The organism is Flavobacterium sp. GW823-FHT06G12, assembly GCF_058794775.1.
Genome location: NZ_JBXAHE010000002.1, coordinates 115,343 through 328,968, shown reverse-complemented (window position 1 = coordinate 328,968; position 213,626 = coordinate 115,343). Strand labels below are relative to the sequence as shown.

193 protein-coding genes, 2 tRNA genes and 2 pseudogenes (1 of these 197 cut by a window edge) are annotated in these 213,626 nt (G+C 33.1%); 115 read left to right on the top strand and 82 right to left on the bottom strand.

Going from position 1 to position 213,626, the window contains the following annotated elements; translation table 11 throughout:
* The coding region (locus AC1Q5Z_RS08360) for a DUF8693 domain-containing protein (RefSeq protein WP_492444316.1) at positions 1 to 2,891 on the top strand (2,891 nt) is incomplete at its 5' end.
* 48 nt (positions 2,892 to 2,939) lie between these two features.
* Here AC1Q5Z_RS08360 and AC1Q5Z_RS08355 read toward each other — a convergent pair.
* The 3 genes from AC1Q5Z_RS08355 to AC1Q5Z_RS08345 all read right to left on the bottom strand — a co-directional run bounded on the left by AC1Q5Z_RS08355 (position 2,940) and on the right by AC1Q5Z_RS08345 (position 5,429).
* Positions 2,940 to 3,806 (bottom strand): cupin-like domain-containing protein, encoded by an 867-nt coding sequence (locus tag AC1Q5Z_RS08355; protein WP_198855247.1) that lies wholly within the window; start codon positions 3,804 to 3,806, stop codon positions 2,940 to 2,942.
* A 139-nt stretch (positions 3,807 to 3,945) separates the two neighbouring features.
* Positions 3,946 to 4,383 carry a hypothetical protein gene (locus AC1Q5Z_RS08350; protein WP_198855248.1) on the bottom strand — a complete coding sequence of 146 codons (438 nt, stop codon included), beginning with the start codon at positions 4,381 to 4,383 and terminating at the stop codon, positions 3,946 to 3,948.
* 98 nt (positions 4,384 to 4,481) lie between these two features.
* On the bottom strand, positions 4,482 to 5,429 hold the full coding sequence (locus AC1Q5Z_RS08345) for a bifunctional riboflavin kinase/FAD synthetase (protein ID WP_198855249.1): 948 nt from the start codon (positions 5,427 to 5,429) through the stop codon (positions 4,482 to 4,484).
* Positions 5,430 to 5,621: 192 nt separating this feature from the next.
* Here AC1Q5Z_RS08345 and AC1Q5Z_RS08340 point away from each other — a divergent pair, with 192 nt between their 5' ends.
* Entirely contained in the window at positions 5,622 to 8,297 is a 2,676-nt protein-coding gene (locus AC1Q5Z_RS08340; RefSeq protein ID WP_492444313.1) for a zinc-dependent metalloprotease, read from the top strand.
* A gap of 11 nt (positions 8,298 to 8,308) precedes the next feature.
* Here the strand turns inward: AC1Q5Z_RS08340 and AC1Q5Z_RS08335 are convergent, their stop codons facing one another.
* Positions 8,309 to 8,884 carry a ComF family protein gene (locus tag AC1Q5Z_RS08335; RefSeq protein WP_198855251.1) on the bottom strand — a complete coding sequence of 192 codons (576 nt, stop codon included), beginning with the start codon at positions 8,882 to 8,884 and terminating at the stop codon, positions 8,309 to 8,311.
* Between the two features lie 203 nt (positions 8,885 to 9,087).
* On the opposite strand from AC1Q5Z_RS08335, the gene AC1Q5Z_RS08330 reads away from it, so the two are divergent.
* The 5 genes from AC1Q5Z_RS08330 (at position 9,088) to AC1Q5Z_RS08310 (ending at position 14,980) form a co-directional block, all read left to right on the top strand.
* On the top strand, positions 9,088 to 10,629 hold the full coding sequence (locus tag AC1Q5Z_RS08330) for a glycine--tRNA ligase (protein WP_492444311.1): 1,542 nt from the start codon (positions 9,088 to 9,090) through the stop codon (positions 10,627 to 10,629).
* 269 nt (positions 10,630 to 10,898) lie between these two features.
* Positions 10,899 to 11,708 (top strand): LytR/AlgR family response regulator transcription factor, encoded by an 810-nt coding sequence (locus AC1Q5Z_RS08325; RefSeq protein ID WP_492444309.1) that lies wholly within the window; start codon positions 10,899 to 10,901, stop codon positions 11,706 to 11,708.
* Between the two features lie 175 nt (positions 11,709 to 11,883).
* Positions 11,884 to 12,135 carry a hypothetical protein gene (locus tag AC1Q5Z_RS08320; RefSeq protein ID WP_198855253.1) on the top strand — a complete coding sequence of 84 codons (252 nt, stop codon included), beginning with the start codon at positions 11,884 to 11,886 and terminating at the stop codon, positions 12,133 to 12,135.
* A 354-nt stretch (positions 12,136 to 12,489) separates the two neighbouring features.
* Complete coding sequence (locus tag AC1Q5Z_RS08315) at positions 12,490 to 14,289, top strand: ATP-binding protein (RefSeq protein ID WP_492444307.1); 1,800 nt, start codon at positions 12,490 to 12,492, stop codon at positions 14,287 to 14,289.
* Positions 14,279 to 14,980: a response regulator gene (locus AC1Q5Z_RS08310; protein WP_286966044.1), complete on the top strand. Its 702-nt coding sequence runs from the start codon at positions 14,279 to 14,281 to the stop codon at positions 14,978 to 14,980. The genes AC1Q5Z_RS08315 and AC1Q5Z_RS08310 overlap by 11 nt, the downstream gene beginning before the upstream one ends.
* Before the next feature lie 96 nt (positions 14,981 to 15,076).
* Here AC1Q5Z_RS08310 and thiL read toward each other — a convergent pair whose 3' ends face one another.
* Positions 15,077 to 16,123 (bottom strand): thiamine-phosphate kinase, encoded by a 1,047-nt coding sequence (thiL, locus tag AC1Q5Z_RS08305; RefSeq protein WP_198855256.1) that lies wholly within the window; start codon positions 16,121 to 16,123, stop codon positions 15,077 to 15,079.
* Positions 16,124 to 16,478: 355 nt separating this feature from the next.
* On the opposite strand from thiL, the gene AC1Q5Z_RS08300 reads away from it, so the two are divergent.
* Positions 16,479 to 16,958, top strand: a complete 480-nt coding sequence (locus tag AC1Q5Z_RS08300) for a DinB family protein (RefSeq protein ID WP_198855257.1) — start codon at positions 16,479 to 16,481, stop codon at positions 16,956 to 16,958.
* Between the two features lie 47 nt (positions 16,959 to 17,005).
* The gene (locus AC1Q5Z_RS08295; RefSeq protein WP_198855258.1) at positions 17,006 to 17,506 is read left to right on the top strand and encodes a DinB family protein; all 501 of its coding nucleotides are present in this window, start codon (positions 17,006 to 17,008) and stop codon (positions 17,504 to 17,506) included.
* Positions 17,507 to 17,550: 44 nt separating this feature from the next.
* Here AC1Q5Z_RS08295 and AC1Q5Z_RS08290 read toward each other — a convergent pair whose 3' ends face one another.
* A complete protein-coding gene (locus tag AC1Q5Z_RS08290) occupies positions 17,551 to 18,510 on the bottom strand; it encodes a helix-turn-helix transcriptional regulator (protein WP_198855259.1) in 960 nt (319 codons plus the stop codon).
* A 202-nt stretch (positions 18,511 to 18,712) separates the two neighbouring features.
* Here AC1Q5Z_RS08290 and AC1Q5Z_RS08285 point away from each other — a divergent pair, with 202 nt between their 5' ends.
* The 3 genes from AC1Q5Z_RS08285 to AC1Q5Z_RS08275 are packed head-to-tail and all read left to right on the top strand — an operon-like array spanning position 18,713 to position 21,040.
* On the top strand, positions 18,713 to 19,456 hold the full coding sequence (locus AC1Q5Z_RS08285) for a prolipoprotein diacylglyceryl transferase (RefSeq protein WP_492444303.1): 744 nt from the start codon (positions 18,713 to 18,715) through the stop codon (positions 19,454 to 19,456).
* A complete protein-coding gene (locus AC1Q5Z_RS08280) occupies positions 19,446 to 20,837 on the top strand; it encodes a radical SAM protein (protein WP_492444301.1) in 1,392 nt (463 codons plus the stop codon). Before AC1Q5Z_RS08285 ends, AC1Q5Z_RS08280 begins: the two co-directional genes overlap by 11 nt.
* A 5-nt stretch (positions 20,838 to 20,842) precedes the next feature.
* Positions 20,843 to 21,040, top strand: coding sequence for a hypothetical protein (locus tag AC1Q5Z_RS08275; RefSeq protein WP_492444299.1), 198 nt, complete (start codon positions 20,843 to 20,845; stop codon positions 21,038 to 21,040).
* Positions 21,041 to 21,096: 56 nt separating this feature from the next.
* Here the strand turns inward: AC1Q5Z_RS08275 and AC1Q5Z_RS08270 are convergent, their stop codons facing one another.
* A complete protein-coding gene (locus AC1Q5Z_RS08270; protein ID WP_343584943.1) occupies positions 21,097 to 21,714 on the bottom strand; it encodes an outer membrane beta-barrel protein in 618 nt (205 codons plus the stop codon).
* 243 nt (positions 21,715 to 21,957) lie between these two features.
* Complete coding sequence (gene lepA / locus AC1Q5Z_RS08265) at positions 21,958 to 23,754, bottom strand: translation elongation factor 4 (protein WP_198855263.1); 1,797 nt, start codon at positions 23,752 to 23,754, stop codon at positions 21,958 to 21,960.
* Positions 23,755 to 24,228: 474 nt separating this feature from the next.
* On the opposite strand from lepA, the gene AC1Q5Z_RS08260 reads away from it, so the two are divergent.
* Positions 24,229 to 24,462 carry a hypothetical protein gene (locus tag AC1Q5Z_RS08260; protein ID WP_198855264.1) on the top strand — a complete coding sequence of 78 codons (234 nt, stop codon included), beginning with the start codon at positions 24,229 to 24,231 and terminating at the stop codon, positions 24,460 to 24,462.
* Between the two features lie 42 nt (positions 24,463 to 24,504).
* Here the strand turns inward: AC1Q5Z_RS08260 and AC1Q5Z_RS08255 are convergent, their stop codons facing one another.
* Positions 24,505 to 25,206, bottom strand: coding sequence for an NUDIX hydrolase (locus tag AC1Q5Z_RS08255; RefSeq protein WP_198855265.1), 702 nt, complete (start codon positions 25,204 to 25,206; stop codon positions 24,505 to 24,507).
* A gap of 35 nt (positions 25,207 to 25,241) precedes the next feature.
* The gene (locus tag AC1Q5Z_RS08250) at positions 25,242 to 25,958 is read right to left on the bottom strand and encodes an NUDIX hydrolase (protein ID WP_198855266.1); all 717 of its coding nucleotides are present in this window, start codon (positions 25,956 to 25,958) and stop codon (positions 25,242 to 25,244) included.
* Between the two features lie 613 nt (positions 25,959 to 26,571).
* On the opposite strand from AC1Q5Z_RS08250, the gene AC1Q5Z_RS08245 reads away from it, so the two are divergent.
* The 12 genes from AC1Q5Z_RS08245 to AC1Q5Z_RS08190 all read left to right on the top strand — a co-directional run bounded on the left by AC1Q5Z_RS08245 (position 26,572) and on the right by AC1Q5Z_RS08190 (position 52,495).
* Positions 26,572 to 29,700 (top strand): SusC/RagA family TonB-linked outer membrane protein, encoded by a 3,129-nt coding sequence (locus AC1Q5Z_RS08245; protein WP_492444295.1) that lies wholly within the window; start codon positions 26,572 to 26,574, stop codon positions 29,698 to 29,700.
* 11 nt (positions 29,701 to 29,711) lie between these two features.
* On the top strand, positions 29,712 to 31,286 hold the full coding sequence (locus AC1Q5Z_RS08240; RefSeq protein WP_198855268.1) for a RagB/SusD family nutrient uptake outer membrane protein: 1,575 nt from the start codon (positions 29,712 to 29,714) through the stop codon (positions 31,284 to 31,286).
* Between the two features lie 22 nt (positions 31,287 to 31,308).
* Positions 31,309 to 32,676: a hypothetical protein gene (locus AC1Q5Z_RS08235; protein ID WP_492444293.1), complete on the top strand. Its 1,368-nt coding sequence runs from the start codon at positions 31,309 to 31,311 to the stop codon at positions 32,674 to 32,676.
* Between the two features lie 78 nt (positions 32,677 to 32,754).
* Positions 32,755 to 35,238, top strand: coding sequence for a glycoside hydrolase family 2 TIM barrel-domain containing protein (locus AC1Q5Z_RS08230; protein ID WP_492444291.1), 2,484 nt, complete (start codon positions 32,755 to 32,757; stop codon positions 35,236 to 35,238).
* A gap of 124 nt (positions 35,239 to 35,362) precedes the next feature.
* A complete protein-coding gene (locus AC1Q5Z_RS08225) occupies positions 35,363 to 37,762 on the top strand; it encodes a glycoside hydrolase family 31 protein (protein WP_343584954.1) in 2,400 nt (799 codons plus the stop codon).
* A gap of 254 nt (positions 37,763 to 38,016) precedes the next feature.
* Positions 38,017 to 40,023, top strand: a complete 2,007-nt coding sequence (locus AC1Q5Z_RS08220; RefSeq protein ID WP_492444289.1) for a glycoside hydrolase family 97 protein — start codon at positions 38,017 to 38,019, stop codon at positions 40,021 to 40,023.
* A gap of 83 nt (positions 40,024 to 40,106) precedes the next feature.
* Positions 40,107 to 42,263 carry a glycoside hydrolase family 3 C-terminal domain-containing protein gene (locus AC1Q5Z_RS08215; protein WP_492444287.1) on the top strand — a complete coding sequence of 719 codons (2,157 nt, stop codon included), beginning with the start codon at positions 40,107 to 40,109 and terminating at the stop codon, positions 42,261 to 42,263.
* Positions 42,264 to 42,286: 23 nt separating this feature from the next.
* Positions 42,287 to 43,873 (top strand): GH39 family glycosyl hydrolase, encoded by a 1,587-nt coding sequence (locus tag AC1Q5Z_RS08210; protein WP_492444285.1) that lies wholly within the window; start codon positions 42,287 to 42,289, stop codon positions 43,871 to 43,873.
* Between the two features lie 100 nt (positions 43,874 to 43,973).
* A complete protein-coding gene (locus AC1Q5Z_RS08205; RefSeq protein WP_492444283.1) occupies positions 43,974 to 46,211 on the top strand; it encodes a glycoside hydrolase family 3 C-terminal domain-containing protein in 2,238 nt (745 codons plus the stop codon).
* Positions 46,212 to 46,307: 96 nt separating this feature from the next.
* Positions 46,308 to 47,813 (top strand): cellulase family glycosylhydrolase, encoded by a 1,506-nt coding sequence (locus AC1Q5Z_RS08200; RefSeq protein ID WP_492444281.1) that lies wholly within the window; start codon positions 46,308 to 46,310, stop codon positions 47,811 to 47,813.
* Between the two features lie 114 nt (positions 47,814 to 47,927).
* Complete coding sequence (locus tag AC1Q5Z_RS08195) at positions 47,928 to 49,874, top strand: sialate O-acetylesterase (RefSeq protein ID WP_343584968.1); 1,947 nt, start codon at positions 47,928 to 47,930, stop codon at positions 49,872 to 49,874.
* A 164-nt stretch (positions 49,875 to 50,038) separates the two neighbouring features.
* On the top strand, positions 50,039 to 52,495 hold the full coding sequence (locus AC1Q5Z_RS08190) for a glycoside hydrolase family 95 protein (protein WP_492444279.1): 2,457 nt from the start codon (positions 50,039 to 50,041) through the stop codon (positions 52,493 to 52,495).
* A gap of 106 nt (positions 52,496 to 52,601) precedes the next feature.
* Here AC1Q5Z_RS08190 and AC1Q5Z_RS08185 read toward each other — a convergent pair whose 3' ends face one another.
* On the bottom strand, positions 52,602 to 53,150 hold the full coding sequence (locus AC1Q5Z_RS08185; RefSeq protein ID WP_343584972.1) for a CvpA family protein: 549 nt from the start codon (positions 53,148 to 53,150) through the stop codon (positions 52,602 to 52,604).
* A 244-nt stretch (positions 53,151 to 53,394) separates the two neighbouring features.
* On the opposite strand from AC1Q5Z_RS08185, the gene AC1Q5Z_RS08180 reads away from it, so the two are divergent.
* The 6 genes from AC1Q5Z_RS08180 to AC1Q5Z_RS08155 all read left to right on the top strand — a co-directional run bounded on the left by AC1Q5Z_RS08180 (position 53,395) and on the right by AC1Q5Z_RS08155 (position 57,909).
* The gene (locus tag AC1Q5Z_RS08180; RefSeq protein ID WP_111377556.1) at positions 53,395 to 53,751 is read left to right on the top strand and encodes a hypothetical protein; all 357 of its coding nucleotides are present in this window, start codon (positions 53,395 to 53,397) and stop codon (positions 53,749 to 53,751) included.
* Between the two features lie 139 nt (positions 53,752 to 53,890).
* Entirely contained in the window at positions 53,891 to 54,340 is a 450-nt protein-coding gene (locus AC1Q5Z_RS08175) for a hypothetical protein (protein WP_343584974.1), read from the top strand.
* A gap of 84 nt (positions 54,341 to 54,424) precedes the next feature.
* The gene (locus AC1Q5Z_RS08170; protein ID WP_198855280.1) at positions 54,425 to 55,444 is read left to right on the top strand and encodes a phenylalanine--tRNA ligase subunit alpha; all 1,020 of its coding nucleotides are present in this window, start codon (positions 54,425 to 54,427) and stop codon (positions 55,442 to 55,444) included.
* 91 nt (positions 55,445 to 55,535) lie between these two features.
* A complete protein-coding gene (locus AC1Q5Z_RS08165; RefSeq protein WP_111287353.1) occupies positions 55,536 to 55,943 on the top strand; it encodes a hypothetical protein in 408 nt (135 codons plus the stop codon).
* Between the two features lie 136 nt (positions 55,944 to 56,079).
* Entirely contained in the window at positions 56,080 to 56,856 is a 777-nt protein-coding gene (locus tag AC1Q5Z_RS08160; protein WP_343584978.1) for an isocitrate lyase/PEP mutase family protein, read from the top strand.
* Positions 56,857 to 56,862: 6 nt separating this feature from the next.
* Positions 56,863 to 57,909: a bifunctional transcriptional activator/DNA repair enzyme AdaA gene (locus tag AC1Q5Z_RS08155; RefSeq protein WP_343584980.1), complete on the top strand. Its 1,047-nt coding sequence runs from the start codon at positions 56,863 to 56,865 to the stop codon at positions 57,907 to 57,909.
* Between the two features lie 161 nt (positions 57,910 to 58,070).
* Here AC1Q5Z_RS08155 and AC1Q5Z_RS08150 read toward each other — a convergent pair whose 3' ends face one another.
* The 3 genes from AC1Q5Z_RS08150 to AC1Q5Z_RS08140 all read right to left on the bottom strand — a co-directional run bounded on the left by AC1Q5Z_RS08150 (position 58,071) and on the right by AC1Q5Z_RS08140 (position 61,517).
* On the bottom strand, positions 58,071 to 59,066 hold the full coding sequence (locus AC1Q5Z_RS08150) for an NAD(P)H-dependent glycerol-3-phosphate dehydrogenase (protein WP_198855283.1): 996 nt from the start codon (positions 59,064 to 59,066) through the stop codon (positions 58,071 to 58,073).
* A 352-nt stretch (positions 59,067 to 59,418) separates the two neighbouring features.
* Positions 59,419 to 60,576: an iron-containing alcohol dehydrogenase gene (locus tag AC1Q5Z_RS08145; RefSeq protein WP_198855284.1), complete on the bottom strand. Its 1,158-nt coding sequence runs from the start codon at positions 60,574 to 60,576 to the stop codon at positions 59,419 to 59,421.
* Positions 60,577 to 60,755: 179 nt separating this feature from the next.
* Positions 60,756 to 61,517 (bottom strand): type 1 glutamine amidotransferase domain-containing protein, encoded by a 762-nt coding sequence (locus AC1Q5Z_RS08140; RefSeq protein WP_492444274.1) that lies wholly within the window; start codon positions 61,515 to 61,517, stop codon positions 60,756 to 60,758.
* A gap of 86 nt (positions 61,518 to 61,603) precedes the next feature.
* Here AC1Q5Z_RS08140 and AC1Q5Z_RS08135 point away from each other — a divergent pair, with 86 nt between their 5' ends.
* The 13 genes from AC1Q5Z_RS08135 (at position 61,604) to AC1Q5Z_RS08075 (ending at position 71,905) form a co-directional block, all read left to right on the top strand.
* Positions 61,604 to 62,509 carry a LysR family transcriptional regulator gene (locus AC1Q5Z_RS08135; protein WP_286964985.1) on the top strand — a complete coding sequence of 302 codons (906 nt, stop codon included), beginning with the start codon at positions 61,604 to 61,606 and terminating at the stop codon, positions 62,507 to 62,509.
* Positions 62,510 to 62,607: 98 nt separating this feature from the next.
* The gene (locus AC1Q5Z_RS08130; RefSeq protein WP_488754995.1) at positions 62,608 to 62,976 is read left to right on the top strand and encodes a PKD domain-containing protein; all 369 of its coding nucleotides are present in this window, start codon (positions 62,608 to 62,610) and stop codon (positions 62,974 to 62,976) included.
* Between the two features lie 110 nt (positions 62,977 to 63,086).
* Positions 63,087 to 63,779: an NUDIX hydrolase gene (locus AC1Q5Z_RS08125; protein ID WP_492444272.1), complete on the top strand. Its 693-nt coding sequence runs from the start codon at positions 63,087 to 63,089 to the stop codon at positions 63,777 to 63,779.
* Between the two features lie 74 nt (positions 63,780 to 63,853).
* Complete coding sequence (prs, locus tag AC1Q5Z_RS08120; RefSeq protein ID WP_492444270.1) at positions 63,854 to 64,687, top strand: ribose-phosphate diphosphokinase; 834 nt, start codon at positions 63,854 to 63,856, stop codon at positions 64,685 to 64,687.
* Positions 64,688 to 64,825: 138 nt separating this feature from the next.
* A complete protein-coding gene (locus tag AC1Q5Z_RS08115) occupies positions 64,826 to 65,161 on the top strand; it encodes a hypothetical protein (RefSeq protein WP_095928446.1) in 336 nt (111 codons plus the stop codon).
* Between the two features lie 2 nt (positions 65,162 to 65,163).
* Entirely contained in the window at positions 65,164 to 66,033 is an 870-nt protein-coding gene (locus tag AC1Q5Z_RS08110) for a hypothetical protein (RefSeq protein WP_492444268.1), read from the top strand.
* A gap of 2 nt (positions 66,034 to 66,035) precedes the next feature.
* Positions 66,036 to 67,115: an adenylosuccinate synthetase gene (locus tag AC1Q5Z_RS08105; RefSeq protein ID WP_492444267.1), complete on the top strand. Its 1,080-nt coding sequence runs from the start codon at positions 66,036 to 66,038 to the stop codon at positions 67,113 to 67,115.
* A 13-nt stretch (positions 67,116 to 67,128) separates the two neighbouring features.
* Positions 67,129 to 67,656 carry a riboflavin biosynthesis intermediates N-glycosidase gene (gene ybiA, locus AC1Q5Z_RS08100; protein ID WP_492444265.1) on the top strand — a complete coding sequence of 176 codons (528 nt, stop codon included), beginning with the start codon at positions 67,129 to 67,131 and terminating at the stop codon, positions 67,654 to 67,656.
* A 5-nt stretch (positions 67,657 to 67,661) separates the two neighbouring features.
* On the top strand, positions 67,662 to 68,168 hold the full coding sequence (locus tag AC1Q5Z_RS08095) for an O-acetyl-ADP-ribose deacetylase (protein WP_278020185.1): 507 nt from the start codon (positions 67,662 to 67,664) through the stop codon (positions 68,166 to 68,168).
* A gap of 42 nt (positions 68,169 to 68,210) precedes the next feature.
* Complete coding sequence (locus AC1Q5Z_RS08090; protein ID WP_343585005.1) at positions 68,211 to 68,753, top strand: RNA 2'-phosphotransferase; 543 nt, start codon at positions 68,211 to 68,213, stop codon at positions 68,751 to 68,753.
* A gap of 2 nt (positions 68,754 to 68,755) precedes the next feature.
* Positions 68,756 to 69,487, top strand: coding sequence for a metallophosphoesterase family protein (locus AC1Q5Z_RS08085; protein ID WP_343585007.1), 732 nt, complete (start codon positions 68,756 to 68,758; stop codon positions 69,485 to 69,487).
* A 1-nt stretch (position 69,488) separates the two neighbouring features.
* A complete protein-coding gene (locus tag AC1Q5Z_RS08080) occupies positions 69,489 to 70,424 on the top strand; it encodes an ADP-ribosylglycohydrolase family protein (RefSeq protein WP_492444262.1) in 936 nt (311 codons plus the stop codon).
* Between the two features lie 11 nt (positions 70,425 to 70,435).
* Complete coding sequence (locus AC1Q5Z_RS08075) at positions 70,436 to 71,905, top strand: nicotinate phosphoribosyltransferase (RefSeq protein WP_488755000.1); 1,470 nt, start codon at positions 70,436 to 70,438, stop codon at positions 71,903 to 71,905.
* A gap of 187 nt (positions 71,906 to 72,092) precedes the next feature.
* On the opposite strand, the gene nadD is transcribed toward AC1Q5Z_RS08075, so the two are convergent.
* The 4 genes from nadD to AC1Q5Z_RS08055 form a co-directional block, all read right to left on the bottom strand.
* Positions 72,093 to 72,674 (bottom strand): nicotinate (nicotinamide) nucleotide adenylyltransferase, encoded by a 582-nt coding sequence (nadD, locus tag AC1Q5Z_RS08070; protein ID WP_343585015.1) that lies wholly within the window; start codon positions 72,672 to 72,674, stop codon positions 72,093 to 72,095.
* 110 nt (positions 72,675 to 72,784) lie between these two features.
* The gene (gene gmk, locus AC1Q5Z_RS08065; protein WP_492444260.1) at positions 72,785 to 73,357 is read right to left on the bottom strand and encodes a guanylate kinase; all 573 of its coding nucleotides are present in this window, start codon (positions 73,355 to 73,357) and stop codon (positions 72,785 to 72,787) included.
* A 72-nt stretch (positions 73,358 to 73,429) separates the two neighbouring features.
* Positions 73,430 to 74,290 (bottom strand): YicC/YloC family endoribonuclease, encoded by an 861-nt coding sequence (locus AC1Q5Z_RS08060; RefSeq protein WP_286965696.1) that lies wholly within the window; start codon positions 74,288 to 74,290, stop codon positions 73,430 to 73,432.
* Positions 74,291 to 74,385: 95 nt separating this feature from the next.
* Entirely contained in the window at positions 74,386 to 74,733 is a 348-nt protein-coding gene (locus tag AC1Q5Z_RS08055; protein ID WP_286965697.1) for an arsenate reductase family protein, read from the bottom strand.
* 79 nt (positions 74,734 to 74,812) lie between these two features.
* Between AC1Q5Z_RS08055 and AC1Q5Z_RS08050 the strand changes: the two genes are divergently transcribed.
* The gene (locus tag AC1Q5Z_RS08050; RefSeq protein ID WP_343585019.1) at positions 74,813 to 75,268 is read left to right on the top strand and encodes a DinB family protein; all 456 of its coding nucleotides are present in this window, start codon (positions 74,813 to 74,815) and stop codon (positions 75,266 to 75,268) included.
* 34 nt (positions 75,269 to 75,302) lie between these two features.
* On the opposite strand, the gene AC1Q5Z_RS08045 is transcribed toward AC1Q5Z_RS08050, so the two are convergent.
* The 6 genes from AC1Q5Z_RS08045 to AC1Q5Z_RS08020 all read right to left on the bottom strand — a co-directional run bounded on the left by AC1Q5Z_RS08045 (position 75,303) and on the right by AC1Q5Z_RS08020 (position 82,333).
* Entirely contained in the window at positions 75,303 to 75,791 is a 489-nt protein-coding gene (locus tag AC1Q5Z_RS08045; protein ID WP_198855302.1) for a septal ring lytic transglycosylase RlpA family protein, read from the bottom strand.
* A 91-nt stretch (positions 75,792 to 75,882) separates the two neighbouring features.
* The gene (locus AC1Q5Z_RS08040) at positions 75,883 to 76,305 is read right to left on the bottom strand and encodes a hypothetical protein (protein ID WP_198855303.1); all 423 of its coding nucleotides are present in this window, start codon (positions 76,303 to 76,305) and stop codon (positions 75,883 to 75,885) included.
* Between the two features lie 106 nt (positions 76,306 to 76,411).
* On the bottom strand, positions 76,412 to 79,195 hold the full coding sequence (locus AC1Q5Z_RS08035) for a TonB-dependent receptor (RefSeq protein WP_343585022.1): 2,784 nt from the start codon (positions 79,193 to 79,195) through the stop codon (positions 76,412 to 76,414).
* 321 nt (positions 79,196 to 79,516) lie between these two features.
* Positions 79,517 to 81,160 carry a glucose-6-phosphate isomerase gene (pgi, locus tag AC1Q5Z_RS08030; RefSeq protein ID WP_492444257.1) on the bottom strand — a complete coding sequence of 548 codons (1,644 nt, stop codon included), beginning with the start codon at positions 81,158 to 81,160 and terminating at the stop codon, positions 79,517 to 79,519.
* A gap of 116 nt (positions 81,161 to 81,276) precedes the next feature.
* Positions 81,277 to 81,762, bottom strand: a complete 486-nt coding sequence (locus tag AC1Q5Z_RS08025) for a lipocalin-like domain-containing protein (RefSeq protein ID WP_492444255.1) — start codon at positions 81,760 to 81,762, stop codon at positions 81,277 to 81,279.
* Between the two features lie 10 nt (positions 81,763 to 81,772).
* Complete coding sequence (locus AC1Q5Z_RS08020; protein ID WP_492444254.1) at positions 81,773 to 82,333, bottom strand: short chain dehydrogenase; 561 nt, start codon at positions 82,331 to 82,333, stop codon at positions 81,773 to 81,775.
* A gap of 95 nt (positions 82,334 to 82,428) precedes the next feature.
* Between AC1Q5Z_RS08020 and AC1Q5Z_RS08015 the strand changes: the two genes are divergently transcribed.
* Positions 82,429 to 83,271: an AraC family transcriptional regulator gene (locus AC1Q5Z_RS08015; RefSeq protein ID WP_492444252.1), complete on the top strand. Its 843-nt coding sequence runs from the start codon at positions 82,429 to 82,431 to the stop codon at positions 83,269 to 83,271.
* A gap of 16 nt (positions 83,272 to 83,287) precedes the next feature.
* Here AC1Q5Z_RS08015 and AC1Q5Z_RS08010 read toward each other — a convergent pair whose 3' ends face one another.
* The 9 genes and pseudogenes from AC1Q5Z_RS08010 to uvrC form a co-directional block, all read right to left on the bottom strand.
* A complete protein-coding gene (locus tag AC1Q5Z_RS08010; protein ID WP_492444251.1) occupies positions 83,288 to 83,908 on the bottom strand; it encodes a hypothetical protein in 621 nt (206 codons plus the stop codon).
* 35 nt (positions 83,909 to 83,943) lie between these two features.
* Positions 83,944 to 85,164, bottom strand: coding sequence for a peptidoglycan DD-metalloendopeptidase family protein (locus AC1Q5Z_RS08005; protein ID WP_289058493.1), 1,221 nt, complete (start codon positions 85,162 to 85,164; stop codon positions 83,944 to 83,946).
* A gap of 25 nt (positions 85,165 to 85,189) precedes the next feature.
* On the bottom strand, positions 85,190 to 86,131 hold the full coding sequence (locus AC1Q5Z_RS08000; protein ID WP_198855311.1) for a tryptophan 2,3-dioxygenase family protein: 942 nt from the start codon (positions 86,129 to 86,131) through the stop codon (positions 85,190 to 85,192).
* Positions 86,131 to 86,901 (bottom strand): DUF3108 domain-containing protein, encoded by a 771-nt coding sequence (locus AC1Q5Z_RS07995; protein ID WP_198855312.1) that lies wholly within the window; start codon positions 86,899 to 86,901, stop codon positions 86,131 to 86,133. Before AC1Q5Z_RS07995 ends, AC1Q5Z_RS08000 begins: the two co-directional genes overlap by 1 nt.
* A 296-nt stretch (positions 86,902 to 87,197) precedes the next feature.
* Entirely contained in the window at positions 87,198 to 88,358 is a 1,161-nt protein-coding gene (gene hppD / locus AC1Q5Z_RS07990; RefSeq protein ID WP_198855313.1) for a 4-hydroxyphenylpyruvate dioxygenase, read from the bottom strand.
* A gap of 79 nt (positions 88,359 to 88,437) precedes the next feature.
* Positions 88,438 to 88,796, bottom strand: a pseudogene (locus tag AC1Q5Z_RS07985) (four helix bundle protein).
* A 141-nt stretch (positions 88,797 to 88,937) separates the two neighbouring features.
* Positions 88,938 to 90,095: a homogentisate 1,2-dioxygenase gene (locus AC1Q5Z_RS07980; protein ID WP_492444248.1), complete on the bottom strand. Its 1,158-nt coding sequence runs from the start codon at positions 90,093 to 90,095 to the stop codon at positions 88,938 to 88,940.
* A 318-nt stretch (positions 90,096 to 90,413) separates the two neighbouring features.
* Positions 90,414 to 92,708, bottom strand: coding sequence for a patatin-like phospholipase family protein (locus AC1Q5Z_RS07975; RefSeq protein WP_343585049.1), 2,295 nt, complete (start codon positions 92,706 to 92,708; stop codon positions 90,414 to 90,416).
* A 7-nt stretch (positions 92,709 to 92,715) separates the two neighbouring features.
* Complete coding sequence (gene uvrC / locus AC1Q5Z_RS07970; protein ID WP_343585051.1) at positions 92,716 to 94,509, bottom strand: excinuclease ABC subunit UvrC; 1,794 nt, start codon at positions 94,507 to 94,509, stop codon at positions 92,716 to 92,718.
* Positions 94,510 to 94,644: 135 nt separating this feature from the next.
* On the opposite strand from uvrC, the gene AC1Q5Z_RS07965 reads away from it, so the two are divergent.
* The 3 genes from AC1Q5Z_RS07965 to AC1Q5Z_RS07955 all read left to right on the top strand — a co-directional run bounded on the left by AC1Q5Z_RS07965 (position 94,645) and on the right by AC1Q5Z_RS07955 (position 98,057).
* A complete protein-coding gene (locus tag AC1Q5Z_RS07965; protein ID WP_343585053.1) occupies positions 94,645 to 95,622 on the top strand; it encodes a succinylglutamate desuccinylase/aspartoacylase family protein in 978 nt (325 codons plus the stop codon).
* The gene (locus AC1Q5Z_RS07960) at positions 95,609 to 96,178 is read left to right on the top strand and encodes a 5-formyltetrahydrofolate cyclo-ligase (RefSeq protein WP_343585055.1); all 570 of its coding nucleotides are present in this window, start codon (positions 95,609 to 95,611) and stop codon (positions 96,176 to 96,178) included. Before AC1Q5Z_RS07965 ends, AC1Q5Z_RS07960 begins: the two co-directional genes overlap by 14 nt.
* A gap of 331 nt (positions 96,179 to 96,509) precedes the next feature.
* Complete coding sequence (locus AC1Q5Z_RS07955; protein ID WP_278020197.1) at positions 96,510 to 98,057, top strand: vWA domain-containing protein; 1,548 nt, start codon at positions 96,510 to 96,512, stop codon at positions 98,055 to 98,057.
* A 79-nt stretch (positions 98,058 to 98,136) separates the two neighbouring features.
* Here the strand turns inward: AC1Q5Z_RS07955 and AC1Q5Z_RS07950 are convergent, their stop codons facing one another.
* From AC1Q5Z_RS07950 to AC1Q5Z_RS07915, 8 genes are all read right to left on the bottom strand, one after another.
* A complete protein-coding gene (locus AC1Q5Z_RS07950) occupies positions 98,137 to 98,883 on the bottom strand; it encodes a tetratricopeptide repeat protein (RefSeq protein WP_278020198.1) in 747 nt (248 codons plus the stop codon).
* Between the two features lie 10 nt (positions 98,884 to 98,893).
* Positions 98,894 to 100,639 carry a BatD family protein gene (locus AC1Q5Z_RS07945; RefSeq protein ID WP_492444247.1) on the bottom strand — a complete coding sequence of 582 codons (1,746 nt, stop codon included), beginning with the start codon at positions 100,637 to 100,639 and terminating at the stop codon, positions 98,894 to 98,896.
* Between the two features lie 99 nt (positions 100,640 to 100,738).
* Positions 100,739 to 101,503 (bottom strand): tetratricopeptide repeat protein, encoded by a 765-nt coding sequence (locus AC1Q5Z_RS07940; protein ID WP_492444245.1) that lies wholly within the window; start codon positions 101,501 to 101,503, stop codon positions 100,739 to 100,741.
* Positions 101,504 to 101,655: 152 nt separating this feature from the next.
* Positions 101,656 to 102,690 (bottom strand): vWA domain-containing protein, encoded by a 1,035-nt coding sequence (locus AC1Q5Z_RS07935; protein WP_343585060.1) that lies wholly within the window; start codon positions 102,688 to 102,690, stop codon positions 101,656 to 101,658.
* A gap of 127 nt (positions 102,691 to 102,817) precedes the next feature.
* Positions 102,818 to 103,819, bottom strand: a complete 1,002-nt coding sequence (locus tag AC1Q5Z_RS07930) for a vWA domain-containing protein (protein WP_198855324.1) — start codon at positions 103,817 to 103,819, stop codon at positions 102,818 to 102,820.
* The gene (locus AC1Q5Z_RS07925; protein ID WP_286965732.1) at positions 103,819 to 105,453 is read right to left on the bottom strand and encodes a hypothetical protein; all 1,635 of its coding nucleotides are present in this window, start codon (positions 105,451 to 105,453) and stop codon (positions 103,819 to 103,821) included. The genes AC1Q5Z_RS07930 and AC1Q5Z_RS07925 overlap by 1 nt, the downstream gene beginning before the upstream one ends.
* Positions 105,454 to 105,516: 63 nt before the next feature.
* Complete coding sequence (locus AC1Q5Z_RS07920; protein ID WP_198855326.1) at positions 105,517 to 106,380, bottom strand: DUF58 domain-containing protein; 864 nt, start codon at positions 106,378 to 106,380, stop codon at positions 105,517 to 105,519.
* 79 nt (positions 106,381 to 106,459) lie between these two features.
* Positions 106,460 to 107,464, bottom strand: a complete 1,005-nt coding sequence (locus tag AC1Q5Z_RS07915; RefSeq protein ID WP_095928410.1) for an AAA family ATPase — start codon at positions 107,462 to 107,464, stop codon at positions 106,460 to 106,462.
* Between the two features lie 212 nt (positions 107,465 to 107,676).
* On the opposite strand from AC1Q5Z_RS07915, the gene AC1Q5Z_RS07910 reads away from it, so the two are divergent.
* From AC1Q5Z_RS07910 to AC1Q5Z_RS07895, 4 genes are all read left to right on the top strand, one after another.
* A complete protein-coding gene (locus tag AC1Q5Z_RS07910) occupies positions 107,677 to 108,552 on the top strand; it encodes an aldo/keto reductase (RefSeq protein WP_492444244.1) in 876 nt (291 codons plus the stop codon).
* Positions 108,553 to 108,570: 18 nt separating this feature from the next.
* On the top strand, positions 108,571 to 109,077 hold the full coding sequence (locus tag AC1Q5Z_RS07905; RefSeq protein ID WP_492444243.1) for a GNAT family N-acetyltransferase: 507 nt from the start codon (positions 108,571 to 108,573) through the stop codon (positions 109,075 to 109,077).
* Positions 109,078 to 109,166: 89 nt separating this feature from the next.
* Positions 109,167 to 109,922: an SDR family NAD(P)-dependent oxidoreductase gene (locus AC1Q5Z_RS07900; protein ID WP_343585069.1), complete on the top strand. Its 756-nt coding sequence runs from the start codon at positions 109,167 to 109,169 to the stop codon at positions 109,920 to 109,922.
* Positions 109,923 to 110,030: 108 nt separating this feature from the next.
* Positions 110,031 to 111,176: an ATP-binding protein gene (locus AC1Q5Z_RS07895; protein ID WP_198855330.1), complete on the top strand. Its 1,146-nt coding sequence runs from the start codon at positions 110,031 to 110,033 to the stop codon at positions 111,174 to 111,176.
* Positions 111,177 to 111,263: 87 nt separating this feature from the next.
* Here AC1Q5Z_RS07895 and AC1Q5Z_RS07890 read toward each other — a convergent pair whose 3' ends face one another.
* Entirely contained in the window at positions 111,264 to 112,007 is a 744-nt protein-coding gene (locus AC1Q5Z_RS07890; RefSeq protein ID WP_343585072.1) for a DUF3298 and DUF4163 domain-containing protein, read from the bottom strand.
* Positions 112,008 to 112,111: 104 nt separating this feature from the next.
* On the opposite strand from AC1Q5Z_RS07890, the gene AC1Q5Z_RS07885 reads away from it, so the two are divergent.
* A complete protein-coding gene (locus AC1Q5Z_RS07885) occupies positions 112,112 to 113,254 on the top strand; it encodes a cystathionine gamma-synthase (RefSeq protein ID WP_198855332.1) in 1,143 nt (380 codons plus the stop codon).
* An 85-nt stretch (positions 113,255 to 113,339) separates the two neighbouring features.
* Here the strand turns inward: AC1Q5Z_RS07885 and AC1Q5Z_RS07880 are convergent, their stop codons facing one another.
* Positions 113,340 to 114,131, bottom strand: a complete 792-nt coding sequence (locus tag AC1Q5Z_RS07880; RefSeq protein ID WP_343585075.1) for a THC0290_0291 family protein — start codon at positions 114,129 to 114,131, stop codon at positions 113,340 to 113,342.
* Positions 114,132 to 114,456: 325 nt separating this feature from the next.
* Between AC1Q5Z_RS07880 and gdhA the strand changes: the two genes are divergently transcribed.
* From gdhA to AC1Q5Z_RS07855, 5 genes are all read left to right on the top strand, one after another.
* Complete coding sequence (gdhA, locus tag AC1Q5Z_RS07875) at positions 114,457 to 115,800, top strand: NADP-specific glutamate dehydrogenase (protein WP_198855334.1); 1,344 nt, start codon at positions 114,457 to 114,459, stop codon at positions 115,798 to 115,800.
* Positions 115,801 to 115,925: 125 nt separating this feature from the next.
* Positions 115,926 to 118,208 carry a type IX secretion system anionic LPS delivery protein PorZ gene (gene porZ / locus AC1Q5Z_RS07870; RefSeq protein WP_492445126.1) on the top strand — a complete coding sequence of 761 codons (2,283 nt, stop codon included), beginning with the start codon at positions 115,926 to 115,928 and terminating at the stop codon, positions 118,206 to 118,208.
* A gap of 62 nt (positions 118,209 to 118,270) precedes the next feature.
* Positions 118,271 to 118,984 carry a DNA repair protein RecO gene (recO, locus tag AC1Q5Z_RS07865; protein WP_198855335.1) on the top strand — a complete coding sequence of 238 codons (714 nt, stop codon included), beginning with the start codon at positions 118,271 to 118,273 and terminating at the stop codon, positions 118,982 to 118,984.
* A 130-nt stretch (positions 118,985 to 119,114) separates the two neighbouring features.
* Positions 119,115 to 122,516 (top strand): isoleucine--tRNA ligase, encoded by a 3,402-nt coding sequence (gene ileS, locus AC1Q5Z_RS07860; protein WP_492444241.1) that lies wholly within the window; start codon positions 119,115 to 119,117, stop codon positions 122,514 to 122,516.
* 6 nt (positions 122,517 to 122,522) lie between these two features.
* Entirely contained in the window at positions 122,523 to 122,903 is a 381-nt protein-coding gene (locus tag AC1Q5Z_RS07855; RefSeq protein ID WP_008465297.1) for a TraR/DksA family transcriptional regulator, read from the top strand.
* A gap of 252 nt (positions 122,904 to 123,155) precedes the next feature.
* On the opposite strand, the gene AC1Q5Z_RS07850 is transcribed toward AC1Q5Z_RS07855, so the two are convergent.
* Together AC1Q5Z_RS07850 and AC1Q5Z_RS07845 are read right to left on the bottom strand one after the other, a co-directional pair.
* Positions 123,156 to 123,536 (bottom strand): hypothetical protein, encoded by a 381-nt coding sequence (locus AC1Q5Z_RS07850; protein WP_111425195.1) that lies wholly within the window; start codon positions 123,534 to 123,536, stop codon positions 123,156 to 123,158.
* A gap of 35 nt (positions 123,537 to 123,571) precedes the next feature.
* A complete protein-coding gene (locus AC1Q5Z_RS07845) occupies positions 123,572 to 123,928 on the bottom strand; it encodes a roadblock/LC7 domain-containing protein (RefSeq protein WP_198855337.1) in 357 nt (118 codons plus the stop codon).
* A gap of 182 nt (positions 123,929 to 124,110) precedes the next feature.
* Between AC1Q5Z_RS07845 and AC1Q5Z_RS07840 the strand changes: the two genes are divergently transcribed.
* The 6 genes from AC1Q5Z_RS07840 (at position 124,111) to AC1Q5Z_RS07815 (ending at position 133,964) form a co-directional block, all read left to right on the top strand.
* A complete protein-coding gene (locus tag AC1Q5Z_RS07840) occupies positions 124,111 to 124,326 on the top strand; it encodes a hypothetical protein (protein ID WP_095928396.1) in 216 nt (71 codons plus the stop codon).
* Positions 124,327 to 124,445: 119 nt separating this feature from the next.
* Complete coding sequence (locus tag AC1Q5Z_RS07835) at positions 124,446 to 125,042, top strand: lipoprotein signal peptidase (protein WP_198855338.1); 597 nt, start codon at positions 124,446 to 124,448, stop codon at positions 125,040 to 125,042.
* An 84-nt stretch (positions 125,043 to 125,126) separates the two neighbouring features.
* On the top strand, positions 125,127 to 128,285 hold the full coding sequence (locus AC1Q5Z_RS07830; protein ID WP_343585084.1) for a UvrD-helicase domain-containing protein: 3,159 nt from the start codon (positions 125,127 to 125,129) through the stop codon (positions 128,283 to 128,285).
* An 82-nt stretch (positions 128,286 to 128,367) separates the two neighbouring features.
* Entirely contained in the window at positions 128,368 to 129,561 is a 1,194-nt protein-coding gene (kbl, locus tag AC1Q5Z_RS07825) for a glycine C-acetyltransferase (protein ID WP_343585087.1), read from the top strand.
* A 113-nt stretch (positions 129,562 to 129,674) separates the two neighbouring features.
* A complete protein-coding gene (locus AC1Q5Z_RS07820) occupies positions 129,675 to 131,138 on the top strand; it encodes an OmpA family protein (protein ID WP_286965181.1) in 1,464 nt (487 codons plus the stop codon).
* Between the two features lie 63 nt (positions 131,139 to 131,201).
* A complete protein-coding gene (locus tag AC1Q5Z_RS07815) occupies positions 131,202 to 133,964 on the top strand; it encodes a PD-(D/E)XK nuclease family protein (RefSeq protein WP_492444239.1) in 2,763 nt (920 codons plus the stop codon).
* Positions 133,965 to 134,442: 478 nt separating this feature from the next.
* On the opposite strand, the gene AC1Q5Z_RS07810 is transcribed toward AC1Q5Z_RS07815, so the two are convergent.
* Positions 134,443 to 134,586: a hypothetical protein gene (locus tag AC1Q5Z_RS07810; protein ID WP_198855343.1), complete on the bottom strand. Its 144-nt coding sequence runs from the start codon at positions 134,584 to 134,586 to the stop codon at positions 134,443 to 134,445.
* Positions 134,587 to 134,877: 291 nt separating this feature from the next.
* Here AC1Q5Z_RS07810 and AC1Q5Z_RS07805 point away from each other — a divergent pair, with 291 nt between their 5' ends.
* Together AC1Q5Z_RS07805 and AC1Q5Z_RS07800 are read left to right on the top strand one after the other, a co-directional pair.
* Entirely contained in the window at positions 134,878 to 135,198 is a 321-nt protein-coding gene (locus AC1Q5Z_RS07805) for a roadblock/LC7 domain-containing protein (RefSeq protein ID WP_198855344.1), read from the top strand.
* 26 nt (positions 135,199 to 135,224) lie between these two features.
* Positions 135,225 to 135,599 (top strand): hypothetical protein, encoded by a 375-nt coding sequence (locus tag AC1Q5Z_RS07800; RefSeq protein ID WP_198855345.1) that lies wholly within the window; start codon positions 135,225 to 135,227, stop codon positions 135,597 to 135,599.
* Positions 135,600 to 135,684: 85 nt separating this feature from the next.
* Here the strand turns inward: AC1Q5Z_RS07800 and AC1Q5Z_RS07795 are convergent, their stop codons facing one another.
* Together AC1Q5Z_RS07795 and AC1Q5Z_RS07790 are read right to left on the bottom strand one after the other, a co-directional pair.
* Positions 135,685 to 136,461, bottom strand: coding sequence for an alpha/beta fold hydrolase (locus AC1Q5Z_RS07795; protein WP_343585095.1), 777 nt, complete (start codon positions 136,459 to 136,461; stop codon positions 135,685 to 135,687).
* A gap of 167 nt (positions 136,462 to 136,628) precedes the next feature.
* Complete coding sequence (locus tag AC1Q5Z_RS07790) at positions 136,629 to 137,432, bottom strand: TIGR00266 family protein (protein WP_343585097.1); 804 nt, start codon at positions 137,430 to 137,432, stop codon at positions 136,629 to 136,631.
* 179 nt (positions 137,433 to 137,611) lie between these two features.
* Between AC1Q5Z_RS07790 and AC1Q5Z_RS07785 the strand changes: the two genes are divergently transcribed.
* The gene (locus AC1Q5Z_RS07785) at positions 137,612 to 137,968 is read left to right on the top strand and encodes a hypothetical protein (protein ID WP_274254603.1); all 357 of its coding nucleotides are present in this window, start codon (positions 137,612 to 137,614) and stop codon (positions 137,966 to 137,968) included.
* An 89-nt stretch (positions 137,969 to 138,057) separates the two neighbouring features.
* Entirely contained in the window at positions 138,058 to 138,576 is a 519-nt protein-coding gene (locus tag AC1Q5Z_RS07780) for a ferritin (RefSeq protein WP_198855348.1), read from the top strand.
* Between the two features lie 303 nt (positions 138,577 to 138,879).
* On the opposite strand, the gene AC1Q5Z_RS07775 is transcribed toward AC1Q5Z_RS07780, so the two are convergent.
* On the bottom strand, positions 138,880 to 140,172 hold the full coding sequence (locus AC1Q5Z_RS07775) for an aminopeptidase P family protein (RefSeq protein WP_198855349.1): 1,293 nt from the start codon (positions 140,170 to 140,172) through the stop codon (positions 138,880 to 138,882).
* Positions 140,173 to 140,315: 143 nt separating this feature from the next.
* Positions 140,316 to 140,441: a hypothetical protein gene (locus tag AC1Q5Z_RS07770; RefSeq protein WP_492444235.1), complete on the bottom strand. Its 126-nt coding sequence runs from the start codon at positions 140,439 to 140,441 to the stop codon at positions 140,316 to 140,318.
* Between AC1Q5Z_RS07770 and AC1Q5Z_RS07765 the strand changes: the two genes are divergently transcribed.
* Entirely contained in the window at positions 140,440 to 141,615 is a 1,176-nt protein-coding gene (locus AC1Q5Z_RS07765) for an SGBP N-terminal domain-containing protein (RefSeq protein ID WP_343585102.1), read from the top strand. The two genes, AC1Q5Z_RS07770 and AC1Q5Z_RS07765, sit on opposite strands and share 2 nt — an antisense overlap.
* Before the next feature lie 375 nt (positions 141,616 to 141,990).
* Here AC1Q5Z_RS07765 and AC1Q5Z_RS07760 read toward each other — a convergent pair whose 3' ends face one another.
* The gene (locus AC1Q5Z_RS07760; RefSeq protein ID WP_343585104.1) at positions 141,991 to 142,398 is read right to left on the bottom strand and encodes a helix-turn-helix domain-containing protein; all 408 of its coding nucleotides are present in this window, start codon (positions 142,396 to 142,398) and stop codon (positions 141,991 to 141,993) included.
* Positions 142,399 to 142,430: 32 nt separating this feature from the next.
* Between AC1Q5Z_RS07760 and AC1Q5Z_RS07755 the strand changes: the two genes are divergently transcribed.
* The 6 genes from AC1Q5Z_RS07755 (at position 142,431) to AC1Q5Z_RS07730 (ending at position 146,803) form a co-directional block, all read left to right on the top strand.
* Positions 142,431 to 143,921 (top strand): polymer-forming cytoskeletal protein, encoded by a 1,491-nt coding sequence (locus tag AC1Q5Z_RS07755; protein WP_343585106.1) that lies wholly within the window; start codon positions 142,431 to 142,433, stop codon positions 143,919 to 143,921.
* A gap of 11 nt (positions 143,922 to 143,932) precedes the next feature.
* Entirely contained in the window at positions 143,933 to 144,310 is a 378-nt protein-coding gene (locus AC1Q5Z_RS07750; protein WP_343585108.1) for a nuclear transport factor 2 family protein, read from the top strand.
* A 4-nt stretch (positions 144,311 to 144,314) separates the two neighbouring features.
* Positions 144,315 to 144,752 carry a GNAT family N-acetyltransferase gene (locus tag AC1Q5Z_RS07745; RefSeq protein ID WP_492444233.1) on the top strand — a complete coding sequence of 146 codons (438 nt, stop codon included), beginning with the start codon at positions 144,315 to 144,317 and terminating at the stop codon, positions 144,750 to 144,752.
* A 190-nt stretch (positions 144,753 to 144,942) separates the two neighbouring features.
* On the top strand, positions 144,943 to 145,392 hold the full coding sequence (locus AC1Q5Z_RS07740) for a GNAT family N-acetyltransferase (RefSeq protein ID WP_343585112.1): 450 nt from the start codon (positions 144,943 to 144,945) through the stop codon (positions 145,390 to 145,392).
* Positions 145,393 to 145,408: 16 nt separating this feature from the next.
* Entirely contained in the window at positions 145,409 to 146,149 is a 741-nt protein-coding gene (locus AC1Q5Z_RS07735) for a LytTR family transcriptional regulator DNA-binding domain-containing protein (RefSeq protein ID WP_492444232.1), read from the top strand.
* 123 nt (positions 146,150 to 146,272) lie between these two features.
* Complete coding sequence (locus tag AC1Q5Z_RS07730; RefSeq protein ID WP_343585117.1) at positions 146,273 to 146,803, top strand: hypothetical protein; 531 nt, start codon at positions 146,273 to 146,275, stop codon at positions 146,801 to 146,803.
* A 238-nt stretch (positions 146,804 to 147,041) separates the two neighbouring features.
* Here AC1Q5Z_RS07730 and AC1Q5Z_RS07725 read toward each other — a convergent pair whose 3' ends face one another.
* Positions 147,042 to 148,403, bottom strand: coding sequence for a hydroxymethylglutaryl-CoA synthase family protein (locus AC1Q5Z_RS07725; RefSeq protein WP_492444231.1), 1,362 nt, complete (start codon positions 148,401 to 148,403; stop codon positions 147,042 to 147,044).
* A 355-nt stretch (positions 148,404 to 148,758) separates the two neighbouring features.
* Between AC1Q5Z_RS07725 and AC1Q5Z_RS07720 the strand changes: the two genes are divergently transcribed.
* The 5 genes from AC1Q5Z_RS07720 to AC1Q5Z_RS07700 all read left to right on the top strand — a co-directional run bounded on the left by AC1Q5Z_RS07720 (position 148,759) and on the right by AC1Q5Z_RS07700 (position 154,068).
* A complete protein-coding gene (locus tag AC1Q5Z_RS07720) occupies positions 148,759 to 149,424 on the top strand; it encodes a succinate dehydrogenase cytochrome b subunit (RefSeq protein WP_198855361.1) in 666 nt (221 codons plus the stop codon).
* Between the two features lie 11 nt (positions 149,425 to 149,435).
* On the top strand, positions 149,436 to 151,436 hold the full coding sequence (locus tag AC1Q5Z_RS07715) for a fumarate reductase/succinate dehydrogenase flavoprotein subunit (protein ID WP_198855362.1): 2,001 nt from the start codon (positions 149,436 to 149,438) through the stop codon (positions 151,434 to 151,436).
* A gap of 95 nt (positions 151,437 to 151,531) precedes the next feature.
* On the top strand, positions 151,532 to 152,278 hold the full coding sequence (locus AC1Q5Z_RS07710; protein WP_144217078.1) for a succinate dehydrogenase/fumarate reductase iron-sulfur subunit: 747 nt from the start codon (positions 151,532 to 151,534) through the stop codon (positions 152,276 to 152,278).
* Between the two features lie 209 nt (positions 152,279 to 152,487).
* Positions 152,488 to 153,264 carry a DeoR/GlpR family DNA-binding transcription regulator gene (locus AC1Q5Z_RS07705; protein ID WP_286965224.1) on the top strand — a complete coding sequence of 259 codons (777 nt, stop codon included), beginning with the start codon at positions 152,488 to 152,490 and terminating at the stop codon, positions 153,262 to 153,264.
* A 36-nt stretch (positions 153,265 to 153,300) separates the two neighbouring features.
* Complete coding sequence (locus AC1Q5Z_RS07700) at positions 153,301 to 154,068, top strand: amidohydrolase (protein WP_343585127.1); 768 nt, start codon at positions 153,301 to 153,303, stop codon at positions 154,066 to 154,068.
* On the opposite strand, the gene AC1Q5Z_RS07695 is transcribed toward AC1Q5Z_RS07700, so the two are convergent.
* Positions 154,065 to 155,753, bottom strand: coding sequence for an Ig-like domain-containing domain (locus AC1Q5Z_RS07695; RefSeq protein WP_278020237.1), 1,689 nt, complete (start codon positions 155,751 to 155,753; stop codon positions 154,065 to 154,067). The genes AC1Q5Z_RS07700 and AC1Q5Z_RS07695 overlap by 4 nt on opposite strands.
* A 174-nt stretch (positions 155,754 to 155,927) precedes the next feature.
* Between AC1Q5Z_RS07695 and AC1Q5Z_RS07690 the strand changes: the two genes are divergently transcribed.
* The 6 genes from AC1Q5Z_RS07690 to AC1Q5Z_RS07665 all read left to right on the top strand — a co-directional run bounded on the left by AC1Q5Z_RS07690 (position 155,928) and on the right by AC1Q5Z_RS07665 (position 161,984).
* A complete protein-coding gene (locus AC1Q5Z_RS07690) occupies positions 155,928 to 156,932 on the top strand; it encodes a hypothetical protein (protein WP_492444229.1) in 1,005 nt (334 codons plus the stop codon).
* Positions 156,892 to 159,252: a hypothetical protein gene (locus tag AC1Q5Z_RS07685; RefSeq protein ID WP_492444227.1), complete on the top strand. Its 2,361-nt coding sequence runs from the start codon at positions 156,892 to 156,894 to the stop codon at positions 159,250 to 159,252. Before AC1Q5Z_RS07690 ends, AC1Q5Z_RS07685 begins: the two co-directional genes overlap by 41 nt.
* A 10-nt stretch (positions 159,253 to 159,262) precedes the next feature.
* Positions 159,263 to 159,667: a methylmalonyl-CoA epimerase gene (mce, locus tag AC1Q5Z_RS07680; RefSeq protein WP_492444225.1), complete on the top strand. Its 405-nt coding sequence runs from the start codon at positions 159,263 to 159,265 to the stop codon at positions 159,665 to 159,667.
* Between the two features lie 146 nt (positions 159,668 to 159,813).
* Positions 159,814 to 159,887: transfer RNA gene (locus AC1Q5Z_RS07675), tRNA-Ile, on the top strand.
* 278 nt (positions 159,888 to 160,165) lie between these two features.
* Entirely contained in the window at positions 160,166 to 160,450 is a 285-nt protein-coding gene (locus tag AC1Q5Z_RS07670) for a hypothetical protein (RefSeq protein ID WP_492444224.1), read from the top strand.
* 562 nt (positions 160,451 to 161,012) lie between these two features.
* On the top strand, positions 161,013 to 161,984 hold the full coding sequence (locus AC1Q5Z_RS07665; protein ID WP_492444223.1) for a hypothetical protein: 972 nt from the start codon (positions 161,013 to 161,015) through the stop codon (positions 161,982 to 161,984).
* Between the two features lie 273 nt (positions 161,985 to 162,257).
* Here AC1Q5Z_RS07665 and AC1Q5Z_RS07660 read toward each other — a convergent pair whose 3' ends face one another.
* From AC1Q5Z_RS07660 to AC1Q5Z_RS07645, 4 genes are all read right to left on the bottom strand, one after another.
* Positions 162,258 to 162,746: a DUF1281 family ferredoxin-like fold protein gene (locus AC1Q5Z_RS07660; protein ID WP_492444222.1), complete on the bottom strand. Its 489-nt coding sequence runs from the start codon at positions 162,744 to 162,746 to the stop codon at positions 162,258 to 162,260.
* A gap of 581 nt (positions 162,747 to 163,327) precedes the next feature.
* Positions 163,328 to 164,038, bottom strand: coding sequence for a hypothetical protein (locus AC1Q5Z_RS07655; protein WP_492444221.1), 711 nt, complete (start codon positions 164,036 to 164,038; stop codon positions 163,328 to 163,330).
* An 85-nt stretch (positions 164,039 to 164,123) separates the two neighbouring features.
* Positions 164,124 to 164,435 carry a hypothetical protein gene (locus AC1Q5Z_RS07650; protein WP_492444219.1) on the bottom strand — a complete coding sequence of 104 codons (312 nt, stop codon included), beginning with the start codon at positions 164,433 to 164,435 and terminating at the stop codon, positions 164,124 to 164,126.
* A gap of 176 nt (positions 164,436 to 164,611) precedes the next feature.
* Complete coding sequence (locus AC1Q5Z_RS07645; RefSeq protein WP_492444218.1) at positions 164,612 to 165,163, bottom strand: hypothetical protein; 552 nt, start codon at positions 165,161 to 165,163, stop codon at positions 164,612 to 164,614.
* Between the two features lie 156 nt (positions 165,164 to 165,319).
* Here AC1Q5Z_RS07645 and AC1Q5Z_RS07640 point away from each other — a divergent pair, with 156 nt between their 5' ends.
* The 3 genes from AC1Q5Z_RS07640 (at position 165,320) to AC1Q5Z_RS07630 (ending at position 166,917) form a co-directional block, all read left to right on the top strand.
* Entirely contained in the window at positions 165,320 to 165,565 is a 246-nt protein-coding gene (locus tag AC1Q5Z_RS07640) for a helix-turn-helix domain-containing protein (RefSeq protein ID WP_492444216.1), read from the top strand.
* Between the two features lie 275 nt (positions 165,566 to 165,840).
* Entirely contained in the window at positions 165,841 to 166,017 is a 177-nt protein-coding gene (locus AC1Q5Z_RS07635; protein WP_492444214.1) for a hypothetical protein, read from the top strand.
* A 306-nt stretch (positions 166,018 to 166,323) separates the two neighbouring features.
* The gene (locus tag AC1Q5Z_RS07630; RefSeq protein ID WP_492444213.1) at positions 166,324 to 166,917 is read left to right on the top strand and encodes a recombinase family protein; all 594 of its coding nucleotides are present in this window, start codon (positions 166,324 to 166,326) and stop codon (positions 166,915 to 166,917) included.
* A gap of 150 nt (positions 166,918 to 167,067) precedes the next feature.
* Here the strand turns inward: AC1Q5Z_RS07630 and AC1Q5Z_RS07625 are convergent, their stop codons facing one another.
* From AC1Q5Z_RS07625 to AC1Q5Z_RS07615, 3 genes are all read right to left on the bottom strand, one after another.
* Positions 167,068 to 167,688: a hypothetical protein gene (locus AC1Q5Z_RS07625; protein WP_492444211.1), complete on the bottom strand. Its 621-nt coding sequence runs from the start codon at positions 167,686 to 167,688 to the stop codon at positions 167,068 to 167,070.
* 3 nt (positions 167,689 to 167,691) lie between these two features.
* Entirely contained in the window at positions 167,692 to 170,769 is a 3,078-nt protein-coding gene (locus AC1Q5Z_RS07620) for an N-6 DNA methylase (RefSeq protein ID WP_492444210.1), read from the bottom strand.
* A gap of 402 nt (positions 170,770 to 171,171) precedes the next feature.
* Positions 171,172 to 172,668 (bottom strand): tyrosine-type recombinase/integrase, encoded by a 1,497-nt coding sequence (locus AC1Q5Z_RS07615; RefSeq protein WP_492444208.1) that lies wholly within the window; start codon positions 172,666 to 172,668, stop codon positions 171,172 to 171,174.
* Between the two features lie 299 nt (positions 172,669 to 172,967).
* On the opposite strand from AC1Q5Z_RS07615, the gene AC1Q5Z_RS07610 reads away from it, so the two are divergent.
* Complete coding sequence (locus tag AC1Q5Z_RS07610) at positions 172,968 to 173,387, top strand: very short patch repair endonuclease (protein WP_198855380.1); 420 nt, start codon at positions 172,968 to 172,970, stop codon at positions 173,385 to 173,387.
* Here AC1Q5Z_RS07610 and dcm read toward each other — a convergent pair.
* Positions 173,384 to 174,370, bottom strand: a complete 987-nt coding sequence (gene dcm, locus AC1Q5Z_RS07605; protein ID WP_492444206.1) for a DNA (cytosine-5-)-methyltransferase — start codon at positions 174,368 to 174,370, stop codon at positions 173,384 to 173,386. The genes AC1Q5Z_RS07610 and dcm overlap by 4 nt on opposite strands.
* Positions 174,371 to 174,812: 442 nt before the next feature.
* Between dcm and AC1Q5Z_RS07600 the strand changes: the two genes are divergently transcribed.
* Positions 174,813 to 175,091 carry a hypothetical protein gene (locus tag AC1Q5Z_RS07600; protein WP_492444204.1) on the top strand — a complete coding sequence of 93 codons (279 nt, stop codon included), beginning with the start codon at positions 174,813 to 174,815 and terminating at the stop codon, positions 175,089 to 175,091.
* 33 nt (positions 175,092 to 175,124) lie between these two features.
* On the opposite strand, the gene AC1Q5Z_RS07595 is transcribed toward AC1Q5Z_RS07600, so the two are convergent.
* On the bottom strand, positions 175,125 to 175,715 hold the full coding sequence (locus tag AC1Q5Z_RS07595) for a riboflavin synthase (RefSeq protein WP_278020243.1): 591 nt from the start codon (positions 175,713 to 175,715) through the stop codon (positions 175,125 to 175,127).
* 57 nt (positions 175,716 to 175,772) lie between these two features.
* Here AC1Q5Z_RS07595 and pdxA point away from each other — a divergent pair, with 57 nt between their 5' ends.
* The 12 genes from pdxA to AC1Q5Z_RS07535 all read left to right on the top strand — a co-directional run bounded on the left by pdxA (position 175,773) and on the right by AC1Q5Z_RS07535 (position 184,257).
* Positions 175,773 to 176,822 (top strand): 4-hydroxythreonine-4-phosphate dehydrogenase PdxA, encoded by a 1,050-nt coding sequence (gene pdxA / locus AC1Q5Z_RS07590; RefSeq protein WP_286965239.1) that lies wholly within the window; start codon positions 175,773 to 175,775, stop codon positions 176,820 to 176,822.
* A 105-nt stretch (positions 176,823 to 176,927) separates the two neighbouring features.
* Positions 176,928 to 177,470, top strand: coding sequence for a YceD family protein (locus AC1Q5Z_RS07585; protein WP_492444201.1), 543 nt, complete (start codon positions 176,928 to 176,930; stop codon positions 177,468 to 177,470).
* Positions 177,471 to 177,479: 9 nt separating this feature from the next.
* Positions 177,480 to 177,674 carry a 50S ribosomal protein L32 gene (gene rpmF / locus AC1Q5Z_RS07580; RefSeq protein WP_008465217.1) on the top strand — a complete coding sequence of 65 codons (195 nt, stop codon included), beginning with the start codon at positions 177,480 to 177,482 and terminating at the stop codon, positions 177,672 to 177,674.
* Between the two features lie 175 nt (positions 177,675 to 177,849).
* Positions 177,850 to 178,848, top strand: a complete 999-nt coding sequence (locus AC1Q5Z_RS07575; RefSeq protein WP_492444199.1) for a beta-ketoacyl-ACP synthase III — start codon at positions 177,850 to 177,852, stop codon at positions 178,846 to 178,848.
* A 23-nt stretch (positions 178,849 to 178,871) separates the two neighbouring features.
* A complete protein-coding gene (gene accB / locus AC1Q5Z_RS07570) occupies positions 178,872 to 179,357 on the top strand; it encodes an acetyl-CoA carboxylase biotin carboxyl carrier protein (protein ID WP_095928350.1) in 486 nt (161 codons plus the stop codon).
* An 85-nt stretch (positions 179,358 to 179,442) separates the two neighbouring features.
* On the top strand, positions 179,443 to 180,789 hold the full coding sequence (accC, locus tag AC1Q5Z_RS07565; protein WP_198855386.1) for an acetyl-CoA carboxylase biotin carboxylase subunit: 1,347 nt from the start codon (positions 179,443 to 179,445) through the stop codon (positions 180,787 to 180,789).
* A 365-nt stretch (positions 180,790 to 181,154) separates the two neighbouring features.
* Positions 181,155 to 181,451, top strand: a complete 297-nt coding sequence (locus tag AC1Q5Z_RS07560; RefSeq protein ID WP_492444196.1) for a hypothetical protein — start codon at positions 181,155 to 181,157, stop codon at positions 181,449 to 181,451.
* A 74-nt stretch (positions 181,452 to 181,525) separates the two neighbouring features.
* Positions 181,526 to 181,822 (top strand): hypothetical protein, encoded by a 297-nt coding sequence (locus AC1Q5Z_RS07555; RefSeq protein ID WP_198855387.1) that lies wholly within the window; start codon positions 181,526 to 181,528, stop codon positions 181,820 to 181,822.
* A 28-nt stretch (positions 181,823 to 181,850) separates the two neighbouring features.
* Positions 181,851 to 182,141 carry a hypothetical protein gene (locus tag AC1Q5Z_RS07550; protein WP_198855388.1) on the top strand — a complete coding sequence of 97 codons (291 nt, stop codon included), beginning with the start codon at positions 181,851 to 181,853 and terminating at the stop codon, positions 182,139 to 182,141.
* Positions 182,142 to 182,159: 18 nt separating this feature from the next.
* Positions 182,160 to 182,453, top strand: a complete 294-nt coding sequence (locus AC1Q5Z_RS07545; protein ID WP_198855389.1) for a PepSY-like domain-containing protein — start codon at positions 182,160 to 182,162, stop codon at positions 182,451 to 182,453.
* A 14-nt stretch (positions 182,454 to 182,467) separates the two neighbouring features.
* Positions 182,468 to 182,764, top strand: a complete 297-nt coding sequence (locus AC1Q5Z_RS07540) for a PepSY-like domain-containing protein (protein WP_492444194.1) — start codon at positions 182,468 to 182,470, stop codon at positions 182,762 to 182,764.
* A gap of 137 nt (positions 182,765 to 182,901) precedes the next feature.
* Positions 182,902 to 184,257 carry a sigma-54-dependent transcriptional regulator gene (locus tag AC1Q5Z_RS07535; RefSeq protein ID WP_492444193.1) on the top strand — a complete coding sequence of 452 codons (1,356 nt, stop codon included), beginning with the start codon at positions 182,902 to 182,904 and terminating at the stop codon, positions 184,255 to 184,257.
* 38 nt (positions 184,258 to 184,295) lie between these two features.
* On the opposite strand, the gene AC1Q5Z_RS07530 is transcribed toward AC1Q5Z_RS07535, so the two are convergent.
* Positions 184,296 to 186,734 (bottom strand): ATP-binding protein, encoded by a 2,439-nt coding sequence (locus AC1Q5Z_RS07530; RefSeq protein ID WP_343589747.1) that lies wholly within the window; start codon positions 186,732 to 186,734, stop codon positions 184,296 to 184,298.
* A 174-nt stretch (positions 186,735 to 186,908) separates the two neighbouring features.
* The gene (locus AC1Q5Z_RS07525) at positions 186,909 to 188,810 is read right to left on the bottom strand and encodes a S9 family peptidase (protein ID WP_492444191.1); all 1,902 of its coding nucleotides are present in this window, start codon (positions 188,808 to 188,810) and stop codon (positions 186,909 to 186,911) included.
* A gap of 226 nt (positions 188,811 to 189,036) precedes the next feature.
* On the opposite strand from AC1Q5Z_RS07525, the gene AC1Q5Z_RS07520 reads away from it, so the two are divergent.
* Genes AC1Q5Z_RS07520 through AC1Q5Z_RS07510 form a run of 3 tightly spaced genes read left to right on the top strand, consistent with a single transcriptional unit; the run spans position 189,037 to position 191,880 of the window.
* Positions 189,037 to 190,152: an NAD(P)/FAD-dependent oxidoreductase gene (locus AC1Q5Z_RS07520; protein WP_343589743.1), complete on the top strand. Its 1,116-nt coding sequence runs from the start codon at positions 189,037 to 189,039 to the stop codon at positions 190,150 to 190,152.
* Positions 190,149 to 190,937 carry a monofunctional biosynthetic peptidoglycan transglycosylase gene (gene mtgA, locus AC1Q5Z_RS07515; protein ID WP_198855395.1) on the top strand — a complete coding sequence of 263 codons (789 nt, stop codon included), beginning with the start codon at positions 190,149 to 190,151 and terminating at the stop codon, positions 190,935 to 190,937. The genes AC1Q5Z_RS07520 and mtgA overlap by 4 nt, the downstream gene beginning before the upstream one ends.
* Positions 190,915 to 191,880, top strand: a complete 966-nt coding sequence (locus AC1Q5Z_RS07510; protein ID WP_492444189.1) for a lipid A deacylase LpxR family protein — start codon at positions 190,915 to 190,917, stop codon at positions 191,878 to 191,880. Before mtgA ends, AC1Q5Z_RS07510 begins: the two co-directional genes overlap by 23 nt.
* Before the next feature lie 170 nt (positions 191,881 to 192,050).
* Here the strand turns inward: AC1Q5Z_RS07510 and tnpA are convergent, their stop codons facing one another.
* The 5 genes and pseudogenes from tnpA to AC1Q5Z_RS07485 form a co-directional block, all read right to left on the bottom strand.
* A complete protein-coding gene (tnpA, locus tag AC1Q5Z_RS07505) occupies positions 192,051 to 192,503 on the bottom strand; it encodes an IS200/IS605 family transposase (RefSeq protein ID WP_343589738.1) in 453 nt (150 codons plus the stop codon).
* Between the two features lie 209 nt (positions 192,504 to 192,712).
* Positions 192,713 to 192,826, bottom strand: a pseudogene (locus AC1Q5Z_RS07500) (transcriptional regulator); the annotation flags it as partial.
* A gap of 62 nt (positions 192,827 to 192,888) precedes the next feature.
* Positions 192,889 to 193,320, bottom strand: coding sequence for a YybH family protein (locus AC1Q5Z_RS07495; RefSeq protein WP_343589736.1), 432 nt, complete (start codon positions 193,318 to 193,320; stop codon positions 192,889 to 192,891).
* Between the two features lie 25 nt (positions 193,321 to 193,345).
* Positions 193,346 to 193,936: a hypothetical protein gene (locus AC1Q5Z_RS07490; RefSeq protein ID WP_343589734.1), complete on the bottom strand. Its 591-nt coding sequence runs from the start codon at positions 193,934 to 193,936 to the stop codon at positions 193,346 to 193,348.
* Positions 193,933 to 194,376, bottom strand: a complete 444-nt coding sequence (locus AC1Q5Z_RS07485; RefSeq protein ID WP_492444188.1) for a hypothetical protein — start codon at positions 194,374 to 194,376, stop codon at positions 193,933 to 193,935. The genes AC1Q5Z_RS07490 and AC1Q5Z_RS07485 overlap by 4 nt, the downstream gene beginning before the upstream one ends.
* 198 nt (positions 194,377 to 194,574) lie before the next feature.
* Here AC1Q5Z_RS07485 and AC1Q5Z_RS07480 point away from each other — a divergent pair, with 198 nt between their 5' ends.
* Both AC1Q5Z_RS07480 and AC1Q5Z_RS07475 read left to right on the top strand, forming a co-directional pair.
* The gene (locus AC1Q5Z_RS07480; RefSeq protein WP_286965291.1) at positions 194,575 to 194,751 is read left to right on the top strand and encodes a hypothetical protein; all 177 of its coding nucleotides are present in this window, start codon (positions 194,575 to 194,577) and stop codon (positions 194,749 to 194,751) included.
* Positions 194,752 to 194,848: 97 nt separating this feature from the next.
* On the top strand, positions 194,849 to 195,790 hold the full coding sequence (locus AC1Q5Z_RS07475) for a hypothetical protein (RefSeq protein ID WP_343589730.1): 942 nt from the start codon (positions 194,849 to 194,851) through the stop codon (positions 195,788 to 195,790).
* A gap of 78 nt (positions 195,791 to 195,868) precedes the next feature.
* Here AC1Q5Z_RS07475 and AC1Q5Z_RS07470 read toward each other — a convergent pair.
* A tRNA-Ala gene (locus AC1Q5Z_RS07470) sits at positions 195,869 to 195,942 on the bottom strand.
* Positions 195,943 to 196,046: 104 nt separating this feature from the next.
* Between AC1Q5Z_RS07470 and AC1Q5Z_RS07465 the strand changes: the two genes are divergently transcribed.
* The 4 genes from AC1Q5Z_RS07465 to AC1Q5Z_RS07450 all read left to right on the top strand — a co-directional run bounded on the left by AC1Q5Z_RS07465 (position 196,047) and on the right by AC1Q5Z_RS07450 (position 198,395).
* Complete coding sequence (locus AC1Q5Z_RS07465) at positions 196,047 to 196,811, top strand: enoyl-CoA hydratase/isomerase family protein (protein WP_492444185.1); 765 nt, start codon at positions 196,047 to 196,049, stop codon at positions 196,809 to 196,811.
* A gap of 90 nt (positions 196,812 to 196,901) precedes the next feature.
* Positions 196,902 to 197,078: a hypothetical protein gene (locus AC1Q5Z_RS07460; protein WP_008465178.1), complete on the top strand. Its 177-nt coding sequence runs from the start codon at positions 196,902 to 196,904 to the stop codon at positions 197,076 to 197,078.
* Between the two features lie 33 nt (positions 197,079 to 197,111).
* Positions 197,112 to 197,564 (top strand): 6-pyruvoyl trahydropterin synthase family protein, encoded by a 453-nt coding sequence (locus tag AC1Q5Z_RS07455; protein ID WP_111365769.1) that lies wholly within the window; start codon positions 197,112 to 197,114, stop codon positions 197,562 to 197,564.
* 87 nt (positions 197,565 to 197,651) lie between these two features.
* A complete protein-coding gene (locus AC1Q5Z_RS07450) occupies positions 197,652 to 198,395 on the top strand; it encodes a UDP-2,3-diacylglucosamine diphosphatase (RefSeq protein ID WP_095928326.1) in 744 nt (247 codons plus the stop codon).
* An 87-nt stretch (positions 198,396 to 198,482) separates the two neighbouring features.
* Here AC1Q5Z_RS07450 and AC1Q5Z_RS07445 read toward each other — a convergent pair whose 3' ends face one another.
* The 9 genes from AC1Q5Z_RS07445 to AC1Q5Z_RS07405 form a co-directional block, all read right to left on the bottom strand.
* Positions 198,483 to 199,694: a cytochrome c3 family protein gene (locus tag AC1Q5Z_RS07445; RefSeq protein WP_343589236.1), complete on the bottom strand. Its 1,212-nt coding sequence runs from the start codon at positions 199,692 to 199,694 to the stop codon at positions 198,483 to 198,485.
* Between the two features lie 83 nt (positions 199,695 to 199,777).
* A complete protein-coding gene (locus tag AC1Q5Z_RS07440) occupies positions 199,778 to 200,134 on the bottom strand; it encodes a hypothetical protein (RefSeq protein WP_111425144.1) in 357 nt (118 codons plus the stop codon).
* A 96-nt stretch (positions 200,135 to 200,230) separates the two neighbouring features.
* Complete coding sequence (locus tag AC1Q5Z_RS07435) at positions 200,231 to 200,587, bottom strand: hypothetical protein (protein ID WP_198855410.1); 357 nt, start codon at positions 200,585 to 200,587, stop codon at positions 200,231 to 200,233.
* Positions 200,588 to 200,747: 160 nt separating this feature from the next.
* The gene (locus AC1Q5Z_RS07430; RefSeq protein ID WP_492444182.1) at positions 200,748 to 201,662 is read right to left on the bottom strand and encodes an alpha/beta fold hydrolase; all 915 of its coding nucleotides are present in this window, start codon (positions 201,660 to 201,662) and stop codon (positions 200,748 to 200,750) included.
* On the bottom strand, positions 201,663 to 202,946 hold the full coding sequence (locus AC1Q5Z_RS07425) for an MFS transporter (RefSeq protein WP_198855412.1): 1,284 nt from the start codon (positions 202,944 to 202,946) through the stop codon (positions 201,663 to 201,665). It abuts the gene before it with no gap.
* Positions 202,933 to 204,636: a single-stranded-DNA-specific exonuclease RecJ gene (gene recJ / locus AC1Q5Z_RS07420; protein WP_492444180.1), complete on the bottom strand. Its 1,704-nt coding sequence runs from the start codon at positions 204,634 to 204,636 to the stop codon at positions 202,933 to 202,935. Before recJ ends, AC1Q5Z_RS07425 begins: the two co-directional genes overlap by 14 nt.
* 250 nt (positions 204,637 to 204,886) lie before the next feature.
* Positions 204,887 to 205,231 carry a HopJ type III effector protein gene (locus AC1Q5Z_RS07415; protein ID WP_008465164.1) on the bottom strand — a complete coding sequence of 115 codons (345 nt, stop codon included), beginning with the start codon at positions 205,229 to 205,231 and terminating at the stop codon, positions 204,887 to 204,889.
* Between the two features lie 164 nt (positions 205,232 to 205,395).
* A complete protein-coding gene (gene rsmI / locus AC1Q5Z_RS07410) occupies positions 205,396 to 206,112 on the bottom strand; it encodes a 16S rRNA (cytidine(1402)-2'-O)-methyltransferase (RefSeq protein WP_091494668.1) in 717 nt (238 codons plus the stop codon).
* 44 nt (positions 206,113 to 206,156) lie between these two features.
* Positions 206,157 to 207,215: a DUF8457 domain-containing protein gene (locus AC1Q5Z_RS07405; RefSeq protein WP_343589249.1), complete on the bottom strand. Its 1,059-nt coding sequence runs from the start codon at positions 207,213 to 207,215 to the stop codon at positions 206,157 to 206,159.
* Between the two features lie 236 nt (positions 207,216 to 207,451).
* On the opposite strand from AC1Q5Z_RS07405, the gene AC1Q5Z_RS07400 reads away from it, so the two are divergent.
* Positions 207,452 to 208,042: a thymidine kinase gene (locus tag AC1Q5Z_RS07400; protein ID WP_095928508.1), complete on the top strand. Its 591-nt coding sequence runs from the start codon at positions 207,452 to 207,454 to the stop codon at positions 208,040 to 208,042.
* A gap of 44 nt (positions 208,043 to 208,086) precedes the next feature.
* Positions 208,087 to 208,506, top strand: coding sequence for a DUF8479 domain-containing protein (locus tag AC1Q5Z_RS07395; protein ID WP_198855416.1), 420 nt, complete (start codon positions 208,087 to 208,089; stop codon positions 208,504 to 208,506).
* Between the two features lie 66 nt (positions 208,507 to 208,572).
* On the opposite strand, the gene rpoN is transcribed toward AC1Q5Z_RS07395, so the two are convergent.
* The 3 genes from rpoN to AC1Q5Z_RS07380 form a co-directional block, all read right to left on the bottom strand.
* Positions 208,573 to 210,033: an RNA polymerase factor sigma-54 gene (gene rpoN, locus AC1Q5Z_RS07390; RefSeq protein WP_278020264.1), complete on the bottom strand. Its 1,461-nt coding sequence runs from the start codon at positions 210,031 to 210,033 to the stop codon at positions 208,573 to 208,575.
* A 137-nt stretch (positions 210,034 to 210,170) separates the two neighbouring features.
* Positions 210,171 to 211,616, bottom strand: a complete 1,446-nt coding sequence (asnS, locus tag AC1Q5Z_RS07385; protein WP_012022674.1) for an asparagine--tRNA ligase — start codon at positions 211,614 to 211,616, stop codon at positions 210,171 to 210,173.
* Between the two features lie 446 nt (positions 211,617 to 212,062).
* Positions 212,063 to 213,626, bottom strand: the 3' portion of a protein-coding gene (locus tag AC1Q5Z_RS07380) for an efflux RND transporter permease subunit (protein ID WP_198855418.1). The gene runs 803 nt beyond the window's last position; 1,564 of the gene's 2,367 nt are visible here — the last part of the coding sequence; its start codon lies off the right edge, out of view; its stop codon occupies positions 212,063 to 212,065.

Genomic DNA, 213,626 nt, shown 5'->3' with positions numbered 1-213,626 from the left:
CTTTAACGGTTAAAAATGCAAACGGCTGCGTTTCCTCAGGAAACAGTTTTACGGTTACGGTTAATCCTCTTCCGACAATAACGCTCGGATCGGCAGGATCGGTGTGCTTTAGCGCTGGCGTGCAGAGCGCCAGTCTGAGCTACAGCGCTGTGACAAACGCGCCGACCAGCTACAGCATTGTCTGGAACGCCAGCCCGACAAATAATTTTCTTTCCGTTACCGATGCATCTCTAACGGCCGGTTCAATTAATATTGCCGTTCCTGCGGGAACAGCCGCTGGAACTTATACTGGAACTTTAACGGTTAAAAATGCAAATGGCTGCGTTTCCTCAGGAAACAGTTTTACGGTTACGGTTAATTCTCAGCCAACAATTACTACATCAGGAAATTTAACATCAATTTGTCAAAGTGCATCGGCGCAAGTGACTTCGTTATTATATTCTGCAACAACTGGTTCACCAACGAGTTACTCTATAGACTGGGCGACATTAAATGATCAAGGAAATACATCTTTCTCTTTTAACTCAGGAGGAGGAAATATCAACAATATTAATGTTCCTTTAAATACTCCTGCAGGAACTTATAGCGGGATTATGACAGTTTTTACCTCAAATGGATGCTCAATAACACAAGCAGTTTCTTTAACAGTTTATGATGCCCCAACGATAAGTACAGGGGGAGTCTTTTCTCCTGTTTGCCAAAGTTCATCCTCTCAAACTACTACATTGAGTTATAATTCTACTACAGGATCACCAATTAGTTACGAGATCGATTGGATTGCCTTAACAGATCAAGGAGCAACACCATTTCCTTTTAGTTCAGGATCGGGGGATATTATAAATGTGAATGTTCCAGCAAACACAGTAGCAGGTACTTACAATGGTGTAATGACTATTACAACATCTAATGGATGTCCGGCAACTCAAGCAGTTTCTTTAACAGTGAATTCGGTTTCAGTTGCACCAACAGCTTCAGCAACACAGCAACCTACCTGTGTAAACAATACGGGTATTATAACGGTTACTTCGCCTGCATCTGGAACAGGATATACTTATAGCATTGACGGAATCGATTTTAGTAATACTACAGGAATATTTACTGGTTTGTCTTCAGGAATTTACTATGTAAAGGTGAAAAATAGTACATCAAATTGTGAATCTGAAGCTACCTCCGTTACAATAAATGCTTTTGTTACTAAAGTCTGGAATGGAAATACTGATGCCAGTTGGGGAAATCCTGCAAATTGGACACCGACAGGAGTTCCTGTTGCTTCTGATTGTGTAGATATTCCAGATGTAGGTATTGATCCTATTATTTCTGGAACCAATGCAAGTTTTTTCGCTAGTAGATTAACAGTTGAAAACAATGGATCTCTAATTGTAGAAGAAACAAATTCAATAACTGTGACCAATGAAGTGACTGTTCTTGGTAACGGAATTTTAATTTTTGAAGATAAATCAAGCTTAGTTCAAGTTGCCGATGTAGCTAATGTTGGCGTTATAACTTATAGAAGAAAAACACCCGTAAGACGATTTGATCTTACTTATTGGTCTTCTCCAGTAACAAGAAATCCAGGCATTACGATGAATGAGTTTTCACCAGAAACATATTTCGACAAATATTTATATTGGACTTCTGATTTTAAATGGGGTACTAATTTGTACGGTACAATGGTAATGAATGCTGGAGAAGGCTACAGTATCAGAGGGCCACAATCTTTCAGTACCGTGACAGCAAGTGTTTTTACAGGCGAATTTATTGGAGTACCAAATAATGGAACAATCCAAGGGCCTCCAGCTAGAGCTGAAAAGTATTGCTTTTTTGGGAATCCGTATCCTTCAGCAATTTATGCAGATCAATTTATTCATGATAATGCCGCTAATTTTTACGGTACGTTATATTTTTGGACTCACAATACATCTCCTAGAATTGCTGTGCCAGGAGGCAATACGGCTACTTATTCAAACGATGATTACGCAATTTATAATTTATCTGGAGATACTACAGTTGGCAATTTAAGTGGTACCGGTGCGACATCACCAGGAAATCAAGAACCATTACATGGTTATATTGCTGCAGGACAGGGATTTTTTGCAAAAGCGAGAACAGGACAAAGTGCTGTTTTTACAAATTCGATGCGAGTACCTAATTCTAATAGCCAGTTTTACAAATCTGCGAAAACCGAGGTTGTTGAAAAACATCGTGTATGGCTGAATTTTACAAATACGCAAGGAGCTTTTAAACAATTGCTAATTGGATACATAACAGGAGCAACAAATTCGTTTGATTTTAATTATGATGCAGTCACACTGAATGCAAATCCGTATGTTGATTTTTATAGTATCAATGAAGGAAAAAAACTTGCTATTCAAGGTCGTGCGTTACCTTTTGCTATTACAGATACAATTCCGTTAGGATATAAGTCAACCATTGAAGAAGGTGATTTTACAATTGCAATAGATCGTGCCGATGGAGATTTGGCAAATCAGGATATTTATCTTCAAGATAAAGTGACAAACACTATTTACAATCTTAGGTCTGGCGGTTATACGTTTACATCAGCGCCAGGAACTTTTCTAGATCGATTCGTATTGCGTTATACAAATTCAAGTGGAGGAAAACCATTAGGAAATGAAGATTTCGAAAATCAAGATCAGCAGATTTTTGTTTCGGTGAAAGATAAAAACATCAAACTCGAGTCTTTCTCAGAGCAAGAGAATCTTCAAGAAGTTGCTGTTTATGATACGGGCGGGACATTGTTATATCGTAAAAAACAAATCGGAAATAAAGAATGGGTGATAACAAACTTTCAGTCTGGTCCGCAAGTTCTATTGGTTAAAATAACTTTAGATAGTGGTAAAGTAGTGACGAAGAAAATAGTATTTAAATAAAAAAAAGCGGTTGAGAATTTTATATCTCAACCGCTTTTTTTTATTTGATTAAGCAGTACGCCGTAAATTTTGGTGCGTATTGGTAATTGCTTTTTCATTTTTATAATCAATCCATTTTTGACCTTGAATTTTTCGCATCATAATATCAAAATGGCGCATAATAAAAACATTATAGGCAGCTTTAGACAAATTGAGAATGTTTTTTGGAAATGACCTCAAACTCATAGAAAAACCTGGCGTTAGGTATTTCATATAATGCCAATATCCTTCGGGCATATAAAGCATTTCGCCATGTTTTAGATTAGTGATATAACCTTCGACGTTTTTGAGCGCTGGAAATTTTTCGTAATCAGGATTATCAAAATCTATATCTTCTCTCGAAATTAAGGCATGAGGCACTTTATACATGAATTTTGACTGGTTTGGTGGGAAAATCATGCATTGTTTTTCTCCATGAAAATGAAAATGAAGAATATTCGAATAGTCAATGTCATAATGCATAAAAACTCTTGAATTTTCTCCTCCAAAAAATAGCATTGGCATCTGCTTGACAAGTTTTAAGCCAATATCGGGCCATAAAAAGTCATTTTTTAACGAAGGCACTTCTTTCATTAAATTATAAAGAAAAATACGGTAATTGGTAGGCTTTTCTTCTAATAAGTCGATATAATCACTCATTTTCATTGTGGTATGCGCCTCATTGAATCCGTCTTCGTGATTTACAGGTCGATCATCGTATAAAGGAACGACTGAATCTCCTGCGATTTCTTTCATATAAGATAATTTCCATTTGTTGTAAGCTGGCCAATCTTCGGTCAATTGTTCGATAACAACAGGAATTTGTTTTTTGACATATTGGGAAACAAAATCGTCTCTCGAGATTTTTTTCACCCTTTCGATTTGTTTTAACTTCATTTTACTAAATAAAAAAAATTGCTTATAGCACTGATCTATAAGCAATTTAAAAATATTTTTTGAGATAAATGAACTCTTTTAGCTAATTTTTTGATTTAATCGAATTAGAAATGATTAAATCTGCGGATTTAAAAAAAAATTAATCTGCGGCATATTTGTTGCCCCAAATTAGCATCATCATTAAAGTAACAATTACAGAAGAAGCAATTCCCTCAAATAATAGACAAATACAATAAGTTGGTACTGATGGATTTCCTCCAAACATAAAAGTTTCAGATAAAGTTTTTACGTAAGCATCTCCGCCTCGAGCGTAACTATAAACTAATAATCCAAATACACTCATACATACACCAACTACAGAAGTGGTCATTGCAGAAATAGCATTTGATAGAAAATTGGTTTCTCCTTCATGAAGGTTCATTTGCATTGTCCTGTTAACACCATAGAAGATAAAGAAAACGTTGAGTGTTCTCAAATAAAACAAATTTGCTAGACCTAGCACATTCATTAATAAAAAATAAATGCCAATTCCGAGGAAAATCAAAAACCCGTTGGTAATTTCTTTAGGTAGTTTCATAGTGGTTATTTTTTAGAAGTTAATAGTAAATATTTGAAAAACAGAGGTATATCAAATTTACTAAAAAAATAACTACGATGATTTAAAAACAGTAAAAACTATACGGTCAGATTCTTTAGAGAAGTGTTTATAAAAGCCAAAGAATCGATTTTGTCCTGATTAAGTTGCGCTTTTAATGCATCTAATGAACTAAATTTTTGTTCTTCGCGAATATAATGCAATAAAGAGACTTCAATATTTTGATCGTAAATGTCTTTGTCAAAATTAAATAAATGAACTTCGATGGTTTGTTTATCTCCATTAACAGTCGGATTAAAGCCGATGTTCATCATTCCGTAAACAGTTTCTTTGTTCACTACAGCTTTTACTACATAAACACCAATTTTTGGAATCAGTTTATAATCTTCTTCAATATGAATGTTTGCTGTAGGAAATCCAATTGTTCGTCCCAATTGTTTTCCTTTTACGATAGTTCCGTTCAAGAAATAGCTGTAACCTAAATATTCGTTGGCTAAAGCCATATTTCCTTCATTTAAAGCTTTTCTGATTTTGGTTGAACTAACAGAGACATCTTGGATTTCTTCGGCAGAAATTTGCTCTACTTCAAATCCATATTCAATTCCAAAAGCAATTAAATCATCAATATTTGCAGTTCTATTGCGACCAAAACGGTGATCATGTCCGATAATAATTTTTTGAATCTGAAATTTATCTACCAAAATTGTACGAACAAATTCTTCAGCAGTTAATCTAGAAAAACTTTCATTAAAAGGATGCACAATTAAGTTTTCAATACCTGTCGCTTCCAAAAGTTTTACTTTTTCGTCGATGGTATTTAATAATCTTATTTCAGATTTTTCTTGAAGAACCATTCGCGGATGCGGAAAAAAGGTAAGAACCAGACTTTCATATTTTCCATTTTCAGTATTCTGCGTAATTCGTTCCAGAATTTTTTTATGACCAATATGCACACCATCAAAGGTACCAAGAGTTAAGATTGTTTTCTTGGTTGACTGAAAATCGTTTATAGAATGAAAGAGCTTCAAAACAAATTATTTAAGATGCTGCAAATTTATACTATTCTCTTTAAAATTTAATACTATGCGAAATCGAATTTTAAGGGATAATCTATCTTTTTATAAAAATAAGCCAACTCGTCGATTAAAAATTAATAATTGTCGTATAGATAATATGATTTCAAATTAATTGAAGTAATTTTGATATTATATTTTGAAGGTATGAGAAAACAACTACTTTATATATTTCTTATTTTTTGTTTTGCCAGTGCAAATGCACAAGATGTTTTATGGCAAAAAGTAACTTCTTCATCGGTTTTACGAAAAGCTGATGGCTTAAGTTCTAATAAATTATATTATAGATTAAATGCTAATCTTCTTAGTTCCAAGCTAGCTTCTGCATCAAGTAAAACGGCAAAAACAACAGCTTCAGAAATTACGATTCCGAATGCTGATGGAAATTTGGAGCGTTTTTCTGTATGGGAATCATCTAATTTTGCACCAGAATTACAAGCGAAATATCCTGAAATTAGAGCATACGAAGGTCGCGGAATAGACGATAAAAATGCTAAGATACATTTTAGCGTTGCTCCAATCGGAATGCAGACAATGGTTTTTAGACCGGCAAAACCAACAGAATATATTGAGCAAAATCCAGAGAATAAATCGGAATATGTTTTGTTTAGAGCACAAGATAATGCTGAGTCAAAGATGATTTTAGATTGCAAAACAACCAATCTGGTTTCTGAAAATAAATCTGCTACTGCAAAAACGGCTTCAAATGCAAAACAGTTTAAAACGCTAAGATTGGCATTATCCTGTACAGGAGAATATGCTGCTTATTTTGGCGGAACAGTTGCGGGAGCTTTAGCAGGAATGAATGCTACATTAACTCGAGTAAATGGTATTTTTGGAAGGGATCTTTCTGTAAAGGTAATTTTAATTGCTAATAATAATGCTGTTATTTATACAGATGCTTCCACAGATCCTTATTCTATAGCATCAGTAGGTGCAACTGGAGATAATCCTATTTGGATGAAGGAAGTGCAAACTACATTAACCAATGTTATCGGCGAAGCCAATTATGATATTGGCCATTTGTTTGGAGCTTCTGGCGGAGGAGGAAATGCGGGTTGCATTGGTTGTGTATGTGTAAGTCCAACAACGAACCAGCCAATAGGAAAAGGTAGTGCTTTTACATCTCCAGCAGACGCAAAACCAGAAGGAGATAATTTTGATATTGATTTTGTTGCTCATGAAATGGGACATCAACTTGGAGGCTCACATACTTTTTCTTTTCAAAATGAAGGTAACGGAACATGCTATGAACCAGGAAGCGGTTCAACTATTATGGGATACGCAGGAGTGACAAAAGGATATAATATTCAAGATCATTCAGATGCTTATTTTTCGTATGCCAGCATTAACCAGATACAGAATAATTTGGCGGGAAAAACTTGCCCCGTAACAATACCAATTGATAATAATAATCCACCAGTAATAAAAGCAGGTTTAGATTATACGATTCCAATTAGCACACCATTTATTTTAAAAGGAACAGGTTCTGATCCTGAAGGAAATACAATAACCTATTCATGGGAACAATACGATAGTGCAATGACAACTTTTGCTGGAAATAGTTTTACATATGCTACAAAACCAGATGGGCCAATGTTTAGATCTTTTTCGCCAACAACTTCTCCAGTTCGTTATATGCCTGCTTTAAGTTCTGTTTTAAATAATCAATTAACGACAAGTTGGGAATCTGTTTCTTCTATCGGAAAAACAATGAACTTTACACTTACAGGAAGAGACAATGCTGCAGAAGGACTTGCACAAACCAATACAGATGCAATGGTTGTTACTGTAAATGCAGCTGCGGGACCATTTGCTGTTACTTCTCAAAAAGAGGATAATTTAGGATGGGCAAAAGGATCAGCGCAAACCATTACTTGGAGTGTAAATAATACCAATACACTTCCAGGATCTTCAAATGTAAATATAAAATTATCTCTTGATGGCGGATTGACATTTCCAATCGTTTTAGCAAGTAATACTCCAAATGATGGTTCAGAAACAATATTGATTCCGTCAGAAATTGATGTTTCTACAAATTGTAGACTTCTAATTGAGCCGGTTGACAATATTTATTATGCAGTAAACAGTAAGCCATTTGCTTTAGGATATACAGTTTCGACATCTTGTACCAATTATAATTTTGAAGGTGGTTATTCATTAGGAACAAGCACAACCTTTATAAACAAAACAGTAACAGTACCGGCTTCTACAGGAACTATTTCAGATGTAAATGTTTCTGTTAATGTTAAGCACGAAAGATTTGAAGATCTTGAAATTGAAATTGAGAGTCCAAGCGGTACTATTGTTTCGTTATTTAATAAAAGCTGTGGTACAACAAATTCAACTCTCGCACTTCAATTTGATGATAGCGGTGCTGCTTTAAATTGTGGCTCAACGATCAGTCAAATTGTAATTCCTGCTAGTGCCTTAAGTGCTTTTAATGGAGAAAATCCGCAAGGAAATTGGACTTTTAAAGTTCGTGATGCAGTTGTCGGAATGTTTGGTACTATAAATTCTGCTTCTGTAAATATCTGTACTAAAACATATACATTAGGAAACAGTGATTTTGAGAATGTTGATTTTATTGCCTATCCAAATCCAAATAAAGGAAGTTTCACCGTACAATTTAATAGAGATTCTGTAAGTGAGATTAAAGTTTACGTTAATGACATTGTAGGTAAATATGTTTACGATAGAACTTTTCAAGGTTCAGGATATTTCATTCAAGATATTCAATTGCCAAATGTGCCATCTGGACTATATTTCTTAACGGTTACAGATGGACAACGAAAAATAGTAAAAAAGATATTGGTAAATTAATTTTTAAAAATTTAATGTGCCATAGCCATACAAATCATACTTATTTTTGCGCCGGGAATTTTTAATAAAGCTCTGGCGCATGCTTCGATAGTTGCCCCTGTAGTAAAAACGTCATCTACAATCAAAAAGTGTTTATGATGATGGGTTTCATCAAACTTGACATCAAAAATGTTTCCGATATTTTCAGATCTTCCTAAAAGATTTTTCTTGGATTGGGTTTTGGTGTACAATTTTCGAATTAAGATGTTTTCTTCAAAAGGAATGTCTAAACCTAATGCGATTTCTTTTCCAAAAGTAGTAACCTGATTATAGCCTCTTTCCTTAAATTTTCTTTTATGGAGCGGAACAGGAATTATAGCATCAAAAGGAACTTCGAATCGAATTTCTTTTAAATCTTCCGAATACCAGCTTCCCAACACACTTCCAATTTCCTGATGCCCTTTGTATTTTAAATTATGAATTAACTCTTGAACAATTCCTTTTTTATTGAAATACAAAAATGCTGCTGCAAATTGAATATCAATCTTGCCATAGAATTTTTTAACAGCCTCGTTTTTTGGGTCTAAATGATAGTAAGTTAAAGGCATTTCATGTCGGCAAATAGTACAGAAAACTGTTTCATTCTGAAGCAAAAGCGAACGACAGCCACTACAGACCTTGGGGAAAAATAAATTTATTAGATAATTAATCACAAAAAGAGAGATTTTATTTACAAAAGTAACAAAAACAGTACTTCAATCTTCATAATTTTTCTTTTTTATATAGGTAGTTTTTATATTTTTGCATCACTATGGCAAAACAAGAAGATATATTTAAGAATGTGGTTTCGCACGCAAAAGAGTACGGATTTATTTTTCCGTCAAGCGAAGTTTACGACGGATTAAGTGCTGTATATGATTATGCACAAAATGGTGTCGAATTAAAAAAGAATATCCGTGAATATTGGTGGAAATCAATGGTTCAAATGAATGAAAATATTGTCGGCCTTGATGCTGCAATATTGATGCATCCAACAACTTGGAAAGCTTCTGGACACGTTGATGCTTTCAATGATCCATTAATTGATAATAAAGATTCTAAAAAGAGATATAGAGCTGACGTTTTGGTTGAAGATCATGCTGAAAAAATTCACCAAAAAGCACAAAAAGAAATTGACAAAGCAAAAGCTCGTTTTGGCGATGCATTCAACGAACAAGAATTTGTAACTACAAATGCTCGTGTAATTGAATATTTAGCTAAAGAAAAAGAAATTAGAGAGCGTTTAGGGCGTTCTTTAGGAAATGGAGATTTGGCTAATGTTAAAGCTTTAATTGAAGAATTAGAAATTTCTGATCCTGAAACTGGTTCTAAAAACTGGACAGAGGTAAAACAATTTAACTTAATGTTCGGAACAAAATTAGGTGCATCTGCTGAGAATGCGATGGATTTATATTTACGTCCAGAAACGGCTCAAGGTATTTTTGTTAACTTCTTAAACGTTCAGAAATCGGGTCGTATGAAAGTTCCTTTCGGAATTGCTCAAACGGGTAAAGCATTCAGAAACGAGATTGTTGCAAGACAGTTTATTTTCCGTATGCGGGAATTCGAACAAATGGAAATGCAATTTTTTGTACGTCCAGGAGAAGAAATGAAATCATACGAATACTGGAAAGAGACTCGTTTGAAATGGCATTTATCTTTAGGATTAGGAAAAGAAAATTACCGTTTTCACGATCACGAGAAATTGGCTCACTACGCAAACGCAGCAGCAGATATCGAATTTAATTTCCCATTCGGATTTAAAGAATTGGAAGGAATTCATTCTCGTACCGATTTTGATTTGAAAGCACACGAAGAATATTCTGGAAGAAAATTACAATATTTTGATCCTGAACTTAACGAAAACTATGTTCCTTATGTAGTAGAAACTTCTGTAGGTTTAGATCGTATGTTCTTGGCTGTTTTTGCAACTTCTTTAAAAGAAGAAACATTAGAAGATGGTTCTACAAGAACGGTTTTAAAATTGCCGGCAGTTTTAGCACCAACAAAAGCAGCGGTATTGCCATTGGTTAAAAAAGATGGTTTGCCAGAAGTTTCAAGAAAAATCATCGAAGATTTGAAATGGGATTTCAATGTTGCTTATGATGAAAAAGATGCTGTAGGACGTCGTTACAGAAGACAAGATGCTTTAGGAACGCCTTTCTGTATTACAGTAGATCATCAGACGCTTGAAGACGAAACAGTAACAATTCGTCATAGAGATACAATGAAACAAGATCGTGTAAAAATTACTGAATTAAGAGGTATTATCGAAAACGAAGTTTCGATGAAAAACTGGTTAATGAAAATGTAATCTTTACAAGTTATTTTATAGATCCCAAATTCCGTCAAGGAGTTTGGGATTTTTGTTTTTTTAAATAGGTATTTTATCGGCTTTTTTTGCATTTCATCTTTATGTATCAACATTTTTGTTTAATGTGTTAACAATGAGGTGTTTGAAATTTTTAAAAGTGTAATTTTAGATTTGTAATACCATCAAGAATAATTTTTTTCTTCAATGCATCGATTTAAAACTATTTTTTGATTATGATTGTGCAGTGAGAAAACCAACCAAACCTGAAATTGAAAAAGTATTCCTATATTATAATTGATGATGACGCTGAGAGTATTTTGAAAACCCAAACAACCGCTTCTGGTTTTTCAGAATTATCTTTTATGGCATCGGCATCAAATTTTCAGGATGGTTTAGACTTGGTTTTAGAACACAAACCAGCGTTAATTTTTCTCGAAATCGAACCTAGAAATCTGGCAAGTCATTTGTCTCTGGCTTTTATTAGCGAACTTCATCGTTTTTTGCAGCACATTCCTAAAATTATCGTTACAACGAAGCAAAAAGACAAAGCATTTGATGCTATTCAATACGGCGTTTTCGATTATCTTCTTAAGCCAATTGCATCAAGTGATCTTTTAAAAACAATTTTAAAACTCAATAGAGCCAATTTAGAGCTCCAAATAGCTCCGTTTAGAGAAGAACCAGTTTCTGTTATTGTTGAAGCTGGAACAATTCCGCAAAACATTCAAAAGCCATTAACGATCTGTATAAAATCGTACGGAGATTACCGATATCTAAATGCTGAAGATATTTGCTATTTTCAGGCTGATAATAATTCGACAGATATTTATTTGAATACTGGGGAAATGATTACGGCGTTTAAAACGTTAAAGCATTTTGAAAGCGTTTTGACGTATCCTTTTATCCGTATTCATAACAGTTATGTAATTAATCGAAATTACATTTCTAGGATTCATAGCGGAAACTCAATCTGTTACATAAAAAACTCTACCAAAAAGATTCCTTTTTCTAAAACCTACAGAGCAAATGTAGAGCAGATTATTGCCGATTTTGCAGCAGGAAATTATCTAGAAGTCTAAAAATTAGACGATTACATTAATTTGCTATCCATTGACTATCAATTGGGTACGATCTACCATAAACTCAATTTTTCATATAAATTTTTTTCGACCTCGGTGTTAGTTTTACACTCTGATTCGTCGCAAATAGCGAATCATCTCCAAAAATTAAAACAAACATTAAAAACCTCAGGTCATGAAAAAAACAGCTTTAACATTCGGATTATTCTCATTAGTAGTAGTAGCAACTTCTTTCGCAAATCCAACAACTCCTATTGTTCCAACTGAAAAACTAAGTGTTGTTCTTCCGGTTGATGGTAAAGGATCTACAGGAGGTAATAGAAAACACGATGATTTAATGAGCAATCAAGAATCAGTAGCAAAAAACAACCAAGCAAGTTTTGATGCAATTAATCAATCTTTAGGTGCAAACAAAAAACTAGATTAAGTTTCGTAATAAAAACGAACATTAAAAATATTTAAGCTGTCAAATTTTTGACAGCTTTTTTTTTTAGTATTTTTGGGAAAATTCGCAATTATATTGAAAAAAAGCTTCCAAATATTATTGTCTTCATTTTTGGTGTTGTTTTTAATTAGGTGTACCAAGAAAAATGATTTAACCAAGAACACAAATTCTACAGAGGATAGCCTTTCTGTTTATTTATCATTAGCTAATGACATAAGCTTAAGCTATGAATCTAAACAGAAGTATACTCAAAAAGCATTATCTGTAGTAGAAAAAAAGAAAAACGATTCTCTTACTAGAGCAAATTTGTTCAAGATTGCTAATAGATACTTTAATATGAATGATTTAGAATCATTTAAAGTAATATCTGAGCTTGTCTTGAATAGAGCAATAATTGCTAAAGATTCTGCTTATATGGCAAAAGCCTATACTTATCTTGGAGATTATTACAGTAATAGAATGATTTCTGATAGCGCTTTCAGAAGCTATTTCAAAGCTCAAAAGATTTATTTGCAAATTAATGATCAGTATAATTTGGCAAAAACACTAATAAGCAAAGCAAGCCTTCAGTATAATGAAGCAGATTTCTTTGAGAGTGAAATATCGGTTTTTAAAGCTTTAGAAATTTTAAAAACTAAAAAAGATGTCAATGAACAGCTTTATGAATGTTATAACCTTCTCGGTATACTTTCTAACGAAAGAGAAGAATATAACAAAGCAATAGATTACCAAAATAAAGCACTGAAAACTTTAGACGATAAATCTATTCCGTCAGATTTTCAATTAAAAGCTACTTCATTAAACAATATTGGTTTTGTTTACCTGCGTATGAAGAATTATACGCAAGCAATATCTTGTTTTGAGAAAGGATTAGAAGAAAAAAATCTATTTGAAGAAAAAACCATTCTGTATGCGATGTTGTTAGATAATTTAGCCTATTCTAAATTAAAATCTAACAGAGTGGATGGTCTGCCTGCTCAATTTTATAGATCTTTAAAAATTAGAGATAGTTTAGGATTAAAAATGGAAATGATATCCAATCAGATTCATCTGTCGGAATATTATGCTTTAAAAAAGGATACTGCAAAAGCTGTTGAATTTTCTAAACAAGCTTTACTTCTTTCGCGTTCATCTGATAAGCTAAATAATACTTTACAAGCATTGAAGCAAATTGCTGCCGTAGATCCTAAAAATGCAGCAAAATATTCAAAAGAGTACATTCAGTTAAATGATAAAATGCTTAAAGCAGAGCGCAATATGGGAGAAAAATTCTCTCGTATTGAATATGAGACCAACGAAATTAAAGACCAAAATTCTAGCCTTCAAGAAAAGAATAAAACTTTGGTTTATGTATTTAGTATTTGTACATTGCTCGGGTTGTTTTTTTATGTTTATAAAACACAACAGGCCAAAAATCGCGAACTTCTTTTTAAGCAACAACAGCAGATTGCAAACGAAGACATTTATAATTTGATGATTTCGCAGCAAAATGAAATTGAGCTTACACGAATAAAGGAAAAGAAAAGAGTAGCGCAGGAATTGCATGATGGTATTTTAGGGCGCATGTTTGGTATTAGAATAAGCTTGGACAGCTTGGATAAACTTGACGAAATCGAGGCTGTTCCTAAAAGAAAAAAATATCTTACCGAACTAAAAAATGTGGAACAAGATATTCGAGAAATTTCGCATGATTTAAATAGAGAGAAATCGGAATTAATTAATAATTTTGTTTCGATTTTGAATAAACTATTTGAAGATCAGATAAATACATATAGTTCAAAATTGATTACTTTTTTTGATCCCGAGATAAAATGGGATTTGATGAGTAATATTGAAAAAATCAATTTGTATCGAATTGTTCAAGAAGGACTCCAAAATTGTAATAAATATGCTGAAGCCGATATTATTAGAGTGGAATTTAAAAATGAAAACAATAATTTGGTTCTAAGGATAGAAGATGACGGAATTGGATTTAATACCAATAGAACCAAAAATGGAATAGGTTTGCATAATATAGAATATCGAGTAAAAGAATGTAAGGGCACAGTTACGATAAAATCTGCCAAGGGAGAAGGAACAATTCTCTCTATAGAAATCCCAATAGACCCAAATAATAACCTGCATAATGACATTTGACTTACCAACTTCAGTTCCACAATTAGTTAAAAAGAATATTTTGATAGTAGACGACCATCCGTTTATTATTGAAGGATATAAAAATGCTATAACTCGTTATAATACAAAACAGTACGATTTTTTTATTTCACAAGCACATGATTGTAGATCTGGTTATGATATAATAGAAAATGAGAACACGCCCGAGTTTGATATTGCTTTTTTAGATATCAGTATGCCTCCTTACGAAGAAAAAGAGATCTTTTCTGGCGAAGATCTTGCAAAGCTGCTTCTGAAAAAAATGCCTTCGTGCAAGATCATTCTTTTGACAATGTATACAGAATTGCTAAAGATCAAAACTATTATTAGAACAATTCAGCCAAACGGATTGATTATTAAAAATGACCTTACTTTTGACGAATTGCTTTTGGCTTTTGATAAAGTGATGAAAAATGAAAAATACTATAGCCAATCTGTTGTAAAAATGCTCAATCAGTCGACACATAATGCTATCGAAATAGATCAATACGATAAACAAATATTAGTTCATTTAGCAAAAGGAACTCCAATTCAGGAAATGCTGCAGCATGTTCCCATTTCTTTAAAAGCCATTGAAAAGCGAAAAAAGCATTTGAAAGAGTTATTGAAAATTAAAAATGATTCTGATTCTGATTTGGTGAAAGAAGCAAGAAGCAAAGGACTTTTAGGATAAAATTCAAATCGTAAGAAACAATAAAAAAAATTCCAAATTCTGATAGCTAGAGTAGCTTTTGGAATTTGGAATTTTTTATTTAGAGTTTTGTTTGCTTTATTCTGTCAAAGCATCCCATCCGCGCGCTTTTAAAGCAATTTTTGTGTTGGCGCGGGTTACAAGATGAATTCCTTCATTTTCTTCTGCCATATGGCCAATAACAGAGAAATTCGGATTTCCTTTTATTTTATCAAAATCATTAATGTCAATTGTAAATAAAAGTTCGTAATCTTCACCGCCATTTATGGCAACCGTCGTGCTGTCGATATTAAATTCTTCGCAAGTAGAAATAAACTGCGGATCTAACGGAAGTTTATCTTCATATAAATTACAACCCACTTTAGATTGTTTGCAGATATGAATAATCTCAGAAGATAATCCGTCTGAAATATCGATCATTGCTGTTGGTTTTATATCTAAAGCATGAAGTAAAGTGCGAACATCTTTTCTAGCTTCAGGTTTCAATTGGCGTTCTACCAAATAAGTATAAGGATCTAAATCGGGCTGATTGTTTGGGTTAACCTGGAAAACTTGTTTCTCACGTTCTAAAACCTGCAATCCCATATAAGCGGCACCAAGATCGCCAGTTACAACCAATAAATCAGTTTGTTTGGCTCCGTTTCTGTAAACCAATTCATTTTCGTCAGCTTCTCCAATTGCAGTAATACTGATAATTAATCCTTTTTGAGATGAGGTTGTGTCACCGCCAATAACATCAACTTTGTATTCTTTTGCTGCGTGCGTAATTCCTGCAAATAATTCTTCTAAAGCTTCAAGAGGAAAACGATTTGAAACAGCTACCGAAACCGTAATTTGTGTCGGTTTCGCATTCATTGCACAAATATCAGAAACATTTACTACGACCGCTTTATAACCTAAATGTTTTAAAGGCATGTAAGCCAAATCAAAATGAACGCCTTCAATTAATAAATCGGTTGAAACTACTACTTTCTTATCTTTAAAATCAAGAACGGCAGCATCATCGCCAATACTTTTTAAAGTCGATTCCTGAGTAACATCAAAGTTTTTGGTTAAATGGTCAATTAAACCAAATTCGCCCAATTGAGCTATACTAGTTCTCTGCTGATTTTTATCTTCAATCATTTCTGTTAAGTTCCAAAGTTATTAAGGTGCAAAGGTACAAAGGATTTTTTTAAAGATGCTAAGATTCTGAGATACTAAGGTTCTAAGTTTTTTTTCTAGGAGATTTATATTGTTGTCTAAAAAAATAATTGCCTCCTGCTTTAGCTGGAGGTCAGCTTAATGCAAATATAAAAAGGCTTTAGCCGAACATTAACGTTTTGACTAAAGCCTTTTTTCATAATCTTTTTTCACCTAGCGGAAGCTGCGTTTTTACGGCAGGAAAAAATATTTTAAAATTATTTTTTTACTGCTGACAAACTGTTGTCACCAGCCCATTTTACTTTTGAAGTATTAAAAATATTTAAACTTTAAAACCATGAAAACATTAGAAGCACAAGTTATTACTTCAGAAGATTTATTAAAACACTGGCAAGGACACAGAGCACTTACACGTCGTTTAATTGAGATTTTTCCAGAAAAAGATTTCTTCGAATTTTCGATTGGCGGAATGAGACCTTTTGCAAAATTAGTAGATGAGCTTTTGGCTATTGCAGTTCCAGGTTTAAAAGGAATTGTAACGAAAGAAACTGCACCATTCTCAGAAGGAACTGAAAAACTAATTTTCAAAGCACAATATCTTGAAAAATGGGATCAAGCAACAGAAGAAATCAATAAATATTGGGAACAATTATCAGTTGAAGATTTTAGCGAGACCTTTAACCTTTTTGGACAATACGAATTTCCTGTAATTCAGAATATCTTATATTTTATTGATAATGAAGTGCATCATCGTGGACAAGCTTATGTTTATTTAAGAGCTTTAAATATCGAACCACCATTTTTCTGGGAAAGATAATTGATGTTTTTTTAGTAACTTAATATCAGAAATCTAAAACTAAAGCTATGAGTTTAAAGAAGATAATGTCAAATTATGCAGATTATAATTTATGGGTAAATCAACAATTTGTAAATTGGCTTTCGCCGAAATCGGCTGAATTGCTTTATGCAGAAGTGCCGTCGAGTTTTTCTACTATTATGAAAACGCTTGATCATATCTGGTCTACTGAGGAATATTGGTTTTCTGTCATTTCCGAATCTTCATTAACAGAAAAGAAAGCAGAAAGCGATTTGTCAAAAGAGGAAATATTTGCCGGATTATTAAATTCGTCTACAAAATTGAAACATCTTATTAACTCATTGTCTGAAGAAGATTTAATGAAAGAAGTTAAAATCGTAAATCCGTGGTTTGAATGTGAACTGCCCATTTCCGAATATTTAATCCAGGTTATCAATCATGGAACGTACCATCGAGGTCAGATTGTAACAATAGGACGTAATGTTGGAATTACAGATGCCTCAAACACCGATTATAATTTTTATAATGTTGTAAAGGCAAATCAATAAATAAAAAACTCCCAAAGATGAAATGAATTTCTTTGGGAGTTTTTTTATAGAAGCCTTTGTCGATTGATTTCTAATAATTCTAAAACTCTTGTTTTTAAAGATTCTGGTTCCAGAATTTTGGCATAATCTCCAAACATTAAAAACCATCTCGGAAAACCATCTTGCAGACTGTGAGACATAAAGGTCATTTCGATTTCGTCTCCAATTTCTTTTTGAGAAATAAAGCCGTGATATTTCCTTTCGGTTGCTAAGTATCGCGCGATTTTTTTCTGAACCAGGATTCGAACTTTTGTGGTTGGAATCTTATCAGATTTGGTTAAATAAGTTTCCAGAGAATCGTGTTCTATTGTATAATCAAGATCTGTTTTTTTTATTTCCTGAATTCTATCGGTTCTAAACTGGCGGTAATCTTTTCTAAGATGGCAATAACCCAGAAAATACCAATTGTTATTATCATGAAAAACGCCAACAGGTTCTAAATTTCGTTGCGTGGTTTCTTCTTTTTCAAAGGTTTTATAAGTTAAAAGAATTTGTTTTTTCTCCGCAATTCCCTCAAAAAGCACAGCCAAAGTATTGGGCGAATTATCATTAAACATTGGTTCTGCTTCCTGCATTACAATTCTTGATTCGATGTTTGAAAGATAATCTTTATCGTTGCTTCTTAAAACCGATTTCAGTTTGTACATCGCCGACGCATAATGTGTTCCCAATGTAGGATCAGTAAACTTTTGCATTAACTTTTCGGCTGCAATAAAACTGCTCACTTCTTCGCGCGTGAACATAACTGGCGGAAGTCTATATCCGTCCATTAAAGCATAACCAACTCCAGCTTCACTATAAATAGGAACTCCAGATGCTTCCAAAGTTCTAATGTCTCTATAAATGGTTCTTAAACTGCACTCAAAACGATCGGCCAATTCTTGTGCTTTTACAATCTTTTTAGACTGCAATTGAATAAGAATGGCAACAATTCGGTCAAATCGTTTCGGGGTTTCGTCGAGCATTTTTTTTAAGATTCTAAGGTTCTGAGTTGCTGAGATTCTAAGTCTTTTTGCTGATGCAAAGATTCAAAGATACAAATGTAAAAACTAAAGAGAATAAAAAAAGCTGTTCCAAATTGAAACAGCTTTTACTTTATAAGTCAAATGAATTTAAACATTTTTTCGCATCTTTACAGAATTATAGTATTAAATTTTAAAGTGTCGAATGAAGCTTCCTTTTGAGCCAGTTATTTTTGGTTATGAAATTAATATCCATTTAGTTCTAGAATATTTGGCATTTTTTTTAGGATACCGATATTATGTTTTTTTGAGAAAAAGAACGAATGATACTATTGTTTCCACAAACAGGTTATCGATTATTTTGGGTGCGGCAATTGGAGCTTTTTTGGGGTCTAGAATTATGGGTTTTTTAGAAAATCCTATTTTTCATTCTGATGTCAAATCTATTTTAGAACTCTTTAATGCCAAAACAATTATGGGAGGATTGTTTGGAGGATTATTAGGTGTCGAACTTGCTAAGAAGATTATTGGAGAAAAAGAATCATCAGGAGATTTATTTACCTTTCCGATTATTCTAGGAATTTTTATAGGCAGAGTTGGCTGTTTTTTATCTGGAACCAATGAGTTTACGTACGGAAAAGAAACGACTTTTTTTACGGGGATGAATCTTGGCGACAATATTATGAGGCATCCAATTGCTTTATACGAATTAATTTTTCTGATTGTTCTGTTTTTTCTTTTGAAGAAATTGAAAACTAAAAATTTAAAAAACGGATTACTATTTCAGTATTTTATGATTGCTTATTTTGCGTTTCGCTTTTTCGTAGAATTTCTGAAACCCAATTATTTCCTAATTATCGGAATAAGTTCCATTCAGATCTTATGTTTAATTTGTCTGCTCTATTATAACAAAACAATTTTAAATTTATTTGTAAAAAATGCCAGTTAGAAAATATACTTATTATGATTTTACATTAAGCCTTTGTCCAGAATGCTTAAAAAGAATTGATGCTAAAATTGTTTTTGAAGACGAAAACGTCTATATGCTTAAAAGATGCCCAGAGCATGGAAACTCAAAGGTTTTAATTGCCGACGATATTCAATATTACAAGAATATCCGAAATTATAATAAACCATCTGAAATGCCGTATACTTTTAATACAAAAACGCATTATGGTTGTCCGTACGATTGTGGCTTATGTCCAGATCATGAACAGCATTCTTGTCTTACAGTTGTCGAGGTTACAGATCGTTGTAATCTAACTTGCCCGACTTGTTATGCAGGTTCATCACCTAATTATGGTAGACACAGAACTCTCGAAGAAGTAAAAGTTATGCTTGATACGGTTGTTAAAAATGAAAAAGAGCCAGACGTGGTGCAGATTAGTGGAGGAGAACCAACCATACATCCTGAGTTTTTTGAAATTTTAGATTATGCAAAATCAATTCCGATAAAGCATTTAATGTTAAACACAAACGGAATTAAAATTGCAAAAGACAAAGAATTTGTTCAGAGACTAAAAAGCTATGCTCCAGATTTTGAGATCTATCTTCAGTTTGATTCTTTTGAAGACAGTGTATTGCAAGAATTGCGTGGAGCTGATTTAAGCGAAATACGAAAACAAGCTTTAGAAAATCTAAACGAAGTTAATCTGTCTACAACTTTGGTGGTTACGCTTCAGAAAGGATTAAACGATCATGAAATAGGTAAAATTATTGAGTTTGCTCTAAAGCAAAAATGCGTTAGAGGTGTTACATTCCAGCCAACTCAAATTGCGGGCCGATTGGAGAATTTCAATTTAGAAACTGATCGAATGACATTAACAGAAGTGAGAAGAAAAATTCTGGAGCAAACCAATGTTTTTAATTCAGATGATTTACTTCCGGTTCCTTGTAATCCTGATGCTTTAGTTATGGGTTATGCTTTGAAACTGGGAGAAGAAGTTTTTCCACTAACACGATATATTAATCCGAATGATTTATTAGACAATAGTAAAAACACGATTATTTACGAACAAGATGAAGTGCTTCGCGGCAAAATGATAGATCTGTTTAGCACAGGAAATTCTGTAGAAGTAGCGCAAGAAAACTTGAAATCGATTTTATGTTGCCTTCCTAATATTGATGCACCAGAATTAGGTTACGACAATCTTTTTAGAATTATTATCATGCAGTTTATCGATGCATATAATTTTGATGTAAGAGCAATAAAAAAATCATGTGTGCATATTGTCAATAAGGACAATAAAATAATTCCTTTTGAAACCATGAATTTGTTTTACAGAGATGATAAAGTAAAAAAACTAGAAGAATTAAGAACTAATGCATAAAGTATATGACAGCACTAGAAGTAGGTAATTTAGGAGGTTTGGTCGCATTTTTTATAGCGATTATGGTGGGACCGCCAATTTTAATGACAATCATTGGCTTAGCAATTAAGAAAAATCATCCCAATGGAGCAAAGATTTGCTTTATTATTGGAGCGCTATATTTAATTATTGGATTAGGAATATGCGGAACACTTATGTCTTAAGAAAACCCCTCAATAAAACTGAATTATTGAGGGGTTTGAGTTATATTATAAACGAATTAAAATCTAAATAATAATCCGAATTTTGGTTGATCGAAGATGTTTTCAAATAAGTTGATGTTTAATTGAAAAGTATCTGAAGATGGGCCGTTTTCTGGAGAAACACTGTTGTATGATAATAAATTAGCAAGAGTAAAAGTAACTGCAATGTTTTTAGTTAAGAAGTAATTTAACCCGACATTGATATTGGCTGTTAAACTATTGCTATTATCTGTACCAGTAATTGGACTTTCGTATTTATTTCTGCCGTATCCTAAACCTACTTCTCCGTAAGCTTTGAATCGTTTTTTATCGAGTTCCAATACATAATATCTTGCGAAACCACCGATTCCAAAAATATTAGTTTTTTCATCGGTTGCTTCAACTTTATTGCTGGAATAGCTCAATTGTCCTCCAACGGCAAATTTATCATTAAGAAAATATCCAAATTTGGGATTAAAAGCATAATAGTCTTTATCACCACCAGTAGTGATCTGGATAGAACCTTCTATAAACATATCTCCATGTTGAAAAGTAATTCCTTTTGCAGAATTCATTTCTGAATCAACTTGATCTTGCTGAGCATTTGCAAAGTAAAATGTAAATAACGCTAGAATAACAGAAAATTTGGTTTTCATAATCTTTTATTTTTTAAAGTTGTAAGATTAAAAATACAATTTTATCTTAAAATTAACTTTAAATTTATCTGAAAGCGTTAAAAAACAAGCGATTAAGTTAATAATTTCATAAATTATAAGTTTTGACTTACAAATTTTAAAAGATAAGAAATGGATTATATTCAAATAAAAAACCCGATAACGAAAGTTGTCGGGTTTAATCTATATTCTTGTTTCTTTCTTCTATTCTCTAAAAAGAAAAGCTTAGTCATTCAATTTCAAAACAGCCATAAACGCCTCTTGAGGAATTTCAACGTTTCCTACCTGACGCATACGTTTTTTACCTTTTTTCTGTTTTTCAAGAAGTTTACGCTTACGCGAAATATCTCCACCGTAACATTTTGCGGTAACGTCTTTACGAAGTGCTTTAATCGTTTCACGAGCGATAATTTTAGCTCCAATTGCCGCTTGAATCGGAATGTCGAATTGCTGTCTTGGGATTAACTCACGTAATTTCTCAGTCATTTTTTTACCAATGTTGTAAGCGTTGTCTTCGTGAATTAATGCTGAAAGAGCATCAACTGTCTGAGCATTCAAAAGAACGTCCAATTTAACTAATTTCGAAGTTCTCATTCCGATAGGAGAATAATCAAAAGAAGCATAACCTTTTGAAACTGTTTTTAAACGATCATAAAAATCGAATACAATTTCGGCCAAAGGCATATCAAAATTTAACTCAACTCTTTCAGTTGTTAAGTAGGTTTGGTTGGTAATTAAACCACGTTTTTCGATACATAAACTCATTACGTTTCCAACAAAGTCAGATTTTGTAATGATAGTTGCTTTAATAAATGGCTCTTCAACTCTATCCAATTTTGAAGGCTCTGGTAAATCTGAAGGATTGTTTACAACGATTGCCGTTTCTGGATGTTTCTTCGTGTAAGCCAAATACGAAACGTTAGGAACTGTTGTAATTACAGTCATGTCGAACTCACGCTCTAAACGTTCTTGAATAATTTCCATGTGAAGCATTCCTAAGAATCCGCAACGGAAACCAAATCCTAATGCTGCAGAACTTTCAGGAGTAAATACTAACGAAGCATCATTCAATTGTAATTTTTCCATTGAAGAACGTAAATCTTCATAATCTTCTGTATCAACAGGATAAATACCTGCGAATACCATTGGTTTTACATCCTCAAAACCAGCAACCATATTAGTTGTTGGAACTTTTGCATCTGTAATTGTATCACCCACTTTTACCTCACGAGCTTCTTTAATTCCAGAAATCAAGTAACCAACATCTCCTGCCGAAACTACATTTTTAGGAACCTGATTTAATTTTAAAGTTCCAATTTCGTCAGCAAAATATTCGTTATCTGTAGCCATGAATTTAATTTTCTGGCCTTTTTTGATTTCACCGTTTACAACTCTAAAGATTACCTCGATTCCACGGAATGGATTGTAAACCGAGTCAAAAATCAAAGCTTGCAATGGTTCTTCTGGATTACCTTTTGGAGCAGGAATTTTTTCGATAATGGCAGCAAGAATGTTCTCAACACCAAAACCAGTTTTTCCTGACGCGTGAATAATATCTTCTAATTTACAACCAAGTAAATCGATAATATCATCACTAACTTCTTCCGGATTAGCACTTGGCAAATCGACTTTGTTTAAAACTGGAATAATTTCCAAGTCGTTTTCAAGAGCTAAATATAAGTTTGAAATTGTTTGTGCCTGGATACTTTGCGCAGCATCTACAATCAAAAGCGCACCTTCGCAGGCAGCAATCGATCTTGAAACTTCGTACGAAAAGTCAACGTGTCCAGGAGTATCAATTAAGTTTAAGATATATTCTTCGCCTTTGTATTTGTATTCCATCTGAATGGCATGACTCTTAATGGTAATTCCACGCTCGCGCTCCAAGTCCATGTTGTCAAGCAATTGCGCTTTTTCTTCACGAGCTGTAACGGTTTGTGTAGCACTTAGTAATCGGTCTGCTAATGTACTTTTACCATGGTCAATGTGTGCAATAATGCAAAAATTACGTATCTTCTTCATTTGTATATATCAGTTCTCTAATCGAGTTTTAGTGTTTTTTTTGGGAATAAAACACGATAAAACAATTGCTTTATAACGTGTTGTTAAGGCGCAAAGATAGCGCAAAGTTTTGGATTCTGGAATTTAGTTGCTCGATTTTGAATACAGAAGTCAAAAACCTGTTTTTCAGCTTTTAAACTTTTTGCTTTCCTATTGTTTTTTGAGGTTAAAACTTGAAGAATATTTTATTTGATTAAGATTGGCGGAATTAAAATTTAGTAAATAATGGTGAAATAAACATTTTGGTGATGAAAATGTATTTTTTGTACGAATAATTGTCACTTTGGATTAATTTGATTAAACTTGTAGTCATTTTAACCATAAGATTGATCTCCTTTTGGTTTCATATATTTTTTTTGAAATGTCAGTGTACAGGACAATTCAAAGTCAAGAATACTAATGAAATGTTTATTTACTAATTAAACCCCAAGAATTATGGAAAAAGAAATCACAAAGCTTACTCAAAAGTATGAAAAGCTTACCAGAGAACAAATGAAAAGTATTACAGGAGGAACATTGGGAACAGTATGCGGACCAAGAAATGGTGTGCCAACATCAATCTGTCCAAGTGGCCAAGGAGTTGCCGCTAATTCTGGAACAGAAGATCCTTCTAAGTTTCCTGGCATTGTCGGAGGTTATTGTAATGTAATAATCGTCTGCATTCCGTAAAAAAATAAGAAACAGCCTAAAGATTTTCTTTAGGCTGTTCTGTTAATACTCAAAATTGAATCCTTTTTGAGTTAGTTTTTTATACATTTCGTCATCAAATTTGTAGAGTTTTGCGGCTCTATGCGAAACGTCTTTTTGTTTTTCATCCAATTCTGTTAGCAGTTTCATATGAAGAATTTTTCTTCTAAAATTGGACTTATCCAATTCAATTCCGAGAATTTCCTCGTACAAATGCATTAATTGTAATAAAGTAAATTTTTCTGGCAGAAGATTAAATCCGATTGGAGCTTGACGCACCCGATTACGCAATTGCATTAAACTGACATTCAGGATTTCGTTATGATCAAAAATCAAATCCGGAATCTCATTTATTTTATACCATTTTGCTTCAATAACTCGTAAACTGGCTTTAATATTATAATCTTCACGATTAACCAATGTATAATAGCCAATAGTGACAACACGTCTTTCTAAAACACGCTTCGGATTTGTAAAGGCTTTTAGCTGTTCTAGATAAATATCTTCAAGTCCGGTAAGTTCCTGTAAAATACGTTGTGCGGCATCATCGGCACTTTCATCAGCTTGAAGCCATCCGCCAAGTAACCCCCATTTACCGATACTTTCGCCTTGAGCGTGCTGAACCAAGAGAACTTCTAGACTCTCTTTATTAAAACCGAAGAAAACGCAGTCAATTGTGATTCCGTCTACGGCTGGTTTATGTTGATTAGTGGTTATTTCAGTCAATTTATTATTATCGTATTATTAATTTGTATTGAAAATTAGAATTCAAAATTGAATCCTTTTTCAGTTAGTTTTTTATAAATTTCTGGATCAAACTTATACAATTGTGCAGCTCTGTGCGATACATCTTGTTGTTTTTCGTCTAATGCAACCAGAAGTTTCATATGAAGAATTTTTCTTCTAAAGTTTGGTTTGTCCATTTCAATTCCTAAAATTTCTCCATACAAATGCATTAATTGTAATAGAGTAAATTTTTCAGGCAATAAGTTAAAACCAATAGGTGTTTGGCGAACTCTACTTCTAAGATGTTTTATGCTATAATCTAAAATTTCATTGTGATCGTAAATCAAATCTGGAATCTCATTGATTTTATACCATTTTGCGTCCGAAGCTGTAAAACCTGCTTTGATGTTATAATCTTCTCTTTTTACTAGCGCATAATATCCAATTGTGATAACGCGTCGTAGCGGAAAACGATCTGGATCTCCAAATGCTTTCAACTGTTCCAGATAAATATTATCAAGACCCGTAAGCTCATTCAGCAAACGATGAGCGGCGTTGTCGGTACTTTCTTTTTTATAAATCCACCCACCCGGAAGTCCCCATTTTCCTTTACTGATTCCTTCAGCATGCTGCACCAAAAGCACTTCAAGGCTGCCTTTATCAAATCCAAAAATAACACAGTCAATCGTGATGGCATTCATCGCACTGTTTTCATTTTTTAGAGCAGTTTTGTCTTCTACATTTTCAACCATATGTGAGATAAATTTTGACAAATTAAATAAATAAAATCATTACTAACCTTTTTGAAAGACTTATATTTTTTTTAACGAAATAAAATTTTGATAATCAGGTGTTTAAAAATGTACTAAAAAAGTTCTCTTTTTAAATCATTTCTTAAGCAGCTGATTGTCAATTTCATAAAACGTTAGCTTTTCTATATTTTTTATTTTAATTCTTGTTTGGATTTTACAACATTAATAAAAATGAATTAGGATTAATCAGAATTGAAAAAAAATAACCTTAATATTTTGTTAATATAGAAAATTTGTTTTACACTTGTAGTCAAATTTACCATAAGATAAATTCAAACTGACCATAAGCAAAAAAAGAACAAACTTACACTTAACTTAAACTTACCACAAATGTTTTTTATAAAAATTGATTTAAATAGCTTTTTGATGCGATTACCATCATCAAATTTTGCCCAAAGAATCGATTTTGAAGTTGTTTATAGTCTGCAAGTATTAAATGTTAGAAATGAGATTCAGGCCCTCATTTTTGGCACGACCTGCTTGGGAAGTTTTTCCGGATTTCTCCTAAGGTAAAAAAACACTAACTATAACTTAAACTTAATCAATTCTTATTATGAAAAGCAAAAATTGTATTAAAACAACAAAGCTTCCATATTTTATGGCGGTGCTGCTTAGCGTATTTATGATGCAGTTTGGATTTGCTCAAGAATCCAAAACTGTAAGTGGGACAATTACCTCTTCCGAAGACGGATTTGGAATTCCCGGAGCAACTGTACAAGTACAGGGAACAAAATCGAGTACTATTAGCGATTTTGATGGAAAATATAAAATTGAGGCTAAAACAGGAGAAGTTTTAGCAATCTCTTTTGTGGGTTTCAAAACACAGAATATTACTGTTGGAGCTCAAAAAACGGTTAATGTAGTTTTGAATCCAGAAACGGCAGAACTTAAAGAAATTGTAGTAATCGGATATGGTTCTCAGAAAAAAGCAATGGTAACCAATGCTGTTTCGCAGGTAAGTGGCGAGAGTCTTGTAAAAACCAATACTACAAATGCTCTTCAGGCACTTCAAGGACAAGCTGCGGGACTTCAAATTACTTCTACATCAGGACAGCCAGGCGAAAGCTTAAATGTTGTAATTAGAGGTGTTGGTTCTACTGCAGGAAGTAATCCTTTGTATGTAGTTGATGGCGTTTTGACTGGAGATATTTCATATTTAAATAATGCAGATATCGAATCGATTTCGGTTTTAAAAGATGCGGCTTCGGCTGCTATCTACGGATCGCAAGCGTCTAATGGAGTTGTTTTAGTAACTACTAAAAAAGGAAAACGTGGTGCTCCGGGCCAAATTACTTTTGACCAATATTATGGTGTGCAGTCTGTAGCAAGAAAAGTAGATTTACTAGATGCAAAAGAATATGCGACAATATTAAATGAAGCGGCTGTAAACTCAGGTAAAAATCCATATTTTACAAATGATCAAATTGCAGCTTTAGGATCTGGAACCAATTGGATGGATAAGATGCTGACTGAAAATGCAGCGACTAAAAACTTTGCATTTGGTGCTTCTGGAGGTTCAGAAACTTCTGTTTATTCTACCTCTTTATCTTATTTAGGCCAAGAAGGTGTTGTTGGAGGAAAAGATTTATCAAATTATCAACGATACAATTTCAGATTCAACTCAGAACATAAATTATACAAAGATGTAGTGACATTGGGTGAAAATATAAGTTTTGCTCATGTGGATAAAAATGGAATTGGAGTTGGAAATCAATATAATAACTCTTTGAGAAGTGCTTTTCAAGCGACTCCATTACTACCAATGTATGATGCAAACGGAAATTATTTTGATACAACAAAAAGTACAGAGCCTTGGTTGACAGGAGTATCAAACCCATATGCGATGATGGTTTATAACAATCAGAATGAAAGTGACAGCCAAAAATTGTTAGGAAATGTTTACTTGCAGATTGAGCCAATTAAGAATTTAACTTTCAAAACTACTTTAGGTCTTGACTATAATGTAAATGAAGGACATTCTTATTCTCCAATTTACAGTTTATCTATTTATGCAAACAATGCTTTTGACAGAGTGAATCAAAACATGAACAAGAGCAGAAGCATTAACTGGGATAACTTATTGACTTATAAATTTAATGCAGGAGAAAATCATCATTTTGAAGCATTAGCAGGTTCTTCTTACATCACTTATAATGTAACTTCTATTGAAGCAGCTAACGCAGATTCAGTTTTTAACGATTTAGAACATGCTTGGTTAGATAACACTACCAATAAAGATGGTGCTAAAATGAGTATGAAAGGAAGTAAGTACGAGAACAAATTAATGTCATACTTCGGAAGATTAAATTATAACTACAGAGAAACTTACTTGTTAAGTGCAACGCTTAGAGCTGATGGTTCTTCAAAATTTGCACCAGGAAATCAATGGGGTTATTTCCCATCTGTTTCTGCAGGTTGGATTGCATCAAACGAAGAATTTTTGAAAGATTCTAAAGTATTCAATTTCCTTAAATTTAGAGGAAGCTGGGGACAAGTTGGTAACCAAAGTATTCGTCCTTTCCAATACTTAGCATTAGTAAAATCAAACACTACTAATTACACTTTTGGTAATGAAGAAGGAGTTCTTACTCCAGGTGCTTATCTTGAAAATTTAGCGAATCCTAGTTTAAAATGGGAAACTTCAGAGCAGATTGACCTTGGTTTTGACGCAAGATTTTTAGACAATGCATTAAGTGTAAACTTCGATGTGTACAAAAAGACAAACAAAGATTGGTTAATTCTAGCTCCAATCTTAGCTACTGCTGGTGCAAATCCGCCGTTTATCAATGGAGGAGATGTAGTAAACAAAGGGGTAGAGTTGAGCTTAAATTACCAAAACAAAATTGGAGATTTTAATTACAGCATTAGTGCAAACGGTGCTTATAATAAAAACACAGTTGGACAAATACCTACTTCTGATGGAATTATTCACGGTTTGAGCAACGAACTTTATGACAATGCTGGAGAATTCTATAGAGCAGAAAACGGACATCCGTTAGGATATTTCTGGGGATACAAAACAGGCGGGGTTTTCCAAAATCAAGCTCAGATTGATAATTATAAATCAGCAAACGGTGTAGTATTACAGCCAAATGCAGCACCTGGAGATATTATTTATGTAAATACAAACGGAGATGACAAAATTGATGCTTCTGATAAAACAAGTATCGGAAACCCGAATCCAGATTTTACTTACGGATTCTCTTTGTCAGCAAGTTATAAAGCTTTCGACTTCTCGCTTAACGCGAATGGAGTAGCAGGAAACCAAATTGTACAATCATACAGAAATCAAGCTGGAGCTTACGGAAATTACACATCAGCAATTTTAGGACGTTGGCATGGTGAAGGTTCTTCTAATACAATGCCAAGAGTAACAGAAGACAATAGAAACTTTACGCAATTTTCAGATTTATATGTTCAAGATGGTGACTTCTTAAGAATTAATACCGTTACATTAGGATTTGATTTAGCAAAAATGAAACAATCGAAACCATTTTTCGCAAGTCAGTTTAGACTTTATTTCTCTGTTCTAAACCTATATACCTTTACAAAATATGATGGAATGGATCCTGAAATTGGATTCGGTTCATCAAATACTGACCAAAAGTTTTCATCAGGTGTTGACGTAGGTTACTACCCAAGACCAAGAACATTCATGATGGGATTAAATGTTAAACTTTAATAAATAAAAAAATGAAAAATACATATTTATATATTTTCTGTTTTAGTTTACTTTCTCTAGGTTCTTGCAGTCTAGAAACAGAACCTTTGACACAGCAAACAGATACAAATTTTTACAAAAATAAAGACGATGCTTATACTGCATTGGTAGGATGTTATGACGGAATGCAAGTAGCGACTGGAGCTTCGGGAATGGGAGTTCCTGTAGTGAGTGAAATTATGTCTGATGATTGTTTTGGAGGAACTGGAAATTCAGATGGATACAATTATGCTGCTATTGATGAATTCGATATTACACGTTCTCCATCAGATGTTGATATGTTAAATGGTAACTGGATTGGTTACTACAAAGCACTTTACCGTTGTAATGTTCTTTTGCAGAAAATGGATCAAATTGACTGGGAAGGCGATACGACTTTGAGAAAAACTTATGAGTCTGAAACAAGATTTATTAGAGCTTATTTGTATTTTGAAATGGTACGTTTATGGGGTAATATCCCTCTTTTGACAGAGCCTTCAACAGACAACATTCCACAAGCAAATCCAGATGATGTCTATAAAGTAATTGCAGAAGATTTAGTTTTTGCTGCAAACAATTTACCTTCAGTAGCTTACAATGCAACAACTAGCGGACGTGTTACTAAATGGGCGGCAAAATCGCTACTTGGACGTGTTTACTTGTATTACACAGGATACTACGGAAAATCTGATTTGGTTGGTGTAGTTACAAAAGCACAGGCATTACAGCACTTAGAAGATGTTATAGCAGGAAGCGGACATGCTTTGGTTGATGATTTTTCTACACTTTGGCCTGCAGCTTCAGTTGATAAATATGCTGGTGAAGACAATAAAGAATTTGTGTTTTCTATAAAATATACTTACACAAGTGATTATAACGGAAATACTGACGGTAACCACTGGCTAGTAATGTTCGGAATGAGAGAGTTTTCTTCTTATCCATACGGACGCGGCTGGGGTGTGACTGTAAATTCTAAATTGTATAATGCTTACGCGGCTAATGATACAAGACGTACAGCAACTGTAATTGGAATCACAGAAGAAAAAATACCATTTGATAAATTAAATAACCAAAGAGAATACACTGGTTACTACAACAAAAAATATTCTCCAATGGTAGATAAAGATGGAAAAGACCTTCCGTTAACTATGGGAAGTCAGTTTTGGGATATCAGCCAGTTTCAAGATTATGTTGTGTTAAGATATGCTGATGTATTATTAATGGCTGCTGAATTAGGAAGCGGTAATGCACAAGCTTATTTTGATGAAGTTAGAAGAAGAGCTTACAAAACAAACTTTACTTCTTTGGCTGTGAATAGTGATAATATTATGAAAGAAAGATATTTAGAGTTTGCTCTAGAAGGAGTTAGATATTGGGATTTATTGCGTCAAGGAGTTGGAAAAGCTTCTACAACAATTGCCGAAACGACTCAACTTCTTAGCGGAGGAAGTCCAGTTACTAAAACTATTTCTGCAGCAAAAATCCTAGCAACACAAGGATTACAGCAAATTCCGAATACACAAATTACATTGTCTAGTGGAGTGTTAAAACAAAATGCTGGTTGGTAATTTTAACTAAAAACATATGAAAATGAAAAATATTAAATCATTCATCACCTCATTATTGATGCTGGCAATGCTAGTATCATCTTGTTCGCCGGATAGTTACTCTTTAGACGGCCCGATTGATAAATCGGATATACATTTTGAAATTACTCAGGATTTAGCAAAAGATCCAGGAGGAAATACTGTAATCTTAAAAAACACAACACCTGGAGTTGTACTAAACTGGGATTACGTAACAGGAAAATCGGATAAAGCAGTACAAACAGTACAATATGCTTTTAAAGGAAATTATACCATTAAAATTTCAGCTATTACAGGTGGTGGTATTGTAGAACTTGATCCAGTAACGGTAACGGTAACAGAGGATAATTTAAATTATGTTAACGATGAACTTTGGACAGCTCTGTCTGGAGGAGTAGGAAAACAAAAAGTATGGATTGCTGATAATGGTAAATACGGTATGGCTCTTGGAGCAATGTCTTATGCAGATCCTAGCACAACAGTAGAATGGAATAATTTTACACCAAACTGGGAGCCAGAAGGTAATGCAAATTCAAGTACAGATGCAGATATGCATTGGGGAAGAACCATGACCTTCAGTCTAGAGGGAGGACCGTTTATGAAAGTGAATGAAGCAGACGGAACTCTAAAAGAAAGCGGTACTTATTTCTTAGATATTAATACGCATACTTTAACAACAACTGGAGCAACAATTTTAAGACCAGATAATTATATTGCAAACGCAAGCAACTGGAATAATAATATCAAAATCTTAAAACTTACTGAAAACCAGTTAAGAATTGCCATTTTGAGAACCAACAGCGAAGGGCCATGGTGGTATATCTGGAATTTTGTTTCAAAAGAATATGCAGACAATTACGTACCGCCAGTAACTGGACCAACTTATGATGAAGGTTTTAATCCAACTTTTGCTCCAGGCGAATTATTAAAAATGCTTACTGGAGGTACTGGTACAGGAAGAGTTTGGGCTTTAGATGGAAACGGAAATCCAGTTGACTGGTTAGGAAAAGGAAAAGGTTGGACAACAGGAGCTTCAAGTTCATACAATTGGGGATGGAATGACGATTGGGCAGCAGCTGCAGGTAATTCATGGATTCGTTTTGATCAATTTGGAGGAAAACTAAACTACACAAGAAGTCAAGATGGTGTAGTAACTACTGGATTGTTTACAATAAATGAAGCTGAAAATGAAATTAACTTGGGTTCTAATACCTTAATTCAAAACTCAGGAAGTTGGATGAACCCAACAACCAATGTTATAAAAGTCGTAAAAGCTTACAATAATGACTATCTTACAAAAGGTATTTGGTTTGGAACTTCTTATGATGCAGGAAAAGACGAGTGGTTTGTATTCCATTATATACTCCCTTAAATGAAATAAATTTTGGTTAACTAATAACTTGGAAGCAGCCTAAAAACTGCTTTCAGGTTATTAAATTTTAAAAACATTATGTTTAAGCCCACTGCACATAAAAAAATAGGATTACTCTTTGCAAGCTTGCTATTACTTACAGCATGCAAAAAATCTGTAGACGAAAAATTTGGTAACCGAAAAGTTTCTTTTAATGAAGATTGGAGCTTTCATCTTAATGACAGTATTGTTGATAAAGATACAATTGGAGCTTCAACAAAATGGAGAACTTTAGACGTTCCTCACGATTGGAGTATCGAAGGAAAGTTTGATGAAAAAAGTCCTGCCGGATATGGAGGCGGATCGCTCAGCGGAGGTTTAGGCTGGTATACAAAAACATTTAAAGTTGCTGCAGAAGACAGCACAAAAATAACTTCAATCACTTTTGATGGCGTTTATAGAAACAGCGAAGTTTGGGTAAACGGGCATTATTTAGGAAAACGTCCAAATGGATATATTGGTTTTCAATATGAAATTACTCCATACTTAAATTACGGAGACAAAAACAACGAAATAATTGTTAAGGTTGACAATTCAAAACAACCAAATTCACGCTGGTATTCTGGTTCGGGAATTTTTAGAAATGTCTGGATCGAAACAACAGATAAACTTCACGTTGGACAGTGGGGAACTTACATTACAACTCCAAAAGTTACAACCGAAAAAGCTTCTATAAGTTTTGAAACAACAATTAAAAATCAATACAAAGAAGGTAAAAAAGCCACAGTAACGACCACCATTTTTAAAGAAGACAAAAAAGTAACATCGGTTACTCAAGAAATAACCATCAATGGCAACGAAAATCAAACTCTGAATCAATCGGCAGAAGTTGAAAATCCGATTTTATGGTCAGTTGAAAATCCAGAATTGTATACAGCAGTTACTGAAATTTCGCTTGACGATAAAATCATCGATCAATACAAAACCACTTTCGGAATCAGAGATTTTAAATTCGATTTGAACAAAGGTTTTATTTTGAATGGAAAACAAGTCAAAATAAAAGGAGTTTGTATGCACCACGATTTAGGTCCGTTAGGTTCTGCAATCAATACGCGTGCTATTGAACGTCAGTTAGAAATCCTGAAAGAAATGGGTGTAAACGGAATCAGAACTTCACATAATCCGCCTGCTCCAGAACTTTTACAGCTTTGCGACAAAATGGGATTCATCGTTATGGATGAAGCTTTTGATATGTGGAAACAAAACAAAACGAAATACGATTATGCAAATGATTGGGACAAATGGCACAAACAAGACTTAATCGATCAATTGTTGCGCGACCGAAATCATGCTAGTATTTTTATGTGGAGTATTGGAAACGAAATTCCAGAACAATGGAATGAAACAGGTATTGAAATTGCAAAAGAATTGGCGGCAATTACACGCCAATACGATAAAACAAGACCAATCACTGCAGGAATGAATCCGCCAGTAAATATGAATATTGATGCAGTGACTTTGCAGTTTGAGAAAAAGAATGTTTCAATTAATCCACTTGCTGGATCTGGAGTTTTAGATTTGATAGGATACAATTATGCACATCAGACATTCGAACATCATTTAAAGAATTTTCCAAATACGCCTTTCATCGCAACTGAAACAACTTCAGGCTTACAGACAAGAGGATATTATGATGCTGTTTCAGATACTATAAAAAAATGGCCGGTTAGTTGGGATAAAAAATTTGAAGGTGGAAATCCTGGAAATACGGTTTCAGCTTACGATCAAGTTCAAACTCCGTGGGGTTCTACACACGAAGCGACTTGGAAAGTAATTAAAAAACACGATTTCTTGGCAGGAATGTACGTTTGGACAGGTTTCGACTATATCGGAGAACCAACGCCATACGAATGGCCATCGGTAAGTTCATATTTCGGAATTGTAGATTTAGCCGGTTTCCCGAAAGACGTTTATTATATGTACCAAAGTGAATGGACAGATAAAACCGTTCTTCACGTTTTTCCGCATTGGAACTGGAAAGCGGGACAGACAGTTGATGTTTGGTCATACTACAATAAAGCTGATGAGGTGGAACTTTTCGTAAACGGAAAATCAGTTGGAAAAAGAAGCAAAAAAGGAGACGATCTGCACGTAATGTGGAGAATTCCTTTTGAAGCAGGAACTTTAAAAGCCATTTCTCGTAAAGATGGAAAGGTAGTTTTAGAAAAAGAAATTAAAACTGCTGGAAATCCTTCTCAATTAAAATTGACTGCGGATAGAAACACTATAAAAGCAGACAAAAACGATTTGTCATTTATCACGGTTGATATCTTAGATGATAAAGGAACTTTAGTTCCAAATGCGAATAACGAAATTAATTTCTCTTTAATAGGAAACGGAAAAATAGTAGGTGTTTGCAGCGGAGATCCTGTAAGTCATGAATCGTATAAAGGAAATAAACATACGGCTTTGGCTGGAAAATGTTTGGTTATTGTACAATCTGGAGATAAATCGGGAAGATTGGAATTAACAGCAAAAGCAAACGGATTAAAACAGTCCACTATTGTAATTACAACAGAATAATAAGTCAAGTTCCTGCAAGGTTTTTAAAACCTTGTAGGTATCTATAATATTTTAAATAAAAAAAGTAAAGACCTACAAGGTTTTAAAAACCTTGCAGGAAAACTAACATCTAGATTATTAACCAATGAAAAACTCAAAACTAACTGCATTATTTTCTGCTGTCATGTTTGGATTTTTAGCAGTTCCAAATGCTAACGCTCAAATCCAAAATGCAGATGTACTGAATGCACCAATAGATATCAGTAAAGATTTTCAGAACTATCTGAACACTTTTTATTTTGCGGACGAACTAGCTTCTTTTGACCCTGCAACAGGAAAAGGAACGATCAAATATTTGAGATACAATTACAAAACACGTCAGGCTTTCAACAACATGATGATGAAACCAGATGTTGAAAAAGCAAACGAATTTCCAACAACAGAATATGCAGAATCTCCTGTTTTGCCATTCGAAATTCAGTTTGTTTCAGATAGAACGGTTCGTATCAAAACGACTTCTGGACCGCAATTTCATCCTCAAAAAGAATCTCTAATGTTGGTTGACGGCGTTGCGCCAAATCACCCAGAATTATGGAAATATGCTAAAATTGAAGGCGGTCACAGTTATACAAGTAAACACGGAAGAGTTGAAATTTTGACAAAACCGTGGCACGTAAAAATCTATGATGAAAAAGGAAAACTGCTGACAAGCACACTTCACGATACTGATTTTAAAAACACGTATACTCCAACACTTCCGTTCTCTTACGTTCGCAGAAACAGCGATTACTCAAGAAGTATGGGAGCAGCTTTCAGTTTAGAGCCAGACGAAAAAATATTTGGTTGCGGTGAATCATTCACACAATTCAACAAACGCGGTTCAAAAGTAGTTTTATGGACGGATGACGCAAACGGAATCCAAAATGAAACAATGTACAAACCGATTCCGTTTTACATGAGCAGCCGCGGTTACGGAGTTTTCATGCATCATTCAACACCAATTACAGTTGACTTCGGAAAATACTTTTCAAGTGCCAACGAAATGTATATTGGAGATGACGAAGCCGATTTGTTTTTCTTTATCGGAGAACCAAAAGACATTTTAGATCAGTACACGAATTTGACTGGAAAAGCAGCGATGCCACCACTTTGGTCATTCGGTTTCTGGATGAGTAGAATCACTTATTTCTCAGAAAAAGAAGGACGTGACGTTGCCAGAGATTTACGTAAATACAAAATTCCAACCGATGTTATTCACTTCGATACAGGCTGGTTTGATGTAGATTGGAGAAACAACTACGAGTTTGCAAAATCTCGTTTCCCAGACGCTACAAAAATGATGTCTGATTTAAAGAAAGACGGTTTCCAAGTTTGTTTATGGCAGTTGCCTTATTTCACGCCAAAGAATACTTTATTTCCAGAAATTATGGATAAAAACTTGGCGGTAAGAGACAGAAAAGGAAATCTTCCGTATGAAGATGCTGTTTTAGATTTCTCAAATCCAGAAACGATTTCTTGGTACCAAGGAAAATTGAAAAAGTTATTTGATGAAGGTGTTGCAGTTTTCAAAGTAGATTTTGGAGAAGCCGCTCCGCCAGACGGAATTTACCATTCTGGAAGAACTGGTTTCTATGAGCACAATTTATATCCATTGAGATACAACAAAGCAGTGGCAGAAATCACTCAAAAAGAAAAAGGATATACTTTAATCTGGGCAAGAAGTACTTGGGCTGGATCTCAACGTTACCCTTTACATTGGGGAGGGGATTCTGAAACTAGCAACGGAGCAATGTCAGCAGAATTACGCGGCGGACTTTCTTTAGGTCTTAGCGGATTCAGTTTCTGGAGTCATGACGTTGGAGGTTTTGCAACTAAATCTCCGGAGAATATTTACAGAAGATGGACACCATTCGGAATGTTTACATCTCACGTAAGAAGCCACGGAGAACCGCCTCGCGAACCTTGGTTGTATAGCAAAGAATTCTTAGAAGGATTTAGAAAAGCAGATAATATGCGTTACGAGTTAATGCCATATATTTACGCTCAAGCAAAAGAAAGTTCTCAAAAAGGATTGCCAATGATGCGTGCTCTTTTTGTAGAATATCCAAACGATCCAGGAGCTTGGTTAGTTGATAACGAATATTTATTTGGTTCAAGTATGTTGGTTGCACCGCTTTTTGAAGAAGTTGAAGAAAGAGACGTTTACCTTCCAGAAGGAACTTGGATTGATTATCAAACTAAAAAAGTATACCAATCTGGTTGGCATAAAATCAAAGCTGGCGAAGTGCCAATCGTAGTTTTAGTAAAAGATGGAACTGCACTTCCACACATCGGTTTAGCGCAGTCTACAAAAGATATGGATTGGAGCAAATTGACATTAAAAGTTTACGCAAGCGACAAAACGACTTCGGCAACAGCCAAAGTATTTTTACCTGAAGGTGATGCAGTACAAGAAATAAAAGTGAACAAAAACGGAAACAATTTCGATGTTACAGCAAATCCGTTAAACGGAAAAACCACTTTTAAAACCGAGTGGGCAAAATAAAAAAAAAGTTTGCCACTAATTGCACGAATTTCCACGAATTGAATTGGTGTTAATTTGTGTAATTCGTGGCGAAAAAGAATATAGCCACAGATTACACAGATTAAACGGATTAGTACTCTCGCAGATTTAGCAGATCATGCAGATTTTTTTAAATTTTTAAATCAGCTCAATCTGCCAAATCTGCGAGAGAAAAATAAATAAAATCCTTTCTAATCCTTTTAATCTGTGGCAAAAAAAATATAATTCCAAAAAACATGAAAAACTATCTAGTTCTCCCAGCCGTACTGTTTTCAATAGCAGTTGGCTATAGTCAAAAAACGAAAAATGCTTACGAATTGGCATCGCCAAACGGAAAGAATACAATCAAATTTGAGTTAGTAAAAAACGCTCCAAAATATGCAGTTTCTCACGGAAAGACTGAAGTAATTTCTCCGTCTGATATGGGATTTGTATTGAAAGGAAATGAAGATTTAAGCACAAACTTTGAAATTAAAGGAGCAAAAACTTCTACGTTTGACGAAACTTGGGAACAAGTTTGGGGAGAAAAGAAAAATATTAGAAATCATTACAATCAATTGGTTGTTGATTTACAGCAAAAAACTGGAAATAAGAGAAAATTACAAATTCAGTTTCGTGCTTTCGACGATGGAGTTGCTTTTAGATATGTTTATCCAAAACAAAATGTAAAAGACAGTATTTTCATCATGGATGAAAAAACGACTTTCAACTTAAAAGAAGACGGAAAAGCGTGGTGGATTCCAGCCAACAGAGAAAACCGTGACGAATATCTTTTCAAAGATGCGCCTGTAAGCACTTTAGATACAGTTTTAACTCCACTAACAATCGAAAGTAAAAGCGGATTAGCGTTAAGTTTCCATGAGGCAAACCTGATTGATTTTGCAAGTATGACTTTGGTAAACACTAAAGGAACAGAGTTAAAATCAGATTTAGTGCCGTGGGCAGATGGAGTAAAAGTTCGTGTAAAAGATTCGTTCACTTCTTCTTGGAGAACACTTCAAATTGGAGAAAATCCGGGAGAATTGATTACTTCTTATTTGGTTTTAAATCTAAACGAACCAAACAAATTAAAGAATACAAACAGTTATTTCAAACCATACAAATATTTAGGAATCTGGTGGGGAATGCACATCGGGAAATATACTTTTTGGGAGAGTGATAAACAAGGAGCAACTACAAAACACGCCGAAGAATATATCGACTTTACAGCAAAAGAAGGTTTTCATCATTTATTAATTGAAGGATGGAATAAAGGTTGGACTCCAGGTTGGTATGAAAACCGTATGCACATGTTTAGCTTCACAAAAAGTGCAGACAATTTCGATCTTGAAAAAGTGGTTGAATACGGAAAGAAAAAGAATATCGAATTAATCGGATATCACGAAACAGGTTCGAACTTAATTAACTATTTAAAAGAAGTTGACGAAGGTTTTGCTTTATACAAAAAACTTGGAATACACACCGTAAAAATCGGTCACGTTGGTTCTAAATTGAATATGAAGCAAATGCACTTTGGACAGTTTGGAGTAAATTATTTCAGATACATTTTAGAAAAAGCAGCTCAATATGATTTAGCCGTTTTATACCACGAATCGATAAAAGATACAGGAGAGCGTAGAACTTATCCAAACATGGTTTCAAGAGAAGCAGCGCGCGGACAAGAATATAATGCTTGGAGCGAAGGAAATCCACCAAACCACTTAAGTATTATTCCTTTTACAAGATTGCTTTCTGGACCAATGGATTTCACACCTGGAATTTTTGATGTTGAGGTAAAACAAGGTTATCCAGGAAAAAGAATTCAAGGAACAGTTGGGCAACAATTGGCGTTGTATGTGACGATTTATTCTCCGATTCAAATGTTGGCGGATCTTCCAGAAAATTACGAAGGAAAACCAGCTTTACAATTCTTAAAAGATGTTCCAACAGATTGGGAAGATACTAAAATCTTAGAAGGAAAAATTGGCGAATACATTACAACAGCAAGAAAAGACAGAAATAGCGCTGATTGGTATTTGGGAACTTTAACAAATGAAAATCCAAGAAATGTAAATGTTTCATTGTCATTCTTAGATCCAAATGCAACTTACGAAGCACAAATTTATGTTGATGCTGAAGGAACAGATCAAAAACACAATCCAGAAGCAGTGGCAATTTCTAAGAAAACAGTAAAATCTACAGATTCTCTAAAATTGAATTTAGGTGGAGCTGGTGGTGGAGCAGTGAGATTTAAAAAATTGTAATTATTAATTTCTAAAACCCGACAGATTTTGAAAATCTGTCGGGTTTATAAACACAATAAAAAAATTAGTCCTTGTTCTAAAAAATGAAAAACAGTATTCTTTATATCTTTTTTCTTTTATCTGCTAATTTGATGTTATCGCAGCAAAAGCAATATCCTTTTCAGAATCCAAATTTAAATACTGAAAAGCGTATTGATAATTTGCTGTCTTTGATGACGCTGGATGAAAAAGTTCAGGCTTTAAGCACAAATCCGTCAGTAAAAAGATTAGGGCTTATTGGTACAGGTCATGTAGAAGGATTGCATGGTTTAGCTTTGGGCGGACCGGGCGAATGGGGAGGAAAAAACAAAAAGCCACTAACAACAACCACTTTTCCCCAAGCTTATGGTTTAGGAGAAACTTGGGATGTTGAACTTCTTCAAAAAGTGGCAAATGTTGAAGGTTATGAAACCCGTTTTGCTTTGCAAAAATACAATCGGGGCGGATTGGTAGTTCGTGCTCCAAATGCAGACATTGCAAGAGATCCGCGCTGGGGACGTACTGAAGAAAGTTACGGAGAAGATGCTTTTTTTAACGGAAGTATGACAGTTGCTTTTGTAAAAGGATTGCAAGGGAATAACTCCAAATACTGGCAAACGGCTTCGTTGATGAAGCATTTTTTGGCAAATAGCAATGAAGATGGAAGAACCTATACATCATCTGATTTTGATGAAAGACTTTGGAGAGAATATTACGCACTTCCTTTTCAAATGGGGGTTGTTGAAGGAGGCTCGCGTGCTTATATGGCGGCGTATAACAAAGTAAATGGAATTCCGGCAATGGTACATCCGATGCTTAAAAATATTACGCAGAAAGAATGGGGACAAAATGGTATTATTTGTACCGATGGAGGTGCTTTTAAACTGCTTCTTTCAGATCATAAATATTATGCAGACAAATATTTAGGAGCTGCCGCAGCTGTAAAAGCGGGTATTAACCAATTTTTGGATGAATTTATAGATGGCATTTATGGTGCTCTTTCTAATGGATATTTGAAAGAAAAAGATCTTGATGAAGTTTTGCGCGGGAATTATCGAGTAATGATAAAACTTGGAATGCTTGATGCTTCAGAAGAAAATCCATATTTGAAAATAGGAAAAGATAAAGACACAATTGATCCTTGGAAAACAGAAGCGCACAAAAAAATCGCTTTAGAGGCAACTCAAAAATCTATTGTTTTATTGAAAAATGAAAACGGATTTCTGCCTTTACAAAAAGAAAAAATAAAAACAGTTGCCGTAATTGGACCTCGAGCAGATGAAGTGCTTTTGGACTGGTACAGCGGAACACCTCCTTATGTTGTTACGCCTTTGGAAGGAATAAAAAAGAAGTTGGGAAATAATGTTGAAGTTTTAGTCGCAAAAAATAACATTGACGGAAAAGCAGCAGCAATCGCAAAAAAAGCAGATTTTGTAATTATGGTTGTTGGAAATCATCCGGTTTGTAATGCTGGATGGGCAAATTGTCCTGTTCCAAGTGAAGGAAAAGAAGCGGTTGACCGCCAATCTCTAACTTTAGAACAAGAAGATTTGATTAAGGTAGTTTATCAGGCAAATCCGAAAACGGCGGTCGTATTAATGAGCAGTTTTCCTTATGCAATCAATTGGACTCAGGAAAATGTTCCAGCAATTGTGCATATGGCGCAGAATAGTCAGGAAACAGGAACAGCATTGGCAAATGTATTATTTGGAGATTATAATCCTGCAGGACGTTTAACGCAAACTTGGGTAAAAGATATTACCGATCTTCCAGATTTATTAGATTATAACATTCGAAATGGAAGAACATATATGTATTTCAAAAAGAAACCATTATATGCTTTTGGTTACGGATTAAGTTATACGACTTTCAAATACAATTCGATTGAAACAAGTTCTGAAACTATTTCGAAAAATGAAGAATTAAAAGTAACAGTTTCTATTACAAATACTGGAAATAAAGATGGCGATGAAGTGGTTCAGCTTTACTTAAAACAATTAGAATCGAAAGTAGAACGACCAGAAAAAGAATTGAAAGCATTTAAGAGAGTTTTCTTTAAAGCTGGAGAAACCAAAAATGTTGATTTGATTGTAAAAGTGAAAGATTTAGAATATTGGAATACTGGAAAACAAGTGTTCGAACTAGAAAAAAATACAATTGAGATTCAGATAGGAAATTCTTCAGATAATATACTTCTGAAAAAGAAAATTTCAGCTAAATAATTGTAAAAGAATAAAACTTAAACATGAAAAAAAGTCTAATTATACTATTTGTTTTTGTTGGTTTGGCAAGTTTTAAATCATTTGCACAAACAACAAACGCTGATTCTCAAAATAGAATTATAAAAGTAGATTTCAAAAAAGAAGCCGGAAAATTAAACACCATGTTCAAAGAATGCATCGGCGCAGGAAGAGCAAATGAAGGTCTTCGTGCAGATTGGCAGCAGCAATTGGCATTGGTTAAAAAAGAATGCGATTTTAAATACATCCGCTTTCATGGTTTATTGACCGATGACATGGCCGTTTATCGTGAAGACGAAAAAGGAAATCCAGAATACAATTACCAATATGTAGACGTTTTGTTCGATTATATTATTAGTCTAAAAATGAAACCATTTGTGGAATTGGGTTTTATGCCAAATGCTTTAGCAAGCGGAAAAGAAACCATTTTTTGGTGGAAAGGAAATGTTACGCCTCCAAAAGATTATAAAAAATGGGAAGATTTAATTAAAAACTTGACTCAGCATTTCACAGAAAGATACGGAGCAGAAGAAGTAAAAACATGGTATTTTGAAGTTTGGAATGAACCCAATTTATCTCCAGGATTTTGGACAGGAACGCAGGCAGATTATTTTAAATTATATGAATATAGCGCTAGAGCAATAAAAAGTGTAAACACAGCCTATAGAGTTGGCGGTCCAGCAACGGCGGGAGCAGCGTGGGTTCCTGAAACAATTGATTTTTGCGCAAAGAATAATGTGCCAATGGATTTTGTTTCGACACATACTTACGGTGTTAAACACGGATATCTGGATGAATTTGGAACGTCGGGAACTATTTTAAGTCAGGATGAATTTAGCGTAAGCGGTGATATTTTAAATTCAAGAAAACAAATTGCAGCTTCGGCTAAACCAAATTTGGAATTGCATTATACCGAATGGAGTACCTCTTATACGCCTGCAGATCCAATTCACGACAGCTATCATTCGGCAGCTTATATTTTGCAGAAAATAAAACAAGTTGGAAACGCAGCAAACTCAATGTCGTATTGGGTTTTTACGGATATTTTTGAAGAAGCAGGGCCAAGATTTACGCCTTTCCACGGCGGTTTCGGATTATTGAATACGCAGGGAATTAAAAAGCCGGCTTATTTCTCTTATTATTTAATGAATAAATTAGGAGAAACAGAACTTCAAAATTCAGATAAAGCTTCTTGGACTTCTAAAAATACAAAAGGAGACGTTCAGGTTTTATTGTGGGATTTTACGAATACGCATCCAGGAGATAAAGAGCTTAATCAGACCTATTACATTAAAGATCTTCCATCAAAAGAAAAAGGAAAAGTCAAAATTGAAGTAGACGGAATGCAAAAAGGAAAATATGTATTGGAAATTTACAAAGTTGGATACAAAGTAAACGACGCTTACGCAGATTATCTAGCAATGAATAAACCAAGTCAGTTAACACGAGAACAAGTCAATTCAATAAAAGAGAAAAATAACGGAGCGCCAATTGCAACAGAAAAAATTACAATTGACGCAAAAGAAACTTTCAGCAAAGAATTCAAAATCAATGAAAATGATGTTGTAATGCTGAATTTGATTAAACAATAATTTCAGATAAAACCACAAACATAAAAGCAGTATTAACTTGATTTAAAGATGACGTGTGAGGAATCAAGGATCTTTAAATTCAAAAAACACCTAACTATCTATGAAAAACAAAATGATATACCTTTCGGCGGCTTTGGTTTTTGCATTATTTACTTCTTGTAAAAATGAAACACCGACTGTAGCTTCAAATTCGGCGGAGACTGAAGAATACGTTGGAAAAGAAATAGGTACTGAACATGATGCTGAAATCGACAAGCTGATTTCGCAAATGACATTAGAAGAAAAAATAGGAATGCTCCACGGTAACAGTATGTTTGCTAACACAGGAGTAAAACGTTTAGCGATTCCAGAATTAAAAATGGCCGATGGTCCGTTGGGAGTTCGTGAAGAAATTTCTAGAGACAATTGGGCTCCGGCAGGATGGACAAACGATTTTGCAACGTATTATCCAGCTGGCGGTGCCTTGGCAGCAACTTGGAACGCAGAAATGGCCCATACTTTTGGAACCAGTTTAGGAGAAGAATTACGTGCAAGAGATAAAGATATGTTGCTTTCGCCAGCAATTAATATGGTAAGAACACCGTTAGGAGGAAGAACTTACGAATACATGTCAGAAGATCCGTTTTTGAATAAAAAAATCGCTGTGCCTTTGGTTGTAGGTTTACAAGAAAAAGATGTAATGGCTTGTGTAAAACACTATGCAGCAAACAATCAGGAAACCAATCGTGATTTTGTAGATGTGCAAATTGATGAGCGTACACTTCGCGAAATTTATCTTCCAGCTTTTGAAGCTACTGTAAAAGAAGCAAAAGCTTACAGTATCATGGGAGCATACAATAAATTCAGAGGAGAATATTTATGTGAAAATGATTATATGCTGAATAAAATCCTTCGTGATGAATGGGGATTTAAAGGTATTGTAGTTTCAGATTGGGCTGCGGTGCATTCTACAGCAAAATCTTTGAAAAGCGGTTTGGATATTGAAATGGGTACGCCAAAACCTTTCAATGAATTTTTCTTAGCAGATAAATTAATCGCGGCTGTAAAATCTGGAGAAGTTTCAGAAAAAGAAATTGATTTGCATGTAAAACGTATTTTAAGAGTTTTATTCCAAGTAAAAGCAATGGGTGGAGGAGAGCGTGCAAAAGGAAGTATCGCAACCGAAGCACATTATCAAGATGCGTACAAAATTGCAGCTGAAGCGATTGTATTGTTGAAAAACGAAAATAATGCATTGCCTTTAAAACTAGACGGAGTAAAATCTATCGCAGTAATTGGAAACAATGCGACAAAGAAAAATGCTCTTGGCGGATTTGGAGCTGGAGTGAAAACGAAAAGAGAAGTTACACCTCTTGAAGGTCTTAAAAATAGACTTCCTGCATCAGTTAAAATTAATTATGCTGAAGGATATTTAGAGCGTTACGATAAAAAGAACAGAGGAAATTTAGGAAATATCACGGCTAATGGTCCAGTTACAATTGATGAACTAGATCCAGCAAAAGTTAAAGAAGCAGTAGAGGCAGCTAAAAACTCTGATGTAGCGATTATTTTTGCAGGTTCAAACCGTGATTATGAAACAGAAGCTTCAGATCGTAGAGATTTACATTTGCCATTCGGACAAGAAGAATTAATCAAACAAGTATTGGCGGTAAATCCAAAAACTATTGTAGTTATGGTGGCTGGTGCTCCATTTGATATTAATGAAGTGAGCCAAAAAACTTCAGCTTTGGTTTGGAGTTGGTTTAATGGTTCTGAAGGCGGAAATGCTTTGGCTGATGTGATTTTAGGAAAAGTAAATCCGTCAGGAAAATTACCTTGGACAATGCCAGTTGCTTTAAAAGATTCTCCTGCACATGCGACAAACAGTTTCCCTGGAGACAAAACAGTAAATTATGCCGAAGGACTTTTAATTGGATACCGTTGGTTTGACACTAAAAACGTTACGCCATTATATCCTTTCGGTTACGGATTATCATACACCACTTTTGCTTTAGATAACGTAAAAGCAGACAAAGATTCGTATGCTCAAAATGATGTAATAGAAGTTTCTGTAGATGTTAAAAACACAGGAAAAGCAGAAGGAAAAGAAGTAGTACAGTTATATACTTCAAAATCTGATTCTAAAATTACTCGTGCAGCACAAGAATTAAAAGGTTTCAAAAAAGTTGCTGTTAAGGCTGGAAGTTCAGAAAAAATAACGATTAAAGTTCCTGTAAAAGAATTGGCATATTATGATGTTGCTTCTAAAAAATGGACAGTTGAACCAGGAAAATATACTTTAAAAGTAGGAACTTCTTCTAGAGACATCAAAAAAGAAATTCAAGTAACAGTTAAATAAAACTTTTTATTGCTATAAAATAACCACACTATTAACGCCAGCCCACTAAAAGCTGGCGTTGATTTTAAAAACTTAACTTAACTTAAACCAAACGAAATGAAAAAAACAATCAAAGACTATATCTTGAGTTTTGTATTATGTTTTGCTTTTTTAGGCGTTTTAGCCTGCAGTTCAGAGAAAGAAAGCACACCGGAAACAACGATAAAAACACTTACTGCAAGTACCAATAAAATTGATTTTGACGGCAAAGAAAATACTTCAGATATCACTATTAATTCAGAAGCCGCAGTTTGGAATTTGTCTAGTTCTGAAAGTTGGTTAAAAGTGAGCCAGGCAACTGGAAGTAAAGGAAGTGTAATTGTTAGAATAACGGCTTCTGCCAATACAGAAACGACTACCAGAACAGCTTCAATCACGTTAAGCTCAAGTGAGGCAAAAACGGTGACAATAGCGGTTTCGCAAACGGCAGCTACAGTTGTTGCAGGTTTGTATCCTAGTTATAATACCAATCCAATTGCGGCAGATGCTTCTGGAATGGGAAGTTCTGCTGTTGAATTGGCTGCAAAAATTAAATTAGGGTGGAATATTGGAAACACTTTGGAAGCAACTGGAGGCGAAACTGCTTGGGGAAATCCAAAAGTAACAAAAGCTTTGATTGACGCTGTAAAAGCAAACGGATTTAATGCTATTCGTATTCCATGTTCTTGGAATCAAAATTTAGAAAATGCTACAACGGCCAAAATCAAAACAGAATGGCTTGATAGAGTAAAAGAAGTGTTACAATATTGCGTAGATAATGATATGTATGTAGTCGTAAATATCCATTGGGACGGCGGTTGGCTAGAAAATAATATCACAGAAGCTAAAAAAGTTGAAACGAATGCAAAACAAAAAGCTTTCTGGGAGCAAATCGCAACTCATTTACGCGGATTTGACGAACATTTACTTTTTGCAAGCGCCAACGAACCAGCGGTTGAAGATGCAACTCAAATGGCAGTTTTGACTTCGTATCACCAAACCTTTATTGATGCTGTTCGTTCTACTGGAGGAAAAAATGCAACTCGTGTTTTGGTAGTTCAAGGGCCAACAACAGATATCGAAAAAACAAACAAATTAATGACTACATTGCCAACAGATAAAGTTGCAGGCAGAATGATGGTCGAAGTGCACTACTATTCTCCATGGAATTTTGCTGGTTTAACCAAAGACGAAACTTGGGGTAAAATGTTCTATTACTGGGGAGCAGGATTTCATTCTGCAACCGATACTGAACGAAATCCAACTTGGGGCGAAGAAGCCGATTTAGAAAAGAATTTCAAATTGATGAAAACACAGTTTGTTGACAAAGGAATTCCAGTTCTTTTAGGAGAATTTGGAGCAATTAGAAGAACAACTTTAACTGGAGATGCTTTGACTTTACATTTAAACTCAAGAGCCTACTATTTAAAAACGGTAGTTAAAACAGCAAAAGCAAACGGATTATTACCTTTTTATTGGGATGAAGGAAGCCTAGGAAACAACGGTTTCGGAATCATGGATAGAAGCAATAATACCGTCTTCGATACACAAGCTTTAAACGCTTTAATAGACGGATTAAAGTAAAAAAATTAGTTTAAATCCTATAAGTGATATAAATAAACTTAAGCGCAATTATACGTAAAAACTTAAAATGACTTATATCACTTATGTGGTTTAAAAAATATTTAAATTAAAAAAATGAAAAAGAGTGTAATATTTATTTTTCTGTTAATTAGTGTTTTAGCTAATGCTAATGTGAGAATGCCTTTAATATTCTCTGACGGAATGGTACTCCAAAGAAACAAGCAAATTCCGATTTGGGGTTTTGCAGATGCAAATGAAAGTGTAGAAATTCATTTTAACAAACAAATCAAGAAAACTACGGCTGATAAAAATGGAAAATGGACGATAAATTTAGCTGCTGAAAAAGCCGGCGGACCATTTGAATTAATCGTAATTGGAAAAAATCAAATTACTATTAAAAATGTTTTGGTTGGAGAAGTTTGGATTTGCAGCGGACAATCGAATATGGAATTTCAGGTTTTCAAAACTATGAATGCTGAAAAAGAAATTAGCAGTGCCGATTATCCAATGATTCGTCATTTTGGCGTTGCACAAGATTTAAGCGGAACTCCAAAAGACGATTTAAAACAAGGTAAATGGGAAGAAGCTAACAAAGAAAATGTAGGCAATTTTACAGCGGTTGGATATTACTTTGCTAGAAAACTTTATTCAGAATTAAAGATCCCAATTGGAATCATCAATACTTCTTGGGGCGGAACCAATGTAGAAACTTGGACAAGCCGTGAAGCTTTCGAAAAAAGCGACGAGTTTAAATCGATGATTGCTAATGTACCAACGGTAGATATCAATGCCATTTTTGAAACCTATAAAAAATCGGTTTTAGATAATCTTAAAAAAGTACAAGGTTTTGATGTTTCAATGGAAAACGAAGAGCAATTCAAAAATCTAGATTTTCAAGATAAAAACTGGCCAGAAATAAAAGTACCATCACTTTGGGAAAACCAACAAATCGGAAATATAGACGGAATTGTTTGGATGCGAAAAACAATAGTTTTAACAGCAGAACAAGCCAAAAAAGAAGCCGTTTTACATTTAGCAAAAGTAGATGATGAAGACAAAACCTTTGTAAACGGCGTTGAAGTTGGAACCAATAATCTTTGGGATGCCAAAAGAATTTACAAAATTCCAGCAAACGTTTTAAAAGAAGGTACAAACGTAATCGCCGTAAGAATTACAGATTACAGTGGCGGCGGCGGAATCTATGGCGATCCAGAAGATTTAAACATTGATTTTAAAGATTCAAACTTTCCACTTGAAGGACTTTGGAAATTCAACGTTATTAAAGTAAGAATCGAAGTTTCGCCAAACAGTTATCCGTCATTATTGTACAATGCAATGGTAAATCCGTTAGTGCCTTATGCGATGCAAGGCGTTTTATGGTATCAGGGAGAGGCGAATGTTTGGAGAGCAAAACAATACAAAAAAGCATTTCCGTTAATGATCAACGATTGGAGAACCAAATTTAGACAAGGCAATTTTCCATTTTATTTTGTGCAATTATCCACTTTTGACGAATTTGGCGGCAACAGCCAAAAAGGAAGCCGTTGGGCAGAACTTCGCGAAGCACAATCTCAAACTTTAAAATTACCAAATACTGGAATGGCTGTTACAACCGATATTGGAAATGCAAAAGATATTCATCCAACCAACAAACAAGACATCGGTTTGCGTTTGGCAGCAATTGCGATGAATAACATTTACGGCAAAAAACAAGTTCACAGCGGACCAACTTATAAATTTCAAGAAATAAAAGGAAACCAGATTATCTTAAGTTTCGATAATATTGGCAGCGGATTATCAACGCCAAACAATGACGAATTAAAAGGTTTCGAAATTGCAGGTGCAGACAAAGTTTTTCATTCCGCGAAAGCGATAATTAAAGACAACAAAATAATCGTTTCAAGTGATCAAGTTCAAAATCCCGTAGCAGTTCATTATGGCTGGGCAGATGACGATACGGCGATTAATCTCTTTAATAAAGAAAAATTCCCTGCATCGCCTTTTAGAACGGATAATTGGGAAATGATTACGGCAAATGAGAAATATGAAGTGAGCAAGTAGTTCGTAGTAAAAGGCAAAGAAAACAAATTGATGATGTTCCGTTAGGAACATTTCATCGGTAGCAACGGATGAAATCCGTTGATCAAAATGGATATAATAAAAAAATGTTCCGTAGGAACATCTGATCGGTAACATAAAAACGTTCCAAAATGAATTTAACCTTTATGAAAAAAACATTTCTCTTCTTACTTCTCACGTTTTACTATACAACCATTTCGGCGCAATCCAAAAATGTTTTATGGTACAAACAACCCGCAGAATTCTTTGAAGAAAGCTTGGTTTTAGGAAACGGAAAAATGGGAGCAACCGTGTTTGGAGGAGTAAATTTGGATAAAATTTATTTGAATGATATCACACTTTGGTCTGGCGAGCCCGTCTATCCATACATGAATAGCAATGCATCTAATAATCTGCCAGCAATTCGTGATGCATTTAATAAAGAAGATTATAAGTTGGCTGAAGAATTGAATAAAAAAATTCAAGGGAAAAACTCAGAATCTTATGCGCCCCTTGGAACATTGGAAATAAAAAATCATCATACAGGAGAAGTTTCAAATTACTACAGAGAGTTAGATCTTTCGAATGCGACTTCAAAGATTACTTATGAAATTAATGGTGTAAAATTTACGAGAGAATATTTTGTTTCGGCTCCAGATCAAATTATGATTATTAAATTGACAAGCAGCAAAAAAGGTGCTTTAAATTTTGACATAGAAAGCAGCAGTTTGTTAGAATCAAAGGTTAAAATTAAAAAAAATGTTCTTTCTCTTAGTGGGCGCGCTCCAATGCATGAGAATCCTGGTTATTTTAAATATACTCAGGAGTATCTTCCAGCAGGTTATTTTGATAGGGAGAAGGCATTAGCTAATCTGAAAAAAGAAACTTTAAAAGAGCAAAAGATCATTAAAGGGACACGTTTTGCCTCTCTATTAAAAATTAAAAATACTGATGGAACAATAGTAAACACAGATACAACTTTGGGTGTAAAAAATGCAACAGAAGCAATAATTTATGTTGCTGTAGCAACCAGTTTTACAGGATTTGATAAATCTCCATCAATTGATGGAGTAGCAGAGCCAATTGCAAAAAAAGAATTAAATAATGCTTTTACAAAGTCATACGACAAATTAAAAGCCGCACATATTGCTGATCATCAAAAATTCTATAATCGTGTTACTTTAGATTTAGGCAAAACTACAGCGCCAGATTTACCAACAGATGAACGTTTATTACGCTACGCTGACGGAAAAGAAGATAAAAATCTAGAAATCCTCTATTTTAATTATGGGCGATATTTGCTAATAAGTTCTTCAAGAACAATAGGCGTTCCAGCTAATTTACAAGGACTTTGGAATCCATATTTAAATCCGCCTTGGAGTAGTAATTATACAATGAATATTAATCTGGAAGAAAATTATTGGTTGGCAGAAAATACCAATCTTTCAGAAATGCATCAGTCACTTTTAAGTTTTATAAAAAACCTTTCGGTGACTGGAAAAGTTACTGCTGAGACTTTTTATGGAGTGAAGTCGGGTTGGGCAGCAGCGCATAATTCAGACATTTGGGCGATGACCAATCCGGTTGGACAATTTGGAAAAGAAGATCCAATGTGGGCTTGTTGGCCAATGGCAGGAGCATGGTTGAGTACACATATTTGGGAACATTATATTTTTACTAAAGATCAAGATTATTTAAAGAATGAGGGATATCCTTTAATGAAAGGCGCGGCAGAATTTTGCATGGGATGGCTAGTAGAAGATAAAAAAGGAAATTTGATTACAGCTCCATCAACTTCGCCTGAAAATCAATATAAATTGGCAGATGGTTTTGTAGGAGCAACGATGTATGGAGGAACAGCCGACTTGGCAATGATTCGTGAATGTTTCGATAAAACGATTAAAGCTGCTAAAATTTTAAACATTGATGCTGAGTTTGTAAAAAAAATGGAAGCAGATTTAGCCAATTTGCATCCATACCAAATTGGTAAAAAAGGAAATCTTCAAGAATGGTATTTTGATTGGGACGACAATGATCCAAAACACCGTCATCAATCACACTTATTCGGACTTTTTCCTGGCGACCATATTACGCCTTTAAAAACTCCAGATTTGGCTGAAGCTTCTAAGAAAACTTTAGAAATAAAAGGTGACGAAACCACTGGTTGGTCAAAAGGATGGAGAATCAATCTTTGGGCAAGACTTTGGGACGGAAATCGTGCTTATAAAATGTTTCGAGAATTACTTCGCTACGTTGATCCAGACGGTAAAAAAACAGAAACGCCAAGAAGAGGAGGAGGAACATATCCGAATTTATTCGACGCACATCCGCCATTTCAAATTGATGGTAATTTTGGAGGTACGGCCGCAGTTGCAGAAATGTTAGTTCAGTCAGACGAGAATGAAATTCGATTACTTCCCGCTTTACCAGATGCTTGGTCAGAAGGTTCTGTAAAAGGAATTTGCGCTAGAGGTGGGTTTGAAATTGAAATGAATTGGAACAATAAAAAGCCAGAAAAAGCAATTGTTTCTTCTAAAAATGGAGGAAAAACAACTTTGATTTATGGAGATAAAAAACAAGAGGTTGTTTTGAAAAAAGGAGAAAAGAAAGAAATCAATTTTTAAAAAGATATTCAATTTTATAGTTAAACCCGACAGGTTTTTTAAAACCTGTCGGGTTTATTTATTTGTAAACGAGAGCCTTCAACTTCGTTCAGCCTGACAAAATGAATTATTCCTTGTTTGTGGCTTGCTCTTGATCTTCTGATTTCTCAGAATGATCTTTTTTAAACGTTTCGTACCATTTCTCAATTGATGGATAAACAAAAGCAGCGACTTTCTTTACTGGATTATAAAAAATAGATTTGTCTAAAGTTTCTTCTTTGGCAAAAGTGTGATTGAAATTGATCTTTTCGAACAAAGCAATAAAAATACTTAAAATAAGAATCGTTTTTAATATCCTGAAAAATCCGCCGCCAAGTTTGTTCATCCAACCTAGCATGGCAAAATCGGCAATTCCCGTTAATATTTTCGCTAAGAAATAAACGCCAATTACAACTAAAATAAAAGTCAGGATAAAAGCCGTAATCTGAATGTTGGTCGGATTCCAAGAAACATGTTTTGAAATCCATCCTGTCATTAACGAAGAAAATTTAATCGCAAGATAAATTCCTAACAGCAAAGAAATAAAAGAAGCAACTTCTACAAAAAGCCCGTTTTTAATGCCTTTGTACAAACTATAACACAAAAGTGCACCAACGATAATATCAAAAAAACTCATGTTTGGGTTTGGTGTTTAATGAGGCGCAAAGATATATCTTTTTTTAGGTTCAAAGGTTGATAGTGACAAAGGTTGAGAGGTTTTTGCTGTTCTGTTTTTCGATGTATTTATTTTTTTTAGGTACATTGAGTTTGAACTCTGTATCTTTGCAAATCAAATTTAGAGTTCAGATTGCATTCTGCCCCCTTCAGAAGTGATTTTTAAATCAGCAATCTAAAATCTACAATCTAAAATCATAAATTAAATGTCTAGAGATACACAATTAAAAGAGCGCTGGGAAAAGCTCGTTGATATACTTTCCAATCAATTTTCGCAAGGCGAAGATCTAGATTTGGATGCCATAATTTACCTAATCGGAGTTCAGGAGTACGGAAAAGTACACCGTGAATATAAAAAAGACGAAAAACTGAATTTAATGCACATTGCCATCTGTCGATTGCTAGAACCATACGGATTTTATGAATTCGAATATTTCGACGATGAAGGCTGGCCTCATTACAAAGTAAAAGAAAATTTACCGCCGTTAAAAGCCGGTGAGCAATCTGTTTTAATGAAAGAAGCGATAGTAAGTTATTTTTTAGAAAGAAAACTTATTGAGTAGAATTTTTAGTTTACAGTCTCGGTTTGCAGTGACTGAGACTGAATACTGAAAACTAAAGAAAATGTGTAGATACGCAATGACATCTTATAAACCTCATTATGCTTGTTTTAATTGTCGAAAGACTTTTAAAAGAAGATTGATGGTTGATATAAAAAAAGGAGAAGCATCGGCTTTTGAAGCCAAATGTCCGCAATGTGGTGAATTTATGGCAAACATGGGACTAGATTTTGAATCGCCTAAAAAAGACGATGTCAAAAAGTGGGAGCATATTAAAAGTTTATTTTCTGTAGGCATTACGTTTCACTCCTGCGGTTGCAGCGGGCCTGGTTATATTCCGAGTTCAAAAGAAAAATTAATGGAGTATTTTGAAGAGATCAAAAAAAGATATATTGAAAATATGGATTTTTGGCGCACCAGAATTGAACCAACAAATAAGCAAGAAAGAGAACGGGATTTAAATAAAAACTGGCATAAATTAAGCAGTATTTCTCCTAACTACAAAAAGGAAATAGTAACCAATCAGGAAGGTTTAGATTATTGGCATGTAAAGATTAAACAAGTTGAAGAAAAGTTAAATCTGATAAAATAATTTACAGAAAACCTAAAACTGCGAGTGTGACCACGCACTTTCAACTAAAAACACTAAATTTGTACTCTCAATTATCGAAGGAAAATGATAGATAAGATAAAACAGCACATAGAGGAAGCTAAAGCCTTTAATGAGAAGAATAAAGAATCGTTAGAACAATTCCGTATTAAATATTTAGGAAGTAAAGGTTTGCTGAAAGAACTTTTTACTGAATTTAAAAATATTCCAAACGACCAAAAAAAGGACTTTGGACAAGTTATAAATACTTTAAAAGCTGTTGCTGAAGAAAAAGTAAGAGTTATTCAGGAAGAACTTGAAAGTAAAGAAGAATCAAAAGGTATTTTTGGAGATTTAACGCGTGCGGCAGAACCCGTAATTATTGGTTCTCGTCACCCAATTTCTATCGTTAAAAATCAAATCATCGATATTTTTGCTAATATCGGATTTAACGTTTCTGAAGGACCAGAAATCGAAGATGATTGGCACAACTTTACCGCATTAAACTTGCCAGAATATCACCCAGCACGCGATATGCAGGATACGTTTTTCATTCAGACCAATCCTGATGTGTTGTTGCGTACGCATACATCATCTGTTCAGGTGCGTTATATGGAAAATCATAAACCGCCAATTCGTACAATTTCTCCAGGACGCGTTTTCCGTAACGAAGCGATTTCATCTCGTTCACACTGTATTTTCCATCAAGTGGAAGGATTGTACATTGACAAAGATGTTTCTTTTGCCGATTTGAAACAAACGTTACTTTATTTCACAAAAGAAATGTTCGGAAAATCTAAAATTCGCCTTCGTCCGTCATATTTCCCATTTACAGAGCCAAGTGCCGAAATTGATATTTATTGGGGATTAAAAACGGAAACTGATTACAGAATTACAAAAGGAACTGGTTGGTTAGAAATTGGAGGTTGCGGAATGGTAGATCCAAACGTTTTGAAAAACTGTGATATCAATCCAGATGAATACAACGGATTTGCTTTCGGAATGGGAGTAGAGCGTATTGCAATGCTTTTATACCAAATTGGCGATATTCGTATGTTCTACGAAAATGATGTTCGTTTCTTAGAGCAGTTTAAAGCAAATATTTAATTTAAGTCATAAAGTTGTAAAGTCGAAAGTCAAAAGTCTCAGAGTGATGGCTTTTGACTTTCGACTTTCGACTTTAAAACTTTTGACTCATATGAAAAAAGATATAATAATTCCAGAAGTTGAAAATGTGTTTCTAGCCGCAGTGCAGGAATGGAGCGACGATTTTATGGAAAAAGTATGGTACGCTTATTTAGTAAATGATAGTGATTTTAACTTAGATAGCGTAATGGTAGTTTCAAAAGCATTTGGAACTATTGATGGAGAGATGAAAAAAACGTCAATTCTGCGTCATGCTTTTGTTGAGGTTCCTTCGGTTTCTGTTGTGAAGATAGAATTAGTAGAAAAGAGCCTTTTAGCGCTTAATAACGAGTTTATGGTGACTTTCTTTATCGGAAATACTTTGTACGATAAGAAATTCATTTTTAAAGCCAATTCGCTTGACGAAAACAAAACGGAAGAAGTGCCGATTTTGTTTGTTGAAGGAATAATGGTAAAATAAGAAATTCTAAGAATTACTATTAAATCACGATCCTTCTATGGTCGTGATTTTTTATTTAAAAAAAATAGTTGTCAATTTTTCGGTTGCAGAAGGCTTTCGTTCAAAAGTACTTTTGTCAAAACTAAAAGAGTAAAATATGACAACAAGATTTGAAGAATTCAAAAAACTGCACTATAATGAAATTCCGCTTTTACTTGGAAATGTTTGGAATGTTCAAAGTGCCCTGCAATATGAGAAATTAGGATTTAAAGCGCTTGGAACTTCAAGTGCAGCAATTGCTTCTGATTTAGGTTATGAAGATGGCGAAAATATGCCTTTTGAGGATTATTTTTTTATGATTCGAAGAATAAAATTGGCTGTAAAAATTCCTTTAAGTATAGATATGGAAGCTGGTTATGGTGATACTGTTGAGGAAATAGTTGCAAATATTTCGAGATTGCATGAAATTGGAATAGTCGGAATTAATATTGAAGATTCGGTTGTCATCAACTCAAAAAGAGAAATAACAGAAACGAAATCTTTTGCAGCAAAATTAAAATCAATCGTAGAAAACTTAAAAAAGAAAAACATCGACATGTTTATAAATGTACGTTCTGATGTATTTCTTTTAGATTTGCCGAACAAAATAGAAGAATCTAAACACAAATTAAAACAATATGAAATGGCTGGCGTTGACGGTATTTTTCTTCCGTGTATTACAAATGAAAATGATATAAAGGAAATTGCTGAAACGACAAAACTACCCCTAAATGTAATGTGTATGCCTAATCTTCCTAATTTTGAAAAGCTAACTTTATTAGGAGTAAAGCGTATTAGTATAGGGAATTTTGCAAATGCTTTTCTAAACAAACAATTAGAAAAAGTTACTTTACAGCTACTGGAAAGAAATAGTTTTTCTCCCATTTTTGAATAATTGGTTATGGAACTTACAGATGATATAATGTATCAGGCCGCCGTAAATAAAGACACTTCTTTTGAAGGAGTATTTTTTACTGCAGTTAAAACAACTGGCATATTTTGCCGACCGACTTGTACAGCTAGAAAACCAAAAAGAGAAAATGTAGAATTTTTTACCAGTTCAAAAGAAGCTGTTTTAAAAGGATATCGGCCTTGTAAAGTTTGCTTTCCATTAGAAAAATATAATGAGACGCCTGATTTTATAAAAGAGATTTTAAAAGAGCTTTCAGAAAATCCAGCTCTAAAATTCAAAGATGCCGATTTAATCCAACGCGGAATTGAACCGAGTAAAATGCGACGATGGTTTTTAAAAAATCATAAGATTACATTTCAAGCTTATCAAAGAATGTTTCGTATTAATAGCGCTTTCAAAAAAATAAAAGAAGGAGAAAGTATTACTTCAACAGCTTTTGACACGGGTTATGAATCTTTGAGTGGTTTTAATGATTCTTTTAAATCGATATTTGGCTTTTCTCCTAAAAATAGCAAAGTGCAAAATATAATTGATCTCAAAAGAATAGAAACTCCGCTCGGAACGATGTACGTCTGTGCAGTAAAAGAAGGAGTTTGTTTGCTTGAATTCACAGACAGAAAAATGCTGGAGACAGAATTTAAGTCATTGGCAAAAAGATTGAATGCTTCAATTATTCAGGGAGATAATATCCATTTTGAAATTTTAGAAGAACAGTTAAAAGAATATTTTGAAGGAAAGAGAAAGAAATTTACAGTGCCGATTTTCTCTCCAGGATCTGATTTTCAAAATAAAGTTTGGACAACACTACAAAATATACCTTATGGAGCTGTGAGAACATATAAAGAGCAGTCTATTGCCATTAATAAACCAGAAGCAATTAGAGCTGTAGCTAATGCAAATGGCGCGAACAGAATTTCAATACTTATTCCGTGTCATCGGGTTATAGGTTCAAATGGAGAGCTGACAGGATATGGAGGCGGATTATGGCGTAAGCAATGGCTTTTGGAACTGGAGAAAAAGAATGTTGAAAGATAAAGGAAAGGAGAAAGAGGCAAGAAGCAAGAGTAAAGATTTTTATTTCAAGATAAAAAAAAGAGCCAAACTGAATTTCAGTCTTGGCTCTTTCTTGTTTATTCTATTTAAGTCTAATTAATATATAGTCTTTTCTCTTGCTTCTTGCATCTTTTAGCTAAAACTTAATCCAAAGACTCGGTCAATTTCTTGAAAACCGTTTTTGCATCTTTTCCTTCGTATAAAACAGCATAAACAGCGTCTATAATTGGTGTTTTAGCTCCGTAACCTTGATTTAGTTTATAAGCACTTTTTGTTGCATAATAACCTTCGGCAACCATACTCATTTCCATCATGGCACTTTTTACGGTGTAACCTTTTCCAATCATATTTCCGAACATTCTATTTCTAGAGAAAACAGAATATCCTGTAACCAATAAATCGCCTAGATAAGCAGAATCATTAATGTTACGTTTCATTCGGTGCACTTTTCTGATGAATTTCTTCATTTCGCGAATAGCGTTGCTCATTAAAACCGATTGAAAGTTATCGCCATAACCTAAACCATGTGCAATTCCGGCAGCAATAGAATAAATATTTTTTAGCATTGCAGCATATTCAGTTCCGATGATATCGTCTGAAATTTTTGCTTTAATATAATTTCCAGAAAGTGATTTTGCTACAACTTTAGCTTTATCAGGGTCGCCGCAAGCAATCGTCAAATATGAAAGTCTTTCTAAAGCTACTTCTTCTGCGTGACAAGGTCCTGTAATAACTCCAATATTGTAATATGGAATGTCGTATTGAATATGGAAATGTTCGCCAACAATTAAACTAGTTTCAGGAACAATTCCTTTAATCGCAGAAAAAATAATTTTATCTGATAAAGAAACCGTCATGTTTTTTAATTCGGCATCTAAGAAAGCCGATGGAATTGCAAAAATGATATAATCTGCATATTCTATCGCTTCGTTTATATTATTGGTTAATTTGAGTTTTTTGGTGTCAAATTCAACAGAACTTAAATAGTTTGGATTGTGTTTGAATTTCTCGATATGCTCTATAGCGGCATCATTGCGCATGTACCACGAAATTTCAGAAAGATTTACACATAACATTTTTGCAATTGCCGTTGCCCAGCTTCCTCCACCAATCACTGCAAATTTTAAATTTTCGCTCATTATTTTAATAATTTAAAACAAAAGTACTTAATAATGTGCTAATAAAGCAAAATCTGCTTTAAGAAATTTTGAAAACAAGCTTTAATTGCAATGACTTTCAAGAAGTTTAAGAATAAAAATATTTTTTTTAATAGCTAAACAATAAAATGATCTCACTTGCGTTATAACAATTTATAAATTAGAATTTTAATGAATTTAAAAAAAATTGAGTTAGTTAGTTTTGTTTTAGTATTTTGAAAAGGCGTTCCTAAACTTGTTAAGAACGCCTTTTTTAATGAAATTCCAATAAAAAAATTCCAAATTCCAAAAGTTTAAAATTGGGATTTGGAATTTTTAAAATTTGGAATTTATCTTAATACGAAAGTTCAACAATAGATCTTACTTTATCTAAAGTTATTAATTGTTTTTCTCCTAAACCTTTCCAACCTCTTTCTTCAAAACGATTAACGATAAAATCGGCTGTTTTAGAATAATCTTCTGTGTACTGAGAAAGTTTAGTATCCATTCCCATTGTATGAAAAAATTCAACAGTTTTGTTAATGGCTTCTTTTGCCACTTCTTCGTCAGAACCAGTTAGGTTGAAAATTCTTCTTCCGTATTGCGCCAGTTTTTCTTTTTTGCTTTCAAACATTACATGATACAAACTTGGACCAATAATAGCCAAAGTTCTCGCGTGATCAATTTCATAAAGCGCTGTCAATTCATGGCCAATCATGTGTGTTGCCCAATCACTTGGAACACCTTTTTGGATTAATCCGTTTAAAGCCATTGTACAGCTCCACATAAAATTAGAAGCCAAAGTATAATCGGTTGGGTTTTTTACAACGCCTGGACCAACTTGGATTAGAGTCTGTAAAATTCCTTCGGCAATTCTATCCTGAAGAAAAGCATCCGTTGGATACGTTAAATATTGTTCCATTACGTGTGTGTAAGCATCTACAACACCATTTTCGATTTGTCTTTTTGGTAAAGACGAAATTACTGTAGGATCACAGATTGAAAACTGCGGAAATAAAGCACTTCCTCCAGAAGATAATTTCTCTTGAGTTGCTTCAATTGTTACCACATATCCAGAATTCATTTCGCTTCCCGTTGCTGGCAGCGTTAATACAGTTCCAAATGGCATTGCATTTTCTTTAATCAAAATCCTTTTTTGAAGAATGTCAATCGGATTTCCTTCAAAATTTACAGCTGCCGAAATAAATTTAACGCCATCAATTACAGATCCACCACCAACAGCAAGAATAAAATCGATTTTTTCTGCTTTGATCACATCAACGGCTTTCAGTAAAGTTTCAAATCTTGGATTTGGTTCGATTCCGCCAAATTCTACAATTTCAAAACCTTTAAGATTATTGATTACCTGATCGTAAATTCCGTTTTTGAAAATACTTCCGCCACCATAAGCCAAAAGCACTTTTGCTCCTTTTGGAACTAAAGTAGAAAGTTTTTCAATTTGTCCTTTTCCGAAAACTAAATTCGTCGGATTGTATAATTCAAAGTTTAGCATTTTTTTTAGGTTCTAAGATGCTAAGGTTCTGAGGTTCTAAGTTTTTTTTGAAACGTAGAATCTCAGAACTTAACATTGTGATTGATTAATTTTTATTTGTAATTAGTGAATAAGAGATTGAGTTTTTTTAGGTTTTTAGAAGAACTTAGAACCTTAGTATCTCAGTCCCTCAGTCCCTTTTATTTCAATTCTTGTAGCAATTTTGCAGCTACCAATTTAGATGAAGCTGGGTTTTGGCCCGTGATTAAAAGTCCGTCGGCAACAGCATAAGGCTGCCAGTTTGCGCCTTTAGAAAAAATTGCTCCGTTTGATGCTAAAGCATCTTCCAATAAAAACGGAACTACTTTTGTCAATCCAACAGCTTCTTCTTCTTCATTAGTGAAACCGGTTACTTTTTTACCTTTTACTAAATATTCGCCTTTTACTTTTACGTTTTTCAAGACGGCAGGAGCGTGACATACAAAAGCGACTGGTTTGTTGTGTGTATAAAAAGATTCAATTAAAGCAATTGAACTTTTATCTTCAACCAAATCCCAAAGCGGACCATGACCTCCTGGATAAAATACAGCATCGTAATCTTTTTGGTTAACGGTCGAAAGTTTTAAGGTGTTTTTTAATTTCTCTTGTAAAACAGTGTCAGCATCAAAACGTTTGGTGTCTTCAGTTGCCGAAGCGGGATCGGCACTTTTTGGATCAATCGGGGGTTGGCCTCCAAGTGGAGATGCGATCGTGATATCTACTCCTTGATCTAAAAGTTCATAATATGGAGCAGCAAATTCTTCTGACCAGAATCCTGTTTTTTCTCCTGTATTGCCCAGTTTGTCATTGCTGGTTACAACAAATAATACCTTTTTCATACTCTTTTTATTTGATTTTTGAGCTTCAGCAGAAATGCTTACAGCTGTAAATGCAGTTATTGCGAATAGTGTTATTTTTTTCATATGTATTAAATTTTGAACAAATTTACAGCTAATGTGATATCAGTAAAAATAAAATAAACTATGTTTGTTATAAATAAATTTATATCATGGTAAATCTAGAATGGTACAGAACTTTTAAAGCAGTTTACAAAAACGGTAATTTTTCAGTGGCTGCGAAGGAATTATTTATGAGTCAGCCTGCGGTTAGTCAGCAGATTTCAATGCTTGAAGCACACGTGGGAAATAAATTGTTCAATCGGAAATCCAAAGGAGTAGAACCAACCGAATACGCTAAGTTACTGAATAATTTGATAATAGACGCATTAGATCGTCTCGAAAGTGTTGAAGTTGGCTTTAGAGCAAAAGCCGAAGATGCAAACAGATTAATTTCTGTTGGAATTTCAAAACATCTTTTTGACTGCGTTGGTAATCTATTAATTGCTAAGTTTGATTTAATCGATTTTACTTTTGCAGAAAACGATGAACTTTTTGCATTGGTAGATGCTAAAAAATTAGACTTTGCTATAACAACAAAAAGATTTGACACTTTTGATACTACTTATGAGATTGTCGGAAAAATAAAATTGATTTTGGTTGCTCCAGTAAGTTTAGATATAACCGAATTCCGCCAAAAATTAAAAGCAGACAATTATACAGAAATAGAGCAATGGCTGAATACGCAGAAATGGTATAGTCATGACGCACGTATTCCGCATATAAAATTATTTTGGCTGCATGCTTTCAATAAAAAAAGACCTTCTATGGTGCCTAATTACATTATTCCTTCAGAATCTGAAATGCTTAGGCTTTTGTCTAAAAATGATGGAGTTGCTGCTACTTGGAACTGTAATGCAAGAAATTTTATCAAGGAAAATAAGTTGCAGTTGTTATGGAACAGTTTTCATGTGCCAGAAGAATTTGTGTATTTATTAGCTCCAAAAAATAATAACTTAAAGTCGTTTTTTGATATTATTGAAAAAGAACTGAAATTGTTTTTTGGAAATAGATTGTAGTTTTTTTATTTTTATTAATTGAAATTCAGGTGTTTAATGGCCTTTGTAAAAAAAATAACTTTGAGTTGAGTAAATTAACTTCTAAAACTAGATTGATTATGAGAAAGATTGCAACATTTTTGGTACTTGCGACAGTTTTATATACTAGTAACTCATGCAGTAAGCATGATGACGAAGCTATTGTAGATTGTTTTGGAGATTCTATATTAACAGAATTAAAGCATTCGACAGATGGTACAAATTCAAAAATAATAAATTACTCCATTCAATATGGTGGAAGCAATACCGTAACTTCAGTAAAGTGGACTTTTGGAGATGGAAAAACAGAAACTATAAATACTTCGACCGGTGCTGTGTCTCATACTTATAGTACCGCAGGAACTTTTGAAGTTAAAGCAGATGTAACGATAAAAAAAGGCGATGGGAGTTGTACTGTTAGCCCAAAGAAAAGTGTAACGGTGAACTAAAATACTGCTTGTAAAAATAGTAATGAGGATCAACTTTGTAATTTATTGCATAAGCATAGATTACAAAGTTGGTCCTCATTCGTTATATTTGTTTGATAGGATTGAGGATTATGGAAAAATTACAAAATATTAGAATTGCTGTAGATGCGATAGTTTTTGGCTACAAGAACAATGGTTTATACGTGTTATTGATTGAGCAAAAATTTGGTTCGGCAGATAAATATTGGGCATTGCCTGGAGGTTTGGTTAAAAATGATGAATCTTTAAGCGATGCAGTTATTCGTGAATTACATGAAGAAACGAATGTGCAATTGACTTTTATGGAACAGCTCTATACTTTTGGAGATGATATAAATAGAGATTCTAGAAATCGCGTTATTTCAGTTGCGTATTATGCTTTGGTTGAAGCTTCAAACTTAGAAATAAAAGCCGATACAGATGCTGAAAGAGTACAATGGTTTAAAATTGACGAAATTCCGCCTTTAGCATTCGATCATAATTTGATTTTAAAAAAAGGAATAGAAAGATTGAAAGCGAAATTAACTTACGAGCCAATTGGTTTCGATTTACTTCCAGATGAATTTCTGTTTTCAGATTTGGAAAACCTTTATTGTACCATTCTAGAAAAAGAAATTGATCGCAGAAATTTTAGAAAAAAAATACTAAGCTTCGGTATTTTAGAGCAAACAGATAATTTTTCACCTATAAAAAGCGGAAGACCTGCTAAATTATTTAGATTTAATAAATTGAAATATAAGGATTTAGCCTCTAAAGGTTTTCACTTCGAAATAAAGTTTGCGTAATTTTTACACAAAATAAATTGTTTATTCAAAATTAAATTCTACATTTGCGTATAATTAACGCAAACTAAAAAACTATGATACTAAATCTCGACCCAAAATTCGCTCCATTTCAAAATCAGGAAGAAATTAAATTTCAAAGTTTTACTTTCTCTGGAGGAGAACCACACATCAAAATCGCTCCAGATTTTGATGCAAATGAAAAAGTTACCATTACGCATAGATTAAATTCATTCAACGATTTAGGTTTGTTGTGTGTTACAGTTGACGCTTTACGCAGAATGGATGTTAAAATCATAGATCTTTTCATTCCGTATTTTCCAGCAGCAAGACAAGACCGTGTTATGATTCCTGGTGAGCCTTTATCTGTAAAAGTTTATGCTGATATAATCAATGCAATGCAGTTGAACAAAGTATTTGTTTTTGATGCGCATTCTGAAGTTACACCAGCTTTGTTGAATAATAGTACTGTGATTCCAAACTATACTTTTATAAAAGAAGTTTTAAATAGAATTGGCGAAAACGTAAAATTGATTTCTCCAGATGGAGGAGCTTTGAAAAAAATCTATAAAGTATCTGAGTTTTTAGGAGGTGTTGAAGTTGTAGAATGCAGTAAAAGCCGTGATGTAAAAACAGGAAAATTATCTGGTTTTAAAGTTTACAATGATGATTTGCAAGGAATGGATTGTTTAATTGTAGATGATATCTGCGACGGAGGAGGAACTTTCGTAGGATTAGCCGAAGAACTTAAAAAGAAAAATGCCGGAAAATTATACTTAGCAGTAAGCCACGGAATTTTCAATAAAGGTTTTGAAGTTTTAAACTGCTTTGATGGAATCTTTACAACCAATTCTTTTAAAGATTTTGAAGGCGAAAGCGTTCAAGTGATCGGATTGGAGAATTTAGTTTAAAAAGTTTCAAGCTGTTTTTGAGAACGTGAAACCTAAACAGAAAAAATCTATTAACCGTTTCAAGCTTAAACTCCCAAATTTCAAGTCTAGCATGCAACTAGAAACAAAGAAAACTAGAAACAAAAACAACCAAAAATTATGAGCGACGATTTAAAACCACGATTTATTGAATCTCTAAAAAGAAACAATGATCAGATAAGAGAAGATAGAGCCAAAGTAATTGGCGAGGATTCTGAATTAATTTACAGAAGAAGGGTCGAAGATATCGAATTAAAAATCAAGAGACTCGAAAGGGAACAAGAAGGACTGATTGATATTAGTCCACTGGATAAAAACAGTTTAACTTTTGCCGATTTTCAGCCAGAAGCTTTTGTTCAAAAAGACATGGAACTTTCGCTGACAATCAGAAATTTAAACATTCAGTTTGAGGTTACAAAAAAGAGATTTGAATATTTATTTGGTAAAAAATATTAGTCATGGGAGGAACAAGATATGATTTCGGTGCTCGCGAAAGCAGAGCAAAAAAAGTAGGTTATGCTAGCAAATCTGCTGCAGAGATATTTACACAGAATGCGTTACATATGGCTCATGAATCTATGAATCCAAACGGAGTGATTTTTAGAGAAGCTAGAGATTCAGATGTTCATCCCAATACAGTTCCGATTATTTTAGGATTGGACGTTACAGGAAGTATGGGGCATATCCCGCACGAATTGATAAAAGAAGGACTTCCAAAATTGATGGGAGGAATTATTCAAGGAGGCGTTCCAGATCCAGCACTTTTATTTTTAGGAATGGGAGATCACGAATGCGATAGATATCCGCTTCAAGTTGGACAGTTTGAATCTGGTGACGAAGAATTGGATATGTGGTTAACAAGAACCTATATTGAAGGCGGTGGAGGAGGAAACGCCGGCGAAAGTTATCTTTTAGCATGGTATTTTGCAGCATTTCACACTAAAATTGATGCATTCGAAAAAAGAGGACAAAAAGGATTGTTGTTTACAGTTGGTGATGAGCCAGGCTTAAAAACACTTCCAGCTTCGGCAATAAAAGAAATAATGGGGCAAGGACAACAGACTTACACGCATCTTGAATTATTAGCAGAAGCTCAAAAACGATACGATGTCTATCATATTAGCGTATTGCATTCAGGACAAGCTATCAATGCCGATGTAGAATGGAAAGAATTACTGGGACAAAATTGTTTGTCTATAGAAGATCATAGAGAAATTCCAAACGTAATTAAAAAGATTATCTGCGATAAGCATAAAAGTTCTGGTTTAGGATCAATACCAGTTTCTGATGCAAGTGATAACAGCTTAGATAATATAGAAATGCTTTAAAAATGAAAACAGCGAAAATAGTTATAGGTTTAGGATTTGGTGATGAAGGAAAAGGCATAACAACAGATTTTCTGGCAAAACAAAACCCTGAATCTATAGTTATTCGCTTTTCAGGAGGACAGCAGGCCGCTCATACCGTCATGATCGGTAATAGAAAACACGTGCATTCGAGTTTTGCAAGCGGAGCACTTCGTGGTCTTCCGTCTTATTACAGCGAGCACTGTACGATTCATCCGCTTTTTTTGTATAACGAAAGAGAAGAATTAAAAGAAAAAAACGCTAATCTGAATCTGTATATTCATCCTTTAGCAAAAGTTACCACTCCGTTTGACGTCTGGCACAACAGAGGAAATGTGAGAAACATTGAAAACGGAACCTGCGGAAAAGGCATTGGTTCAACGATGAAAAGAAATGAAGGTCCGTATAAATTGTTTGCCATCGATTTGATTGCTCCTCGCGAAATGCTTTTAGAAAAACTAAACCAAATCGCATATTACTATGGCTTTTTAAATGAAAGTGGAATTGAGGAAGAAATCAATGCATATTTAGAAGCAATAGATAAATTAAAGTGGAATATTGTCGATTATACGTTTCTTTCAAAATACGAAAATCTGATTTTTGAAGGCAGCCAGGGAGTTCTGCTCGACATGGATCACGGCGTTTTTCCGAATGTAACCTATGCCAATACCACTTCAAAAAATGCAATTGAAATTTGTAATAAACTAAAGATTGAAGATGTAGCTGTTTATTACGTAACCCGAAATTATTCGACCCGCCACGGACACGGCTGGATGGCTAATGAAGGAGAAATTGAATTAAAAAATAACGAAGAAGAAACTTGTGTTTTTAACGAATACCAAAAACATTTACGTTTTGGAAGTCTGAATTACGAACTTCTTAATTACGCTCTAAAACTCGATGCCGCTTACAGCCCAATGGTACAAAGAAATTTGGTTGTAACTTGTATGGATCAACTAGAGCAGGATTTTGAATTCGAAAATCTAACAACGGAATTCAATGAAATCTACGGATCATTTTCACCCGATTCAAAAGATTTTCAAAACATTACTTCTTTGTTTTAATAAAATAGAAAAAATGAAATACAATATAGATACCATAGCTCCAGAAAGTAAATTTTTATTTTTCTGGGGACATCAGCCAAGTAAAGACGGAAAAATTCTCAAAACCTGTTTCAGCCAATGGTGGTTGAGTTCTTTTAAAGTTGATAAAATAACTTACAAAACTGCCGAACATTGGATGATGGCCAAGAAAGCGGAATTATTCAACGATCAAGAAATCTTAGAAAAAATCCTTAAAGCTGATTCTCCTGCTGAAGCTAAAAAACTAGGTCGTGAAGTCAAAAACTATGTCGATACAGTTTGGTTAGAAAACCGATACGAAATTGTAAAACAAGGAAACTATCATAAATTCAGTCAAAACGCCGATTTGAAAACGTTCTTACTAAACACTAAAGAACGAGTTATTGTAGAAGCAAGTCCAGTCGATCCAATTTGGGGAATCGGAATGGCAGAAGATCACAAAGATGTTCTAAAACCGGAAGCGTGGAAAGGAGTGAATCTTTTAGGTTTTGCTTTGATGGAAGTTAGGGATGAATTGAGATAAAAATTATGAAAATTGAATTGTTAAAAGCAGATATAACAGAAATTCAGGTTGATGGAATTGTAAATGCAGCGAATACTTCTTTGCTTGGAGGTGGTGGCGTTGACGGAGCAATTCATCGAAAAGGAGGAAAAGCAATTTTAGATGAATGTGTCCAAATTAGAAATAAGCAGGGAGGATGCAAAACAGGTGAAGCTGTGATTACAACTGCAGGAAATCTGCCTTCTAAATATGTTATTCATACGGTTGGGCCTGTTTGGAATGGTGACAAAGAAGAAAAATCAAAATTGCTTGCAGATTGTTACAAGAACAGTTTGAATCTTGCTGTTGAAAACGGAATCAAAACAATTGCTTTTCCAAATATCAGTACAGGGATTTATCACTTTCCAAAAGATAAAGCCGCAGAAATCGCAGTAAGAACAGTAAAAGATTTCGATAAATCAAATGAAATAGAAAAGGTAATATTTGTCTGTTTCGATGATGAAAATTACAAGATTTATAAAGACCTTTTGTAAATGTTCCGCAGGAATATTTCGTTGGTAAAAGAAAACACTAACATGAATGAAAATATAGCAAAAAGCGTCAGCAAATTTTTGAGTCTGGTGCTTAGACATTCTCCAGAAAAAATCGGATTAAAATTAGACGAAAATGGTTGGGCGGATGTAGAAGAATTAATTATAAAATGTAATAAAAAAGGACAACGTCTAGACGCAGAACTTTTAGATTACGTTGTAGAAAATAACGATAAAAAGCGTTTCGCTTACAATGAAAATAAAACCAAAATCCGTGCAAGTCAGGGACATTCCATTTCGGTTGAATTAAATCTGGCAGAAACAGAACCTTTAGAATATTTGTACCACGGAACGGTCGGGAAATTTATGGAAAACATTCGTGCAGAAGGTTTAAAAAAAATGAGTCGCCAACACGTGCATTTAAGCAAAGACAAAGAAACGGCGACGAAAGTAGGAAGCCGAAGAGGAGTGCCACAAATTTTAACCGTTAGAAGCGGCGCAATGCATAGAGACGGATTTAAATTTTATTTATCTGAAAACAATGTGTGGTTGACAGATGAGGTACCGGCAAAATACATTGAATTTTAAAAATGAAAAGAACATTAGTTTTTGGAGATATTCACGGAGGATTAAAAGCTCTTGTTCAGTTATTGGACCGAGTTACAGTATCTGAAAATGATCGATTAATTTTCTTAGGAGATTATGTAGACGGTTGGAGTGAATCGGCACAGGTTATTGATTTTCTGATTGATTTATCCAAAAAGCGCGAATGTATTTTTATAAAAGGAAATCACGATGCATGGTGTCAAGATTGGTTGATGAATGATGTCATAAGTGATATCTGGTTTCTTCATGGAGGAAAATCGACTATAGAAAGTTATCAGAATGTTGATTTTTCGGAAAAACAGAAACATCTCGAGTTTTTTAATCAAATGAAAGATTATTTCGTAGATGAAAACAACAATCTTTTTATTCACGCTGGATTTTCATCGATGCACGGACCAGAAAAAGAACATTATCAAACCAATTTTTCATGGGATAGAACGTTATGGGAAATGGCACTGACAATGGACAATCGAATTAAAAAAGATTCACTTTCATATCCAAAAAGACTATTGCTTTTTAATGAAATTTATATCGGACATACGCCAACGCTTCATTACGATGTAGAAATTCCAATGCAAGGTTGCAATGTTTGGAATATTGACACAGGAGCAGGTTTTTATGGAAAATTGACCTGTATTGAGGTTGAAACAAAAGAATTCTGGCAGAGCGATGTAGTACAGACATTTTATCCAGATGAAAAAGGAAGGAATAAATAAAATGAAAAATAAAATAGAATCTGGTTTATTTGGTTTGGCTGTTGGCGATGCTTTGGGAGTTCCTGTTGAGTTTCAATCTCGAGCTTATTTAAAGCAAAATCCAGTTACCGAAATGTTTGGTTTTGGAACGCATCATCAGCCAATAGGAACTTGGAGCGATGATAGTTCACTTGCTTTTTGTTTAGCCGAAAGTTTATGTTCAGGTTATGATTTAAATGATATCGCGAGGAATTTCGTAAAATGGTATGGCGCAGAATTGTGGACACCACATGGAAAAGTTTTTGATATTGGAATCGCAACCAGAAATGCAATTTTAAATATTGCAAAAGGGCATCAGCCAGATTTATGCGGAGGATTTTCTGAAAGCGATAATGGTAATGGTTCCTTAATGCGTATTTTGCCACTGGTTTTTTATCTTCAAAAAGAAAATAATATTGAAGTTATTTATCAAAAAACAAAAGAAGTTTCATCAATAACACACGCGCATATCAGATCTGTATTGGCTTGTTTTATTTACGTAGTTTATTGTTTGGAAATCTTAAAAGATAAAGATAAATTCGAAGCTTATAAAAATATGCAACTTGTTCTTTCTGAATTTTTGGAAGATAAAAGTTTTAACCCTATAGAAATTGCATTGTTTGATAGAATTCTGAAAAATGATATCTCAGGATACAAGGAAAACGAAGTTCATTCTTCGGGTTATGTGCTTCATAGTTTAGAGGCGAGCATTTGGTGTTTTTTAAATTCAGATTCATATGAAGAAACTGTTTTAAAAGCAGTCAATTTAGGACAAGATACAGATACGACCGGCGCAATTGCAGGAGGAATCGCAGGAATGTACTATGGAATCGAGAATATTTCACAAAAATGGATTGACAATTTAGCAAGAGTAAATGATATAAAAGATTTAGCAGAACGCTTATCAAATAAAATATAAATAATTTATATATGAACCCACTACTATTAACTGACGGTTACAAAGTTGACCACAGAAGACAATACCCAGACGGAACTACAATTGTATATTCTAACTGGACACCAAGAAAATCAAGAATTGAAACCGTTGATGAAGTAATCTTTTTTGGATTGCAATATTTCATTAAAAAATATATTATTCATGATTTCGAAGAAGAATTCTTCAAAAAACCAAAAGAAGAAGTAATCAAAAAATATTCTCGCAGAATCAATAATTATTTGGGAGAAAATTTAGTTGGAACTAAACATATCGAAGATTTACACGATTTAGGATATATTCCGATGGTCTTTAAAGCTTTGCCAGAAGGAGCGAGTGTTCCGTTAAGAGTTCCAATGTTTACGATGTACAATACAATTCCGGAATTTTTCTGGCTGACAAATTATTTCGAAACTTTACTTTCAGCAGTAGTTTGGTTGCCTTGTAATTCTGCTACAATTGCAAAAGAATACAGAAAGGTATTAGACAAATATGCGGCAGAAACTTCTTCTGTTCCAGAATTTGTAGACTGGCAGGCGCACGATTTCTCAATGAGAGGAATGGGCGGAATCGAAGCAGCTTTAACTTCTGCAGCTGGACATTTGTTAAGTTTTACAGGATCTGACACAATTCCTGCAATTGATTTCTTAGAAGAATATTACAATGCAAACTCAGATCAAGAACTTGTGGCAGGTTCAGTAGCAGCAACAGAACATTCTGTTATGTGTATGGGAACAACAGAAGGCGAGTATGAAACTTTCAAAAGATTAATTACTGAAGTTTACCCAAAAGGAATTGTTTCTATCGTTTCTGACACTTGGGATTTATGGAAAGTTCTAACGGATTATCTTCCAAGATTGAAAGAAGAAATTATTTCAAGAGAAGGTAAAGTTGTAATTCGTCCTGACAGTGGTGATCCAGTAGACATTATCTGCGGAAATCCAAACGGAAAAACAGAACAAGAGAAAAAAGGTGTTATAGAATTGCTTTGGGATGTTTTCGGCGGGACTACAAATGCGAAAGGTTTCAAAGAATTGGTTCCGCAAATTGGAGCTATTTATGGAGATAGTATTACAGTAGCAAGAGCAACTCAAATCTGTGAAAGATTAAAAGAAAAAGGATTTGCTTCTACAAATGTTGTTTTAGGAATTGGATCTTTTACTTATCAATACAATACCAGAGATACTTTCGGATTTGCGATGAAAGCAACTTACGGAGAAGTAAACGGAGAGGGAAGAGCGATTTTCAAAGACCCAATTACAGACGACGGAACTAAAAAATCGGCTAAAGGATTAATGAAAATCGATTTAATCGATGGGAAGTATCATTTGACTGATAATGTTTCTTGGGAAGAAGAAAAACAAGGCGAATTGAAAGAGGTTTTTAGAGATGGAAAACTTTTGGTTGATCAATCGCTGAGTGAAATCAGAACGAGAGTAAAAAGTGAAGTGAGTGTTGAAGCTTAATTATAAAACGAAAGCCTGAATTTTGAATTCAGGCTTTTTTTGTGATTTGCCTCCAGTTTTAACTGGAGGGTAAAAAGAAAGGCCTTGGTTCGGCTTTAGCCAAAATATTGCAATTTGGCTAAAGCCCCCACCTTTTGTAAATAAAAAACCTCCAGTTAAAACTGGAGGCAATTCAAATTTGATAATCTTATTTCTTATAAAAATTGTTATGATCAATATATTCCCAAACCTTTGGTGGCAATAAAGGCTGAATATTTTTACCTTCTTTAATGCTGTTTCTAATAAAAGTCGAAGAGATTTCTACAATTGGCGCATCTATAACATGAATTTTTGAATGCGATTTTAACTCTACATTTTCAGGTTCATCAGAAATTCTCGGATACACATAAATATTATGGTTTTCTAGAATTACTTCATAGTTTCTCCATTTGTGAAGCGTTTTCAGATTGTCTTCGCCCATAATTAAAGAAAACTCATGATTTGGATATTTCTCTTGTAAATGTGCGAGTGTAATAACGGTATAACTCGGCTGAGGTAATTTAAATTCGATATCAGACGGTTTTATTTTCGGATAATCTTCTGTTGCCAGAAAAACCATTTGCAGGCGCTGTTGGTCGTCCAATAAAGTGGCTTTCTTTTTTAACGGATTATGAGGCGTGACCACCATCCAAATTTGATCTAAATCTGCAAACTCAGCCATATGATTGGCAATGATTAAATGACCGACATGAATGGGATTATATGTTCCGAAATATAGACCTATTTTCATTTTGTATAGTTTCGCAGAGAGTTGCTAAGATAGCACAAAGATTCGCAAAGTTTTATTTCAACTTGGCGAATCTTTGCGTTTTTTCTTTGTGTATCTCTGTAGAATAAAAATTATTTAGTAATGAAATCTTTCACTAATTGATGCGCTTCTTCAAGAGCAACAGGCAAATCATAGTTTTTAATAATCGCATCAAACTGTGGTGCTGTTGCCAATTCTACAGAAGCTTTTGCGATACGCATATTGATTTTGTCTTCACTTTCTGTAGAACGTTGTTTTAATCGACGTTTTAATTCGTCAACACTTGGTGGTTTTACGAAAACCGCTAAAGTTTCTTCTGGAAATTTATGTTTAATACGAAGACCGCCAACCACGTCAATATCAAAAATGACATTTTTTCCTAAAGCCCAGATTCTTTCAATCTCCGATTTTAAAGTTCCGTAGAAGTTATCACGATACACTTCTTCCCACTCCAAGAAATCCTCCGCTTTAATGTGCTTTTTGAATTCTTCCAACGAAATGAAATAATAATCCTTTCCGTGTACTTCTTCGCCACGTGGCGCACGTGATGCTGCCGAAATCGAAAATTCAAGATTTAAATCTTCTTGACCTAATAAATGTTTTACGATAGTTGTCTTTCCTGAGCCTGAGGGTGCCGAAAAAACAATTAATTTTCCTTTGTTCATTGTGTATGCTTTAGGCTTTAAGCAGTGTACTCAAAGCTTTATTGTGTGTTGGATTTTGTGTCGCTTAAAGCTTTATAATACGTTTAAAACCTGCTCTTTTATCTTCTCCAATTCATCCTTCATCATGACAACCAATTTTTGCATTTGAGCATGATTCGATTTTGAACCCATTGTATTGATTTCACGTCCCATTTCTTGAGTAATAAAACCAAGTTTTCTTCCGTTTGCTTCAGAACCATTAAGAGTTTCTATAAAGTAGTCTAAATGGTTTCCTAAACGAACTTTTTCTTCGGTAATATCTAATTTCTCTAAATAATAGATTAATTCCTGTTCAAAACGGTTTTCGTCAACATTAACCTGTAATTCTGAAATTGCAGTCTGCAAACGATCTTTAATCGCTTGTACGCGTTCTGGATCAAGTGCCAGTGTATCGTTCATGAGCTGACGTATATTTCCAATTCGTAAATTGAATTCTTTTTCAAGAGATTCGCCTTCGTCTTTACGGAAATTTAAAATATTTTGAAGTGCTTCGTCTATAATAACCTGAATTTGATCCCAATCATCTTCATCAATTTCTTCACGTTCTGTTTTTAATGTATCTGGCATACGAACAGCCATTTTCATCAATTCAGTTTCATCTGCATCAGGATTTACTTCTTTTAACTGGGCTATATAATATTTTACAACAGGGACATTTACTTTAGTAGAAGTTTGTTCTGCGGTACTTTCTACATAGATCGCAAAATCAATTTTTCCTCTTTCTAGTTTTGTTGAAATAAGAGTTCTTAAACCAAGTTCCATTTCGCGGTAAACCGATGGCATTCTTACATTCAAATCTAAACCTTTCGAGTTTAGAGATTTTACTTCAACGGTAATTTTTTTTGTAGGCAATTGCAAAGAAGCTTTGCCAAACCCTGTCATAGATTGTATCATATAATTGAGTATAAAGGCGCAAAGATAATTAAAAGTTTAATGTCTTGCGTTGTAAATTGTGAATCAGTTTTATAGATCAAAATTTACGGTTATTCTTACGATAATGCTTTTATAACTTCGGCTACATTTTTTTGGCTGTTGCCGATGTAGATTTTTCCGTCAATAATAAAAACCGGACGGCTTAAGAAAGTATAATGTTCTAAGATATATTTTTTAAAATCGGCCTCTGTCAATGATTGGTCTTTTAATCCCATTGATTTGTACAATTGAGCTTTTTTGCTAAATAATGCTTCGTAACTTCCAGAAAGTTTATGCATTTCTTCTAGTTGCTCTTCTGTAATGGGTTCTTGTCTGATGTCTTGAAAAACAAGATTGTTTTCTGGAAGACTTTTAATGATTTTGCGACAAGTATCGCATGAAGCTAAATAATATATTTTATTCATAATTTGATAAATTTGTGAGAATGCAAAGAAAATCCATTTGGAACTTAAAAATGACTAATTTTAGAAAAAAAATAAAATTATGAGTTCAGTTTTTGATGTGCAAAAAACAATTAGAGAAATTCTTTTGAAAATCTTAGATAGTCATTCATTAGAACAATTAAACAAAATTCCAGAAGGTTTTAGCAACAATATTATTTGGAATATAGGCCACTGTATTTCTTCGCAACAGGTTTTGGTCTATAAATTATCGGGTCTTCCAACAATGGTTTCTGAAGATTTCGTTAACAAATATAAAAAAGGAACCAAACCAGAAGGAGATGTTTCTCAAGCTGAGGTTGATGAAATTAGAACATTGCTTTCAACAACATTAGAAAAAACAAAAAATGATTTTGAAAGCGGTCTGTTTGTTAATTATCATGAATACACTACCAGCGTCGGATTCACACTTCTTCATATCCAAGGGGCTTTAGATTTTAATAATTTTCATGAAGGACTTCATACTGGAGTTATAATGTCGTTAAGAAAATTTGTTTAAATAAAAAAAAATCCCGCTTTAAGCGGGATTTTTTTTATTCGATTATGGTTTCAATAGTGACCTTCATTGCGCCGGCTCCTTTATTTTTTGATATATCCATAAAAGCTCTTTTAGATAAATCAATTTCGCGGGTTTTTACAAAAGGGCCGCGGTCAGTAATTTTTACAATGACAAATTTGCCATTAGCTTCATTTGTTACTTTTACTCTTGTTCCAAAAGGAAGTTTTTTGTGAGCTGCAGTATAGCTGTTATTGTTGAATCGGCTTCCGTTAGCAGTTCTTTTTCCGTTAAAACGATCAGCGTAGTAGGAAGCGTGAGCGTTTTTCTTGTATGGTCTAAGTTTTAAACCTTTGTCTGTAAAGACAGAATCCGGTAAAGGGATAATAGTCGGTTTTACATTTTTAACAGTATCTTGAATGATTTTAGGTTCTGTTGTAGGTTTGGTCTGGCTTATAACATACGTAAAGCCGCTAATTAAGGTTAAAGCGATTGTGGCGAATAAAATGTTTTTTTTATTTCTCATGGGTTATTCTTTTTCAGACTTGGGGGGAGTTTGTACAAATAATGTGCCGAGATGAAAAAAGCCCTGTAGGAAGGGCTTTAATTGGTGTTTTTTAGAACCAAAGGTTCCAAGGGATTCTACTTAAAATAAGCAATAATCCTAATCCGTAAAAAATAGCAAAGGTTTTAAATTTAGCTTCACTATTGATTATTTTTTTATGTTTAGACCATCCAATAGTAATTAAGATGATAGCAATGATATTAATTAGAGGGTGCTCTAATGATGTTAGTCTTAATTCTGCATTAGACATTTGCCCGAATGCTGCTTTTCCAAGTGGAGAAACAAAATATAAGATTAAGCCAATCAATAATTGAGTGTGTGTTCCAATTAAAGCAAATAAAGCGATTTTACGATCTTTAGCTGTAAACTCTTTTTTTGAAGTAAATCCGATGATTGCATTTACAACCGCAACTAGCAAAAGAAGCAATGCTAAGTATGCCCAACCAGAGTGGAATTTTTGTAGAAAATTATACATAAACTTTGTTTTTTGTTGAAAACAAATATAACAAAAAAGGCTATAAAAAAACGGCATTAAACTTAAAAGTCAATGCCGTTTTTATTATTTATTTAGATTCTAAATTTTAGAAATCGTAACGTAATGCGAAGTTCCAAGTTCTACCGAAACCAAAGTATACTTGGTTGTTTGTAGAAATTCCTTTATACGTTGGCTGAGTTGGGTAATCAGCAGCAAAGTAGTTAGTTTTTGCTTCAGCAATGTAAGTATAATCAAAAACGTTGTTTACGTTTAATCTGAAACCTACAGAGTTGCTTTTGGTTTTACCAACTAACCATTTGTAAGATAAACCAGCATCAGCAGTACCATAAGATGGTAATTGTAATGCTCCTCTGTTATCAGCTTTAGTAAAGTTACCTGGAGAAATAGCAGCATACAATCTGTCAAAGTAGTTGTAGTTTGCATCAACAGTAAAACGAGGTAAAATTTCGTAAGTTGCTCCTAAAGCTGCAGTTGTTTGAGCAGCATCCCCAACTCTTACACCATCAAGGTATAATGTTGAAGGAGTTCCTCCACCGATAGGGTTGTTTCCAGAGTCGTAACGGTTACTTGTACTTGTACCTTCGTATTTCCAGTCTCCAATAGATAACATACCTGTAATAGTAAGTTTGTCAAGTACTTTTGCAGTACCATCAATCTCAATACCTGAGTGAATTTCAGTAATTCCAGCGAAGTCATAGTAACCTCCAGGGTTGTCTGTAGCTCCGTCATTAGATCTTTGGTATCTGTCTTTCCAAGACGTACGGTATAAGTTTACGTTTGCAGAGAACATTCTTGTACGTAAACCGTAACCAGCTTCGATACCAAAAATTTTCTCATTTGTTAAGTTACCATTTACAAGAGATGCATTGTTTGGGTAAACTGCATTAAAGAATGGCTGTTTTGAGTAATATCCTGAGTTAACAAAAACATTATGATGCTCGTTGATGTTGTAATTAACACCACCTTTTACGTTTCCACCTAAGATGTTTTCGTAATCTGTACTTGATAATGGATCTGTAGTTTTGTATTTGAAATAATCAACTCTTTTGAATCCTTGTTGAGAAAGAGCACCTTGAACGAATGCAGTAAATTTATCATTAGAATATTCTAATTGAGTAAATCCACCATACCATCTAACATCACCGTCATTGTTGAAGTTGATTTTTTCTTCTTTGTCAGTATCTTTAAATACATTCCAAGGAGCATATGTAGAATATGTACTGTATAAAACTCTATTAGGGTTGTTAGTATCAAAATTGTCAATGTAAGAATCTGCACCTAATCTGTCGTTTACGTTTTGGTAGTGAAGACCTTTGTAACCTCTTACGTCAACTCCAAGATCCCAAGTTAAGTTTTCTGTGAATTTTTTGTTGAAGTTAACAATTGCTCCGTACCAGTTGTGTGAATTAACAGAAGATATTTGAGAAATACCTGATGTATTGTTGTAAACATATGGAGATTGTGGAGTTCCTGATCCAGTTCTTCCTGTGTTAGAGCTGTTTTGGAATTGTCCACTCGTACCATTTGTTGCACGAGTATTGTCTGTGTTGTTAAATCTGATAACTTCTTGTCCTGTATTCCAACGAACGATTTTATCATAATCAACTAAACCATCTGCAGTTCTAAATACGTCACTAGTGTAGTTGTTGTTTCCAGCACCACCTGCTCCTCTAGATCCTCCTCCACGTCCGAAAGAAACGTAAGCTACAGTAGATAATTTAGATGTTTCATTGATTTGGAAATCATAGTTTAATGAAACAACTGGTTTGTGGTAGTAGTTTCTTACCATGTTGAAAGCTTGACCATCTTTGTAACCCCAATCAGAGTTGTATTTAATGTTTGGGTCAGATACAGAGCCATATTTTTGGTACTGTGCTATAGTGATAAAAGTAGATCTTTGATCGTGCCATTGTGGAGCACCAGTAACTGTAAATTGGAAATCGTGTTTATTGTTTTTTGTAGAATAACCAAGAGCTACATAGTAGTTATCTCCGTTAAATTGAGTTCCATCTACATATCCATCACCTTGAGTGTGGCTGTATAAAACAGACGCAGAGAATCCGCTGTCTAATTTTCCTGTGTTGTAAGCAACGTTAGATTTAAAGAAATTGTCGTTACCAAAAGAAGTACCAACTGTTCCACCTTGTTTTAAATCAGAAGCTTTAGTTACGTAGTTCATTGTACCCCCAACAGAAGCGATAGCTAATTTTGAAGAACCTAAACCTCTTTGAATCTGAATTGCAGAAGTAACATCAGATAAACCAGCCCAGTTACTCCAGTAAACAGAACCATTTTCCATGTCGTTAACTGGCATACCGTTAACCATTACCGCAACGTTGTTTTGGCTAAATCCACGAACTGTAATTCTTGAATCTCCAAATCCACCACCAGATTTAGTTACGTAAACAGATGGAGTGCTTTTTAACAATTCAGGAAGTTCTTGGTTTCCTAATTTTGCTTGAATTTCAGAAGCTTTAATTGTAGAAACCGCAACAGGAGTTTTTCTGTCTTTTGCAATATCTACAGTGCTACTTTTAACTACAATCTCAGTTAATTCGTTAGAGTTAGAAACCAAAGTAATAGTTCCTAAGTTTGTAGTTGCGCCGTTTGACACATTAAATTTCACAGTCTGGTTGTCATAACCTAAGAAAGAGATAACAATCTCACCTGTGCTTGATGTTGAAGTAAGAGTAAATTTACCATCAAAATCTGTTGAAGTTGCTGTAGTAGATCCTTTGATCACCACATTTGCTCCTGGTAATCCACCTGTTCCGTCGGTAATTTTACCAGTAACTTTTCCTTGAGAAAATACGGTTGAAACTATCATAAAAAATAGTCCGGTCAGTAACCAATTTTTCATTTTCTTCATTTTGTTATTGAGTTTATTGTTTTTGGCAAAATTATAACAAATAACTCAGATAATGTTATCGAAATGTTAAGAAAAACAAGTTTTGCTTTTTATGCTGCGCATTAAAATGAATTTTTGTCTTTTTGTTGGATAAAATATTGATTTGTTGAATTTAAGTGGTACTTTTTTGTTAAAAATATAATTATTCTGATAAGTTTGTAAGATGGGTGTTGTAGTTAAACGATTATTTGTGTTTTTAATCGATTTATAATGTAGAAAACGTCCTAATTTTACTAGAAAATAGGACGTTTTAGAAGTTAAAAAATATTTAAGTAAATGTTTCTATTTGTTTTTTAAGAAATGATTTAACAAAAACGAAGTCGAACTGTCGTGATTTTTAACAGTCTTAGAATTGATTTCGTCTAAAATCGAGTTTGCCAATTGCTTACCTAATTCAACTCCCCATTGGTCAAAACTGAAAATATTCCAAATAACACCTTGAACAAAAATCTTGTGTTCGTATAATGCGATTAAAGAACCTAAGCTTTTTGGAGTAAGTTTTTGAATTAGAATTGTATTAGTTGGTTTGTTTCCAGTGAATACTTTAAAAGGTAATAAATAAGATGCTTTTTCAGGAGAAAGTCCTTGTTTGTCAAACTCTGCCTGAACTTGTGCTTCTGTTTTTCCATTCATTAAAGCTTCAGTCTGAGCAAAGAAGTTTGACATCAATTTATCGTGGTGATCTTCGTTACCATAAAGAGGTTTTACAAATCCCACAAAATCTGTTGGAATTCTCTTTGTTCCTTGGTGAATTAATTGGAAGAAAGCATGTTGTGAGTTTGTTCCTGGCTCTCCCCAAATGATTGTTCCAGTTTGGTAATTAACAGGTTTTCCGTCACGGCCAACACTTTTTCCGTTGCTTTCCATAAAAGCTTGCTGTAAATAAGGGGCAAGTTTGTGTAAATATTGTGTGTATGGAATCAAAGCTTCGCTTTCGGCACCATAAAAATTATTGTACCAAACACTTAACAAAGCTAAAATAACCGGAATGTTTTCATCAAATTCTGCCGATTTGAAATGTTCATCCATTTCATAGGCGCCATTTAATAAATCATTATAATTATCAAATCCAACAGCCAAAGCAATGCTTAAACCAACGGCACTCCAAAGAGAAAATCTTCCTCCAACCCAATCCCACATTGGGAAAACGTTGTCTGGATTAATTCCGAATTCTGTTACATTTTTAATGTTTGTAGAAACCGCTACGAAGTGTTTTGCAATGTCTTCTTGAGAAGCCGATTTTAAAAACCATTCTTTTATAGTTTCTGAATTCGAAAGCGTTTCTTGTGTAGTAAAAGTTTTAGAAACAATTACGAAAAGTGTCGTTTCAGGATTTAGTTTTTTGATAACTTCATTTACGTGGTCACCGTCAACATTTGAAACGAAATGTGTGTTTAGGTGATTTTTGTAAAATTGTAAAGCTTCAACAGCCATAACAGGACCAAGGTCAGAACCTCCAATACCAATATTTACAACATCTGTAAAAGCTTTTCCAGTGTAGCCTTTTCTTTGTCCAGAAATAATTTCTTCAGTAAATTTTTTGATTTTATTTTTTACTTCGTAAACTTCCGGAATTACATTTTCTCCGTCTACTTTGATAACTGCCGATTCTGGAGCACGCAATGCTGTGTGTAAAACCGCGCGATTTTCAGTCTGATTAATTAATTCTCCTCCAAAATATTGTGCAATTGCATCTTTCAATCCGATTGAGTTTGCTAATTCTAATAAAAGAGAAACTGTTTCTTGACTGATATTATTTTTTGAATAATCTACTAAAAAGTCATTCCATTGCAAATTGAATTTTTCAACGCGCGCACTATCTTGTTGAAACAATTCTTGTATTGTGGTTTCGTGAATTGCGTTATAGTGGTTTTGTAGATTTTTCCACGCTTCAGTCCCAGTTGGGTTTGTTGTGTTTAAAGCCATTTTATCTATAATTGAGTTTGTTTTCTGAAACACAAAAATACTGAAATAACTTTTAAAAGGGGAGCGGTTTGCGATTATATAACAATTAGTTACGAAAACGTTTTATGAAGAGTGCGTCATAACTTTTTCCAGACAACTTCTGCTATCACCGATTTTCCACCTTGTGTAGTATTGGCTACAGAATATTTAAGTTCGTTATTTATAAAAGTGTATGATCTCTTTTGAATTGTTCCTTCCCAATTTGGGAACGATGCAGTTTTTATTGTAAAAGTTATAGTCTTATTTTTTTCGTCAATTTCATATTCGCCAAAATGTGAATTACTTCCCTGTACAATTGCAACGTTTTCTTCGGGTGTACATTTATTTTTATCTCCTGAAATAATTTTGGCTCTTTTGTCTTTATAAATCTGAACGGCATAATTTCCTTTTTCATCAAAGAACAAAAAACCTTTCGGATTTACATCATAGGGAAGGTTTTTTGTTCCGTCAGAATTTGTGTTTTCTACTGAAACCAAAGTCCATGAACCTGACAAATCAGATTTTTTTTGTGCATTAATTGAGTTTGCAATCAAAAGCAATATCATCAAAATTGTATTTTTCATCTTTTAAAATTTAGTAGTTTACTTTAATGATTTCTCCATTTATAGATTTTTCAATGCTCTTTGCATAAGCGTTTATTAAATCCTCGCTCAGAATATCTGCAACTTTTGCTGGACTTATTCCATTTAATCTAATTCCTCTTTCTAATTCTAGCGAAGCGGCGAGAACAAAACTATTGACTCCGCCATTTACAATAGCTTTGCTAATATTGTTCTTAACTGGTTTATCACCCATTTTTCCTGACGTAAGTGTAAATGATCCATTATCGTTTAAGTATTTTTGTCCAATTAAAACCAGATTAACTTGTCCAAGTAATTTGTTCTGAATACCAATGTTTAGTTTTTTTTCGTCAAGCGAAAGTAAATCTCCTGTGTAGCAATCGCCCGCAACACAAATGCAAGCATCAATGTTTTTGACTTCTTCAAATAATTTTTCAATCGATTTTGAATCTGATAAGTCGATTCTGAAATCTCCGCTGTTTCTTCCAGCCGAAATTATTTCATGATTTTTTGCTAAAGCAGGATGCAGTATTTTGCCAATTTCTCCATTTGCTCCAATTAAAAGTATTCTCATTTTATCGATTTTTAGTTTGTTATCTGAAACAAAATTAAGTGGTTAGCAATCGTGAAAAATTGTACTTATTGGTACTAAAATTGTATTTTAGCATAATGACAAACAAGAATTTATATCTTCCTTTTGAAGTTGATTTTAAAGAATTGGAGCAGTTTCCGAAAACAATTCGGAAGAATAATTTCTTTGAATTGATTTATATTGTTGATGGAACAGGGGTTCAGATTATTAATGATAATAAATTTCAATATCGAATGGGAAATCTATTTCTTGTAACACCGCAAGATGTGCATTCATTTGAAATTACAACACCAACAAAATTCTTTTTTCTTAGATTTAATGAATATTACGTAAAAGCGAGTTCTCAAAATGGGCAATCTGAAGCTATTTTGCGAATGGAATATATTCTTCAAAATGCCAGTCATCGCCCAGGTTGCATTTTGAAAAATCAAATTGATAAACCTTTAATTGCTTCATTGATAGAAAATATAATCAGTGAGCGAAACAATCAGCAAATTTACCATCAAAAGATTATTGAGCAGATTGTAAATACAATAATTACAATTGTTGCGAGAAACATTGCTTTGAAACTTCCTAAGAATATTAAAGAAACAACAGGAGAAATGGTTCTTGAAATTCTACATTATATTCAAGAGAACATCTACAATTCAAAAGAATTAAAATCAGAAAAAATAAGTAGTCACTTTAGTATCACTCTTAATTATTTGGGTAAATATTTTAAAAAGCAAACAGGTGAAACATTGCAAGAATATATTGCAAACTACAAACTGAGATTAATTGAAGCCAGGCTATTAAACAGCGATATGCGAATTAACGAAATTGCAGATGAGTTGAATTTTTCTGACGAAAGCCATTTAAACAAAGTTTTTAGGAAACATAAGGGAATGAATCCTTCGGAGTTTAGAAAAAAATATTCCTAGTAATTCTAGAATTTAATTACCAGAATTTCCACCAAGGTTTTTTATTGATTTCTATAATTTTCTTCGAAACATCGACATCAATTCTTTTTGGAGATTCAGTTTTAATCTTAGAATTATCAAAAAATAATTCGCCATTATCACTCATTCCGAGTGGAGATTTTGTTCTTTCTCTCCAATTTTTTGTTTGTAATTCAGGAATTAAGTCAGTATCGATTTTTTCGCGAAAGCGTTTTTGAGCTTTTTCTATAATTTCTTCTTCTAAGTTTGAAGACGAATTTTTGAAAAGTGAAATCGAATTGTCTGGAATATTTAAAAGAAAGACTTGGGTTTTATCACCGATTTTCTGAATGTCCAATACTTTGAAATACGCAATCGAATCTAAAAGAAAATGGCCAATTTTTGCCGAATCAGGATTAAACTTTGATAAATCTTTGGCGTGTGCACTTGCAATTAAATACCTAAAATTTCCTGAAAGTCCGCCACCAATTGAACTCATATCAGTAAATCCTTTTTCTTGAATAATCTGTCCGACTTTGTAATTTAAAATTAAACTTTCAGAAAGATTTGTGTCTCTGTAAAATAATTTTAAACCAGAAAAAGTTTCATGATACATGGTTTTAAGGCGTTCATTTTTCATGATTTTCGATTCAAAAAATTACAAAAAAGGATTTTTTATAAATTACCAATACTGTCCAACTCTCTTTTCAAAGGTTCAATCTGTGTCATAAAACGAGTTCTGTCATTTCCTGTGAGAGATTCTCCGGTTGGAAGATTTAAACGAAGTGCATCTACTTGAACTCCATTTTTCCAGAAACGATAACAAACGTGAGGGCCAGAAGCTAAACCTGTACTTCCTACCAAACCAATTGTCTGTCCTTGAGTAACGCGCTGTCCGCGGCGAACCAAGATTTTAGACATGTGTAAATATTGAGTAGAGTAGGTTCCGTTGTGTTTTACTTTGACAAAGTTTCCGTTTCCTGCCGTATATCCTGTCATTTCTACAACTCCAGATGCTGTTGTAGAAATTGGTGTTCCGGTTGGCGCCGCATAATCCGTTCCCTTGTGGGCTTTCCAAGTATGCTGAACTGGATGAAATCTGTTCATTGTAAATCTTGAAGTGATTCGGCTGAATTTGATCGGAGTTTTTAGAAAGAAGTTTTTAAGTGTTCTTCCTTGATCGTCATAATACTCAATTTTTCCAGAAGTAGTATCTCTTTCAAAAGGAAAGGCATAAACGATTTTACCTTTATATTCAAAAAATGCCGCTTCAAGATCTTCAACTCCGTCGTACGTTTTTCCGTTAATAAATCGTTCAGTAAAAATTAATCCGTATCGATCTCCTTTTTTAAGCTTAAAGAAGTCAATAGACCAAGAAAAGACTTTTGTAATTCGGCTTGCCAAAGCGGTTTCGACACTTTCGTTTCCTAAAGTTTCAGACAATGAACTTTTAAGAACGCCACCGATCATTTTTCTTTTTAAAGTAACGGGTTTTATTTTTTTGTATGCTTTTGCAATGCTATCTCTTAGGTCGATAACATAATAACTTAATGCGTCTGGCTGGTAAACAAAAACTTGAAGATTATTTGTTTTGTTTTTAGAGCGAAGTAAAGTAAAAGGTTTGCCGTAACGGATGCTTCTCACATTGAACGAATCTTTTACCTGTTCAACAATATCATGAACTTTTTTGTCTCCAATATTTTGGCTCTGAAGTATTGATCCAAAAGAGTCTCCTTTTGAAATAGTATCATTAACAACATTAAAATCTGCGTAATTAAAACCGAATTCTATTTTTTTGGTTGCTGGTTTAGTAATTTTGGTTTCTACTTTTTCTTCTGCTTTTTTACATGAAAAAATAGAAAACAAGACAATTAAAATTACGACTGCTTTTTTCAAACTTTATAAATTTTTTGTGGTGAAATTAGGCTTCAGTTTCATTTCCCCAATTGGACAATTCTTCTTCGGTCCACAATTTAGGAAAAAAGATGCGTCTTTGGTATTTTGGATGCATATATTTTTGCCAGTCACTTCCTCCTGTCGCTTCCCCATTGCCTTTTCCGCTTTCTAAAATATATTTTCTGGCAGTATTAAGGTGTTGCATTACCCAAGTAATATTTACCGTTTTGTCGTAATGGCGCATAGCATCAATCAGCGATGCATTTTGCTGATCTTCAATAGGTAATTGGATGAATTTTTGCCAAAGGTTTTTTGTTTTAAAAGAAGCCATTTGTCTTAAAAACGGTTCTTTGTACTTCTTTTCAAACTCATTAAGTAAATATGATTTTTCGCCAGTATGATAATCTTTCCCAGCAGCTTGCCAATAAAGATGTTCAAAGCTAGTTTCTAAGTCGGTGTTTTCGTCAAAATTTGCTTTATATCTGCGATCTGTTAAATTGATAACGTCGGTCGATGCAAATTCGATCATTCTATATTGTGCGCTCTGGAATCCGCTTGCTGGAGTAAGCGTATTTCTGAATTTCATGTATTGATCTACTTCCATACCATTTTCCATGATGCTGAAAGAGTTGGTAAGCATGTCGAAATATCTTGTGATCCTTGATAATCTTTCGCTGAAAAAATCTACTTGAATGTTTTCTGTTTCAGCAATTTGATCGATTTCCCACAGAATCATTTTAAAGATTAATTCGTTTACCTGATGGTACATGATAAAAACCATTTCGTCAGGAAGTGTGGTGCGCTGAATTTGTAAATTTAATAGAGCATCAGTTTGAATGTAATCCCAATAAGTAATTGGTTTGGCCCAAAGCAATCCTTCTAACTGAACATCAGTTTTTTGATTTATGGCTTGAAATTTTAGGTCAATTTCTTTTAAAATTGCTTCAGAATGATCTGTAGGGTTCATTATTTTTTTGCTTTAAGTGGACTTTTCAATCCTTTATATTCATCGAGATCAGCCTTAAGAGATCCTACAGCTAAATCTGCTTTAATTCTAATTGGAACTTTATTTACATCATCTGTTATCCAGAGTGTTAAGCTCTCTTTTTCTTTAAATACTCTACCTGTCTGTACCAACGGCTTAAAAACCATCGTAGAAACGGTACCAAATTTAGTCGTAATATCTTGACGACCTACATATTTTAACTTAAATTTTGTGATTTCATCATCAAAAAACATATCGATTGTGATGGCTTCTCCAGATTTAAGTTTGTCGATATTTGGGTGATTCCTCAAAAAGTAAAAAGCCGACACAATATCTTGTACTTCTTCTGAAACCATGATGGTTTTTTCTGATTTTCGTTTATAGTCTTTTACTAAAACTTTGTTTTCATTTTGATTAAAAAAACCTTCTTGATTTTTGGTATAACCGCCTTCGTCAATTTTTCTAACATAACGATATGGTTTTCCTGTCTCTTTGTCAAAATAGCTTTCGTATAAATCTTCTACTTTAAAGAAAAATTTAGACATTCCAGTTGTGTAACCTTTTCCGACAGAGTGATATACCTTTTTGTTGTTAATGGTGGCATCTTTGACTTCAAGAGTTGCATAACCGGCATTTACAATTCCGTAATGTATTCTAAATTTGAAATATTCTCCAGTATCGAAAGCATCTTCTTTTTGAGGCGCGAATGAGAGTATCGTTAGTGCTAATATAGTGAGAATGAACTTTTTCATAGTATAATCTTTACGTTTATTATAAAGGTAGACAAATGCAAAATCTATTCCAAATGTACCAAAACAAAAAAACTCAGTCAAAGATGACTGAGTTTTTATGCTATTAACTAACCAAAAAACTATAAATTATGAAATTTATATCAATTCGGAAGGAAACCACCCCTTCCTGATTTGCGGTGCAAAGATAGATAGAAAGTTCAAAAATAAAATAGCAAAAGTCAAGTTTAACATAACATTTGCAAAAAAAGCATCGTTTTTTGGAGAATTATGCGGTTTTCTATATGAAAATTAACATTTTATAGCGTTCCTCTCAATTCTTGCTCTCTTTCGATTGACTCAAAAAGGGCTTTAAAGTTACCTGCACCGAATCCTTTTGCACCCATTCTTTGAATAATTTCGAAGAAAAGCGTCGGTCTGTCTTGAACAGGCTTCGTAAAAATCTGTAATAAGTATCCATCTTCGTCAGCATCTACCATGATGGCAAGTTTCTCGATTTCGTTTAAATCTTCTTTCATCATATCCATATGAACACCTAATCTTTCAGGAATTGCTTCATAATAAGCATGAGGAGGAGCAGATAAAAATTCAACGCCGCGCGCTCTTAGCTGTGAGACAGTTTTAATAATGTCATCTGTTGCAATAGCAATATGTTGAATTCCAGGCCCGCCGTAGAAATCTAAATATTCTTCAATCTGAGATTTTTTCTTTCCTTCGGCTGGTTCGTTGATTGGAAATTTAATTCTTCCGTTTCCGTTAGACATTACCTTACTCATCAAAGCAGAATATTCTGTAGTAATTTGTTTGTCATCAAAAGATAAGAAATTCACGAATCCCATAACTTCCTCGTAGAATTTTACCCAAGTATTCATTTCATTCCAACCTACATTTCCAACCATGTGGTCGATGTATTTTAAACCAGTTGATTCTGGGTTAAAATCAGATTTCCATTCTTTGTAACCTGGCAAGAAAACACCATTATAGTTTTTTCTTTCTACAAAAATGTGAACTGTTTCTCCGTAAGTGTAAATTCCAGAACGAACTACCTGACCAAATTCATCTTCTTCAACAGTAGGTTCCATAAAAGAACGAGCGCCACGTTTCATAGTTTCTTCGTAAGATTTTGTCGCGTCTTCAACCCAAAGTGCTGCAACTTTTACTCCGTCGCCGTGTTTTTTCAAATGTTCGTTGATTGGAGAATCTGCTGTTAAAGGCGTTGTCAAAACAATTCTGATTTTATCTTGTTTTAAAACATAAGATGCTCTGTCTTTTACTCCAGTTTCCAATCCTGCGTAAGCCAAAGATTGATATCCAAATGCAGATTTATAATAATGTGCCGCTTGTTTTGCATTACCTACATAAAATTCTACATAATCTGTTCCTAATAATGGAAGGAAATCTTGTGCTCCTTCAAATATTTTTTCTAATCCGTATTCTACTGATTTTACTTCTTTACTCATAATTAGATAATTTGATAATGAGAAAATGAGATAATTCTTGAAATGCGTTAATTTTCTAATTGACACATTTTCTAATTTTCTAATTCCTCCTTGATGTTGATATTATTTTATTTAAAATTTTTAAAATTTCTGAAAGATCATTTAATAAACGTTTGCAATTTGGATATTCTCTATGAGCATCACATAAAAACAGCCAATACTCTGTTTCGTCTGCTTCCTTGATTGCAATTTTAGTTTATGAATAAAATCAGCTTTGCTTTCTGCATTTTGTGACTCTTTAGAATTTGCTCCAATAGATGTTCCGCTTTTTAATAACTGATTTGCAATTACGAATTTCTTTTGATCTTGAAGTTCTGTTGTGTAATCAATTATGTTTAGTGCGAAATTGAAAGTTTTAATTAAAAGAGCGTTGTCTTTGTATTTTTCGTTAAAAGTCATTTTGGGCAATTAGATAATTAGTCAATGTGTTAATGAGATAATTTTTATTTTGTAAGTTTAAAATTACAATAATTATTTAAATTATTTAATTCATGCGCTTTGCAAAGTATTATCTAATTGACAAATTGCCACATTTTCTAATTATTCAGTCCAAGATTTGTAGTATTGACCGTCGTCAAGTCCCATAGCTTCTTCAGTAACCATTAATGGACGGAAAGTATCCACCATAACAGCTAATTCTTGAGTTTCTTTGTGACCAATACTGCGTTCCATTGCGCCTGGCGCTGGTCCGTGCGGAATTCCTTTTGGGTGTAAAGTGATGTGACCTTGCTCAATATTATTACGGCTCATAAAATCGCCATCAACATAATATAGTACTTCGTCAGAATCTATATTGCTGTGATTGTATGGCGCCGGAATAGCTTTTGGGTGATAATCGTAAAGTCTAGGGCAGAAAGAACAAACTACAAAAGTAGCTGTTTCAAAAGTTTGATGTACTGGTGGCGGTTGGTGAACACGCCCAGTTATAGGTTCGAAATTATGAATTGAAAATCCGTAAGGAAAATTGTATCCGTCCCAACCAACAACGTCAAACGGATGTGTGGCATAAACCACTTCATGCATCATTCCTTCTTTTTTGATTTTAATTAAAAAATCACCTTTTTCGTCATGCGTTTCCAATTCATTTGGCAGAATAAAATCACGCTCACAAAATGGAGAATGTTCTAAATGCTGACCTGACTGGTTTTTATAACGTTTTGGAGTATAAAAAGGAGAATATGATTCTACGTAAAATAGTCGGTTGTCTTCTGTTTCGAAATCGATCTGATAAATAATACCACGTGGAATGATTAGGTAATCGCCATATTCAAACGGAATATTTCCTAACATGGTTCTTAATTTTCCTTTTCCTCTGTGAATGAAAAGCATTTCATCGGCATCGGCATTTTTATAGAAATAATTTCGAAGCGATTCTTTCGGTGCAGACAAACCAATAATGCAGTCTTTATTGACTAACATCGCTTTTCGGCTGTCTAGAAAATCATTTTCAGGTTTTAATTCAAAACCTTTAAAAAGAAGTGATTTTATATTTTTTCCGATTGCAATTTTTGGTTCAACCGAATATGAGTTTAAAATCTCTTTAACCTGTGTTGGTCTGTGTACGTGATAAGATAGCGACGAATGTCCGTGAAAACCTTCGGTTCCAAACAATTGTTCGTAGTAAAAACCGCCGTTTGGTTTTTCAAATTGGGTATGTCGCTTTTGAGGAAAATCCCCAAGTTTATGATATAGTGGCATGGCTTTTTCAATTAGATAATTAATAAATTAGATAATTCGAAAATTTGAATTGCAGAGATAATAATCAGTTCAATTTTTGCAATTGACTGATTATTTCAATTCGATAGAGCCATTACTCAGGATTTCTCTTGATGAGGAATTGAAGATACTCTAATAAACCTGTCCAATTTGTTTTCATTATAACAAATGTCGTAATTTTTTCGAAGTAAAAATAAAAATTATATTATTTATAACTATAAAATAACTTAGTTTTTTTGATATAATTTTTATGATGTAAAAAAAAAGGCAGAATTTATTGAAGTATTCTCGGTTATCGTACTAAAATTGAAACCCGATACTAAACCATGTATAACTTTTTGACATTTCTGGAGACCAAGATTGTTTTACTTCTATAGGACCAATAATGGTTTCTAGACCGTAACCAACTGCGTATCCTGTGTATTTTGGCATAGAAACCCAATCTACAGAAGAAAAAATATCATCTCCTAAGTTGGCAAAATTAGCAGATAAATTGATGTGATTTTTTTTGAAGATTTCATAATCAATATTAATATCCGTTTTAATATAGCTGTTGCCGGCAATACTTAGAAAATCGTATCCGTAGAAATAATTGAAATTGTTTATTTTGTTGTAACCATAACCTCCAAATATAAAGTCAAAAAACGGAACGCTATCGCTACCAATATTAAATCCAGCATCGAATCCAAATTTTATGGTTGCTTTTCTAAATAGTGGTCTAGCAATTGCTACTTCGGCTTTTGCAATCGAAAAAGGTTTAAATTGCTTCGTATAATCTGATGATGCCATATAAGTTTGCAAATCTGTAGAAAAATATAATCCAGAACTTGGGTAATATTTTTCATCTAGCGAATCGTATTTTAGATAAGCAAAGGCGCTAAAATAATTGCTTTTTTCAATTATGTTATCTTCATTTGTAAGTGTTGGTGAGTTAATTTTTAGATACTTATATTCTAAACCACCACCCATTAAAAACTTCTGTACGAAAATAGTCTGGAAATAAGCCTGATTGGTAATATCCATGAAGTCAACATTAATAAGGTTGACATTTGGAGTCTCTTTAAGAACGCTACTCAAACTCGTAGTCACATTTCGATTAAATTGATTTAATCTAGAACGGAAACCAAAACTTATATTAAAACCATTTTCGACATAATAATTAAAATCGTATCTGAAATTATCACCTAAAATGATATCAAGAGAAGTAACATCGTTTTTTAAAAAAGTCTTTTTATGGGTTAGATTTAATAAAACGGCACTTTTGTAAAGACCATCATAATGAAGCCCAAGTTTTAGATAAGTTTGAGTTGGGTTTTCCTTTAAAACCAAATCAAGATCGTCTTTATCTCCATTTGGCTGAAGACAATAGGAGATTGTGCTAAAGTTTTGTGTCGCATTCAAGTTGTTTATTCCTGTTTTAAGACCATCGTAAGTTATGGTGCTTTCAGGTTTGAAACGAAGTTTACCACGAATATATTCTTTAGTATAATTTTCTAATTTATCTGTATTTATTTTTTGAATATGAAGTGTATCAGTTGCAACTTTCAGTTTTGGTTTTTTATAAAAGTTATTTTCATCGCTTAATGCTTTGATTTTTTCGTAAACGGCAAAAGCAGCTTCTTCTCCTTTTCTGATAATTTCTTCTCCTCGGTCAAACGAAATAACACCAAAATCACGAATATCTGGCCTGATATAAATATCCGTGTCTTTTATTTTGCTTTTCATTTTGTCAATAGACTGTAGATTGGTAATCTGAACTAAGATTCTGGTCGCATTTTTCAGATTTTTTCTTTTCAGCAAATCATCCTGAACATCAACGCCAATAATAATATCGGCACCAAGTTTGCGAACTTCTTGAATAGGATAATTATTTACAACTCCTCCATCAACCAACAAATTTCCGTCAATTTCAACTGGCGTAAATAAGGAAGGAAAAGCCGAACTAGCCATCATGGCTTGAACAAGATTTCCTTTATTTAATAAAACTTCTTCACCTGTTTCGATATTGGTTCCAATACATAAAAAAGGAGTCGGCAGTTGATTAAAATCGCGAACATGACGCACGTTTCTAGTTAAACTGCTCAATAAATTGTAATTGTACATTCCTTTTGAAAGCGCTTCTGGAATGCCGACTCTAAAATTGCTGAAAGGCAAAACAACAGCATACAATTCGTCATTCTTCTTACCGTAAAAATTCTTAGAAGAACGCGGAATATAGTCGTTTATTAATTCGTCAAAATTGGTTTGTTTGAAAATAGAGTCGATTTGAGAAGCGTTGTAACCAGAAGCATAAAGCCCGCCAATTACAGATCCCATACTGGTTCCGCCAATATAGTCAATTTTGATTCCAGCTTCTTCCAAAACTTTCAAAACTCCAATATGCGCAAAACCTTTGGCGCCACCACCACTTAAAACCAATCCTATTTTGGGTCTTTTGACACTGTCTTTTTTTATTTCTTGAGAAAATGATTTTGACGAAAAGAAAAATGCCGTTAAAAAAACGAATATAAATACGCGCCAAGAAACTCTTTTTTCGAATTTAGTTAAAATTTCTTTTGACCAAATATTTGAAATGTATAATTGGGATGGACGCATATAATGTTTAGTTGGTTTTGTAAAAGTCGACAATTTTTTTTGCTTTGGAAGCACCTATAACTTCTGAAATTTCTTTTTCTGTAGCTAATTTTAATCTTTTAACACTTTTGAAATGTTGTATTAATGCAAGCATGGTTTTTTCTCCAATTCCCGGAATGCTTTCTACAGAAGAATTAAGTGCAGATTTACTTCGTTTGTCTCTATGGAAAGTGATTCCAAATCGATGCGCCTCGTTTCTTAAATGCTGAATCACTTTTAAAGTTTCTGATTTTTTATCTAAATATAACGGAATCGAATCTCCAGGATAGAAAAGCTCTTCCAGACGTTTTGCAATTCCGATAATAGCAACTTTTCCTCTTAATCCTAAATCGTCAATACTTTTTAATGCTGCCGAAAGCTGTCCTTTTCCACCATCGATAATAATCAATTGCGGTAGAGGTTCGTTTTCATCCAACAATCTTTTGTAACGGCGGTACACGATTTCGGTCATAGAAGCAAAATCGTTCGGACCTTCAACCGTTTTGACATTAAAATGGCGATAATCTTTTTTACTTGGTTTTCCGTCTTTAAAAACTACACAAGCCGCAACAGGATTTGTTCCTTGAATGTTTGAGTTATCAAAACATTCGATATGTCGAGGTTCAGAAGGAAGACGTAAATCTTTCTGCATCTGAGCCATAATTCTATTCACATGTCGATCGGGATCTACAATTTGCAACTGTTTCAATTGTTCGATTCGGTAGAATTTCGCATTTCGAATAGATAAATCTAGAATCTGCTTTTTGTCTCCAAGTTGCGGAACAGTTACTTTAATGTTTTCGCCCAAATCCATTTCAAAAGGAACAATAATTTCTTTAGATAATAATTGAAAACGCTCACGAAGTTCTACAATGGCCAATTCTAATAATTCTTCATCACTTTCGTCTAGCTTTTTCTTCATTTCTAAAGTATGCGAACGAATAATCGAACCATGTGAAATTTGTAGAAAGTTGACATAAGCCGCACTTTCGTCAGAAACAATGGAGAAAACATCAATGTTGGTAATCTTCGGATTGATAATGGTAGATCTAGATTGATAGTTTTCTAGTACTTCAATCTTTTCTTTTATTTTCTGCGCTTCTTCAAATTGTAAATTTTGCGCATAATTATTCATCAATTTCTTGAAATCCTTTAAACTTTCTTTGAAATTTCCTTTCAGGATTTCGCGAATAGCATTGACTTGTCTTTGGTATTCTTCCAAAGGTTCCAAACCTTCGCAAGGGCCTTTACAATTGCCAATGTGATATTCCAAACAAACTTTAAATTTTCCTGAATTAATGTTTGATTGGCTCAAGTCATAATTGCAGGTTCTAAGCGGATACAATTCTTTAATAAGATCCAAAATAGTATGTACTGTTTTGAAACTGGTATATGGGCCAAAATATTCAGAGCCATCTTTGACCATGTTTCGAGTTGAAAATATTCTCGAAAAAGGTTCTTTTTTAATACAGATCCAAGGATATGTTTTGTCGTCACGAAGCAAAACATTGTATCTCGGTTGAAGTGTTTTAATTAAATTGTTTTCTAATAAAAGCGCATCGGTTTCGGTTGGAACTACAATGTGTTTTATGGTCACGATTTTTTTTACCAAAACATTCGTTTTGGCAGTATCGTGAATTTTATTGAAATATGATGAAACCCTTTTTTTTAAATTTTTGGCTTTTCCGACATACAAGATTTTCCCGTCTTTATCATAATATTGATACACGCCTGGGTTATCAGGCAAGGTTAAAATTTGAAGATCTAAGGTCGATTTTTGCATTCTATTGTATTTCTGAAGATGTTCGAGAAGCTTTTCAAAAACCATTCCGATTTCTAAAAGAAGCTTAACATTGAATTAGTTTCAAATTTACGAAATCAAAAGAATAATTTCTATATTTAGATTTTATAATTCTACATGAAAAATAGTACTCCATTGGTTATTTTTGGCGAATCGATTTTGCCGGGAGAACACAGAACCATAAACGTCGAAATTGCCCGACTGCATACTACAACCAAGTTGAATATTCCTGTTATTGTGCGCCGTTCTAAGCATGAAGGTCCTGTTGTTTTATTTTCTGCAGGAATTCATGGGGATGAAATTAACGGTGTAGAAATTGTTCGTCAGATTATCAGCAAGAAAATAAACAGACCTGCACGAGGCACAATAATTTGCATACCCGTTATCAATATGTATGGTTTTGTGAACAAATCTCGAGAATTTCCAGATGGTCGCGATTTGAATCGTGTTTTTCCAGGAAGTAAAAAAGGTTCTCTGGCAAGTAGATTTGCTTATCATATTGTCGAAGAAATTTTGCCAATTTTAGATTATGCTGTCGATTTTCATGCAGGTGGCGCGAGCCGATTCAATGCTCCACAAATTAGAATTACCGAAAACAATCCTGAATTGAAAATTCTGGCCGATGTTTTTAATGCTCCTTTTACACTTTATTCTAAAAATATAAATGGTTCTTTTAGAAAAACTTCTGAAAGTGCCAATGTAAAAATGCTTCTTTTTGAGGGAGGAAAATCTTTAGATATCAATAACGAAATCGCAAATCAAGGTGTGTTAGGAACAAAGCGTTTGCTTGATTATTTAGGAATGCTAGATTCTAAACAAATTGTTGAGCGAGCATTAACACCATCAATTTATATTAAACAGTCGGTTTGGCTTCGTGCAAAATGTTCGGGTTTGCTGCACGATTTTAATCTGGTTGGAAAATTTGTAACCAAAGGCACTATCTTAGCCATTATTACAGATCCGTTTGGGAAATTTGAACAAAAAGTCAAAGCTCCTCATGATGGTTATGTAATTAATGCCAATCATTCGCCAATTGCTTACGAAGGCGATGCTATTTATCATTTATCTAAAATTCCAGACAATGCCGACGAGTAAAAAAGAACTTCGAATAGAATATAAAAATTTTAGAAAAACACTTTCTTTTGATGAAGTAGAAGAGAAGAGTTTGGCGATTGCAAACCAATTGATTCAAATGCCAATTTGGGATAAAATTTATTATCATGTTTTTCTCCCAATTGAAGAACAAAAAGAAGTCAATACCGAATACGTTTTACATTTGCTTTCTGGCAAAGACAAAGAAATTTTAGTTTCTAAAAGTGATTTCGAAACCAGAAAAATGATGCATTTTCTATTGACTGATAATACCAAAATCAAAAAGAACGAATACAATATTCCAGAACCAGTTGACGGAATTGAAGTGCCTTCTTCTAAAGTTGAAGTAGTTTTTGTGCCGCTTTTGGCTTTTGATGTCTTTGGAAATCGAATTGGTTACGGAAAAGGTTTCTACGATAAATTCCTTGCCGAATGTAAACCAGAGACCTTAAAAATCGGACTTTCTTTCTTTGAAGCCGTAAATCAGATTGAAGATGTTTTTGAATCTGATATCAAATTGGATTATTGCGTTACGCCAGAGAAAATTTATACATTTTAATTTACATCGTATATTCTATAGAGAAGCACCGCAGTGCGTCTAACACATTGAATATAAATTTTGCCACAGATTAAATGATTTCAAAAGATTAATCTATTTTAATCCTTTAATCTGTGGCAAAAAATTTCCGCATTCACAAAAAATATTTCACATTAAATCCCTTTAAAAATCAGGGTTTCTGATTTTATTTTCAAGTAAGAAAAATAATTGTAATTTTTTTGGCACGATTTTGCATACTCGAAAATTGCAAATAATCGTCTCTAGTACATCCGGAATGCTAGTCCTTATTTGAAGCCAATAACCTATTTATTAATTTTAAAAAATTTACTTTATGAGAAATTTTAATTTCTTTATGATGGCATTCCTTGTACTTACTATTTTCAGCTGTAAGAAAGCATATGCACCAGACGCGAGTTATGAAACAGCCGACATGGCTGTTGCAGTTACCGACGAAGTTCCAGAAGAAAATTATACAGATCCAAACACAGAAAGTTACGCAGGATTAGAAGAAAATCCGTTTGAATCTCCACTAAAAACTCCACTTTCTACTTTTTCTATCGATGTTGATAATGCATCATACACTAATATTCGCCGATTTATAAATGAAGGACAAAAAGTTCCTAAAGACGCTGTTCGTGTTGAGGAGATGATCAATTTCTTTAAATACAAATATCCGCAACCAGAAGGGCAACATCCATTTTCTATAAACACAGAATACAGCGATTGTCCTTGGAATAAAAACAGCAGACTATTAAAGATTGGTTTGCAGGGGAAAAATATTCCAATGGCAAATTTGCCAGCTTCTAATCTAGTTTTTTTAGTTGATGTTTCGGGTTCGATGGACGAGCAGAATAAATTGCCTTTGCTAAAAGAATCGATGAAGATTTTGGTAAAAGAACTTAGAAGTATCGATAAAGTTTCGATTGTGGTTTATGCAGGATCTGCTGGAGTGGTTTTAGAACCAACATCTGGAGATAATAAAGACGAAATTATAGATGCTTTTGACGATTTACATGCAGGCGGAAGCACAGCAGGAGGAGAAGGAATTGAATTAGCCTATAAGCTAGCACAGCAAAATTTTATTAAAGAAGGCAATAATAGGGTAGTGATAGCTACTGATGGTGATTTTAACGTTGGCGCATCATCAGATGATGATATGTTGAAATTGATTGAGCAAAAAAGAGAATCTGGTGTTTTCTTAACTGTTCTTGGTTTTGGAATGGGAAATTATAAAGATTCTAAAATGGAAATTTTAGCTGATAAAGGAAACGGAAATTATGCTTACATTGATAATATTCAAGAGGCAAATCGTTTTCTTGGAAAAGAATTTAAAGGATCAATGTTTGCTATCGCTAAAGATGTAAAAATCCAAATCGAATTTAATCCAAGCCATGTTCAAGCTTATCGATTGATTGGTTATGAAAATCGAAAATTAAATGCTGAAGATTTTAAAAATGATAAAATAGATGCAGGTGAATTAGGCAGCGGGCATTCAGTTACTGCTCTTTATGAGATTGTTCCGACTGGAGTAGAAAGCAATTACGTTCCTTCAGATTTAAAATACACTAAAACAGAGAAAGTAACTGGAAATCATAGTGATGAGTTAGCAACTGTAAAATTTAGATATAAAAAACCTGATGGCAATAATAGTATTGAAATAGTAAATGTGATTGCAGATAGAAAAACAGACATAGAAAATAGCTCTCCAGATTTTAAATTTGCAACTGCTGTTTCTTGGTTCGGATTAAAACTGCGTGATTCAAAATATATTGCAAACAGTTCAAGTTCGGATATCAAAAGATTAGCAAAATCTGGTTTGTCAAATGACGAAGAAGGGTACAGATCTGAATTTGTGCGATTGATCGATGCAGTGAATTAATCATTAAATTCTAAAACATAAAAATCCCAAATTCCAGCAAGATTGGAATTTGGGATTTTTACAATTAATATTTTTAAACTTATTTTACTTCTTTGATAGTCGAAGAATCGATCCAACCTTGGGTTCCATCTGTCAATTCGATTTTTTTCCAGCCAGCAATACTTTCCAGTACGTAAACTTTTGCTCCTTCATGCAATAAAATAATTCCATTTGAAGATTTTTTTGGTTCATGTCTCACTTGGCTTAATTCAGAAAAAACAATGGCAACACGGTCATTTTCAAAATGATTTTTTTCAGACATTCCAGCAGAAATACTTAAAGCGAAAGCAATTAAAACAATAAACATTCCGACAAAATAAATTCTTTTTGCAAGCGTAGCGTTTGAGAAATAATAACCTATAAAACTCAATAAGAACGCAAAACCAAGTGCAACAGAAATTTTAGCCCAAGTATTATAATCAAAAATAGAAGTAAAGTTCTGAATTAGTTTTGCAAAACCTACTTTTGGAACTTCCTTAATTTCGTCAATCGTTAGTTTCTTAGCAAACTTTAAATTGTTTAAAGTCTCTGGATCATTAGGTTTAAGAACCAAAGCTTTTTCATAATTGTAAATCGAAGGTGCAACTTGATTTAGTTTGTAATAACAATTTCCTAAATTAAAATATAATTCGGCAGAATGTAATTTGTCTTCCGTTACAATGTTCTCATAAACCTGTGCGGCTTCTTTGTATTGTCCTTTTTGGTACAATGCATTGGCCGATGCAAAGCGCCCTTGCGCAAAGAAAACCTGCGAGATTAATAAAAAGATATATAGTATGTTTTTCATCTTATTTTGTTTAAACAATCTGTTTTTCTAATTCAGAAATAATCATAACAGCTTTATCATAATCTTGCTGAATTGAAGTGCTCGACGCCGGTGCATAACGAGCAAATTCACAGTTTTCAGTCAGAGTAATAAAATTCTGAACCGTTTCGGCATTTGCATTTCTAGACAGCAGTAATTCTCTGATATTGTCTTTACTCATTTCTGAAGTTTCAATGTGCAGTTTTGCTTTCAAGAAATTATGCATAGCTTTTTCTAGTGCGATATAGAAAGGCTCTTTGTTATTAAGATGTTTTTTAGCTTGCGATAAATATTTCTTCGCTAGCTTATTGTTCATTCTAATTCTATTTCCAGTAACATCATTATCCATAGCTTCTTTTTTCTTTCTAGCCAAAATGATAATCGGAATAATGATAAACGGTGCAAACAACAATCCTAAATACAAACTTGAATCGTAAAAATCATGTTTAATAATAGGAATTAGTGTTGTTTTAGATTTAATATTCTTGAATTGATCTGTTGTTGCCACAGTATTTTTAGAAGCCGATCCTGTATTTGCTTCTGCTGGCGTTGGTCCGTCCAGAACATCAATCATAATTTCTTTCGAAGTAATGGTTTTATAGGTGCCAGTACTTAAATCGAAATACGAAAATTGCATTGGTTTTATAGCATATTTTCCTCGGTATTGCGGTACAATAGTATATTTGTCTGTGACTCTTCCAGACATGCCACTTAGAGATGTAGTTACTTGTTCGTCGTGAACAGGATCGTACATTTCTAATGCATTTGGAACAACTGGTTTTGGAAGTGTAAATAACTTCATATTTCCAGTTCCCTGCGCACTTACGATTAAGTCAAGACCTTCACCGTTTTTAAGTGTTGTTTTTGAAGGCGTAACAGTAAAATTCAATCTTCCGACAGCACCAGTAAAACCTTCTGGTTTTGTGCTTTCAGGAAGTGGTCTTACATTAATTGTTTTTGCTCCAGCAGAAACCACTTTATTGTCTTCCGTAATAATCATTTGACCAAACATATCGCGACGATTTGTTGGTAATTGCACGCCAATATCTAGTGAAAGAGGTTCAATTGTAAGTTTTCCTGATTTTTGTGGATATAAAATGGTCTTTTTCAGAATAACATAATAACATTTTTGGCCTTGAAAATTTCCTTCTTCAATTGCCAATTGTTTGATGTCAATGTTCTGATTCCAGAAATCATTGTATTTAGGTTTTGCCAATTCTTTAAAACCAGTAACACCAATATTATTGAAATACAGCTTGTAAACCGCTGTAATTGGCTCGTTTAAGTAAGGGTTTGTTTTTGAAATTTCAGCAACAAGAGTCAGTAATTCATTTCCAGATCCAGGAGGTCTGTCATTTGGATCTCTTTCTTGAGCCACAGCATTGGTTACCGTAACCTTTATCGGATTCGTTTTGTAAATCTGACCATTAAATTCTATTGCAGCCTGTTTAATTGTGACAATTCCCTTTTTTTCAGGCTGTATGATATAAGAATATATTTTTTGAAAAGAGCTTCGGCCATTTATCCAAGACTGACTAATTTGTTGGCTTGGCCCAGCAACCATTCTAAATCCCTCAAAAGAAGGCTGTTCGAAATTATCTCCGTCAACATTCATGATGAAATCTACACGAAGCCTTTCGTTTATTCCAAGTGTGTTTTTACTGACTCTGGCTTCAAATTGCACCTGAGCCATTAGTCCTTGAAAAGTGAGTAGAAATAGAATTAAATATCTTTTCATTACTTGTTTAATCGTTGTTTATTTTAACTGTTTAATCGTTTAGCCGTTTTTGAATATTTCTTGTAATAAACAATTAACGACTAAACGATTTAAATTATTTTACCAGTCTTTTTCTGTTTTCTTAGGATTAGTTTTTACTTTTTGAGCGTTTACTTTGTCTTGAATTTTCTTTTCTTCATTGTTTACCGCATCTAACAAATTCTGAACACGCTCTTTTGATATTCCTCCAGGTTGTGGTTTTGGCTCTCCTTGATTGTCAGACTTGTCATCTTTCTTTGGATCGTTTTTACCATCTTTTTTGTCTTTATCCTGGTCGCCTTTATCGTCTTTTTTATCCTTGTCTTTGTCTTTATTATTGTCCTTGTTCTTGTCTTTATTTTTATCCTTATCCTTGTCTTTGTCCTTGTTTTTATCTTTATTCTGATCGTTTTTAGGAGGATTCTCTTTTAGCTTTTGTTTGGCGTAAGCATAGTTGTAACGTGTTTCTTCATCTGTTGGATCGTTACGAAGTGCTTGTTTGTAAGCTTCAACTGCTTGAGTATAATCTTTCTCTTTCATGAAAACGTTACCAAGGTTATGATAAGCTTTATGTTTCTCAGTCTTTGTTTTAGCGTTTTTTATTGCTTTCGCGTAAGCATATTTAGCTTCCGAAACCTGATTTTGTCTATAAATAGTATTACCTAAATTATAAGGTGCTGTTGATCGTTTCGGAAATTTAGATTCCGAAATTCTATAGTTTGCCTCAGCATCAATAAATTTATTCTGTTTATATTCTTCATTACCAGTAGGCAACGTTTTGTCTTTTTCTTGAGCAGAAACTGCAAAAGAAACGGTTAGTAAAATATAAAGGAGTAAATTTTTCATTCTAATTTTGTTTTTTTTCGCCACGAATTTGCTTCGCCTGTTCACTATCGTTCGGGTCACAAATTGGCACTAATTTTTTTATTTCTTTTTGAATTTCACAAATTAAATAATTTGGTATCCGTGTAAATTCGGGCAATTAGTGGCTAACTTTTTTATTTCTTTTCATTAAATAAATCCAACTCTTTGATCCAGCTTGTTTTTCTTTCTAATAAGAAAATGTCTAGAAAAAGCAATAAAAATGCAAACCCGATAAACCATTGAAACTGCGATTGAAATTCTGCCATTTGCGTAGCTTCAAATTCTGTTTTTTGGATATTGTTTAAAGCATTTTTCACGTATTCTAAAACTTCTTTTGTGCTTCCGCCATAAACATAGCCACCTTTTGTTGCTTTTGCAATTGTTTTTAAACCTTCTTGATTTAATTTGGTAATTACAGTTTCTCCGTTTTGATCTTTTTGATATCCTCTAACAATACCATTTTCTTTTAACGGAATTGTTCCTCCTTTTTCTGTACCAACACCAATAGTGATGATTTTCATTCCTAATTTATTCGCTTCTTCTGCCGCAGCAGCTGCACCTTCAGAATGATCTTCACCGTCAGAAATCAGGATTAATAGTTTGCTTGTTTTGCTTTTTTCGTCAAAATATGTCGAAGACAGTTTAATTGCTTCGTCCAGAGATGTTCCTTGAGACGAAACCATTCCTGGGCTCATACTCTGCAAAAACATTTTTGCAACGCTATAGTCTGATGTGATTGGCAAAACTGGGAAAGCGCTTCCTGCGTAAGCTACGATTCCGATTCTATCGCTTCCTAAATTATTGATAATCTGAGAAACCAACTGTTTACTTTTATCTAAACGACTAGGAACAACGTCTTCTGCAAGCATACTTTTAGAAACGTCTACAGCAAAAACAATATCGATACCTTCTCGTTTTACGGTCTCCATTTTGGTTCCAATCTTCGGATTTACCAAACCAATAATCAAACAAGTAAGCGCCAAAAGAATCACTACGATTTTTAGAACAGGTTTAAAAACCGATTTCTCAGGGCTCAATCTTTTTACCATTTCCAAATCACCAAATTCGCGTTGCGTTCTTCTTTTCCAATACATATTGAAAAGGAAAATACATACCACAATTGGGATAAGTAATAAGAGATATAAATATTTTTTTTCGTCTAATTCCATAAATGTTTTTAAATTCCAATATTGAAATTCCAAATTCCAAATCCTTTTCTAATTTTTAATCTTTAAATTCCAAATTCCAATTTGTTATTTGGAATTTTATTGTTGGAATTTTTTGATTTTGAAAAAATCAAATAAAGCTTCTATAAACTGTATTTCTTAATCCAACTTCAAGTAATAACATCAAACCTGCAAATAAGACAAAAAACCTGTATTTTTCATCGTAATCGTAGAATTTCAATTCCTGAATTTCTGTTGTTTCCAGTTTATTAATTGAGTTGTATATTTCTGCTAATTTATCGTTGCTTGTAGCTCTAAAATAAGTTCCATCTGTTTTTTTAGCGATGTTTCTCATTAACTTTTCATCGATTTCTACTTTCTGCATTTTGAATAAGAAACCGCCATTTGGAGCATATGCATATGGAGATTCTGCCATTCCGTTAGTTCCAAGACCGATTGTATATACTTTAATTCCGTATTGTTTTGCAATATCAGATGCTGTTTCTGGCTCAATAAAACCAGCATTATTTACACCATCAGTAAGCAAGATGATAACGCGGCTTTTTGCTTTACTGTCTTTCAAACGATTTACAGCAGTTGCTAATCCCATTCCAATTCCAGTTCCATCTTGTAAAGTGGTATCGTATTTAATTCCTTTTATAGCTTCGAGAATAATCGCTTTATCACTTGTAACCGGAGTTTTTGTATAAGCTTCAGAAGCATATAAAACCAATCCGATTCTATCGTTAGGTCTTTCTTCAACGAAATCTGCTGCAACTCGTTTTAAAGCTTCCATACGATTTGGCTTTAAATCTTTTGCTAGCATAGATCCAGAAACGTCAATTGCCATTACGATGTCAATTCCTTTTGTCGTTTTGGTCTGGTTGCTAATATCTACAGTTCTTGGACGCGCCAATGCTATAATTAACGAGCATAAAGCCAAAATTCTGAAAACATATAAAGCAGGTTTGAACTTGGTCCAAAACGATTCGCTCTTCTGGAATCCTGCTGTCGAGCTCATTTTTAAGGTAGCCGACTGCTGGTTGCGTTTCCAGAAAAACCAAATTATTGCAATAGGAATTAATAGAAACAACCAAAGAAATTCTGGATTTAAAAAACTGATATTGCCCATTAGTTGTTTGCTCTTTGAAGTTCAACAGAATTTAATATTCGGGTCGTGATTTCATTTGCATACGTATCGCCCTCTTCGTGTAAGATCATGATTTGCTGTAAACCTTGATCTTGTTTGAAAAGCAGCAATTCATAGTATGCTTTTGTACTCGTTTTAGTTGCAGGATTCAGAACTGTCATCGTTCCGTAACCTTTTATTCCCTGAATACCTTCGTTAGTTTGAAAATCTTCTTGTTTTACAATAATATTTTGTCCGCCTTGAGACTCCATAATTTTTATAGTTCCCTCAAGAGCTTTGCTTAAATCTATTTCGGTTGGCTGTTTAAATTTGGATGTAGAAACTGTTACATAGAAATTGTCAATCATACTTCCGTATGCAAAAAGCTGCATTTCTTTGATAAGTGCCATTGCTTCTTTTGGAAGTACTTTTTGAGTATCCATTCTTTTTAAAACCTTTGGAGTTTCAATAAGAACTGCTGGATTTCCGTAAGCGCTTTTCACCCATTCGCCTTCTAATAATTCTTTAGAAGGATGACCAATTATATTGTCTTTTACGTAATTGAAACCTTTTGTAACCACAAAATAAGTTGTAGTTACAAACAACAATAAGATTACAGCCGCAACAGAGTAACCGATTCTTGCATTTCTTTTTTTGCGAAGCTGCGCCTGAATTTGTTTTTGTCTTTGCGCTTCGTTCAATAACTGATCCTCAATGTCTTCTGGAACTTCAGTTGGAATAGCATTATCAAGGGTTAAAATTACTTTCTGAATTTTATTTCGATCTTCAGTAATTTCAAAATCAAGTGGCTTAGATTTCGCAAATTTCACCAAATCGGCCTGACGTAAAACACGCTCCAGATTCTCAACAGTTTCTGGTGTAAGCGTCATTTTCTTTTTGGTAGATGCTTCTCTAATTGCTGTAATTAACTCAGAAGTTGTACTTTCCATCGCTGGAATATGAATGGCTTCTTCGATATAATTTCTCGCAATATCTGTTAATTCACTATAATATTCTTTTACTTCTCCTTTTTGAACAAGTTCTTTTTTCTCTAAGTTGTTTAATAAACTTGTCGCTTTTTCGATAGGAGTTTTGTAAACTTCTTCCTCGATTTTTTTCAGCTGACGTTTTTTAACATACCAATAAACGAATGCGCCAATTCCTAAAATTGCTAGCACTATTAAAGTATAAATCCACCAATTTCCCATTCCTTCATCAACAGAAGAGATGTCTTTAATATCGTACATCTTTTGCTGTAAAGTATCAACTTTTACAGGGGCTACTTCAACTTTTAGAGAATCTGTATAAAAAGGCTTTTTATCGATTAAAATTTTAATGCTTGGAATTGTATAACGACCAGAATCAAATTGTGTTAAACCATATTTTTTAACCAGTTCGTAAGTGTCATTTTTCTTAACGGTATCAATCGGATAAGACTCAATAACTTCTAGCGGACCAATATTTTTAAGTTTTGGAAATTCAACTTTAGATTTGGAGCTTACAACCGTTTTAAGCGTCAGCTTGAACTCAGCACCAATTTTATTTTTGGTGGTATCAATACTTGTTTCTACTTGTTTCTGCTGCGCAAAAATCATAGTAGAGAAAAGCAATAAAAATATATAAAGTTTAAATTTCATTTGATTAACGATTGAAGATTTTAGATTAACGATTTTTGATGGTTAATCAAAACTGCCAAATTTTTATCGTGATTTAAAATAGCCTAATAATTTAGTAACGTAATTTTCGTCTACTCTGGTATTTACAATTCCTGCTCCAGATTTACGGAAAGTATCTTTAAAGTAATTTAGTTTCTCCTGATAGTGCTTCTCATAATTCATACGAACAGCTTTTGAACTTGTATCAACCAATTGGATTTTTCCAGTTTCGGCATCCAGCATGTGAACCATTCCTAAATTTGGAATTCTTTCTTCACGAATGTCGTACACGCGAACACCTGTGATGTCATGTTTTTTAGAAGCAATTTTTAATGTATGCTCATAAGAATCAGACATAAAATCGGAAATCATAAAAATGATGGCTTTCTTTTTCTGGGTTCCAGATAAAAACTTCAAAGCTTGCGCGATATCTGTTTTCTGGCTTTTTGGTTCAAATTCGATCAATTCACGAATGATACGAAGTACGTGCGAACGTCCTTTTTTGGGCGGAATATATAATTCTACTGTATCAGAAAACAATATTAAACCAATTTTGTCATTATTCTGTGTAGCCGAAAAAGCCATTGTTGCCGCAATTTCGGTTACAATGTCTTTTTTGAATTGATTTTTAGAACCAAAAGATTCAGAACCCGAAATATCAACCATTAAAACCATGGTTAATTCACGTTCTTCTTCAAATACCTTAACATGAGCTTCGTTGTAGCGTGCGGTTACATTCCAATCGATGTTACGAATATCATCTCCGTATTGGTATTGACGCACCTCGCTAAACGTCATTCCTCGTCCTTTAAATGAAGAGTGGTATTCTCCCGAAAAGATATGATTACTCAGTCTTTTGGTCTTGATTTCTATTTTCCGTACTTTTTTTAAAAGCTCTTTTGTATCCATTTTTTGTTTGGTTTATGGTTTAGGGTTGTTGGTTGATGGCGTATAAACCATCAACAAAAAACTATCAACCATCAACTTTTTAAGGTACTTCAATCTCGTTAACGATTTTGTTGATAATGTCTACAGAAGTGATGTTTTCTGCTTCTGCTTCGTAAGTGATTCCAACTCTGTGGCGTAATACATCGTGAACAACAGCACGAACGTCTTCTGGAATTACATAACCACGACGTTTGATGAAAGCATAACATTTTGCTGCATTAGCCAAGTTGATACTTCCACGAGGAGAAGCTCCAAAACTGATAAGCGGTTTTAAATCGGCTAATTTGTATTTTTCTGGGTAACGTGTTGCGAAAATAATATCAAGAATATATTTCTCGATTTTTTCATCCATATAAACTTCACGAACAGCTTCTTGAGCACGTAGAATTTGATCTACAGAAACTACAGGATTTACTTTTTCGTAAGTTCCTTTTAAGTTTTGACGAATTACAAAACGCTCTTCATCAATTTTTGGATAATCAATAACAGTTTTCAACATAAAACGGTCAACTTGCGCTTCAGGAAGTGCATATGTTCCTTCTTGCTCAACTGGGTTTTGTGTTGCTAATACTAAAAATGGACGGTCTAATTTAAATGTAGTATCACCAATAGTAACTTGTTTCTCCTGCATCGCCTCTAATAAAGCTGATTGAACCTTTGCTGGAGCACGGTTAATCTCATCGGCAAGTACGAAATTGGCGAAAATTGGTCCTTTTTTAATTGAGAACTCGTTTGCTTTAATATTGTAAATCATGGTTCCGATAACATCGGCAGGCAATAAATCTGGCGTAAACTGGATACGGCTGAAAGATCCTTGAACCGCTTGAGAAAGCGTGTTGATGGCTAAAGTTTTTGCCAGACCTGGAACTCCTTCCAATAAAATATGCCCTTGTCCAAGTAATCCGATCAATAGACGCTCGACCATATGTTTCTGACCCACAATAACTTTGTTCATTTCCATTGTAAGAAGGTCTATAAAAGCACTTTCTCGCTCAATTTTTTCATTTATCGCTCTAATGTCTAAAGTCGTTGTATTTTCTTCCATATAAATATTTTTAAAACCTTGATTTTTACGCCTAATTTTTGAGAGTGCAAATTGAATATTTTTTGAGAAGTAAGATGTTAAAGAATGGTTAAAACTTCGACCAAAGACCTAATTTTAAGGACTAATTGTGAATCTATTTTTATATTTTTAAGAACTTTGATGATTATGCTTTATGAAAGCATAATTATTACCAAAAATAACGCATAACTATTATGAGCAAAACAGTCTTATCGCCTATAATTTCGGGCACTATGAATTGGGGAGTTTGGGATAAAAACCTTACAACTAGCGAAATGGAAAACATGATACAAGTGAGTATCGAAAACAAAATTACGACTTTTGATCACGCGGATATTTACGGTTCGTATACGACCGAAGCCGATTTTGGAAAAGCTTTTCATGCAAGTAAAATTGATCGCGAAAAATTACAATTAATTACAAAGTGCGGCATTCAGATGATTGCTGAAAAACGCCCAGAAAACAAAATCAAACATTATGATTATTCTAAAGACTATATTATTAAGTCTGTAGAAAAATCTCTAAAAAATTTAAAAACAGATTATGTAGATGTTTTTCTGCTTCACAGGCCAAGTCCATTAATGCAGGCTGACGAAATTGCCGAAGCTGTTGAGAAATTAAAAGGAGAAGGAAAAATTATTGATTTTGGACTTTCTAATTTTACTAGTTCTCAAACAGAATTAATTCGTCAGAAAACAGAAGTGAGTTATAATCAGGTACAATTTTCGGCAACACATTACGAGCCAATGTTGGACGGAAGTTTAGATTATATGCAAGCTAACGGAATTCGCCCTTTATCATGGAACCCGCTTGGAACTGTTTTTAGAGAAGATACCAAACAGACTCGCCGTTTGAAAAAACTGTTCTCTACTTTATTAGAAAAATATCACTTAGGTGCAGATACACTTTTATTGGCATGGATTTTAAAACATCCTGCAAAAGTAATTCCGATTGCAGGTACCGTAAATATTGCTAGAATTCAGGCTTTATCAAAAGCAGTTGAACTGGAAATGGATACAGAAGATTGGTTTGCAATCTGGACAGAAAGTATGGGCGACGATGTGCCTTAATTTGGACTGTTCTGAAAAATGATACGCTTAGAAAATTTTGAGAAAAAAGATTATTCTGAATTGATCGATTCTGTCAAGAATGCAAAAGCTTTAATGCAATTTGGCGGACCAGAGTTTACTTTTCCTTTAACAGCAAGCCAAATAGATAAAACACTTTTTGATGAAAATAGAGTTGCTTTTAGAGTTGCAAATATTTCGAATGGCAGCACTATTGGACATTGTGAAATTTATTTTTACGACGGTTTTGCAAAATTAGGTCGAATCTTGATTATGGATGAAAATCAAAGAGGAAAAGGAATTGGCGAGCAAATGGTGACTTTATTGCTGCAATATATTTCTGAAAACAGAAAAGAAAAAAATATTGAATTGAATGTTTTTGATTTTAATGTCGGAGCTCAAAAATGTTATGAAAAAGTTGGGTTTACTTTAAATCCTGATAAAAAATATTTCAGAGAAGTAGATGGAGAAACTTGGACAGCGCTCAATATGGTGTTGAATTTGGAGGAATGGAAAAATAAGAATTAAAATATTTTACCACAGATTAAAAGACTTTTACAGATTTCAAAAGAATCATTTTAATCCTTTAATCTGTGGCAAAAAATAAAAAAAATGAAATGAAAAAAACAGTTTTAATTACTGGTGCTACAAGCGGAATTGGAAAAGCAACCGCTCAGATTTTAGCGAAAAACAATTATAAAGTGATCCTTTGCGGAAGACGTAAAGATCGTTTGGAAGAACTTCAAAAAGAACTTTCAGCTTTTACAGAAGTTCATTCTTTATCATTTGATGTCCGAAACAAAGAAGAAGTTTTAGAAAAAATAGGTGCTTTACCAAATGATTTTTCTACAATCGACGTTTTAATTAATAACGCTGGAAATGCCCACGGTTTGGATCCGATTCAGAACGGAAATTTAGACGATTGGGATGCCATGATTGATATTAATGTAAAAGGTCTTTTGTATGTTTCAAAAGCTATAATTCCACAGATGGTTGAGAGACAATCTGGACATATCATTAATATAGGCTCAACGGCGGCAAAAGAAGTGTATCCGAACGGAAATGTATACTGCGGTTCTAAACATGCTGTTGATGCGATTACTGCAGGAATGCGAATTGACTTGAATCCGTTTGGAATTCGAGTTGGAGGCATTCATCCAGGAATGGTAGCAACAGAATTTAGCGAAGTTCGTTTTAAAGGAGATGTTGAGAGAGCAGCAAATGTTTATAAAGGATTTGATCCGCTGCAGGCAGAAGATATCGCCGATATTATTCACTTTGTGGTTTCAAGACCTTATCATGTAAATATTGCCGATTTGGTTGTTATGAGTACTGCACAGGCCTCTTCGACGATTGTTAAAAAGAATATTTAAATAAAATCGAATATAGAGACGCACTGTAGTGCGTCTTTTTTTTAATTTTAAGTTTTAATAAATTAAATTACTGCGAATTAGTGCAATTCGTGGCTAAATAAAATCGACATGATTAATAAACGCCTTTTAATTAAAAATCTCCTCGCTCATAATGACGAAAGCAGTTTTTATGATAAAAAAAGGCAGTTGAATCTCCATTCTCGTGAAGGGAAGGGAAAGTTTCTAAAACACATTTGTGCTTTATCCAATTCTAACCCAAACAATAATTCTTATATCGTAGTTGGAGTAGAAGATCAAGATAACGAAATTGTCGGCGACGATTTCTTTGATGATAGTAGAATTCAGAATCTAGTCAATGCTTTTTTAGAAAACCCTCCAAAAATTCAATATGAAAACGTCCCTTTTCCTAATCTTCCAAAAGATAAAGTAATTGGTCTCGTTACAATAAAGCCTAAAAGTAAAATCTCTTACTTTAAAAAAGGAATTCATACCATTCTTGCCAATAGTGTTTTTATAAGACGCGGTAGTAATTCGATTCCTCTGGAAGAACACGAGGAAATTGAAAAAAACAATCAGAATACAGAAACGGTTATTGGAATCGAAAATAGTTCTCGAAATAGTATTCAATATACTTTAGACGGTGTTATCGATTTTATGAATTTCAGGCATAAAGATATGTCTCCGAAATATCGTGTTTTTAAAGAATTGTTTGTGATTTGTTGGGCTGGAGTTCCAAAAAAATTACGTGATAAAACATATTTGTCTCGTGTAGATATCGAATTGATAAACGAACAAATTAAACTTTTTTATTCGGCACAAGATGTTGTTACAATCGAATATAACGACGATACTTTTACCATTACAGAATATGTTCCGCTAGGATTAAATGACAAAACAAGTTATTATCCATTAGAAGAGCAAACCATTTATTTTTTTGATAACGGTTATTATAAAATCGACCGTCAGATGCTTTTTCAGCCGCCAGAATTCAATAGAAAAATGCTATATCATATTTATAATTCGAATATGGCTCTTTTAGGTAAACTCCAAAAAGAAATCACTTTATCGGATCGTGAAATGAAGGATTTAGAAAATCTGCCTTCTACCTTTATGATTTGTCATTTGAATGGTTTTGAGGATGCCAGACAAAAATTAATAGATGCGAAATTGCTTTTAAAGCCTTATAAAAATGTATATTCTTCCTTTAAAGAAGCCTTGAGGGTTTTGCGTAAAATGAAGTATGATGTTCAGTGAAAAAAGATTCTAAGTTGCTAAGGTTCTAAGATTCTGAGGTTTTCTATAGAGACGCACTGCGGTGCATTTAATAGATGCTGAAATTATTTAGTGAAAATTCAAATATTTTTTTACTTCTTCATACGGGAATAAAAGCTCTTTTGGGCCATCTGCATATGATGCAGCTTCATATGAATTGTAATATAAAAGTAAACCCGCAGAAGTATAGAAGATGTTTTGAGGAAGTTGAAATTTGTCATTTTCAAACATTAATCCTGTAGCATTAATATTGGCTTTTTCTGGAATTTTATATTTTGATCTGAAAGTTTTTTCAGCGAAAGCTTTAAACTCTTTTTCGTTTTTAAATAGCTGATTGTTAAAAATCGTTTTTCCTGTTTTTTTATCGAATAATAAAGAGCGATAACCTTGATAGCCATGAGCGCCGCCTGTGAAGGTATAATGGTCAATTTTAAGATTTAAGATTTGCTCTGACTGAAATTCTACATTTCCAATTATTCTTGCTTCCCAGCCAAAGGTGTCATTTGGGAATTTTTGATGCATTTCTTCGTATGAAATAATGAACGATTTTGCTAATGATTTATAATCATCAACTTTTACCGAATCTTCTTCAAAAAATGCAATCTCTTTAATTACTGCAAATACTTTTTTATTAATGCTGTCTGATGTTACTTTAACATTTTTAGCAATTGGAACTTCTATCGTAATTCTTGGGCAATCTTTTTTGCAGGGAATAGTAGATTTTTCTTCAAACGTTTCATTGTCAAATGAAAGCTCTTTTTTGCAACTTGTAAAAATCAAACACAAAAAGATTATAAATATGTAATTTTTCATATCAAAAAGTGTTAATTATCTACAAAGGTAAGAACTTGTGTCGCGATAAAATAAATTAAGCGGTAAATTTGTAAAAGAATTATGGAATTAAAATTTATAACTATATGAAATTCAATACAAAAGTTATTCACGGAGGACAGCATCATGATCCAAGTACAGGAGCTGTTATGCCGCCAGTGTATCAAACTTCAACATTTGTTCAAACAAGTCCAGGGAAACCTTTGGCAGATTACGAATATAGTAGAGCTTCAAACCCGACGCGTACGGCTTTAGAAGACGCTTTGGCTAGTATTGAAAACGGAACTCGCGGATTAGCATTTTCATCTGGTCTTGCTGCGACAGACTGCGTTTTAAGATCTTTTAAAGCGGGAGACGAAATCATTGCAATGGATGATTTGTATGGAGGAACGTACAGAATGTTTTCTCGTGTTTATAAAGATTCGGGTATTAAATTTCATTTTGTAGATATGACGAATATCGAAAAACTGAAAAGTTTAATTAACGAAAACACGAAGTTAATCTGGGTAGAAACGCCAACCAATCCGTTAATGAAATTGGCGGACATTCAAGAAATAGCAAAAATCACTCAAGAGAAAAAAATTCTTCTTGCGGTAGATAATACTTTTGCAACGCCTTATTTACAAAAACCTTTAGATTTAGGAGCAGATATTGTAATGCATTCTGCGACAAAATATTTAGGAGGACACTCTGATGTTATTGCTGGAGCATTAATTGTAAAAGATGAAGCGCTTGGAGAACAGTTACATTTTCAGCAATTTGCTACTGGAGCTACACTTGGGCCGATGGATAGTTTTTTGGTTTTAAGAGGAATCAAAACTTTAGCTCTAAGAGTGCAGAGACATTGTGAAAATGGAGAAAAGGTAGTTGGATACTTGAGTAATCACCCAAAGATTAAAACAGTTTATTATCCAGGTTTGAAGAATCATCCGTTTCACGAAATTGCTAAGAAACAAATGAAAGCTTTTGGCGGAATGGTTTCTTTTGATTTTAAATCAGGAAAGAAAGAAGATTCGATTGCATTTTTAGAAAAACTGAAAGTCTTTACTTTAGCAGAGTCTCTTGGTGGAGTAGAATCATTGGCTAATCACCCAGCTTTAATGACACACGCATCTATTCCTGCAGATAAAAGAGCAGAAGTTGGTATTACTGATGATTTAGTTCGATTGAGTGTTGGTATTGAAGATGCAGAAGATTTAATCGCAGATTTAGAACAAGCTTTAGCTTAATAAGTATATCTAAAAATAAAAATCCCAAATTCCAATTTTAATTATTTTGGAATTTGGGATTTTTTATGTTGTAAATTTTCTTGATTTAGAACTCTAAATAATAAATATATCCAAAGTTAAACCAAACCTGCCAGTCGTTAGATTTGTTTTCTTTATAAATATCTTTATTTGGGTTTAATCCGTCAATCCAATCTGAATTATACATAGAGAAACGAGTCTCAAACATTAAATCGCTCATTTCAGATAATTTGTAATGAACACCAACAGCAGCTGTTGCAGATAAAACTACCCCAGTTTCTGTAGAGAATCCATGTGCACGCCCATCAGATGGAGTTAAGTATTTTCCTGGAGTAACAGTTGGTAAGGTGATGTCTCCTAAATGAGATCCAACTTTTGCTGAATAATAGCTAACCTGAAATCCTAAACTTCCATACGGACTAAGGCTACCAATTGTGTTTTCGTAATCGTGGATTTTCATAAAAGGAGAAAATTCTAACTGAGCACCTAAACCTAATATGCTAGAACTTGCGTGCATATTTTTTAATTGCTGTGCAATTATTCCGTTAGGTTTTCTTTCAACCCATTCTCCATAATGTTTTAAAGTAGTTCTGCTGAAAGATAGATCAGTTCTTACTTTAAAATGCTCTGTAAAAAAACTTTCTCTATTGTTGTTGCTAGAAAAGTTAAGAAAGTGCATAATTCCAACACCAAAACCAGTGTTTCCTACATTGGTGTCGAAGTTGTGTCTTTCTCCAAAATCAGACTGTAATGTAACTGGTCCGGCGTAAATTCCGATCTCTTGAGCTAGTCCTTGTGCTGATACAGCAGTTGATATGCCAAACAAGGCAAGTAATGTGATAAATAGGGGTTTAGACATTTTTTAGGGCTTACAAATCACGGCAAATATATAAAAAACATAATCGATTCAAAATATTAAATCGCTCTATTGAAAAATAACTAGCAAAATACTTAATTTACTAACTTTTAAAGAGTGATTTGCATGTAAACACCTACATGTAAAATGTGTTTTTTTGTAATGTTTGAAAAAAACACAAATCGATTCAAAAAAGTGAAAAATATAACATCGAATCATTATTTGATATATCTTTGTCTGTTAAAACGAAAACGTTTTCTTAAACATGATTTCTTATTTTTATAAGAGTAAAGATTAAACTTAATTATCTGAAAAATTTATTTCAAAGATGGAACAAAAAATAAATGAATTTATGGCTCTAATTGAGTCAAAAAATCCAAACGAGCCAGAATTTCTTCAAGCTGTTAGAGAATTTGCTGAAACTGTAATTCCTTTTATATCAGAACGTAAAAAATACGATGGGAAGAATATACTTCTAAGAATCGCTGAACCAGAGAGATCGATTATATTTAGAGTTCCGTGGGTAGACGATAAAGGAGAAATTATTGTAAACAGAGGTTTTAGAATTCAGATGAACTCTGCAATTGGACCTTATAAAGGAGGGATTAGATTTCACCATACAGTAAATTTATCAGTTTTAAAATTCCTTGCTTTCGAACAAGTTTTCAAAAACAGTTTGACAACTCTTCCAATGGGCGGAGGTAAAGGTGGTTCTGATTTTGACCCAGAAGGAAAATCAGATGGCGAAATTATGCGTTTCTGCCAATCGTTTATGACAGAATTATGCCGTCATATTGGTCCAGATCTTGACGTTCCAGCTGGAGATATTGGTGTAGGAGCAAGAGAAATTGGATATTTGTTTGGTCAATACAAAAGAATTAGAAATGAATTTACAGGAGTTTTAACTGGAAAAGGTTTGGCTTACGGTGGTTCATTGATTAGACCAGAAGCTACAGGATATGGAGTAGTTTACTTTACAGATCAAATGCTTCGTACAATTGGTCATGAAATTAAAGGTAAAAGAGTTGCTATTTCTGGATTCGGAAATGTGGCTTGGGGAGTTGCTTTAAAAGTAAATGAATTAGGAGGTAAAGTAGTTACTATTTCTGGACCTGATGGTTATATTTATGATGAAGAAGGTATTTCTGGAGAAAAAATCGACCATATGGTTGAAATGAGAGCTACTGGAGATAATAGAGCAGAAAGATATTTGGAGAAATATCCAAATGCTATTTTCCATAAAGGAAAAAGCCCTTGGGAAGTAAAAGTAGATATCGCTATTCCTTGCGCTACTCAAAACGAGTTAAATGGAGATGATGCTAAGAAGTTAATTGATAATGGCGTTTTATGTGTTACAGAAGCTGCAAATATGCCTTCTACATTAGATGCTATTAAACTTTTCTTAGACAATAAAGTATTATTCGCACCAGGAAAAGCTGCAAATGCTGGAGGTGTTGCTGCTTCTGGATTAGAAATGACTCAAAACTCAATACGTTTAAACTGGACTAGTGAAGAAGTAGACTTGAGATTGAAAGAAATCATGATCGGAATTCATAACCAATGTAAAAAATACGGTGCAGAAGAAGACGGATATGTTAATTACGTAAAAGGAGCTAATATTGCCGGATTTGTAAAAGTTGCCGATGCTATGCTTGCTCAAGGTGTAGTTTAAGATTTAATTACAATAATTAGAAATGCCCTCGTTATCTTCATAAGATATCGGGGGTATTTTATTTGTGCTAAAAATTAAATAAAATTCCGTTTGTAGTATATTTGTCTATTCGAATACATTATATGATGAAAAAAGTTTTTTTCTGCGGTTTGTTTTTACTTCTAATTCAGTTTTGCATGGCGCAGGGCAAATTGTCTTGGCAAGGTTATTTTTCATTTAATGAAGTAAAGGATATCTCAGAATCAACTACGGGTGTAATAGCGGCTTCAGAAAATGCATTGTTTTCAAGAAACGTAACAACAAATATCCTTAAATCGATTACTACAGTTGACGGACTTTCAGGTCAGACAATTTCTGCAGTTTACTACAGCGAAGCATTCAAAAAAACAATAGTTGGCTATGAAAATGGATTAATGATTTTAATTAATGATGCTGACGGAAGTATGTTGAAAGTCGTTGATATTATTAATAAACAACTGCCGGCAAATACTAAAAAAATCAATCATTTTATGGAGAATAATGGATTGATATATGTTTCTTGCGATTTTGGAATTGTTCAATTCAATCTTAAAACTTCACAATTCGGAGACACTTATTTTATTGGTGATAATGGAGCAGAAATAAGTGTAAAACAAACGGCAATGTTTAACGGATTTATTTTTGCGGCCACTTCTAGCGGTATTAGAAAAGCTGATAGTGCAAACGCTAATCTTGTAGATTTTAGCCAATGGTCAATTGTAAATGGAGGAGATTGGTCTAGTGTTGAAGCTTTAGATACAGAGCTTATTGCAATAAATAATTCTGGATATATTCATCGATTCAATTCAAATGTATTTGTGGGCTTTTTGCAATTACCTCAAGCGGCTATTGATGCAAGAGTAAAAAATCATAATTTATTTGTTACAACCGCCAATACTGTTTATGTCTATAATAATCAAATGGTATTGAATAGGCAAATTACAAATGCTCAGGTTTTAGATAATAGTTTGAATTTTAGTTGCGCAACCACAGTTGGGGATCAGATTTTTATCGGGACAAAAGAAAAAGGTTTGTTTGTTTCTTCTTTAAATAACGTCACAGTTTTCGAAAATAGTACTCCCAGTGGACCAGTACGCAATAATATTTTTTCTATAGATGCGGGTTCAAATGTTTTGTGGGCAGTATATGGAGATTACGATGCTGTGTACAACCCTTATCCTTTGGATAGTTACGGAATTAGTCGCTTTAATGCTTCGGGATGGTTAAATGTTCCATATTCTGATGTTTTTGACGCAAAATCAATAACCAGAATTTATATCAATCCGAATAACGAAAAGCAAGTTTATGCCGGTTCTTTTTTTTCTGGATTGTTGAAGATTGAAAATGATGTTCCAACTCTTTTGTATAATGAAAAAAACAGTGGTTTGGAGTCAATTACAACAGAAGGTCCAAATTATATAGATGTTCGAATTAATGCAACTGCTTTTGATAAATCTGGAAATCTTTGGGTGACCAATAGTAGAATCAATAACGGATTGAAAGTTTTAAAAACAAATGGGCAATGGGGCAGCTATTCGATGGCTGCAATATCAGAAGATGTGGGAGAAGAGAATTATTCGAGTATAGTAATAGATCGCAATAATGTAAAGTGGATCGGGACTTATAAAACTGGAGTTGTCGGATTTAATGAAAGCACTAATACCTTTAAAAAAATGACTTTTGGTGCTGATGCTGGTAATTTGCCAATTGCAGATGTAAGGGCGATAGCTTTAGATACAAAAAATCAACTTTGGATTGGAACGACAAAGGGTTTGAGAGTTTTGTCTAACGTCTCGAGTTTTCAATCTGAAAGTCAGCTAAAAGCCAATCCGATTATTATTACAGAAGATAATTTGGCTCAAGAATTATTATACGAGCAGTTTGTAACTTCTATTGCAGTTGATGGGGCAAATAACAAATGGATCGGAACTGCAGATTCGGGAGTATTTATGGTTTCGCCAAATGGACAGGAAACAAAATATCATTTTACGATAAACAATTCGCCATTGCCAAGTAATTATGTAAATGATATTAAGATAAATGGTAGAACAGGAGAAGTTTTTATTGCAACCAGTAAAGGATTGGTTTCGTTTGGCGGAATTTCAACAGATGCCAATGAAGATTTAAGTAATGTTTATGTTTATCCAAATCCAGTTCGTCCTACTTACACAGGAACCGTTAAAGTTGCAGGATTAATTGATAAGGCAAATGTCAAAATTACTGACATTGAGGGGAATTTAGTTTACGAAGTAACATCTTCGGGCGGAACAATCGAATGGGACACAACTGCTTTCGGAAGATATAAAGTAGCATCTGGAGTTTACATGGTTTTTATTTCTGCTCAAGACGGAGGCGAAACTAAAGTTAAAAAAGTGATGATTATTAGATAATATTCAGCCGCAGTTATAGTTTTCAGTGAGAGATAAAACTTCAAACAAAAAATAAAAATCTTTTGCAAGTCAAAACCAAAGCCATAGTAATTTCATCATTAAAATTTCAGGAAAAAAGCTTGATCGTAAAATGTTTTACACTTTCCAGCGGACTGAAATCTTATTTTGTACGTGACGCTTTTTCTAGCAGAAAGGCAAGTCAGAAAATTGCTTATTTTCAGCCGTTTTCGATTTTAGAAATTGAAGCCGTTCACAAAAATAAAGGCACTTTAGAAAATTTTAAAGAAATAAAAAGTGCTGTTCCATTTCAGACTATTCATACTGATATTGTGAAAAGTACAATGGTTATGTTTCTTTCAGAGATGCTGCATTATTCTATTCAAGAAGAAGAAAAAAACGAACAGTTATTTTTGTTTTTAGAAACGGCACTAACTTGGCTAGATCATCATGATGAAATTTCTAATTTTCATTTAATTCTGCTCTTAGAAATCACAAAATATCTTGGTTTTTATCCTGATACTTCTGAGATCGATTTGCCTTTTTTTGAAATGAATGAAGGCGTTTTTACACTTTTTCAAAAAGCAAATGTGCTTTCAGAACATGAAACCAATTTGTTTAAAAAATTACTGGAATTAAAATTTGATAATGATCAAAAAGTCTTTCATGTTTTAGAAAGACAAATTCTTCTGAAAATTCTAATCGATTATTATAGTCTTCATCTGGAAGGATTCAAAAAACCTAAATCTTTAGAGATTTTAAAGGAAGTTTTCTCTTAAATAGATAAAAAGAACATTATTTGTTGCGGAATCTACTCAAAATTTCCCGAAATCGGTCTTTTTTCCGTTATCTTTTATCTATTTCCCTCAAAATTCCTTACTTTCGCACCTCGTTTAAGAAAAGGATAAAATGAGTACAAAATTTACTGAATACAAAGGACTTGACTTGCCAACTGTAGCGTCTGAAGTTCTTGATTTTTGGAAGAAAGAAAATATATTTGAAAAGAGTGTAACAACTCGCGAAGGTGCTGAGCCTTTCGTATTTTTTGAAGGTCCGCCTTCAGCAAACGGATTACCTGGAATTCACCACGTAATGGCACGTGCGATTAAAGATATTTTTTGCAGATATAAAACTCAGAAAGGTTTTCAGGTTAAAAGAAAAGCTGGATGGGATACTCACGGTTTGCCTGTAGAATTGGGTACCGAAAAAGAATTAGGAATTACAAAAGAAGATATTGGTAAAACAATTTCGATCGAAGAATATAACGAAGCGTGTAAAAAAACCGTTATGCGTTATACCGATGTATGGAATGATTTGACCGAAAAAATGGGGTATTGGGTAGATATGGAAGATCCATATGTGACTTATAAGCCAAAATACATGGAATCGGTTTGGTGGCTTTTGAAGCAAATCTATGATAAAGGTTTATTGTACAAAGGATACACAATTCAGCCATATTCTCCAAAAGCAGGAACCGGATTATCTTCTCACGAAGTAAATCAGCCTGGAGCTTACCGTGATGTAACTGATACTACAATTGTAGCACAGTTTAAAACGCTTCCAGAAACTTTGCCTTCATTCTTGCAAGGTTTTGGAGATATTCACATTTTAGCTTGGACGACAACTCCTTGGACATTGCCATCAAATACAGCTTTGACAGTAGGTCCAAAAATCGATTATGTTTTAGTTAAAACTTTCAATCAATATACTTTTGAGCCAATCAATGTTGTTTTGGCTAAAAACTTAGTTGGAAAACAATTCGGAAAAGGATATTTCGTAAGTGAAGACGACGCTGATTTTGACAATGTGAAAAATGGTGACAAAAAACTTCCTTACAAAATTTTAACCGAAGCAAAAGGAGCAGATTTAGTAGAAATTCGTTATGAGCAATTATTGCCTTACGTATTGCCATATCAAAACGCTGAAAATGCATTTAGAGTAATTTCTGGAGATTTCGTTACTACAGAAGACGGAACAGGAATCGTGCATACAGCTCCAACTTTTGGTGCAGACGATGCTAAAGTAGCAAAAGAAGCAAAACCAGAAGTGCCGCCAATGTTGGTTCTTGACGAAAACGGAACAGCAGTTCCTTTAGTTGATTTACAAGGAAAATTCACTTCTCATGTAGGTGATTTGGCTGGTAAATATGTTAAAAACGAATATTACGATGCAGGACAGGCTCCAGAGAAATCTGTAGATGTTGAAATCGCTATTCGTCTTAAAGAAGAAAACAAAGCTTTTAAAGTTGAAAAATACGTGCACAGTTATCCACACAGCTGGAGAACAGACGAGCCGTTATTATACTATCCTCTAGATTCATGGTTCATCAAAGTAACCGATGTAAAAGATAGAATGTTCGACCTGAACGAAACTATCAATTGGAAACCTAAATCTACTGGTGAAGGACGTTTTGGAAATTGGCTTAAAAATGCTAATGATTGGAACTTATCTCGTTCTAGATATTGGGGTATTCCTTTGCCAATTTGGAGAACAGAAGATAAAACAGAAGAAGTTATTATCGGTTCTGTTAAAGAATTGTACAATGCAATCGAAAAATCAATCGAAGCAGGTTTCCAAAAAGAAAATCCGTTTAAAGGATTTGAAATCGGAAATATGTCTGAGTCAAATTATGATTTAATTGACTTGCACAAAAATGTTGTTGATGCTATCACTTTGGTTTCGGCTTCTGGGAAACCAATGAAGCGCGAAAGTGATCTAATCGACGTTTGGTTCGATTCTGGAGCAATGCCTTATGCGCAATGGCATTATCCTTTTGAAAACAAAGAAAAAATTGATGGGAACAAAGATTTTCCAGCAAATTTTATTGCAGAAGGAGTAGATCAAACACGTGGATGGTTCTATACTTTGCATGCAATCGGAACTTTGGTTTTTGATAAAGTAGCATATAAAAACGTAGTTTCTAATGGTTTAGTTTTAGATAAAAATGGAATTAAAATGTCTAAGAGTAAAGGAAATACGATAGACCCATTTAAAACCATTGCAGAAAACGGTCCAGATGCTACACGTTGGTATATGATTATGAATGCAAATCCGTGGGATAACTTGAAGTTTGACCTTGAAGGAATTGCTGAGGTTAAACGTAAATTCTTCGGAACACTTTACAATACCTATTCATTCTTCTCGTTATATGCTAACATCGACGGATTTAAATACGAAGAAGCTGAAATTCCGTTAAACGAAAGACCAGAAATCGATCAGTGGATTATTTCTGAATTACATTCGTTAATCAAATTTGTTGACGAATGCTACGAAGATTATGAGCCAACAAAAGCTACAAGAGCCATTTCTGACTTCGTTCAAGAGAATTTAAGTAACTGGTACGTTCGTTTATGCCGTCGTCGTTTCTGGAAAGGAGAATATGCAAAAGATAAAATTGCAGCTTACCAAACGCTTTATACTTGTTTATTAACTATAAGCAAATTAAGCGCTCCAGTAGCTCCATTTTTTATGGATAAATTATACAGAGATTTGACAGCTTCTACGGGAACCGAGGATTTTACTAGTGTTCACTTGGCTGAGTTTCCAAAATTTGTCGAAAACTTTGTTAATAAAACGTTAGAGAGCAAAATGCAGAAGGCTCAAACTATCTCATCTTTGGTTTTATCACTACGTAAAAAAGAGATGATAAAAGTTCGTCAACCTCTGCAAAAGGTAATGATTCCAGTACTTGACGAGAATCAGCGTGCTGAAATCGAAGCGATTTCTGACCTTGTAAAAGCTGAGGTAAATGTTAAAGAAATTGAACTTTTAGACGATGCTTCAGGTATTTTGGTAAAACAAATTAAGCCTAATTTTAAGGCGCTTGGACCGCGTTTCGGTAAAGATATGGGTCTGATTTCTAAGGAGATACAGGGTTTTTCTGCAGAGCAGATCAATCAGCTGGACAAGCAAGGAACGCTAGATATTGTTATTGCAGGAAATAGTGTAACTTTATCACTAGAAGATGTGGAAATTACATCGCAAGATATCGAAGGATGGTTGGTTGCTAATTCAAACGGAATAACAGTTGCGCTTGATATTACTCTTACCGAAGAATTAAAAAATGAAGGTATCGCTAGAGAATTAGTTAATAGAATACAAAACATTCGTAAAGACTCAGGATTTGAGGTTACGGATAAGATTAAAGTTCAAATAAAACGAGACGGTATTTTAGAAGATGCAGTTTCAAAAAATGAAGACTATATTAAGTCTGAAACATTAACAGACGAACTAGTTTTTGCTGACGTTTTAGAAAACGGCACAGAAATTGAGTTTGATGACATTAGAACCATTATATTAATTTCAAAATAGTAGAAAATGATAGATGAAATTATTAGATACTCAGACGCAGATTTAGCAGAGTTCAAAGAAATAATCCAAGCAAAAATTAAAAAAGCACAAGAAGATCTTGATTTGATCAAAAGTGCTTATATGAACGATTTGAATAACGGAACTGACGATACTTCTCCAACTTTTAAAGCTTTTGAAGAAGGAAGTGAAACCATGTCTAAAGAAGCAAACTCTCAGTTGGCTATCAGACAAGAGAAATTCATTCGTGATTTAAAAAATGCTTTATTCCGTGTAGAAAATAAAACTTACGGTATCTGCAAAGTAACAGGTAAATTAATTAGCAAAGAAAGGCTTAAAATCGTTCCTCATGCTACAATGAGTATCGAAGCTAAAAACTTGCAACGATAAGATTACGTAGAAATATGTAATAAAAAAAGCGCTCCTTATGGGGCGCTTTTTTTGTTTAATGTTTAACTATGAGCTAGTTCACTGGTGAATTTATACTTTGAAAGAAATTGTTTATAATTAATCAAAATAAAATTAAAAATACGGTATTGGTTTTTGTAAGAACAATTTCGTTTGTTTTACTTTCGTTCATTATAAGCTATAAAAAAACCGTCTTGAATTAAGACGGTTTGTAATAGATAAAATTTAAGAAAATTATGCTAGGTTTTTTTCAACGTCAGCTTTATGTTTTCTTAAAATAGCTCTTGTCATACCCAGATTAGCTTTTGAAGCATCTGCGGCCAAGTAAATCATGAACTTTTTGTTTGGAGAAATGTCGATAATATGAATTTGATTAGAAAGTGTAATCAAAATATCTTCGATATCCTGGTTTAAGTTTAATGCTTTTACAGCACTTAGTTTAGCTTTTACAACCTCTAGGTTATAAGCTGCTGCAAGTTCAGGGTCAAAACTAGGGTCGATAGTTAAATTTCCAAAACTTAATCCAGATTCAATTTCAGTTACTGCTACAGCGATAAAGCCGTTCACGTTTGTTTTCATTTCATTTAAAAACACGTTTAAAAAATCATTACTCATAGTTCATTTGGGTTATTTGTTAATAGAATTTATTGTTATTTCAATAATGAATTTTTGCTTAATTCAGCAGAAACTTCTTCTGTAGAACGCATCAATAATGCAAGGTTGCTTCCTTCTCGAGAAAAAGCAACAATGAAATTGGAACCGCTTATTTTGTTTCCAACGATAACGCCTTCGGCGCTTTTTAAGTACAATTGTTTTAAAGAGCCTTTTTCTAAATCAAGTAAGAATTTTTCGCTCATAGATAAAATTGCTGCGCTCATTGCGGCGATACTATCTCCATAGTCTAAATTCAGTGAGGTAATGAGTTTGCCTTTTCCATTTAAAATTAAAGCTGCTGTAGATTTTGTGCTGACAAGAAAGTCATTTAGGGTAGTTGTGATTTCATTCATGATTTTGTAGGATTTTGGGATGAATGTTAAATTCAGTTCGTTTGGTAATTTGGATTTAAAAATTAATTGCTGTTTAACCTAAACAAGTGTTAATTTTTATTAACAAATATAAATTAAATTATGTATCATTGTAGTACCAAATCAGTAATAATTTAAATTATTTACTACAAAAAACTTACATTATGGCTAAAGTATTGAAATTCAAAGAAGTAAACTCTGATGTAGAGCGCAGAATGAAAGAATTTGAAAAACTGCGCGTTAAGTTTAAAGCTGATGTAAAAAAGGGAGAAGCTAAGAAGTTGGCGGCCGGAAAAGAAAGCAAGGGAATATTTAAATCTATTTCAGAATTTTTTTCCGACAGTCCAAAGACACCAGCTAAAGCTGCCGTAAAAAAGTAAACTTCATCAGGTTTAGATTAGCAGATAAACTTGTTTAGTTTGTTACAAAAGAATTAACGCTCCTTTAGGAGCGTTTTTTTTGATTAAATTGTTATTTTTGCCCATCAAAAAATTATAAAATGTCATTACGAAAAGCGTATTTCCTTATATTCTTAGTTTTAATTGTTGATCAGCTTTCTAAAATTTATGTCAAAACAAATTTTGTTTTAGGCGAAGAAGTTGTAATTGCTGATTGGTTTAGAATTCATTTTATTGAAAATGAAGGAATGGCTTGGGGTACAAAAATACCAGGTGAATACGGAAAACTAATCTTGACCGTTTTCAGAATCTTTGCTGTTGTTGGAATTGGATGGTGGCTTTCTGATTCGGTAAAAAAGCGTCATTCAAATTATTTGATAGCAGCTATTGCATTAATCTTCGCAGGAGCGGCTGGAAATATTATCGATTCTGTTTTCTACGGAGTTATTTTTGATGACAGCACACATAACTTAGCAACTATTTTTTCTCCAACTCCATATGGTACGTGGTTTCATGGTTTGGTTGTAGATATGTTTTACTTTCCTATTTGGGAAGGTGAGCTTCCAAGTTGGTTGCCAATATTTGGAGGAAAACATTTTGCATTCTTCAATGCAATTTTTAATATTGCCGATGTGGCAATTTCTACTGGTGTAGGTATACTTTTGGTTTTCAACAAAAGAGCTTTTCCAAAACACTAATTTTATCGATTTCTCAATTTTATTTGATTTTTTAATTAATACTGCGCTAGAAGTGCTATTTTTACGATATAAAAAATCAAAACTATGCAAAGTCCGTCTTTTTCTATTTATGATGCTTCTGCAGGATCAGGAAAGACGTATACTTTGGTTAAAGAATATTTAAAGATTATTCTTTCTTCTCCAAAGAACGATGCATATCGAAATATTTTAGCAATTACTTTTACCAACAAAGCGGTTCATGAAATGAAAAGCCGTATTGTTGGAAATTTGTCTGAATTTGCAAAAGACGATCCGTCTCCAAAAGCGGCTGATTTAATGGAAGATTTGTCGCGGGATACAGGGCTTTCAATCATTAAAATTAAAACCAAATCGCAGCAAATCATTAAGCACTTAATTCATAATTATGCAGCTTTTGATATTTCTACCATTGATAAATTTACCCATAAAGTTATTCGTGCTTTTGCGCACGATTTAAATCTTCCGATGACTTTTGAAGTCACTCTGGATACCGAAAATTTATTGGTTGAGGCTGTTGATGCAATTATTGCTCAAGCAGGAGAAGACGAAACATTGACCAAATTGCTTATCGATTTTACAATGGAAAAAACCGATGATGACAAAAGTTGGGATGTTTCTCGAGAAATTCTCGACACGGGAAGATTGGTTTTGAATGAAAACAATAGAAATGAAATTTTGCATTTTCAAGATAAAACAATCGGAGAGTTTGTTGAAATTAAAAAGAAAATGCAGGCGCTTTGCAAAGAACTGGAAGAAAAAAATGAAGGTCTTGCAACGAAAGCAATTGAATTAATTGATAAAAACGGAATTGATCCAAAATCATTTTCAAGAGGAACTTTTCCAAATCATTTGGAAAGTATTCGAAGCGGAAAATTTAATCCAAAAAATAAAACCTTTCATGAGTTTGATGATATTGCAATTAACAAAACGGCAAAAGACCGAGTGTTAATCGAAAATATTATTCCACAATTGCTTCAGATATTAAAAGAGGTTTATCAAAATTTCGAAAAAAGAGATTTTTATAAGGCTTTCTTAAAAAACATAACTCCGCTTTCTTTACTGAATACGGTGAGTAATGAACTTGCTAAAATTCAGTCGGAACAAAATGTTTTATCGATTTCAGAATTCAATGCGATTATTCATCGCGAAATTCAGAATCAGCCAGCGCCTTTTATCTATGAACGTTTAGGTGAGCGTTATCGCAATTTCTTTATTGATGAATTTCAAGATACATCAGAAATGCAATGGCAGAACTTGATTCCGCTTATTGATAATTCACTTTCTGGTTTGGATGATTATGGTAACAAAGGAACTTTGATGATTGTTGGAGATCCGAAACAGTCAATTTATCGCTGGCGCGGAGGAAAAGCAGAACAGTTTATCGAGTTAAGTAAAGAAGAAGTCGCTTTTTTTCATCACGAAAAAAAAGTGAAGCATTTAGATACCAATTATAGAAGTTATAGTGAGGTTATTGAATTTAATAATGCTTTCTTCCAATTAATTTCGGCTGAATTTACAAATGCAGATTATAAGGATTTATACGAAAATCATAGCTTTCAAAATACGAATTCGAAAAAAGGGGGTTATGTGAATATTTCTTTTCTTCCGATTGCCGAGAAAAATGAATTTATAGATGATGAAGAAGTTGTAGAGAAATCAGATTTGTATGTCTTAGCAACTTTAAATACGATTAGAGAAGTCGTTAAGCAAGGTTTTGAATATAAAGATATTGTAATCCTGACCAGGAAAAGAGATCAAGGAATTGCGGTTGCAAATTATTTGACTGAGCAAGGTGTTCCGCTTCTTTCTTCAGAAACTTTAATGATTCAGAATGCATCAGAAGTTCGTCTTATAATTCATCTTCTTCGATATTTAAATAATAGCGCCGACTTAGAGTCGAAAGCTAACTTTTTGCATTTCCTTTCTTCAACAAAAGACTTGTCTATGCCGGTTCATGATTTCATTGCATTGGGAATGAATCATAGATTTGAAAAAGAATTTGAAGAATGGCTTGTGACTTTTGATGTTTCTTTTTCTTTTGAAGATGTTCGAAAGAAATCCTTATATGAGGCTGTTGAAATCATTATTTCTAAATTTATTCTTCCGTCTGAAGGAAATGCTTATGTGCAGTTTTTTCTGGATATTGTTTTAGAAAGAGATATTCGAAATCAATCTGGAGTTGCAGACTTTTTGATTTTCTGGGATAAAAATTCGGATAAATTTAGCATTCCGTCTCCAGAAGGAAATAATGCAGTTCGTATTATGACGATTCATAAATCTAAGGGGTTAGAGTTTCCGGTTGTAATTATGCCTTTTGCAGATGAGGATTATAACCGAAAGCCAAAAGATAAGTTGTGGCTTGATACTGAAGAAATAGATTTAGGAGTTCCAAAAGCTTTGGTTGATAATAGCAGTGCGGTTGAAAGTTTTGGAGAAAGTGCCTCGGCAGTTTTTAATTTGAAAAAACAAGAAGAGCTTTTAGATAATATAAATGTGTTGTATGTGGCGCTAACGCGTGCCGAAGAACAATTATATGTGATTTCTCAATCATTAAAAGCTAAAAGTGATGGCGAATATCCGAACAATATGGCTTCTTTTTTTATTAAATTTTTGATTCATGAAGGGGTTTACGAGGAAGAAAAATTGAATTATGAATTTGGAAATAAAACTAGGCTATCAAAAATCACCAGAACAGTCGATACAGTTAAATCGATTCCTGTTGTAAGGGAGGTTTTAAATCCGAAAAATATTAAAATTGCACAACGCGAAGCTTTAATGTGGGGAACGCATCAGCAGGAAGCTATTTCGTACGGAAATATTGTTCATGAAATTTTGGCTTTTGTTAAAGATAAGACGGATGTTGATTTGGCGGTAACTAAAGCTATTGAAAACGGTTTGATAACTTACGATCAAGTAGATCAAGTATTGCAAACTTTGAGAGAAATTGTGAATCATCCAGAACTAAATGTTTGTTTTAATGGAAAAGATACGGTTTTGAATGAGCAGACGATTGTTCAGAAAGAAGGGAGAATTTTAAAGCCAGATCGAGTTGTCTTTTTAGAAAATAAACAAGCCTATTTGTTAGATTATAAAACAGGTGCTGTAAATGCAAAATATCAACAGCAGATTCAGGAATATCAAGATGCAATTGAAGATTTAGGATATGCAGTTTTAAAAAAGGCTTTGGTGTATATTGGGACAGAAATTGAGGTGGTAAATTTGTGAAAAAATTAATCAGATGTTAAAGAAAAAGCGAAGCTGAATTTTGGTTAAGCTGTTAATATTTAACGTTTTAAATAAATAAAAAATGTACGGTAAAATAAAAGAACATCTGCAAAAAGAATTGCAGACAATTGAAGAAAATGGAATCTTTAAAAAGGAGCGTATTATTACTTCTCCTCAAGGTGCAGAAATCACAATTTCAACAGGAGAAACAGTGTTGAACTTTTGTGCCAATAATTATTTAGGACTTTCATCGCATCCAGAAGTGGTGCAAGCAGCAAAAGATGCAATGGATACGCATGGTTTCGGAATGTCGTCTGTTCGATTTATTTGCGGTACACAAGATATTCATAAAACATTAGAGAAAAAGATTGCTGATTTTTATGGTACAGAAGATACTATATTATATGCCGCAGCCTTTGATGCAAACGGAGGTGTTTTTGAGCCTTTGTTGGGAGAGAATGATGCAATTATTTCAGATAGCTTAAATCACGCTTCTATTATAGATGGTGTTCGTTTATGTAAAGCGGCTAGATATCGTTATGAAAATAATAATATGGAAGACTTGGAGCAGCAGTTGATAAAAGCAAACGAAGCTGGAGCTCGTTTTAAATTGATTGTTACTGACGGAGTTTTTTCTATGGACGGATTAGTAGCGCCATTAGATAAAATTTGTGATCTTGCTGATAAATACGATGCAATGGTAATGGTAGATGAATGTCATGCTGCTGGTTTTATTGGGGCAACTGGAAAAGGAACTCTTGAAGCAAAAGGAGTTATGGGAAGGGTAGATATTATAACAGGAACTCTTGGAAAAGCTTTGGGTGGAGCAATGGGAGGATATACTACTGCAAAAAAAGAAATTATTGAGTTATTACGTCAGAGATCTCGACCTTACTTGTTTTCAAATTCATTGGCTCCGGCTATTGTTGGCGCTTCGATAAAAGTATTTGAATTATTGGAAAAAGACACAACACTTCGTGATAAATTAGAATGGAATACCAACTATTTTAAAGAAGGTATGAAAAAAGCAGGCTTCGATATTATTGATGGAGATTCTGCAATTGTTCCAGTTATGTTATACGATGCGAAATTGTCTCAGACAATGGCAAACGAACTTTTGAAGCAAGGAATTTATGTTATTGGATTTTTCTTTCCAGTGGTTCCGAAAGATAAGGCTAGAATACGAGTACAGCTATCTGCGGCGCATGAAAAAGAACATTTGGACAAAGCTATAAATGCCTTCATAGTTGTCGGTAAAATGTTAAAAGTTATATAATTACCACTTCTGTTAAATTTTTGTAGGTTTTTTTTAACATTTCATTTTGTATTTAAAAAATTTGGTGTTACTTTTGCTTGTAATTAACTAAATTGTAATTAAAAAAATTAAGTATGAAACATCTTAACAAACTTTTAGTTGCTGTATTGATGGCGATGGGTTTAAATGCTCAAGCGCAAGACAGTAACAATCCATGGGCGATCTCTTTCGGAGTTAATGCTGTGGATACTAGAACAAGTTCAGGTTCTGGTCATGGTTTCTTTGACCAACACTTTTCTCAGCCATTCGCTGTTAAAGACAACTGGAACATTTTACCTTCTTTATCTTACATTGGTGTATCTAGATATGTAGGTAGCGGTTTCTCAGTTGGTTTACAAGGATCTGTAAACAAAATTGATAAATATGTTATCCTTGATCGTGCTAATCCTAATGCAGATGGTAGAGGAAATGTAGTAGTAAATCCAGGAGACTTGATGTACTACGGAATTGATGCTACTATCAAATATAGCTTCCAAGAATTAATCAAATCTAAGGTGATTGATCCTTCGTTATCTGTTGGTGGTGGTTATACTTTCTTCGGAGATAGCAGCTATGGAACTGTTAACCCAGGTGCTGGTGTTACTTTCTGGTTTACTGATGCTATTGGTCTTGAATTAGCTACAAGATACAAATGGTCAGTGAGTGGTGATAGAGAAGATGCTTCTGGAACTCCAGATGCTCCATCTCACTTCCAACACACTGCAGGTTTAGTTTTCAAATTCGGAGGTAAAGATACTGACGGAGACGGAATCTATGACAAAGACGATGCTTGTCCAGATGTTGCTGGTTTAAAACAATTCAACGGATGTCCTGATACTGACGGTGACGGAATTGTTGATGCTTCTGACGCTTGTCCAGATGTATTTGGTTTAGCTGCATTAAACGGATGTCCTGATACAGACGGAGACGGAATTGCTGATAAAGATGACGCTTGTCCAGATGTTGCTGGTTTAGCTGCTTTAAAAGGTTGTCCTGATACTGACGGTGACGGAATCGCTGATAAAGACGATAAATGTCCTACAGTTGCTGGTCCTAAAGAAAACGGTGGTTGCCCATTCTTAGATGCTGATAAAGACGGTGTTGCTGATAAAGATGATGACTGTCCTACAGTTCCTGGTCCTGCAAGTAACAGAGGATGTCCAGAAGTAACTTCTGCTGCATTAGAAGATCTTAAAGTTCAAGCTAGAGCAATCTACTTCAACTCAGGAAAAGCTACTTTCAAAACTGGTGACAAAGAAACTCCAGCTAGATTAGATGCTATTAAAGAAATCCTTAAAAACTATCCAAACGCGAAATTCTCTATCGAAGGACACACAGATAGTACAGGTTCTGCTAAAGTTAACCAAAAACTTTCTGAAGATAGAGCTAACGCTGTATTAAACGCTTTAGTTGAAAGAGGTGTTAACCCAGAAAACTTAGAAGCTAAAGGATTTGGTTCTAGCCAACCAGTTGCAAGTAACAAAACTGCTGCAGGTAAAGCACAAAACAGAAGAACTGAAATTAGACACATTGGTTCTAAATACCAAGGTAAACTATAATTAGTTTTCTAAATAAACATGAAAAGCCATTCTTAATTGAATGGCTTTTTTTATTTTTATCCTATGGTAAATACTTCTTTTCTTCAAAAAATTGCCTCTGTTGTAATTCAGGACTTTGCAGAGAAACTCTCTGAAATAACAATAATACTTCCGAATAAAAGAGCAAAAGTTTTTTTGATTGAAGCTCTTAAAAAAGAGACTTCGAAGACTATTATTGCTCCAGAGATTACAAGTATTGAAGATTTTGTTCAAGATGTAGCTTCAATACGTTCAGTTGATTCGATAGAGCTGTTGTTTGAATTTTACGAAGTTTATTTATCAATTACAGAGCAGAAGCATCAGCAATCTTTTGAGCTGTTTGCAAATTGGGCAAAGACCCTTTTGCAAGATTTTAATGAAATTGATCGCTATCTTTTAGATCCATCGCATGTTCTCTCTTATTTAAAAGATATTGAAGATATAAAAAGATGGGGGCTAGAAGTAGATCAAAAAACTAAACTTCTTGAAAATTATATTGATTTTTGGAAGTTACTTCCTTTATACTACGAATCACTGTACAACCATTTGTTGTTTAAGTCAATTGGATATCAAGGTTTGATTTACAGAGAAGCGGTAAATAATCTCAATCATTTTTCGAACACTATCGGAAAACGTACTTTTATTTTTGCGGGTTTCAATGCTTTAAATGCAGCAGAAGAAAAAATCGTACAGCATTTATTAGCTTTAGATCAAGCCCGAATTTATTGGGATGCTGATCAAGCTTTTCTTAATGATCCATATCATGATTCTGGACTTTTTTTGAGACGTTTTAAAGAAAGTTGGAAACATTATAAGTCAAATATTTTTGAATGGATTGTGGATGATTTTTCACAGTCAAAAAATATTCAAGTTATCGGAACTCCAAAAACAATTGGGCAAGCAAAATTAGCGGGTAGTATTATCGAAAATTTAATTGACCAAAATCCAGAAGCTTCGTTAGATAAAGTTGCCGTTGTGCTTGGTGAAGAGAATTTATTGGTTCCTGTTTTGTATTCGCTTCCTTCATCTGTTGGGGCTTTAAACATTACAATGGGATATTCTGGAAAGAACAATCCGTCGCAGATTTTTGTTGCCAAATTATTTAAAATGCATACCAATGCCCTTTCTCGAAAAGGTGGCAGTTATGTTTTTTATTATAAAGATGTACTTGATATTTTAACTCATCCGTTGGTTGAGCCTTATGCAAATGCGCATAGATTAGTAAGAATTATTAAAGAAAACAATTATACTTTTATTACTCATCAGAAAATTTTAGAACTTCATCCTGAGCCTTCGAGTTTCTTTGATTTGTTGTTTGAAAAATGGATAAATGGTTCTGTTGCGGTTTTAAAAAACATTTCTGCTTTATTAATTACAATTAAAGATCATTTTAGTAATGATAACGAAGAAGAAAAAATTGCGAAAGCTTTTGTTTATGGAGTTTTTAAAGTAATTAATAAACTTATAAATTACTATTCTAAACATCATCATATTGATAATATTGATACGCTTCATTCGATTTATAAGCAAATTATAGATTTGGCCGAAGTGTCTTTTGAAGGTGAACCGTTGCGTGGTTTGCAGATTATGGGAGTTTTAGAAAGCCGTGTTTTGGACTTTGAGACTGTAATTGTAACTTCTATGAATGAAGGTAAATTTCCAGCTGGAAAATCGCAGAATTCATTTATTCCTTATGATGTAAAAAGAGAGCTAGGGCTTCCAACTTTTAAAGAGAAAGATGCGATTTATACCTATCACTTTTATCATTTATTGCAAAGGGCTAAAAATATCTATTTGATTTATAATACGGAAAATGACGGATTGGATGCAGGAGAGCGAAGCCGTTTTATAACGCAATTAGAAGTCGAAAAGAAATCACAGCATAATATTACGTTTGATATTTATAATCAGGATCTCCCAAATACGGCTTATGAGCCTATTTCTGTTCCAAAGTCTGATTTGGTGATGGAGCGTTTGAAAGAAATTGCTGTTAATGGGTTTTCTCCATCGGCTTTGACTAGCTATATTCGGAATCCAATTGAGTTTTATTTTCAGAAGATATTAAGAATTCGTGAAGTTGAAGAAGTTGAAGAAAACATTGCGTTGAATACTTTAGGGACTATTATTCATGAGACTTTAAAAGCATTGTATGAACCTTTTATTGGGAAGTTTATTTCTGAGAATGATCTTTCAAATTGCTTTAAGTTGCTGGATGACGAAGTTCTTAAGCAATTTAAGTTGGTTTATAAAGAAGGAGAAATCAAGAAAGGACGTAATCTTTTGGCTTTTGAAGTGGCAAAAAGAAACGTCTCTAATTTCTTGAAAATGGAATTAGAATCGGTTAAAAATAATGAAGCGATTCAGATTGTCGCTTTAGAACAAACTTTTGAACGTGAGTTTGTCCATCCAAAATTGCCATTTCCTGTTTTAATTAAAGGAAATGTCGACCGTATAGAGCGTAGAGATGGCAAAATTCGAATTATTGATTATAAGACTGGAAAAGTAGAAAAGGCTAGTGTTGTATTGAAAACTTGGAACGGATTAACGCAGGAGATTAAAAACGATAAAATTATTCAGGTTTTGGCTTATGCTTTCATGTTTGAGAAAGAAGCGGGCGGACTTCCGATAGAAGTTGGAATTATTTCATTCAAAAACCTCAAATCGGGATTTTTGCCTTTTGGCTTTAAAGAAGAAAAAGATCTAGATGTCATAGTGACGCCTCAAATCTTAAATTCTTATCTGGAAGAAATAGCCAATTTGTTAGCGGAGATTTTTGATATTAATATTCCTTTTGAAGAAAAAATATAAGTCTGCTTTTTTAAAATGCAATACTTTGAAATCAGTTAATTTTACAAGTCATTTTTTTTGATGTAATTGGTTTATTTTGAGTGGTGTTCCTTTTTGTGTGCTTTTTTTAATGAGGCGATAAACAAAAACGGAAGTTGATATTTGTTTATTATGTTCAAATTTCTTTAAAATCAAAAAGCTGGAAAGCGGTATTTTGAAAGAAATGATGCTTTTTTTGGATAAGATGGATAATTTTTTAATCAATTAAAACGTAAGTTTTTTGAGCGATTTTTTATTGATTTGTCTTTAAAAAGGAATGGAATTCCAACTAATCAAATTAAAGAAAATTCTTATTGGGAAGATATGGTTATTGCCGCTTGAAATAAACGAAGTATAATATGAAATACAGCTGCTTTCAAAATTTAAATGCAGTTAAGTCGCATATAACCAATGAAAAAGCCGAATTTGTTTCAAACAAATTCGGCTTTTTTTGATGCTTTTAGCTGAATATTTTTTTGAAGAAACCTTTCTTAGATTTTTCTTCAGAAGTCGTGTTGTTAATGTGTCCGTTTTCAATACGAAATCTTCTAAACTTCTCCAGTTTTACATTTAAATCAAAGCGTAATTCGTCAACAGTTTTCATTTTGATAAAATTTTTTTGCAAAGCTATATAAAAACTTTTGTCAAATGCAACAATCTGCAAATGTTAATTTTAGAAATGAGTTTTGTTAAGTAAAATGTTACGTTTTTAGTATTATTTACTTTTTATGTTAAGATTTTTTGCAGATTTTTTGCAAAAAAACAACATTAATTAAGTGATAAATAAAAGTGCGTCAGTACGTTATACTGCATCTTTTTTTAACAAGTGTTTAGCTTACAATTGCTAATATTAAAATATCTTTGGCGCTTCCAAAAACATGACAAATAAAAGAATATGATTGATTTACAAACACTAGTAGAAGAGACTGGCGCAGAGTCTGGACTGAGTTTTAATATTGATGGCGTCTTAAACGAGTCTGTTAATTTAGAATATGACGGGAATGTTGCAGCAATGATCGGAATGATTTTAAAGATGTGTCTTGAAATGTCTGAAGACGTTAACAATGGAGATCTTAAGCAGGTTATGATTAAAAATAACGACGGAATTGTTGTAGCAAGCAAAAATCAAGATGATAATTGCATCGCGTTGCTTTCTAAAGATTTAAGTAAAATGGGATTATTGCTAAGAAAAATGGATTCTATTTTTAACAACTAATTTAAAAACCAAATATTTTAATACACATGTCAGATTTTTTACAAAATTTTCAAAACGATTTAAAAGAAAATATTAACGGATTTATTGCTGTTTCGGTTACAGAAGTTGAAACAGGAATGTCTTATTGCTCTCTAACAGTAAAATCTGATTTTGATCCAGAATTGGCTTCGGCATATAATTTAGAAGTTGTAAAAGCTAAATTAAATGCACTTAGAGCCTTAGGATTAAATCAAAAAATTAATGATATTTTAATTACCCTTACAGATCAGATTCACATTATTGATGTTTCTGAAGATGGAAGATACTTTATCTACTTAGCAGTAGATTCTACTAAAGCAAATCTTGGTTTAACAAGAGCGACTTTATCTAAATACAAGAAAGACATTACTTCAAAGTTATAACGATATTTTGCCCCCAAGAATGAGAAAAAGGCTATTTCAACCCTAGGTTAGAAATGGCCTTTTTTGAATTTTAATGTTTGGTTTTTTATTCAAAGAAATGTTGTAAAACTGTTTTCAATTCTTCTTTGTTTTCAATCTGGCTCATGTGGCCATCTTCAAAAGAAACTAATTCTGCAGTTGTGTCTTCAATTTGAGAAATGGTTTCGTTGTAATTTAAAACAGGATCTTTTTTTCCAAGAATCAATAAAACAGGGAAACGGTTTTCTTTTAAAAGCCATTCTCTGTCTTTTCTTATTTTCATTCCTTCCAAAGAAGCGACAATTCCCTGTAACGGAGTTTTAAGCGCTTGTTCTTTTACTTTTTCAATTTGTTCGGCTAATCTTGTTCTGTTATTTTCGCTAAATAAATTGGCAATTGCCAAACTTACAAAACTTATATAATTTTGTTTTACGGCTTTTATGGCTCTTGTTCGGTTTAATTTTTTCTCGGCGCTATCTTCTCTAGAAGTTGAATTTAGCAAAACTAATTTTTGAATTTTCTTTGGATATAATTCGGCGAAAGCCAAACCAACATAACCACCCATCGAATGTCCAACAATTGTAGCTTTTTCAATTTTCAGATTTTCCAAAACTTCATTTATTGCATTGGCATTATCTTCCATTTCGTGAACGTAACCTAATGGATCAGATTCACCATGACCTAATAAATCGATTGTAATGACACGATATTTTTCTGAGAAAAAATCAATATAATCTTTCCACATTTTTTTGTTTTCCAGAAAGCCGTGAAGAAAAACTATTGTGTTTCCAGTTCCAGAATCTGAGTATGATATTTTAGTGTTTTTATATAAAAGAGTTTTCAAAATGAAAGATTTTTTTGTTCTGAAGCACAAAGTTAAGAAAGCTGAACTAAAATATCGTGATGTCTTGATTTAATTGGGAAATCTTTAAAATATCTATAAATTTATTTATAACATTACGGTTTTGAAATAAGAAAAAAATGGCTTTCAGAAATGAAAGCCATTCTAAATTAAAATCTATTATCCCCATCCAAAAGATTTCCTAATCCGCCAAGAAGACTGCCTTCCTCTCGGCTGTTTCCGCCTGATTTTGGTGCCGAGGCAATAATACGATCAGCCAATCTTGAGAATGGAAGTGATTGTATGTAAACAGTTCCAGGACCTTTTAAAGTGGCATAAAATAATCCCTCGCCCCCGAAAATAGAATTCTTGATGCCACCAATAAATTCAATATCATAATCTACATCTTTGGTAAAACCAATAATACAACCTGTATCTACTTTTAGAACTTCGCCATGACCCAAAACTTTTTTAGCCATTGTTCCGCCAGAATGTACAAATGCAATTCCGTCTCCTTCGATTTTCTGCATGATAAAACCTTCACCGCCAAATAAACCGCGTCCTAATTTCTGCGAGAATTCTATCCCAACAGAAACGCCTTTGGCAGCGCATAAAAACGAACTCTTTTGACAGATGAATTTGCCTTGAAATTCTGTTAAATCAATTGGAAGAATTTTTCCAGGATATGGTGATGCAAAAGAAACTTTGCTTTTGGTGTTGCCTTGGTTTAAAAATGCTGTCATAAATAAGCTTTCGCCTGTAAGTACTCTTTTGCCTGCATTTAAAAGTTTTCCAAACAAACCTGATCCTTGTTGCTGAGAACCGTCTCCAAATATAGTTTCCATTTGAATATTGTTTTCCATCATCATAAAACTGCCAGCTTCGGCAATTACAATTTCCTGCGGGTCTAGTTCTATTTCAACGTACTGCATTTCTTCTCCAAAAATCTGATAATCTATTTCGTGTGCTTGCATGATTTCTTAGTTATTTGTTTTTAAAATTAGACTTATGATCCTTTAAAACGTTACATTTTTTTATGCACTATAGCTGTTTTTAAGAACATTAAGTAATTTTGTTATTTTAAATTAGTCTTAATTATGCGTTTAATTGCTTTAAATTCTATATTTTTGCACCGTTATTATATTTTATCAGAATGGCATTAGTTAGTGATTTGACCACCAAAGTATTATTTGAAACCGAAAAAGGATACAGTTATCAATGTGATTTGACCAATAGTATAATCATCAATTTTGTTGATACAGTGTCAAGTTATAAAATTCAAGATTTTTTGATTTTTCAAAGAAAGGTTAATAGTGTTGATATTCTTAACATGCTTTATGACTTATCTGATCAGTCGGATGCACAGCTGATTGAAACTACCAAAAGAAATTTCTCTAGAAATCTTACTATCTGCGAAATAGTGCAGTTGAGAGATTTACTTAACGGAACAAAATTTACCCTTACATTGCATTCTATGCTTTGCAATATTGTTAATGTAGAGCTTATTTAGATTCTTACTTAGATTAAATCCAAATTTTCAAGCAGTTACAGATGCCTCCTTTAATTTTTGTAATTTTACACGTATAAAAATTAAAGGTTATGAAAGATTTACTAAGAACAAGTACTTCATTAGTTGAAGGAATCGAAAATATATTGAACTTACAGGCAAAAATAGAAAGCGACGCTTCTAATAAATATTTAGCTATGGCTGCATGGTTAGATAGAAACGGTTATGCAAATACAGCATCTTACTTATACAAGCAAGCCGAAGAAGAAAGAGAGCATTTTCTAAAAGTTTTCAAATATATTACAGACATGGGAGGGATTGCAGTTACGCCGTCTGTTCCAGAAGTACAGCAAGAATTTGCTTCTTTTAGAGAAGTATTCGAAATTGCTTTACAAAACGAAATTGCAGTTACTCAAGCAATCAATAAAGTAATTGCAAAATGTAGAGCTGAAAATGACTACGCTACAGAAGATTTTATGATGTGGTATGTAGCTGAGCAAAGAGAAGAAGAGAAAAATGCAAGAAGAGCATTAGAACTTTTCGAACTAATTAACGGAAACGAAGCTGATGGCAAATTTCAATTAGACCTTCAGATTTCAAAAATCGGATAATTAACTGATTTATATAATAAAAGAAAGCCCTTAATATTTTTATTAAGGGCTTTCTTTTTGTCTATTCATCATTAAGCTTTTAATCTGTTTAGGCTTCGGAGAAGCCAGATATTTATAGAAATTCTATTTATTATAGAATGATAAAGCTCCAGCGGAGCGACACATGTTTTTGACTATTCTATTATATTTCGCTCCACTGGGGCTCTTTTGCATCTGCATGATTGAATTTCTATAAATATTAAGCCCCGCTGGGGCTTAATAAAAAAAGGCTGTCCGAATAATATTGGACAGCCTCTTGTTTATCTATTCATTCATCAAAGTTTCAATCTCGTCAGCTTCAAGCGGAATGTTGCGCATCAAGTTAAAAGGTTCTCCTTTTTCCTGAACCACAACGTTATCTTCTAAACGAATTCCGAATTTTTCTGCCGGAATGTAAATTCCTGGTTCAACCGTGAAAACCATATTCGCTTTCATTGGTTCATGAAGCAATCCGTAATCGTGCGTGTCAAGTCCTAAGTGGTGAGACGTTCCATGCATGAAGTATTTTTTGTAAGCAGGCCATTCTGGATTTTCGTTCTGAACATCGGCTTTGTCAATTAATCCTAAACCAAGCAATTCAGAAGTCATGATTTTACCAACTTCAACATGATATTGTTTCCAAAGCGTTCCTGGAGTAAGCATTTTAGTAGCTTCATTTTTTACTTTTAAAACCGCATTGTAAACTGCTTTCTGGCGATCTGTAAAACGTCCAGAAACAGGAATTGTTCTTGTCATATCGCTAGAATAATTTGCATATTCTGCAGCAACATCAAGCAAAATCAAATCTCCTTCTTTACATTGCTGATTGTTTTCGATATAATGCAAAACATTCGCGTTGTTTCCAGAAGCGATAATTGGTGTGTAAGCAAAACCTTTAGAACGGTTTCTGATGAATTCGTGAGCCAATTCAGCTTCGATTTCGTATTCTGTAACATTAGGTTTCACAAATCCTAATAATCTGCGGAAACCTTTTTCTGTAATATCACAAGCGTGCTGAATCAAATCGATTTCTTCGCTTTCTTTTACAGAACGAAGTCTTTGTAGAATCGGGTTGCTTTTTGCCACATTGTGTGCTGGATAACGCTCTTTCCACCATTTTACAAAACGAGCTTCACGAGTTTCTGTTTCAACAGTCGCACGGTAATGTTCGTTGGTATTGATGTACATCGTATCGGCATACGTCATCATTTCGTTCAAAATTTTATGAAAATCCTGTAACCAATAAACCGTTCTAATTCCAGAAACCTGAAAAGCACGTTCTTTAGTCAATTTTTCGCCTTCCCAAACTGCGATATGATCGTTCGTTTCTCTCAAGAAAAGCATTTCTCTTTGGTGCTCATAAGGCGCATCTGGAAACAAAAGCAATACACTTTCTTCTTGGTCAACACCACTTAGATAAAAAATATCTCTGTGTTGAGCAAAAGGTAAAGTACTATCGGCACTAACTGGGTAAATGTCATTTGAATTGAACACGGCAACAGAATTAGGTTTCATTTCTGCCATGAACTTTTTGCGGTTTTTTACAAAAAGACCACTGTTTATTTGATGATATTTCATAATTATTTCATTTTTGAACTTCGAATTTCAAAATTACTAATTTTTGATTTAGTGGCGTATAGCAGATTTATTAAAGTTTTCTTATTTGTTTTGGTTCTAATTTTTTAGCCACAGATTTTACAGATTAAATGATTTTTTTCTCATTATAAACCATTTTTGTATTCCTGATTATCATTATAGAATTGATTGTTTAAGAATACGGTTTCCCGTAAAGAAATTATATTAGAAAGAATGGTATTTGCAGTCAGTAAACTAACCTTAAAATTCATGAAAACTAAAATTAACCTATTTTCAATCCTCTTTTTTATCTCTCTTTTAATGGTATCCTGTGCTTCGGAGGAAAGTTTAAGTAACGAAAATACAATTCAATCTTTTACTATAACAAAAGGAAGTGTTACCAAAGAATTTTCAATTGAAGAAAACTCAATAAAAGGTATTGTAGAAAGTACATTTGAATTAGAAGATATAAACTTAAATGTTTTGATTCCTAGAGGTGCAACAATAATCCCAGATCCAGTAACGATTAAATCTATTAATGGGCCTCTGGTTTTTGTAGTTACGGCAGAAAATGGAGAAATGAAAAATTATAATGTAGATATAAAAAGAGAACCAAGTACTGATAATTTTATTTTGGAAGTAAATGTGAAAACTCCAAATTTGTCATTAAGTGCTGATATTGATAATGAAGAAGGACTGGTAACAAAAAGAATTCCTGAAAGTAACGACCTTAAAAATTTAAATGTCGAAATTAAATTTTCAAAATATGCCACTATAACCCCTGATCCTAAAACGATAAAAGACTATTCTGAGCCTGTAAATTTCACTGTTACATCAGAATCTGGAACAGAAAAAGTTTATCAAGTAAAATTAGAGCATATGAATAGTTACATATTTAGATCATGTTCAGAAGCAAACGCTTGGAAATGGTTTGGCGGTGACAGTAGGGTTAACGCTCCAGATATATTAGCTTATGATAGAAATGTAGGTACAGGACAAATAGTTATAGTCGATAAAAATTTGGTTCCTTCTACTTTTAGTATACATCTTCGTGAAGGATTTACTTACTATGACGAAAAACTAAGATATGATAAACCAGTAACCCTTAAATTAATTATTAAAGATGCAAATTTTAATATTTTAGCAGTTACAACTACTGAGGTTTCGGAATACTTTAGCGGAGGTTTTATTCCGTTTGATCTGCAAAAACTAAATCTTTATTTAGAGGCCAATAAAAAATATAGCTTTTATTGGTATCTAATTGATGGAGAAAAATTGGGTATTTATGCAGGTAGCTCAGCTAACAATAAAAGTGGAGATGGATTCTGCTATAGTAGTGGTTATTCTGGAGAGTCTAGAATTAGTAAAAAAAATAGCCTCGAAGATTCAAATGTTTGGTTTGACCATGATTGGCATTTTAATATAGAATTAGAAGGAAAAGAATAAATCGAATCTAAAAAAACCGAAGTCAATATAAGGCTTCGGTTTTTTTCTTTTAAAAGTTAGAAATAATCACAATCTTGCTATTTCGACGAAGGAGAAATCTTTGCAAGAAACACTACAAAGATTGGCGATTTTATCTCTCGCAGATTTAGCAGATTTGGCAGATTTTTTCTTTTCAAATGGCAAAGTATTTACCCAATCTTGTCATTTCGACGGAGGAGAAATCTTCGCAAGTAACTCGACAAAGATTGATGATATTCGAAGGGGAGTTTCTCACGAAGATTTCTCGTTCCTCGAAATGACAAACTTTGATTATAAAAAAAACCAAAGCTTGAATTGAGCTTCGGTTTTTTTCTTTAAATATATCTTTCTTAGAATTTATTTCTTATCAAGCAACTTCTCCAAAAGAGCCACTTTCTCTTTTTCAGCTTCTACCAACCTTTCGTAAAGTTTTTCATTCTTTTCAATAACTTCCAAAAGTTTGTCAAGCGGATTAAAAGTACAATTATAGTTTTTTATAGATGAAGAATCATCATTATAAGTATTCCCAATAATATTAAAAACAGCATCTTCAGAAAAGTTTTTTATTGCTTCAGGTGTAACTCCCAAAGCTTCTGCAATTCTGGTTAATTTTTCGTCATCAACGTTTTCACTTCCTTCGAGATTAGAAATAGATTGTTGACTAACACCAAGTGCAATAGCAAGCGCTTCCTGCTTCATATCTCTCAGTTCTCTAATTCGGCTAATGTTTCTACCGATATGTTTTGGTTTTATTGCTGTGCTCATGATTCAAAGATATTTAAAATTCTTTTACATTTTTGATTTATGCAGAAAACAAGTTTGCAGTTGCAAGTTCTTTTTTGTGGAGTAAAAATACAATTTTTCTGACTATCGAATTGGTTTTGAATTTAGAATTACGTAATCTTGATATTCAAAAAATCATTTCGATTAATACCAATAAAATGCAGACTTCGAATTTTAAATTAACAACAATAGCCGAAATCAAAACCAAATATCCTTTTTTAATTGAAGATGAAAAGTTCGATTTATATGAGGATTGGAGCGATGAAGATTTTTTTTTGGTTTCAGAAGAAGATGTCGATTTTGAAGGAAATTTTTATCTCGATCTTTATGAAGATAAAGAGAAAAAATGGCTAGCCAATTTATTAAAGCTTCCAACTAAAGAAATGGAAGAAATAAGAATTGACGGTATTTTTATAAATGGAAATTTATCTGTTAGCGGTTCAATTATCAATTCCGAAGGCGATTATGGCCCGTATATTTTCATTAGCGGAAGCGTAAATTGTCAAAGTCTTTTGCTTGGTGGTGCCAATGTTGAAGTAAAAGGAAATGTTACAGCAAAAGAAGTGGTGATGACATATTATAATCACGGAAATTTTAATTGTTCGGGTTTAATCGATTCTCCTGTTTTTATCGTTACAGATCATAATACAGGATTTGCTGATAGAAAAAATAGTTTGTTCTATTATAATGATAGAGCCAATGATATTGATTTAAAAAATGAACGAGAATATGACGAAGAAACGGGAGATGAAATTATCTCAAATAAACTTCGAAAATTACTAGATAATCCGTTAATTGAAACTTTTGAAGAACTGGAAGAGTTTTTAAAACGTGGAGAATTGGTTTTAAAACAAAATAATCCTCCTGTTAAGACTTATGATTATTGGAAACAATTTGCAATATCAAATTACAGAGGCTTAAAATTGGTTCCACTTCAATATAGAACCAAAGAATTATGTGATGAAGCAGTAAATGCATCTCATTATGCAATTCAGTTTGTGCCTTTGGAGTTTATTACGGCAGAATTGTGTGAAAAGCTAGTCATAAAAAACGGTTTTGCGATAAATCAAATTCCGGATGAGTTTAGTACAAAAGAATTATGCTTTTTAGCGGCTAAAAGCGGAACAGTAATAACATTAATTTCAGAAGAATATTATTCGGAAGAATTAATACTAATGGTTTTTAAAAACGGTAGAAATGAACCAGATATTAACGATGTTCCTCCTCAATTTATAACAGAAAATCTTCTTGTAGAATATGTGAAAATTGGAAAAGGACTTTGGCTGGATAAAGCTTGCAAACAAAATGGAATTGATAAATTGCAGGTTTTAAAACAAGTAATCGATTCGGGAATTGAATATTTGGACAATATTTTTGCAAATCATTTTAGCAAAGAAACCGTTGAATATGCTTTTTCTGTTTATAAAAATCAAGAAGAGTGGAGTCAATATATTCAAAAATACAAACAGAAATTTGAACGACTTGAGTTGAATGAATATTTATAAAAATTTAGACTATGACCAACAAAGAACAAATAATCCACAATTACATTGAAGCGTATAATAAATTTGATATTGATAAAATGATTGCCGATTTTGACGAATCGATTGTTTTTGAAAACATTCAGAATGGAGAAATCAATATGACTTTGAACGGAATAAAAGAATTTACTTCTCAAGCCGAAAACGCCAAAGAATATTTCTCAGCGAGAAAACAAACTATTACATCATTTATACAGGATGAGATTACAGCAATCATCGAAATTGATTACTACGCCGTTTTGGCAATAGATTTTCCAAATGGATTAAAAGCAGGGCAGGAATTGAATATGAAGGGAAGGTCAGTTTTTCAGTTTTCTGATGATAAGATTATCAAATTGACCGATATGAGTTAAAGTTATGAGTCTAAAAGTAAACATCAGAAAAGTAGAAAATCAAGACTTGGATTTTGTCTACAAAGCAATCTGTGAACTCGAAAATGAAGTTTTAGATTTTGAAGTTTTCGAAATGATATTCAATGAAAATATTTCAAACCCAAAAAATCTTTATCTCATTGCCGAAAACGAAAATGAAGGTTTAGGTTTTATTAGTTTTCATACTCAAAATCTGCTGCATCATTGCGGATTGGTTGGGGAAATTCAGGAGTTTTTCATTCATCAAAAATATCGTGGTCAAGGCGTTGGAAGATTATTGATAAATAAGATTTTAGATTTTGCTGAGAAAAATGCTTTAAAAAGTATCGAAGTGACCACAAATAAAAAGCGAGTAGTAAATGTGGCGATTTATGAGAATTTGGGTTTTACTTTGAGTCATAATAAGTTTACGATTTATAAATAAGTAAAGAATTATCAGTTTAGTTTGTCATTTCGACCGAAGGGAGAAATCTTCGCGAGGAGCTCGACAAAGATTGGTTTGTTGGAGTGGAGTTACTTGCGAAGATTTCTCCCTTCGGTCGAAATGACAAGATTGTGTTTAGGCAAGTTTTGTAAAGGTTTTAATTGATTTTAATTTCACATATTTCAAACTAATGATAATTCAAAAGGCCAACATAACCGACAACGAAATTCTAACTTCAATAACCAAAAAGTCAAAAGCCTATTGGGGATATTCTGTGGAACAAATTCAGAAATGGGATGAAAATTTAACTATTTCTCAAGATTATATTAGAGAAAATAACGTTTTCAAATTGATAGATAACGGTTTTGTTATAGGATATTATTCTTATGTTTTCAAAGATGAAAAAGTAATCGAACTTGATAATTTATTTATCTTACCGGAACATATTGGCAGAGGATTCGGAAAATATTTACTTCTTGATTTCTTAAACCGAATTAAAGAAACTGGAATAGAAAAAATAATGCTGGACTCAGAACCAAATGCAGAGGATTTTTATGCCAAAATGGGATTTGTAAAAATTGGAGAATTCGAAACGTCAATAAAAAACCGTTTTATGCCTATTATGGAAATGAAACTTTAAAAACTAAATCGAAAAAGTGAAACAGCTAAACATTTCTATAAAACACAATCTAATTGTCGGTTTGCTGATTGGTTTATGGCTTTTCATTTTTGCTTTCATCATCAAACCTTTTGACGACGGAACTATAAATTTCAGAGCGTGGTTTTTAATCAGTTTTGGTTTTAGTGTAATGGCATTTTTGTGTTATGGTCTTTTAGCGTTTATTCAAAAAAGCTTTTACGAAAGAATAGGGAAGTGGAATGTGGGTTTAGAAATAACAGCCATTTTTCTTTTTCATTTACTCTACTTAATTGGTGTTTTTACTTTTTATAAAAGTCCAATTTTAAATGGCGGATATGATTTCTTAGAATTCTTTTCGATAATATTTATAAAAGTCGCTCTAATTTTAATTCCAGTAATTATTCTCGCAAGAAGATATTTAATTAAACTAATTCCCATAACGGATGATGTTTTGCTATTTAAAGGAGAAAACAGATTAGACATTCTAAAAATCAAAAAAGCCGATTTGGTCTGTATTTCGAATGCTCAAAATTATGTTGAGATTTTTTATCTCGAAAACGGAAAACTCCATTCTAAATTAATTCGTTCCTCGCTCAAAAAAATTCAGGACGATTTCGATTTTTTAGTGCAAATTCATCGTTCGCATTTAATAAATCCGTCGCATTTTAAATCTTGGAGAAATGCGAATACAATCATATTGACACAAATAGAACTTCCAGTTTCAAGGAATTATAAAGATATTTTATTGGCATTGTAAATTTCATACCTAAAACAATACATTTTATACCTAAGTCAATAAAATTAGGGTTTTAGAAAAGGTTTCATTTTAGTTTTGCTTCATCAATTTTTAAAATAAATTATGAAAACAAAACATTTTTGCATGATCGGAGCAATACTTTTTTTAGTTAGTTATTTATTTTTTTCAGGCCTTTTACCAAGTTTAAGCGAATCTGTAGATTTTGCGCATTGGTTCAATTTAATTGGAGCTTGTTTTTTATTATCGTTTAATGATGCATTTCCAAAAACGAAAATTAATAAAGTTGCTTCTGCGCTGACAATTTTAGGTGTTATTGCCCATATTGGACTTTGTACAATCGATTTTATCATGTCGAGTTACGGAAATAATGAAATCGCAAAAGAGGCATTAAGTCAACATATCAGTAATTCTCCATTGATTTTTTATCCATTCGTGGCTGTTGGTCCTTCTTTGCTTTTTCTTGGTTTGGCTTTGCATGCATTTACTTTTATAAAAACAGAAACCGTAAAATCTTTAATGGTAATTGTGGGTTCGGTTGCTGTTGGATTTTCATTTTTTGTTTTGAAAAATGGCGTTTGGATGTTTTTAAGCTGTATTGTTTTTGTTTTAGGATTGAGTTTGTTGTTTTATAAAAAAGGAATTGAAAAGTCATAGAATTAGTAATAGCTATGTTTTTAATTGAATTTTGACAAAGATTTTTGCACACAATCTTGTCATTTCGAGGAACGAGAAATCTCCACAAGTAACTCTACAAAGATTGGCGACATTCTGTACGGAGCTTCTTGCGGAGATTTCTCGTTCCTCGAAATGACAAACTACGAGGTATAAAAACAAAAAACCGAAGCAAATGCTTCGGTTTTTATTTGGAATTTGGGATTTCAAATATTGGAATTTAGTCCACCCATTTATAATAACGAGCTCCAATCAAAACTGGAATCTCTTTTTCGATTCTTTCTAAAACCCATTCGTTTTTTGGAGTTCTTACGCTTTGTTTTTGTTCTTTTTTGTGAAGGCTTTCGTAAGTGTTGAAATCAATTTCTACGCTTTCGGCTAAGTTTTCAAAAAGTTTTACGTTTTCTAAAGCCGATTTCCATTCAGGTTGAATTGTTCCTTCAAAAACTTTCGATTTCGATCCGCTTCCGTAAGCTAAGAAACCGAATTTAGTTCCAGCAACTTCTTTTTGAGTATCATAAAAATGAGCCAAAGTTGACAATAATCCCATAAAAATAGAACCTGTATAAAGGTTTCCTATTAAAGAAGAAGCCAATTCTGCAGGTTGTAATTTCTCAGTTACAAAACTTCTGTAATCATCAGATTTTGCTACTTCTTTAATTTTTGTCTGATAATCTGCTGGCGCAATATCATCAGCAATAATCTTTTCGGCACTGTCTAACGCGTAGATTTCAGATAACATTCTTCTTCCTTGAAAAGAATATGGCAAGTGCATCACAATACTGTGCCAAGTGTTATATAAAGTTTCAGTAGTGTTTTTTAATTTTTTGAATGAAAAATACGCATTTCGCGTACGATCCATATAGCATTGATTCGAATATTGACCGTCAAAAACAGGCTGGTCTTTATGGATTTCAATTTCAGCTTCTAAATTATCAAACCACGAATCATTGTTTGTGTTTTTGGTAATTTCTTCTTTAGAAATCGTTCTGTATGGTTTAAAGAAATCGAAAACACCTTTTGTGCTCGTTGCCCAATTATCATCAAAAGCAATAATTTTTGGATTTGCAGAAATTAACATGGCAACAGCTCCTGCGCCTTGCGTATATTCTCCACCAGAATTCAAATCGTATTTTGCAAAATCAGAAGTAACTACGATTGCTTTTTTAGTTGGATTTAATTTTACAAAATCTAAACAGTTTTGCATCGCATCAACTCCGCCAATGCAAGCAAAAGTGAAATCTACAACATCACATTCCGCTAGAGAATCTTCGCCAAATTTTTGCTCCATTAAACTAATTAAATAGGAAGCGATTGGTTTAGAACTGTCAATACCACTTTCGGTACCAACATAGATTCGGCTTATTTCGTTCAGGTTTATTTTATTGTCAACGATAAGTTTTGTTAAGGCGTTTGCTCCAAAAACTACAGCATCTTGGTGAACATCTGGAAAAGTCATTTTTAGTAATCCAAGACCTTTTTCTAATTTTTCTGGCTCAATATTTCTGGCGATTGCCAAAGTTTTTATGGGTAAATGTATGTTTGCTACATCAAAAGAGATAGCATCAATTCCTGTTTTCATTATTAATTTTTTGAGCCGCTAAAGGTAAAACTATGTTGCGGAATGACAATTTTTTACTTAGACAAAATTTCTGTAGAAGAACACTTTTGAAGAAAATAAATCAAAACTTTGAATAAAATAACAATATGATAAATTTTTCGTAATCTGCTTAAGAACCAATTTTCGGCCTAAGGCTTAAAAAACAGTTTTTTAGAGTTTCTATAGTGAATTATTTTTTAGCAGCTTCATTTTTGTACGTAAAAATACGTAGAATTGTGCTATTTTAAAATCATTATAAATAACAGCGAAATGGTTGTAGTTCTTTCGTAATTGAATTATTTTTGTGTAATTTTTTAAAACAAACTACTTAACACTTATGGCACAATCTGCACAGTTGAATGCTTCCATCTTAAAGAAAGTGGCTATGGCTCTTTCGGGAATATTCTTAATCACGTTTTTAGCGCTGCATGTTTCCTTAAATTTTATTTCTATTCTTAGTGAAGATGTTTTCAATGAAGCTTCTCACTTTATGGGATACAATCCGCTGATTCAGTATGTAATGCAGCCAGTTTTGGCATTTGGAGTAATTTTCCACTTCGTAATGGGATTTGTACTTACAGCACAAAACAGCGCAGCAAGACCAATTGCTTATGCTAAATACAACGGAGCCGCAAACGCTTCTTGGAGTTCTAGAAATATGATTATTTCTGGATTGGTTATTTTAGCTTTCTTAGGATTGCACTTCTACGATTTCTGGTTTCCTGAAGTTACCTACAAATATATTGCAGGTACAGCACCAGATGCTACAAGGTATTATGGTGAGTTGGTTCACAAATTTCACGATCCAATCCGTACAGCATTGTACTGTGTGTCTTTTATTCTTTTAGGATTTCACTTATGGCACGGGTTTGCATCTTCTCTTCAATCTGTAGGGATGCACAACAAATACTCTAGATTTTTATCAAAAGTAGGTTACTGGTTTGCAGTTGTAGTTCCAGCGCTTTTCGTAATTATCGCTTTATTTCATCATTTCAATAATTAATATCAATTATAATGGCATTAGATTCAAAAATTCCAAATGGTCCTATTGCGGACAAATGGACAAATTATAAAGATCATATTAATTTAGTAAACCCTGCTAACAAACGTAATCTAGACATTATCGTAGTTGGTACAGGTTTAGCTGGAGGTTCGGCTGCGGCTACTTTGGCTGAGTTAGGATATAACGTAAAAGCATTCTGCTTCCAAGATTCTCCACGTCGTGCGCACTCTATTGCGGCACAAGGAGGTATCAACGCAGCAAAAAACTATAAAGGAGACGGTGACTCTATTTACAGATTGTTTTATGATACTGTAAAAGGTGGTGATTACCGTGCTCGTGAGGCAAACGTTTATCGTTTGGCTGAAGTTTCAGGTAATATTATTGACCAATGTGTGGCTCAAGGAGTGCCATTGGCTCGTGAATACGGCGGACTTTTAGATAACCGTTCTTTTGGAGGAACTTTGGTTTCTCGTACATTTTACGCACAAGGACAAACTGGACAACAATTATTGCTAGGAGCTTATTCTGCAATGAACCGTCAGATTGGTCGTGGAAAAATTAAAATGTACAACCGTCACGAAATGCTTGACATTGTAATCGTGAACGGAAAAGCGAGAGGTATTATTGCTCGTAACTTAATCACTGGAGAAATAGAAAGACATTCTGCTCACGCGGTAGTAATTGGTTCTGGAGGATACGGAAACGTATTTTTCCTTTCGACAAATGCTATGGGAAGTAACGCAACAGCAGCTTGGAAAATTCATAAAAAAGGAGCGTTTTTCGCAAATCCTTGTTACACACAAATTCACCCAACATGTATTCCGGTTTCAGGAGACCACCAGTCAAAACTGACTTTGATGTCTGAGTCTTTACGTAATGACGGTCGTATTTGGGTTCCAAAAAATCTTGAAGATGCAAAAGCTATCCGTGAAGGAAAGAAAAAAGCAACTGATTTATCTGAAGATCAAAGAGATTATTTCTTAGAAAGAAGATACCCTGCATTTGGTAACTTAGTACCTCGTGACGTTGCGTCTCGTGCAGCTAAAGAAAGATGTGACGCTGGTTTTGGAGTTAATAAAACTGGAGAAGCAGTTTACTTAGATTTTGCAGCGGCAATTAAACGTTACGGAACTGAAGATGCTTATGTAAAAGGTTTAGATGATAAAGATGCTGCTTTGGTAACTAAATTAGGAGCTGCAATCGTGAAAAGTAAATACGGAAACTTATTCCAAATGTATTACAAAATCGTCGATGAAGATCCTTACACAACACCAATGATGATTTATCCAGCGGTTCACTACACAATGGGTGGAACTTGGGTTGATTATAACTTAATGACTACAATTCCTGGATGTTTCTCAATTGGAGAATCTAACTTCTCTGATCACGGAGCAAACAGACTTGGAGCTTCTGCTTTGATGCAAGGTTTAGCTGATGGATATTTCGTATTGCCATACACTATCGGAGATTATTTAGCTCCAGATATTAAAATGGGTGAAATTTCTACAGACTTGCCAGAATTCGTTGAAGCTGAAAAAGCTGTAAAAGATCAAATCGAGAAATTTATCAATAACAACGGTAAACATTCTGTAGATTATTTCCATAAAAAACTTGGAAAAATTATGTGGAATAAAGTTGGTATGGCTCGTAATGCTAAAGGTTTAACTGAAGCTATCGAAGAAATTGCTGCTTTACGTGAAGAATTTTATAAAGATGTAAAAGTTCCTGGAAACGCTAACGAATTTAATCAGGAATTAGAAAAAGCAACTCGTGTTGCCGATTTCTTAGAATTAGGAGAATTGTTCGCGAAAGATGCTCTACACCGTAACGAATCTTGTGGAGGTCACTTCCGTGAAGAATACCAGACAGAAGAAGGAGAAGCACTTCGTGACGACGAAAACTTTGCATACGTTGCAGCTTGGGAATACAAAGGAAAACCAAGTGACGCGGTATTACACAAAGAACCTCTTAATTACGAAAACATTAAATTAGTTCAAAGAAGTTATAAATAAGAATTTGGTCGAAAGCCCAAAGTCTTAAAGTCAAAAGGCAAAATGTGCCGAGCGACTTGCGACTTTCGACTTTATGACTTTCAAACGAAAAAGGTATGAAACTTACATTAAAAATATGGCGTCAAAAAAACGCTCAAGATAAAGGAGGGATTGTAGAATATCCTATCGATGGAATCGAACCAGACATGTCTTTCCTTGAAATGCTAGATGTTCTTAACGAAGATCTAATCAACAAAGGAGATGAGCCTGTAGCATTTGACCACGATTGTCGTGAGGGAATCTGCGGAATGTGTTCTTTATTCATCAACGGTGAAGCGCACGGACCAGATAGAGGAGTTACAACTTGTCAGTTACACATGCGTATGTTTAAAGATGGCGATACAATTTTTATCGAGCCATTTAGAGCAAAAGCTTTCCCAGTAATTAAAGATTTAGTGGTTGATAGAAGTTCTTTTGACAGAATTCAACACGCAGGAGGATTTATCTCTGTAAATACTTCAGGAAATACAATCGACGCGAATACTATTCCAGTTCCAAAAGACGATGCAGATAAATCATTTGATGCTGCTGCTTGTATTGGTTGTGGAGCTTGTGTTGCAACTTGTAAAAACTCTTCAGCAATGTTATTCGTTTCTGCAAAAGTTTCTCAATATGCATTATTGCCACAAGGTAAAGTTGAGGCAACAGATCGTGTTTTACACATGGTTCACCAAATGGATTTAGAAGGTTTCGGTAACTGTACAAATACTGGAGCTTGTGAAATCGAATGTCCAAAAGGAATCTCGCTTGAAAATATTGCACGTATGAACCGTGAGTATTTAGCAGCAAGTTTAAAAGGATAAAGAATACAATTTAGTATATTTGAAAAAACGCATTCATTAATTTGGATGCGTTTTTTTGTTGGTTTAGATTATGAAGCTGTGTTGTTATTTTGTTTTTAATTTGTTATTTAAACAAATACTATGACCTTGTGAAGTCCTTTTTTAAGGTTTAACGACTTCGTAGGCTACATTTAAATTCTTACTTTTGTAAGTAGAAAAAATTAAATGGCATGAGCACTGAAAATGAAGTTTTAAATTACAGTAAGGAAGAACGTAAAAATCATATTTTAAAAGAGATTAACTTGCATACACGTGTGAGTTTTGAAACTCTTTCGGCAAAACTTGGAGTTTCTGAAGATACTGTTCGCCGTGATATTAATGAGCTTGATGCCGATTCGCTTTTGATTAAAGTAAAAGGAGGAGCAATGACCAAAGGATATCACTATTCTTCTTCCAATCAAACTTATGCTGTAGAAGCTAAACAAGTTATTGCGCAAAAAGCTGTTGGACTTCTTCATGACGGAATGGTTTTAATTGTTGATGGAGGAACCACGATTCGCGAATTCATCCGATTAATACCAAACGATCTTAATTTGACTGTTTTTACTATTACAGCCTTAACAGCAGTTCAGCTTTTAGATAAACCCAATATAAAAACAATCATGATTGGCGGCAGTATTTCTTCTTACAGTCAAATGTGTGTAAGTGGAGAAGCTTTTCATCAATTAGCCAATATAAAGGCCGATTTATTGGTTTTAGGAACAAATGCTTTAGATGTAGACGGAGGTTATTCTGATTCTGACTGGGAAACGGTTCAGGTAAAAAAGGCAATGATTCAAGCTTCTAAAAAAACAGCAGTTTTAACCATTACTGAAAAGCTAAATACGGTTCTTAAAATGAAAATTGCAAGTTTGTCTGAGGTAAATTATGTTATTACAGAAGAAGAGCCAACAAGTGGCAAATTAGCGGCCTATAAAAGTGCTGTTCCGAGTTTGGTTGTAATCTAATTTCAAATCGTTTTTTGACTTTCATATTATTTAAAAATGAAAATTGCTTTAATCCAAACCGATCTTTTTTGGCAGAATGCCAGTAAAAACCGAGAAAACTTTGATTCAAAAATCAATGAAATTCAATCGGAGGTAAATCTAATTGTGCTTCCTGAAATGTTTTCGACCGGATTTACAATGAATGCTTCTGAAGTTGCGGAAACGATGCAGGGAGACACGATTGAATGGATGAAATTGAAAGCAAAACAAAAAAATGCAGCTGTTGCAGGAAGTGTTGTCATTACAGAAAATGAAAAATATTACAATCGTATGATTTTTGTTTTTCCGTCAGGCGAATTTCAATATTACGATAAGCGACATTCGTTTTCGCTCGCAGGCGAAGACAAGGTTTATACGTGCGGAAATCAAAAAGTTATTGTCGATTATCTAGACTGGAAAATATGCCTTCAGATTTGTTATGATTTGAGATTTCCTGTTTTTGCACGAAATGTAGAAAATTACGATCTCATTTTATATGTTGCCAATTGGCCAAAAGTGCGCACCAATGCTTGGGATGCTTTGCTAAAAGCCCGCGCTATAGAAAATCTTTCGTATGTAGTTGGAGTAAATAGAATTGGTAATGATGCTCACAATTATGAACATACTGGGCATTCGCAGGCGATAGATTTCTTAGGAAATTATGTTTTAGAACCGCAAGAAAAAAATGGTGTTTTTGTCATTGAATTAGACAAAAACACCATGTATGAAACGCGTAAAAAATTAGACTTTTTAAGCGATAAAGATCAGTTTGAAATTAAACTCTAGAAAGCTTTCCGTTTCTTTTCTGCTTCTTTTTTCTTTTTATCGTCTTCTTTTTTCTCGACTGCTGGATTAAACGGAATGCTCAGGTCAATTGTTTCGTTCCGATCCCAATTGGCGCGGACATCAAATTCCTCCTGATTGTAAAATACTTCTTCGGCATATTTCTTTTCTAAGAAACTACCTGTATCATATTGCTTGTTTTTGTTGTCATCGTAAATAACGCGAACAGTAAATACATCTGGTTGCAGTAGATTGAATTCTAATGTAGTTGCACCTTCAGAATACCCTTCTGCCAAAACAACGTCTCCTTTTTTATTGGTCAATTCGACAATTATAGGAAAACGTTTTACATTTTTAAGAGTCAAAATAATATTTCCGTAATCGGCATATTCTTTTGTACTTAGTTTATAAGACAAAGTATCGTTTGATTTTTCATAGAAATCGGTCAAAGCACCTGGCAAGAAAGTGAAACTATATTTGTCTAAAGGCTCTTTTTTGAAATCAATGTAAAGTTTCTGGTCAAATTCATCATATTCTGTTGTATAAGGAACAGCAATAGAGTCTTTGTTTATTAATGTAATTTTAGATTTGTCAAATTTTACCAGTGGCGTTTCGGTTTCTAAAGTAAAACGTTCTCTAAAATTAATCTGCCCATTTTGTAGTGCTTTAATATTTAAAGTATCTTTTTTCAAAGCTTTAATCTTGAAAGAAAACTTTTTATTATAACTTCCTTTTTCAACTTCCATCGATAAAGAATCTACTTTTATAGGTTTGTACCAAACTTGAAGCGAGTCTTTTTTAGGGAATTGCGTTATAATAGTTTCCAGAACCTCATTGCCGTTTTTAAGAACAACTTTGGGTTTCGAATTCTTGAAATTCTGTTTTCCTTCATAAGGAAGATATAGGCGATTTCCTGAAGCCTGAATAGGTTTGAAAACTTTTAGAGGCAATGTTTCTTTAAACAATTCTAAGTCATAAACAGAATCTGTCGGAATGGTAATGTAATTTTTCAAAAATCCGATTTTATCATCTTTCGGATTAAATTTGTTGTTCGATCCTTTGTCTTTTAATGCTACTAAAAGATATTTTCCTTCTTTTAAATTTTCAAACTGAAAAGTTCGCATGCTGTCCAGAGTGTTAGTTATGTAACGAGGAAATTCTTTGTAAATAGTAGAATCTTTGAATTTGTCATTTACTTCGTATAACATTACAGAAACGAAATTGTCGACATATTTTCCGTAAGAATCTTTAATTCTTCCGCTCAGTTTTAAGGAATCAATATAAGGTCCAGTAGAGAAAACATATTTAAACTGATTTAAAGGATTCCCTTCATTATTATCCGTAATTGCTTGTCCGAAATTGAAACTATAAGTCGTGTTTGGCTGTAAAGTATCTCGAATTTGAATCTTTATAAACTTACTAACATTCGTAGGAGTGATTAACGGCTCATTTTTTAAAGGAGGAGAAATAATTAGCTGTTTGTTTGTGTTTTTAAGTTTGACATATTCGTCAAAATTTAAAGTGATAGTATTTCCTTTAAAATCGGTTGAAAAATTTTTAGGAATGCTCGATATTAAAACAGGTGGCAATGTATCTTTTAAACCGCCGGTAATGCTGCCTCGTTTGGCACAGCTTATCATTGAGATTAAAATTATAAATGCAATGTATTTTAGAGTGTTTTTCAACATAATGGTTTTTCAATTTGATTGCACAAAATAACGATTATATTTGCTTTAATCGAAATTTTTTAGCCATTTATTAGGATTTGGCACTTTTAGATTCCTTCTAAGTTTTTAGGGTTTCAAACGCTTTAAGGCGATATAATTTCTTACTTTTGCTCTAAAATATAATTATCTAAAGTTTTGTTTAAGCGTTTTTTTTTAGTTTCGTTTCTCTTTTTAATGCTGTCATGCACTAAAAGTGAAAAGCCAGTAATCTCTTTTTATTACTGGAAAACAATTTTCAAATTTTCAAAAACAGAAAAAGAAGCATTAATCAATAACAATGTTCAAAAACTTTATATACGATATTTTGACATTGGGCTTCATCCAGAATCAAATTTTCCAATTCCGATAAGTCCTGTTCGTTTTGAAGAAAATCCCAAAGTATATAAAATTGTTCCGGTTGTTTTTATTCAGAACAAAGTCATGTTGCAACCCAATTTGGATGTAAACGATTTGGCTCAAAAAACGTTTGGTTTTATCGAGCAAATCAATATTAAAAACAAAATTGAGTGTCAGGAAATTCAAATTGACTGCGATTGGACTTTAAAAAGCAAAGAGAATTACCTGAAATTTATTGAGGTTTTTAAAAAGCTTTCGAAAAAGAAACTTTCTGCGACGATTCGATTGCATCAAGTGAAATACTTCAAAAAGACAAAAATTCCAAATGTCGATTCTGGAGTTTTGATGTATTATAATATGGGATCAATTGCGCCCGATTCTCTAAATTCTATTTATGATAGGAAAGTGGCAGAAAAATATCTTAAAAGTTTAAAAAGATATCCGCTACATTTAGATTTTGCGTTTCCAATTTATTCGTGGGGAGTTCATATAAGAAATAACAAAGTAATTGGGCTTCGTTCTAAAATGAATAGCAGCCAACTAGAGAAAGATTCCAATTTTGAAAAAACAAGTCCGATTTTTTTCAGAGTAAAACAATCCAATTATAAAAATGGAGTTTTTTATGAAGAAAATGATCTCTTGAAAATAGAAGAAATAAAACCAGAAGATTTAAAAGAAATGGCAGAAGATTTGCAAGATCATCTTGTTGAAAAGCCAAACGAAATTATATTTTACGATTTAGACGAATTCAATTTAAACAATTATGAAAAAAATACTTTTAAGCAGATTATTTCTTGCTTCTAGTGCCGTTTTGCTTTCTGCATTCGGAATTATATACGCCTGCGCAGATGGAGATTGGGATTATTTAGGTTCTTACAATTCAAATTTTACTCCAGAAACTTTTGCTGATAAATCGTATTCACCTTTGTTTTTGTCGGGTGGAATTTTCTACGGAATTGGTTTTGATACTCAACACAATTCTCGTTTTAATAAAAATATAAAATCAGATTGGGCAGATTATTTAAAAGGAAAAGTTGATACGACAACGGTCAATTATTTTTTAATTGGAGATGAAAAGCCAAGATATTATTCTGATGGCAAAAATACCATCAAAAACAAAGAAGAAATAGAAGACTTGCATGTTTATTATAAAACGAAAAAGGAAAATAAAAGCACGCAAAAATGGGGCAAAAAGCTTAATCTGAAAGATGAGAAAGTGAAGAACTTTGTCGAATTTCTGTATTTAGCCCAAAAGATAGAAACGGTTTCAATTGGTGAAGATTATTGGAGTTATGATCCTGTTGTGGCAAAAACTTTCAATGATGCCAAAATGATTCAGTCCATAGAAAATGTGTATAATACTTTGTCGGATCCGTTTTTGAAAAACAGATATTGGTTCTTGACCATGAAAGCTCGTTTCTATAGTAACGACAAACAAAAAGCAATTGATTTTTTTAATAAAACAGAAAGCTCAGTTGCTAAAAATACTTTGTATTATCGCGCTTTGGCATATGTTGCTGGAATTAATTATAAGCAGAAAAAATTTGCGACTTCGAATTATTTATACGCTCAAGTTTTTGATAAATGTCCAGAATTAAGAGTGGTTACAGCTTATAGTTTTAAGCCAAAAAATCAGTCAGATTGGACTAAGGCTTTGGCAATGGCAAAAAATAATAAAGAAAAAGCGGCGCTGTGGGCAATTCACGGATATTATAAAGATGAAAAACAAGCCATTGAAAAAATCTACGAATTGGATCCAAAAAGCGAACATCTAAATTATTTAGGGACAAGATTGGTTAATTCGCTAGAACAAAAAATAAATAATTCGTTTCAGGTCGATGGGCAAGGAGAAAATCAGAAACCGAAACCGCAGACTGTTGCCGAAAATAAAGCAGAAAATAAAACAAAAGTAGACAATAGCGCTGTTGATTTGATAGCTAAAATTTCTGCTGCTGGAAATACTGAAAAGCCATATTTGTGGGATATTGCAATTGGATATCTTCAAACGCTAAAAGGCGATTATGCAAATGCAGATAAAAATTACAGTAAAGCTGAAAAAACGCTTCCGAAAACAGAATTGGCAGGAATGCAACTTCGCTTATTGCGTTTTGTAAATAATTTAAGTAAGATCGATAAACTGACAGATAAAAATGAGAAAACCATTCTAGCCGATTTGAATTGGCTGTATTATGAACTTCCTAAAAATTATAAAGGAGACACATTTCGTTATCAAAATGCTTCTTCATGGAGCAGAAGTTATTTGTCGCATTTGTATAAAGAAAAAGGAGATCAGGTTATGGCAGAAATTTATGGAGAATCACGCTATAGTTATTGGAACGATGGAAATGCATATTATGACAATGAAAAAAATCTGCTTGCAATAAAAGGCTTTTTAGAAAAATCTAATAAATCTGAAATTGAGAAAATTGGTGCAGGAATTTATAGTCTGAAATTGAAAGACATTAATAACTTTCAGGCGGTTCAAGCGACTTTCAAAAACAAAATTCCAGAAGCGATTGCATTTATGCAACAAACAGATTCTGTTCAGTATGTTAAATTCTTAGGAAATCCGTTTAACGGGAATATAAAAGATTGCCACGATTGTGAACATGCGGCATATCAGAAAAAGAAATATACTTACATGGATTTCTTGACGACAATAAAATCTATGCAAGATAAATTAGCGCAGAAAGAAGATGTTTATACGAACAGCCTTTTGCTAGGAAATGCGTTTTACAATATTTCTCATTTTGGAAACGGAAGAACTTTTTATGAAATGAGCATTGTAGGTTATGGTTCAAGTCCGTATTCATTTAGAGATTCGATGAAAGAAATGATTACAAATAATTCGGTTTCTAAAATGTATTACCAAAAAGCATTTGAGGCAGCTTCGAACAAAGAACAAAAAGCAAAATGTTTGTATTTGATTTCGAAATGCGAAAGAAATGATTATTACAATAAAAAATACAGCGCGGTAAATAGTTATTGGGAAATTCAAGATGATAAAGTTAATTTTATTGCCTGGAATTCATTCAAAGCCTTAAGAAAAGATTATTCGGATACTAAATATTATCAGGATGTAATTGCAGAATGCGGTTATTTTAGAACATACACAAATCAATAAATTTGAAGAGATGGTAAACAAAATAGAACATATCGGGATTGCGGTAAAAAACATGGACGATGCGAATGTTTTGTTCGAAAAAATGCTTGGCGTTCCGTCTTATAAAATGGAAGCTGTAGAAAGCGAAGGTGTATTGACTTCTTTCTTTCAGACTGGAAATAACAAAATCGAACTTTTGGTCGCAACAAGCCCTGAAAGTCCGATAGCAAAGTTTTTGGAGAAAAAAGGAGAGGGTATCCATCACATTGCTTTTGATGTTGATGATATCGAAGCTGAAATTGTACGTTTAAAAAGTGAAGGTTTTGTCTTAATTAATGAAGTTCCGAAGAAGGGAGCCGATAATAAATTGGTCGTTTTTCTTCATCCAAAGAACACAAATGGTGTTTTGGTTGAGCTTTGTCAAGAAATTAAATAAAAAAATGTCATTTTAATTTTTGAATAAGACGTTGAAAATCAATTTCGTTTTTGAGATTCAAAAAAAGATTTAAAATAAAATACAAATGATGTCTTAAAATATTTGGAGTGAATGAAAAATAGTAGTAATATTGCATCCTCTAAACCGGTCCTATAGCTCAGCTGGTTAGAGCACCTGACTCATAATCAGGTGGTCCCTGGTTCGAGCCCAGGTGGGACCACTTTAATAAACACTTTAACAAGTTGTAAAACAACAAGTTAAAGTGTTTTTTGTTTTTAAGGTGTAAAACAAAGTGTAAAACAATCCTCGACTTATCTTTTCTGGTCAACTTTGTAAGTCAGCTACTATTTTCCGTTTTGTAATTACTTGTGTTGACATATACATGCAAAATTGGCACGTAACTATAAAAAATCCATCTTCTTAAAAAAGATACATTTTCAGTTTTATATATAATTTAAGGTTGAACTAAATCAACTCACAAAAAAATAAATACAGAAAATGAAAAAAAGATTACACACCAGTTTCATTAAGTTTATTGTTGAGAAATACGACAAAGAAATTCAAGAGCTTCCAGAAGAAGAAACTAATTATCGTAAAGATATCAGTGATGAATATGACGAAATAATGAATTACGGTGATGAAGAAAATGACGAGGTTCAAGACAAAAAAGAAACAGTGAAAAATGATGGTGAAAGTATAGATGACCTGATTACTCAATATCTTTCATTAGTAAAAAAATATAAGATACAAGCAGATGGTAACATTCTTAATGAAAGAAAATAGGAAGTATTATGATATTGAAACAATGCGACAAATTCTAAATGTATCAAAGTCTAAAATTCAAAGAGAACTGAAAAAACAGGTTACTGAAATAGTCAAGTATAAAAATTTACATCTTTATAACGAACATACTCTGTTTAACTTGATGGAAGTAATTCTAATAGAAAAATTAGAAAAGATGAATGATTAACTATCACAAAATTAAAAACTTGAAAGATAAGGTCGCTATAAACAAAGAAAAGTTACAGTTAGAAACCGATGTGAAAAAGAAAGAAAAGTTGCGGTGTATAATTCAAATAGACATTTTAAAAATAAAACTTGAAAGATTAAACTGAGATCAACAAAAAAAAGAATGTTTTTTGCCATTTTTTTTGTTGATCTCATCTACACCATAAAGTATTTATATTGAAGTTTCAAGAAGTTTAAAAAGCGAGCAACAATAAGATGATACAATATAAAAAAAATACAACTTACTTGCTCATTTAAATTTAATAGTTAGTTTCTAATAAATAAGTGGAAACAAAATGACATCGCTTTTATATAAATAATAGAAAAATTTATTATTATGAAAGTTATACTCCCCCAAGAAGTCATTAATTGTATTTCTAAAATAGGAAATAAAACCGCACAGAAAAACGGTTATAAAATTTACATTGCATTGACCTCAATGTCTAAAAGACAAAATAAACACGGATATTTCCCTGTTCCATCCACTTATTTGGAAAAGATAAATAAACGCTACAAAAGAACCCTAAACGCTTTACAAGAAGCAAAGATTATAAAACCGTATACTAGAATAGAACAACATCCTCAATTATTATTTGAAAGTATAGAAAAGAAATATTACAATGTATCAAGGGGAATTTGTATGAAATACAAATTCCTAATTGACATTACAAAAGGAATTATTGAAGATATAGATTTTGAGAACAGAAGGAAATATAGATGGTATTCCATAATCGAAAATTCAATGACTGAACTTGGTTATGAAGGAAAGATTTCAAGAGATACTTTTGGAAGGCGAGTACATCATCCTGTAATACGAATTTATAAAAAAGATTTAAAAAATAAAGGATATGCAATTATAGACGCAAAATGTTCTCAGCCAAAACTCCTTTTAAATATTTTGAAAGAAAATGGCATTGTAGATAAAAATTACGAAGAAGCTTTTGAAGATGATTTTTACTGTTATTTAGATCAAGAGTTAAATGTAGGTAGTAGAAAAAAAGCTCAGAAATTATTTATGTTTTTCTTAAATTCAAGTGGTTATGTTCCGAATAATAAAATTCATCTTCTGTTCCCAGTAGTTTCAAAATTTATAGCAAATCTAAAAATCAAAAATTACAAAGATGTTTGTTCTTATTTACAGAGAGAAGAAAGTAAAATATGGATTGATGATTTACTTGAAAACATCCCAAGTGATTTCGCTTTACCTATTCACGATTGTTTGATAGTAAGAGATAGAGAAGCTTATGAAATACTAGATTACTGTAAAAGGAAATATGAAAATATAGATTTTGAGATTTCTTTTTTATAATGCATAATTCAAAATTCTCTCCCAAAAAGCACAAATTATGATCTAAAAGTGGTATTGTATGTTTTACAAAATAACGTCCCAAAAGCGCTCTATTCAAGCCATAACAAATAAAAAAGCGATTTGACTAATATCAAATCGCTTTTCATTTTATAAAACTTTTCAGTTTTATATTTCTGTTCTTTCTTCTATTATCTTCAAATGATAAATTGTTAAAAATATTATCCATGTTTAAGAATTATAAACTACATATTCAAAATAAAGTTATATTACTCTTTAATTTATAATGTTGCCTGATTTTTCATCAAGAAGGAATTCCAACATTTCACAGTATTCCCATTCCTTATTATTATACAAACAGTTACCAGAGTCCTCTAAAAACTCAAATTTATCAAAATCATCATTATTTAATTCAATGATGTCTGCCTTTGAATTTCCTGTTATATATGTTGCTTTTCCAAAAATACTCATACATAATTCGTGATATGAAACTTCAAAATCAAGATTGAAATGATTTGCAATTTCAATTAAGACTTCCACGTTTGGAGCCCATCTTGTTTCATAATTTAGTTCTATACTTTCGTCTTCTTTTTTGTCTATGATGATATTAAAAAAATAACCATCATCATCTCTGACAAAAAGAGGAAGTTGCCCTTCACCTGTCTGCTTACCGTCTTTAATCATTTTTTCAAAAAGAGTATTAATCTCTTTTATCTTACTTTCTGTTCCCTGAAAAGTTACTGAATTTTGTGCCCAATTTGCCATAATTATTATTTGTTAGTTTTGTTTTTTATTTTTAATTGTTCTATTTGTCCCCCATTTTGTACGACTCCAACTTAACTAAATTATTCTAAACCATTGTTTCATTAATCATTGTAGTTCTGCAAGTCCATTTGATGTATTTGAAAGCTCTTTTTTTCATTTCTTTCATTTTTTGTATATTTTATATTTTTAATTTAGTACTGATTTTTAAGCATAGAAATCCTGCCTCGCATAATGCGAATTTTTAAAAAATAGAATTCTAATTATTTGAATATTAAAGCTCTAAATGATTATTCAGAGTTGTTGTTTTTGATTTCTTTGGCAAAGATATAATGAAGAATCTTTGAAAAAAACAAAGAAAAATTTGGAAATATTGCACCTCAATAAAGTGATTTTTAGTGTTGAGGTATATCTTTATAGTTGAGGTGTTTTTGAGAAATGTTAAAATTTAGTTTATTTTTCTTTTCTTTCTGACCAAAGAGAATGACATAAATCATCTATCATTTTTTTACTTGTTTTTATACAATTATGAATTCATAAAAAAAGCGGGAAAATCATCCCGCTTTTTTATAGATATTTTATCTTTAATTTTTCCAATAATTAAAATTTGGAAATTCTTTTTTTAGACCATCTAAAATTTTATAAAGTTTATCCTGAGAAAGTCTATCTAATTTCCAACCACCATCAATAGTTTTGAAAGAATTTGGCATACACATAGGTTGTGAAGAAGGATTTTTATGAGAGAACTCTTTTCCATTCATATAGTGCATGGTTACTGTTAAACTGTAAGTTTCATTAGCGAATATTGTGATGCTGTAATCTATAATTCCCTTCTTGTTTTTGCATTCTTTGTAGTTTTTAATAAAAATAAAGTTAGCGCTATTGTTTTTTTCAGTTTTTATATACTTATAAGTGTTGGGCTCTCCGTTTTCGTAGTCAATATCTTTAACGATTGTATATTCATTACCGGTCTTTTCTTTTACTATTGCGTGAACTAACCAACCATTTTTATATGTGTTTTTTCTAATTATAGTGTCATGTTGATCCTTTATTATACAAACTCCGGTGAATATTTCTTTACTATCTTTTTTTGTTACTCCTTTAATAATGTATGGGTTTTCTAAACTTCCAATGTCCCATTCATCTTCATCACTAAGCTCTGAACAATTACAATTCTCGACAAGATTTTTCATTTTTTTATTTCCATTTTTTTCTTCTTTATCATTGTCTTTTCTTCCGCAAGAAAATAAAAGAATAGTAAATATCACTGCTGATAAAATTTTTAATATTTTCATGTTTTTTTAATAATTGTTTTCTACTCTTTTGGTTTTTCGATTACACCCCGTTTTTATTTTGGTTTCTGAACTCCAAATATGAATTCTAATGATTAAATTTCAGTTCAAATCGATTTCCTTTTTTCTTAAAACAATATATTCGATTGTTTCCGCTATCTGTATCAATAGCCTCAAAGTGATACTCTAAATTTTTCGTAATTTCTTTTACTGATGTTTCGTCATAATTGAATTCTTTTGTACCTCCTTCGTTTACATTAAAATATAATCTACCTTTTATTGCCTTAACATTAATACAGAAAGTTGGACTTGAACCATCCTTGTTCACTTTTACAGCATAACTGTCAACAAATATTTCTCGATTAATTTCATGTTTCGTCTTTTTATCAATAATTTCCACGATTCCTGATTTAAGAGGATTTAAGCTTATATATAGGCAAATAGAAATTAGCATTAGTATTACTACTAACAGTCTATTGTGTTGTTGCATACTCTAAAAAAATATAATAGTATTTGCTCTTTAAGTTTTATGATTGGCACTTTTTTTAAGATGAAATCAATGAATAGGTTTTTGTGCTAATAATTGAATTTTAGCTCAAAACGATTGTTTTTTTTCTTAAAATGATATGTACGACTGTTGCCGTTATCTAAATCATGAGCCTTAAAATCGTATTGAATGTTGTTTTGAACCTCTTTTGCGGATGTCTCTTCGTAATAAGAGTTTATCGACCCTCCTTCATTTATAATAAATTGTAGTTTACCTTTTACAATGCTTACATTAGTGTAAAAAATAGAATTCATTCCGTCAATATTGATTTTTACTGTATAGTTGCCAATAAACTGTTTTCTATTGATAACTGTTTTATTGTTGCTTGAAGTTCTTGCGTTGTTATTGATAGCTTCCCATCCGTTTTCAGTCTTTATCATACCCAGATTTTTCCTTGATTCTATTTGGTTAATTTCTTCTTCTCCTAGAAATTCAGATTCTGTGTATTCTTCTGATACGTTTTCTTCATTATTGACTTCCTGCTGTTGCGCATTGGGAAAAGATGGCGTCTGAGCATATCCAATACTGCTCATAAATAGGAATAAAATAATAGTTCTCATTGGTGATAGATAAGTTTTCATATTAGTGATGATTTAGCATTTAACAGCTTTTTTAATTGGTTTGTAAGAATTTCATCAACAAATATATAAAAAAGCTTCTTTAACTAATCATACATGATTAGATAAATGGTCGATAATTAGAGGAATTTTACATTCTTAATCATAGTTTGTAAAATTTTGATATATACCAAGGATACAGAATATCTAATACGATTCGGAAAACATCTAAAAAAGGTGAGAGAAGAAAAAGGTATCTCCCAAGAGGAGCTAGCAAACTTAGCAGAAGTTTCATTACCTCAGATTACTAGAATCGAGAGAGGTACTATAAATCCAACAATATGTACAATTAAATCCTTGGCTAAGGGCTTAGATGTTGAAACATCATGGCTGTTTAGATTTGAAAATGAAAATTTGAATCTTTGAGTAGCTTACTTAATATTACGCCCTAACTTCTCACTAAAAAAATCTTCTCTTTTTACCTCAAAGTGATTTTTAGTGTTTCAATATCTATTATTATAATTTAGATGTTTTGAGAAATGTTATTTGTTTTTATACTTCGGGTTTATTAAATATTTTTCCTATATATTTGAAAATAAATCACTATAAAAATTCGTGCATAAACTTTACTTAGATTAGATATGTAAAATTTTATCAAGTATATGTAGTTAGCAGACATTCTAAATCAGCAAAATTGGAAAATGATAGATAAATCAATAAATTCAGGACCAGAAGCTCATAATGGGTTTGCATTACAGAGAAATACTGCTATTTATTTACTTTTAGATAATTATATCAGTAAGTTTAAAGATAAAGACTATTTTGTTTGTCTTGAACATCATGATGATTTCACGGTGTCCGCGATAAAAGGAATTTAAAATTGCGCCTACAAATAATTATGATATGCATATAAATCAGAGATTGGGTTAAAATAAAAATAAATTCTTAATAGTTAATACAGTGGATTTAGGTAATTGACTTAATGGGAGTTTGAAACAATAAACTACAATGTTACTCCGAATTTCCTTCTTGTATTAAAATTAAACTATACTCATATCAGGTTACAATTAAGGCGTAACTTAATTCCATTTTACTGAGTTTATATTGTATCAAAAACAACCACCTTAAATTAGGTACAATTAAGAAGGCTCCTTATCTTTGTTTCAATCAAAAAACAAAGAATAATGAAAATCGCAAAATATATTAGGACCAGTACAATCGAGCAATCAACTTTAAGACAAGAAAACACTACACACAAAACTTATATTGATAAATGCTCCGGTTCTATTCCATTTAACGAGCGTCCCAGCGCAATTAAATTATTGAACGATATATCAGCCAAAAAAGTGGAAACTTTACACGTTCATTCTATTGATAGATTAGGGCGTAATGCTTATGACATTCAAACCACCTTAAATACGTTAAACAATCTCAACATTAATGTATATGTAGAAAACATTGGTTTATATTCTATGATTGAAAACAAACCTAATTCTATATTTAAAATGATTACTGATGTTTTAAGTAATGTTGCTGAAATGGAAAGAAGTTCTTTATTGGAAAGACAAAAAGAAGGAATTTTAATAGCGAAAGCAAAAGGAACTTATAAAGGGCGTCAAATGAACACAAATGAAACAACAGAGCAGTTTTTGTCGAAGTACAATCAATCACATTTGGAATTAATCAAAGATGGAAATTATTCAATTAGAAAGCTCGCATCTATTACCAATTTGTCAAACAATACAATTGTTAAGATTAGAAAAATATTACAATCATAGCAAGCAAGAAGCATATAATGCTAAAATAAGAAGCCACTTTGTTGAGTGGCTTCTTATTTGGTTAAATGTATAATCTATTGTTTTTTATAAACAGAACATTTAAAAAATGGATATTATCATTTTTTTTTATTTTATAACAAACTAGATTCCTCAATTAGGAGCTGAGATTATTTTACTTGAAAAATCTAACATTAGATGATATAATATTATTTTTTTACTTGATTTTGTCAGATGCCTTGACACATAAGTATAATCATAATCATCAATGAAATTTTGATGAGACAAATCATTAAAGTAGTTTGAATTTGTTTTAATATCAATTTGTTTTACAACAAAACCCATCATTGCATTTGCTTCTTGATAAGTATGATATTTTTCATCAATAAATCTACTTATACCATTATCAATATAATAATCATTATAGGTTTTATCTCCTTTAATTCTTTTACATTCAATATAATAATAAGGATTAAAATCTCCCTTCATTGTTTTTACCATATTAAGCACCCTAATATCAACCCTACCCGTTTCTGTTTGAATTTCTTTATCAAATTTAAATTCAACAATGTCAAGTTCTTTTTTTAATGCGTAATTATCAAGGTATTCGTCAGAAATAAATATATCTCTAATATCATTTTCATTATTATTGACTAAAATATTTGATAACATAATTTTCAAATAGCATTTGTAAACAGAATTTAAAATAAATTTCAAATCCCTTTCCTTGTAATCAAATGAAAATAAAAATTTTGATGCATTAATTTTACTCATCTTTTATACTTTTGAGTTATGTAATGCATCGATAAATTCAGATAAATCTAAGTAGGCCAAAGCAGTATGCCAAGACTTAAATTGATTTGGTTTTGCAATATAAAAGAAATCATCTTCAAACCCTTTTACATCTTTTTGCATAAATAGATTATAACTTAAATTTTCAAAACTAAGTTTTGAAATAAACTTTAATAATTCTTTGTCGTTTTCTTTTTTCCAAAGGATATTATTTTTTTCTTTTGAAGGTTCTGAAATTACTTTAAATTTTATCATAATTGTATGATTAGAATGTAATATCTCTACTTCGAAATATTTATTATCAGAGTTAAATCTTTTCCCAAAATGATTAATAAATACTTGTGCATAATCTTCAAGTATACCCCCTTTAAAAGGTATTTTACTTATCACTTTTTTTCTTTCAACTTCTTTACCTTTGAGTAATGGGATAGTAATCGTATTAGTATAATCTATTAGATTTTCTTCTTGTTTTGAAAGATCAAATAAATTATAAAGTTCTTCCTCTATTTTTATTTTTCCTTTTTCCAATTCACTTTTCAAAAAATTGTCTTGCATGAAATTTGTAAAAAAATCAGCAGAAATTTTTTCAACTTTGCTAACTTCTCTAACAAGTTTCTCGCTTATAACATAAGGCACTTCCCATTTTTCTTCATCATGTGTTTGTTCTCTCTCAATTCCAGTAGACGAACCATTTTGAATAATAAAGTAGGCAAAAAACGAGGAATTCAATATTCCAGAAATTGATTTTAATTGTTTTATTCCATCAGCTTCAATAGCTTTAATTGCAGTTAAAGAACTTTTAAACAATGCATCTTCATATAATATAGAACTTACAGCTTTAAAAACATTTGTAGTTCCCTCGGTTATTAATAAAGAAGGAGCATTAAATATTGTCGCATCCTCAGGAAAATACCCAACATCTCTACCATCCCAATTTTCTAAATTTATTTTAGTATAAAATGGTCTTAAAAAAGTTTTATAGTCTGTAAAAGCATCTCTTGTCTCTCCTTTTTGATTGATTTTCTTTTCTAAGGAGCCTAAGAATTTATAATTTGTAAATTGTTTAGTATTTGTTTTTTTATTCGCATCATTAAATTTCAATCCTTGCCCTTTTATAAACTTGGACTTATCTGATGTAATAGATTTTATATTTTTAAAATCTTTTCTTAATCTAGTAATTAAGTAATAGTCTAAAATATTACCATAAACCAAAGTTTTCCATATCCAGTCTTCATCTATAAAATAACTCTGTAATAGTTCTTTGCAATCATATTTTTCAATAACTATTAATTTAAAGGTTTCAAAAAACAAATTAGGCTTTAATGATATATGTTTTATAATATTCTTTCTACTTTCTTCAACATTATTTGATTTACTATAAAATATAATTGTTGCCGGAGCAACTGCCTTGTCATTTGATTTATCAAAAATTTGATGTCTTACAGAAGACAATTCAAACACTTGATTAATTTTAAACTTATTTAAAAAATAATTTCTAAAAACTCCATTTTTTTCAAGCTTGTATAAAATTTTACTTGTTACTATAAACGCCGTTTCAGAAAAATTGAAATCACTAACTCTCACAAGAAAGGCTTCTGCTATCTCTCTGTGAACTATTTCTAGGTTACTGTCTTCTTCAATTTTTCTATTTTCAATATATCTTTCAAATAATTGTTTTTCCTTATTATGCTTAGTTGCCCAAGGTGGATTTCCTAGAACAAACTGAAAAAAGTTGTTTTTTAAAATAATCTCATGATCCCCATTTATATTAAAAAAATCATCAACAAAGAAATTAGAGCCTATTAAAACAGGAAACTTAAAACCGACAATACTTCTTGGTGTTAAGTAATCTAGTAGAGTTATATACAAGGAAAAAATAGCTACACTTATGGCATTTTCATCTTTATCAATACCAAATATATTGTCTTGAAGTAGTTTTTTTAAAATATTTTTATAACTATCATAGGATTCATCAGTATGAAAATTAGGATTGAGTTTTTGATACTGAGTAATAATTTGTCTCAAACTTTCCACCAAAAAAATTCCTGAACCACAGGCAGGATCTAAAACTTTACAATTATATGTGGTAGAATTCTTGTGAAAATATTTTGTTATTGTTTGCTGTTGGATATAATCTACCAAAAAAAGCGGAGTGTAATATGCTCCTTGCTTTGCTTGATTTTCAACCCCAATGAATTTCTCATAAACATTACTAATAAATTCTATTGGAATAATTGAAAAGTCATATATATCAAATAATGAAACCTGAGTAACGCCATTATTTAAATTATCACCTTTCAGCAAACTAATAATTAATTCTAAGTGAGAATCATTTACAAAATCATCTTCTTGAATTGTTACATTATCAATATCATATTGCAAAGGAAATAGATTCCCATTAAAATCATTTCTAACTTGTTTAAAAAAACTATATGCTTTTCCTTTTTCTGAAAGAAGATTGTAAAAATCCTCTTTTTGCAAAATTTTATATTTTTTAAGTTCTACTTTTCGATCTATTAAATACCTAGTAAAAATAACTCTACCTATTAAAGAATTTGCGATTTTAGAATGTAAATTTCCTTTACTTGGTGAAGTAAGTATATTTCTTGCATCCTCAATGTTCTTTAATAAAAAATAATCAACCCTATTTTTATTTTCAAATCTAGACTTATACTTCTCCCAAGTCTCTCCTGTAATAATTTTAAAATACTCAAAATCTGAAATATTATTTGAGTCAGCTAAATTTTCTAATTCTTTATTTCCTTCAAGTAATCTAAAACCGTTTTTAACAACCCATTGATTATTTTGTTTAATAATAATGGCTGGGGATTGATTAAAATTCCAAATTTGTTTTTGTAGTATCTCTAAATTTTCTGGATTTTCAAAAAATAAAATTAAAGGCTCATTATTAATACAAAAAAAGGCATCTGGCTTTATTTTAAGCAAAGATTCTTTAACTCTATTTGTAAAAACACCGAACGTATCTGCTTCAATATCAGAAATATAAAATAACCCATCCTTTTCAATTAGGTCTAATTTTTCTAATATTAATTTTAAACTCATAATTATTTTTTTCTAATTCACAAACTTAACTATTATTATATATTTTTTCACGCAAAATGAAAACTATTTAGTAGATAATTTTAATACACATCATAAATCAACTCCCCATATTCAGTACACATAATTTCAAAATACTTGTGATACCTTGAAACATATTTATATGCAATTATATTTTTTAACACAAAAAAAGCCACTACAAAACAGTAATAGCCTTTTAAAATTATTTCAAAATTAATATTCCCACTTTTTTTACAATTGTTCCCACTTTTCAATAAATAAAAACACAAAAAACTATTATTCAGCAAATTAAATTGATAAAATTTCTTTCTTATCGTTTGACATATTAGCTTTGTCAATCAATTAAGGATTTTTAATGATTTATTTTTTAAATACAATTTTATTTTAATAAATCGTCAAAAAACCATCATTCATGCTCTCATTACTTTCCTCAATTCTTTGATATAAAAATTCATCAACATAGTGTTCTGTCATTGATAAACTACTATGCCCTAAATTTTTTGAAATTGTATAAATATCTTTGTTTGTAGTTTCAATCATTAAACCCGTATAGGAATGTCTTGCCAAATGACTCGTAAAGACAATATTTAAACCGCATTTCTCTTGTAATTTTTTTAATTGTTTGTTGTAATAAGCAGTTTTTGAGGACATTTGATTGTATTGGTATTTTGAAAGAGTGTTTTTTTCAGAATTAAATTTAACATTCTCAAATATTTTATTGTCAAGAATAGGGAAAATAAATTTATTAGAATTTACTTTCGCAAAATTCACAATTTCAATAATAAGGGCAGTTCTCAGTTTAAATTTAATTTCACTTATTACTTTCAACCATTTATTTAAATAATCTTCCAATTCGGTTAATTTTTGTTTGTCTTCTGGTTTTGTTGATTCACTTAAAAACAGGAATTGAAAAATGTTTTCTTTTTGTAATTTTTGATAGTGTTTCTCTATTTCTCTATAATTCAAGTTATATTCAATATTGTTTATGGTAAAATCAAATTTATTATTTAAAATTTTCTCGCCATTCAAAAAATAATCCGTTAATCTTAATAGTATTATGAAGTTTAATGGAATTTTATGTGGTTTTTTAGTTTTGAACTGGTGAAATACAATCTCACCTGTTATCAGATTTTCCCATCTTAAAGTCATTAAATCACTTACCCTAATTCCTTGTGCAAAAATTTGAAAAATGAAATAATTTTTACAATTATAAAGAGGGTCTTTTTTTTCAATTGCACTTCTCAAAAGTATTTCGATATCCTTTTTGCCAAGAGTTTTTTTATTAACTGGTGCAGATTTTATTTTTAAAGAAAGAAAAGGGTCTTTACTTGGAACAAATTTGTCAAATTCAACTCCTTTGTTGTAAACATTTTTTATTTTTTTTATATACTTTATACGGGTGTTTACTGATATTTGTTTTTCTATTAAATTGGTTTCAAAATCTCTGATAAAAGAAGTTGTTAATTCGCTAAAATGAAGGTCTTTCTTATTGATTTTGTCTAAATAAGCTGTTAGGTGTTTAAAACTAGTGAGATGAACTTTGTATGTTCCAATCTCGTTTCTTTTGTTATAATATTCTAATTGATTTTTGAAAAACTGAATAAAAGAAACCGTCTCATTATTTACATCAGTATTGATTGCTTCATCAGGGAAATCTTTTTTTCTTAACTCAATAATTTTTCCCTCAATTTTTAAATTAAGTTCTTTATGATCTGAATGGGTAGTACTGATCGAACCACTTTTTAATAAATCTTTTACCTTCATTGAAACTCCCAAAGAGAAATAAGTGGATTTTCTGTTTTCTGTTCTTCTTATTTGAAGAATTCCAAGGGGGTCTTTTGGATATTTTTTTTTGACACAGGGTTTATAAGTGATTTTCATATCATATTGTTTAAAATCAAATGTAGTGTAAAACAAGTGTAAAACAAAATATGCCAATGTTTGATTTTTTTGTTTTTTACCTTATTGATAGTGAGTTATTTGGGTTTTTGTTTTTGTGACTTTGTATTACAGGTGGGACCACTCTTTTAGAAACACAAAGCCTTTACAGAAATGTAAAGGCTTTTTTGTTTTTTGACACTTTGTAAGTGTGAAAAATGAAATTTTCCGCATCAAAAATTAAATTTCACTTTTCCTAAAATCCCTTAACTTTATCCATCCAAAACAAATTTAATCTTCAGATGGATAGATTAACTCCAGAACAGAGGAGGAAAACTATGCAGGCGATAAAAAGTACTGCTACAAAAGGCGAAGTAAGGCTTGCTAAAGCGTTATGGAAATTAGGTCACAGATATCGAAAAAATAATAAAAAGGTATTTGGAAGGCCTGATCTTACTTTTGCCAAATATAAAATCGCCATTTTTGTCGATAGCGAGTTTTTTCATGGAAAAGATTGGGAAACGGAGCAGCTGAGAATTAAAACGAATCGCGAATATTGGATTCCGAAAATTGAAAGAAATATACAGCGAGATGAAGAAGTCAATGCTTTTCTGGTTTCTGAAAATTGGACTATTTTGAGGTTCTGGAGTAAAGAAATTGAAAAAAATCTGGAAGTTTGCTTGGCAAAAATAGAAGGAACAATTATGCTTTTAAGTATTTAAATTTTTTCGGCTTTTAATTGTGTGGTTTCAGCCTTCTCAATGCATTTGAATATTTCGGTGGCAAGTCTTTCTATAACAGGCATGCTTACTGAGTTTCCAGCTTGTTTGTAAAGGCTGGAATTTGAAATTTTAGGCAATTTATAATGATCAGGAAAGCCTTGAAAACGAAAACACTCTCTTGGCGTTAATTTTCTAAAACCAAATTCAGTTGTGATAATGGGAACATTGTGACCGCCAGTTCCCATATTTGCGGTTAACGTGGGACAAACTTCTTTCTTATTTTCTCGTACATATTGCCTTCTGAACTGATAAATTCTATCTTTTCTCACAACAGATTCTTTCAGCATGTTGTACATGTATTTGTCTTCGGTGTAATAGAATTTTTTATCGACTTTTTCTTTTGTGATTAAATCGGTAACTTTTTTGGTTAATTCTTCTTTTTCGGGAAAATTGAATTTAAAACCTTTTTTGACGAAATCTTTGTCAAACGCAACCATGAAAATTCGTTCTCGATTGTGCGGAATGTTTCCGAAATCTTTTGTGTTTAAGATAGCGCTGTCAAAAGTATAATTGCGTTTTTTTATTTCTCGCTGAATTACTTTCATGGTGTTTCCTTTGTCGTGGCCTTTTAGGTTTTTGACATTTTCAAGAAATACTACTTTTGGTCGCATTTCGTCAATAAAATCTAATATTTTAAAGAAATGATTTCCTCTACTGTCTTTAAAACCTTTTCTATGGCCAGCAAGAGAAAAGGGCTGGCACGGAAATCCAGCAGTAAGAATGTCAATTTTATGGAGATCTTTTGCCTCAAGTTGCATTACATCGCCTTCGATAAGAGTATGTTCGAAGTTATTTCTGTAGGTAACGCAAGCTTTTTTGTCAAATTCATTCGCCCATTCTAATTTAAAACCTGCATTTTCAAAACCTAGACAAATGCCGCCAACACCTGCGTATAAACTTCCGACTGTATATTGGTTTTTCATTTGCTTGATTGAGGGTTGTTAATTGTTTTAAATTTGAGTGGTCGAATTTATTTTTTACAAATATATTAATTTGAGAGTATTCTCTATTGTATCTGTGTTGAATCTAAACTTAGTTTTGATAGGTTTGTTTTACCGAATTTTTGAAAAGGCTAAAAAAATAGTTTTTTTTTAAATCAGGAAATTCTTATAAGCTTGTAAGAGTTGAGATTAGTAATAAAAAAAAGGTATTGTCCTCTGTGGCGTTTTCTGAAAAGGATTATTAGGATTTTAGTTAAAACTGTTAAAATTTGTTTTGTATTTTTGATTTTAAAAGTTGGTTTTGTGCAAAAAACTTATACTTTTGTCCAAGATTTTGGAGATAGAAAAGCATTTGTGTGAAATTTCTATCAAAGAATATTTGTCAATAATTATCTAGAATTGCAGTTTGCAATAGCTTGAATTTATGAAGAATCTAAAAGCCCCATTTTTAGTAATTGCCTTATTATTAAATGTTTTATTAGTTATGGCTGGATCTGAGCATCCTCCAAAACCGATGCTAAATAGCGCTAAAGTGAATACAACAGCAGGTGACGATGATGAAGAATGTGATGAACTTACTCAAAACTGCGATAATGGTGCTGGTATACCGATAGATCAAAACATTATATTTCTAGCAATAGGAGGTTTGGCTTTAGGTCTTACCGTGATATATAAAAATAACATAAAAAAAGCTTCAATTTAAATTGAAGCTTTTTTTATGTTGAAATGCAAAACGTTATTTGTTGATGGAATAAAGTCTAGAAATATATTTTCCTACAACATCAAATTCAAGATTTATTTTTGTTCCAACTTTGAAATCTTTAAAGTTAGTGTGCTCATAAGTATATGGGATAATTGAGACGCTAAATTCATTTTCTTTAGAATTTACAACCGTAAGACTTACTCCATTTACAGTAATCGAGCCTTTTTCGATCGTAATATTGTTTTGGTTTTTATCATATTCAAAAGTGTAATTCCAGCTTCCGTTTGCTTCTTCGATTTTAATGCAAGTTCCAGTTTGGTCTACATGGCCTTGTACAATATGTCCGTCTAGACGGTCGCCAAGCTTCATTCCTCTTTCTAAATTTACAATATCACCAGCTTTCCAATCGCCAATATTGGTTTTTAGAATGGTTTCGTCTATTGCGGTTACGGTATAAAGAGAGTCTTTAATTGCAACTACTGTAAGGCATATTCCGTTATGCGAGACGCTTTGGTCTATTTTTAATTCGTGAGTTATTGATGAGTCAACGGTTACGTGAAGATTGTTTTGGTCTTTCTGAATTTCATGAATCCTGCCAAGTGTTTCTATAATTCCTGTGAACATTGTGGTTTTATTTTACTAAATTTGCACATCAAAATTAGTAATAAATAAACTGAGCTCATGAATAAAAAAGCAGAAAATATAATTGTTGGAATTTCAGTTGGAGATTTAAACGGTATTGGAAGCGAAGTTATACTGAAAACATTCGAAGATTCTCGTATGTTGGAATTGTGTACGCCGGTTATTTTTGCAAATGCTAAAATTCTTTCTTTTGTTAGAAAAAGTTTTACATCGACAGTTCAATTTCACGGAGTTGATAAATTAGATCAAGTTATTCCAGGTAAAGTAAATGTTTTAAATCTTTGGAGAGAAGGTGTTGATATTAACTTTGGAGCAAATGATCCTAAAATAGGAGAATACGCAATTAAATCTTTTACAGCAGCTACACAAGCATTAAAAGATGGTGAAATCGATGTTTTGGTAACAGCTCCTATTAATAAATACAATATACAATCTGAAGATTTTAAATTTCCAGGTCACACAGATTATTTGAATCAGGAATTAGAAGGCGATGCGCTTATGATGATGGTTCAAGATAATTTGCGAGTAGGTTTAATTACGGATCACGTGCCATTAAATGAAGTAGCTTCGCATTTAACTGAAGAGTTAATTGCTAAAAAAATTGAAACTATAAGAAAATCTCTAGTTCAAGATTTTAGCATCGTTAAGCCGAAAATTGCAGTTTTAGGATTAAATCCGCATGCTGGTGACGGTGGTGTAATTGGAAAGGAAGACGATTTGGTTTTGAAGCCAACATTGAAAAAAATATTTGATTCAGGAACGATGGTTTTCGGTCCATTTCCAGCAGATGGTTTTTTTGGAAGTGGTCACTATGAAAAATATGACGCTATTGTAGCAATGTATCACGATCAAGGATTAATTCCGTTTAAGACATTGTCTTTTGGAAAAGGAGTGAATTATACAGCAGGTTTGAATAAAGTTAGAACCTCTCCAGACCACGGTACAGCTTATGATATCGCTGGAAAAGACATGGCAGATTACAATTCGTTTAAGGAGGCAGTGTATCTTGCGATCGATATTTTTCGCTCGCGTAATCAGTATGAGGAGATTAGCCAAAAACCTCTTAAAATAAAAGAAAAACAGTTATAAACAAAAAAAGGTGAATAAGATTATTAGATTTGTAATAATTTTATATCTTTGCACCCCAATTCAGATATCTAGTTTTAGAACTGAATTGTTCAAATTGATGTTGAAATGAGCAAAACAAAAGAATTTTTAATTCCTTTCGTAGGATTAAAACTAGGAAAACACCATTTTGAGTATCAGATAAATAACAAGTTCTTTAAGAATTTTGAGTACGATGAGTTTCAAAATTCTGATATTAAAGTCAATTTACTTTTTGATAAGAAAAGTAATATGTTAGAATTAGAATTCAAACACAAAGGAGCGGTAAACGTACCTTGTGATCTAACAGGCGAAGATTTTGATTTACCTATAAAAGGGAAAATGAAGTTAATAGTTCGCTTTGGAGATGAATTTAATGATGATAATGAAGAATTGTTGATTTTACCACATGGTGAACATGAGATAGATGTGGCGCAGTATATTTATGAAATGATCGCGCTTTCTGTACCTCAAAAAAGAATTCATCCAGGGGTTAAAGATGGAAGCCTTCAGACAGAAGCTTTGACAAAACTGAATGAGCTGAGTGTAAAAGAACAAAAGGAAGAGAGTAACAAAGAAGAAGATATTGACCCGCGTTGGGAAAAATTAAAGAAACTATTAACGGATAAATAATATAGTAAAATGGCACATCCTAAGAGAAAAACCTCGAAAACAAGAAGAGATAAGAGAAGAACACATTACAAAGCTACTGTAGCTCAAATCGCTACATGTCCTATTACAGGTGAGGCGCATTTATACCACAGAGCTTACTGGCATGAAGGTAAAATGTACTACAGAGGGCAAGTTGTTATCGATAAATCTGAAGCGGTTGCTTAATACGTTTTTGTAAATTATACTAGAACTCTCACATAGTGAGAGTTTTTTTTGTTGGTTATAATTTTCGTTTTTTAGGAAAATATAGACAAATTCGTTACGTTTTTTTTTGTAATTTTCGGGTCTTTTAAAAATTTTTCAAATTAATCATAATTTGAAAGGAAAATAATAGAATATAATGAATACAATCACAGCCGCAATTACCGCTGTTGGAGCTTATGTTCCTGACTTCGTTCTTTCGAACCAAGTGCTAGAAACAATGGTTGATACCAATGATGAGTGGATTACCGCTCGAACAGGAATTAAAGAAAGAAGAATTCTTAAAGATGCTGATAAAGGTACATCGTACCTTGCTATACAAGCAGCAAAGGATTTGATTGCTAAAGCAAATATTGATCCGCTTGAGATTGATATGATTATAATGGCAACTGCAACGCCAGATATGATGGTGGCTTCTACAGGAGTTTTTGTTGCAACAGAAATTGGAGCAACAAATGCATTTGCATATGATTTGCAGGCTGCATGTTCAAGTTTCTTGTACGGAATGTCGACGGCTGCAGCATATGTTCAGTCAGGACGTTACAAAAAAGTACTTTTAATTGGTGCTGATAAAATGTCATCAATTGTAGATTATACAGATAGAGCAACTTGTATTATTTTTGGTGATGGAGCTGGAGCAGTTCTTTTTGAACCAAATTATGAAGGCTTAGGTTTGCAAGATGAATATTTAAGAAGTGACGGTGTAGGACGCGACTTCCTTAAAATTCCTGCAGGAGGTTCTTTGATTCCACCTTCAGAAGATACTGTAAAAAACAGACAGCACAATATTATGCAAGACGGTAAAACTGTTTTCAAATATGCTGTAACTAATATGGCAGATGCCAGCGAATTGATTTTACAAAGAAACAATTTGACAAATCAAGATGTTGACTGGTTAGTACCACACCAAGCTAACAAACGTATTATTGATGCTACTGCTGGAAGATTAGAATTAGACGAATCTAAAGTTTTAGTAAACATTGAAAAATACGGAAATACTACTTCTGGAACTTTACCATTAGTATTGGCTGATTTTGAAGATAAGCTTAAAAAAGGAGATAACATTATCTTTGCTGCTTTTGGTGGTGGATTCACTTGGGGATCTATCTACTTAAAATGGGCTTACGATAAGAAATAAATTAAAACTAAAAACGAATCATTATGGATTTAAAAGAAATTCAAAACCTAATCAAATTTGTTGCAAATTCGGGCGTTGCAGAAGTGAAGTTAGAAATGGATGATGTAAAAATCACGATCAGAACAACTTTAGAAACAAATGTAACTGAGGCAACTTACGTACAGCAATTACCTGCTCAGGCAGCTTTACCTCAAGCGGCAGTTCCACAAGTTACAGCTCCAACAGTTGTAAGTGTAACTCCAGAAGCACCAGCTGCTAACGATTCTAAATATATTACTATAAAATCTCCAATCATTGGTACATTCTATAGAAAACCATCTCCAGATAAACCAGTTTTCACTGAAGTTGGAAGCACTGTATCTAAAGGTGATGTTCTTTGTGTAATTGAAGCAATGAAATTATTCAACGAAATCGAATCTGAAGTTTCTGGTAAAATTGTAAAAATTCTTGTTGACGATATGTCTCCAGTAGAATTTGATCAACCTTTATTCTTAGTAGATCCATCATAATTTTTAAAAATTCCAATAGACAAGTCACAAAATCCAATGAGTTGGAGTTTGGCGATTGGAATTTGTAATTTTTAATTTAAATAAGATGTTTAAAAAAATATTAATTGCGAATAGAGGAGAAATTGCACTACGTGTAATTCGTACATGTAAGGAAATGGGAATCAAAACTGTTGCAGTTTACTCTACAGCCGATGCAGAAAGTTTGCATGTTAAATTTGCTGACGAAGCGGTTTGTATTGGTCCTCCTCCGAGTAACTTATCGTATTTGAAAATGTCAAATATTATTGCGGCTGCAGAAATTACAAATGCAGATGCAATTCATCCAGGTTATGGATTTTTATCTGAGAATGCTAAATTCTCTAAAATCTGTCAAGAGCACGGAATTAAATTTATCGGTGCTGCTCCAGAAATGATCGACCGTATGGGAGATAAAGCTTCTGCTAAAGCTACAATGAAAGCTGCAGGAGTTCCTTGTGTACCAGGTTCAGATGGATTATTAGAATCTTATGAACATGCACAAAAAATAGCTAAAGAAATTGGTTATCCAGTTATGATGAAAGCTACTGCTGGTGGTGGTGGAAAAGGAATGCGTGCAATCTGGAAAGAAGAAGAGCTTTTAAAAGCTTGGGAAAGCGCGCGTCAAGAAGCTGCTGCAGCATTTGGAAATGATGGAATGTACATGGAGAAACTTATTGAAGAACCACGTCATATCGAGATTCAAGTTGTTGGAGATTCTTATGGAAAAGCATGTCACCTTTCTGAAAGAGACTGTTCAGTACAACGTCGTCACCAAAAACTTACTGAAGAAACACCTTCACCTTTCATGACAGACGAACTTCGTGCAAAAATGGGAGAAGCTGCTGTAAAAGCTGCCGAATTCATTAAGTATGAAGGAGCTGGAACTGTAGAGTTTTTAGTGGACAAACACAGAAACTTCTACTTCATGGAAATGAATACTCGTATTCAGGTAGAGCACCCAATCACAGAACAAGTTATTGATTATGATTTGATTCGTGAGCAAATTATGGTTGCTGCGGGAATTCCAATTTCTGGTAAAAACTATCTTCCACAATTACACGCTATTGAAGTACGTATTAATGCTGAAGATCCTTATAACGATTTTCGTCCTTCACCAGGAAAAATTACTACGCTTCATATGCCAGGAGGACACGGAGTTCGTTTAGATACTCACGTTTACTCAGGATATAGCATTCCGCCAAACTACGACTCTATGATTGCTAAGTTAATTACAACTGCACAATCTCGTGAAGAAGCTATCAGCAAAATGCGCAGAGCTTTGGATGAGTTCGTAATCGAAGGTGTGAAAACTACAATACCTTTCCACAGACAATTAATGGATGATCCAAAATATATTGCAGGAGACTATACAACTGCATTTATGGATACATTTAAAATGAATAGTCCAGAATAATCAAAAAGGCTTCCAAATTTGGAAGCCTTTTTCTTTTATGAACCTTTATTAATTACAATATTCAAATCCCAAATTCCAATATTGGAAACCTAAACTTTAAATTAGGAGCTCAAAACTTCACTGTAAACTTTGGGATTTGGAATTTTATTTATTGAAATTTTTCTAAAGGTTACACTTTAAGTGTTTACTTATTACACACTTATTTTCTCTTTTACACACCTTTCACGGTATTTCTTTTTTTGGTATATTTGATGTAAAGTCTTTAAAAACAGGATTTTATGATCTTTGGCATGGCTCTTTTCTTTTACGGCATAATAATTTCATTACTTCAAGCGTAAACAACTATTAATTTAAATATATACGTTATGAAAAATTTATTTTTATCAGCCGCAATTGTTTTAGGAGGTTTAACTTCATTCGCTTCAACTACACAAGTAACAAATACAATCGTAAAAACGATTTCTATCGAAGACGAATACACTGAAATCAAATTAGAAGAATTACCAACTGCGATTACAGAATCTTTGAAAAAAGCATATCCAGAAGCAGTAATTACTAAAGCATACAAAAACGAAAAAGCACAGTATAAACTTGACGTAACTGTTGGTGACAAAGTAGGAAACCTTTTTGCTAATGCAGACGGAACTTGGATCAAACAATAATCTAATCTAAGGTATTGTGAAAATCCAGATCAAGAATACTAAGATCAAATTAACTATATTAAAATACAACTATCATGAAAAATTTATTTTTATCAGCCGCAATCGTTTTGGGAGGTTTAACATCATTTGCTTCAACTTCGCCAATTTCAAATACAATCGTAAAAACAATCTCTATTCAAGATGATTATACAGAAATTAAATTGGAAGAAGTTCCAGCAGCAGTAACAGATGCTCTTAAAAAAGCGTATCCAGATGCTGTGCTTTCTAAAGCATTTAAAAATACAAAATCTGAATATAAGCTTGAAGTGACTGTTGGCGATAAATCAGGAAATCTTTTTGCTAATGCAGATGGAACTTGGATTAAAAAATAATTAAGTCTAACCCTTAAAAACTATTACTATGAAAAAGTTAATCTTATCGGCAGCAATTGTTTTAGGCAGTTTGTCGATGAACGCAGAGACCCCTGTTGCAACCAATCAATTGGTGCAAACAGTAAATGATCAGGATGGATACAAAGAAGTAGATGGAGTTCCAGCAGCCGTAAAAAAAGGCTTAGATGAAGCTTATCCTGGTGTAGTGCTTGAAAAAGCATGGGTTAATGATAAAAAGGAGTACAAAATTGAGATAACCGTTCGAGGTGAAAAATCGATCGTTTATACAGATGCTTCTGGTAACATTCTTAAAAAATAATTTAAACCACTAAATATTATGAAAAAGTTAATCTTATCAGCAGCGATTGTTTTAGGAAGTCTTACAGTAAATGCTGCGATTCTTCCAGCAGTTTCGATTTCTCAATCAGTACTTATTCAAAGTGAGTTTACTGAAGTATCTGCAGATGCTGTTCCAGCAGCTGTAAAGTCTACACTTGAAAAATCTTTCCCGAATACTAAGCTTGAAAAGGCTTATAAAAACGAGAAAAATGAGTACAAACTTGAGATTTCAAGTGGAGAAAAGAAGTATACTATTTTTACAGATGCTTCTGGAAATATCATTAAAAAATAATTAAAATCAGCATCATGAAAAAACTAATCTTATCTGCAATAGTGGTTTTAGCAACCATGTCAATGCATGCAAATGTATTGTCTGTTTCGCAAAACGCTAAAGCAACTGTAACAATTCAGACAGAATATACAGAAGTTACAGTAGATGCTGTGCCTGCAGCTGTAAAGACAGCGTTGCAGACCGCTTATCCAGGAGCAAAACTGGATAAAGCATTTGTTAACGACAAAAAAGAGTACAAACTTGAAATATCAGTTGGAGACCAGAAGGCTACTGTCTATTCAGATGTCAATGGTAACTGGTTGAAGATATAATTAGGTGAATTTAGATTTATGTTTTTGGTGAAAAAGAGATTGCGTGATGCAATCTCTTTTTTTTTACATATTTTACATAATTTTATGAAATAACAAGTTTAATAATACTATTTTAGCAAAAAAGTCCCTAAAAGCAAATGCCGAAGATATTACTGATAGAAGATGATATTGCGTTCTGTAAATTATTAGAGAAATTTCTAATCAAAAAAGCGTATGAAGTAACAACTACTTTTTCTGCGACAGAAGCGCGTGAAGCAGTTAAAAACGAATCGTTTGATTTGATTTTGACAGACCTTCGCTTGCCTGATTCTGATGGTATAGGACTTATGTCTGAATTTAAAAATTCGCACCCACATATTCCTGTTATTTTAATGACGGGCTACTCTGATGTAAATACTGCTGTAAAAGCCATTAAAAATGGCGCTGCAGATTATATTTCGAAACCATTTAATCCAGACGAAGTTCTTCTTGTAATTACGAATGCACTACAAACGCCAAAAACGGAAGAAGAAGAAACTCCTGTAAAAGAAAAAAAGACGATAAAAAAGCAGGTGTCAACAGGAGAAAACGAATTTGTTAAAGGAATTTCTGTCGCTTCTAAAAAACTTTTAGATCATATTCAGCTAGTAAGTCCGACCGATATGTCTGTTTTGATAATTGGCGAAAGCGGAACAGGAAAAGAAATTATTGCAAAAAGCATTCATCAGCAAAGTAGAAGAAAAGACAATAATTTTATTGCAGTCGATTGTGGAGCGATTCCCAAAGAATTAGCCGCAAGTGAATTTTTTGGACATTTAAAAGGATCTTTCACCGGAGCAATCAGCGATAAAAAAGGATATTTTGAAGCAGCAAATGGCGGAACTTTATTTTTGGACGAAATTGGAAATCTTTCCTACGAAAATCAAATACAGTTATTAAGAGCGCTTCAAGAAAGAAAAATTAAGCCTGTAGGAAGCAATAAAGAAATAAACGTCGATATACGCATTATTACGGCTACAAATGAAGATTTACGTGAGGCAGTAAAAAACGGCGATTTTAGAGAAGATTTATATCATAGAATCAATGAGTTTTCAATTCAGTCACCATCTTTAAAAGACCGCGGAGAAGATTTAATGATTTTCGCAGATTATTTCTTAGAAAAAGCCAATCAGCAATTGCATAAAGATGTAATTGGGTTTTCTCCAGAAGTAGTTTCTATTTTTCAAAATTACTCTTGGCCAGGAAATTTACGTGAATTGCAAAACTGTGTAAAACGTGCAACTCTTTTGACTCGCGGTGATTTTATAGAAAGCGATGTGCTTCCGGCAGAATTTTTCCAGATTCAGAAACAACAACCTGCGGCAAATGAAGTTTTTTCATTATCTGAAAACGAAAAAGAAACTATTATTAGTGCTTTGTCAAAAACACAAAATAATAAATCTGAAGCTGCAAAACTTCTTAAAATTACCAGAAAAACACTTTATAATAAATTGAAACAATATAATATCGAATAAAAAAAGCAGTCTTTTTAGACTGCTTTTTTTTTTTAGTATTAAATCTCTTGCTTCAATTCCGTAAAAAGAACTTTAATTCTTTCGTTTAAATCTGCATATGCCGCTTGTATATCAATTGTGTCTAAATTTTCTTTCTCTAAATTTTTTAAAAGTTCGCCAATTTTATTAGCTTGAATTTGTTTAAACATTGGAGCAATACGATGTGCGATAGACTTTATTTCATCATGATTTTTCTCTTGAACAGCAATTTTCAAATAGCCTAAATTTTCAATTGTTGTTTCTATAAAAGATTTTAAAACTTCTTTTAAAGCCGATTCGTCTTGACCTAGAAAATCTTTCAAAGTTTCTAGAGAATATTTTTGAGAAGCGTTTTTATTGTCATGGTCTGTAGATTCGATTTCAGGAATTTCTTCATGATCCAAAATATGCTGAATCGTTTCGAGCAAAATTTTTGGAGAATAAGGCTTTTTTATAACCGTAGTAAAACCAGCATTTTTATAAACTGAAAGATCCAAATCGGTACGTCCTGTAAGTGCAATGACAGGCTGATTTTTGAAAACTGTATCAGGAAGTTCTCTAAGTTTTTCTAAAAACATAAAACCATCTATTTCCGGCATTTGAATATCGGTTATAACAAAATCAAAAGGCGTAGTCTTAATTATTTCTAAAGCTTTGGCAGGATTAGTAAACGAAAAAACATGATGCTGTTCTTGTCTTAAAACACCGCTTGTTAGATTTAAAAGATTAATATCATCATCAACGACAATAAAAGTCTGTTTTTTGGTGTTTCTTGGCATCTTAGGTTTAAGTTCGACAGTAGGATTATTTTGGCTATTATCAAATAATAAAGGCAACTGAATAATAAAGGTGCTTCCTTTTCCAAAAATGCTGTCTAAACTTAAATTACCGCCTAAAATAGAAATAATCTTCTGGCAAATTGATAGGCCTAAACCAGTTCCGCCGTATTTCTTTTCAATGCCTTCATTTGCCTGCGCAAATTCTTCGAAAACCAATTTCTGATTGGCTTTTTCAATTCCGATTCCCGTGTCTTGAATCGAAATCGTGAAAAACTGGTCGTCATTCGCATAAGCGGCAATTCTAATATAACCTTCTTCGGTAAATTTATATGCGTTTCCGATAATGTTGGTTAAGATTTGTTTTAAACGAAATGGATCGCCAACAATACGTTTCTGAAATTGCTCGTCTATATTGATGATAAGATCAATATCTTTTTGCTTGTAAACAGTTTGAATGTTTCTCGCAACATCTTCAATAATTTCGGGTAACGAAAATGGAACTTTTTCTATCGAAATTTTTCCTGCTTCGATTTGCGAAAAATCCAATAAATCTTGAACGAGCTGCGTAATGTATTCAGACGAATTTTTAATGTTTTTAATGAAATACGATTGTTTGGTATTGACATCTGAATTGCCTAATAGTTCAGAATAACCGACAATTGTACTCAAAGGCGTTTTCAAATCGTGACTCACGGTCGAAATTAATTGTTCGCGACTCTTTAGCAGATTCTTGGTTTTGAAGTTCGCAATTTCGAGTTGTTTTTTATATACTTGAGATTTAGAATAATCGCTGACAATTAGAATAGAGAAAAAGACGGTCAACAATAAACCAATAACTGCAGAAGCCGTTACAATCTCGTTGACTCTTTTTAATGATTTTTCTTTTAATGAATTGTTTTTGATCGAATTGATGATAATTTCTCGTTCGATAATTCGAAGTATTTTTCTAAGCTGATCCGAAATGGCAATTTCGTTCTGAAGCAGTTTATTTTCTTCAAAATTCAATGATTCTTTCTTCTTTTCGGCTTTCAGTTTTACCGAACTCAAAAGCTTTTTAGAATTAGCTAAAATAGAATCAGAAGCTTTTTTGCTTAATGTATTGGTGCTGTCATCAGGAATATTCGAATTTAAATAATCTACATATTGCTGTAAAACACTTCGCTGATAACTTCCTAGCTGATTTGGGTTTTTAGTGAAATCCTGAAGTTCGAGTTTTCTTAAGTTAAACTCCATTTTAGTGATTTCATCAATAGCGCTATTTACAGAAGTTTCGTCGTCTGCTTTGTTTTTTATTTCTCTTAATTGTTTGATGTTTTCTGTCTTTTCAGCCAAAAAATAAGTAACACTATCCAAAAGTGTTTTTTGATACTCTGTGGTAACAATTTGTTTTAATGTATCGATACGTTTGCGAAGCGAGTCGGTTTCAATCAGATAATTTTTAAAATCTTTTTCAGAGTTATTTTGAATTGTCTGTCTGGCTAAACTTTCTGTTTTGTAAACATTAGAATAAAGTCTGCTGACTCTAAGAATTTTGGTTTTTTCTAAAGCAATCTTATCTTCGAGTTTGTTGTAAACGACATTTTCAGAATAAAGAAACCATCCAACTGTAACAACCAAAGCCAATAATGCAACATAGCTAAACAAAACTTTGATTGCGGTGTAACTTTTTTTGGTCTCCATATTTTGCTGAAAGATTTGAGGGAATTCGGGATTATTAAAACATTGCAATTTATCTAAAAAAATCTGTTTTACGAAGAGTAAATCTAACCAATATGTTACATAATTGTAAGGTGCTTAAATAAAAACAGCCGCAGATTATGTAAATCTGCGGCTGTTAAAATGTTGTTTTATGAATTACAAAGTTTCATCTAACCATTTGAAAAATTCACCTTGCCAAACCTGAGCATTTTGTGGTTTTAAAACCCAGTGATTTTCGTCTGGGAAATACACAAATCTACTTTTGATTCCTCTTAATTGAGCCGCTTGAAAAGCTTCTTGTCCTTGTCCGATTGGCACACGATAATCTTTTCCTCCTTGGAAAATCAAGATTGGCTTATTCCAGTTCTGAACCAAAGTTGCAGGATTAAAAGTTGTATATGCTTTTTGCGCTACAGCATTATCTTTTTCCCAGTAAGGTCCGCCAAAATCCCAGTTGTTAAAGAAAACCTCTTCAGTAGTTCCTAACATAGAAACGGTATTGAAAACACCATCATGAGCAATAAAAGTTTTGAAACGATTTTTGTGAATTCCAGCTAAGTAAAATACAGAATATCCTCCGTAACTAGCACCAACGCATCCTAAACGGCTTTTGTCAACATAATTTTCTTTTGCAACATCATCAATTGCAGAAAGGTAATCGTCCATAACTTGTCCGCCCCAATCTTTACTAATTTGCTCATTCCACTCAACACCGTGTCCTGGCATTCCACGACGGTTTGGCGCTACAACCACATAACCTTTAGCAGCCATTAAAGAGAAATTCCAACGGAAAGAATATGATTGTGTCAATGCACTTTGAGGTCCGCCTTGGCAGAATAATAAAGTTGGATATTTTTTAGAAGCATCAAAATTTGGAGGAAGAATCACCCAAACCAGCATTTTTTTACCGTCGGTTGTAGTAACGTAACGTTTTTCTGTTTTGCTTAATGCCAAAGTTTTGTACGTATCTGTATTTACATTTGTGATTTGTTTCCAGCTGTTTTTCTTTAAATTAAAAGAATAAATTTCTGGAGCATGATTCATGTCGTTTCTTGTCACGATAATATCATCGCCAGCAAAACCTACTAAATCATTTACATCAAAATCTCCGTTTGTCAATTGGCGAACGTTGATTGCGATTTTAGTTAAACCAGGAAAATTAACCGAGAAAATTTGTTTTGTTCCATCAACTGGCGCAACAAAAAATACTGTTCTGCCGTCTTTGCTCCAGATGAAATTATCTACAGTTCCGTCCCAGTTTGCAGTTAAATTAGTTTTGATCCCTTTAAACTCAACAATAAGGTCGTTTTTATCAGCTTCATAACCGTCACGTTTCATTTGTAACCAAGTTAAATTTCCTGTTGGAGAAAACTGTGGCGCTGTATCGTAACCTAAATTACCTTCAGTTCTATTAGTTGTTTTTTGAGTTTCTAAATTATACTCATAAATATCTGTATTGGTAGAAATCGCATAAGCAGTTCCTGCTTTTTTCTTGCAAACGTAAAGAATGCTTTTGCTGTCTGGCGACCAGATATAATCTTCGTCACCACCAAAAGGTTTTTGTGGAGAATCGAAAGTTTCACCTTTCATGATATCGATTCCTTTTGTACCGTCTTTGTTTTCTTTATAAAAAACGTGGTTAAATTTTCCTTCATTCCAAGTATCCCAATGGCGATAATCTAAACCATCATAAATTTGAGCATCAGATTTGCCAAGACTTGGATAGAAATCTTTACCTAAAACTTTTTCTAATTTTACTTCATCATTATAAACCACAAATTTTCCGTCAGGCGAAACGTTTTTATCAGCCAGAATGTCTTTTGTGTCTTTAATTTCAACGGCAGTTCCACCATTTACAGGAATCGTGTAAATTTTAGAACTTGATTTGTTTTCTTCAACCGAAGGAGTAGAAACCTTAAAAACTATATTTTTTGCATCTTTAGAAATTCCAAGTGGAGTCACTCGACCTAATTTCCATAACAATTCTGGAGACATAACGTTCTGTCCGATAGCGTTTAAACTCATCATTATTAAGGTTGTTAATAATACTTTTTTCATAATCTATTTATTCTTTTTTTTGTGCGCTAAAAATACAACTTTTAAATCCCAAATTGTTAAATTCCAAATCCCAAATTTTGTTAAAGTTTATTACTGTCACCCTGAGCGAAGTCGAAGGGCACATAGTTGAGAGGCTTTGACTTCACTGAACCTGACAAAGATTTTAAATGAACTTTAATTACTTATATGGTTCAAAAAAATTATTATTTTTATAAAAACTCTGAAAATGGAACTAAGCTATTGGGAATTAAAAAACTGGTTCGCGAATATTGATTATACTATTGTTGGAAGCGGAATCGTGGGTTTGCATACAGCATTACGCTTACGCGAAAGATTTCCTGCTGCTAAAGTTTTGGTTCTCGAACGTGGAATGTTACCGCAAGGTGCCAGTACCAAAAATGCAGGTTTTGCTTGTTTTGGAAGTTTGTCTGAAATTATGGATGACTTAAAAACGCATTCAGAAGATGATGTTGTGCATTTGATTGAAAAACGCTGGAAAGGTCTTCAATTGCTTCGTAAAAGATTAGGTGATCAGGCAATTGATTTTAAACCTCATGGCGGATATGAATTATTTCTAAAAGAAGACGAATTTGGATTTAACGAATGCATTTCTAAAATTCCGTTTATAAATGAAATCTTAAATCCACTTTTCAAAGCAGATGTTTTTTCGAAAGAAGTAGACCGATTTGGATTTGAAAATATTCACGAGTATTTAATTTTTAATCCGTTTGAAGGACAAATCGATACCGGAAACATGATGCAGGAATTATTGAAGCAAGCTGTTTCTGCAGATATTTTAATCTTAAATCAGCAAACCGTAAAATCGTATGCCGATGCAGGAAATCATGTTGAAGTTGCGGTAAACGATTTTAGCTTTAAAACTAAAAAACTACTTTTTGCAACAAACGGTTTTGCGAGTGAATTGACCAATGGCGCTGTAAAGCCAGCGAGAGCGCAAGTGCTTATTACAGAACCAATTCACAATTTAGATATTAAAGGAACGTTTCATTTAGATCGCGGTTATTATTATTTCAGAAATATCAATGATCGAATTTTGTTAGGCGGAGGAAGAAATCTTGATTTTGAAGGAGAAACAACAACTGAATTTGGACAGACGAAAATTATTCAAAATAGATTGGAAGATTTACTGAAAAATGTAATTTTACCAAATCAGGATTTTCAGATTGCGCACCGATGGAGCGGTATCATGGGAATAGGAAATAGTAAGAATCCTGTCGTAACCCAACTTTCTGAAAATGTGTTCTGTGGAGTGCGTTTGGGCGGAATGGGAGTGGCGATAGGCAGTTTAATAGGAACAGAATTAGCAGATTTAATAGAATGAAAGTAACCAAAAAACCAGCACCAAAAACTACTGCAAACAAACCAAAACCAAAGACAGCTTCTTCAAAAAAATCGAATCGTTCTTTTGGAGAAAAAGTAAAATGGTTTTTTATTAAAGCCGCTTTGTGGTTTTTCGGAATTTCTATCGGGTCGGTTATCTTTTTTAAATATGTTCCAGTGCCATTTACACCTTTAATGCTTATTCGTGCCATCGAAAATAAAATGGCCGGTAAAGAAGTTTATTTTGATCATGATTGGGAACCGATTGAAAAAATCTCAATGAATTTGCAAAAAGCGGTTATTGCCAGCGAAGACGGAACTTTTTTAACTCACAATGGTTTCGATTTTAAAGCACTTCAAAAAGCATATAAAAGCAATGAGCGCGGACGCCGAATTCGAGGCGGAAGTACTATTTCGCAACAAACAGCCAAAAACGTTTTTTTATGGCAGGGAAAAAGTTATTTCCGTAAAGGACTTGAAGCTTATTTTACGGTTTTAATAGAAATAATTTGGGGTAAAGAGCGTATCATGGAAGTTTACTTAAATAGTATAGAAATGGGTGATGGAGTTTACGGTGCCTATGCAGCAACAGAACATTGGTACAGACGCGATGCTTCGAGTTTAACACCAATGCAGGCGGCAGGAATTGCAGCGATTTTGCCAAACCCAAGAAAATTTAAAGCGACAGGCTCATCAAGTTATATTAATAGAAGAAAAGAACGAATTGTTCGTGAAATGCGTTATGTTGGAAAAATCAATTACAATGGTAAAGAGGAAAAGAAGTAAAAAAGCGCTTTTTGCTTTTCTGATTTTGACAACGTTAACTTTTGGACAAGGAAGAACTAAAGAAATAGGTTTTATATCTGATAACGATTTGTACACATCGTCTAAATATGATATGTATTATACCAATGGTTTAGAATTTTTTTTCCGATTCTTATCTAAAAACGATAACCCTAAAATTAACAAAGAGATTACCGAATTTAGAATCGGTCAATATCTCTATAATCCGAGGTTTTTAAACAAAGAAGCCATTACAATAAAAGACCGCCCTTTTGCAGGTTATCTTTTTGCCGAAGCAGGAAAAAGTTTCTTCTATCAAAGCGAGTCGGTTTTAAAGACAGATTTTAGAGTTGGTTATCTCGGACCAAATGCGTTTGGTGAAGAATTGCAAAAAGGTTTTCATAACATGATTGGCTACAAAAAAGTGTACGGTTGGGAAAACCAAATTCATAATGCTTTAGCTTTGCAAGCACATGCTATTTATTCTAAAAAACTGTTTCCTTCTAAACATAATGATTTTGTAGATTTTCATTGGCAGTCAGAAGGTAATCTGGGAACAATTTTCTCTGGAGTTTCAACAGGATTTATGGCGAGATTTGGTTTTAAGAAACTAATTCCGCTTTACGATTCTAATATGCATAATGCTTCAGTAAGTGCAAATGAACAGCCAAATATTAAAGAGTTTTATTTCTACGCTGCGCCAAGTGTCAATTATCAGTTTTATGATGCCACTATTGAAGGAAGCATGTTTAATAATACAAGTCCGATTACTTTCGATTTAGAACCACTTCGATTTAATGCAGAAGCTGGTTTGAAATACCGACACAATAACTTCAATATGTCGTATTCTTTCCTTTATCGAGGAAGAGAATTGAAAGATCCAGGAATTGATACTAATTCTGGATATTTTTATGGGTCTATAAGGATGGGGTTTTTGCTTAAATAGTGCGTTGCACTATCGTGATGCTTATAGGCTTTCAGCCTATACTGAAAAAGCTCTGAAAGAGCGCAACCATTAGAATAGCGCAACGCGCTATGAATATGAATGGAATATGAATGGAATATGAATGGAATATGAATGAATACCAGTTAATCCAGCCCTGAAAGGGTGAAAGCCTAATCCCAAAGATAACGTTCGTCATATTCAACATTATATTTATTTAGAAAAGCCAGAAGTTCTTTTTTGAATGTCTTTTTTCTATGATGTTCCTCTTGGTTTTTAATGTACTTTATAACGATATCCAATTGAGAAGGATTAACAGAAAAAATGCCATAACCGTCCTGCCAGTAAAAATTTGCATAACGCGAATCTATTGTTTTTATCCATTTTGATGATTGTTTTTTTACTTCTTCAACCAATTTCATTTGTGTAATTTTTTTAGACAATAAGCATAGAATATGAACATGGTCATTATATCCTCCTACTTGAATGGGATTGCATTCTAATCCTTTGCAAATTCCTCCGAGGTAAGCCCATAATTTTTCTTTTATATCGTCGTCAATAAGCGGATAGCGTTTTTTTGTGCTAAATACTAGATGCACATATACTTTGTATAATGATTGTGGCATATTTTTCTATTTAGTAGTTGTGTTTGATGAATTTTTAGGTCGACGAGTTACAGCAGATAATAATGATTTGAAATGCAAATATTGAATGCATAAACAAAGAATTTATACTCCAAAAGTTTTATTTATAGCACAATAAGGCATAATAAAAATAAACAAAAGCCACCTCTGTTTTTCAGAAATGGCTTTTTCACTATAATAAATTGAAAGACTTATTTCCCCTTCATTAATTTCTCTAAATATTCAATTTTATCTTTTTCGGCTTGAATCAAGCGCTCATAAAGTTCAACTACTGTAGCAAGAGGATTAAAAGTACATTGATGATTGCTTCGTTTCTGCAAAATACGTTTAGAATAAAAGGATTAAATAATAGTTTAATTTCTACTAATTATCCCGAATGATCAACATACAAATACCAAACACCATTTATTTTTCGCATTATTCCTGAAAAGTTACCAGAACTATTTTTGCCATTTGGAGCGTCGATACTAAATTTTGCGCTCACAAAAGCATCTTTTTTCGAAAGCGGTTCAACAACAAAATCGGTCATAGTTAATTTTCCCATTCTTTCTTTTGGCCAATATTTTTTGAAGAAATCTGCGATATTGTTTTTCCCGTAAACCACACCACCGCTGTAAATCATTCGAACTGAATCTACGGGAGCATAAAAATCAAGGTAACCTTCGAGATCGCCATTATTCCAACAAGTTTGTTGAGCTTTTAAACGGTCTAGTACTTGTTGAGAAATTTTATCTTGACAAATGCCTTTGAAAGAAAGCATTAGAAACAATCCAAGAAGTAAAAATTTTAAGTAACGCATATAGATAGTTTTAATAGTTATAAAATTAATTGTTTTGTATTGCCGTAATATTTCTAGTCTTTTTATCGAAAGTAATGGTTTTGTTTGGCCCGCCATAAAAGAGCGTCAAAGTCAGCGTGCTATCGGTTTCATTTTTAAAAAGAATATCTTTTGCTGTTCTGATTTTGATATCCAAATTATCGTTCATGATCTCAGAATCGGTGCATTTGATAATTCTTTTTTCAAACAAACCTTTCTTTTCAATTACTTCCAACCACGGTTGAACCATTACGCCGTAGCCCACAATTTGTGCTCTGTAATTTTCGTTGAGATCTTTATTTTGATATAAACCTAAAGATGTGCTTGAAAGCAATAAAGTATAAAAAGGAAGCATCATGGCTATAATGCTCAGTGCGAATGTTACCAGTATTGCTGCCAAGAAAAGTTTTGCCAAGAGTTTTTTCCAAAAAACAATTATAATTACAAAACTGCTTAAAAGCCAAAGCCATGATAAAAATACATCGCTGTAATAACCGCGAAGACTAATTTCTTTAAAGTAATACAAAAGACAATCGAGTACAAAAATAGCGCAGATAATAAAGTAGATTCGTAAAAATGTTTTTTTGCCTGAACTCATATTTTTTTAAAGATATAGTTTAAAGTAAATACTGTAACAACAGATAAGATTAAAATAGGGAAGAAAGAAAATGTAATAGTATACATTATTTCTTCTTTAAAAAGATATGTGCTCCAAGCAGATTCTCGATCTACAAAAAGAATATAATTCCAGAAAAACCATACTAAAATTACGATCAGTACTTGAAGCAAAAATTTTAGATTGTTATTTTTAATAAAAGAAAGAGCCAGAAAAATTATTGATAAGAAAACAGTAGAAAACAAAGTCATTAAATAAGCATCGTCAAAGAAAGAACAATCTAAACAGGCGCTCGATGGTTTGTCAGAAAAACTTCCCATTGACCAATAGATTTCTGCGAAAGTAAAAACAAAGAGTAAAACTGCAATTATAAGAGGTTTCTTTATGTATGCGAATATTTTGTATTTTAAGGTTTGGTTCATTTTGAAGGACTTACGATTGTTGTCAATATTCTCTTTTGAATAATTGGAGACACACAAAAATAAGAAACAATTTTAAAGAAATATCTTTCAAAAGATTTAGTTGTGACAGAATAAGTTTTATTAAAAAATAAAACGCTTAACTGTTTGATAACATGAAAGATATTTTTAATTATTTACTTTTAATTAAAAATTTGAATTATGGATATCAATTGGAACATAATTGCGATTGTAGCAATATTGGTAATTATTCTTGTTGTGCTAACAATCAGAAAAAATCAGAAAGAGAAAAAGAAGCTTGAAAAATTGCTAAACAACGATTTTAAAAAAGCAGAAAAAGATAGAGTAGATGCAGATGATTCTGCTAATGAGAAATAATTAACCTATTGTTTTTTTTTATGTAATGGCTTACGGAAAGACGTAATCGCAATATTGTTTTTAATTATATATTTACCAGGTAATTAAAAAAAATATCATGAAAAAAACAATTTTAGGGTTAGTCCTATTTTTAAGTCTTATAGGTTGCACAAGTGACGATTCAGATCCAGTTGGAATTGGAGAATCTAAAGAAGGAAGTATGAAAATTGGCTTTGTAAATTCTAATTTAAAATTATCTGGAAAAGATGTTTTGAGAAATACATTGCCTGTTGAAATAAAAAGTGTTGTAGTTACTTCTATCAATGCAGGTGTTTCTTATGATAATGTATTTAATTTGGTTGAAAATGGTACAGTAGGAGCTGAGAGCGATTTTATTCTAAGAAATTTGAAAACTGGGACTTCAGAGTTTTCGGTATTAACTACAACAAATGTAGCCTCAGAAGCTTGGTATCAGACAGTACCAGTTATTGAAAGTGAAAATGAATCTTTAAATACGATCTCTCAAAGACTTTTAAATAAAATACCTTCAGTTGTTTATAAATCTAAGGCAACAATTAGTAGAAATGTTGTTGCTGGAGAAAATGATGCTATCCAATTTGAATTAGAACCTTTAAATGGAAGATTGATTTCATTATTTAGCTTTGCAGAGGACTTAAAAAATCAAGGTTATACAGCTAAATTGTTTTGTGGTCAAATTTCATATACAATGGGAGATTATGAATGGAACAAAACTCCAAACCCAATTGTTTTTACAAGTGAACAGATTGTAAGTGATTATTTGTGTTCAGGCGAGAAAGCTAACGATGCTTATTTTTGGGCTACAAATACAGGAAATGGAAGAACTTATAAAATAGAGGTGTATGATGTTAACGGTGATTTGGTAAAAATTACCGAATTCCAAGTGCCATATGAAAATGGTGTTTCGCTAAATAACCTTTATACTATAACTTCTGACGGTATGTTAGACAAATCAAGTACACAATCTACTTTTGTTATCAAAGAGTTGACTAACCTTCCATTTGTTCCTGTTACCAAATAATTTAAAAAATAATGTAAAAAAATTTAATTCAAAGTCATAAAAAAAACCGTATTGCAATTGAGTAATACGGTTTTTTTGTGGAGAATACCGGATTCGAACCGGTCACCCCTTGCCTGCCAGGCAAGTACTCTAGCCAAATGAGCTAATCCCCCAAAGTGTTAACAAATAAAGTCAATTAATTCTCAAAAAACAAATTTCCAGAAGTTTCAGAGGAATTATTTTCAAAAGCGTAACTTTACCTTAAATCTGTTTTTTTATGAGTTTAGAAAATACAAATGGAAGCTTAGAAACTTCTTTTCAAAATACGATTGCAATAGTTCACTTTGGTCATCCAGCCAGTAATTCTTTTCCGCGTGAATTATTAAATAGGCTTACAGCTGAAATTAATTCTTTAAGCAGAAATGAAAAAGTTTCGGTTATTATTTTAAAAAGCGAAGGAGAAAAAACGTTTTGTTCAGGAGCTTCTTTTGATGAACTTTTAAAAGTTGAAAATGAAGAACAAGGCGTAGATTTTTTTTCGGGTTTTGCACATTTGCTGAATGCCATGCGAAATTGCAACAAAATTATAATTGGACGCGTACAAGGAAAAGCTGTTGGTGGCGGTGTCGGAATTATTTCGGCTTGCGATTATGTTTTTGCGACTTCCCAAAGCGATATTAAATTATCTGAATTAGCGATCGGAATTGGTCCTTTTGTAATAGAACCAGCCGTTTCTCGAAAAATAGGAAAAACAGCAATGACTGAAATGACATTAGCGGCTCACGAATGGAAATCGGCTGATTGGGCTTTTGAAAAAGGACTTTTTTCTGTTTTATGTGAAGCTGAAAATCTGGATATTAAGGTTGAAAGTTTTGCTCAAAAACTGAGCTCCTATAATCCTGAAGCGCTTTATGAAATGAAGAAGATTATTTGGGAAGGAACTGAACAATGGGAATCACTTTTATTTGAACGTGCTGCCATTACGGGTAAATTGGTTTTGTCTGATTTTACTAAAAGTGCTTTGCTGCAGTTTAAAAAATAGGTATGATATAAGTCATTGATTTTAGAAAAATAGGAGCATAGCTTTGAAAAAAGTTTTAAAATCAAATTTTCACTATATAAATTATTGAACATGACTATTATTTCGTTAATGCAAAAAGTTGACATTGCAGAGAAAATTAAAGATGCTCCAGACAGCGGTTATCAAATTGGCGTTGTCATTGGATCTTTCATTCCGTTTCTAGTTTTGGGCGGAATTGCTTTGTGGATGTATACTCGTGCTAAAAAAAGAGCTAAAAACGGCAATTAATTCGTAAATTTGCAAGCTTAAAATTAAAAATCGATGAGTAATATCAGAATTACAAAACAATTTAGTTTCGAAACCGGTCACGCTTTGTACGGTTACGACGGAAAATGCAAGAACGTTCACGGACACAGTTATAAATTATCGGTAACGGTTATTGGTTCGCCAATTACAGACCGATCGAATGTAAAGTTCGGAATGGTGATTGACTTTTCTGATCTAAAGAAAATTGTAAAAGAAGAAATCGTCGATCAGTTTGATCATGCAACTGTTTTTAATCAGACCACACCGCATATCGAATTGGCAAATGAATTGAAAAACCGCGGACATCACGTTATCTTAGTAGATTATCAGCCAACCAGCGAAAATATGGTGGTTGATTTTGCAGAGAGAATCGTTGCAAGACTTCCAGAAGGAATTTCTCTTTTCTCATTAAAACTTCAGGAAACAGAATCATCTTTTGCAGAATGGTACGCATCTGATAATTTGTAAAAAAGTTAAAAGTGAAATGTGAAAAGTAAATTGTAAAATGCTTTTTCATTTCGCATCTTACATCTCACAATTCACATCTCACATTAAATGAAAAAAATATATTTTGCTTCAGATCAGCATTTTGGTGCGCCAACACCAGAATTGAGTTTACCGCGTGAAAAGAAATTCGTGGCTTGGCTTGATGAGGTTAAGGAAGATGCCGAAGCAATTTTTTTATTGGGAGATTTATTTGATTTTTGGTTTGAATATAAAACAGTTGTTCCGAAAGGTTTTGTTCGAATTTTAGGCAAACTGGCTGAAATTCGCGACAGCGGAATTCCAATCTACTTTTTTGTTGGAAATCATGATTTGTGGATGAATGATTATTTTGAAACCGAATTGAATATTCCGGTTTATCACGATAACAAAGAGTTTACATTTAACGGAAAAACGTTCCTAATTGGTCACGGAGACGGAAAAGGTCCGGGCGATAAAGGCTATAAAAGAATGAAAAAGGTATTTACAAATCCGTTTTCAAAATGGCTTTTCCGCTGGCTTCATCCAGATGTTGGCGTAAGTTTGGCTCAATATTTATCGGTCAAAAATAAACTGATTTCTGGTGACGAAGATGTGAAGTTTTTAGGTGAAGAAAACGAATGGCTGGTTTTATATGCCAAACGAAAACTAGAAACCAAACATTACAATTATTTCATTTTTGGACACCGCCATTTACCAATGATTATTCCGGTTGGAGAAAACTCCGAGTATGTAAATCTTGGAGATTGGATCGGATATTTTACTTACGGTGTTTTTGACGGCGAAAAATTCGAACTTAAAAAATTCGAGAAGTAATTTAGTCAAAAGTCGAAAGTCAAAAGGGCAAATATTATTGTTGAACTTAATTCAAAGTCCCTTGTCAAAAAAATTAAAACAAAATTTTTATTTTGCGCTTGTTGGGTAAATACCGATTTTATGCGTTCGCAGAATATATTCTGAAAGCTGTTTGCTATTTGAAAGCTGAAACTTAATTGCTCCAGACGCTTTTTTCGGCATGTGGCATTCTACACAATTGCTTGCTAATAACTTTTCTGGCATTGTTTTTAAAGTAGTTTCTTTGTGCTTTAAGCCTTGATGACAACTCATGCAGATTTTAGAATACGAAGCCAAGTTTTTAGAAGCATTTTCATGCGGATTATGGCAGGTAATACAATCCATTTTATCGCTTTTCATAAAACATTTGCTTTGCGCCATTAATCGATACTGATTGCCATGAACATCAAAATTTGTTGTATCATTAATACTTTTAGTCTCACGAAAGAATTCTGATAAATTATCTCCAGGTTTAAATTCAAAACGCGATTTTAATTTCATTCCATCATTTCCTGCGTGACATAATGCACACGCATCTAGCTTTTGCTGTCTGTTTAGAGTTTTAAAACTTGTAATGCTATTGGCAACTTTTACGTTTGGGTTTTTTAAATGAAAGTCAACATGCTTTTTGGCAGGACCGTGACAACGCTCGCAATCAATTCCGTAAACAACTGTTTCTTTTCTGATGATATCTTCAACATCCATAGACATCATATTTCTTTGTTCAGAATTTTGATTCACGCTTCGGCTGCTGGCATTTGAGGCGTGGCACGAATAGCAATCTTTAACCACCATTCGATCAAAATAAGGTTTATCGGCAGGAAAACCTGGGCTTGTCGCCCAATTGTTTATAGAGTGATAAAAAGAAACTGGTAATTCGTATGTATTATTGTCTTTCCAGTAAACAGAAGTTTGAGCATGTTTGGTTCCAAAAACAATTTCAAATTTATATTTAGCTGTTTCTTCACCGTTTTTATAAACAACTTGATATAAGCTGTCTCCGCGTTTTTCCATCACCAATTTCGTCTCTTTATCATAAATGAAAGTATGATTTTTAGAATCGAAATCACCAGAAACATTTCCTAAAATTGCTGGAGCGGTTGCTTTAAAATGCGAACTTTTGAATGCCATATCAGATTGCACTTTATGGCATTGTATGCAACTTTCTGAACCCGCATAATCAGTCCCACGCGGATCAATGTATTCCTCTGATTTATTATTGCAGCTGGCAAAAAGAAGTGCCAGAACGGTTATGGTAAGTAGAAATGCAGCTTTTTTCATTGCTGTAAATATACTTTTTTTTGAATTGAATCAAAATATATTTCAATAATGAAAAAATGCTGTTAAAATATTTAGAATGCTTTTTAATTCATGCCAACTCCGTAGACATATTCATCTAATTCGATTTTGAACAAAGAACCCTCAACCAAATCTTTAATAGATTTTAATTCGGTCATGTTTACAGCAAGATCTATAGAATTGCAAGGTGTTTTCAATAAAAACTTATGGCAGGAGTATTTCATTTCGCAAGCTTCGCAACAAGCATTTTCTATCATGCTGTCTTCAATTAAATCGCAAAAATGATTTAATTCCTGAACCGTAAAATAAAAGCCAGTTTCTTTAAAAACCAATTGCACTTTGTCGGAAATTGTAGTATTGTGATCTTTCCAGTAAAAAGCTATTCCAAAGTTGTTATGATATATCTGCTCAATTTCTCTCATCGTAAATCCTTTTATTTCAACAAATATAAATATTATTTATATTAATTCTAAATAAAAAAATCATAAAAATTTGAAAAAATATTTTTTGAGCGCACTTTAGTTCATACCCGAACCATAAATATATTCATTAAGATTAAGTCGAAATAATGAACCATCAACCAAGTCTTTTATTGAGTTTAATTCCATTGGTGATATTTCTAAATCTATAGCAACATAGGGTGTCTTCAATAAAAATTTATCGAAGGCGCGTTTTACACCACGTGTATCGTAGTTATTATGGTCTGTGACGCAGTCTTCGATTAAATCGTGAAATTCATTTAATTCTTGAACTGAAAAATAAAATCCCATTTGTTTAAAAAGAAGCTGAACTTTATCTGATATAATTTCGTTGCCTTCTTTCCAATAAAATGAAATTCCAAAATCGTTTCTGTATATCTGCTCGATGTCTTTCATGACAATTTTTTTAGGCCACAAAGGTACGAACTGTTTGTATTAATACTTGACTAATAAAAGCATAAAAAAAAGCTAAAAACCAATATGACTATTTGATTTTTAGCTATTTATAAAGTATTCTTGATTTTGCTTTTTTATGAAATTCTATCTCATTATAAGATTATTTCAGCCAATTTTTTAGCTTAGAAATAAATGCCGACTGTTGGTCAACAAATAAATAATGAGAGCAATTGTCAAGAAAAGCGAAATGTTTCTCTCCAGTTATTGCCTTTAGAGAATTGATTTGATCCGATGAAAAAATTCCATCATCTTTTCCGTAAATTCCATAAATAGGAACTCCAGCGGTTTTGATTTTCTTTAGAAAAGGCCTACTATCAATATTGTTTTGTTTTTCGTTTTGATAGAAGAGAAGCGGAGCATTTTTATTTCGAATATTAGTTTTATAAAATTCACCAGCTTCATAATCGGCACATAATTTTTTAGATGCTGCAGTTGGATTTGGCATTTTAAAAAAGCCATTTTCACCAGCAAGCTCATAACAACCTTTTCTGTATTCGGCTGAGTTTTTATTTAGATTCTCAACAATGCTGATTTTTTTTAATTGTTCAGAATCGGTGCTGTACTTTTTCTTCAGCGTATTTAAAATGTGATCGTAAGTTTCCTGTTGAGAAAATAATGCACCAGCCAAAACCAGAGCGCTCACATTTTGTGGATATTTATTGGTATAAAGCGTAGCTACCAAACCACCAAAACTGTGGCCAAGCAAAATTGCTTTTTTTAAATGGTACGTTGCAAAAATCGAATTTAAATCCTGAAAAGCTTCTTCATAAGTAAATTTCGCATTAGAATCTGCAGATCTTCCTTCGCCTCTTCGGTCGTAAGCAATAACATAAAAACCTTGATCGGCTAGTTTTTGAGCTGTTGTTCCTTCAAATAAGGTTGCGTTGCCGCTTGGTCCTCCGTGAATGAAAATTATGGGTTTGTTCTTTTCGTTTCCGTAGGTTTTTATATAGAGATTTTGCCCTTTTGCGAAAAAGGAAAATATTAGAAATAAAGAAAGAAAAAATGACTTCATCTATTCTAATTTATGATGATCGTCCATATCTTTTTTCAAATCTAAATTTCTAAAAGTAGGCGATTTCAATGCAGTGAAAACTACAGTTAAAAGTGTAATACTTCCTCCAAAAACAACTGAAGTAACCGCTCCCATCAATTTGGCAGTTGCACCACTTTCGAAAGCGCCTAATTCGTTTGAAGATCCGACAAAAATTGAATTTACGGCACCAACACGTCCGCGCATGTGATCTGGAGTTTTAAGCTGTAAAATAGTCTGACGGATTACAACAGAAATTCCATCGGCCAATCCGCTTAAGAATAAAGCAAAAACAGAAAGCCAGAAATAAGTCGATAATCCAAATAAAATAATTGATAATCCGAAAACAAAAATGGCGATTAAAAGTTTTTTTCCAGCATTTTCATACAAAGGCACATAAGCAGAAACTAGCATTGTAATGAAAGCACCTACAGCAGGAGCGGCTCTTAAAATTCCGAATCCTTCAGATCCTACTTTCAAAATATCTTGTGCAAAAACAGGCAATAATGCAACGGCACCTCCAAAAAGTACAGCAACCATATCAAGTGATAGTGCACCAAGTACAATTTTGTTTTTAAAAACGAATGTCAAACCTTCCATAAGACTATCTTTTATAGATTCTCCCATTTTCGGATTTACGATCGGTTTTTGACTGATTTGTGATAGGGCAATTAACGAAAGAATTGAAAATCCGAAAACCAAGCACATTGACCAATGAACTCCAATCCAGTTAATTGAGAAACCCGCCAATGCTGGTCCCATGACCGCTCCAATTTGCCAAACTGAACTGCTCCAAGTTGCAGCATTTGGATATACTTTTTTAGGAATGATTAATGAAAGAAGAGAGAAAATAGTTGGCCCCATAAAAGAACGAACGATTCCTCCGAAAAATACTAAAGCGTAAATCGAATATAGGATAATATGTGTAGACCAGCCACCAACAACTTTTGGCCAAGTCAATAAGAAAAGCCCAAAACTAATTACTGAAAATCCTAAAATACATTTTACCAATAAGCTTTTCTTTTCTCTTTGGTCTACAATATGTCCTGCGAACAAAGACATTGAAACAGCAGGAATAATTTCCATTAAACCAATAATTCCTAAAGAAAGCGGGTTTTTGGTTAAGCTATAAACTTCCCATTCGATTACAATAAATTGCATTGACCAAGCAAAGACCATTGCAAAACGCAATAATAAAAATATATTGAATTCTCTATAACGTAACGCCTGATATGGATCTGGCTTCTTTGATTTAATTTCTTCCATTTGTTCTAATGTCTTTCAGCATAAGTTGTGTTGAAACAGTTCCGTTCCATTCGTTTTCAGCAATTGAATAAGCCAGCTGAAACGGATTTTGATTTTTTACAATATTTAATTTTTTTCCTAATCCGAAACCAATTGCGGCGATTCCGTCTGAATTGTTTTGTTTGGCAAAAAGCCTTAAATGTTCTTCTTCTGCACCCAAAGTTTTAGCATAACCTGTATCAATCGCATTTTCAGTCATAAAAACAGGTGTCATATTCTGAGGTCCGAAAGGTTCGAATTGTTTTAAGATTCGAATTAATTTGGGGGTTATATCAGAGAAATTGATTTCGGCATCGATTTCAATTTCTGGAGTAAGCATTTCTGGTTGGATCGTTTCTGAAACCTGTTTCTCGAAAGCTTCTTTAAAGGTCTGATAGTTTTCTGCTTTTAAAGTCATTCCTGCTGCATACATGTGTCCTCCAAATTGCTCCAAATGTTCTGAACACGCATCAAGGGCATTGTAAACATCAAATCCTTTTACAGATCGGGCAGAAGCGGCATATTTATCGCCACTTTTAGTAAAAACTAAAGTCGGACGATAATAAGTTTCTATTAATCTCGAAGCTACAATCCCGATAACGCCTTTGTGCCAGTCTTCCTGAAAAACAACTGTAGAAAAACGTTCTTCTTCTTTATTTTCTATAATCTGCAGGAAAGCTTCTTTGGTGATTTTTTTATCTAAATCTTTTCGATCTGCATTATATTGTTCGATTTCAGAAGCAAATTGTTGTGCCTGTTCAAAATCAAATTCGGTTAAAAGCTCAACAGCATGATTACCATGTTTAATTCTTCCTGCTGCGTTAATTCTTGGCGAAATAATAAAAACAACATCTGTAATATCGAGAACTTTCTTTTTTACTTGATGTGTTAAAGCTTTAATTCCGGGCCTCGGTTCGGTATTAATAACTTTCAATCCAAAATATGCTAAAACACGATTTTCTCCCGTTATCGGAACAATATCGGCAGCAATTGCTGTAGCAACTAAATCTAAATACGGAACCAAATCCTCAATCGTTTCGTTTCGATTTTGTCCCAAAGCCTGAATCAGTTTAAAGCCAACTCCGCAACCGCATAATTCATCGTAAGGATAGGAGCAATCTTCTCTTTTCGGATCTAAAACAGCAACAGCATCAGGAAGAGTTTCTCCTGGACGGTGGTGATCGCAGACAATAAAATCGATATTTTTTGCTTTCGCGTAAGCGATATGATCAATCGATTTGATGCCGCAGTCGAGAGCGATAATTAAAGAAATTCCGTTGTCGTCTGCATAATCAATTCCTTTGTAAGAAATACCATAACCTTCGGCATAACGATCGGGAATGTAAGTGGCAATATTTGGATAATGTGATTTTAAATAGGATGAAACCAAAGAAACTGCTGTTGTCCCGTCGACATCATAATCACCAAAAACTAGAATGTTTTCTTCGTTTTGAATGGCTTGTTCGATTCTGGCAACAGCTTTGTCCATATCTTTCATTAAATACGGATCATGCAAATGTTCTAAAGATGGGCGGAAAAAATGTTTAGCTTCTTCAAAAGTTTCAATACCACGCTGAATCAAAAGCGTTGCAACAAAATCTTCTACATTTAAGGCTTGTGCTAAATGTTTAATCTTATCTTCAGAAGGTTTTGGTTTTAGAGTCCAACGCATGGGTTGATTTTAGATTTTAGATTTTAGACTTCAGATTTGTGAAATCGTTTAATCTGATTGGTAATTTTTTTGCCACAGATTAAAAGGATTTAAAAGATTATTTTTTTGCCACGAATTACTCGAATTTCCACTAATTTAATTCGTGCTAATTCGAGTAATTGCTTCGCCTATTCGCTATCGCTCGGGTCGTGGCAACTTTCATATTAATCTGTGTTAATCTATTTAATCTGTGGCAGAAATATATTTTGTTTTATTTCGCTTCTAAAGCATTTCCTTCAAATTGAATTCCGTCCCAACCTAAATTGATGAAATTTCTAATGTTTTGGTGATTTGTTCCGTTTGGATCTCCTAGAACTTCTTCAAAATAAAAAGCGCCAAAACACGCTAAAGTTTCTTCTTTGCTTAAATTTTGCAGTTTTGCAAAAGAAAATAATTTGCAAGAACCTGAATTTTCGCCTGCTGCGTTATGTTGTGTTCCGTTTTGGAAAGCAGTTGGAGTAAAGTTGTAATTTTCTTCAATTACTGCAATAGTTTCAGGAAATGTGATTTGAGTTGGAGTTTGTTTTACTTTTTCTAAAAAGGCTTGAATACTCATGTTGTTATTTGTTGTTTTTTTGCCACAGATTAAAATGATTAACACAGATTAATAAAAGTTTGCCACGAATTACTCGAATTAGCACGAATTAAATTAGTGGAAATTCGAGTAATTCGTGGCGGAAAAATAATCTTTTAAATCTTTTTAATCTGTGGCATAGATAATTATTCTTCGTCCTTAGAAAACTTACTTTTCTTAGGTTCTTTGGTTATTGTTTTTCCAGCCACGACAACTACGATTTCGCCGCGCGGTGCTGTTTTTTCAAAATGCGCTAAAACTTCTTTTGCTGTTCCGCGTACATTTTCTTCGTGTAATTTTGATAATTCTCTCGATACGCAAACTTGTCTATCTTCTCCAAAATATTGGACAAATTCAGCTAAAGTCTTAACGAGTTTATGCGGAGAAACGTATAAAATCATCGTTCGGGTTTCTTCGGCTAAAGCCAAAAATCTGGTCTGACGTCCTTTTTTATCAGGCAGGAAACCTTCAAAAACAAATTTGTCATTTGGAAGTCCGCTGTTTACTAGAGCGGGAACAAAAGCTGTTGCGCCTGGAAGACATTCTACTTCGATTTTATTTTCGACACAAGCACGAGTTAATAAAAACCCTGGATCTGAAATAGCTGGAGTTCCTGCATCTGAAATTAAAGCGATAGTTTCGCCGGCTTTCAAACGAGCAATTAAATTTTCAGTTGTTTTGTGTTCGTTGTGCATATGATGGCTATGCATGTGTGTGCCAATTTCAAAATGCTTCAACAATTTTCCGCTTGTGCGTGTGTCTTCCGCCAAAATCAAATCGACTTCTTTCAAAACCCGAATGGCTCTAAAAGTCATGTCTTCAAGATTGCCAATTGGCGTTGGAACGATATATAATTTTGACATAATTGTTTATTCGTGAAATGTAAAATGTGAGATATGAAAAGTCTTTAAGAGAATTTTTTCTCGATAATTCCCATAAAGCGTTCCGCATAATCCTCTTTTCCTTCCCAGTCGTTATAATCTGGTTTTACCATGTTTTCGATAAATTCTTTAGCTTCTGTATAAGAATCAAAAGTCATTAATTGATTTAAAACACGGCTGTAATCTTCTGTGCTATTTCCGAAAAGATTTTTGGTAAAAGCAATTCTGTCATTCAAGTCAATATGAAAACCTCTTGCTAGTTTTTCGTTCAAACTAACCGACTTTGGTTGTGCAGGAGTTTCAAGAATAGCAGTTTCTACTTTTTTAGGTTCTTTAAAATCACTGATAGAAGGAGTTTGCGTTGGCGGAACAGCTTCAAAACTGTCTACTTTTACAAACTGTGCATCGGCATAATTAACACCAAAATCTTCAAATTGAATAGTTGGTTGTGCAGGAATTTCTGCTTTTGGCTCTATTTTCGGTTCTTCTTTAACTTCTTCTCTGATTGGTTCTGTTTCCAATTCGAAAGCAGGTTTGAAATCTGGAATTGGCTTCAATTCATTGATAGTTGTAAACGAAAGATCATCAACAGGTTTTTCAGTTTCTTCTACCTTTTCAGCAATTGGTTCAATAATTTTTTCTGCAGCTGGCTCTTCAATCTCAGCAACGATTGGCTCAATGATTTCTTCAACAACTGGTTCTTCAATTTCGGCAATTGGTTCGAGAGTTTCTTTTATTACTGGTTCTTCAACTTCAATAATTGGTTCAACAGCTTTTTCTTCTGAAATTTCTGGTTCATAAGATTCTTCAAGCGCAATTACTTTTTCTTCAGTAGGAGCTTCAAGTTCAATTATAGTTGGAATTGCATCTTCTTTTTCGAAAATAGTTTCCAATTCAGAAGTGATATCGCTTTGCCCGATTGTTGGTTTTGCAGAGTCGAAATTCTCTTCAACAAATTTTAATACTGCTAATTTCTCGTATAATTTCTGAGTTTCAAGGTACAATTGATTGATATCGGATTTGTTTTTTAGTTTTAAAATTCGATGTGCAATGCTAATTAAATCAGCTTCCAATTTTTTTTTCATAACTGTTGAAAATTATAGTGAATAAGGTATTTTAGTGTATTTGATGTCTGAATGTTTCTATTCTCAAGGAAATTCAAAAGATAATTTTTTATTTCTGTTAATACGCTTTCGCGAATTTAAGGTTTGATAAAAATTTTCTACTTTTGAAAAAATGTAAAACAACACATTTTTACATCAATTTATTGCCAGTACAAAGTAATAAAAACTATTCATTTTTAAAGGTAGAAAAATACAAAATGTTTCTCGAAAATACAGTAAATCACAAAGAACAATTTGGTTGGATTGAAGTTATTTGTGGATCAATGTTTTCGGGTAAAACCGAAGAGCTGATCCGAAGATTAAAGCGCGCCCAATTTGCCAAACAAAGAGTCGAAATTTTTAAACCCGCTATTGATACCCGTTATCATGACGAAATGGTTGTGTCGCACGATGCCAACGAAATTCGTTCTACGCCAGTTCCTGCAGCGGCTAATATCTTGATTTTAGCTCAAGGCTGTGATGTAATTGGTATTGACGAGGCTCAGTTTTTTGATGACGAAATTATAACGGTTTGCAACGATTTGGCAAATCAAGGAATTCGCGTAATTGTGGCCGGCTTAGACATGGATTTTAAAGGAAATCCGTTTGGTCCAATGCCTGGACTTATGGCAACTGCCGAGTATGTAACGAAAGTTCATGCTGTTTGTACGCGCACAGGAAATCTAGCCAATTATAGTTTTAGAAAAACTGCTAATGATAAATTAGTTATGCTTGGAGAAACCGAAGAATATGAGCCACTTAGCCGTGCAGCGTATTTTAATGCTATGAAAAAAAATCAGGAAAAATAAATTTAAATTACATTTATAAAAGCCTTTTAATAAAAATGAAAAGTATGAGAAAGCAGAATATTTTATTATTGATATTGATTGGGATTGCATTAGCTTTTGTAGCTTATTTTCAGTTTTATCTTGCCGAAAATGCAGATGAAGTAAATACTGAAGTGGTAGAATTGGTGGCAAAATATAATAAAAGCTGTCCGTTAAATATTCAGGAAGGAATGCGACTAGACAGTGTAAGTTTGCCTGAAGGCCGAGTGGTTCAGTATAATTTGACATTGTTGAATGTTGTAAAAGAAACTGCCGATATAAATGTAATTCAGGAAGAAATGGAAAAAAGCTTGATTAGTACAGCCAAGGCAAATCCAGGACTTAAAGTTTTTAGAGAAAACGATTATGATTTGATTTATCACTATAGCGACAAAAAGAAAGCATTTTTGTTTGAGGTTAGAATACAGCCAGATCAATACAAATAATTTAAAAGCAAAAAATAAACCCGACAGGTCTTTTTAAAATCTGTCGGGTTTTTTTTATTGTAAAAATTAAATCTTCTTTCTCATTCTCGCTACCGGAATATCAAGTTGTTCACGGTATTTAGCAATTGTTCTTCTAGCAATTGGGTAACCTTTTTCTTTTAAGATTTCTGCCAATTGATCATCTGGAAGCGGTTTTCTTTTATCTTCTTCTTCAATTGTGTTTTGAAGAATTTTTTTGATTTCAAGAGTTGAAACATCTTCTCCTTGATCATTTTTCATCGCTTCAGAGAAGAATTCTTTAATTAGTTTTGTTCCATACGGTGTCTCGACATATTTACTGTTGGCAACACGTGAAATCGTCGAAATGTCTAAACCAACCATATCAGCAATATCTTTTAAGATCATTGGTTTTAGTTTGGTTTCGTCACCGTCTAAGAAATATTCTTCTTGATAATGCATAATGGCATTCATTGTTACAAAAAGAGTTTCTTGACGCTGTCTGATCGCATCGATAAACCATTTAGCAGAATCCAGTTTTTGTTTGATAAACTGAACGGCATCTTTCTGAGCAGTCGATTTATCACGAGATTCTTTGTATGTCTGCATCATTTCCTGATAATCTTTAGAAACGTGCAGAGATGGAGCATTACGACCGTTTAAAGTCAGTTCTAACTCGCCATCTATAATTCTAATGGCAAAGTCTGGAACAATGTTTTCTGTTACTTTATTGTTTCCGGCAAAAGAACCACCCGGTTTTGGGTTTAGTCTTTCAATTTCGTGAATTGCTTTTTTAAGCTGTTCGTTAGAAACACTGTACTTCTGCAAAAGCTTGTCATAATGTTTCTTCGTGAAAGCATCAAACTGATTTTCGATAATGTCGATCGCTAAATCAACATATTCTGTTGGGGTTTTATGTTTTAATTGAAGAAGCAAACACTCCTGTAAATCACGTGCACCAACTCCAGAAGGTTCCAATTCATGAATTACCGTCAACATTTTTTCAACCATTGCTTCATCAGTATAAATTCCCTGAGTGAAAGCCATGTCGTCTACAATATCTGGAATGCTTCTGCGGATGTAACCCATATCATCGATACTTCCAACAAGGAATTCAGCGATTTCGCGCTCTTCATCATTCAAAATAAAAGTATTCAGCTGATTGATTAAATCCTGATGAAAACTTATTGGAGCCGCAAAAGGTGTTTCGCGCTCTTCATCGTCACTATAATTATTTACCTGAGTTTTATAATCAGGTGTATCGTCGTCGCTTAAGTATTCGTCAATATTAATGTCGTCTGCTTCGATTCTGTCAGATTCTGCATCATCATAATCGTCGTAGTCTTCATTAGCGTATTCATCAGCTTCGTAATCGTCTTCTTTTCCAGCTTCAAGAGCCGGATTTTCGTTCATTTCTTCTAATAAACGCTGTTCAAAAGCTTGCGTAGGCAATTGAATTAACTTCATCAGCTGTATTTGCTGTGGAGATAATTTTTGGGATAATTTTAAATTTAAAAATTGCTTTAGCATTTGATTTTGTTAAAAGTTTAAAGTTTCAAGTTTCAGGTTGCAGAACGTGCTGCAACTTGAAACCTGAAACCTGAAACAAATTTTATTATATTTTAAAACCTTAGAATCTTAGCACCTCAGTAGCTTAGCACCTCAGATTAAAATTCTGCGCTACCTGGAGTTCTTGGGAAAGGAATTACGTCTCTAATGTTTGTCATTCCAGTTACAAACAATACTAAACGCTCAAATCCTAAACCGAAACCTGCGTGAGTTGCTGATCCAAATCTTCTAGTGTCTAAATACCAGTATAATTCTTCTTTGTCAATTCCAAGTTTTTCCATTTTCTCAACAAGAACATCGTAACGCTCTTCTCTTTCAGAACCACCAACGATTTCTCCAATTCCAGGGAAAAGGATATCCATTGCACGAACTGTTTCTCTTCCTGGCTCTGTGTTGTCGTTCAAACGCATGTAAAACGCTTTAATGTTTGCTGGGTAATCGTATAAAATTACCGGACATTTAAAGTGTTTTTCAACCAAGAATCGCTCGTGTTCTGATTGTAAATCAGCTCCCCATTCGTTGATTAAATATTGGAATTTCTTCTTTTTATTTGGAGTTGAATCTCTTAAAATATCAATTGCTTCTGTATAAGAAACACGTTTGAAGTTGTTTTCTAAAACAAAGTTCAATTTCTCTAACAAAGCCATTTCGCTTCTTTCTGCCTGCGGTTTTGATTTTTCTTCTTCAAGAAGTCTTCCTTCTAAGAATTTCAAATCGTCTTTACAGTTGTCTAAAGCATATTTGATTACATACTGAATAAAATCTTCAGCCAAATCCATGTTGTCATCCAAATCGTTGAAAGCAACTTCAGGCTCGATCATCCAGAATTCTGCTAAGTGACGAGAAGTGTTTGAGTTTTCTGCTCTAAACGTTGGCCCAAAAGTATAAATTTGCCCCAAAGCCATTGCAAAAGTTTCACCTTCTAATTGTCCAGAAACTGTTAAGTTCGTATGTTTTCCAAAGAAATCTTTTTTGAAATCAATGTTTCCTTCTTCATTTTTTGGAAGATTGTCCAATGGTAAAGAAGTAACTTGAAACATTTCTCCAGCACCTTCAGCATCAGCTCCAGTGATAATTGGAGTGTTTACGTAAACGAAACCTTTTTGTTGGAAATAGCTGTGAACCGCATAAGATAAAACCGAACGCACACGCATAATTGCACCAAAAGCATTTGTACGAACACGCAAGTGAGCGTTTTCACGTAAAAATTCTAAAGAGTGTTTTTTAGGTTGCATTGGGAATTTCTCAGCATCAGAATCTCCAAGAATTTCAAGTTTGTTCACCTGAATTTCGTATTTCTGACCTGCACCTTTACTTTCAACCAAAGTTCCAATTACAGAAACTGCTGCTCCAGTTGTGATTCTTTTTAAAGTTTCTTCTGGCGTATTTTCAAAATCAACAACACATTGAATATTATTAATGGTAGAACCGTCATTTAAAGCGATAAACTGATTATTTCTAAAAGTTCTCACCCATCCTTTTGCATTCACTTCCTGTAACGTCGTCGTACTGTTTAATAAGTCTCTAACTTTTGTGTGTTTCATTTTTATATATAATTGATATTAAATAATATTCGTTTTGAACAACTGCAAATATAATCGATAATAATTAATTTTTGAAGCTGTTTCCCGCTCTTCGCTATATCTTTCTATTTTTAAAGGAAAAATAGAAAGGATGTCGCTACGATCGAGGCTAGGGTATTTGGTTTCAAAAGAAGAAATTTCTCTTGTTTTGTCATTTCGACGAAGGAGAAATCTTCGTAAGAAACTCGACAAAGTTATGAATTACTGAGCGGAGCTACTTGTGGAGATTTCTCCTTCGTCGAAATGACAATATTGTGGCAAATCTTTGTCGAGCTTCGTGTGAGATTCCTCGTTCCTCGGAATGACAAACTGTACTACTATCTTTCTTTGTCAAAGTTTTAAACTTTGACAAAGATTTATGTTTTTTAAATTCATGCCAATTCGCGAAATTCGTGGCAAACAAAAAATTATTTCTCTAAATTCTCCAATTCTTCTTTCTTCGTTTTCTTCTTTTCGAAAGTCAAAACTAACGATGGTAAAACAACCAAGTTAGCAAACATCGCAAAAACCAAAGTACAAGAAATTAATCCTCCTAAAGCAATTGTTCCGCTGAAACTTGATAAAGTAAAAGTGGCAAAACCTAAGATCAAAACGATAGAAGTGTAGAATGTGCTTACTCCAGTTTCTCTTAAGGCGCTGAAAACAGATTTCTTTACTTTTCCTTTATTTTGAGTCAATTCATCTTTGTATTTCGCCATAAACTGAATGGCATTATCAACTGAGATTCCGAAAGCGATACTGAATACCAAAATCGTTGAAGGTTTTAACGGAATTCCGAAATAACCCATTAATCCAGAAGTGATGCAAAGCGGTAAAATATTCGTAATCAAAGAAGCGGCTACCATTTTGAACGAACGGAATAAATACAGCATTAAGATTGCAATAGTTAAAATCGCAAACAATAATGACTCAATTAAGTTATGCGCCAAATAAGTTGTTCCTTTCTGGAAAACCAATGCTTTTCCTGTAATCGTAACTTCATAACGGTCTTTCGGGAAAATTTCGTCAATTTTCTTGCGAAGTTTTCCTTCTACTTTTGCCATTTCATCTGTTCCGATATCTTTCATGAAAGTCGTGATTCTAGCATATTGTCCAGTCGAATCAACGTAAGCTTTCATTAAATTTTCTTTGCTGTTTTTCGTCGCATTTTTAGCATAACTTAAAATAAAAGTCTGTTCTTGCGAAGTCGGTAATTGGTAATATTCTGGGTTTCCGTTATAGAAAGCCTGTTTAGAATATTTTACCAAGTTTACTATAGAAACTGGTTTTGCTAATTCTGGAATTTCAGAAATCGTATTCTGCAATTCATCCATTTTGCGAATAGTTGAAGCTTTCATAACACCTTTTTTCTTTTTGGTATCCACCATAATTTCAAGAGGCATTACTCCGTTAAATTCCTTTTCGTAAAATAAAATATCTTTAAAGAAAGAAGCACTTTTCGGCATTTCGCCAATCAAACTTCCCGAAACTTTCATTTGTCTAACTCCATTCAAACTCACAACAAATAGAACCGCATAAATGCAGTATACAATTGTCTTTTTGCCTTTAACAATAGTTGTAACTGTATTTAAAAGTGTCGAAATATAAGTTTTGTCTAAATGATATAAATGTTTCTCTTTTGGCAAAGGCATAAAACTGTAAATAATTGGCACGATGAAAAGTGTCAAAGTATAAACAGAAAGCACATTGATAGAAGTTACCAATCCGAATTCAAAAAGAAGTTCGTTTCCTGTAATCATCAAAGTAGCAAAACCAATTGCAGCCGTTAAATTGGTCATAAAAGTAGAATGTCCAATTTTTGAAATAACGCGTTGTAATGCTTTTGCTTGATTGTTATGCAGTTTAATTTCTTGCTGGTATTTATTAATCAAGAATATACAGTTTGTAATTCCGATTACAATAATTAGCGGCGGAATTATAGCTGTTAAAATCGTGATTTTATATCCGAATAATCCAAGCGTTCCAAACGAC

Bases quoted from the DNA above. Each gene is read 5' to 3' on its own strand.
- AC1Q5Z_RS07625 (WP_492444211.1), bottom strand. From the start codon at position 167,688: ATGAGTAAAATTAATGCATCAAAATTTTTATTTTCATTTGATTACAAG.
- AC1Q5Z_RS07780 (WP_198855348.1), top strand. From the start codon at position 138,058: ATGAAAGATTTACTAAGAACAAGTACTTCATTAGTTGAAGGAATCGAA.
- AC1Q5Z_RS07995 (WP_198855312.1), bottom strand. From the start codon at position 86,901: ATGAAAAAGTTCATTCTCACTATATTAGCACTAACGATACTCTCATTC.
- AC1Q5Z_RS07430 (WP_492444182.1), bottom strand. From the start codon at position 201,662: ATGAAGTCATTTTTTCTTTCTTTATTTCTAATATTTTCCTTTTTCGCA.
- AC1Q5Z_RS08270 (WP_343584943.1), bottom strand. From the start codon at position 21,714: ATGAAAACCAAATTTTCTGTTATTCTAGCGTTATTTACATTTTACTTT.
- AC1Q5Z_RS07560 (WP_492444196.1), top strand. From the start codon at position 181,155: ATGAAAAATTTATTTTTATCAGCCGCAATTGTTTTAGGAGGTTTAACT.
- AC1Q5Z_RS07655 (WP_492444221.1), bottom strand. From the start codon at position 164,038: ATGAAAATATTAAAAATTTTATCAGCAGTGATATTTACTATTCTTTTA.
- rpoN (WP_278020264.1), bottom strand. From the start codon at position 210,033: ATGCTAAAGCAATTTTTAAATTTAAAATTATCCCAAAAATTATCTCCA.
- AC1Q5Z_RS07460 (WP_008465178.1), top strand. From the start codon at position 196,902: ATGACTATTATTTCGTTAATGCAAAAAGTTGACATTGCAGAGAAAATT.
- AC1Q5Z_RS07510 (WP_492444189.1), top strand. From the start codon at position 190,915: ATGGTAAAGAGGAAAAGAAGTAAAAAAGCGCTTTTTGCTTTTCTGATT.
- AC1Q5Z_RS07965 (WP_343585053.1), top strand. From the start codon at position 94,645: ATGAAAAATAGTACTCCATTGGTTATTTTTGGCGAATCGATTTTGCCG.
- accC (WP_198855386.1), top strand. From the start codon at position 179,443: ATGTTTAAAAAAATATTAATTGCGAATAGAGGAGAAATTGCACTACGT.
- nadD (WP_343585015.1), bottom strand. From the start codon at position 72,674: ATGAAAATAGGTCTATATTTCGGAACATATAATCCCATTCATGTCGGT.
- AC1Q5Z_RS07695 (WP_278020237.1), bottom strand. From the start codon at position 155,753: ATGTTGAAAAACACTCTAAAATACATTGCATTTATAATTTTAATCTCA.
- AC1Q5Z_RS08190 (WP_492444279.1), top strand. From the start codon at position 50,039: ATGAAAAAAACATTTCTCTTCTTACTTCTCACGTTTTACTATACAACC.
- AC1Q5Z_RS07610 (WP_198855380.1), top strand. From the start codon at position 172,968: ATGGATAGATTAACTCCAGAACAGAGGAGGAAAACTATGCAGGCGATA.
- accB (WP_095928350.1), top strand. From the start codon at position 178,872: ATGGATTTAAAAGAAATTCAAAACCTAATCAAATTTGTTGCAAATTCG.
- AC1Q5Z_RS08025 (WP_492444255.1), bottom strand. From the start codon at position 81,762: ATGAAAAATACAATTTTGATGATATTGCTTTTGATTGCAAACTCAATT.
- AC1Q5Z_RS08350 (WP_198855248.1), bottom strand. From the start codon at position 4,383: ATGAAACTACCTAAAGAAATTACCAACGGGTTTTTGATTTTCCTCGGA.
- AC1Q5Z_RS07435 (WP_198855410.1), bottom strand. From the start codon at position 200,587: ATGAAAGACATCGAGCAGATATACAGAAACGATTTTGGAATTTCATTT.
- AC1Q5Z_RS08205 (WP_492444283.1), top strand. From the start codon at position 43,974: ATGAAAAACAAAATGATATACCTTTCGGCGGCTTTGGTTTTTGCATTA.
- AC1Q5Z_RS08300 (WP_198855257.1), top strand. From the start codon at position 16,479: ATGAAAACATTAGAAGCACAAGTTATTACTTCAGAAGATTTATTAAAA.
- AC1Q5Z_RS08275 (WP_492444299.1), top strand. From the start codon at position 20,843: ATGACAGCACTAGAAGTAGGTAATTTAGGAGGTTTGGTCGCATTTTTT.
- lepA (WP_198855263.1), bottom strand. From the start codon at position 23,754: ATGAAGAAGATACGTAATTTTTGCATTATTGCACACATTGACCATGGT.
- AC1Q5Z_RS08165 (WP_111287353.1), top strand. From the start codon at position 55,536: ATGAAAAAAGATATAATAATTCCAGAAGTTGAAAATGTGTTTCTAGCC.
- AC1Q5Z_RS07935 (WP_343585060.1), bottom strand. From the start codon at position 102,690: ATGGAATTAGACGAAAAAAAATATTTATATCTCTTATTACTTATCCCA.
- gdhA (WP_198855334.1), top strand. From the start codon at position 114,457: ATGGAACAAAAAATAAATGAATTTATGGCTCTAATTGAGTCAAAAAAT.
- mce (WP_492444225.1), top strand. From the start codon at position 159,263: ATGGTAAACAAAATAGAACATATCGGGATTGCGGTAAAAAACATGGAC.
- porZ (WP_492445126.1), top strand. From the start codon at position 115,926: ATGAAAAAAGTTTTTTTCTGCGGTTTGTTTTTACTTCTAATTCAGTTT.
- AC1Q5Z_RS07925 (WP_286965732.1), bottom strand. From the start codon at position 105,453: ATGAAATTTAAACTTTATATATTTTTATTGCTTTTCTCTACTATGATT.
- AC1Q5Z_RS08135 (WP_286964985.1), top strand. From the start codon at position 61,604: ATGGTAAATCTAGAATGGTACAGAACTTTTAAAGCAGTTTACAAAAAC.
- gmk (WP_492444260.1), bottom strand. From the start codon at position 73,357: ATGAACAAAGGAAAATTAATTGTTTTTTCGGCACCCTCAGGCTCAGGA.
- prs (WP_492444270.1), top strand. From the start codon at position 63,854: ATGATACTAAATCTCGACCCAAAATTCGCTCCATTTCAAAATCAGGAA.
- AC1Q5Z_RS07425 (WP_198855412.1), bottom strand. From the start codon at position 202,946: ATGGAAGAAATTAAATCAAAGAAGCCAGATCCATATCAGGCGTTACGT.
- AC1Q5Z_RS07905 (WP_492444243.1), top strand. From the start codon at position 108,571: ATGATACGCTTAGAAAATTTTGAGAAAAAAGATTATTCTGAATTGATC.
- hppD (WP_198855313.1), bottom strand. From the start codon at position 88,358: ATGAGTAAAGAAGTAAAATCAGTAGAATACGGATTAGAAAAAATATTT.
- AC1Q5Z_RS07845 (WP_198855337.1), bottom strand. From the start codon at position 123,928: ATGAATGAAATCACAACTACCCTAAATGACTTTCTTGTCAGCACAAAA.
- AC1Q5Z_RS07940 (WP_492444245.1), bottom strand. From the start codon at position 101,503: ATGAAAAATTTACTCCTTTATATTTTACTAACCGTTTCTTTTGCAGTT.
- AC1Q5Z_RS08040 (WP_198855303.1), bottom strand. From the start codon at position 76,305: ATGTATAATTTTCTACAAAAATTCCACTCTGGTTGGGCATACTTAGCA.
- pgi (WP_492444257.1), bottom strand. From the start codon at position 81,160: ATGGCTTTAAACACAACAAACCCAACTGGGACTGAAGCGTGGAAAAAT.
- AC1Q5Z_RS08200 (WP_492444281.1), top strand. From the start codon at position 46,308: ATGAAAAAAACAATCAAAGACTATATCTTGAGTTTTGTATTATGTTTT.
- AC1Q5Z_RS07670 (WP_492444224.1), top strand. From the start codon at position 160,166: ATGAAAAAAAGATTACACACCAGTTTCATTAAGTTTATTGTTGAGAAA.
- AC1Q5Z_RS08130 (WP_488754995.1), top strand. From the start codon at position 62,608: ATGAGAAAGATTGCAACATTTTTGGTACTTGCGACAGTTTTATATACT.
- AC1Q5Z_RS08105 (WP_492444267.1), top strand. From the start codon at position 66,036: ATGAAAACAGCGAAAATAGTTATAGGTTTAGGATTTGGTGATGAAGGA.
- AC1Q5Z_RS08220 (WP_492444289.1), top strand. From the start codon at position 38,017: ATGAAAAACTATCTAGTTCTCCCAGCCGTACTGTTTTCAATAGCAGTT.
- AC1Q5Z_RS08145 (WP_198855284.1), bottom strand. From the start codon at position 60,576: ATGCTAAACTTTGAATTATACAATCCGACGAATTTAGTTTTCGGAAAA.
- pdxA (WP_286965239.1), top strand. From the start codon at position 175,773: ATGAATAAAAAAGCAGAAAATATAATTGTTGGAATTTCAGTTGGAGAT.
- thiL (WP_198855256.1), bottom strand. From the start codon at position 16,123: ATGATTGAAGATAAAAATCAGCAGAGAACTAGTATAGCTCAATTGGGC.
- AC1Q5Z_RS08150 (WP_198855283.1), bottom strand. From the start codon at position 59,066: ATGAGCGAAAATTTAAAATTTGCAGTGATTGGTGGAGGAAGCTGGGCA.
- AC1Q5Z_RS07885 (WP_198855332.1), top strand. From the start codon at position 112,112: ATGAAATTCAATACAAAAGTTATTCACGGAGGACAGCATCATGATCCA.
- AC1Q5Z_RS07890 (WP_343585072.1), bottom strand. From the start codon at position 112,007: ATGAAAAATTACATATTTATAATCTTTTTGTGTTTGATTTTTACAAGT.
- AC1Q5Z_RS08315 (WP_492444307.1), top strand. From the start codon at position 12,490: ATGAATGATTTAGAATCATTTAAAGTAATATCTGAGCTTGTCTTGAAT.
- AC1Q5Z_RS08115 (WP_095928446.1), top strand. From the start codon at position 64,826: ATGAGCGACGATTTAAAACCACGATTTATTGAATCTCTAAAAAGAAAC.
- AC1Q5Z_RS08340 (WP_492444313.1), top strand. From the start codon at position 5,622: ATGAGAAAACAACTACTTTATATATTTCTTATTTTTTGTTTTGCCAGT.
- AC1Q5Z_RS08180 (WP_111377556.1), top strand. From the start codon at position 53,395: ATGTCTAGAGATACACAATTAAAAGAGCGCTGGGAAAAGCTCGTTGAT.
- AC1Q5Z_RS08355 (WP_198855247.1), bottom strand. From the start codon at position 3,806: ATGAAGTTAAAACAAATCGAAAGGGTGAAAAAAATCTCGAGAGACGAT.
- AC1Q5Z_RS07485 (WP_492444188.1), bottom strand. From the start codon at position 194,376: ATGAACCAAACCTTAAAATACAAAATATTCGCATACATAAAGAAACCT.
- AC1Q5Z_RS08050 (WP_343585019.1), top strand. From the start codon at position 74,813: ATGAGTTCAGTTTTTGATGTGCAAAAAACAATTAGAGAAATTCTTTTG.
- AC1Q5Z_RS07980 (WP_492444248.1), bottom strand. From the start codon at position 90,095: ATGCCACTATATCATAAACTTGGGGATTTTCCTCAAAAGCGACATACC.
- AC1Q5Z_RS07720 (WP_198855361.1), top strand. From the start codon at position 148,759: ATGGCACAATCTGCACAGTTGAATGCTTCCATCTTAAAGAAAGTGGCT.
- recJ (WP_492444180.1), bottom strand. From the start codon at position 204,636: ATGCGTTGGACTCTAAAACCAAAACCTTCTGAAGATAAGATTAAACAT.
- AC1Q5Z_RS08010 (WP_492444251.1), bottom strand. From the start codon at position 83,908: ATGAAAAATGAACGCCTTAAAACCATGTATCATGAAACTTTTTCTGGT.
- AC1Q5Z_RS08295 (WP_198855258.1), top strand. From the start codon at position 17,006: ATGAGTTTAAAGAAGATAATGTCAAATTATGCAGATTATAATTTATGG.
- AC1Q5Z_RS07915 (WP_095928410.1), bottom strand. From the start codon at position 107,464: ATGGAAGAAAATACAACGACTTTAGACATTAGAGCGATAAATGAAAAA.
- AC1Q5Z_RS07740 (WP_343585112.1), top strand. From the start codon at position 144,943: ATGATAATTCAAAAGGCCAACATAACCGACAACGAAATTCTAACTTCA.
- AC1Q5Z_RS07820 (WP_286965181.1), top strand. From the start codon at position 129,675: ATGAAACATCTTAACAAACTTTTAGTTGCTGTATTGATGGCGATGGGT.
- AC1Q5Z_RS07440 (WP_111425144.1), bottom strand. From the start codon at position 200,134: ATGAGAGAAATTGAGCAGATATATCATAACAACTTTGGAATAGCTTTT.
- AC1Q5Z_RS07550 (WP_198855388.1), top strand. From the start codon at position 181,851: ATGAAAAAGTTAATCTTATCGGCAGCAATTGTTTTAGGCAGTTTGTCG.
- AC1Q5Z_RS08310 (WP_286966044.1), top strand. From the start codon at position 14,279: ATGACATTTGACTTACCAACTTCAGTTCCACAATTAGTTAAAAAGAAT.
- AC1Q5Z_RS07840 (WP_095928396.1), top strand. From the start codon at position 124,111: ATGGCTAAAGTATTGAAATTCAAAGAAGTAAACTCTGATGTAGAGCGC.
- AC1Q5Z_RS07400 (WP_095928508.1), top strand. From the start codon at position 207,452: ATGTTTCTCGAAAATACAGTAAATCACAAAGAACAATTTGGTTGGATT.
- AC1Q5Z_RS08335 (WP_198855251.1), bottom strand. From the start codon at position 8,884: ATGCCTTTAACTTACTATCATTTAGACCCAAAAAACGAGGCTGTTAAA.
- AC1Q5Z_RS08260 (WP_198855264.1), top strand. From the start codon at position 24,229: ATGGAAAAAGAAATCACAAAGCTTACTCAAAAGTATGAAAAGCTTACC.
- AC1Q5Z_RS08075 (WP_488755000.1), top strand. From the start codon at position 70,436: ATGAACCCACTACTATTAACTGACGGTTACAAAGTTGACCACAGAAGA.
- AC1Q5Z_RS08290 (WP_198855259.1), bottom strand. From the start codon at position 18,510: ATGCTCGACGAAACCCCGAAACGATTTGACCGAATTGTTGCCATTCTT.
- AC1Q5Z_RS07635 (WP_492444214.1), top strand. From the start codon at position 165,841: ATGATAGATAAATCAATAAATTCAGGACCAGAAGCTCATAATGGGTTT.
- AC1Q5Z_RS07490 (WP_343589734.1), bottom strand. From the start codon at position 193,936: ATGAGTTCAGGCAAAAAAACATTTTTACGAATCTACTTTATTATCTGC.
- rpmF (WP_008465217.1), top strand. From the start codon at position 177,480: ATGGCACATCCTAAGAGAAAAACCTCGAAAACAAGAAGAGATAAGAGA.
- AC1Q5Z_RS08210 (WP_492444285.1), top strand. From the start codon at position 42,287: ATGAAAAAAAGTCTAATTATACTATTTGTTTTTGTTGGTTTGGCAAGT.
- AC1Q5Z_RS07530 (WP_343589747.1), bottom strand. From the start codon at position 186,734: ATGGAGACCAAAAAAAGTTACACCGCAATCAAAGTTTTGTTTAGCTAT.
- AC1Q5Z_RS08000 (WP_198855311.1), bottom strand. From the start codon at position 86,131: ATGAACCCTACAGATCATTCTGAAGCAATTTTAAAAGAAATTGACCTA.
- AC1Q5Z_RS07815 (WP_492444239.1), top strand. From the start codon at position 131,202: ATGGTAAATACTTCTTTTCTTCAAAAAATTGCCTCTGTTGTAATTCAG.
- AC1Q5Z_RS07805 (WP_198855344.1), top strand. From the start codon at position 134,878: ATGATTGATTTACAAACACTAGTAGAAGAGACTGGCGCAGAGTCTGGA.
- AC1Q5Z_RS07645 (WP_492444218.1), bottom strand. From the start codon at position 165,163: ATGAAAACTTATCTATCACCAATGAGAACTATTATTTTATTCCTATTT.
- AC1Q5Z_RS07600 (WP_492444204.1), top strand. From the start codon at position 174,813: ATGAAGAATCTAAAAGCCCCATTTTTAGTAATTGCCTTATTATTAAAT.
- AC1Q5Z_RS07595 (WP_278020243.1), bottom strand. From the start codon at position 175,715: ATGTTCACAGGAATTATAGAAACACTTGGCAGGATTCATGAAATTCAG.
- AC1Q5Z_RS07575 (WP_492444199.1), top strand. From the start codon at position 177,850: ATGAATACAATCACAGCCGCAATTACCGCTGTTGGAGCTTATGTTCCT.
- AC1Q5Z_RS07785 (WP_274254603.1), top strand. From the start codon at position 137,612: ATGGCATTAGTTAGTGATTTGACCACCAAAGTATTATTTGAAACCGAA.
- AC1Q5Z_RS08080 (WP_492444262.1), top strand. From the start codon at position 69,489: ATGAAAAATAAAATAGAATCTGGTTTATTTGGTTTGGCTGTTGGCGAT.
- AC1Q5Z_RS08240 (WP_198855268.1), top strand. From the start codon at position 29,712: ATGAAAAATACATATTTATATATTTTCTGTTTTAGTTTACTTTCTCTA.
- AC1Q5Z_RS08320 (WP_198855253.1), top strand. From the start codon at position 11,884: ATGAAAAAAACAGCTTTAACATTCGGATTATTCTCATTAGTAGTAGTA.
- ybiA (WP_492444265.1), top strand. From the start codon at position 67,129: ATGAAATACAATATAGATACCATAGCTCCAGAAAGTAAATTTTTATTT.
- AC1Q5Z_RS08235 (WP_492444293.1), top strand. From the start codon at position 31,309: ATGAAAAATATTAAATCATTCATCACCTCATTATTGATGCTGGCAATG.
- AC1Q5Z_RS07710 (WP_144217078.1), top strand. From the start codon at position 151,532: ATGAAACTTACATTAAAAATATGGCGTCAAAAAAACGCTCAAGATAAA.
- AC1Q5Z_RS07800 (WP_198855345.1), top strand. From the start codon at position 135,225: ATGTCAGATTTTTTACAAAATTTTCAAAACGATTTAAAAGAAAATATT.
- AC1Q5Z_RS07900 (WP_343585069.1), top strand. From the start codon at position 109,167: ATGAAAAAAACAGTTTTAATTACTGGTGCTACAAGCGGAATTGGAAAA.
- AC1Q5Z_RS07975 (WP_343585049.1), bottom strand. From the start codon at position 92,708: ATGCGTCCATCCCAATTATACATTTCAAATATTTGGTCAAAAGAAATT.
- AC1Q5Z_RS07495 (WP_343589736.1), bottom strand. From the start codon at position 193,320: ATGCGTTACTTAAAATTTTTACTTCTTGGATTGTTTCTAATGCTTTCT.
- AC1Q5Z_RS08035 (WP_343585022.1), bottom strand. From the start codon at position 79,195: ATGAAGAAAATGAAAAATTGGTTACTGACCGGACTATTTTTTATGATA.
- AC1Q5Z_RS07445 (WP_343589236.1), bottom strand. From the start codon at position 199,694: ATGAAAAAAGCTGCATTTCTACTTACCATAACCGTTCTGGCACTTCTT.
- AC1Q5Z_RS08175 (WP_343584974.1), top strand. From the start codon at position 53,891: ATGGTTGATATAAAAAAAGGAGAAGCATCGGCTTTTGAAGCCAAATGT.
- AC1Q5Z_RS08280 (WP_492444301.1), top strand. From the start codon at position 19,446: ATGCCAGTTAGAAAATATACTTATTATGATTTTACATTAAGCCTTTGT.
- AC1Q5Z_RS07555 (WP_198855387.1), top strand. From the start codon at position 181,526: ATGAAAAATTTATTTTTATCAGCCGCAATCGTTTTGGGAGGTTTAACA.
- AC1Q5Z_RS08085 (WP_343585007.1), top strand. From the start codon at position 68,756: ATGAAAAGAACATTAGTTTTTGGAGATATTCACGGAGGATTAAAAGCT.
- AC1Q5Z_RS07730 (WP_343585117.1), top strand. From the start codon at position 146,273: ATGATCGGAGCAATACTTTTTTTAGTTAGTTATTTATTTTTTTCAGGC.
- AC1Q5Z_RS07535 (WP_492444193.1), top strand. From the start codon at position 182,902: ATGCCGAAGATATTACTGATAGAAGATGATATTGCGTTCTGTAAATTA.
- uvrC (WP_343585051.1), bottom strand. From the start codon at position 94,509: ATGCAAAAATCGACCTTAGATCTTCAAATTTTAACCTTGCCTGATAAC.
- AC1Q5Z_RS08170 (WP_198855280.1), top strand. From the start codon at position 54,425: ATGATAGATAAGATAAAACAGCACATAGAGGAAGCTAAAGCCTTTAAT.
- AC1Q5Z_RS07615 (WP_492444208.1), bottom strand. From the start codon at position 172,668: ATGAAAATCACTTATAAACCCTGTGTCAAAAAAAAATATCCAAAAGAC.
- AC1Q5Z_RS08195 (WP_343584968.1), top strand. From the start codon at position 47,928: ATGAAAAAGAGTGTAATATTTATTTTTCTGTTAATTAGTGTTTTAGCT.
- AC1Q5Z_RS07945 (WP_492444247.1), bottom strand. From the start codon at position 100,639: ATGAAAAGATATTTAATTCTATTTCTACTCACTTTTCAAGGACTAATG.
- AC1Q5Z_RS07475 (WP_343589730.1), top strand. From the start codon at position 194,849: ATGAAAAAAACAATTTTAGGGTTAGTCCTATTTTTAAGTCTTATAGGT.
- AC1Q5Z_RS08110 (WP_492444268.1), top strand. From the start codon at position 65,164: ATGGGAGGAACAAGATATGATTTCGGTGCTCGCGAAAGCAGAGCAAAA.
- ileS (WP_492444241.1), top strand. From the start codon at position 119,115: ATGAGTACAAAATTTACTGAATACAAAGGACTTGACTTGCCAACTGTA.
- AC1Q5Z_RS07895 (WP_198855330.1), top strand. From the start codon at position 110,031: ATGATTAATAAACGCCTTTTAATTAAAAATCTCCTCGCTCATAATGAC.
- AC1Q5Z_RS07830 (WP_343585084.1), top strand. From the start codon at position 125,127: ATGCAAAGTCCGTCTTTTTCTATTTATGATGCTTCTGCAGGATCAGGA.
- AC1Q5Z_RS07855 (WP_008465297.1), top strand. From the start codon at position 122,523: ATGATAGATGAAATTATTAGATACTCAGACGCAGATTTAGCAGAGTTC.
- AC1Q5Z_RS07750 (WP_343585108.1), top strand. From the start codon at position 143,933: ATGACCAACAAAGAACAAATAATCCACAATTACATTGAAGCGTATAAT.
- AC1Q5Z_RS08055 (WP_286965697.1), bottom strand. From the start codon at position 74,733: ATGAATAAAATATATTATTTAGCTTCATGCGATACTTGTCGCAAAATC.
- AC1Q5Z_RS07810 (WP_198855343.1), bottom strand. From the start codon at position 134,586: ATGAAAACTGTTGACGAATTACGCTTTGATTTAAATGTAAAACTGGAG.
- AC1Q5Z_RS07790 (WP_343585097.1), bottom strand. From the start codon at position 137,432: ATGCAAGCACACGAAATAGATTATCAGATTTTTGGAGAAGAAATGCAG.
- kbl (WP_343585087.1), top strand. From the start codon at position 128,368: ATGTACGGTAAAATAAAAGAACATCTGCAAAAAGAATTGCAGACAATT.
- AC1Q5Z_RS07685 (WP_492444227.1), top strand. From the start codon at position 156,892: ATGAAAAAAATACTTTTAAGCAGATTATTTCTTGCTTCTAGTGCCGTT.
- AC1Q5Z_RS08095 (WP_278020185.1), top strand. From the start codon at position 67,662: ATGAAAATTGAATTGTTAAAAGCAGATATAACAGAAATTCAGGTTGAT.
- tnpA (WP_343589738.1), bottom strand. From the start codon at position 192,503: ATGCCACAATCATTATACAAAGTATATGTGCATCTAGTATTTAGCACA.
- AC1Q5Z_RS08020 (WP_492444254.1), bottom strand. From the start codon at position 82,333: ATGAGAATACTTTTAATTGGAGCAAATGGAGAAATTGGCAAAATACTG.
- AC1Q5Z_RS08015 (WP_492444252.1), top strand. From the start codon at position 82,429: ATGACAAACAAGAATTTATATCTTCCTTTTGAAGTTGATTTTAAAGAA.
- AC1Q5Z_RS08125 (WP_492444272.1), top strand. From the start codon at position 63,087: ATGGAAAAATTACAAAATATTAGAATTGCTGTAGATGCGATAGTTTTT.
- AC1Q5Z_RS07930 (WP_198855324.1), bottom strand. From the start codon at position 103,819: ATGGGCAATATCAGTTTTTTAAATCCAGAATTTCTTTGGTTGTTTCTA.
- AC1Q5Z_RS07880 (WP_343585075.1), bottom strand. From the start codon at position 114,131: ATGTCTAAACCCCTATTTATCACATTACTTGCCTTGTTTGGCATATCA.
- AC1Q5Z_RS07395 (WP_198855416.1), top strand. From the start codon at position 208,087: ATGAGAAAGCAGAATATTTTATTATTGATATTGATTGGGATTGCATTA.
- AC1Q5Z_RS07955 (WP_278020197.1), top strand. From the start codon at position 96,510: ATGAGAAATTTTAATTTCTTTATGATGGCATTCCTTGTACTTACTATT.
- AC1Q5Z_RS07920 (WP_198855326.1), bottom strand. From the start codon at position 106,380: ATGGATACAAAAGAGCTTTTAAAAAAAGTACGGAAAATAGAAATCAAG.
- AC1Q5Z_RS08230 (WP_492444291.1), top strand. From the start codon at position 32,755: ATGTTTAAGCCCACTGCACATAAAAAAATAGGATTACTCTTTGCAAGC.
- AC1Q5Z_RS08330 (WP_492444311.1), top strand. From the start codon at position 9,088: ATGGCAAAACAAGAAGATATATTTAAGAATGTGGTTTCGCACGCAAAA.
- asnS (WP_012022674.1), bottom strand. From the start codon at position 211,616: ATGAAACACACAAAAGTTAGAGACTTATTAAACAGTACGACGACGTTA.
- AC1Q5Z_RS07520 (WP_343589743.1), top strand. From the start codon at position 189,037: ATGGAACTAAGCTATTGGGAATTAAAAAACTGGTTCGCGAATATTGAT.
- AC1Q5Z_RS07480 (WP_286965291.1), top strand. From the start codon at position 194,575: ATGGATATCAATTGGAACATAATTGCGATTGTAGCAATATTGGTAATT.
- AC1Q5Z_RS07660 (WP_492444222.1), bottom strand. From the start codon at position 162,746: ATGGCAAATTGGGCACAAAATTCAGTAACTTTTCAGGGAACAGAAAGT.
- AC1Q5Z_RS07950 (WP_278020198.1), bottom strand. From the start codon at position 98,883: ATGAAAAACATACTATATATCTTTTTATTAATCTCGCAGGTTTTCTTT.
- AC1Q5Z_RS07775 (WP_198855349.1), bottom strand. From the start codon at position 140,172: ATGAAATATCATCAAATAAACAGTGGTCTTTTTGTAAAAAACCGCAAA.
- rsmI (WP_091494668.1), bottom strand. From the start codon at position 206,112: ATGTCAAAATTATATATCGTTCCAACGCCAATTGGCAATCTTGAAGAC.
- dcm (WP_492444206.1), bottom strand. From the start codon at position 174,370: ATGAAAAACCAATATACAGTCGGAAGTTTATACGCAGGTGTTGGCGGC.
- AC1Q5Z_RS08160 (WP_343584978.1), top strand. From the start codon at position 56,080: ATGACAACAAGATTTGAAGAATTCAAAAAACTGCACTATAATGAAATT.
- AC1Q5Z_RS07745 (WP_492444233.1), top strand. From the start codon at position 144,315: ATGAGTCTAAAAGTAAACATCAGAAAAGTAGAAAATCAAGACTTGGAT.
- AC1Q5Z_RS07770 (WP_492444235.1), bottom strand. From the start codon at position 140,441: ATGAATTTTAAGGTTAGTTTACTGACTGCAAATACCATTCTTTCTAAT.
- AC1Q5Z_RS07450 (WP_095928326.1), top strand. From the start codon at position 197,652: ATGAAAAAAATATATTTTGCTTCAGATCAGCATTTTGGTGCGCCAACA.
- AC1Q5Z_RS07405 (WP_343589249.1), bottom strand. From the start codon at position 207,215: ATGAAAAAAAAATTGGAAGCTGATTTAATTAGCATTGCACATCGAATT.
- AC1Q5Z_RS08245 (WP_492444295.1), top strand. From the start codon at position 26,572: ATGAAAAGCAAAAATTGTATTAAAACAACAAAGCTTCCATATTTTATG.
- AC1Q5Z_RS07705 (WP_286965224.1), top strand. From the start codon at position 152,488: ATGAGCACTGAAAATGAAGTTTTAAATTACAGTAAGGAAGAACGTAAA.
- AC1Q5Z_RS08045 (WP_198855302.1), bottom strand. From the start codon at position 75,791: ATGAGAAATAAAAAAAACATTTTATTCGCCACAATCGCTTTAACCTTA.
- AC1Q5Z_RS07910 (WP_492444244.1), top strand. From the start codon at position 107,677: ATGAGCAAAACAGTCTTATCGCCTATAATTTCGGGCACTATGAATTGG.
- AC1Q5Z_RS07765 (WP_343585102.1), top strand. From the start codon at position 140,440: ATGAAAACTAAAATTAACCTATTTTCAATCCTCTTTTTTATCTCTCTT.
- AC1Q5Z_RS08140 (WP_492444274.1), bottom strand. From the start codon at position 61,517: ATGAAAAAAATAACACTATTCGCAATAACTGCATTTACAGCTGTAAGC.
- AC1Q5Z_RS08090 (WP_343585005.1), top strand. From the start codon at position 68,211: ATGAATGAAAATATAGCAAAAAGCGTCAGCAAATTTTTGAGTCTGGTG.
- AC1Q5Z_RS07630 (WP_492444213.1), top strand. From the start codon at position 166,324: ATGAAAATCGCAAAATATATTAGGACCAGTACAATCGAGCAATCAACT.
- AC1Q5Z_RS07585 (WP_492444201.1), top strand. From the start codon at position 176,928: ATGAGCAAAACAAAAGAATTTTTAATTCCTTTCGTAGGATTAAAACTA.
- AC1Q5Z_RS08215 (WP_492444287.1), top strand. From the start codon at position 40,107: ATGAAAAACAGTATTCTTTATATCTTTTTTCTTTTATCTGCTAATTTG.
- AC1Q5Z_RS07415 (WP_008465164.1), bottom strand. From the start codon at position 205,231: ATGAGTATTCAAGCCTTTTTAGAAAAAGTAAAACAAACTCCAACTCAA.
- AC1Q5Z_RS07540 (WP_492444194.1), top strand. From the start codon at position 182,468: ATGAAAAAACTAATCTTATCTGCAATAGTGGTTTTAGCAACCATGTCA.
- AC1Q5Z_RS07715 (WP_198855362.1), top strand. From the start codon at position 149,436: ATGGCATTAGATTCAAAAATTCCAAATGGTCCTATTGCGGACAAATGG.
- AC1Q5Z_RS07835 (WP_198855338.1), top strand. From the start codon at position 124,446: ATGTCATTACGAAAAGCGTATTTCCTTATATTCTTAGTTTTAATTGTT.
- AC1Q5Z_RS08155 (WP_343584980.1), top strand. From the start codon at position 56,863: ATGGAACTTACAGATGATATAATGTATCAGGCCGCCGTAAATAAAGAC.
- AC1Q5Z_RS08250 (WP_198855266.1), bottom strand. From the start codon at position 25,958: ATGGTTGAAAATGTAGAAGACAAAACTGCTCTAAAAAATGAAAACAGT.
- AC1Q5Z_RS07725 (WP_492444231.1), bottom strand. From the start codon at position 148,403: ATGAAAACAGGAATTGATGCTATCTCTTTTGATGTAGCAAACATACAT.
- mtgA (WP_198855395.1), top strand. From the start codon at position 190,149: ATGAAAGTAACCAAAAAACCAGCACCAAAAACTACTGCAAACAAACCA.
- AC1Q5Z_RS07545 (WP_198855389.1), top strand. From the start codon at position 182,160: ATGAAAAAGTTAATCTTATCAGCAGCGATTGTTTTAGGAAGTCTTACA.
- AC1Q5Z_RS07700 (WP_343585127.1), top strand. From the start codon at position 153,301: ATGAAAATTGCTTTAATCCAAACCGATCTTTTTTGGCAGAATGCCAGT.
- AC1Q5Z_RS07850 (WP_111425195.1), bottom strand. From the start codon at position 123,536: ATGAGTAATGATTTTTTAAACGTGTTTTTAAATGAAATGAAAACAAAC.
- AC1Q5Z_RS07620 (WP_492444210.1), bottom strand. From the start codon at position 170,769: ATGAGTTTAAAATTAATATTAGAAAAATTAGACCTAATTGAAAAGGAT.
- AC1Q5Z_RS07665 (WP_492444223.1), top strand. From the start codon at position 161,013: ATGAAAGTTATACTCCCCCAAGAAGTCATTAATTGTATTTCTAAAATA.
- AC1Q5Z_RS08060 (WP_286965696.1), bottom strand. From the start codon at position 74,290: ATGATACAATCTATGACAGGGTTTGGCAAAGCTTCTTTGCAATTGCCT.
- AC1Q5Z_RS07465 (WP_492444185.1), top strand. From the start codon at position 196,047: ATGAGTTTAGAAAATACAAATGGAAGCTTAGAAACTTCTTTTCAAAAT.
- AC1Q5Z_RS07455 (WP_111365769.1), top strand. From the start codon at position 197,112: ATGAGTAATATCAGAATTACAAAACAATTTAGTTTCGAAACCGGTCAC.
- AC1Q5Z_RS07525 (WP_492444191.1), bottom strand. From the start codon at position 188,810: ATGAAAAAAGTATTATTAACAACCTTAATAATGATGAGTTTAAACGCT.
- AC1Q5Z_RS08285 (WP_492444303.1), top strand. From the start codon at position 18,713: ATGAAGCTTCCTTTTGAGCCAGTTATTTTTGGTTATGAAATTAATATC.
- AC1Q5Z_RS08225 (WP_343584954.1), top strand. From the start codon at position 35,363: ATGAAAAACTCAAAACTAACTGCATTATTTTCTGCTGTCATGTTTGGA.
- AC1Q5Z_RS08185 (WP_343584972.1), bottom strand. From the start codon at position 53,150: ATGAGTTTTTTTGATATTATCGTTGGTGCACTTTTGTGTTATAGTTTG.
- AC1Q5Z_RS07760 (WP_343585104.1), bottom strand. From the start codon at position 142,398: ATGAGCACAGCAATAAAACCAAAACATATCGGTAGAAACATTAGCCGA.
- AC1Q5Z_RS07960 (WP_343585055.1), top strand. From the start codon at position 95,609: ATGCCGACGAGTAAAAAAGAACTTCGAATAGAATATAAAAATTTTAGA.